Here is a 227,291-nt window from a genome sequence, read left to right on the forward strand (position 1 = left end):
GGCCTGCCGCCTATTGCGGGACCGCGGCAATCAAGCCGTCGTTCCGGATGCTGCCGACGGTCGGCGTGAAATGCTATTCGTGGGCGCTCGACACGGTCGGCCTGTTCGGCGCACGCGCCGAGGATCTCGCGCGCGGGCTGCTTGCGATGACGGGACGTACGGAGTTCTCCGGCATCGTCGCGGCGAAGTCACCCCGCATCGGCGTCGTCAGGCAGGAATTTGCCGGCGCGGTGGAGCCGGCGGCCGAAGAGGGACTGCAAGCTGCGATCAAGGCCGCCGAGCGCGCCGGTGCCAGCGTTCAGACGATCGATCTGCCCGAAGCGGTGCAGGAGGCCTGGCGCATCCATCCTGTCATCCAGGACTTCGAGGCGCATCGCGCGCTGGCCTGGGAGTTCTCCGAGCGTCACGACGAGATCGCGCCGATGCTGCGCGCCAGCCTCGATGCGACGGTCGGGCTGACGCCGAAGGAATATGATGAGGCGCGCCGGATCAGCCGTCGCGGCCGCCGCGAGCTCGGTGAGGTCTTCGAGAGCGTCGACGTGCTGCTGACCTATTCCGCGCCGGGCACTGCGCCGGCCAAGGAGCTCGCGACCACCGGCGATCCCCGCTACAACCGGCTCTGGACGCTGATGGGCAATCCTTGCGTCAATGTACCGGTGCTGAAGGCCGCCGGCCTGCCTGTCGGCGTGCAGGTGATCGCGCGCTTCGGCAACGATCCGCTCGCACTTGCGGTCGCCTGGTTCCTGGAAGAAGCGCTGGCGAAATCAGGCTAGACTAGCGCGGGTTCCGCCCGAGCCGCCTCTCGCGTGCGCGCGGGCGCGCTGCCGTCCGCACCTTGTCCGAGCCAGCGCCCGGCCGCCTCGCGGCCGCTTCGGTGCAGCAGGCGAATGAAGCCGCGGCCGAGATCGGTGGACGAGCGCTGCGCCAGCCCATCGACCGAGTCTTCTGCGGCAATCCGGGACAGCCGCAGCAACGGCGCGGCATGGGCCTGCGCCCATTCGATTGCCGCGACCTCGGCGTTGAGCGCGGCGTTGGCCGCGATCTGGTCGAGCCGGCGGTCGATCGCGGCGAGCGTGATCGGCACGTAAGTGTCGCGCGTCGGCGTAACCTGGACCAGCAGGACATCGGACGTCGTCGTTTCCTGCACCAGCCGCAGCAGCGGCGGGTTGCCGCCGAAGCCGCCGTCCCAGTAGGCCTCGCCGTCAATCTCGACGGCGCAGTGAACCAGCGGCGGACAGGTCGAGGCCAGCACGACGTCAGCGGTGATGGCGTCGTTGGAAAAGATCTGCGGCCGCCCGTCGCGGATCCGCGTCGCTGCGATCAGCAGCTTCGGGCAGCGCGTGTCGCGCAGGACGGAGAAGTTGATGTCGCGCGAGACCGCCTGCCGCAGCGGGTCGAGATCGAACGGATCGAACTGGCCGGAGCGCAGGGTCGGGCCGAACGCGACCGAGCTCCCCGCGGGCGAAAAGCCGCCGACCAGCATCAGCGAGCGGAACGAGGCCTCGTGCATCAGCCGGACCCAGAAACGGTTCAGCCGGTAACGGGCACCTTCGCGTCCGCCTTCGGCAAGACCGCTGGCGAGCAGCAGCGCATTGATGGCGCCGGCGCTGGCCCCACTGATGGTGTCGATCTCAATGGACGTCTCTTCCAGCAACCGCTCCAGGACGCCCCAGGTGAAGGCGGCAAAGGTGCCGCCACCCTGGAGAGCGAGTGACAATCGTCGCGGTGGCCACTGGTTGGATCGGGGCTGCATGGGCACAATCGGCGCAGCCGTGGTTACGACATCAACTGCAACAGGCGCTTTCGCAACGGAATCAGGCACCGACGCTGGCGGTGAAATGGGGAGAGGCTTTGGCTCGGCAGGCGGGGAGGGCGCATCGCACCAGACATTGGTTGACGAGAGCAGCCGGCTCGCCGCGGTGCCAGAACCACCCAGCGAACCAACCCCGTCCTGCGCGCCGAAAATCTTCTCGCTCATTCTGAGCAACCGCCGCCATTTCCGCTGTCACAATGACAGGATCGGAACCCGCTCGCCAATACAACCGTGATTCGGCCGCAAGTTGCGAACAGGATTTGGCATATAATGCAGAAGCGGTGCTCCGGTATCCGTAGATGCCCGGCTTCGCCGAAAACGCTCTAAGCCTTTTCGCCGATCCGGCTTTCCTTGCCGGTCTGCAGGCGCCTGATGTTCTCGCGATGCGCGTAGAACAAGAGCAGCGTCAGCACCGCCGCCAGTGCGGACAAGGCGAGGTGGCCGAACCACCACAGGAACATCGGTGTGATGAACGCCGCCACCAGCGCCGAGAGCGAGGAATAGCGGGTGGTGAAGGCAGTGGCCAGCCACAGCAGGCAGAACACCACGGCGCCGGGCCAGAACAGGCCGAGCAGGATGCCGATATAGACCGCGACTCCCTTGCCGCCTTTGAATTTGAGCCAGACCGGGAAGAGATGCCCGAGGAAAGCGCCGAGCCCGGCCACCATCGCGGCATTGGGCCCTGCAATATAGCCGGCGATCACCACGGCCACGGTGCCCTTGAGCGCGTCGAACAGCAGGGTGCCCGCCGCAAGGCTCTTGCGTCCGGTGCGCAGCACGTTGGTGGCGCCGATGCTGCCGGAGCCGATCGAGCGGATATCCTGCGTGCCCGCGAGCTTGGTCAGGATCAGCCCGAACGGAATCGAACCGAGGAGGTAGCCGATGACGAAGGCCACCGGCAGAAAAGCTTCAAGCGCCATGGCGGCAGCTCCAGAGGCAGAATTCCGATATCGAACGATCGTGCGTGTCAGACATGCTCATAGACCGTCCGGCCGCCGACAATGGTGCGCACCACGCGGCCTGTAAAGCGGGCCTCGTCGAACGGCGTGTTCTTGCAGGGCGATTTGAGGACGGCGGGATCGACCACCCAGGGCGTGTCGGGATCGATCACGATGACGTCGGCCGGGCTGCCGGCCCGCAGGGTTCCGCCTGATAGGCCGAGCAACTCGGCGGGCCGCGTCGACATCGCGCGGATCAGCGTCTTCAGCTCCAGTTCGCCATTATGCACCAGCCGCAAGCCGGCCGGCAGCATCGTTTCGAGTCCGACGGCGCCGGGCGCGGCTTCCGCGAACGGCAGGCGCTTGACCTCGACGTCCTGAGGATTGTGATCGGACATGATCACATCGAGCAGGCCGGAGGAGATCGCTGCCACCAGCGCACGGCGATCGTCCTCGGTCCGCAGCGGCGGCGAGAGCTTCAGGAACGAACGGTAAGGACCGATATCGTTCTCGTTCAATGCCAGATGGTTGATCGAGACCGAGGCGCTGCAGGCGAGCCCGGCACTGCGGGCGCGCTGGAGGATGTCGAGCGAATCGATGCAGGTCAGCGAAGCCGCGTGATAGCGGCCGCCGGTCAGCGCGACGAGGCGCAGGTCGCGCTCCAGCATCACGGCTTCGGCGGCATTCGGGATGCCCATCAGGCCGAGCCGGGTCGCGAACTCTCCCTCGTTCATCACGCCTTCGCCGACGAGGTTGGGGTCCTCGGTGTGATGCACGATCAGCGCGTCGAAGTCGCGGGCGTAGGTCAGCGCGCGACGCATGACCTGGGCGTTGGTCACGCTCTTGTCGCCGTCGCTGAAAGCCACCGCGCCCGCGGCTTTCAGGAGGCCGAACTCGGTCATTTCCTCGCCATGCATCCCCTTGGTGAGCGCGGCCATCGGCTGGATGTTGACGATCGCGGTGTCGCGGGCGCGGCGCATCACGAAGTCGACGGTCGCCGAATTGTCGATGACCGGCGAGGTGGCGGGCTGGCAGATGATGGTGGTGATGCCACCGGTCGCGGCGGCCTGGCTCGCGGAGGCAAAGGTCTCGCGGTGGCTGAGCCCTGGCTCGCCGACGAAGGCGCGCATGTCGATCAGGCCGGGCGCCACGATCTTGCCGGAGCAGTTGATGATGTCCGTGCCCTCGGGGACGCCGGCCGCGCCGATGCCGCGGCGGGTCTCGCGGATGGTGCCGTCGGCGATGAGAACGTCGCCGATGCCGTCGAAATCCCTGCTGGGATCGACGATGCGAGCATTGGCGAGCAGAATGGGGCGGCGGTCGGTCAACATCGGCATCACGCGTTCGGCAGGTTGCGGGCGAGCGCTTCCAGCACGGCCATGCGCACGGCGACGCCCATCTCCACCTGTTCGCGGATCAGGGACTGCGCGCCGTCGGCCACGATCGAGTCGATCTCAACGCCCCGGTTCATGGGGCCGGGATGCATCACGAGCGCGTCCGGCTTGGCATAGGCGAGCTTCTTCTGGTCGAGCCCGAAATAGTGGAAGTATTCCGATGACGAGGGCACGAAGGAGCCGTTCATGCGCTCGCGCTGGAGCCGCAGCATCATGACGATGTCGGCGCCTTCCAGTCCCGCGCGCATGTCGCGCGCCACCTCGACGCCCATCCGCTCGATGCCGGGCGGCAGCAGCGTGGAGGGACCGACGACGCGGACGCGGGCGCCCATGGTATTGAGCAGGATGATGTTGGAGCGGGCGACGCGCGAGTGCAGCACGTCGCCGCAGATCGCGACCACCAGCCCCTCGATCCGGCCCTTGTTGCGACGGATGGTGAGCGCGTCGAGCAGCGCCTGGGTCGGATGCTCGTGCGCGCCGTCGCCGGCATTGATGACGGAACCGTCGACCTTGCGCGCCAGCAGTTCCACCGCGCCGGAGGCGTGATGGCGCACCACCAGGATGTCAGGGTGCATTGCGTTCAGCGTCACGGCGGTATCGATCAGCGTCTCGCCCTTGCGGATCGAGGAGGACGACACCGACATGTTCATGACGTCGGCGCCCAGCCGTTTGCCGGCGAGCTCGAACGAGGACTGGGTCCGTGTGGAGGCCTCGAAGAAAAGGTTCACCTGCGTCCGTCCGCGCAGGACGGTGCGCTTCTTGTCAACCTGGCGGTTGAGCTCGACATATTCTTCCGACAGGTCGAGGAGGCCGGTAATGTCGGCGGCGGAAAGGCCCTCGATGCCCAGCAAATGCCGGTGGCCGAGGACGAAGGTCGATTTCGATGTCATTAAAAGCAGAGCTATAGGGGGGGATGGCGGGGGGAGCAAGCTTCAAATCCCGCAGCTGGACTTATCCACGGCGCTTTAGAGGCGGGACGGCGCCGCCAGCCTGTGTCCGCGGCGGCCGCTTTGCGCTAGACTCGCGCCGTACGTTGCGTCACGGGCTGGAGTATGAGGAGCACGCGGTATCTTAATCGACTGGCGCGCTGTGTTGCTGCCATGGCGGCCGCGTGCGTTGTCGGTTTGGCGGCGCCCGCACTGGCGGAGAAACGCGTGGCGCTGGTCATCGGCAACGATCTCTATCCGAACCTGCCGGCCGACCGGCAATTGAAGAAAGCGGCGAATGACGCGACGTCGGTGGCCGACGCGCTGAGATCACTTGGTTTTGAGATCGTGCTGGGGACCAATCTCGGCCGCCAGGCAATGATCGACCGTCTCGCGGATTTCACGGCGCGGCTGGAGCCAGGCGATACCGCCGCGGTGTTCTATGCCGGACACGGCGTTGCGATCGCGGGCGTGAACTACCTCGTGCCCAGCGATGTGCCGACCGTCAACGAGGGCGCCGAAGCGCGGGTGCGCGGCGCCTCCATTGCGGAGCCGGATGTGATCGCGGAGCTTCAGGCGAAGTCGGTGCGGGTCGCGTTCGTCGTGATCGATGCCTGCCGCGACAATCCGTTCCCGCGCGCCGCGGGCCGTTCGATCGGGAACACGCGGGGGCTTGCGGATTCGAAGCCGGCACGCGGGATCTTCACGCTCTATTCCGCCGGGATAGGTCAGACCGCGCTCGACCAGCTCAGCAGCAACGATACGGCGCATAATTCGGTGTTCACGCGGGTGTTCGTCGAGCAGCTTAAGCGGCCTGAACTGCATCTCGGCGATCTCGCAGTCGAGGTGCGCGAGCGCGTGGCGGCGCTGGCGCTGACGGCGAGCGATGGCGCCGGAGAGCCCGTGCCGCACGACCAGACGCCGGCCTATTACGACCAGACGCTCGGCGGGCGGATCTATCTCTGGGCGTCCCTCTCGTCGGAGCGGCCGGTGGCAGGCATGTTGGTGAAGCCGCAAGCGAGACCGGCGGTTGCGGAGCGTGCGGCCATGCGTCCACCGCGTCCGTCCGCGGCAGGCGAAAGCTGCGCCCGCAGCGGCTTCGCGACCTATTGCGTCAGCTCGATGCTGAAGCCGCAGTTCGGCAACTCATACGGCGTGGCGAACTTGTTCGACGCCTCGACGGGAACGGCATGGGTGGAGGGCGCCTCGGGCAGCGGCATCGGCGAATGGATCACCATCGAGTTCGAGGCCCCGCGGCGGGTCAAATCGATCCATGTGCAGAACGGCTATCAGAAAACTCCCGATATCTTTGCCAAGAACAACAGGGTTCGCCAGATCCGATTGCAGTTCTCCGGGGGAGAGTCGCAGACCTTCACCCTCGACGACAAGTTTTCAGCGCAGCTCCTGACGTTGCGGTCGCCGGTTACGGCCTACTGGCTGCAATTCGTCATCGACGACGTCTGGGCCGGCAACAAATATACGGACACCGCGATCACGAAGCTTCTGGTCAACTCGGATCCGGTGCAATGATTGCAAGGAAGGACATCACGGCGCGGGCCGCGCTCGTCGCGTTGCTTGCAACATTTGTCCTCGCCCCGGTGCGCGCGCAGACCTTGCCCGGCGGCTTCGTCTATCTGCGCGACATCGAACCCAGCATCATCCAGGATATCCGCTACGCCACATCGAACAATTTCGTCGGCCGTCCGCTCGCCGGCTATGGCGCGGGCGAGTGCGTCGTGAAGCGCGAGGTAGGGCTGCGACTGAAGGCGGTGCAAGAAGCGCTCGCCGCCCAGAATCTGTCGCTGAAGATGTTCGACTGCTACCGGCCGGCGCGGGCCTCGCTCGACATGGTGAAATGGTCGCAGAACGGTCATGAGACGGCGGCCGAGCGGCGCTACAACCCGAGGATTCCCAAGACCGAGCTGTTCCGCCTCGGCTACATCGCGAGCCGCTCGCAGCATTCGACCGGCGCGGCGCTCGATCTCACGCTGGTCGACCTCAAGGCTGACAATTCCGCCAAATATGATCCGTCGAAGAGCTATGCCGATTGTACGGCGCCGGCCGAGGTGCGGGCGCCGGAGGGCAGCGTCGACATGGGCACAGGCTACGACTGTACCGACGTCAGGGGCCATACGGCGGCACCATCGATCAATCCGGAGCAGCGTGCCTGGCGCAAGCGGCTGGTGGCCGCGATGGCCAGGCAAGGCTTTGTGAACTATTCGAAGGAGTGGTGGCATTTTTCCCTGCCGGGGGCGGGCGGGGCGGCCTATGATTTCCCGATCCAGCCGCGGACGAGGTAGATTCAATTGAAGCGGATGCAGCCGCGAGCAGGTTTATCTCTCCCGACGGGAGAGGCGGCACTGCTCGCGTCGAGATGAATTCGATCGGAATTACCCCATGACCCAGCCGAACTTTGCGACCCATGAAGTCTTCAACCAGTCACCGCCCTTCGAGGACGTCAATCTCTTTACCCTGGACCAGCCGTTGGTCGCGGCGGTGAAGGCCAATGGCGGCGCGGCGGCGGAACGGGAACTGTCCGCGTTCGGCAAGGAGTGGGGTTCTGCGGCGATGGCCGATCGCGGGCGCCTCGCGAACGAGAACACGCCGAAGCTGCGCAGCTTCGATGCCAAGGGTCACCGGCGCGACCAGGTCGAGTTTCATCCCGCCTATCACGAACTGATGGCGCACAGTGCGCATGCAGGCGTGCACAATTCGACGTGGACGGCCGATGGACGACCGGCGGACGATGCCGCCGAGGTCATCCGCGCGGCAAAATTCTACATGGCTGCGCAGGTCGAGACCGGCCACCTCTGCCCGATCACGATGACGCGCGCTTCCGTTGGTGCGCTGGCGATGCAGCCCGACTTGCTGGCGCGCGTCATGCCGGTGCTGTCCACGAAGAGCTACGATCCCGGCTTTGCGCCGTGGTGGGGCAAGCGCGGCATGACGCTCGGCATGGGCATGACCGAGAAGCAGGGCGGCACCGACGTGCGCGCGAACATGACGCGCGCAGTTCGCGACGGGAATGCGTATCGCATCACCGGTCACAAATGGTTCATGTCGGCGCCCATGTGTGACGCGTTCCTGGTGCTGGCGCAGGCGGATGGCGGGCTGACCTGTTTCTTCATGCCGCGCTTCGCGCCGGACGGTTCGGTCAACGCCATCCAGTTCCAGCGATTGAAGGACAAGCTGGGCAACCGCTCCAACGCCTCGTCGGAGGTCGAGTTCGTCGGCGCTCATGCCGAACGGATCGGCGAGGAAGGCAAGGGCATCCGCACCATCATACAGATGGTGCAGTTGACGCGGCAGGATTGCGCGATTGCGTCCGTCGGGCTGATGCGTTCGGGGCTCGCGCATGCGCTTCATCATGCGCGGCACCGCAGCGTTTTCCAGAAGCATCTTGCCGATCAGCCACTGATGCAGGCGGTGCTGTCGGACATGGCGCTGCATGTGGAGGCGAGCACGGCGCTGGTGATGCGGCTCTGCCGCGCCTTCGACCGCACGCCGCGCGATGCGGCGGAAGCTGCCTATATGCGGCTGCTCACGCCGGCGATCAAATACTGGACCTGCAAGAGTGCGCCGCCATTCCTCTATGAGGCCATGGAATGCCTCGGCGGCAACGGCTATGTCGAAGACGGCATTCTGGCGCGGCACTATCGGGAGTCGCCGGTCAACGCGATCTGGGAAGGCTCGGGCAACGTCATGTGCCTCGACGTGCTCCGCGCGCTCTCGCGCGAGCCGGACGCGGCGATGACGGTGCTGCACGCGCTGGCAGCCGAAACCAAGGGCTTGCCGGGAGCAGGGCAAGCGGTTGCGTTCATCGGCAAGACCTTCCGCCGCGCCGACGGCGAGCGCGTCGCGCGCCTGGCGGTCGAGAAGCTGGCGTTGCTCGCCGCTGCGGCGGCGCTCCAGGCGGTGTCCCCACACAATGCCGAACTGTTTGCGAGCACGCGGCTTGCGACCAATCATGCCAGCATGTACGGCGCGGTGGAACTCGAGAGTGCCGATGTGCGCATGCTGCTGGAGCGGGCGCTGCCATGAGTGTTTGATCTGTGGTCCGGGCGATCCGAAGGACGAACCCGGGATCTCGAGAGTCTCGGGCGCGCAATTGCGCACCTGAGTTCGATGCTGCGCATCGCCCCGGAATGACGGTGAAGCTCTAACGAAAGCCTCCTGATGGACTCCCTCAATCCCGATCATCCGCCACTGACGGAAGCTCCTGTCGCGCCACGCGTCTGGAAGTTCTGGGGCACTGCGCTCTGGGGGCTCTTCATCTTCGTCGCGATGTTCGTCGGGCAGATCGGCGCCGTCATCGTGCTCGCGGCGCAGCGCGGTCTTCCAATGGACCTCGCCTCGCTCCAGCTCGTCGGTCGCGAGCCCCAGACGCTCGCGTTCTCGGTCATCATGGGACTGCCGGCGACGCTTCTTGCGGTTTGGCTCGCCATTCGCATCAAGAGGGCTTCTTTCGTCGACTATCTCGCGCTGCATTGGCCGTCGTGGAAGCAGCTGCTGTTCGGCGCCATCGGCCTTATCCTGATCGTGGTGGTCTGGGAGACCATGTCACGCGCGCTCGGGCGCGAAGCGACGCCGGGTTTCATGACCGATCTGTTGAAGTCAGGACGAGACAAGGGCGCCGCGCTGTTGCTTCTGTTCGCCTTCAGCGTAGCCGCGCCGACGTCGGAAGAGATTCTGGCGCGGGGCTTCCTCTATCGCGGCTGGTCGGCGAGCTTCCTGCGCATACCCGGTGCGATCCTCCTGTCGTCGCTGGTTTGGACAATCGTCCACCTGCAATACGACATGTACTTCCTCGCCGAAGTCTTCGCCATCGGCCTCTGGTTCGGCTACATGCGCTATCGTGCCAACTCTCTCTGGCTCACAATCATGCTCCATGCGTTGAACAACCTGACAGCAGTGGTGCTGACGATGTGGCTGGGGAGCTAGGCCGCCAGCCCGATCGCGATCGGCATCGTAATGGCTGCAAAGATCGTCTGCAGCGTGATGATCTGGGCCAGCAGCGGCGCGTCGCCGCCCATCTGGCGGGCGAGGACATAAGCGCTGGACGAGGTCGGCACCGCCGAGCAGATCGCCACGATCGCGAGGCTGTTGCCGGACAGCCCGAACCAGAAACCGAGCCCCATCGCGAGCGCGGGCATCAGCAAGAGCTTGAAAACGACGCCGACGGCTGCACCGAGGCTTGGACGGAAGAGCCCTTCGAGATGCAGCCCCGCGCCGGTGACGAGCAGGCCGATGGCGAGGGAGGAACTGCCGAGCGCGTCTGCAACCTCATGCCAGAGCCTTGGCAGCGGCAGGTGGGTGACATTGACGGTAAGGCCGATGATGCAGGCCCAGATCAGGGGATTGCGAACCAAGGTGATGACGATGGCGCGGCCGGATTGCTTTTCCGGCGATGCGTAGCGAGCGAGCACCGAGACGCTGAACACGTTGACGAGCGGGATGATCGCCACCATCGCCACGGAGGCGAGCGCCAGCCCGACATCGCCGAACAGATTGGCGGCGATCGACAGCGCCACGAAGGTCTGCCAGCGCGTCGCGCCCTGGAAGATCGAGGTGAAGGCGGGGCCGTCAACGCCGAGCCGCGACAGGGCTGGGCGCAGCGCGAGGCACAAAAGCGACATCGCCAGTGCCGACAGCAGCAGCGCGCCGCCGACGCCGGCGACCGGCACCTTGGACAGGTCGGCCTTCACCAGGGTCTGGATCAGCAGCATCGGAAACAACACGAAATATGTCAGCAGCTCCAACCCGTGCCATTGCGTGTCGAGCCGCATCAGGCTGCGCTTCAGCACGATGCCGAGCACGATGAGGATGAAGACCGGCAGCAAGGCCGCGATCACGACGGCCATCGGTCAGGCGGCCCCGGGACGGAGATTGGCGAGACGGTCGAGCGCGCCTTGCAGGATGAACATCGCAGCGTGTTCGTCGATCACCTCGGCGCGCTTGGCGCGGCTGACATCCATGCCGATCAGCTCGCGCTCGACCGCCGCTGTCGACAGGCGCTCGTCCCACAGTCCGATGGGGAGCGCGGTCAGACCGGCGAGGTTGCGGGCGAAGGCGCGGGTCGACTGCGCGCGCGGGCCCTCGCTGCCGTCCATGTTGATGGGCAGGCCCAGCACGAACCCGGCCGCCTTGCGCTCGGCCGCAATCGCGAGCAGGCGCGCGGCATCCTGCTTGAATTGCTTGCGCTGGATCGTCTCGACGCCGGTCGCAAGCCGACGATCGGGGTCGGACACGGCAACGCCGATGGTCTTGGTGCCGAGATCAAGCCCGACCAGCGCGCCGCGCGCGGGCCAGTGGGTTACAGCATCGACGAGGGGCAGGATAAGGGCCGACATGGCGTTAGCGCATATCACGCGTCGTGCTGTGGCGTGAACCCGGAACAATGGATGTGCTGACATTATTCGACCTGTTCGCGGTCGCGGCGATGCCGATCACTTACGCCCTGGCGGAGTGCGGCCACCGATTCGTGCTGCTGTTCGCGCCTCATGCGCCTCCATCGTCGCACCGCGGCGGTGGCACCTGAAGGCGATAGGAAGAAGCGCGTGAAGATGACCACGCACAAATGCAGCGGCCATTTGTGGTGAATCTCACACGGGCGATGTTGCGGACCATGGCATGATCTCGCGTCCTCAGCGGTGCACCTTGATTGACGTTCTGGTTGCGGTTCGGCAGTGATGTATGTATAAGTAGAGTGAGGCGCGTACCCCAATTTTCAGAACGATCGCCAGCGACCCGCAGTCGGGTCCGCCAGGCAACCTTGGCGCAGATTTTTGAGGCGCCGGCCACCTCCGACATTCGCTCAGTCATTTTGAGAGGTTCTGATGCTCATCAAGCCAAGCCTCATCGCGGGCTCCGAAAGGCGATTCAAGCAAGCCGAGTTCTCACCCGATGCCTTGAACCGGAAACTGGGCGACGGCCCGATCGAGATGTCCGTCGAAAAGATGCGCCTGCGCCAGCGCCAGCTACTGGCCGAGACGCACGACATGCAGGCAGCGGAGAAAGGGCTGGAGCGGATCATCCAGGGCAATGATCTCGACAGCATCAATTATCTCGCAAAGGGGACGGCCGCCGCACGCTCTGTTTGCCGTATTCAGCTGAGGGATCTGAAGTCGAACCTGCTCGGCTATGGCTCGGGCTTTCTGATCGGGCCCGGCCTGCTGCTGACCAACCATCATGTCTTCGGCAAGCCGGCGGACGCCGCGAATTCGATTGCCGATTTCAACTATGAACTGGATATCTCGGGACAAGAGCGCCTGCCGGAGAGGTTCGGATTCGAGCCCGGCAGATTCTTCTACACCAATGACAGGCTGGATTTCTCGGTCGTCGCGGTGGCCCAGACTTCGCTGTCGGGCCACGAGCATCTTGACGACTGGGGATGGCTGCCGCTGAGCGGTGCACCCGGTAAGGCAGACCCGGGCGAATATCTCACCATCATCCAGCATCCCAGCGGCCAGATGAAGCAGGTCTGCGTCCGCGAGAACAAGCTGCTCAAATATGCCGGCGACTTCCTCTGGTACAACACCGACACGACGGCTGGATCGTCGGGCTCCCCGGCGTTCAACCGCTTCTGGCAGGTGGTCGCGCTGCACCACAGCGGCGTTCCGCGGAAGGATGGGCAGGGCCGCACCCTGACCAAGGACGGCAAGGTATGGAAGCCCTCGATGGACGAATCCTCGATCGACTGGATCGCCAACGAAGGCATCCGAGTCAGCGCGATCGTGGCCGATCTCAAGGTGGCCGTCGGCTCCCACCCGTTGATCAAGCCGGTGTTGGATGAGGAAGAGCCGCCAATCCGGCAAGAGAGCGCGAAAGTCCGGGCGCCGGAGGCCGTGCCTGCGTTCGGCGCCAATTTCTGGGTCGAGCAGTCCGTCGACGGCACCTCTCTCGTGGTTCCAGTGCGCGTGCCATTGCCGATACTCAGGAAGGAAATTCCGTTCGCTCCGCTCGCCCCCGTGCCGGGCCCGGCGGGAGCTGACGGAGGTACAGCGAACGGCAGCATACACAACGGCGGCAAGCCGCTGATCGCCCCGCCGGCTGGCCTCCTGCCTCACATCAGTCCGAGAAACGGCCTGCCCATGGAGGCCGTGCATATCGATCAGAGCACGCTGAAATCGCGTCCGGGGTACAAGGCGAACTTCCTCGGCACCGGAAAATTCTCGGTCCCGTTGCCGAAGATTCCGGCCGCCCTCAAGTCCAGGATCGCGATGCTCAAGGGCAGCTCCAGGCAGTTCGAGCTGAGATATTTCAACTACAGTGTGGTCATGAACAAGCAGCGCAGACTCGCCTTCTTCAGCTGCGTCAATATCGACGGCGCCAAGCAGCAGGACGTCGGCAAGCGTGAAGGCGATTCCTGGCTGCGCGATCCACGCATCGACGACGATGCCCAGATCGGCGACGAGTTCTACCGCAAGCAGGCGACCTTCGAGGCGGATCGCACCAGGAATCCGTTCGATCGGGGTCATCTCGTGCGCCGCCTCGATGCGACCTGGGGCGACACCGTCGCCGCGGCCAAGCAGCATGGCGACGATTCCTTCCATTTCACCAACTGCTCGCCGCAGTTCTTCTCGTTCAATCAGGGCAAGCAGCTCTGGGCCGGATTGGAGGACTACACCCGCGATGTCCTGCTCGAAGGCGAGGAGAAGGGCATCGTGATGAACGGTCCGGTGTTCGATGGACCGGACGCCGACGGATCCGATCTGCCCAATCCGAACGGCCGGCCGCACAAGGACCCGAGCTTCGGCGGCGTTCAGATTCCGAAATACTTCTGGAAGATAATGATCCGGCGCGACGAAGACGGCCTCAAGGCGGCGGCATTCCTGATGAGCCAGCGCAAGCAGGTCATGGAGATCGACCGCATCCGGGAGGCGGATCTGCTCGAGCGGATGTCCGAGGAGGACGTCAGCGTCTTCCAGGTCTCGATCGCCGATCTGACGAAATTGACCAAGCTCGACTTCGGCAATCTTGCCGACGCGGACTCGCACGAGGCGACCTCGGTCGGTCCGCGTCGGATCGAGTCCTATGAGGACATCCGGATCTGACGTGCGGGGCGGGTGAGGGCAGCAGTGCGCTCCGGAGAGACACTGCAAGACCTCACCCGGCCTTCTTTCCAGGCCCTCGCGGGCGTCAGCGGATCGCGATCGGGTTGATCATCGCCTGCACGCCGCCGGTCCAGCGCGGCTGTCCCAGCACGAAAAGGAACTCATAGCCCTTGTCGCGTGCGAGCGCGGCCGTGTCCATGTTTTCGAGAATGTAGGTCCCGTTCATCGCGAGCAGAATCTGGTGCACCTCGAACACGTTCTTGGATTCGAACGGCAGCACCTCGAGTCCCCAGGTATCGGCACCGACGGCGACGACACCCTTGCCGGTGAGATATTTTGCCCCCTCGACGCCGAGCCCGGGCTCGCCGGCCGAATAGCGCTTGTCGTCCTTGCCGACCAGGCTGAGCCAGCCGGTGTGGAAGATGACGACATCGCCCTGACGGATCTCGACGTTCTGCTGCTTGGCGGCCTCCTCGATCTCCTTGACGTTGAACGCGGTGCCTTCCTTGACCACGTCGGTCTTGAAATAGGCTGCCATGTCGAGCAGGACGCCGCGGGTAACCATCGGCGGCACCTTCTCGATGCCGAGCTTCTTCAGCCCCGTCGGATCGGCGAAATCGGCGAGCTTGTTGCCGTTGTAATAGACGTGCTCGATGCCGAGATGGCCGAGGCCGTCGAGCTGGCTGCCGACGCCGACCCAGCTGTCGAGGATATCGTCGTTGTAGGTGGCCTTGTTGGGGCCAAGACCGGAACTGCCGGCCTGACCCGGCTGCACAACGGTGATCTTGTAACTGCGCGGCGGGTAGGCCGGCGTTTGGGATGTGACGGGCATGCCGAGGGCGTAGGTCTTGCCGGTCTTCACCAGTGAGGCGGCCTTCACCACGAGCTCGGGCGTCATGTAGTTGGCGGAGCCGATCTCGTCGTTCGGCCCCCATTTCGACTTGGTCCAGTCCTGGGCGTTTGCTGTTCCTGATATCGCCGACAATGCGACGACACAGCACAACACGAGCGTATTGCGCATCGAATAGTCCTCCCGATGTTCTTGCCGATGTCCGGCTTCGTTATGGTTTTGCGCTGGCCAGCCAGTCATCCTAACGTAGAACGATCGAGGGCTTCAAAGCTTTTCGATGTGCTGCGTTGCCGCGGCAGAATATGCGCGGACGCGCGGTGGATTTGTGACGAATTTCGTGGAGTGGAACGCTGCGTCGCGTCAGGCCGCGATGACCTCGTCGTCCCTGGCAAGGGACTCGACAAAACCGCTCAGCGCGCTCGTTTGATGTCCGGCGCGGCGGTGGATGAACAATGTCTCGACGCGCGCATGCGACGGGCTCAGCGTGTGGATCGAGATGCTGGCGCTCATCGCGCTGCATTCAATCACCGCGCGCGGCAGCAGCGTCACTCCCATGTCGGCGGCGACACATCCGATCATGCCGTCGAGCGTGCCGAGCTCGAAGCGTGCCGCCGACGGCCAGCCGAACTCGACGAATATTTGCTCGAGCCGCTGACGGTAGGTACAACCGGTGCGGAACACCAGTGCGGTCGGGCCGGACTCCGGCGTGCCAGCGCGCAGCTCGGCCAGCGAAGCCCAGCGCCGCGCGCTGACCAGCACCAGCTCCTCGCGGAATGCAATCGTAGCCGTGAGATCGGCGTGCGTGATGGGCCCCGCGACGAAGGCGCCGTTAAGCGTGCCGTCGAGCACGTCGGCGACGAGGTCGGCGGTCGGCGCGGTGCGCAAGGAAAGACGCACGGCGGGACAACGGCGATGGAAATCCGCCAGCAAGGGTGGCAGGCGCACGGCCGCCGTCGTCTCCATCGATCCGATCGAGAGCGGTCCACTCGGCTCGCCATCATCGCGCGCAGCAAGCACGGCCTCACGCGCCAGTGCCGCCATCTTCAGCGCGTAGGGGAGGAGGCGCCTGCCGGCGCCCGTCAGCGTCATACCGCGCGAATGCCGTTCGAACAGCGCCGTGCCGATCTCCGCCTCCAGCGCCTTCACGCGCTGGGTTACGTTGGACTGCACTGTATTCAGCGCTTCCGCAGCGCGGGTAATGCCGCCGACGCGAGCCACTGCCGCAAAGGTCTGGAGATCGCTGAGTTCCATATCTCGTTTCTCTTTTGAGATGGCAACGTTCGCAAGAATTCAATTTTCGAGAATGTAAGTCAGGCTTAGTCTCTCTGTCCAGATCGGGGGAGGGACCATGCCCATTGCGACATCGCTGACCAGGCTGCTGGAGATCAGGCACCCCATCCTGCTGGCGCCGATGGATATTGTCGCCGGCAGCCGTCTCGTCTCGGCTGTGAGTCGCGCCGGTGGGTTCGGCATTCTCGGCGGCGGCTATGGCGAGCGGACTTGGCTGAAGCGGGAGACGGCGAAACTCGCGGATCTGCGTGCGCCGTTCGGGATCGGCTTCATCACATGGAGCCTTGCCAGGCAGCCCGAGCTTCTCGACATCGCACTCGGCGCAAAGCCTTCCGCGATCATGTTGTCATTCGGCGATCCCGCGCCGTTCGCGCCGCGCATCAAGTCGGCCGGCGCGCGCCTGATCTGTCAGGTGCAGGATGAAGCGATGGCACGGCAGGCGCTCGAGGCCGGCGCGGACATCCTGATCGCGCAGGGGACCGAGGCGGGCGGTCACGGCGCTTCGCGGACCAGCATCGATCTGCTGCCGGCCATCGTCGATCTTGCCGCGGGTCGTGTTCCCGTGGTGGCGGCCGGCGGCATCGCCGACGGGCGCGGGCTCGCCGCCATGATGATGCTGGGCGCGAGCGGCGTGCTGCTGGGCACGCGCTTCTATGCGAGTCAGGAGGCCGATGGCGCGGAGGAAGCCAAGCGGCGCATCTGTGCGGCGAGCAGCGGCTCGACGCTCCGCGGCATCATCTTCGATCTCTCCCGCAACAACGTCTGGCCGGCGCCATTCACCGGCCGGTGCCTGATCAACGACCATGCCAGGCGCTGGATGGGACGCGAAGTCGAACTGATGCAGAATGTCGCCGCAGTCGCGGCGGAGTATGCGGCGGCAAAGGCGGCCGGCAATTTCGACGTGGCCGCCGTGATCGCGGGAGAGGCGGTCGGCTTGATTCATGATATTCCGCCGGCGGCCGAGATCGTCGATCGGATTGCGGTTGAGGTCGAGCAGTTGCTGGAGGGGCGGCGGAATTCCGGTGCTTCTTTTCCTTCTCCCCTTGTGGGAGAAGGTGGCGCGGATGCAATCCGCGCCGGATGAGAGGTTCTATCCGCGGAGCGTAAAGTCAAATTTGAGAGGTCTGTCTCTGCGGATGCAAACCCCTCACCCGTCTCGCCGCTACGCGGCGATCCACCCTCTCCCTCAAGGGGAGAGGGCAAGAGCGAGGCAAGAACCATGTGGCCTGACCGTCGACTGATCGATCTCTTCAAGACCGAATTCCCCATCGTGCTGGCGCCGATGGCTGGCGTGATGGATGCGGAGCTGGTGATTGCGGCGGCGCAAGGCGGGGCGCTGGGCTCGCTGCCGTGTGCGATGATCTCGGCGGAGAAGGCGCGCGAGCAGGTCGGGCTCATCCGCCAGCGCGTAAAGGCGCCGGTGAACATGAACTTCTTCTGCCACACACCGGTCGAGCTGACGGCGGAGGCCGAGGCGCGGTGGAAGCAGCGGCTGGCAGGGTACTACGCCGAGCACGGTCTCGATCCGGCGGCGCCGATCGCCGCGGCCGACCGCGCGCCCTTCGACGCCGCCTTCTGCGAGGTCGTCGAAGAGCTGAAGCCGGAGGTCGTCAGCTTCCATTTCGGTTTGCCGGAGCCGTCGCTGCTCAAGCGGGTCAAGGCGGCCGGATGCCGCGTCGTCTCGTCTGCCACGACGGTGAAAGAAGCGGTCTGGCTGGAAGAGCGCGGCGTCGACGCCGTGATCGCACAAGGTGCCGAGGCGGGCGGCCATCGCGGCATGTTCCTCACTGACAAGATTGCAGAACAGCCCGGCACCTTCGCGCTGGTGCCGCAGGTCGTCGATGCCGTGAAGGTGCCGGTGATCGCTGCCGGCGGCATTGCGGACGGTCGCGGCATTGCCGCAGCCTTTGCGCTCGGTGCCTCCGGCGTGCAGATCGGCAGCGCTTACTTGCGCTGTCCGGAGTCCAAGGTCAGCGCGGGCGGCCGCAAGGCGCTCGCCGAGGCACGAGACGATTCCACGGTTATCACCAATGTCATGACCGGCCGTCCGGCGCGCGGGGTCCAGAACCGGCTCATGCGCGAGGCCGGCCCGGTCTCGCCGGATGCGCCGCCCTTTCCCCATGCCGCGACCGCCCTGGGGCCGCTGAAGGCCGCCGCCGAGAAGCAGGGCAGGGTGGATTTTACCAATCTCTGGGCCGGACAGGCCGTGGCCCTCGGTCGCGAGGTCCCCGCGGCAGAATTGACCCGCGATCTCGCCAGATCGGCGCTGGCTCGCCTGAAAGCGCTCGCCGGATAGGCCTCCAGGTTATTGTTTCCGCATGATCTTTTCGGAAAACCGCTTCACACTTTTCCGGATCATGCGCTAGCGCCGGTTGCGGCGCAAAACCGGCCTCTGCTATACGGCACATGGGTTTTGCCGTGAGAGGCCATATATAATGTCCGTCGACGCCGCTACCGTCCGCCGCATCGCGCATCTGGCGCGGATTGCGGTTTCCGAGGACGACGTTCCGCATCTGCAGGGCGAGCTCAATGCCATGCTCGCCTTTGTCGAGCAGCTCTCGGAGGTCAATGTCGTGGGCGTGGAGCCGATGACCTCGGTCACCCCGATGCAGATGAAGAAGCGGCAGGACGTGGTCAATGACGGCGAGATCGCCGACGATATCGTTGCCAATGCTCCCGCGACCGAGGGCCACTTCTTCCTGGTGCCGAAGGTCGTCGAGTAACATTGCGTTTTCGAGCGAAGTGGAAGCCGGTTCGCGTGAAGAAAACGCGTCAAACAAAGAGTCTTAGGACGTGGTCCGATGTGCCTGCTTTGCGACGATGAGAAGGCCTATCAGGCCTATATGAACTATCTCGACAAGATGGAGCGGCAGGGCAAGGCTGCCGATCCCAATGTCGCCGTCAATGCCGTGCTCGATGAGCTCGAGGCTGCTGCGAATGCCGCTGCCAAGAAAGACGACCCGGCCAACGACAAGACCTTGTCTCCGTTCTTCTGCAGCCCGATCAATAAATGACCGATTTGACATCGCTGACGCTCGCAGAGGCCCGCAAGGGCCTCGCGGCCAAGACTTTCACGTCACTCGAGCTGACCGACGCGCACTTGTCCGCGATCGAGGCTGCGCGCGTGCTCAACGCCTTCGTGATGGAGACGCCCGACAAGGCACGGGCCATGGCGCGCGAGGCGGACAGCAAGATCGCCAAGGGCGATGCGGGGCCGCTCGCCGGCATCCCGCTCGGCATCAAGGATCTGTTCGCGACCAGGGGCGTGCGCACCACGGCGTGCTCGAAGATCCTCGGCAATTTCGTGCCGACCTACGAGTCCACCGTCACCTCGCAGCTCTGGCGCGACGGCGCGGTGATGCTCGGCAAGCTCAACAACGACGAGTTCGCGATGGGCTCGTCGAACGAGACCTCCTGCTTCGGGCCCGTCGGCAATCCCTGGCGGCGCGACGGCAGCAACACCACGTTGGTGCCGGGCGGCTCGTCCGGCGGTTCGGCCTCGGCCGTGGCGGCGCTGCTGTGCATGGGCGCGACCGCGACCGACACCGGCGGCTCGATCCGCCAGCCGGCGGCGTTCACCGCGACCGTCGGCATCAAGCCGACCTATGGCCGCTGCTCGCGCTGGGGCATCGTCGCCTTTGCCTCCTCGCTCGACCAGGCTGGTCCGATCGCACGCAGCGTCCGCGATGCCGCGATGCTGCTGCGCTCGATGGCGGGTCATGACCCCAAGGACACGACCTCGGTCGACATTCCCGTGCCGGACTACGAGACCGCGATCGGCAGGTCCGTGAAGGGCATGAAGATCGGCATCCCCAGGGAGTATCGGCTCGACGGCATGCCGGCCGAAATCGAGAAGCTGTGGCAAGCGGGCGCGGATTGGCTCAGGAGCGCCGGCGCCGAGCTCGTCGAGGTCTCGCTGCCGCACACCAAATATGCTCTGCCGGCTTATTACATCGTGGCGCCGGCGGAGGCCTCCTCCAACCTCGCCCGCTATGACGGCGTCCGCTACGGTCTGCGCGAGCCGGCCAAGAACATCATCGAGCTCTACGAGAACACCCGCGCCGAAGGCTTTGGCGCCGAAGTGAAGCGCCGCGTCATGATCGGCACCTATGTGCTCTCGGCCGGCTATTACGACGCGTACTATTTGCGCGCCCAGAAGGTGCGCACGCTGATCAAGAAGGACTTTGAGGACTGCTTCGCCCAGGGTGTGGATGCCATCCTGACGCCGGCGACGCCGTCGGCGGCCTTCGGCATCGGCGAGAAAGGCGGCGCCGATCCGGTCGAGATGTACCTCAACGACATCTTCACGGTGACGGTGAACATGGCGGGCCTGCCAGGTATCGCCGTGCCCGCGGGCAAGGACGCGCAGGGCCTGCCGCTCGGCCTGCAACTGATCGGCCGTCCGTTTGACGAGGAGACGCTGTTCTCGCTCGGCGAAGTGATCGAGCAGGCCGCCGGCCGGTTCACGCCCGCGAGGTGGTGGTGAATGTCGCTGACTTCATCGCGAGCCTCGACGGCGCGGCGCCGGCGCAGGAGCTGAGTGCGCCGCTCGTAGGCCTCTGGTGGGCAGCGAAGGGTGACTGGGACCGCGCGCACAAGATCGTCCAGGACGACAACGGCCGTGAAGCCGCCTGGGTGCATGCATACTTGCACCGCGTCGAAGGCGATCTGGGCAATGCCGGCTATTGGTACCGCCAGGCCGGCCAGGTCGCAGCAAAGGATTCATTGGAAGCGGAGTGGGAGCGGATCGCTGCCACGCTGCTTGGGAGCAGGACATGAGCACGGCAACGCACAAGCTTCTCAAGGGCGCCACCGGGGATTGGGAGATGGTCATCGGCATGGAGATCCATGCCCAGGTGACGTCGAACGCCAAGCTGTTCTCGGGTGCCTCGACCGCGTTCGGCGGGGAGCCGAACAGCCAAGTCTCGCTGGTCGACGCCGCGATGCCGGGCATGCTGCCCGTGATCAACGAGGAATGCGTCAGGCAGGCTGTCCGGACCGGACTTGGCCTCAACGCGAAGATCAACCTGCGCTCGGTGTTCGATCGCAAGAACTATTTCTATCCGGACTCGCCGCAGGGCTATCAGATCAGCCAGTACAAGTCGCCGGTGGTAGGCGAGGGCGAGGTGCTGGTCGAGCTCGACGGCGGCCGCAGCGTCACCATCGGCATCGAGCGGCTGCATCTGGAGCAGGATGCCGGCAAGTTGCTGCACGACCGGTCGCCGACCATGTCCAATGTCGATCTCAATCGCTGCGGCGTGGCGCTGATGGAGATCGTCTCCAAGCCCGACATCCGCGATGCCGAGCAGGCCAAGGCCTACGTAGCGAAGCTGCGCTCCATCCTGCGCTATCTCGGCACCTGCGACGGCGACATGGAGAAGGGATCTCTGCGCGCCGACGTCAACGTCTCGGTGCGCAAGCCCGGCGGGCCGCTCGGCACCCGGTGCGAGATCAAGAACATGAACTCGATCAATTTCATCGGCCAGGCGATCGAGTACGAGGCGCGGCGCCAGATCGAGATCCTCGAGGATGGCGGCCAGATCGACCAGGAGACGCGGCTCTACGATCCCAACAAGGGCGAGACGCGCTCGATGCGCTCGAAGGAAGAGGCGCACGATTATCGTTACTTCCCCGACCCCGACCTGTTGCCGCTGGAGTTCAGCCAGGCGTTCGTCGACGAGCTGAAGGCCCAGCTGCCGGAGCTGCCTGACCAGAAGAAGACGCGCTTCGTCGCCGATTTCGGGCTCTCGGCCTATGACGCGAGCGTGCTGGTCGCCGAGCGCGAGAGCGCGGTCTTCTACGAGACGGTGCTCGACAGGCTCGCCAACCGCGCCCGCGACGGCAAGATGGCGGCGAACTGGGTGATCAACGAGCTGTTCGGCCGTCTCAACAAGGAAGGCCGGGGCATCACGGACTCTCCGGTCGATGCCCAACAGCTTGCAGCCATCATCGACCTGATCGGCGAGGGCACGATATCGGGGAAGATCGCCAAGGATCTGTTCGAGATCGTCTGGCAGGAGGGCGGCGATCCCCGCGCGCTGGTGGAAAGCCGCGGCATGAAGCAGGTCACGGATCTTTCGGCGATCGAAAAGGTTGTCGACGACATCATCGCGGCGAACCCCGACAAGGCCGCGCAGGTCAAGGACAAGCCGCAGTCGCTCGGTTGGTTCGTCGGCCAGGTGATGAAGGCGTCGGGCGGCAAGGCCAACCCGCAGAGCGTCAACGACCTGCTCAAGTCCAAGCTGGGCGTCTAGCCTCGCACGTGCGTACGAGGTGACGGACACGCTTCGTCACCTCGCTTTCCGCTTCGGTGCGACGCTCGCGCGCATGCTCGGAAGAAAACTTCATCCCGATCCACGCTGCTGCCGCGACCGAATCGCCGTCACGCGATTCGCGCAAAACGGCGGCTTGCACAGGCTCCGACGAGCGATTGCGCCGTTAAGCACGAAAATATTTTCGTTGCCAAAATTCGCGACTCAGAGTCCGCGAAGCGCCCCGGCAACGTGATCGCCGAGGTGTCGATGCACATCATCGCATCGATCGCGCGTGATGCGCGCGTGCAGAAAAATACTTGCTGCATAGTGTTTTCATGCAATCGCGTCTCTCTCGAACGCCGATGCTGCGAGTGCTCCTTGCGATCGCTCGCGCGCGTCGCGCAGTGTGCTTGCGTCGCGCTCGCAAGCGCACGCGCGTTGCGTCGTCAACACTTCTTTAAGCGAGACGCTGTTTTTTTCTTCGTGTTGGTGTATTCGGGATGAAGTGCATTCGATCCCCGAATGCACGCAGCGATTAAAGCCATCTCACACATCGGAGGGCAACATGGCCAAGAAAGCGAAGAAGGCGAAGAAGGCGAAGAAGGCGAAGAGCGCAGTGAAGAAGACTGCGAAGAAGACCCGCAAGGTCGCAAAGAAGAAGTAACTTCGCTTCTGAAGTTGCCGGCTTCAGATAGCCGGCACGTCATCAGCGCCTTCGAGGTTCTGGTCGACGATAGAGGGTGTCGGCGAGACATCAGGTCAACGGTCGGATCGTTCTCCTTCACGGTCCGGCAGAAGAAACGAGTTTTCTTCGTTCGGTGCGGGTATCCTTTTTGAGAGCCCCGCAATTTCGCAAGCAGCCTTCGGGCTCATGTGAAATCTGGTCCTGACGTGTTCGCCGACGCCCTCGTTCTCCTGAGGCCGGGGTATTGCCGGCATTCCTTTCCCCACATTGCTGATCTGACCGGGACGGCGCCCAGCTGACGTCTCTGCCTCCGACCGTGGGCAGGCGAGGGTTGCGGCTTGACTTGCGCCGCTCGCGCGCCGCGTCTGGAGTTGCGGTGCCTTCGCCTGGCTCCGACGGGACAATCCAGCACACCGTGGCTTCTCGGTGGATCGCCGTTGTCTCTGGAAGCTGCATCACCGCTCTGGGAAGATGCGATGCGCGGCGCGCGATAGGCCACAGCGCGCATCCGACTGCGCGTGATGGTTATCGATGTCCTGAATTCCAACGGTAAACCGAATCTGACGAATCGCAGAAGTGCCTGCAACTCAGGAGCTTTTTGGATTCCGCAGCTCGGCGTCGCACACCCGCGTTTACGTCTGCTTCATCGCGATACTTAAACTGCCATTCAAATTTGCCCGCCATCATCGTCTCCAACAAGCCGGCAAACGGCATGGGATGAGTCGAACAGCTTTTTGGACGGGAGCCGCGCTCGGGGGACGAGGCGGCATAAGAACAAAGGGGATGCGTGATGTTTCAGGGTACTTTCGATCTGGAGACGGCAACGCCGATCGATGCGAGCGCGCTGTCGGACGTGCTGTTCGAGCGCGGAATCTACTGGGCGAGCGGCCGCTCCGGGATCGTCGATCTCGTCGCCGCGCACAAATGGTTCAACCTTGCCGCGTTGAAGGGCCGCAAGGACGCCGTAGCGCTGCGCCAGGAAGTCGCCGGGCAGATGTCGGAAGCCGAGATCTCGGCCGCACAGCGCGAGGCGAGGGCCTGGGTCTCCGCGCACTGATGAGAATCGCACCTGCCCCCGTAGTCGCACGGGGCGGCCAGTTGCGCTGAAGCAAGTGTCTTCGTCTTGCCGCGCATAAACTGGGCGGTATGGGCAACCAAGACACGAATGAACGATGGCTGCCGATTCAGATCGCTCCCGATGAGTGCGATCTGGAGCTCGGACGTCTCGACAAGACCGGAATCTTGCCCTGGTCCTTTCCCTGCCGGCGGACGGACGGCGTGTGGTTCAATGTCTGGGCCGGCGAGGCCGTGCTGATATCGCCTTCGCATTGGCGGATCTGGCGATCTGGTATCTGGGTGCGGGCAGGCACGCGCGACTCGCGGTGAGCTCAGTGTGGTCACCATCGTTCTCAGGTGAAAGAACGCCTGGAACTTGATTGATTCTGCTGCCGATGGCGGAGAGGGAGGGATTCGAACCCTCGATACAGCTTGAGACCGTATGACGCTTTAGCAAAGCGTTGCCTTCAGCCACTCGGCCACCTCTCCGGTGCGAGCCTTATGCATCTAATTGCTCGCGCGGGTCAAATTGGAAGCGCGTGTTTCGCTCGAATTCCCAGTGAATTTCGAAACATAGGGGTGCTCTGAGCGGCCAAGAGCGTGGCGCCGCCAAGGCAGATCCGAGGCCTGTCCATGTGAGCATGGATACAGGATGCTCTGTGGAGGGAGACTTCCTTGCTCCCCTCGATGTCCGATTTTCCCTTGAAGTTCAATGGTCTGCGAGAAGGCTAGGGAAGATTGACCTCCCTGCGTCTTGTCTTGCGAGCTGCCGGCGCGATCCCGATCTTCGCCATCTCTATAAAGAGTCATTGCCGGCGCGCCAAAGGCATTGCGGCGACTGCGCTTACCGGGGCGAAGGCGCTGATGTCTGTCCATTGAGTCTCTTCGTGATTCCACGATTCGAGCGCGTCAAAGCCACTCCAGGCCGATGTCTTCAGAAGCGGCGCCCCATGTGGGGAACTTTGATGGCAAATGGAACCGCCTCAAAAACGTTAGTGAAAACAGTAGGTTGCAAGCGCGATCTGATCACATCTGCGTGTTATTTGTGCAACACCCACCGGAAAACACGCTTCCTCGGCCCGTTTGGGAGCGTTCTCTTGTTGTGTGTGCAAGGCCGTTCGGTAATTGTGACTGAGCGACGGAGGGGGGCATCCCGAGGTCGTCCCGTTTAGGTCTTTCGCTTAAGTCCCTCGCGTTCATGCGGGTGTGTCCGAAGGCGCGAAGGGGCCCAAAGCGGTGATTTAGAGGGGGCTGGGGAATTGACCATCCGGTCAGTGACCTTCCCTGAAAGAGCAACTTGGAGGTTTAACATGAAGTTGGTTAAGAGCCTTTTGCTCGGCTCAGCGGCGGGTCTGATCGCCGTGGGCGGAGCGCAGGCAGCCGATCTCCCCGTGAAGGCCAAGGCGGTCGAATACGTGAAGATCTGCTCGCTGTACGGTGCGGGCTTCTACTACATCCCGGGCACTGACACCTGCATCAAGCTGGGTGGTTATCTCCGCGCTGAAGTCGCGCTGGGCACCAACAGCGTCTACAATGGCGCGTTCAACGGCGCTGCTGGCGCTCACAACCGCCTCAGCAACTACTACACGATGCGGGCTCGTCAGGATCTCAACATCGATACCCGCACCGCGACCGAATACGGCGTGGTTCGCACGTTCTTCGATGCGACCTTCTCGTGGACGACCGGCGGATACACCGGTGGCGGTACGACCGCATACGACTCGGCTCCGGCGGGTACCTCGGGCAACGGCTCGGTGGCCGGTGGTTCGCTCGGCGTGTACTACGCCTTCATCCAGTTCGCTGGCTTCACGATGGGTAAGGCGGTCTCCCAGTTCTCAGCTCCCTGGACCAACTATCCCGGTAACAACTTCGACGGTCTCGTCGGCGGCGGCGGCACGGTTACCGGCGTCAACCAGTTCACCTACACCGCTGACTTCGGTCAGGGCATCACGGCATCGTTCTCGGCGCAGGATCAGGTCCAGTACTATCAGGCTGGTATCAACAACCTCGCTGTTCCGGGCACCTTCGGCTACGGCACCAACAACACCGCCGGCTCGCGCTCGCCGGACCTCGTCGCCATGGTTCGCGTGGACCAGGCTTGGGGTCTGTTCCAGGCGTCGGTTGCGGCGCATGAGAACCATGCGGGCTACTACGGAGCGACCGAACCCACCGGTCACCCCGGCGACAAGTGGGGTTGGGCGGCTCAGCTGGCTTTGTCGATCAAGAACATCCCGACGGGTGCGGGTGACACGATCAACATCCAGGGCGTCTATACCGACGGTGCGACCCGCTACAACATCCAGGACCTCGCCGGTGGCACCGGTGCCTGGACGAGCTATGGCAGCACCGGCCTGGCCGGCGCATATCAGAGCATCGGCATCGGTTTCGCACCTGACGCGGTGCACGTGACCGGTGGCGGCCTGGAGCTGGTCCAGACCTGGGGTATGCGCGGTGCGTACACCCACAACTGGGATCCGTACTGGAACACGGCTCTCTACGGTGCGTACGCTGGAGTTCGCTACACTGGCGCAGCGAAGACCGCGATGTGCGGCGTGGGCGGCACCGTGTCGGTTGCACTCGGCATTGCTTCGGCTGCCTGTAACCCCGACTACAACATCGCTCAGCTGGGTCTCATCACCCGCTGGACGCCGGTCAAGAACCTGACCTTCTCGGCCGACTTCAACTGGACCCATCTGGACCAGAAGTACGCAGCCGGAACGGTCACCGCTGCTGGCGCCAGTGCGGCGTTGGCTAAGCCCGTCGCGGCTTACGAGCTCAAGGATCAGGACTCGTTCACCCTGCTCCTCCGCGCTCAGCGCAACTGGTAAGTTTGGTCTAACGACCTGACAGAGAGCCCCGGCGGGAAACCGCCGGGGCTTTTCCTTTTGGCCCTGGGCGCCTGTGTTCTCGTCGTGCCGAGAGCGCGACCGCGCACCCCTTCTCGATGGTTCGGTGTGGCCCGATGCAGGCTGTCGTGGAGAGGGGATCCGTGCAAGTCCTGTCGACCGAGATGCATCGAGCAGGGATGCAGCATTGCCGGCCCGGCCATGCCAGCGCCTCATGGATCGCGAGCTGCAGCCGCCGCCTTCATTGTCGCGCGGCGGGTCTCGGCCGAAATGCTGATTGAACCGTGGCCGCCGCGCCGCTCGAGAGACCCGTCGAGCAGGCGTAAGCAGAAGGTCGCCGACCGCTGGACAGGTTCCGCCGGTTCAGCTCACTACCAGTCGGGCGCTTGCCGCCCTTGCTCCGGGGCTGCGAAGTGAAAGAGGGAACCGCTACTATTCCAGGCTGACCGCGCCGCGGCGCAGATCGGCCTCGATCTGCAGGCGCGTGCCCCCGCCGAAGCGGGCGCGGTAGACCTGAAGGTTTTCCATGATCCGCTGCACGTAGTTGCGCGTCTCGGAGAACGGAATCAGCTCGACCCAGTCGACCGCGTCCACCTTCGGGTTGCGCGGATCGCCGTAACGCTCGACCCACTTCTTCACGCTGCCGCGGCCGGCATTATAGGCGGCGAAGGTCATGATATAGGAGCCGCGATAGTCCTCGAGCAGCCCGCCGAGCTCGGCCGAGCCGAGCGTGGCGTTGTAGACCGAATCGTTCTTCAGCCGCCCCAGGTCGTATGTCGCGCCGTGGCGTTTGCACACGTAGCGGGCGGCGTCCGGGGTCACCTGCATCAGTCCATAGGCCTGCGCCGGCGAAACCACACGCGGATTGAACGCGCTCTCCTGCCGCGCGATCGCGTAGATGATGCTGCGCTCGACCTCGGGGCCGATCGGCGTGAACTGCGGAATGCCGTTGACGGGATAGGCGTAGAAGTCGAATGGCAGGCCGCGATTGAGCGCAGCCTTGCCGAGCAGCAGCATGCCGCGCGCGTCGCTGTAGCGCTGGGCGAGCTCGCCGAGGCCGGCGAGCGCCTCCGGGTCGCCATTCTCCCCCATGTCGGCGAGCATGGGCACCGCCAGCTCGCGCTCGTCGAGCTCATAGAGCAACTGCGCAGCGCGCACGATCTCCAGCCGCTCGGCGCCGCGCCCGCGCGGCTGGCTGTTGAGCTCGATCTGCGGCAGGCCGAGCTTGGCGCGGGCGAGCTGGCCGTAATAGCTGGTCGACTGCTCGGCGGCTCTCGCATAGGCGTTGCGCGCCTCTTGATGACGGCCCATTGCTTCCGCGGCGCGGCCCTGCCAATAGCCGGCGCGCGCCAGCGCGGTCGGATTGACGCTGCCGACCCCGATCCGCGCAAAGTGCTGGGCGGCGGTCGCGGGATCGTTGAGGAAGCGCAGCGCGATCCAGCCCGCGGTGAACTCCTGCTCCGTCTTGTAGATGTCGCGCGAGGGCAGTGCCGCATCGCGCGCGATCAGGTACGCGCTGCGGAATTCCTCGGTGTCGATCATCTTGCGCGCCAGAAGGCGCCGCTCGATCCACCATTCGTCGAGATTGCGGAGGCGGCCCGGATCCTTCGGCGCGGACAGCATCAGCTGGGCGGCTTCAGTGAACTTCTCTTCGCGGCGCAGGAGCTGGATCTTGCTGAAGATGTAGCCGGTGTCATTGTGCAGCTCACGCGGCACCGCGTCGAGCAGCGCCCGCGCGTTCGGCGCTTTCTTGACGGCGGCGATGCGGGCCCTTGCAAGCGCCACATAGCCTGCCCCGAGGCGCTTTGCGGCGCGGAGCGCCGCCTCGGTCTCGCTGCCGTAGAGCAGGGTGTCCATCCGCGCTTTCTGATCGCCCGGCGTGAGCAGGGCGCCGAACTGGTCGAGCGCATTGTTCTCGGTGTCCTCCGACATCGGATCGCTGCGCCAGGCATCGCGCACCAGCCGCTCGGCATTGGCGCGGTCGCCACGTTCCAGCATCGCCTTGGCGAGCATGAAGCGGCCCTTGGCGGAGATCGGGGACTCGTTCTCGAACCACGACCATGCGACCGAAGCGTCGCGCCTGTCGTCCCACATCGCAGCCTCGAGGCGCCGGCGCAGGAAGGTTTGCGACGGCCAGCTCGGATTGGCGGAGAGGAAGGCCCGATAGCGTTCCACCGTCGCGCCATTGTCGTCGCTGCGCAGGATGATCCATTCCGCGAGCTTCCGCGCAACCGGATCCGCGATCGAGGCGGCATGGTTGGTGGCGTCGGCGGCCTTGCGCTTGCGCACGAGCTCGATGACGTTCTCCAGCGTGTCCTTGTCGGCTTGCGACGTCGACGAGGTCGCTGCGACCGCGGCCGGCATGGCCGGCTTGCGCGGTGCTGCGTGCTGGCGGGTCGCAGGGGCCAGCACGGGAGCCGCGAGCGGTTTGGCAACCGCCGCCGGGGCGGTCGGTCTGATGGTCGCCGTCGAAGCCGGAGCGGCCGCGGCTTTGGGGGCTGAACTGCTGGCAGCTGGATGCGTCTTTGGCGCGGCCGCAGGCTTGGGCGCTGCTGGTTTCGATGCCGCCGCGGGATTGGCAGCGGCCGCGGGTTTGGTGGCTGCCGCGGGCGTAAGCGCTGCCGCGGGCTTGGACTTGCCCTTCGCCGCTTCCCTGCCTGCGTTCTTGGTGGCGTCCTTGGCCGCCCCTTTACTCGCGCCCTTGGCCGTATCCTTCGGCGTTTCCTTGCCGGTTCCCTTGGACGAGTCCTTCCCAGCCGGCTTCACGGAGTTCTTGCTGGCCTCCGCGGTCGTGTCATTGGACTTGGCCAAGGCAGCGCAACCGACCGACAGCCCTGCCATCAGGGAGACGATCAGGCCGAGGTATCGCCATGCGGCGCGAGGGAGGGAGATCACGGCGTTTCGTCGCCCCGAATCAGTCAAGTGGCCCAAGACCAAGATCTAGCTGTATTTGATTGAATATGCGGACAAAATACCAACAGCCGCTTACCTCGGGCCGATTTGCACCATCACCGCGGCAAAATCGCGGCCTAAACGGTGCGTCACAGGGCAGCGGCCCTTTTACCGGCGGGACAGACCCGATATGAATGGGGCTTGCTCAAGAGATCGCCGCGTACGGAGGAAGTCCATGGCAGCCAAGACGAAGTTCCGGGGGTCGTTCACCGCCTTGGTTACGCCGTTCAAGAACGGCTCACTGGACGAGGCGGCGTTCCGCTCTCTGGTCAACTGGCAGATTTCGGAGGGGACCAATGGCCTCGTCCCGGTCGGTACCACCGGCGAGAGCCCGACGCTCAGCCATGACGAGCACAAGAAGGTCGTGGAATGGTGCATCGCTGAAGCCAAGGGCCGCGTGCCCGTGATCGCGGGCGCCGGCTCCAACTCGACCCAGGAGGCGATCGAACTGTCGCAGCACGCCGAGAAGGCGGGCGCGGATGCCGTGTTGATCGTCACGCCCTACTACAACAAGCCGACCCAGGAAGGGATGTACCAGCACTTCAAGGCGATCAACGACGCGATCGGCATTCCGATCATCATCTACAACATCCCCCCGCGCTCGGTGATCGACATGTCGGTCGATACCATGAAGCGGCTTTGGGAATTGAACAACATCGCCGGCGTCAAGGACGCCACCGCCAGCATGGTCCGCGTGTCGCAGCAGCGTGCGGCCATGGGCGAGGACTTCAACCAGCTCTCGGGCGAGGACGCCACCATCATCGGCTACATGGCCCATGGCGGCCATGGCTGCATCTCGGTGACCTCGAACGTCGCGCCGCGCCTGTGCTCCGAATTCCACGCAGCCTGGCAGAAGGGCGACACCAAGGCTGCGCTTGCGATCCACGACAAGCTGATGCCGCTGCACAACAACCTCTTCATCGAGAGCAATCCGGCGCCGGTCAAGTACGCGATGTCGCTGCTCGGCAAGCTGGAGGAGACGCTGCGGCTGCCGATGGTACCGGTGTCCGAGCCGACCCGCGTTGCCGTGCGCAGCGCGATGGTGCACGCGGGGCTGATCAACTGAGAGGCTGGCTTTTCCGGGGGGCGTCTCATGAGCGCGGTCGAGGAAAAGGGTAGGCGGATGCTCAAGGAGTTCCGAGAGTTCGCCATGAAGGGCAACGTCGTCGACCTCGCGGTCGGCGTCATCATCGGCGCGGCCTTCGGTGCCATCGTCAACTCGCTGGTCGGCGACGTCATCATGCCGATCATCGGCGCCGTGACCGGCGGCCTCGACTTCTCGAACTACTTCACCCCCTTGTCGAAGGCGGTCACCGCCACCAACTTAGCTGATGCCAAAAAGCAAGGCGCCGTGCTGGCTTGGGGGAGCTTCCTCACGCTGACACTCAACTTCATCATTGTCGCCTTCGTGCTGTTCCTGGTGATCCGTGCCATGAACACGCTGAAGCGCAACGAAGAGGCGGCACCCGCCGCTCCCCCGAAGCCGACCGCCGAGGTCGAGCTTCTGACCGAGATCCGCGATCTCCTCAAGAAGTGACGCGCGCGCTTCATCCTGACTGTTAGGATCCGCGCGCATCTCAATCAGGTTTGTCCGTGATGGCCGATAAGAACGAACGTCCAATCAAGGTCATGGCGGAAAATCGCAAGGCCCGCTTCAACTATGCCATCGAGGACACGATCGAGGCGGGCATTGCGCTGACCGGCACCGAGGTGAAGTCGATCCGCAACGGCAAGAGCACGATCGCGGAGTCCTATGCCGATTCCAAGAACGGCGAGATCTGGCTGATCAATGCGACCATTCCCGAATATCTTCAGGGGAACCGCTTCAACCACGAGCCCAAGCGGCCGCGCAAACTGCTGCTCCACCGCCGACAGATCAACAAGTTGATGGGCGCGGTCGACCGCGAGGGCATGACGCTGATCCCGCTCAAGCTTTATTTCAACGAGCGCGGGCGTGCCAAGCTGCAGCTGGCGGTTGCAAAAGGCAAGAAGCTGCACGACAAGCGCGAGTCCGAGAAGAAGCGCGACTGGAGCCGGGAGAAGGGACGGCTGATGCGGGCGAGGGGATGAGCCGATGAATCAACGGAACCTGCTCGAAGTTGATTGGAGCCAGATTCCCGCGCCCTCCGACGACGGCGGCGCCGCGCATCTGAAGGGTATGCCGCTGCCGCCGATCGACCTGCTCGCGACCGACGACACATCGGTCAGCCTATCGGCGCTGCGCGGCCGCACCGTCGTGTTCGCCTATCCCCGCACCGGCGAGCCGGGCAAGATCGCGCTGGTCGACGATTGGGACATGATCCCGGGGGCGCGCGGTTGCACGCCGCAGACGTGCGCATTTCGCGATCTCTACGCCGAGCTGAAAGCCGCCGGTGCCGCACACGTGTTCGGCCTCTCGACCCAGAGCAACCAATATCAGACCGAGATGGCCTCGCGCCTGCATCTGCCCTTTCCGGTGCTGTCGGACGAGAAGCTGGCGCTCACGCGCGCCTTGAACCTGCCGACCATGGAGGTTGCAGGCCTGACGCTGATCAAGCGCCTGGCGCTGATCATCGACGACGCCAGGATCACGCAAGTCTTCTATCCGGTGTTTCCGCCCGACCGGAACGCCGCGGACGTGCTGGACTGGCTGAGGGCAAATCCAGCCGACGGCATCAAAGCCTAATCGAGGTCCGCCTTCACCTTCGCGAACACGCGCCGGAACATGTCCGGCGTCAGCACGCCAGTGTTCGTGTTGTAGCGCGAGCAATGATAGCTATCGTAGAGCCTGAGCCCGCCGGCCTGATGCACCGCGCCGTGGCCGAACGGGGCCTGCGAGCCCTTCAGGTTCAGCGGCTTGAGCACGCTGTCGTGCGCGATCCGCCCGAGCGCGATGATCGCGCGCAGGTTCGGCATCGACGCGAGATTCGCCACAAGAAACCGGCGGCAGGTGTTGATCTCGATCGGCAGCGGCTTGTTCTGCGGCGGCACGCAATGCACCGCATTGGCGATCCGGCAATCGACCAGCTTCAGGCCGTCATCTGGACGCGCCCGATAGGTACCCCTTGCAAAGCCGTATTCGAGCAGCGTCGCGTAGAGCAGGTCGCCGGCATAGTCGCCGGTGAACGGCCGTCCGGTGCGATTGGCGCCCTGCATCCCCGGCGCGAGGCCGACGATCAAAAGACGCGCCTTGATGTCGCCGAAGGGGGCAACCGGTGCATTGTGCCAGGATGGCTCGCGCGCGCGGTTCGCCTCGCGAAAGGCGAGCAGGCGCGGACAGAGCGGGCAGTCACGGTCGGGAACGACCTCGAGAGGCTGGGGGGCTGACCGTGCCGCCTCACTCCTCGAAGTCGTCATCGCCCCTCGGCGCCATCGTGGTCGCGCGCTGGAGGAATTGCGGGGCATGGTGGCGTTCGCCACGCTCGCCGCGGTCACGCGGGGCGGGGCGCTCGGACGGGTCGCGGCCGAGCTTGGATTGCAGCTCGACAAGGTCGGTGAAGACGTCGGCCTGACGCCGCAGCTCGTCGGCGATCATCGGAGGCTGGCTGGCGATGGTTGAGACCACGGTGACGCGCACGCCGCGGCGCTGCACGGCCTCGACAAGGGAGCGGAAGTCGCCGTCACCGGAGAACAGCACCATCTGGTCGATATGCTCGGCGAGCTCCATGGCATCCACAGCGAGTTCGATGTCCATGTTGCCTTTGACCTTGCGCCGGCCGGAAGCGTCGATGAATTCCTTGGTCGCCTTGGTAACGACGGTGTAGCCGTTGTAGTCCAGCCAGTCGATCAAGGGGCGGATGGAGGAGTATTCCTGGTCCTCGATGATCGCGGTGTAGTAGAACGCCCGCAACAACGTCCCGCGACTCTGAAACTCCTTCAACAGGCGCTTGTAATCGATGTCGAAGCCCAGAGTTTTCGCGGTTGCGTAGAGATTGGCCCCATCGATGAAGAGCGCGATCTTGTTGGTCGAAGAAGGTGACATTCAGTTTGCTCGCGTAGTAGCCGTGATTGATCGTTTTTTGTTGGCGCGGCAACAGCAAGCCGCGCAGTTCTAGAGTGCTGCAAAAATCCGTCGAAACCGCACGTCCGGAGAAGTCGGGGCAATCAAGGTATAGTTATGGCGGACCTGCATAGACTTGGGGCCGCCCTCAATGGCAGCCCCGAATATCACCCGTCCCAGCCCCAATGTGGGGTTAGCAGAGCCGTTTGGCGAGGCCAAATCACAAATTGGCCTTGCGAAACCCTCCCGGCCCCTATAACTAGCCCCAATCATCCACATATTTCGTCCCACCCACAACGGAGCGACAGTCCATGGCTCGCGTCACCGTAGAAGATTGTATCGACAAGGTCGACAACCGGTTTGACTTGGTCCTGCTGGCCGCCCACCGCGCCCGCATGATCTCATCCGGTTCACAACTAACGGTTGACCGCGATAACGACAAGAACCCTGTTGTGTCTTTGCGCGAAATTGCCGAGACGACGATCTCGCCGGAGGACCTCCGCGAGGAGCTGGTGCACTCGCTGCAGAAGTTCGTCGAGGTGGATGAGCCCGAGCCGGATGCGGTGCCGCTGATCGGTTCCGCGGGTGCGAGCGTCGATGCGGACGATACCGAAGTCGCCGTGGAGCGCATGACCGAAGAGGAGCTCCTGAAGGGTCTGGAAGGCCTTGCGCCTCCCGAGGAGCAGCCCGAGGAAGACGAGTAATTCCTCCGTCGCGTCCATCGATTTGTTGTGATCTGATCAAAGGCCCGAACCCTCGTTCGGGCCTTTGCTTTTGTTGACGTTTTCGTGGTTACCATAGCTTGTCGGTTGGCGCTCCGTTCCTGTCACTGAATTGATCGGACACGCGGGCGATCGGAGCTAGGATGTGTGCAACGGGTCGGGGCACGGTCCGTTGAAGGCAGGATGGGATGGTATATCGGCGCCGCAGATCCACGCAGATGCAGGCCGCAACCGAATCGGTTGCAGTGGCCCCGACTGCGCCGGTCGCGCGCCCGGCCAGGCCCCGCGCGCGCATGATGCGTCAATATGACCTCGTCGAGCGCGTCAGATCCTACAATCCCAACACCGACGAAGACCTGCTGAATCGGGCGTATGTCTACGCCATGAAGGCGCACGGCTCGCAGACCCGGGCCTCGGGCGATCCTTATTTCTCGCACCCGCTTGAAGTGGCGGCGATTCTCACCGACATGAAGCTCGACGACGCCACCATCGTGGCCGCGCTGCTTCACGACACGATCGAGGACACCGAGGCGACGAGGGCCGAGATCGATCAGATTTTCGGGCCGGAGATCGGCGCGCTCGTGGAGGGACTGACCAAGCTGAAGCGCCTCGAGCTGGTCTCGCGCGAGGCCAAGCAGGCCGAGAACCTGCGGAAATTGTTGCTGGCCATTGCCGACGATGTCCGTGTCCTCCTGGTGAAGCTTGCCGACCGCCTGCACAACATGCGCACGCTGGATTTCGTGCCGACGGAATCGCGCCGGCGCATCGCCGAGGAGACGCTCGACATCTACGCGCCGCTGGCCGGGCGCATGGGCATGCAGGAAATGCGCGAGGAGCTGGAGGATCTGTCCTTCCGCACTCTCGATCCCGAAGCCTATTCGGTCGTGATGCAGCGGCTCGACGCGCTCGCCGAGCGCAACCGCAACCTGATCGGCGAGATCGAGGACCAACTCTCCAACAATCTGCGCCACAGGGGCTTGGGGGCGCGGGTCTATGGCCGCCGCAAGAAGCCGTTCTCGATCTGGACCAAGATGGAGCGCAAGTCGGTCGGCTTCGAGCAATTGTCGGACATCTTCGGCTTCCGCCTCGTCGTCAACGACATCGAGGCCTGCTATCGCGCGCTCGGGATCGTCCACACCACCTGGCCGGTCGTGCCGGGGCGCTTCAAGGACTACATCTCGACGCCGAAGCAGAACGACTATCGCTCGATCCACACCACCGTGATCGGCCCCGGCAACCAGCGCGTCGAGCTCCAGATCCGCACCGAGGCGATGGACCAGATCGCCGAGCGCGGCATCGCCGCGCACGTGTTCTACAAGGAAGGCGTGGGCTCGCCGACCGAATACCTCAAGCGCGAGTCGAACGCGTTCGCCTGGCTGCGTCACACAATCGGCATCCTCTCCGAGAGCGCCAATCCGGAGGAATTCCTCGAACACACCAAGCTCGAGCTGTTCCACGACCAGGTGTTCTGCTTCACCCCCAAGGGCAAGCTGATCGCGCTGCCGCGCCACGCCAACGTGATCGACTTCGCCTATGCGGTGCATACCGACGTCGGCAACAGCGCCGTGGGCTGCAAGATCAACGGCAAGTTCGCACCGCTGTCCTCCGAGCTCCAGAACGGCGACGAAGTCGAGGTACTGACCTCGGAGGCGCAATCCGCGCCGCCGTCGGCCTGGGAGACGCTCGCGGTCACCGGCAAGGCCCGCGCCGCGATCCGCCGCGCCACGCGCACCGCAGTGCGCGATCAATATGTCGGCCTCGGCCGGCGCATCGTCGAGCGCCTGTTCGAACGCGCCAAGATCGAATATGCCGACGATAAGCTCAAAGGCGCGCTGCCGCGGCTCGCGCGCACCTCGATCGAGGACGTCATGGCGGCGGTGGGCCGCGGTGAGATCAAGGCGTCGCACGTCGCACGTGCGATGTACCCGGACTACAAGGAGGAGCGCATCGCGCGCTACGGGGTCAAGAAGGGGCTTGCGGCCAAGCTCAAGGAGAAATCCTCGGAGCCGCGCAGCCCGGTTGCGATCCCGATCCGCGGTATCAATTCCGACCTTCCGGTGAAGTTCGCGCCGAACGGCGGCGCCGTGCCAGGGGATCGCATCGTCGGCATCGTCACGCCGGGCGAGGGCATCACGATCTATCCGATCCAGGCGCCCGCGCTGAAGGATTTCGAGGAGGAGCCGGAGCGCTGGCTCGACGTCCGCTGGGACATCGAAGACTCCGCGCCGCAGCGCTTTCCGGCCCGCATCAGGGTGGAGAACGTCAATGAGCCCGGCGCGCTGGCGCAGATCGCGACCGTGATCGCCGAGCACGACGGCAACATCGACAACATCAGCATGCAGCGCCGCTCGCCTGACTTTACGGAGACGACGATCGATCTCGAAGTCTACGATCTGAAGCATCTGAGCGCGATCCTGGCCCAGCTGCGCGCAAAGGCGGTCGTTGCCCGCGTCGAACGTGTTAATGGATGATGCTCGTCGTTGCCGGGCTTGACCTGATGCGCAGGTCGATCCCGCGCATGACGAGTTGGGAAATGTCACTTCGTGAGTCCTGAAATGCCCGCAGCTCCGCTCCGCCTCGGTGTCAATGTCGACCATGTCGCGACCCTCCGTAACGCGCGCGGCGGCCGCAATCCGGATCCGGTGCGCGCCGCGTTGCTGGCGATCGAGGCCGGCGCCGACGGCATCACCGCGCACCTGCGCGAAGATCGCCGGCACATCCGCGACGAGGACATGGCCCGGCTGAAGGCCGAGATCTCGACGCCACTCAATTTCGAGATGGCTGCGACCGAGGACATGTTGCGCATATCGCTCGCCACCAAGCCGCACGCGGTGTGCCTGGTGCCGGAGCGACGCCAGGAGGTGACGACCGAGGGCGGGCTGGATGTGGTCGGCCAGCACAACGCGCTCGCACCCTATATCGCGCGGCTGACCGATGCGGGCATCCGGGTCTCGCTGTTCATCGCGGCCGATCCCGCCCAGATCGAGATGGCGGCACGGCTGCGCGCGCCCGTGATCGAGATCCATACCGGCGCTTGGTGCGACGCCGTCGCCGAGAGCCGCACGGACAAGGCCGAGGCCGAATGGCGGCGGATCGTCGCCGGTGCGAGACTGGCGAAGTCCGCCGGGCTCGAGGTCCATGCCGGGCACGGGCTGGACTATGCCACGGCGGAGACGATCGCGGCGCTGCCTGAGATCATGGAGCTCAATATCGGCCACTACATGATGGGCGAGGCGCTCTTCGTGGGTCTGGCAGAGACCGTGCGCAGCATGCGGGCGGCGATGGACCGCGGCCGGAGCCGGGCATGATCATCGGCATCGGCTCCGATCTGATCGACATCACCCGCGTGGCCGGGGTGATCGAGCGCCACGGCGAGCGCTTCCTCGACCGCATCTTCACCGCGGCCGAGCGGGCCAAGGCGGAGCGGCGCGCCAAGAACGAGAAGATGGTGGTGGCGACCTACGCCAAGCGCTTCGCCGCCAAGGAGGCCTGCTCCAAGGCGCTCGGTACCGGCATCAGGCGCGGTGTCTGGTGGCGCGACATGGGGGTGGTCAACCTGCCCGGCGGGCGGCCGACCATGCAACTGACCGGCGGCGCTCTGGCCCGGCTTCAGGCCCTGACGCCGGAGGGGTTCGAGGCGCGGATCGACCTTTCGATCACCGACGACTGGCCGCTGGCGCAGGCCTTCGTCATCATTTCCGCCGTGCCGCTGGCAAAGCCCTGACGTCATCCGTTCTATTTTATAATTCATATGTAAAATCAATGGCTTATTCAGTTTTGATGTGATCCTTGATTGCGTGGCCTGCGACAACCGTCTAAAAGTCCGCGGACGCAAATCAGCCTGGGCGAATTCGGCTTTACGCCGGAATTGGCCCTCACTATCAGAATCAGGACAATCTCCATGGGCCGCGAAGCAAAGGGCTGTTCGCGCCAGGAGGGCGCTCTGTGACCGCCGGCCGGAATTGAGAGAGCAATGAGCGTGACTTCAGGAACGAAAACTGAGAGCGGCGTCGGTGAAACAATCCGGGTCGTGATTCACGCTCTCCTGATCGCGCTGGTGATCCGCACCTTCCTGTTTCAGCCTTTCAACATCCCATCCGGCTCGATGAAGGCGACATTGCTGGTCGGCGACTATCTGTTCGTCTCGAAATATTCCTACGGCTACAGCCACTATTCGATCCCGTTCTCGCCGAACCTGTTCTCGGGCCGGATCTGGGGCTCGGATCCCAACCGCGGCGACATCGTGGTGTTTCGCCTGCCCAAGGACGATTCCACCGATTACATCAAGCGCGTGATCGGTCTTCCCGGCGACCGCATCCAGATGCGGGACGGTCTGCTCTACATCAACGACGCGCCCGTCGAGCGGCAGCGCATGAGCGAATATGTCGGGGAAGACCCTTGCGGTTCGGAAGGCGGCGGCATCTCCCGGGTGAAGCGCTGGAAGGAGACGCTGCCGAACGGGGTGTCCTACGAGACGCTGGACTGTGCCGACAACGGCTACATGGACAACACCAACGTCTATAACGTGCCGCCGGGCCACTTCTTTATGATGGGCGACAACCGCGACAACTCCACCGACAGCCGCTTCCTCGGCCAGGTCGGCTACGTGCCTCAGGAGAATCTGATCGGCCGCGCCCAGATGATCTTCTTCTCCATCGCCGAAGGCGAGCATGCCTGGATGTTCTGGCGCTGGCCCTGGGCCGTGCGCTGGAATCGCTTCTTCAAAATCGTCCGATGAAAGATGAAGCCAAGGACATCGTGAGCCAACCGGTCGAGGCGCAAGCTGGCCCCGAGGGGGAAGCTGCGACCAGGACGGCTGCAAACAAGACGCCCGCGAAGAAGAAGCGGGCGCGGAGCAGCAAGGCCAAGAGCACGGATGCGAGCGCATTGCTCGAGGCGCGCATCGGCCACAGCTTCACTGACCCGAACCTGTTGATGCAGGCGATCACGCATGTCTCGGCGCTGAAGTCCGGACGCAAGCGCGGCGACAGCTATCAGCGGCTGGAATTCCTCGGCGACCACGTGCTGGGGCTTGTCGTCTCCGACATGCTCTATCATGCATTCCCGAACGCCGACGAGGGCGAGCTGTCCAAGCGCCTTGCCGAGCTCGTGCGCAAGGAAAGCTGCGCCGAAGTCGCCAAGTCGCTCGGTCTGCTCGACGACATCAAGCTCGGCTCGGTCGGCTCCAGCGCCGACGCGCGCCTGCGCAAGTCCATCCTCGGCGACATCTGCGAGGCCGTGATCGGCGCCATCTTCCTCGACGGCGGTCATGCGGCGGCAGCCGAATTCGTCAGGCGCAACTGGACCGAGCGCATGCACAAGCCGCGTCGTCCCTTGCGAGACCCCAAGACCGTCCTCCAGGAATGGGCGCAAGGCAAAGGGCTGCCGACGCCGGTCTATCGCGAGGTCGAGCGCACCGGGCCGCATCACGATCCGCAGTTCCGCGTCGCTGTCGATCTGCCGGGACTGGCCCCGGCCGAAGGCATCGGCGGCAGCAAGCGGGCGGCAGAGAAGGTGGCCGCGTCAGTCATGATCGAACGCGAAGGCGTTGGCGGCAGCAATGACGGCTGAAGCAAGCGGCGAGGCCCCCACCGCGACGCGCTGCGGCTTCGTTGCGCTGATCGGCGCGCCGAACGTCGGCAAGTCCACGCTCGTCAATGCGCTGGTCGGAGCCAAGGTCACGATCGTCTCGCGCAAGGTGCAGACCACGCGCGCGCTGATCCGCGGCATCGTCATCGAGAACAATGCACAGATCATCCTGGTCGACACGCCTGGCATCTTCCTGCCCAAGCGCCGGCTCGACCGCGCCATGGTCTCCACCGCCTGGAGCGGGGCGCACGACGCCGATCTCGTCTGCGTGCTGCTCGACGCCAAGACCGGGATCGACGAGGAGGCCGAGGCGATCCTCGCCAAGGCGGCCAGCGTCAATCACGAGAAGATCCTCGTCATCAACAAGGTCGACCTGGTCCAGCGCGAGAAGCTGCTGGCCCTGGCGCAAGCCGCCAATGAGCGCATGAAGTTCGTGCGGACCTTCATGATCTCGGCGATCTCGGGCGACGGCGTCGACGACATCCGCAAGACGCTCGCGGAAATGGTGCCGCCGGGCCCGTTCCTCTACCCCGAGGACCAGATGTCCGACGCGCCGATGCGGCAGCTGGCGGCCGAAATCACGCGCGAGAAGATCTATCAGAAGCTGCACCAGGAGTTGCCCTACCAGTCCACGGTCGAGACCGACAAGTGGGAGGAGCGCAAGGACAAGTCGGTGCGCATCGAGCAGACGATCTTCGTCGAGCGCGAGAGCCAGCGCAAGATCGTGCTCGGCAAGGGTGGCGCCACCATCAAGTCGATCGGCGCGGATTCTCGGAAGGAATTGATGCAGATCCTGGACGTCCCGGTGCATCTGTTCCTGTTCGTCAAGGTGCGCGAGAACTGGGGCGACGACCCCGATCGCTATCGCGAGATGGGCCTGGACTTCCCGAGGGAATAACCGAGAAAAGACAGATCACCGATGAGCGTGCCCAGCAATGTCCGGCGCTTCGAAGCGCTGCTCTATGCATCTTTGATGCTGGATGCCCTGTCGGTCGCGGTGCATGACCGCACGCCCAACGCCGGAATGACCGAGCAGATGATCATGACCGAGACTCTGCTTGCCGGTGGCATGATCCTGCTGCTGGTCTATTTCGTCCGTCTGGCTGCGCATGGGCGCAAGAACTGGCCACGCTGGGTGCTCACGGCAGCGCTTGTGCTGTCGGTGATCTCGCTCGGTCAGATCATCGGCGAAAAGGGCCTGGCACTGGACAGCGCGATCGAGATCGTCTCCTGCGCGCTGACGACGATGGGCCTCTATTTCTCCTTCACCGGCGACGCGCAGGGCTGGTTCAACGCCTAGCGTCATTCGGGGGGATGCCTCGCACCGCCCTGGCATGACGGAGAGGGCACTGCACCCCTCACGGAAATCCGCTAAGCTTCCCCCATGGAATGGACCGACGAAGGGATCGTGCTGGGCGTGCGGCGGCATGGCGAGAGCAGCGCCATCGTCGAGCTCTTGACGCGCGAGCACGGCCGGCATCTCGGCCTGGTCCGCGGCGGCGCCAGTTCGCGGATGCGGCCGCTGTTGCAACCCGGGAACAGCGTCAGCGCGGTGTGGCGGGCGCGGCTCGATGAGCACCTCGGCACCTACACCATTGAAGGGCTGAAGCTGCGCGCGGCGAACCTGCTGACAACATCGCATGGTGTCTACGGCGTCACCCATCTCGCCTCGATTGCGCGCCTCCTTCCGGAGCGCGATCCACACGAGGAGATCTTCGCGCTGCTCGAACATTCGCTCGACGATTTCGACGAAATCGGCGGCGCCGCCGTGCACGTCATCCATTTCGAGCTGGCGATGCTTGCCGAGCTCGGCTTCGGCCTGGCGCTGGAGAATTGTGCGGTGACCGGCGAAACCACGGACCTGATCTATGTCTCGCCGAAATCCGGCGGTGCGGTGTCGCGCGGCGCGGGCGAGCCGTGGCGCGACCGGCTGTTGCGCCTGCCCCCATTCCTGCGTCAGGGCGAAGCTGCGAGCGATCTCACCGAGCAGGATCTCCAGGACGGCTTTCGGCTCACCGGCCTGTTCCTGCTGCGCCACGTGCTGGAGCCGCGGGGACAGGGCCATTCCGATGCGCGCGCCGGCTTCATCAATGCCCTGATCCGGCAGCAGGCAAGGGCATCGCTGCCGGCACCCTAGACTGTCCGTCTGGGCTCTTCCCGGCGAATTCCAGCGTCCAGCCGCGGGAAGCTCGCTTGCAGGGCTGATTCGCGTCTTGCCCGATTTGCGCCGAGGGTTTAACCGGTCGGCATGGGAAAACGAATCGTTCCGCCGGAGGAACCGGCCGAAATTCACGAGGTGCCGCTGCGTGAAGCGCTGGAAGAGCGCTATCTCGCCTATGCGCTCTCCACCATCATGCATCGCGCGCTGCCGGATGCGCGCGATGGCCTGAAGCCGGTGCACCGGCGCATCCTCTACGGCATGCGCCTGCTGAGGCTCGACCCGGGCACGGCGTTCAAAAAGTCAGCCAAGATCGTCGGCGACGTGATGGGCTCGTTCCATCCGCACGGCGACCAGGCGATCTACGACGCCATGGTGCGCCTCGCGCAGGATTTCTCCTCGCGCTACCCCCTGGTGGACGGCCAGGGCAATTTCGGCAACATCGACGGCGACAATCCCGCCGCCTACCGTTACACCGAAGCGCGCATGACCGACGTCGCGCGGCTTCTGCTCGACGGCATCGATGAGGACGGCGTCGAGTTCCGCGCCAATTATGATGGCCAGTCGAAAGAACCCGTCGTGCTGCCCGGCGGCTTCCCGAACCTGCTCGCCAACGGCGCACAGGGCATCGCGGTCGGCATGGCCACCTCGATCCCGCCGCACAACGCCGCAGAGCTTTGCGATGCCGCGCTGCATCTGATCGAGAAGCCCGACGCGAAATCCAAGGCGTTGCTGAAATGGGTCAAGGGACCGGACTTCCCGACCGGCGGCATCATCGTCGATTCCAAGCAGGCGATCGCGGAGGCCTATACGACGGGGCGCGGCTCGTTCCGCGTCCGCGCGCGATGGCAGCAGGAAGAGGGTGCGCGCGGCACCTGGGTGGTCGTCGTCACCGAGATCCCATTCCTGGTGCAGAAGTCGCGGATGGTCGAGAAGATCGCCGAACTGCTCGACCAGAAGAAGCTGCCGCTGGTTGGTGAAGTCCGCGACGAATCCGCCGAGGACGTCCGCCTCGTCATCGAGCCCAAGTCCAAGAACGTCGATCCCGCGCTGATGATGGAATCGCTGTTCCGGCTGACCGAGCTCGAGAACAAGATCCCGCTGAATCTCAACGTCCTGATCAAGGGGCGCATCCCCAAAGTGGTCGGCCTCGCGGAAGCCTTGCGCGAATGGCTGGATCATCTGCGCGACGTCCTGATCCGCCGCACCAACTACCGCAAGGGCGAGATCGAGCACCGGCTCGAAATCCTCGGTGGTCTGCTGATCGCCTATCTCAACATCGACGAGGTGATCCGGATCATCCGCAACGAGGACGAGCCGAAGCCGGCCTTGATCAAGGCGTTCAAGCTCACCGAGTTGCAGGCCGACTCCATCCTTAACATGCGGCTGCGCAATCTGCGCAAGCTCGAGGAAATGGTGATCCGCACCGAGGACAAGGATCTGCGGAAGGAGCTGAAGGGCATCCAGGCCCTGCTGGCCTCCGAGCCGGAGCAGTGGAAGAAGGTCAGCGAGCAGGTCGGCAAGGTCCGAGAGATGTTCGGACCGAAGACGCCGCTCGGCAAGCGCCGCACCACATTTGCAGATGCGCCCGAGCACGATCTCGCCGCGATCGAGGAGGCCTTCGTCGAACGCGAGCCGGTGACGGTCGTCGTCTCCGACAAGGGCTGGATCCGCACCATGAAGGGGCATGTCGAGGATCTCTCGGGCCTTGCCTTCAAGCAGGACGACAGGCTCGGCTTTGCGTTCTTTGCCGAGACCACTTCGAAGCTGCTGCTGTTTGCCACCAACGGCAAGTTCTACTCGCTCGACGTCGCAAAGCTCCCGGGCGGCCGTGGCCATGGCGAGCCGATCCGCCTGTTCATCGACCTCGAGCAGGAGGCCGCGCCCGTCGCGCTGTTCGTCCACAAGGGCGGACGCAAATTCCTGGTCGCGAGCCATGAGGGCCAGGGCTTCGTCGTCAACGAGGACGATTGCGTCGGCACCACCAAGAAGGGCAAGCAGGTCCTCAATGTCGACATGCCGAACGAGGCGCGTGCGATCACCGAGGTGACCGGCGACACCGTCGCGGTGATCGGCGAGAATCGCAAGATGCTGGTCTTCCCGCTCGACCAGGTGCCGGAGATGGCCCGCGGCCGCGGCGTGCGCCTGCAGAAGTACAAGGACGGCGGCCTTTCGGATGTTGCGGTATTCGATTCCAAGACGGGCCTGACCTGGAAGGATTCGGCGGGCCGTGAATTCTCGGCGACCATGAAGGAGCTCGCCGAGTGGCAGGGCACCCGCGCCGATGCCGGCCGCCTGCCGCCGAAGGGATTTCCGAAGTCGAACAAGTTCGGTCGGGGGATCGGGTAGGTGGTCGCGTGTCCCGGACGCGCTGCAGCTTGCAACGCTGCTGTGCAGAGCCGGGACCCACGCCATGCGCACTGCCAGGAGAAATGGAGCCCGGCCCAGCAGGGCAACTTTCCGCACTGCGCTCGCAATGACGAGAAGTGGCAGCCGCGCGCTTCCATCCGCATCGTGCAAACGCGTGGCTGATAGTCGTGAGCGCATACGTGCTGCGGCCGTATGGGCACGAACATTGCTTTTTGCTGGCGACCGTAACCGTGTCGCGAAAAGGCAAGAAGAAACCGATGTTCAGACTCAAGTCCCTCATCCCGGCGCTGCTCGCTTTGGCGCTGGCGGCGCCTGCGCATGCGGCGGGCAATCTCGTCGCCGTGCTGGAAGCGGAGATCGTGACGCTCGATCCGCATTTCTCCACGGCCTATATTTCGCGCACGTTTGGCTACATGGTGTTCGACACGCTGTTTGCGAAGGACTCCAAGGGCGACGTCAGGCCGCAAATGGTGCAGGACTGGAAGGTCTCGCCCGATGGACTGACCTACAGTTTCACGCTGCGCGACGGCCTGAAGTGGCATGATGGCCAGCCGGTCACATCAGCCGATTGCGTGGCCTCGCTGCGTCGTTGGGGCACCCGCAGCGCGCTCGGTCGCCGCATCTTTGCGATCACCGTGTCGCTGGAGCCGATCGATGCCAAGACCTTCGTGCTGACGCTGAAGGAGCCGTCCGGGCTCGTCATCGACGCGCTCGGCAATCCCGTCAGCCCCGTCGCGTTCATGATGCCCGAGCGCATCGCCAAGACACCGGGCGACCAACGCATCACCGAGATCATCGGCTCCGGCCCGTTCGTCTACAGCAAGGCCGATCACCGCACCGGCGACCGCATGATCCTGAAGAAATTCGCCGACTATGTGCCGCGTCCAGAGCCGGCCGACTTCCTCGCCGGCGGCAAGCGCGTGAACGTCGATAGCCTGGAGATCCGCGTCATTCCCGATGGTGCAACCGCAGCCTCTGCGCTCCAGGCCGGCGAAGTCGATTTCATGCAATACGCGCCGTTCGATCTGTTGCCGCAATTGGAGAAGAACTCGCGCGTGAAGCTGCTCAATTTTACCGGCGGCAACATGTTTGCGGGCGCCTACCGCCTCAACGCCGCGTCGAAACCGTTCGACGACCCCGAGATCCGTCGCGTGCTGTGGAAGCTGGTCGATCAGCGCGAAGTGCTGGATGCGCTCGGGCTCGATGCCAAATATGCCACGCCATGCGCGACATTCTTCACCTGCGGCACGACCTATGAGACCAAGGCGGGCACCGAGGCCGCGGCGAAGCCGTCGATCGATGCGGCGAAGGCTGCGCTGAAGGCCACCAAATATGCCGGCGAGCCCGTCGTCGTCATGCAGGCCAATGATCTCGAAGCCCCGCGCGTCTCGGCACAGGTGCTGGCCGAGCGCTTGAAGGCCGCCGGCTTCAATGTCGATCTGCAGGTAATGGACTGGGCGAGCGTGCTGGCGCGGCGTGCCAAGAAGGAGGGCTGGAGCGTCTATGGCGTTCACGCCGGCGGTTTTGATCTCGGCTCCCCGTTGACGAACGTCATGGTCGCCTTCAACTGCGCAGACTTCACCGGCTGGCAATGCGATGCGCGCATCACGCCATTGCTGGAAGCCTTCGCCAAGGCGCCCGCCGAGGAGGACCCCAAGAAGATCGCGGCCGAGATCCAGGCCGTCATGTACGAACAGGCTCCCGGAATCCCGTGGGGCCAGTTCGCGCAGCCCGCCTCCTATCGCGCGACCTTGCGCGGTCTGATACCGTCCGCCATCCCGGTGTTCTGGAACGTTGAGAAGTAACGCGATGTACGATGTCATTGTTGTCGGCGGCGGTTCCGCCGGCGCCGCCGTGGCCGCAAGGCTCTCCGAAGATCCCGCACGCCGCGTGCTGCTGCTCGAAGCCGGCCTCGACTGGCGCGCCGACGAAGCGCCCTGGGAGGTGAGGACGCCAAATCCCATCCCGATCATCCACAAGCGCGAGTATCAAGAGAAATGGCAGTGGCCCGATCTGCTGACGCGCCGCGTGGCCGGGCAGGAGCCGCGCTTCTACTGGCGCGGCAAGGGCCTCGGCGGCTCGTCGATGATGAACGGCCAGATCGCCATCCGCGGCGTTGCCGATGCCTTCGACGAATGGGCCGCCAATGGCTGCACCGGCTGGTCGGCCAAGGAGGTGATGCCGCTGTTCTGGGTGATCGAGGACGATCTGGAGTTCGGTGACGCCGCGGGCCACGGCCGCGGCGGGCCGTTGCCAGTGTATCGCGCGCCCACCGAGAAATGGGGCCCGATCGACCGCGGCTTGCGCGACGCGGCGCTGGCGAGCGGCTATCCCTGGTGTGCCGACGTCAACGGCCCGGATGGCGAGGGCGTGGCCTGCTATCCCATCAACAGCCGCGACGGCCGCCGCATCACCACCAATGAGGGCTATCTCGAGCCCGCGCGCGGCCGCGCCAATCTGGAGATCCGCGGGCATGCGCTGGTCGAGCGCGTGCTGATCAGCGACGGAAGGGCGACCGGCGTCCGCGTCCGCATCGAGGGGCAGGGTACCAGCGACATCAGCGCGCGCCAGATCGTGCTGTGCGCCGGCGCCATCCACAGCCCGGCGATCCTGCTGCGCTCCGGCATCGGACCCGCCGGGGAATTGAAGGCGATGGGGATCGCGGTCGCGCGCGATCTGCCGGTCGGCAAGCATTTCTTCGACCATCCGCTGTTTCGCGCCACGATCCAGCTCCGGGAGGAGCTTCGTCCCACCGATCCCGACACGCGCCACACCAATTGCTGTGTGACCTATTCGTCGGGCCTCGCCGATGGCGGCAAGCGCGACATGATCCTGATCGCGTTCAACCATCGCGGCATTGGCAACGCCGGCGCGATCGGCGCGGGCCTGTTCAACGCTTATTCGCGCGGCACGCTTAAGCTGGCCTCGACCGATCCTTCGATCGATCCTGTCGTCGAGGAGAACATGCTGGCCGACCCCCGCGACATGCTCCGCATGATCGATGCGGTCAGACGCCTCGCTGTGATCACCTCGCAACCGGCGCTGTCAGGCATCGCCGAATGGATCCGGCTCGCCGACACGGACCTCACGCTGCCGCAGGCCGCGGCACTGCCGGATCACGAGCTCGACGCCGTGTTGCGCCGTGAGACCGGCGACATCCAGCACGCCGCGGGCAGCTGCCGCATGAGCGGCGTTGGTGATGCCGACGGCGTGGTCAATCCTGATGGGACGGTGAAAGGCATCAGCGGCCTGCGTGTCGCCGACGCCTCGATCATGCCGTCGGACTGCCGTGCCAACACGCACTTCACGACGGTGGTGATTGGGGAAGCGATCGCTCGGATGATGATGCGATAGCTCGCATCCCAAACGCCAGCGTTCTGCGCGGCCCAGGAGGCCTAGCGTTCGACAGCGAGGCCGAACAGCGGCCGAAGCTGCGTTCCCAGGATGTTGCCGACGAAAGCCGCGACCAGCCAGCACCAGCCGTGCAGACTGCCGGAAGCGATTCCGCTGAAATAGGCGCCGATGTTGCAGCCATAGGCGAGGCGCGCGCCGTATCCGAGCAGCAGGCCGCCGATGACGGCAGCGAGCAGCGAGCGGGGCGAGATACGCCAGGTGGGGCTGAACTTGCCGGCGAGACCCGCGGCCAGCAACGCTCCCAGGATGATACCGAAATCCATGACGGAGGTGATGTCGGCGAAGATGCTTTGGTTGAGCGAGGCGGCGCGCGCGCCTTGCCAGTACGGCCATGACGCGGCGTCGATGCCAAGGCCCATCAGGATCTTCGATCCCCAAAGCGCGAAAGCTGAGGTGATGCCCCATGGCCGCCCGGCGAGGTACAACGTGGCGAAATTGCCGATCGCGAGCAGGACCGCGCCCCACAGGAGGGGCCACGGCCCTTGGAGAAAGCGGCGTGCTCCGCGCAGTTTCGTCCGCGCTCCCGGCTCCAGCTCTCCATGCCGCCGGAGCTCGGCCCTGACGGTGAACAGATGGATTGCGGCCACTGCGGCCCAGCAGAGCAGCAGTGCCGGGAGCCACCCGAACTGGTCGATCAGCGATACCGAGCCGACGTTCGGCAGCTCGCTCCACCACGGCAAATGCATTGCACCGATCGTCGAACCGGCGATGAAGGCCGCCAACGTCACCAGCATGCGCGTGTTGCCGCCACCGGCCGTGTACAGCGTTCCGGAGGCGCAGCCGCCGCCGAGCTGCATTCCAAGGCCGAACAGGAACGCTCCGCTCAACATGCCCACCCCGACCGCGCCGAGCTCGCCACGGACGGCGTTGCCGAACAGCGAGCCGTGCGCCAGCGCTGGGAAGAACAGGGCTGTCGCCAGCGCAAGCATGACCATTTGTGCGCGCAGTCCCGCTCCTCTGCGTGAGACGATGAAGACGCGCCAGGCCGAGGTGAACCCGAACAGCGCATGATAGAGCGTCAGGCCAAGGCCGCCGCCGAGGAGAAACAACAATCCCTGCTGCCAGGAGATCGTGCCCGACAGCGCCATCGCTCCCCCGAAGAGAATTGCCGCTGCAATGGCGGCGATCGGGAGATTGGCGCGGTGCCGATCATTGTCGGGAGCGAGGAGCCGGGCATCGATGGAAAGATCGGTCATGCTCTATTCCCAGGCCTGTCTTGCTGGCAAAGGAGAGCTAACCTTGGCAGACAGGCGCCGTTCCAATCTGCTCACGATGAGATATCTGCACCCGAGACGGACGAAGGCCACATTGATCCTGCCCCAAAAGGCGGCTGCAAGCTGGCGCAGCGGCCTTTCAGGTCGTCGAGAGATATCCGGCGTTCAGATCATCTGACCGCCCGATACTTCGATCCGTTGCCCCGTAACCCACCGATTGTCGTCGCTCAACAGGCTCGCGACCATCGGACCGATATCGTCGGGGACGCCGACGCGGCCCAGCGCCGTCATGTCTGCAAACTGCTTGTTCACGTCCGGATTGTCACGCACCAGACCGCCACCAAAGTCGGTTTCGATCGCACCCGGCGCAACGCTGTTGACGCGGATGCCGCGCGGTCCGAGTTCCTTGGCCATGCAGACCGCCATCATGTCGGCGGCGGCTTTCGCGATGGTATAGACGGCGAAGCCCGGGTAGGTGACACGCGTCAGGCCACTGCCGAGGGTCACGATCGAGCCACCGTCGGCCATCAATGGCAAGAGAGCCTGCGTCAGGAAGAAAACGCCTTTGACGTGCAGGTTCATCTGCTGATCGAACTGAGCCACGGTTGTCTCGCCGAGCGTGGCGAAAAGGCCGTCGCCGGCATTGTGCACGAGGTAGTCGAAGGTCTCGCGCCCGAATGTCTCCTTCAGCGTCTGGCTCAGTGCTCGCGCGAAATCGGGAAATTTGGCGACATTGGCACTGTCCAACTGGAAGGCCACGGCCCGGCGTCCCAGCGCTGTGATCTCGGAAACGGCGCTCTCCGCGAGATCTGCGCGGCTCCGGTATGTGATGATGACATCGCTCCCCTTGCGCGCGATGTTGACCGCCATGTTGCGACCAAGTCCGCGGCTCGCGCCGGTGACGATTGCGATTTTAGCCATGTGATGTCTCCTTCTTGACACCGCGAAGGTGGCACAGACCGTTGCACCTCGGTTGCCGGATCCTTGAGTCTTCTTGCCTATTCCTCCAAATGGCAGTCCGCGGGCCTCACATCCGGCCGGCACAACGAGGCGATCGATTCCACAAACGCCCAAAGTTGGAGCAGTCCAGCAATGGCCGGTTGCTGGAGCTCTCGGTTGGTATAAATTCGCGGAATGACGACCTTGCTCGACGTTGTTCGCCGCTACGCGCATTTGCATTCCGATCAAAACGGCGCCGCCAAGACCCCGATCCCGGGCCTTACGGCCATTCGAGCTACGACGCAGGGTCAGCTCCAGCACGCAATCAACAGGCCGCTCGTTGCGCTCGTCCTGCAGGGTCGCAAACGCGTGACGATGGGATCGCACACCTTCGATTTCGGGGCGGGGGAGTCGCTCTTGATCTCGGCCGATGTGCCGACGGTAAGCCAGATAACCCGCGCCAGCGCAAAGGCTCCCTATTTTTCCCTGATCGTCGAGCTCGAGCCGGCGGTGATCGCGAATCTGATCGTGGAGATGAATCTGGCTCCCGAGCAGCGAGGCGCCCCTGTGAGCGTCGATCCGACTGAGTCGGAGGTTGCCGATGCCGCGCTGCGACTGATGCGGCTGCTCGATCGCCCGTCTTCTCTGCCGGTTCTGCAATCCCAGTTCGTCCGCGAAATCCATTACTGGCTGCTGGCGGGGCGGCACGGCGCGTCGATACGAGCTCTGGGGGTGGCCGACAGCCACGCGCAACGCATCGCGCGCGCTGTCGCAATCATTCGATCCGAATACGCAAGGCCGTTGCGCATCGAGCGCCTGGCGGACGCGGCTGCCATGAGTCCTTCCTCGTTTCACCAGCACTTCCGCGCGATCACATCGCTCAGTCCCCTGCAATTTCAGAAGCAGCTGCGGCTCATCGAGGCGCGCAGGATGATGCTCGAGGAGGGCTCCGAGGTGAGCAGCGCCGCCTTTGCAGTAGGCTACGAGAGCGTCCCGCAATTCACCAGAGAATATGGACGCATGTTCGGCCTGCCGCCGGCCAGGGATATCAAGGCCGCCCTCGGTCAAATGGACACTGCCGCCTGAGGCCATGCCAGTCTGCGCTCGGAACGTACGAGCCCGGACAGCGCAGTGCGCCGCTCTTCCCTAGATCACCGCCGCCAGCCTCAGTGCCAGGCCCGCCGCGCAGCTTCCCGCCAGCACGGTCAGCATGCCGAGCTTGAACCGGAAGATCGCAGTCGCCGCCGCGACCGCGAGCAACAGCGCCGGCAGGTCGACGCTCCTCGGCACCGGCATGTCGAAGTCGAGCGGAAACGCATGCACCGGCACGGTTTCGCGGAACAGCGTGTGCAGTGCGAACCAGATCGAGAGGTTGAGGATCACGCCGACCACGGCCGCAGTGATCGCACTGAGCGCGCCGGCGAGCCCGGTGTTGCCGCGCAGGCGCTCGATATAGGGCGCGCCGAGGAAGATCCACAGAAAGCAGGGCGTGAAGGTGACCCAGGTCGCGAGCAGGCCGCCGAGCGTGGCCGCCAGCATTGGTGACAAGCCGCTCGGATCGCGATAGGCAGCCATGAAGCCGACGAACTGCAACACCATGATCAGCGGCCCCGGCGTGGTCTCGGCCATGCCGAGGCCATCGAGCATCTCGTGCGGCTTCAGCCAGTGATAATGCTCGACCGCCTGCTGGGCGACATAGGCCAGCACGGCATAGGCCCCGCCGAAAGTGACGAGCGCCATCTTCGAGAAGAACAGCGCGATCTGGCTGAAGACGTTGCCTTGACCGAAGGCCAGGAGCAGTCCGATCACCGGCACCAGCCAGAGCGCCAGCCACAACGCGCTGAGCCGGATCGCGCGCGCTGTGTCGGGCTTGACGTGGTCGGGCATGGCCTCGCCGAGCATGCTGTCGACCGCGGCGCTGCTGTCGCCATGGCCGTGACCGGCCGGGGCGAATTCGGAGCGGCCGCTGCGCGCGCCGACATAGCCGATGATACCTGCCGCGATGATGATGATCGGGAAGGGGACTGCGAAGAAGAAGATCGCGATGAAGGCCGCGGCCGCGAGCGCGACCATGATACGGTTCTTCAGCGCGCGCTTGCCGACACGCACGACGGCCTCGACGACGATGGCGAGCACTGCAGCCTTGAGCCCGAAGAACAGTGCCTCGACGAAGCTGACATTGCCGAATGCCGCATAGATGTAGCTGAGGCCCATGATGGCGACGACGCCGGGCAGGATGAACAGCCCGCCCGCCATCAGCCCGCCGGCGGTGCGATGCATCAGCCAGCCGACATAGGTCGCAAGCTGCTGCGCCTCGGGTCCCGGCAGCAGCATGCAGTAGTTCAGCGCATGCAGGAAACGGCCCTCGGAGATCCACCTCTTCTCCTCGACCAGGATGCGATGCATCACCGCGATCTGGCCCGCGGGCCCGCCGAAGCTCAAGGACGCGACACGCAGCCAGACTCGAAAGGCCTCCCCGAAGCTGACGCCGTGACCGGCGTCAGCCTCCGCTTGAACGTTGCGGATATCCATTACGCCTTCACCTTGTTGGTGGGCCAGTTGTGGGTCTCGGCGGTGGCGTCGCGGCACCAGCGGAAGAAGGCATCGTAGAGCAGCATGCCGGCCTCGAGTTGATCGAGGTCGTCGTCATACATGCGCGACAGCCCGAGCGAGGCCGCGAGCAGGCCGGGCGCCTCCGGCGCGAGATCCGGCCGCGCGGTGTCGGCGCCGCGCACCAGCGTTGCGAGCCGGAGCAGGGGCGGGAAGGCGATGCCGAACTCCTCGATCATGACGTCGAAGGTGCAGAGCTCGCCACGGTGGCTCCAGAACACGTTCTCGATGTCGAAGGGTGCTGCATTGAACCGCTCGCCGACGCCGACGACCTCCGACGGTGCCACATACAGGAACACCGCGTCGGGATCGACGAAGCGGCGGATCAGCCAGGGGCAGGCGATGCGATCGACCTTAGGCCGCGCCCGCGTCACCCAGACGGTGCGCCCCCTGGCATCGCGTGGCGGCAGCTTGCGGGTATCGACCAGCGGCAGCCTGGCGGCCTTCCAGGCCTCGAAGCCGCCCTCCAGCGTTTCGGCTTGCACGCCGAGCTGGCGCAGCCAGGCTGCGGTGCCCTGCGCGAGCTTCTCTCCGCGCAGGCAGGATACGACGGCACGGCGCCCGGCGAACGCGCCGCCCCAGTCCGTCACATTGTCGTGGCCGAACTTGATGGAGCCGGGGATCAGCCTCCGGTCGGCAGCAAAATCCTCCTCGGTGCGCACATCGATCAGCGCAGGCGCGTTCGCCGTGCCGATCAGCCGTGCCAGTTTGTCGGATGAGATGGTGGTGAATGTAGACATGATGCGTCCTCGCAAGAAACGAACGGGACGCGATGCTTGGGCCTGTCGCCTCGTGGGGAGATCGCTCAAATCCCCATGACGCCAATTACAGCGAAACTAAGAAGCACTGTCAATCCGCGGGACGATTGGACCTTAGAAAATTGCGGCCCGCCGTCTATATTGCACGCCGACAGAGCTGAATCTTCGAGAGAATTCGATGCATTCCCACTCCATCGAACAATGGACCCACGACCACGCCTTCCTCGGCGAGAAGCACGACGACAACGAGCGCCGCACCTGGCTGGTGGTCGTCCTGACGCTGATCATGATGGTCGGCGAGATCGTTGCCGGCTCGGTGTTCGGCTCGATGGCGCTTCTCGCCGACGGCTGGCACATGGGCACGCACGCGGCGGCGCTGGGCATTGCGGCCTTCGCCTATTGCTTCGCGCGGCGGCACCTGGGGAATGCGCATTTCACCTTCGGGACCGGGAAGTTCGGGGATCTTGCCGCCTTTGCCAGTGCCGTCATCCTCGGCCTTGTTGCGGTGGAGATCGCCTATGAGAGCGTGCTGCGGCTGATCACGCCGGTGCCGATCGTCTACGGCGAGGCCATGGCCGTGGCTGCCCTCGGCTTGTGCGTCAATCTCGCCAGCGCCTGGTTGCTGCGCGACGGCCATGATCATCACCATCACGGTCACGACCATGGCCATGCGCATGATGACCACGACGATCGTGACCGCGATCATCACGGCCATCATCACCACGACAACAACCTTCGCGCGGCCTATGTCCATGTCATGACGGATGCCGCAACTTCTGTGCTGGTGATCGCAGCGCTCGCCGTCGCCATGCATTCGGGGTGGGTCTGGGCCGATCCGGCGGTCGGCCTGATCGGCAGCGCCGTAATCGCGAGCTGGGCGTTCGGCCTGATCAAGTCATCGGGTGCGGTGCTGCTCGACGCGGGCCGAGGAGAAGCTGGAGCGGGTGATCCGGGCCCGCATGGAAGTCGGCGACGATCGGGTGACAGACCTCCATCTGTGGCAGGTCGGCCCCGGCCATTGTGCCGTGCTGCTCTCGGTGGTGTCTGACAAGCCGAAGGAGCCGTCCGTCTACAAGCGCCGGCTCGCGGGGTTGAAGGGCCTCGGCCATGTCACGGTCGAGGTCGAGACCTGCCCGCATTGACGGGCCGTCACAGATCGCTGGCGTGTGCGCGAGACGCCCCAAGGTCAATCCGGGCGCGGGCCCGTGCGGATCAGGAACAGCGCTGCAAGCGCCGAGAGGCTGAGCGCGGAGGACACGATCAGCACCTTGGCGCCCATGAGATCGATCAGCAGGCCGAAGGCGAGCGGCGCTACCGCCTGCGCCATTCGCGCCGGGGCGCCGATGATGCCGAGGCGATAGCCGAAATCCTTCTGGCCGAAGATCGACAGCGGCAGCGTGCCGCGCGCGATCGTCAGAATGCCGTTGCCCGAGCCGTGGAACAGCGCAAAGGCGCTTGCCGCAGCGCCGCCGAAGATTGCGACGATCACGGCTCCGATCGGGTGGGTGAGGCTGGCGAGCCGCGTCGACCAAAGCGGGTGGAAGCGGCTGAGAAAGCCGGCCTCCAGCATGCGCGCACCGACCTGCGCAGGGCCGATCAGTGCGCCGGCCGCGATCGCCTCTGCCGGCGTGGCTCCCGTCGTCTCCAGGATGCGCGGGAAGTGCGCGGCCATCGCGCCGGTCACGGTCCAGACCGCCGCAAAGACGAAAGCCAGCAGGAGCATGGTGCGGTCGAGCGGCACATGCGGCTTCTCGGCCGTGGCCGCCGCCTGTTTCGCGCCCTTGATCACCGGCAACATGAAGAAGTTGAGCGGCAGTCCGATCAGGATGTTGGCGGCGGCCCAGGCAAAGCAGGTGTCGCGCCAGCCGATATGGGACAGGCCCCAGGCGGTGAGCGGCCAGCCGACCGTGGAGGCAAAGCCCGCCATCAGCGTGATGCCGGTGATGGGCCCGCGCGCCTCGGTGCCGTAGATGCGCCCCAGAGCGGCGAAGGCGGCGTCGTAGAGACCCATCGCCATGCCGATGCCGAGCACGAGCCAGGCGATCGCCATCACCGCCACCGACTGTGACAGACCGAGCAGGACAAGTCCGGCGGCCATGATCAGGTTCGAGGCCGAGAGCACCTGCCTGCCACCGAAGAGATCGATCTGCCGTCCGATGCGCGGGCCGAGCATCGCCGAGAGCACCAGCGCGGTCGAGAATGCGCCGAAAATCCAGTTGGAGGAGATGCCGAGTTCGTGCGCCATTGGATCGGCGAGAAGCGCCGGCAGATAATAGCTGGAAGCCCAGGCCAGGGTCTGCGTGGTGCCGAGCGCCAGGATGATCGGAAGCCGACGCTGGCTCATGTCCTTGTGCTTTTGGTCTTTGTCATCTCGTGCATTTGCGGCTTGCCGCGAGAGTGCGTCAACAGCGTCTGCGGCATATTCGCCCTGCTGCGGGCGGGAGACTTGCGAGCGTGCGGACATCCGCCTTTCGCTCGTCACGAATGCACGCCATAATGGCGTATGCAACTGACTTCGCGCCTTGCGCTGATGAACTGGCTGGCCGGCCAGGGGCTCACGGGCCTGCCTGAAAGCGAGCTGCTCCGCGGCTTCTGCGAGCGTTGCTGCGCCGAGGGGCTGGAACTGTCGCGTGGGCTCGTCGTCATCGACACGCTGCATCCAATCTATGAGGGCCGCGGCTTCCGCTGGAGTGACCGGTCCAGCAACGAGAGTGATGCGTTCGAATACGGCTCGACCGCCGACGGGGACGCGGCCAAGAACTGGCGCCGCTCCGTGTTCTTCCACATGCTCGAGAACGGCCACGACGAGATGGTGATCGATCTCGCGGAGGCGCCGTCGCTCGATTTTTCGCAGATCGGCGAACTCGCCGACAAGGGCCACAAGCACTATCTCGCCTTCGTGCATCGCTTCGGCGAGAATGGTGCGCTCGGCCTGATGGATTGCCTTTATTCCTGCTGGACCACCCGCCGCGAGGGCGGCTTCTCCGGATTGGAATTGGAGGCGCTGCGCGATCTCGTGCCGGTGCTCGGCCTCGCCATCAAGTCGGCGCAGCAAGTCGATATCGTGCGTACCCTCGGCAGGGTCTATCTCGGGCGCGATGCCTCCGAGCAGGTCTTGCGCGGGCGCATCTCGCGCGGCGTCACCGAGCGCATCAACGCCGTGCTTTGGTATTCGGACTTGCGCGGCTCGACCGGGATCAGCGAGAGCATCGGCCCAGACGAGATCATTCCGTTTCTCAACGACTACGCGCAGGCGGTGATCGACGCGATCCACGACGCGGGTGGGGACGTGCTGAAGCTGATCGGCGACGGCGTGCTCGCGATGTTCTGGGGCGAGGATATGGCGGATGCGCGGCGAGCAGCACTGCGGGCCGAGCACCTGTTCCGCAAGAACGTCGCCGCACTGAATGAGCGGCGCGCGGCGGAGGGCCGTCCGATCACGTCGGCCTATATCGGCCTTCATGTCGGCGAGGTCTTTTACGGCAACATCGGAAGCGAGGACCGGCTTGATTTCACCGTGGTCGGCCCGACCGTGAACGAGGTCAGCCGCATCGCCTCGATGAGCCGCTCGGTGGACCGGGAGCTGCTGGCCTCATCCGAGTTCTACAAGGGTCTCGATGCAGCCGGCCGCCGCTATCTCGTCTCGACCGGCCGCTACGCGCTGCGCGGCATCGGCCGCGCGCAGGATCTCTACACGCTGGATCCGGAGGTCGATGCGAACGAGCCGGTGATGGGGAGCTACGAGCGTTACCTGGCGGGTTAGGACAGGCTGCCCACACATACTCCGTCATGGCGAGGAGCTCTTGCGACGAAGCAATCCAGACCTCCTCCGCGGGAAGCCCGGATTGATCGCTTCGCTCGCACTGACGGTCAAACTAGCACCGCACCGCCGCTTCGTCCCCGACCATGTGCGGCTGCCGATCGAGCGACACTGCCGGCGACAGCAGGATCACCAGCGCCTGCACGCCGAACACGGCGGCGGCGAGATAGAGGCAGGCTTCCGCGCTCCAGAGCCCGCCGACGCCGGCGCCCAGCGCCGAGCCGAGCGGACGGGCGCCGTAGCTCATGATGTTGATGGCGGAGACGCGGCCGAGCAGGCGCGACGGCGTCACGGACTGGCGCAGCGTGGTGGTCGAGATCACCCACAGGATCGGACCGACGCCGAGCAGGAAGAAGCTGAAGGCCGCGAGCCAGGGCGAGGGGAGCGGCACCGTCAGCGCCATCACCAACGCCGCGACGAAGCCGGTTACCGGTCCGAGGCCGACGACGGTGCCGAAGGAGAGGCGCCGCATCACACGCGTGGCAACCAGCGCGCCGATCACCATGCCGACGCCGTACATGGTCAGCACGGTGCCGACGCCCAAAGCCGTGAGGCCGAGATGGCGTACGGCGTAGGGCACGAATACGGCGATCTGCAGGAACCAGCCGGTGTTGAAGATGAACTGGGTGATGAACACCGGCCGCAGCAGCGGGTGGCGAAACACGAACGCCGCGCCCTCGCGGATGTCCTGTAAGGGATGGCGCCGCGGCACAGGCGCGCGGGCCGGCTCGTAGATGCCGGAGAGGAGCACGACGGCAATCGCCGACAGCGCCGCAGCGAAACCGAAGGCCGGGCTCGCGCCCCACCATCCCACCAGTGCGCCGCCGAGTGCGGGGCCGCTGGCGAAGGCGATGGTGCGCGCGAGCTCGATGCGAGCATTGGCCGCCGGCAGGAGGTCCGAGCTCACCAGCGAAGGCACCAGCGCCGGCGCGGCTACGCTGTAGACAACGGTGCCGCACACGGCAGCGAAGCCGAGCAGCGCGAGCAGCGGGAGATTGAGCGCGCCGAGCGCGAGCAGCAGCACTATGGCCGCAAGGGCCGCCGCCCGCAGCGCCTCGGCTGCCGCCATCAGCGCGCGGCGGGAGATACGGTCGGCGAGCAGGCCGGCCGGAATGGCGAAGATAACGAAGGGCAGGGTCAGTGCGGTCTGCAACAGGCCGGTCCGGCCTTCCGCCACGCCGAGCGTGAGCACCGCGACGATGGGGGCCGCAGCCAATGCGATCTGCTCGGCCGACTGCGCCGCGAGGTTGGACCAGGCGAGGCGGTTGAACGTGTCCGGGAGGCGAGCTGGCATTGACATGGCGCATATCCTGCAAAGTCGAATTTGTTCAATGTGCGCTCCTGAGGACCAGCAGACCCACCCGCTTCCCGACAAGCCGCTACGGGCCGCCTGAGAAATTGCAGCGGCTAGATGCAGTTGCAAATGAGTTGCAATAAGAACAAAGTTGGGTATTGTGGCCGCATGGATGCCCGATCACCCGACCTGACCGAAGCCTTGAGCCAGCCCGCCAGCGGCTGGCGTTCTGATGCGCCCACCACGAAGAGCCTTGCCGAGGTCAATTCCACGGTCTCGATCCCGGTTGCCGGCCACTGGTCGCGGCGGCTGCTGGCCTTTGTCGGTCCCGGCTATCTCGTCTCCGTCGGCTACATGGACCCCGGCAACTGGGCGACGGACCTCGCCGGAGGCTCGAAGTTCGGCTACACGCTGCTCTCCGTCATCCTGCTCTCGAACCTGATGGCGATTCTGCTGCAGTCGCTGGCAGCGCGGCTCGGCATCGTCACCGACCGCGACCTTGCTCAGGCCTGCCGCGCCTCCTATCCGCCGGCGGTGAACTTCCTGCTCTGGCTCGCCTGCGAGGCGGCGATCATCGCCTGCGATCTCGCCGAGGTGATCGGCACCGCGATCGCGCTCAAACTGCTGTTCGGCATCCCCCTGATCGGCGGCGCGCTGCTCGCCGCGCTCGACGCCTTCCTGCTGCTGCTCCTGATGAACCGCGGCTTCCGTTTTCTCGAGGCTTTCGTCATCGCGCTGCTCGTGGTGATCGCGGTCTGCTTCGCGGTCCAGATCGCAGCTGCGGCCCCGCCTGTCGCGGAGGTTCTGCGCGGCTTTGTGCCGACGAGCGAGATCTTCACCAACTCCGACATGCTCTACATCGCGATCGGCATCATCGGCGCGACCGTGATGCCGCACAACCTGTACCTGCACTCCTCGATTGTGCAGACGCGGGCCTATGAGCGCAACGACACCGGCCGGCGCGAAGCGATCAAATGGGCTACGACGGACTCCACGATCGCCCTGATGCTTGCGCTGTTCATCAACGCCGCGATCCTCGTGGTCGCTGCCGCGACCTTCCACAAGAGCGGCCATTCCGACGTGGCCGAGATCGGCCAGGCATTCGAGCTGCTCTCGCCGTTGCTTGGTCTCGGCATTGCCTCGACGCTGTTTGCGGTGGCGCTGCTTGCTTCCGGCCTGAATTCGACGGTGACGGCGACGCTCGCCGGCCAGATCGTGATGGAAGGCTTCCTCGACCTGCGCCTTCCGAGCTGGGCGCGCCGCCTGCTCACGCGCGGCATCGCCATCATCCCGGTGATCGTGGTCACGGCGATCTATGGCGAGCGCGGCACGGCTGATCTGCTTGTGTTCAGCCAGGTCGTGCTCTCGATGCAGCTGCCCTTCGCCGTCATCCCGCTGGTCCGTTTCGTCTCCGATCGCCGCAAGATGGGCAAGTTCGCGATCCCGATGTCAGTCGCCGCGGTCGCGTGGATCGTCGCGAGCGTCATCGTGATTTTGAACGTCAAGCTGCTGGCAGATACGCTGTTCGGGTGAGCGGGATCAGTGGCGATGGCGGCGACGCGGCGCCTAGGGGCCGAGCGGATTGACGTCGAGATCGACGTCTTTCACACATTGCTGCGCGGGGCAGATTGCGCGCGGGTAGCCCTGATACAAGCAGTAAACCTGCCGTCGTTCGATGATCGCGCAGGCGATCAATCGTAGGTTTGACTCGACAAGGATACCTCCGCATACACTGGCGCATACGGCGTATGATCGTCAGTCCTGCGGCTCGGACGCAACATCTCCCTGTGCATCGATACGCAGCCAGCCCGAAGGCGCGAGGCGCTGCTGCGGCAGGAAGCGGGCCTTGTAGTCCATCTTCTTGGAGCCCTCGATCCAGTAGCCGAGATAGACGTAAGGCAGGCCTTGGCGGCGGGCGCGCGCGATGTGGTCGAGGATCATGAAGGTGCCCATCGAGCGGCTGACCTGGCTCGGCTCGAAGAAGGAATAGACCATCGACAGGCCGTCGCTGAGCACGTCGGTGAGCGCCACCGCGATCAGCTCTTCACCGCGGCCGGTCAGGCCACTGTCGGGGCCGCGTTTGCGATATTCGATGATGCGAGTCTCAACGTGGCTGTCCTCGACCATCATGGCGTAGTCGAGCACGGTCATGTCCGCCATGCCGCCATGGCGATGGCGCGCGTCCAGATAGGCGCGGAACACCGAATATTGCTCCGACGTGGGAACCGCGCTGCGCTGCTCGCCGATGATATCGGCATTGCGCGTCATGACCTTGCGGAAGTTGCGCGAAGGCCGGAACTCATTGGCGATGACCCGGACCGAGACGCAGGCGCGGCACTGGTCGCAGGCCGGCCGGTAGGCGATCGACTGGCTGCGGCGGAAGCCGCCATGGGTGAGGAGATCGTTGAGGTCGCCGGCGCGGTCCCCGACGAGGTGCGTGAACACCTTGCGCTCATGCCGGCCGGGCAGATACGGGCAGGGGGAGGGCGCCGTGAGGTAAAACTGGGGCGTGTCGCGCGAGTGCTGGGTCAAGGGACGTCGTGGGCCTCCGAAACGGGCGACAGCATCGCGCTCCAGAAGCGCCCGGTCAATCGATTAGCTCACCAGGTCCGCGCCGTCTGAGGCGCGGGCACGCGAACGGAATTGTTGATCACCACCGTTCCCAGCAAGAAGTCGTGCAGCAGGCGACGGCGGCCGTTGAACAGGCCGACCAGCACCACGAAGGGCGTCAGGAACGAGACCGTCACCCAGAACAGCACGGCATGGGTGGCGCCGAGCACGAAATAGCCGGGCGCGCCGTACCAGGTGCGCAATTCCAGGTCCATCAGGCGCATTCCGACCGTCGCGGACGAGGGTCCGCCGATGCTGGCGCCGTAGTAGACGATCGCCCAGACCACGGAGGCCGGCCACGCGATCCAGAACAGGACCCAGCCGATCCCGAGCGTGACCACGCCGAACAATGCGATGAAGATGTAGCCGAGGATCACCGGCACGGAGATCACGACCATGTCGATCAAAAAGGCGAAGACCCGCCGTGTCGCGACGCCACGAAACAGTTCCGGATGCAGGTCAGGGTCGTAGGCATGCGGCTGCACCCCGCCGTCATTGCGCCAAGCGCCTGAATTGCCCGGATCATACGACATCGTCCGTCCTCCAACGGGAAAGCCCCCGAGGCAGGACATGGGCACAAGCCATCCCGATGCCAAGGGCGCCCTGGCATTAACAAGCCGAAATATTCCGGCGATTCGGGGGCGGTTCTCTCGCCACCGTCATTCCGGGGCGGTCCGCAGGACCGAACTCGGAAATCTAGAGATTTTCGGGTGCGCAATTGCGCACCATCGTTCGATCCTATCGCATCGCCCCAGAATGATCGGCGTTGCCCGGCGCGGTTCGCGCTGCGGCAGCCTACGTTTGCGCCCGCAGCTTCTCCGCCGCTTTCGGCGCAAAATAGCTCAGCACGCCGTCGGCGCCAGCGCGCTTGAAGGCGAGCAGGCTTTCCATCATCGCCCGTTCGCCGTCGAGCCAGCCGTTGTTGGCGGCGGCTGCGATCATCGCGTATTCGCCGGAGACCTGATAGGCGAAGGTCGGCATCGTGAAGGTGTCCTTCACGCGGCGGACCACGTCGAGATAGGGCATGCCGGGCTTCACCATCACCATGTCGGCGCCCTCGGCGATGTCGAGCTCGACCTCGCGCAGCGCTTCGTCCGTGTTGGCGCTGTCCATCTGGTAGGTGCGCTTGTCGCCGGTGAGGGTCTTGGCGGAGCCGATGGCGTCACGGAACGGGCCGTAGAAGGCGGAGGCGTATTTCGCGGCATAGGCCATGATCTGCACGTCGAGCAGACCGGCGCGATCCAGTCCCTGGCGGATCGCGGCGACGCGGCCGTCCATCATATCGGAGGGCGCAATGATGTCGCAGCCGGCTTCAGCCTGCACCAGCGCCTGACGTACCAGCACGGCGACGGTCTCGTCGTTCAGGATCTTGCCGTCGGAAATCAGCCCGTCATGGCCATGGCTGGTGAAGGGATCGAGCGCGACGTCGCAGAGAATGCCGATCTCCGGAAACTCCTTCTTGATCGCCCGCACCGCCTGGCAGACCAGGTTATCCGGGTTGGTGGCTTCCGAGCCTGCCTCGTCGCGCAGGGAAGGGTCAGTGTACGGAAACAGCGCGAGGCAGGGAATGGTCAGCTTCATGGCGCGCTCGGCCTCGCGCACGGCCTGGTCGACGCTGAGCCGGTCGACGCCCGGCATGGAGGCGACCTGCTCGCGCTTGTTGTGACCGTCGATCAGGAACAGCGGCCAGATCAGATCGTCGGTGGTGAGGACGTTCTCGCGCACCATGCGTCTGGCCCACTCGGCCTTGCGGTTGCGGCGCGGACGGACCGTCAGATCGAGGGCATGAGGAACTGCCGTGCTGTCCCGGCGCGACACTTCCCGCAGTTCGATCGGACGTCCGTATTTGATCGCCATCATTCTTCCTCCGGCTGGAATTATTCTTATACCAGCTCGCACGGTTCCCGTCACCGCGGCTTGACCTGCCGCAAAGGATGGCAGCCGATTGATTTTGCCGGGCGAAGCAGCCAGAAGGGGCCATGTCCGAGATCTCCACCCGCGACGCGGCCCGCGACAGCGCCCATGCCAGGGACGCCCGAGACAATGCCAGAGAGAGCGCACTCTCGGTGGCGGCGATCTCGTCGGAGCGCGCCGAGTCCGACGACAGTGTCTGGACGCGCCGGCTGGTGCTGTTCCTGCGGGTGATGGCGCTGCTGTCGATCCTGAAAGGTCTCTATCACTGGGCGCAAGTGACGGGTTTCGTCGGCGGTGAGGACGAAGCGTTCGAGAACCAGTCGATGGCCTGGCAGGCCGCCACCGTCTACTTCGCCGTGATCGAGCTCGTCGCGGCCGTCGGCCTCTGGCTGGCAACGCCTTGGGGCGCGGTCGTGTGGCTGACGACCGTCGTGTCGATGGCGGTGATCGAGTTGATGTTCCCCGGCATCTACGGCGGCAGCCTCGTCGTGGTCGGCGTCGAGGTCTTCATGCTTGCCGCCTATCTCGCGCTCGCCTGGATGGCCGCGCGCGAACGGCCGCCGTAGCCGGTCACAACGGCGCACGCCCATCCCGGACGCGAGCGCGCAGTTGTTCGCTCTTGGTTGACCGTTGGTTGCCTAAAATTCGCGATAAGTTTTCGTTGACCAGCCGTTCCGCCACAGCCGTTACGCGCCCGTTTCGAAACGGGGCGGGGCTGTTCTGGAATGCGACAATCGCCGCGGACGGAGGGTGAACAGGACCTTGCGAAGGTCAACAGAGGCTTTCAAAAAGTGCTTGTGGCACAGGCTTAATCCGCAATTCACTGTCTTAAATTCATGATCTCTTTATTCTCTTATTTAAGCCGATCTTCAAACGCGCCCCTTAAGTTGCACCTATCAGGCGGGACACAAGTTTCGTCGAATAAGTGTCGATAAAAACGACAACAGGGGAAGTGTCATGATGAAAGCCGTCGCAACTGCGGCAGATACCGCAGAGCGCGTCTCCGGCCAGCAGGGTTCGGTGCAGGCGCTCTATCTGGAAGCTTTGACTCTGGTGGAGCGGCTGCATCGCCGGCTCCTCGACGTGATCAAGGATGAGTTCGATCGCCGCGGCCGTGCGGACATCAATTCGGTGCAGGCTCTCCTGCTCTACAACATCGGCGACAAGGAGCTGACTGCGGGCGAGCTGCGCACGCGCGGTTACTATCTCGGGTCCAACGTCTCCTACAACCTGAAGAAGCTCGTCGAACTCGGCTTCCTCGATCATCAGCGTTCGCGCGTTGATCGCCGTTCGGTGCGCATCCGCCTGACTCCGCAAGGTCAGGAAGTCCGCCGCATCGTCGATGCGCTCTACCAGAAGCACGTCAAGACGGTGGAGCAGGTCGGTGGCATCTCCGGCGACGAGTTTGCGACCCTCAACAAGTCGCTGCACCGCCTCGAGCGGTTCTGGACCGACCAGATCCTCTATCGCCTCTGAGTTTCTAAATGGATCAGGGCCAAGCCGGCCCCTGACAAGACCGGCAGCCCTCCCGAACGTGCCTGACTTCCCCAAGCGCGCCGGCCCGGAGTTGCTCCGGACCGGTGCGCCGTTCGCGCGTTTGCAGAAGCGCCGCGCAGCGCGGTCGTTTTCCTCCGCCCGGCTCGGGTCTCAGCGCAAGCGCTCCTCCCAGTGGCGAAACAGGGCGACCTCATCGTCGGCCACAACGACCGGGTCTGACAGGCCGCCGAGGCGCGCACGCCGCGGACTGAATCCGAATTGCTTGCGAAAGGCCCGGCTGAAATGCGCAGCGCTCGGAAAACCGTATTCGCGCGCAACGTCGCCGATTGCGAGGCCTTCGCCGGCATTGAGGCGGGCGTGGATCGTCTCCAGCCGCCGCTTTCGAACATAGGCCGTGACGCCGCCTGCATTGGCGAAGGCACGATAGAGATTGGATTTCGAGGTTGCCAGAGCCCGGCTCATGGCCGCGATGTCGAGCCGGTCGGACGAAAGGTTCTGGTCGATATAGGCTTCCGCGCGCTCGCGCAGCGTGGCCACCGGGCTGCGGGACGCGGGCTCGCTGCCTGGCGGCCGTGCGCCCAGCACCGTCGCCAGCAGCCCGACAAAGGCCGCCGACAGGCTGGCGGCGTCCTGGACGGTCATCTCCTCGAGTTGTTGCACGAACGACAACAGGAAGTCGGCGACGAGGCGGCCCCATGCACCGTCGATGATGACGCCGTGGGTGGAGGGATCATATCCCGCTCGCTCGAAGGCGCGTCGCGCTATGGTGCAGGTGATGCAATCCAGCGCCGTCCCCTCGGTCACCAGGGTCCGGCGCGTATCGAAGGCGGCCAGCTCGCCTTGTCGCATCGTGCGCGGGGAGGGCTCGTCCTCGGTGGTGAAGGTCACCGCTCCGGCCTTGACGAAAACGACCTGGATCATGTCGATGCCATCGGCCCGCGCCATCTCCGCGGTTCGCACCATCCTGACCGGGCCGAAACGGGAATGCGTCACGACCATGTCGCCGAGAGTCCAGGCATCCACGACGGCCTCGAAGGGGCCGTCGGCCGGGCCGGCTCGGGTGATCTGGTGCGTGGCGATGCCCGAGCGCCAAATGTCGAATCTCTCGGTCTCGGGGAAATTGCTGGTGTCGAAATGCAGCACCGGAATGGGGGTGGACATGATCTTTCTGCGAAGTCCCAAACGCTTTCGAAGCTGGTTATAAGACGGCGCCTCGCCTGTGCCGAAGACTATTTTGACTTCCCGGACCAAGAGAGTTGACCGTTGAACTCAAAATCAATCTGGCGCGCTTCGTAGACCCCGAATCCATTGTACGATGAGGTGCCGGCAATTTATTGATCGCAAGTGATTTGACGCTCAAGGCCCATGCAATGCCCACTTCCGACTTGTCGCGCGTAGCTTCCCGTCTGTCGTCGCGTGCGTTCGGGATCCGTAGCGCGCTGCCGGCCGGCTTCGGATCGCGCGGCTGGATATCTCCGGTTCGCTGCCTCGCCATGGTCGCCGCAGCTTCTGCCGCCATGACGCTGCTCTCGGCGCCGGCTCAGGCGGCCTGCACGCCCGTTGCTGCCAACGATGCCTCGGCGACCTGCACCGGGGTCACCACGGATCAGAATGGAACGAACGGTTACGGCTCCGGCGCGATCGACAATCTCAGCGTCACCGTCGTCCAGGGGGCGTCCGTGACCGGGACGAGCTACGGCATCAGGTTCAACACCGGAACGGTCGTGAACTCGGGCACGATCACTGGGATCAACGACCGCGGTATCTTCGGCGCGACCAGCGCGAACGTGACCAATTTCGGGACGATCAGCGGCTATCTCGGGGTGGATACGGGTGGAAACGGCGTCGTGACGAATTTTGGAGCCATCTCCGGCACCACGAGCGATGGCGTCCGCGGCACTACCATCACCGTCGTGAATTCCGGGACGATCACGGCGGCCTATGACGGCGTCTTTGCCATCGGCACGAGCACGGTCGTCAATTCGGGCAGCATCACCGGAAACTCGCACGGCGTCTATGCCCTTGCCGATATCAGCGTCGACAATTCCGGCTCGATTGCCTCGGTGGGCGGCGCCATCTATGCGCCGAACGGCAGCGCAACCGTGGTCAATTCAGGCACCATCGCGATGACCGATACATTCGGCAGCGTCATGTATGCGCTGACGAACCTGACGCTGATCAATTCGGGGATCGTCACTTCGACGTCGGTGGGACCTTCTTCCAGCGGCACGATCGACGTGACGAATTCAGGGTCCATTCTCAACAATGGATTCGGCCCGGCCATTTCCGGCACGGTTGCGAAGGTGACGAATTCCGGCATCATCATCGCCGTTGATGGCGCGGCGGTCAGCGCCTCGAACGTCACCGTCACCAATTCCGGGTTGATCCGCGGCTATTGGGAGGGCATTGGTTCCCAGTACGCCACAGTCACCAATTCTGGCACGATCATCGGTGAGCATTCGGCAGGCGTGCAGGCCTCGTTCGATGTGATCGTCACGAATTCGGGCGCGATCACAGGGAGCGGCGCGGGCATTCGCACCTTCAACGGCAGCATCAACACGGTCAACTTCGGGACGATCACGGGCAAAGGGCCTTCCGGCATCGGCATTTTGTCCGGGACGACGGGCACCGTGGTCAATTCCGGCACGATCATCGGCGAGGGCGGGACGGCGATCCAGTTCGGCGCGACGACGCCAGCGCAATCCGACAGCCTGACCGTGCTGCCCGGCGCACGCTTCGGCGGCGTGGTCGATTTCACCGGGGGCGCCGACACTGTCACTTTCGGTCTCGGAAGCTGGATCCTGAACACCGCCAATTTTGACAAGACGCTCTCGACCGTGACCACCGCCGGCAATCCTTACGTCGTCACGTCGAACCAGATCATCGTCGCCGACCTCTCCAGCTTCGGCGCGCAGAACCGCGCGATCATGGACATCACCGGATGGATCGGCTCGGTCCTGCCTGATGCGCCCGTGTTCGCGACGGGTGCGGCCACCGCCAGTGCGTTTGCCGCACCCGAACCGGCGGCGTCGCCGTTCGATGCATTCGCCAGTTTTCCCTCGGGCGCCCTGGGATATGCCCCGACGCCTGCGTTCAAGGGGGCAAGCACAAATTACGGCGACGGGAATGTGGTCTGGGCCAAGGCCTTTGGCGGCCAGCGCCTGCAGGACAACAGCGGCGCGTTGATCGGTGGGACCACGACCGGCTATGGCGGCGCGGTCGGCTACGAGCGGCTGATCAGTTCCGACCTCAGGTTAGGGATGCTCGCGGGCGGCAGCAGCAACAAGACGAATCTGTATTTCAACGCCGGAAGCACCAGCACCGACGCCGTGTTCGGCGGCGCCTATGGCCGCAAGACCTGGGGCGGCACATTCCTGGATCTCTCCGTGATCGGCGGAAGCCTCGACAATTCCAGCGTGCGCAACATCGGCGGCGGTCTCGCCTTTGCGACGGCAACGGCGTCCTATGGCGGCTGGTTCGTCAATCCGGCGCTGATGTTCGGGCGCCGCCTGGATGTAGATGGGCGCGGCTTCACGGTCACGCCGGCGGTGAAGGTGCGCTACGTGGCCGCGCATTTTGGCGGCTATGCCGAGACGGGCGCGGGCGCTGCCAACTTGAGCGCCGCCGGACGCGACTTTCAGGCCTGGGAGGAGCGGGCCGAGATCACGTTCGCCAACACCAGGACGCTGGCCAACGGAAACCGGGTCACGACCCGAGTTGCTGCGGGGGCGCTTGCCCAGCAGCGCAGCGCGGGTGGTCTGCTCGATGTCGTTTTGCTGGGGCAGAACTTCATCGTAGCGACCCCCGAGCGCAGCAGCGTGGCAGGCGGGTACAGCAGCGCAGGGGTCGACTGGCAAATGGGCCGCCTGACCTTGTTTGCCGCCGGAGAGGCCACCTACACCAACGATGTGTCGCGCACCTACTCGGGCAAGGCCGGCGCGCGGGTGAGCTGGTAGTCGATCGGCTCGCCCGATCCGGGACAAGGAACCGACGCTTTCGCACTGCGAAAAAATTGGCTCGGGGCGGGGAACCAGATCCTTGCCTCGTCGTTGTTCCTTCCAACCGGAGGGTGCGATGTTGGTCGAGCGCGGGCTGCAGGCGATGAACGTGGAACTCGTAAGCGAGGCCTACGCGATCGCTGCGAACTACCTTCGCCGGTCCGGGGCGATTCCCGATTCTCTCGTCACCGACGAACGCCTGCTCGGGATTGTCGTCAAGCTGATCCAGCACGGCGAATTCAACAAGATCAGGCTCGCCAACAAGGCGATCACGTGGTTCGAGACGCAGTCCGAGGCCCGCGCGGTTGCCTGATCAAAACTCCCAGAACAGCGACGAACCAGAGGGTGCCATGGAAGCCGCCATCGACCGCATCATGCAGACCTACGACCTGCTCGCCAACCGCACTGCGGCGGCCAGCGTGGAGGCGCGGGCCAAGGTCACGAACTACCTCAACATCCTGATGGAGGCCGGCGAAACGGACACCCACAGGTTGACAGTGTGCGGCCTGACATACTTGCGCCAGCTCGACGGCAGTGTGGACCCGGTTAAGGCGGGTTATACGGGGCTGTAAAGAGAGGCCAGCCGGCTTAGTGCCTGCCGAAAGGCGAGGCCCAAACGCTTGCACTTCCGTTTCAGACGAGCGGTTCCATAGGACCGCTCCGCAGCGAAAGTCCTCCAATCCCACCATATCTTGCATAAATATCAGGCCCGACCCGCAAATGCTTGGCCGGGGGCGGGCAATGTGGTAGATCGCGCTCGCCGCTTCCGATCGCCACACCAGACCCGTCCGTAGCCCGCCAAGAGGCTGCGGCGGTGGAGATATTCGCAAGATGACCGCACCCAAGACCGCCTCCGCGCCCGATTCGTTTTTCTCCGCCTCGCTGGAGCAGGCGGACCCTGAGATCGCCGCCGCCATCAGGGGCGAACTCGGCCGTCAGCGCCACGAGGTCGAACTGATCGCCTCCGAGAACATCGTCAGCCGGGCCGTGCTGGAAGCGCAGGGTTCGGTGATGACCAACAAATATGCGGAAGGTTATCCGGGCGCGCGCTATTACGGCGGTTGTGAGTGGGTCGACGTCGCCGAAAACCTTGCGATTGATCGTGCCAAGAAGCTGTTCGGCGCGAACTTCGCCAACGTGCAGCCGAACTCCGGCAGCCAAATGAACCAGGCGGTGTTCCTGGCGCTGCTGCAGCCCGGCGACACCTTCATGGGTCTCGATCTCGCGGCCGGCGGTCATCTCACCCACGGCTCGCCCGTCAACATGAGCGGCAAGTGGTTCAAGGCCGCACACTACACCGTGCGCCGCGAGGACCAGATCATCGACATGGATGCGGTGGCCAAGCAGGCCGAGCAGGTGAAGCCGAAACTGATCATCGCCGGCGGCTCGGCCTATTCGCGTGCCTGGGATTTCAAGCGCTTCCGCGAGATCGCGGACAGCGTCGGCGCGTATCTGCTGGTCGACATGGCGCATTTCGCCGGGCTCGTCGCCGGCGGCGTCCATGCTTCCCCCGTGCCGTACGCGCACGTCACCACCACCACGACGCACAAGTCGCTGCGCGGTCCGCGCGGCGGCCTCATGCTGTGGAATGACGAAACCCTGACCAAGAAGCTCAACTCTGCCATCTTCCCGGGCCTGCAGGGCGGCCCACTCATGCACGTGATCGCCGCCAAGGCGGTGGCTTTCGGCGAAGCCCTCCGACCGGACTTCAAGGTCTATGCCAAGAACGTCGTCGAGAACGCCAAAGCATTGGCCGAGACCCTGAAGGGCCACGGCCTCGATATCGTCTCGGGCGGCACAGACAATCACCTGATGCTGGTCGATTTGCGGCCGAAGGGCCTGAAGGGCAATGTCTCGGAGAAGGCGCTGGTCCGCGCGGCCATCACCTGCAACAAGAACGGCATTCCGTTCGATCCGGAATCTCCCTTCGTCACGTCGGGCATTCGGCTCGGCACGCCGGCCGCGACCAGCCGCGGGTTCGGGGTAGCCGAATTCCAGCAGGTCGGCGGCATGATCGCCGAGGTCCTCAACGCGATCGCGCAGTCTTCCGACGGCAGGGCGCCGCTGGTGGAAGCCGCGATCAAGGAGCGGGTCAAGGCGCTCACCGACCGCTTCCCGATCTACCAGTAGCGCAGGGTCCAACGGATGCGCTGCCCGAACTGCAACAGTCTCGATACGCAGGTGAAGGACTCGCGTCCGACCGAGGACTCGTCCGTGATCCGCAGGCGGCGCGTGTGCGTCGCCTGCAACTTCCGCTTCACCACCTTCGAACGCGTGCAGCTGCGCGAGCTCACGGTGATCAAGCGCAACGGCCGTCGCGTGCCGTTCGACCGCGACAAGCTGATGCGCTCGGTTCAGATCTCGCTGCGCAAGCGGCAGGTCGAGCCGGAGCGGGTGGAAAAGATGGTCTCCACCATCGTACGCGAACTCGAGACCGGGGGCGAGGCCGAGATCTCCTCGGAGGTGATCGGTGAGACCGTGATGGAGCATCTGCGCACGCTCGATGACGTCGCCTATGTGCGGTTTGCGTCCGTCTACCGCAATTTTCGCGAGGCCAAGGATTTCGCCGACGTGCTCGGCGAGCTCTCCGGCGAGGAGGAAGCGCGGCTCGCCGCGATCCGCAAATGATCTTCCGCATCCTGGAAGATCAGTTCGCGCAGAAGGCCCGCCAGGCCAAGGACGCCGATCGCAGATTCATGGAGCTGGCACTCTCGCTGGGTAAGCGCGGGCAGGGGCGGACCTGGCCCAATCCGGCCGTGGGCGCCGTCATTGTCAAGGACGGCGTCATCGTCGGCCGCGGCTGGACGCAGCCCGGAGGACGGCCGCATGGCGAGCCCGAGGCGCTTCGGCGCGCGGGCGAGTCGGCGCGCGGCGCCACGCTCTACGTCACCCTGGAGCCGTGCTCGCATTTCGGCAAGTCGCCGCCTTGCGCCGATGCGGTGATCGCAGCGGGCATCAAGCGGGTGGTGGCGGCGATCGAGGATCCCAATCCCGAGGTCGCAGGCCAGGGGCATGCGCGTCTGCGCGCCGCCGGCATCAATGTGGATGTGGGTCTTTGCGCGGCGGAGGCTGCCTTCGACCATGCCGGCCATTTCCGTCGCATCCGGGACAAGCGTCCGCATGTGATCCTCAAGCTCGCGGTTTCGTCCGACGGCAAGATCGGCGCTGCTGGCGGCAAGCCGGTCGTGATCACGGGCGAGGCGGCACGCGACCGCGTGCATCTCCTCCGCGCGCAGAGCGATGCGATCCTGGTCGGTATCGGCACCGTGCTGGCGGACGATCCGCTCCTCAACTGCCGCCTGCCGGGCATGGCGGCGCGCTCACCGGTGCGGGTGGTGCTCGATCAGAGCCTGCGCATTCCGGCGTCCAGCCGGCTCGTTCGTACCGCGCGCGAAACGCCGCTTTGGGTGATCGGTTCAGAACTCGCCGAAGCTGCGGCCGCAACGCGCCTCGGCGCGGCAGGCGCGCAGATCATGCGCATGCCGTCCGGCAGCGCATCGGGACTTGGCCTGCCGGCCGTGCTGAATGCGCTGGCGGAGAAAGGCATCACGCGGCTGATGGTCGAGGGCGGCAGCCGCGTTGCGTCGTCATTCATTGCGGCCGATCTCGTCGACGAGATCTGGCTGTTCCGCGGCGCGGAAGAGGTAGGCCCTGGCGGCGTGGATGCGCTCGATGCATTGCCCCTGTCGAAAATCACGCAGTCGCAGGCCTACAAGGTTCATGCTAGCGAGACATTCGGCAAGGATACTCTCACCATCTATGAGCGCGCGTAATGTTCACCGGCATTGTCACCGATATCGGCGAGATCGTCCGCTTCACGCCAACGGCGCAGGGGCAGCTGCATCGATTGCGCATTGCCTGCCGCTATGACCGGACCACCATCGCGGACGGCGCCTCGATCGCCTGTAACGGCGTCTGCCTGACGGTGGTTGCCTCCGGCGTTGCCGACGGCAGGACGTGGTTCGACGTCGATGCGGCTGCCGAGACGCTGGCGCTGACCACGGCAAAGCACTGGAAGGTCGGTACAAAGCTCAACCTCGAGCGCGCGCTGAAGATCGGCGATGAGCTCGGCGGGCATATCGTTGCCGGCCACGCGGACGGCATCGCGACCATCGTGAGCCGGCAGGACCTGCCCGATATGGCGCGGTTCGAGCTCTCGACCACGCGCGAGCTGGCGCGGTTCATCGCCACCAAGGGCTCGATCACGCTTGATGGCGTGTCCCTGACGATCAATACGGTTGCAGACGTGACGTTTTCGGTGCTGATCATCCCGCACACACTGACGGTCACGACGATCGGCGCCTGGAAGGCGGGGGACGAGGTCAATATCGAGGTCGACCTGATGGCCCGTTACGCGGCGCGGCTGACGGAAATGAAGTGACGGGCGCATGAAGTTCGTCATGCGCGGGCTTGACCCGCGCATCCATCCTCTTAAGAGGGGCTTGCCCGATGGATTGCCGGGTCAGGCCCGGCAATGACAGAATAGGTTGACCATGGCAGACGCGCGGCGCGCACCCCTGAAGGACCAGACCGACATTTCCGGCGCCCGCGCGCTGGTCGTCGAGGCGCGGTTCTACGACGATCTCCAGGATGCACTGCTGGACGGCGCGGTGGCCGAGCTGAAGGCGGCCGGCCTGACCCATGACGTGATCACGGTTCCCGGTGCGCTTGAAATCCCGGCTGCAATCGCCATCGCGGTCGATGCCGCTGCAGCGAGCGGCAGGGCCTATGATGCAGTGATCGCGCTCGGCTGCGTGATCCGCGGCGACACCATTCACTTCGAGATCGTCTCGCAGGAATCCTCGCGGGCCCTGATGGATCTTGCCGTGGCGCGAAAACTGCCGCTCGGCAACGGCATCCTCACGGTCAATACCGAGGCGCAGGCCTGGGCGCGGGCGCGCGCCAGCGAACTGAACAAGGGCGGCGATGCCGCGCGTGCCGCCCTGGCGATGCTGCGCATCAAACGCCGCCTGGCGCAGGCCTGAACATGGCCGACAACAGCAAGAAGCCGGCAGGCACTCAGGAGAAGAAAGCGAACCGGCGCGGTGCGGCGCGGCTCGCCGCCGTGCAGGCGCTGTACCAGATGGATATCGCCGGTGCCGGCATCAACGACATCTTTGCCGAGTTCGAGAGCCACTGGCTCGGCAACGAGGTCGAGGGCGACACTTACCTCCCGGCGGAAGCTGCGTTCTTCCGCGATGTCGTTTCGGGCGTCGTGCGCGACCAGAAAAAGCTTGATCCGCTGATCGACGAGGCGCTGTCGAAGGGCTGGCCCTTGAAGCGGATCGAAGCGATCCTGCGCGCCGTGCTGCGTGCGGGAGCCTATGAACTCCAGAATCGCAAGGACGTACCGGCCCGCGTCGTCGTGTCCGAATATGTCGACGTCGCCAATGCCTTCGTCGACCGCGAGGAAACCGGCATGGTGAACGCCGTGCTGGACCAGATTGGCCGCCAGTTCCGCGGTGACGAGTTTGGGCGGGGGTAGGTCAGACATTCCGCCATTATCGCCCGGTCCTGGTGCGCATAGCGCACCGGCCGGGCGATGACAGCGGAGGACAAGGGCTGACATCGATGACCACTCCACAAAGTCCCTCCGCCGAGGACTCCCTCATCGCGCGCTATTTCAAGCCGATCGCGGCCGACCCCGGCGCGCTCGGTCTGGTCGATGACGCCGCAGTCCTGTCCTCATCGGGCGAGGACATCGTCGTCACCACCGACGCCGTCGTCGAGGGCGTGCATTATCTCGCCGACGATCCGCCTGAAACCATCGCCCGCAAGGCGCTACGGGTGAACCTGTCCGATCTTGCCGCCAAAGGCGCGCTGCCTGCAGGCTTCGTCCTGACGCTGGCGCTGCGCAGCCAAGAGGATGCCTGGCTCCGTCCCTTTGCGGACGCGCTGGGCGAGGACGCGAGGAACTTCGTCTGTCCTCTGCTCGGCGGCGACACGGTATCGACGCCGGGCCCGCAGATGATCTCGATCACCGCCTTCGGCCGCGTACCGCGGGGACGGATGGTTGGTCGCACCGGTGCCAGGCCGGGAGACCGCATCCTGGTGACGGGAACGATCGGCGACGCCGCGCTCGGCCTCGACGTGCTCAAGAGCGGCGCCGCTGCCGCGGCGCTCACGTCTGATGCCGCTGCAAGGAAAGCTCTGGTCTCACGCTATCGGGTACCGCAGCCGCGGAATTTGCTGGCGCAGGCCGTGCTCGATTTCGCGACCGCAGCGATGGACGTCTCTGACGGCCTCGCGGGCGATCTCACGAAACTCTGCGCAGCATCCGGAGTCTCGGCTTCGGTGGACGTGGCAAGCGTGCCGCTCTCGGCTGCAGCGGTCGGCCTGCTCGCCCGCAACATCATTTGCGTCGAGACGCTGCTTGCGGGGGGCGACGACTACGAGGTGCTGTGCACCGTTCCGTCGGCGCAAAGCGATGCGTTGATCGCCGCAGGGCGGGCCGTCGGGGTTGCCGTGACTGCGATCGGCACGATCATTGAGGGGCACGAGCGGCCGCGCTTCCTGGACGAGCAGGGCCAGGAACTGTCCTTGGCGCGTCTATCCTACAGCCACTTCTAGGAATTGCTCCAAACCGGCATCTTGGTTCTCGGCGCTTGGTGCTAAATACCTGCCGAGATCGGCGTTTTCCGCCTTATACGGCGTTGCACCCTCAATTTGATTTTGGCAAGGTTGCGACCGATTGGGGCCGCCCCTTTTGGGCAAGGGGCGGCCTTGTTCGAAATCAAGGCGCCGCGTCGCACGACGGACAACAAAAGGCGCCGGGGGTACATCAAGGATCTGAGGCATAAATCAAATGACAGCATTATGGTTGATAGTGCTCTGCGGAGTGCTTTCCGTTGCCTACGCGGTTTGGGCGACGTCTTCGGTGTTGAGCGCGGATGCGGGGTCGCCGCGCATGCAGGAGATCGCAGGAGCCGTGCGCGAAGGCGCACAGGCGTACCTGCGGCGCCAGTACACCACGATCGGTCTCGTCGGCATCGTCATCTTCGTGCTGCTTGCCTATTTCCTCGGGCTCTATGTCGCGATTGGCTTCGCCATCGGCGCGATCCTGTCCGGCGCCGCCGGCTTCATCGGCATGAACGTCTCGGTCCGCGCCAATGTGCGCACGGCCCAGGCCGCCACGACGTCGCTTGCCGGCGGCCTCGAGCTTGCATTCAAGGCGGGTGCCATCACCGGGCTTCTGGTGGCGGGTCTGGCGCTGCTCGGTGTGACCATCTATTTCGCCTTCCTGGTCCATTGGCTGAAGCTTGCGCCCGACAGCCGTCTCGTCGTCGACGCGCTGGTGGCCCTCGGCTTCGGCGCCTCGCTCATCTCGATCTTCGCCCGTCTCGGCGGCGGCATCTTCACCAAGGGTGCTGACGTCGGCGGCGACCTCGTCGGCAAGGTCGAAGCCGGTATTCCCGAGGATGATCCGCGCAACCCGGCCACCATCGCCGACAACGTCGGCGACAACGTTGGCGACTGCGCCGGCATGGCCGCCGACCTGTTCGAGACCTATGCGGTGACCGCGGTCGCCACCATGGTGCTCGCGGCGATCTTCTTCGCCAAGACCCCGATCCTCGCCAGCATGATGACGCTGCCGCTCGCGATCGGTGGCATCTGCATCATCACCTCGATCATCGGCACTTTCTTCGTCAAGCTCGGGCCGAGCCAGTCGATCATGGGGGCGCTCTACAAGGGGCTGATCGCAACCGGCATCCTGTCGCTGATCGGTATCGCGCTGGTGATCTATTATCTGATCGGCTTCGGCAAGCTCGAGGGCGTCGATTACACCGGCATGGCGCTGTTCGAATGCGGCGTCGTCGGCCTCATCGTCACCGCGCTGATCATCTGGATCACCGAATACTACACGGGCACGGACTATCGTCCGGTGAAGTCGATCGCCCAGGCCTCGGTGACCGGCCACGGCACCAACGTGATCCAGGGCCTCGCCATCTCGATGGAAGCGACCGCGCTGCCTGCGATCGTCATCATCGCCGGCATCCTGGTGACCTACAGCCTCGCCGGGCTGTTCGGCATCGCGATCGCGACCGCCACCATGCTGGCGCTGGCCGGCATGATCGTCGCCCTCGACGCCTTCGGTCCCGTCACCGACAACGCCGGCGGCATTGCCGAGATGGCGGGACTGCCCAAGGAGGTGCGCAAATCGACCGACGCACTCGATGCGGTCGGCAACACCACCAAGGCCGTGACCAAGGGTTACGCGATCGGATCCGCCGGCCTCGGTGCTCTCGTGCTGTTCGCGGCCTACAACGAGGACCTCAAGTACTTCGTTGCCGGCTCCGCGCAGCATCCGTACTTCGCCGGCGTCAATCCGGACTTCTCGCTCAACAACCCCTACGTCGTGGTGGGCCTGCTGTTCGGCGGCCTCTTGCCGTATCTGTTCGGCGCAATGGGTATGACGGCCGTGGGCCGCGCAGCCAGCGCGATCGTCGAGGAGGTTCGGCGTCAGTTCCGCGAAAAGCCGGGCATCATGCAGGGCACCGACAAGCCTGACTACGGCAAGGCGGTCGACCTGCTCACCAAGGCGGCGATCAAGGAGATGATCATCCCCTCGCTGCTTCCGGTGTTGTCGCCGATCGTCGTCTATTTCGTGATCTACGCGATCGCGGGCGGCGGCGCGGCCGGCAAGTCGGCGGCGTTCTCGGCGGTGGGCGCGATGCTGCTCGGCGTGATCGTCACGGGCCTGTTCGTCGCGATCTCGATGACCTCGGGCGGCGGCGCCTGGGACAACGCCAAGAAGTACATCGAGGATGGCCATTTCGGCGGCAAGGGCTCTGATGCGCACAAGTCGGCCGTCACGGGCGACACCGTCGGCGATCCCTACAAGGACACTGCGGGCCCCGCGGTGAATCCGATGATCAAGATCACCAACATCGTGGCCTTGCTGCTGTTGGCGATCCTGGCGCACTGAGCAGGGTCGAAGAAAAGAGAAAACCCCGCGGCGCGAGCCGCGGGGTTTTTGTTTGTCGGGTTGTATGCTCCCACCTCGTCATTGCGAGGAGCTCTGCGACGATGCAATCCAGTGTCTTTCCGTGGAGGCAGTCTGGATTGCTTCGCTGCGCTCGCAATGACGAAGGATGCGGTAGCGTTCCGTTGAACGCTACTGCACGTCCATCTGCAGCCCTTCCTTCTGGATGATGCCGGCGAACTTCTTCGTCTCGGCGTCCAAGAAGGCGGCGAATTGCTGCGGCGTGCCGTAATCGGCGCGGGCGCCCATGGCGGCGATCTGCTTCTTGACGTCGTCGCGTTCCAGCATCGCCTTGACCTGGAGATTGAGCGCGTTGAGCACTTCGGGCGAAACGCCCTTCGGCAGGAACACCGAGAACCACGACGAGACGTCGAAGTTCGCCAGCTCGGGCGCGCTCTCGCGCATGGTCGGCAGGTCTTTCGCAAGCTCGCTGCGCTCGGGCGTCGTGACGCAGAGACCGTTCAGCGTGCCATTCTGCACCTGCGGCAGGCTCGGATACAGATTGTCGAACAGGATCTGAATGTCGCCGGCGAGGGCTGCCTGGAGCGCCGGTCCGGCACCGCGGAACGGGATGTGCGTCATCTTCAGCCCGGTGAGCTGCAGGAACCAGGCGCCGGTGAGGTGAGGGCTCTGGCCGACGCCTGATGAGGCGTAGCTGAGCTTGTCCGGATTGGCCTTCAAGTAGGCAATCAGCTCCGGGATCGACTTGATGCCGGTCTTGGGATGTGCCGAGACGATGTTCGGGATCCGGATCATGTTCGAGACCGGCTGGAGCTGGTCCGGCTTGTAGCTGAGGTTCTTGAAGATACTGTAGGCAATCGCGTTCGGACCGGGGTTGCCGATCAGGATGGTGTGACCGTCGGGCTTGGCGCGCACGGCCTCGGCCGTGCCGATCGTGCCGCCACCACCGGAGCGGTTTTCCACGACCGCGGACTGGCCCCAAGCCGTCTGCAGATGCGCGGCCAAAAGCCGACCCATCACGTCGGTCGAGCCGCCGGCCGCCGCCGGCACGATGAGACGCACGTTTTCGGTAGGCTTCCAGTCGGCAAGGCTCGATCGCGGCAGTATCGCTGCGGCTGCAAGGCCTGCAGCACCGGTGAGCACGCGACGGCGGGACAACAAAGTGTTCTGACGTTTCTTGGGCACGAATCCACTCCCTGCTTCTTGCTGCCGGGACCGTAGGGAACAGCACGTGCGACCGCAAGTCGCGCGCGAGCGCAAGCGCTGCGCGGAGAGCGGCAGGACGCCGCAGGCCTGCGTTATTTACCTTGCGGTGGAATTAGGCCGGCTGTTGAGCCTCTTTTCGGACGCGCACCCTTTTGCGAAGCGCTAGTCGCTTCGCCCGCAAGCCTCGACCGACTCAGTTGAAGCTGAGCAGCTTGAACAGCGGCGTAAGGTAGCTCATCTCCTGGCCCGACGTGGGCGTGGTGCGGCTGATGAAGTCAAAGATCTTGCCGTCCTGGAGACCGTAGTTCGCAAGCCGGCGCACGCGCCGGTTCTTGTCGAAATAGATCGCGATGACGCGTTGGTCGACGACCTTCTGGTTCATGAAGGCAACAGGGCGCTCCGACCGCTGCGAGATGTAGTAAAAAACTTCGCCGTCAAGGGTCGCGACGGTGGAGGGAGTGCCCATCACGATCAGCACCTGATCCTGGCTCGCGCCGATCGGGATCTGCTCGAGCGCGCCGGGCGGCAGGATGTAACCCTTCTGGAATTGCTCACCGGTGCAGCCGGCAAGCGCGACGCCAACGAGAGCCGCAGCCGCGAATATGCGCAGGCCGCGCCAGCATGCATGGAGGCCGTGCCGCTTGTTCGCGCGCAGGCTGGTCTGGTTCATTGTCGTCATAGCGGAACTGATTCCGTCCCCTTGCGTCGCGCGAGGCGCTGAAGTACCGGGCGGAGCCTCTGAATGCAACACGCGCGCGCCCGCTTGCGGAAACCACAATGCTTTGGCCGTTCAATCACTTCAGGAAACCCCGGCTAACCCCGCCGGGCACCATTGAAGCCATCTATGGCATGATCGTGACGCAGGCGCGAGAACCCATATTTTACCGGGACTTGGGCGTGCCCGATACGGTTAACGGGCGTTTCGACCTGTTGCTGCTGCATCTGTGGTTGCTGCTGCGTCGCCTGCGCACAGCCCAGGGCGGCACCGAGCTGTCTCAGGCGCTATTCGACCGCTTCTGTGAGGACATGGACGACAACCTGCGCGAGATGGGGGTGGGCGACCAGACTGTGCCGAAGCGGATGCGGGCCTTTGGCGAGGCCTTCTACGGCCGCGTCCAAGCCTACGATACAGCCATGGAAAGCGGCGGCGAGGCGCTGGCATCGGCGATCTGCAAGAATATCTTGAATGGGACCGGCATGGATCGGGCGCACAGGCTCTCGGCCTATGCCCAAGCCACGGAAGCCGATCTCGGCCGGACCGACGAGGCCGCGCTGCTGCGCGCAAGCTTCAAATTCCCTCCGGCGCTTCCAGAGGATGTCACGCCATGAGCCGACCGAATGCCGGATCCCCGCCCGATCCCTGGCGATCGCCCGTCATCGTTGCGCAGATCCCTGACGGGGGCCTGCATCGTGAGCTTGTGGCATCAGCTGCCGAGCGGCAGGCCATGGCCGAGCTCGCGGGCCTCCGCGAGATACTGTCGGCCCATGCCAGTTTCGATGTGGTGCCGAAAAGCGGTGGGCGGGTCCAGGTCACGGGGCTGGTCCGCGGCCGAATCGGCCAGACCTGCGTCGTCTCGCTGGAGCCGATCGAGAGCGAGATCGAGGAGGAGGTCGACCTGATGTTCGCCCCTGAGGCGGAGGCGCGCCGCTTGGCCGACCTAATCGAGGAGGGGCAGGACGACCGGCAGGCGCCGGAGGTCGCCGATCCTCCCGAGCCGATTACGGGCGGCATCATCGACCTCGGCCGACTCGCCACCGACGCCCTGTTCCTGGCGATCGATCCCTATCCGCGCAAGGAAGGGGCCGTGTTCGAGGCGGAGGTCAGCGCCCCCGATCCGGAGGACCATCCCTTCGCGGCGCTGAAGGCGCTCCAGGACAAGAAGAAGGGCAAATAGCCAAGCATTTCCGCGCCGGGCGGCTTGGGGTGGAGCATGAGCCGTTTGCCGCGATGGTTTGAAGGACGGCACTATCCGATTGATTGTGATGGGTTTCTCGCCCGTTCATGCGCCCGCTCCCGGATCGGCCCAAAAGGCTGGGGGCAAGAGGTTGTTTCGGGGGTACAAAACGCTATTGTCGCGGCCCGGTCCGGGTGCGGCGTGGCGCTTGGCCGATCGCCAACTCCGTGGCGACCCCATTTCGCGGCCCCGCTAGCTCCAGACCGCACCAGACCAGGTTTCCAGGACTTACATGCCAAGCAAGGTTCGCATCGCGCTGGACGCCATGGGGGGCGATGTCGGCCCTGCCGTGGTCGTTCCCGGCGCCGCCATCTCGCTTGGCAGGCATCCCGATATCGAGTTCCTGCTGGTCGGAAACCGCGCCAAGATCGAGCCCGAGCTCGACAGGCACCCGAAGCTGAAAGCCGCCTCCAAGGTTATCCATACCGACGTCGCCATCAGCATGGAGGACAAGCCGAGCCAGGCGTTGCGGCGCGGCCGCAAGACCTCCTCGATGTGGCTCGCGATCGATGCGGTCAAGAAGGGCGAGGCGGATGTCGCGATTTCCGCCGGCAATACCGGCGCGCTGATGGCGATGGCCCGCTTCCACCTGCGGACGCTGCCGGGCATCGACCGGCCGGCCATCTCCGCGATCTGGCCGACCAAGCGCGGGGCGTCCGTCGTGCTCGACCTCGGCGCCACGCTCGGCGGCGATGCCCACCACCTGGTGTCGATGGCGGTGATGGGGGCGGCCAAGGCGAGCGTGCTGTTCAACAAGAAGCGGCCCACGGTCGGTCTGCTCAATATCGGCGCCGAGGAAATCAAGGGGCACGAGGAGATCCGCGAAGCCAGCGAAATCCTGCGCGCGAGGAACCTGCCGGAGCTCGACTATATCGGCTTCGTCGAGGGCGACGGCATCGGCAAGGGCCTCGCCGACGTCATCGTCACCGAGGGCTTCAGCGGTAACATCGCGCTCAAGGCCGCCGAGGGAACCGCGCGGCAGATGGCGGAATTGCTCCGTAATGAGATGCAGCGGAGCTGGCTCTCCAAGCTCGGCTATCTCTTCGCCCGCAGCGCCTTCCAAGCCCTGCGCGACAAGATGGACCCCAACAAGTCCAATGGCGGCGTGCTGCTGGGACTGAGGGGGGTGGTGGTCAAGAGCCACGGCGGAACCAACGCCGAAGGCTTTGCCTATGCGATCGATGTTGGCTATGAGATGGCTCACTACGATCTCCTGAACAAGATCAATCAGATGCTCAACCGCGAGGGCGGTGCACTCAGTTCGGTGCAGGCCGCGCAGGAGGCTGTTTCGTGACTCAAATTCGTTCGGTCGTGCTCGGCTGCGGCTCCTATCTGCCGGAGCAGGTGGTGACCAACGCCCAATTGGCGGCGCGCATCGACACCTCCGACGAGTGGATCGTGCAACGCACCGGCATTCGCGAGCGGCACATCGCGGCCGAGGGCGAGTTCACCTCGCATCTGGCGCTCAAGGCGGCGCAGGCCGCGCTCAGCGATGCCGGCCTTGACGCGCAGTCGATCGAGCTGATCGTGCTGGCGACCTCGACGCCCGACAACACGTTCCCTGCAACGGCGGTCGCCGTGCAGCACGGCCTCGGCATCAATCACGGCGCGGCCTTCGACCTACAGGCCGTGTGCTCGGGCTTCGTGTTTGCGCTCGCCACCGCCGACAACTTCCTCCGCACCGGCGCCTACAAGCGCGCGCTGGTGATCGGCGCCGAGACGTTCTCGCGCATCCTCGACTGGAATGATCGTGGCACCTGCGTCCTGTTCGGCGACGGCGCCGGAGCCGTGGTGCTGGAGGCGCAGGAGCAGCCGGGCGATCCCGCGACCGACCGCGGCGTCGTCACCACGCACTTGCGCTCCGACGGCCGCCACAAGTCAAAGCTGTTCGTCGATGGTGGGCCGTCCTCGACCCAGACCGTCGGTCATCTGCGCATGGAGGGCCGCGAGGTCTTCAAGCATGCGGTCGGCATGATCACCGATGTGATCGTCGACGCCTTCGAGGCGACCGGGCTGAATGCCGACAGCATCGACTGGTTCGTGCCGCACCAGGCCAACAAGCGAATCATCGACGCCTCCGCGCACAAGCTGCACATCGCACCGGAGAAGGTGGTGCTGACCGTGGACCGCCACGGCAACACGTCGGCGGCCTCGATCCCGCTGGCGCTATCGGTGGCGCGCAAGGACGGGCGCATCAAGAAGGGCGACATGGTTCTGCTGGAGGCCATGGGCGGCGGCTTCACCTGGGGCTCCGCCCTCGTGCGCTGGTAGCAACAGTCGATAAAATTTTGCCGGATTTGGCCGCGATTATCGATGCGTCTGCATTGATGAGCGCTGTTGACCGTCGTATCGTAACCTCATAATTTCAGACAACAATTGTTCGCCGTGATGTGGGGCAGGGCGATGACCGAGACCAGCAAAACCGTAACGCGAGTTGATCTGTGCGAAGCCGTCTACCAGAAGGTGGGCCTTTCGCGCACGGAATCGTCCGCCTTCGTGGAACTCGTGCTGAAGGAGATCACCGACTGCCTGGAGAAGGGCGAGACGGTGAAACTGTCCTCGTTCGGCTCCTTCATGGTGCGCAAGAAGGGCCAGCGGATCGGCCGCAACCCGAAGACCGGCACCGAGGTGCCGATCTCGCCGCGCCGTGTCATGGTGTTCAAGCCGTCGGCGATTCTGAAACAGCGGATCAACAACCAGCACCGCACCAACGGCGACGCCAGCAAGGCTAAAGAAGAGGCGTAACCCCCTTTCGGAAAGGACTGGCCTTTGGACAAGGCGCCGGATGCGTTCCGAACCATCAGCGAGGTAGCGCAGGAACTCGACATTCCGCAGCATGTGCTGCGGTTCTGGGAGACCCGCTTCTCGCAGATCAAGCCGATGAAGCGCAGCGGCGGGCGCCGCTATTACCGTCCCGACGACGTCGACCTGCTCAAGGGCATCCGCCGGCTGCTCTACGGCGAGGGCTACACCATTCGCGGCGTGCAGCGGATCCTGAAGGAGCACGGCGTCAAATCGGTGCAGGGCCTCGCCGACAGCGCCGCCGCGGTCTCGTTCGGCGCCATCGAGGATGCCATTGGCGCGAGCCTGATGGAGCCCGACGACGAGGCGCCGATCAAGGGGATTACCGACACCGACGATGACGATTTCCAGGGGGACGAAGAAGAAGGCATCGACTTCCGCTTCTCGGAGATCGACGACGAGGAGATCCTCACCACCTTCCGCAAGGGCGGCGCCACCGCTGCGGCCGCCGGCCCCAGCGCGCTGGACCGGGAGCGGCTGGGCCGCGCGCTCGCCGATCTCGTCGCCTGCCGCGAGATGCTGGATCAGGCGCTGAAGGACGGGTAGGGCGCTTTTCGCCGGCTTTTGCGGGCAAGTTCCGGAAGCTTCGGGAAGGCAACACCAAAATGGCATCGCTCGCCTTGCGCAAAGCGGCGATCCTAGCTAATGGAACGGCATTCGGAGCGTGGCGCAGCCCGGTTAGCGCACTAGTCTGGGAGACTAGGGGTCGGAGGTTCAAATCCTCTCGCTCCGACCATTTTTCTCAAAGCATCTGTCGGGTGGATGGACGATCGGCGTGGGGCGTGCTCCCGCCCGAGCCGGATGCGTGCGCGATCAGCAGCGCCAGCGCTTCGGCGGTCAGCCACCAACCGAAACAAACCCCATGCACCGTAGATATGTCATTCGTCGGATGATGTTTTCCGAATCGTCGCAACTGGTCGCGCAGAACGGGAGCATTGTCAGGGTGCGCCTCACCGAATGACGGTTGATCCCGACGCCTTCCCATCGCTGTCGGCTTAACGTCCGGGGCTGGCTGGTCATGTTGTCGTATCACGGCAATGTCCTGTCATACGGATCATGCAAGCTTGTCGACACGCAATTCGTGAGGTGCGTCGGCAGTCCGGCGTGCGCAATTTGAATTGTACGACACTCGCGGGCTCTGCATTGCCGGTTGGCGTGCCGGTCGAGCTGAATCTAATGTGTGACCAGCCGCACGATTACGCGGTGATGCCGTCGCCGGACGGACGGCGCGCGCGGGTGATTGCAAGCGGTAGCGGCATGGGAGAGATGCGTGAGCGTTGTCACGGAGCGCGTCGTCTCTTCACGACTGGCGCTGTGTGGCTCGGAGGCGGCCTCCGGGGCGTTTCCTCTTCTCCGTCGTTGACGGATCGGTAGTTTTGCGGGCCGTCAGGCGTGGCCCTTGATCTCGTAGTGACCCGGCACGCATTTGTAGCGCTCGAGACGCCAGTTGGCGCGATAGATCGGATGCTCGCCCATCCATTTCGCGAGCGGGGCCTGTGCTCCGACCGCACACTGCATCATCGAAATCTCGGGCGTCATGTTGCTGTCGGTCACGATTTCCTCGACGCAACTGCCTGAGCTGGCTGCACCGAGCCGGCAGAGTACGGCAACGACGGTCACGAACATTCTTGTCACCTCATCGGTTGTTTCTGACCACGACGAGGATGCAAGCGGAGTGCCAGAGCGCGTGACACGCAAATAAGCAAGTAACACGCTGGCCTGGCCCACTCGCCCCAGCGTCCGGAGTCCATTTGACGATTCGGATCGTAAATATTTGCCAATAAACCGAAGCCGGAGAACTACGGAACGTACCGCGGGCGTGGTTGCCTCACATGCGCGGACCGCGTGGTGATTGCCAGAGCGGTCGATAATCCGCTGCCCGAAATAACAGACGCCGAATGGTCTTCGATCCGCTTTTACCTGCGGATGCGGCGCTGCTACATTTGCGATGGCGCCACAGCGCGGGCAGCCCGAAAGAAACATACCGACAACGGAGGGACCGAAGTCCCATGAAGGATTTTGCTGGAAAGATCGCGGTCATCACCGGCGGCGGCACGGGAATGGGGCGCGAGCTCGCGCGTCAGCTCGTGGCCGAAGGCTGCAACGTCGCGATGTGCGACGTCTCGGAGGCTGCGATGGCCGAGACCAAACGGCTCTGTGAGGCCGAGAGGCTGCCGCAGGGCCTGCGCGTCACGACGCATGTCGCCGATGTCGCGATAGAGGACCACCTGAAGCGTTTTCGCGACGAGCTCGCCGAGCAGCAGCAGACGGACAGGGTTCATCTGCTGTTCAACAATGCCGGCATCGGTGGCGGCGGCAGCCTTTTCACCAATACGCGCGAGCAGTGGGAGCGAACCTTCAACATCTGCTGGGGCGGCGTCTATCTCGGCGTGCGCACCTTTCTGCCGATGCTGGTCGCCGCGGACGAGGCCCACATCGTCAACACCGCGAGCGTCAACGGCTTCTGGGCTTCGATCGGCATGAACCAGGCGCACACCGCCTATAGCTCGGCCAAGTTCGCGGTAAAGGGATTCACCGAAGCGCTGATCAACGACCTTCGCCTGCACGCGCCCCACGTCAAGTGCTCGGTGGTGATGCCCGGTCACATCGGCACCTCGATCGTCTCGAACTCGCGCAAGGTGCAGAGCGCCGACGGCTCGGAGCGGCTTAATGCCGACGAGGTGGCGTTGACTCGCAAACGCATGGTCGCGGCCGGCGTGCCGGATGCCGACAAGATGTCGGACGAGGACATCCAGGCGGTATTCGCCGAGCGCGCCCGCAGCTTCCTGGAGGATGCGCCGACGACGGCCGCGGAGGCCGCGAAGATCATTCTCGATGGGGTCAAGGCCGAGCGCTGGCGCATTCTCGTCGGCGAGGACGCCAAGCGCCTCGACGAGCGCGTGCGCGCCACGCCGGAGCAGGCCTACGACCGCGCCTTCTATGAAAGCTTTACTCAGGAGGTCGGCTGGCGGCTTGGTTGAGACCGCCTTCGGGCGAGCGCGAATATGGGTATGATGAGCGTCATGGCAAGAGATGCGACCGCAATTTTGCGTGCCACCTCCTGCCAATGTTCTTTCGCCGATGTTCGCCCACTCTATGACCCATCGGTATGTCACGCATGCGACATGCCGTGTTCAAGCGATGGTGATCTGAAACGCCGCTCGTCGGGCGCACGGCCGCTTGGTCGGCTAACTGAAATGGTTTAGTCCATCAGGGTAGCGCGATGATAGAGCGTAGCTCCCGACGATGCCCGCATGCCTCTCCGACGACTGGACCTTCTGCCCGGAACGAGAGGACGTTTCCGCTGAGTTCACGCGGCTGCTCACCGCGGCCCAGGAGGGCGGCGCCACGATCGCAGAATGCCTGATGATCGCCCGTCAGCTGAAGCGCGGCGACGACCGGTCCTGGCACCGCGAATGGAAGAAGCTGGCGCAAACCAATCGGCAGCGTGCCGAGACGGCGTTTGCGGAGGGCCATCTGGCGAGTGCGCAGCGCAACTGGCTGCGCGCGATGAACTACTATGGTGCCGCGGCGATGCCGCTCGACCCCGCGGATGAGCGCCGCTGGGTTGCGGTGCTGGCGATGCAGGAATGCGCTCGCCGTTATCTCGCTGCGCGCAGCCCGGCCGGCGAAGTGGTGACCATACCCTGGCTCGAGGGGCATTCGTTGCAGGGCTACTTCCTTCCTGCGCCCTCGGCAGACGGGTCGGCTCCGACCGTCATCTGCATCGGCGAGCCCGGCCACCGCAAGGAAGAGTTTCTGTTCAAGCTCGTGCCGCATGCCCGCGAGCGCGGCTTCTCGATGCTGGCGCTCGATCTCTTCGGCGACCAGCGCGACGACTATCTCGATGCGCTGTTGCAGCGCCGGGATCTCGAGAGCGCGATCCCCGGGGTCATGGACTATCTGGAGACGCGTGCTGACGTCGACTTCGCGCGCATCGGGATCATCGCCGATGGCTGGGGCTCATCCTTCGTGGCACGCGCGGTGTTGCAGGAGCCGCGGCTGGCCGCCGCCGTCTGCGACGGCGGCCTGTGGGACCTGCACGAGCGGGCCTTTTTTGCCAGTCGCTTCGCGGTGAGCGACGTCAGCATCGTCCCGGTGCCCCATGCGCCGCTGATGGCTTCCAGCGCCGACTGCCCGGTGCTGATCACGCTCGGCGAGGACGGTTGGTTGAAGGCTGATCGGGCGCGTCAGATCGTCCAGAGCGCCCGGCTCGGAAGTGCGGACGTCATGCTGAAGGTGTTCACTGCGGCCGAGACCGGCGCGGCGCAGGCCCATGCGGACAATCCGAGCCTGGCCAACGAATACATCTTCGACTGGCTCGAATCGCGGCTCGGCGCCGCCAGGCGCATCTAGCGGCCCGCGTCAGAAGCGCAGGGGTCAAAAGTCCAGGCTCAGGCGGACGCAGGCCTTTTCGAGACGGGTCTTCAGCGTCGCGAGCTTGGCCGTGAATTCGGTAAGCTCGGCCTCGTCGAATTCCTGGAAGACGAATTCCCGGATGGTCTTGTACTGCTCGTGGAGGCTCGCCAGGTGCTTCTGCGTCTTCTCTGTCAGGGACAGCCTGACCACCCTGGCGTCGGTCGGCGACGGGCGACGGCGCAGCAGGCCCTTCTTTTCGAGCAGCTTGGACTGGGTGGTCACGAAAGACGGGTCGACGTGGAGGAGCTTGGAGACGACGTTGACCGGGATGCCCTCGTCCTTGTCGAGGTCGGAGATGGCCATCAGGATTAGCCATTGCGGCCCGCTGATGCCGAGCGTTCGCGCCCAGAACTGACGCAGCTCCTCAAGATACATGTTGATCGAAGATATTTCCCAAGTGAAGCGCCTGATGATGTCCAGATTGCCGATGGTGCGCAGGCGCGCTCCTTCTTTTCTCGTCGCGGACACAGCGGCGCTCCCGTGATCTGGCTTCTTGCCGTCTTGAGACAATAGTTCACGCAACTCTGCCCTGATGCAAGTGCAGAGCCGACAAATTGTTACAAAACTGCCAAATATGATGCACTCAGGCGACGAGGTCAGGCTCGTTGTTGCCGCCGTACCACAGCCATCCGTAAATCAGAAACCTGATTTTATAAACTATTTTGATTAGCAAATGCGCGCATGCATAGTGCGCGCCGACGGTGGGGGATTCTCGACCGTTCCGTTGCAGGTGGATCGCTCAAGTCCCTCGCGTTCAAGCGGGTGTCGGAAGGCGCGAAGCGGCTGAGCGGGTTTTGAGAGGCGGGGTTTGGGGGGCTGACGGCCCGCCTCGCCGTGAATGACAACTTGGAGGTTTGATATGAAATTGGTGAAGAGCCTTTTGCTCGGCTCAGCGGCGGGTCTGATCGCCGTGGGCGGAGCGCAGGCAGCCGATCTGCCCGTCAAGGCGAAGGCGGTCGAGTACGTCAAGATCTGCTCGCTGTACGGTGCCGGCTTCTACTACATCCCGGGCACCGACACCTGCGTCAAGCTGGGCGGTTACCTGCGCGCTGAAGTCGCGCTCAACTCCGGCGGCCACTACAACGGTCAGTTCAGCGGCGTGGCGGGCGCACACAACCGTCTGACCAACTACTACTCCATGCGGTCTCGCGCGGACCTCAACATCGACACGCGCACCGCGACCGAGTACGGCGTCGTCCGTACTTATTTCGATGCGGTGTTCACCTGGACCTCGGGCAGCTACAGCGGTACCGGCACTGGATTGACCGGCGGCTCGACCGCCTATGATTCGGCTCCGTCCGGAACGAGCGGTTCGGGCTCCGTCGCCGGCGGCGCACTCGGCGTCTACTACGCCTTCATCCAGTTCGCAGGCTTTACGATGGGTAAGGCGGTGTCGCAGTTCGATGCGCCGTGGACGAACTATCCGGGCAACAACTTCGACCAGCTGGTCGGCGGCGGTGGCACCGTTACCGGCGTGAACCAGTTCACTTACACTGCGGATTTTGGCCAGGGCATCACGGCCTCGATTTCGGCACAGGATCAGACCGCCTACTACCAGACCAACATCTGGAACACTTCGGGAGCGACGGCTGCCGGAATCCTCGGTGGCGCGTACGGTCTCAATGACATCGGCGGTTCGCGTTCACCTGATATCGTCGGTATGGTGCGCGTCGATCAGGCTTGGGGTCTGTTCCAGGCTTCGGTGGCGGCCCACAACAACCACGCCGGATATTATGGCGGCAACGAAACGACCGGCGGGCCGTCCGACAAATGGGGGTGGGCCGCTGCACTGGCTCTGTCGATCAAGAACATCCCGACCGGCGCAGGTGACGTGGTCAACATCCAGGGCGTCTACACCGAGGGTGCCAGCCGCTACAACTTCCAGAGCCTTGCGGCGACCAGCTACTCGATGTTCAGCGGCAGCGGCAACGGCGCTTACCAGAGCGTCGGTTTCGCTGGCGTTTCAGATGCAGTCTTCGGAGCCGGCACCGGCCTTGAACTCACGAAGACGTACGGTATGCGCGGCGCATTCACGCACAACTGGAATCCGTACTGGAACACGGCGCTTTACGGTGCGTACGGTGCCGTCCGTTACGGCAGCACCGCCAAGGGGCTGATCTGTGGCAGTGCAGGCATGGCGGCTTTGGCTCTGACCGGTACCTGCAATCCGGACTTTGACATTGCCCAGGTTGGCGTGATCACCCGCTGGACTCCGGTCAAGAACCTGACTTTCTCGGGCGACTTCAACTGGAGCCGGATCGACCAGAAGTACTCGGGCACGGTCGCCTACGGCGGGAACGCAGCCACTGCCAAGCCGGCGGCTGTCTACGAGCTGAAGGATCAGGACAGCTTCACGCTGCTGCTCCGCGCTCAGCGCAACTGGTAAGAGCCTAAGATGCGACCAGGCCCCGGCGGAAAACCGCCGGGGCTTTTCGCGAAGCGCGGGCGCTGGGGAAACGTTGGCCTGTGCAGACGACGAAGACGAGCCATGCGCTTTGATCGTCTTCGAATTATTTACTTACCTGAGTTACTAAGCTATATAGCTCTCAGCCAAATACGAAAGTTGCGGCTCTTAGCTTCACGCTAAGCCTCCAAAACCTCCGGTGATGCCCCGCCGGAGGTTTTTTCGTTTGGTGTGGTGCTTCAGCCGCGCATCATCATGCGGGCGCGCGCATGCGGCCGGTAGGCGAGGCGGCTATGACCCGCGCAGTAGGGCTGGCCGTCGGGAGCGCTGTTGCCGCAGAAGCAGAAATCGTCTTCGCCCGGCGTCGAGATCGGCCATCGGCAGCGGTTCTCGGACAACTCCAGCAGCGAGCAGCGATTGGCCTCGTCGATCGGACCTGCAACCGCGGCTGCGTCGGTCTCGCCATAGATCGTCGCGAGCATCTCATATTGCAGCCGCGGGACCGCCCGCGGTGCACGCTGCGGCCCGAAGCCTCTGTCCTGGACCTTGCGGTCGTCGGCCGTCCGGCCGCGTGTCAGATTCAGCCGGGACAGCTTCCCGATTACGGCGTTGCGGCTGACCCCGATGTCGGCGGCGATCTCGCGGCAGGAGAGGCCGGCCTCGAAGTGCCGTTTCAGAAGCTCGATTCGTTCGTCGGTCCAGGTCGGTGAGAGAGCAGGCATGTGTAACGGTCCCAGGTTGGAGATATCGGCCATCCGCCTGATCGAGATCCGTCCGCCTCACGTCCGGCGCGCGCTTACGTCCTGCCATTGTCGCGGATCGACAAAAGCCCGTCCTTGATGGCGAGACGGATGCCTTCCTCGATCAATGTCCGTGCGACGCCGGGAACGCTGGTGCCGTGGGTGCCCTGTCTCACCAGCTTCTCCAGGTAGGCGATGGTCGAGAGCGCCAAGGTCACGGGAATGCGGTCAGTCTCGGCTTTTTCGGTGGCCATGGCCCGAACGCTAGCCTCTTACTCGGGTACATAAAAGTAACGATTAAGACTCTATTTAGGTTCGGGGGTGGAAGTCAAATCCAGGCCGGGTTGGTTCATTAGCGCATTGGAATCGCACGAAAAATCGGGCACGACGCAACGCGTCGCGCGGGGCGGCAGGCGCGGGTCGGTGTCGGCAGGTCAGGGAAGGGCCAGGCGGCTCAGCCGTGCACGATCGCCTTTTCGATCATGCAGTGGATACCCTTGGCGCCGTTGACGGTCTGGGTCACCCTGAGATCGGCGGCCAGGCTGCACAGCATGTAGGCATCCTCGCGCGACAGATTCCGCCTCTCGCCGAGCAGCGCGATCATGTCACGCAGCGCGCGCACCACGCACTGGTCGAGATCGGGATCCATCGCCATGGTCATGTAGTGCGTCGCTGTCTCGGCGCGGGGATAGTCGAGCTTCAGGTCCTTGCGGAGCGTCAGGCGGAAGCGGCCCTGCAGCGCGGTCTCGATCGCAGTAACGCAGACTTCGCCGTCGCCCTGCACGCCATGACCGTCGCCGCAGGAAAACATCGCGCCTGGCACAAAGACCGGCAGGTACAGCGTCGCACCCGCACCCAGCTCCTTGTTGTCGAGATTGCCGCCCATCGCACGCGGGATCAGCGAGGAGATGCGGCCCCAGGCTGGCGGCGGCGAAACGCCCATTACGCCGAAGAACGGCTTGAGCGGCAGGTCCAGCCCCCACGGCATGCGGCCGACCATCCGCGTCCGGTCGAGCGGGATGTTGAGGATGCGCGTCTCGTGGAAATCGTCGGGCAGGGTGCCGGCCAGCGGCTTGATCATGTTCCAGCCCCAGTCCTGCCGGAGCTGGACCTCGAGGATCTCGACCGCGAGCACGTCGCCGGGCTCGGCACCCTCGACCGCGATCGGGCCGGTGAGGATGTGACCGGGCAGCATCCGCTCGTTCTTCGCATGAACCTCGTGCATCTCGGGTGGAATGTGAAACTTGCTCTGGTCGGGCAGCATGTCCGGACCGCCGCTGATGGTGTCGACCGTCACCTCGTCGCCGCTCTTGACGGTGAGGACGGGCTTGAGCGCAGCTTCGAAGAAGCCCCAATGGCAGGTTTCGGGGCTCGAATGCAGGTGATGATGGGTCATTTGCCGCGTCCGGTTGGTTTCATCGGCCGCGGGCTTGACCCGGCGATCGATCCTCTTTCAAGAAGATTTCTGAAGATGGCAGGGCCGGTCAAGCCCGCACCGGCAGGCCGTGTGAATTAGGCCAGGTGATTTGAGCGAGGCTCCACTGTTCTTCGTCCTTTCCAAGACCTTGGGCACCGCGCTGCTGCCGATCAACCTGCTGGTCGAGCTTGGCATCCTGTCCGTCGTGCTGATGGCGACGCGCTTTGCCACGCTCGGCCGCCGGCTTGCCGTGACCACGCTGGTGCTGTTGGCGCTCGCTGCGTTCTCGCCGCTCGGCAATCTCCTGATCTACCCGCTGGAGTCACGCTTTCCGTCGTGGGACCCGTCGCGAGGCGCGCCCGACGGCATCATCGTGCTCGGCGGCTCGGTCGACACCGACCTCTCGGCGGCGCACCGCACGCCGGTCGTCGCGCACGCGGCCGATCGCCTGTTTGCGCCGGCCGAGCTCGCCCGCCGCTATCCCAACGCACGAATCGTCTTCACCGGGGGCACAGCGAACCTGGTTTCGACCGAGGCGAGGGAGGCCGACTATTCCGCGCCGATCCTTGAGAATCTCGGGATCGCGAAGGAACGCCTGATCCTCGAGCGCGACTCCCGCAACACCTGGGAGAATGCGATCTTCACCAGGAAACTGGTATCGCCAATGCCGGGCGAGCGCTGGCTTCTGGTCACGTCGGCCTTCCACATGCCGCGCTCGATGGGGATCTTCCGCAAGGCCGGCTTTGACGTCGAGGCCTATCCGGTGGACTGGCGGATGGGGGGACGCGAGGACCTGTTCTCGTTCACAAACATGGGCACGGACGGTCTTCGTCGGACCGATGTCGCCGTCCGCGAGTGGATCGGCCTCGTGGCTTACCGTTTGATGGGAAGGACCGGCGAGTTGCTTCCGGGACCGGGCAAGGACTAGAACGAAGCCGTCAAGACAAGAACACACGGCGCGCGGTCGCCGGCCGGGAGGAAGCCATGCAACAGCAGAGCGCAGACAGGATCGATCTTGCCGGCCTCGTCGCCGATCTCAACAGCCTGCTGCGGCTGAAGACGAACGTGATCGGGATGAAGCTGTTTGCAACGGTCGCAGAGATGGAGGCGATCCCGAAGATACGCCGCCCGAGCGCAATTCACACCACCGACCAGATCGTGAGCATGGCCGCGCGCCTGGGATGGACCGTCGGCATCACCGCAGACGATCTCGTCGGCGCACAGTGCCGCGCAGTCATTGGCCTTGCGCCGCAGGACGAGAAGTGGCTCGCCGGCGAAAATTATGTCGGGGTCTGGCACGGCACGGCCGAGGACGCGCGCAGGCGCCAGGAGGCACTGGATGTGGTTCCGTTCGGGCAATATCAGGCGCTCGCCGTCAGTCCGCTGGCGGGCGGCCGGCTGGATCCGCCGGACATCTGTCTCGTCTACGCGACGCCCGGGCAGATGATCATCCTGATCAACGGGCTGCAATATACCGGCTACAAGAAGTTCGAATGGGGCGTGGTGGGCGAGACCGCTTGCGCCGATTCCTGGGGGCGGGCGCTCAAGACCGGGGAGCCCAGCCTGTCCTTGCCATGCTATGCCGAACGGCGCTATGGCGGCGTGCCGGATGAGGAGATGCTGATGGCCTTGAAGCCGTCGCATCTCGCCAAGGCGATCGAGGGCATGAAGGCGCTGGCCAAGAACGGCCTGCGCTATCCGATCCCGCCCTATGGCATTCAAAGCGACGTCCGTGCCGGCATGGGCGTGAGTTACGCGAAGAAGTAAAGGCCGATTATGAGCTCTGCGAAATTCGACATCGTCGTCTATGGCGCGACCGGCTTCACCGGCCAGCTCGTCGCGGAATATCTGGCGACGCATTACAAGGACGACAAGGCGCTCAAATGGGCGATGGCGGGCCGCAGCCTCGACAAGCTGAAGTCGGTACGTGAAGCCATCGGCGCGCCTGCCGATACGCCGCTGCTCGCGGCCGACGCATCTGACGCTACATCGCTCAAGGCAATGGTGGCGCAGACCAGGTCGGTGATCACGACGGTCGGGCCGTACCAATTCTACGGCGAGGATCTGCTCGCGGCCTGTATCGCTGCGGGTGTGGATTATTTCGATCTCTGCGGCGAGCCGGTCTGGATGCGGCAGATGATCGACAAGTACGAGGCGGCGGCCAAGGCGAGCGGCGCGCGCATCGTATTCTCATGCGGCTACGATTCCGTGCCGTTCGAGCTCGGCACGTTCTTCGTGCAGGAGGAGGCCAAGCGCGTGTTCGGCGCACCGGCCGCGCGCGTGAAGGGCCGCGTGCGGGACATGCGCGGCACGCTGTCCGGCGGCACCGCGGCGAGCGCGAAGGCGACCTTCGATGCGGTCGCCAAGGATCTCAGCCTCGTCGCCATCCTCAACGATCATTTCGCGCTGACGCCGGGGTTCACCGGCCCGAAGCAGCCCAAGGGCAACAGGGCAGCTTACGAGGAGGATCTGCAATCCTGGGCCGCACCGTTCATGATGGCGTTGATCAACACCCGCAACGTCCACCGCTCCAACATGCTGATGGGCTTTCCCTACGGCAAGGACTTCGTCTACGACGAGATGGTCCTGACCGGTCCGGGCGAAAAAGGCGAGGCTAACGCCAAGCGCGTGATGGCGGCCAATGCCGAGAAGACCGGCCCGAATGCGCCCAAGCCCGGCGAGGGGCCGTCGAAGGAAGAGCGCGAGAACGGCCTGTTCGATCTGCTTTACGTCGCGATCGCGCCCGACGGCCGCCAGGTGCGCGCGGGCGTCACCGGCGACCGCGATCCCGGGTACGGCTCAACCTCCAAGATGATCTCCGAATGCGCGATCTGCCTGCTGCGTGACTCAACCGACGTTCCGGGCGGCTTCTGGACGCCGGGAGCGGCAATGCAGCACAAGCTGATCAAACGGCTGCAGGACCATGCAGGGCTGACGTTCAAGGTGGAGAAATAGGACAGGCGTCTTCGACGGCCCTGATCTTGTAGGCCTGCGCGGCGGCGATCATGCCCCACATCGCGCCCAGCATCATCCAGAAGTGCCGCCAGTGGTCCGTGTCGATCACGAAGTTTTCGCCGACCGTGCCGAGGAAGGCGGCAAACACCGCGAGATAGGCGCGCTGCCACGGCACACGGACGAAGATGTGCCTGAAGCCCATGATGACGGTGGTGAAGACCAGCGCGGGATAGCACACGCCGGAGAGCCAGCCGCCGGACATGAAGGCGTTGAGGTAGGAGTTGTGGGTGTCCTCGGGGAAGAAGCGGTGGAATTGCAGCGGGCCGATGCCGAACGGCAGGTCGAGCGCCATCTCCGCCCCCAGGATGTGTCGGCCGAACCGGCCGAAGCGGCCCTCATCGTAGCTCTGGTCGAAGCTCGCGCGCTGCTTGAACATTTCGGCGGTGGCGTCGAACGACAGCAGCACCGCAATCAACGCCAGCCCCAGCACGGCCGCGACGATCGCCATGATGATGATGCGCGAGCGCTGCGCATTGGTGCGGCTGGTCAGCACCATCAATGCCAGCATGAAGCCGGAGGTCAGCACCAAGCCGCCCCAGGCGGCGCGGGAGAAGGCGAGCAGGATCGCAAGCGACATGATGCCGAAGGCGATGACGTTGCGGAACGCCTTGCCGAACTTGTCTGAGACCACGCTCTGAAGCGCAAACAGCGCCGGCAGGATCAGGAAGGCGCCGAGCACGTTCGGGTCCTTGAACGTGCCACGCGCGCGTCCGTAGAGCGTGAGGAGATCATTGCCGCCGGGGATCAGGTGGAAGTAGCCCGCGATCGCCAACAGCGAGGCGACCAAAGCGCCGGCCACGAGGCCGCGGCGGAGCATGTCCAGCCGCGCCGCCGTGTCTTCCGAGATGACCATCGCGAAGAACAGCACGGTCACCGCCATGTACCACGAGGTCGCGATCCAGGTCACCACCGCGGGCTTATCGAATAGCGGGATCGCGCTGATCGTGTAGCCGACATTGAGTAGAACCAGCATCAGCACCAGCGGCATCAGAACGAGCTTCAGCCGCAGGCCGGTGGCGAAGAAGACGACCGCCGCCAGCAGCGTTGCGATCTCGTAGGGACTCGGCTCGATGAAAACGATCGCGCCGGAGGCGCCCACCAGCCACACCATCGCGCGCTGGAGAGCCAGCACGCCGGGCGCAGCGCGGACTGCTGTATTCATCTCGCCGGCGGTCGCCGCATACGCCATCACACGCCCATACGCCTACGCAAAACTGGTACACCACAAGCACTGCTGTCGTCGCCGGCCTGACCGGGCGATTCCAGTACGCCGCGGCTCGCTTTGGAGGAAACGGCTCGCGATGCGGCGTACTGGATATCCCGCCCGGTGCGCATCTGCGCACAAGGCGGGGCATGACGGAAACTCAATACGCGTTCTCGTTCTTGGTCAGCAGCGAGATCGGCGTCTTCAGGAGAATGTACAGGTCGAACAGCACCGACCAGTTCTCGATGTAATATAGGTCGAACTCGACGCGCTTCTGAATCTTCTCTTCGTTGTCGATCTCGCCGCGCCAGCCGTTGATCTGGGCCCAACCGGTGATGCCGGGCTTGACACGGTGGCGGGCGAAATAGCCGTCGACGGCTTCGTCGAACAGACGGCTCTGGAGCTTGCCCTGCACCGCATGCGGACGCGGGCCGACCAGCGAGAGGTTGCCGGCGAAGACCACGTTGAAGAGCTGCGGCAACTCGTCGAGGCTGGTCTTGCGGATGAAGCGGCCGACGCGCGTGACGCGCGGATCGTTCTTGGTCACGACCTTGGCGGCGGTCGGATCCGCCTGATGATGGTACATCGAGCGGAATTTGTAGACGTCGATACGCTCGTTATTGAAGCCGAACCGCTTTTGGCGGAACAGCACCGGGCCTGGGCTGTCGAGCTTCACCGCCAGCGCGACGAGGCCCATCACCGGCAGGGCGGCAAGCAGCGCCAGGCTGCCGACGACGCGGTCGAACAGCCATTTCATCACCAGGTCCCAGTCGGTGATCGGCGCCTCGAACACGTCGAGCGTCGGCACCTCGCCGAGATAGGAATAGGAGCGGGGACGGAAGCGCAGCTTGTTGGTGTGCGCGGACAGGCGAATGTCAACCGGCAGCACCCACAGCTTCTTCAGCATCTCCAGGATGCGCGTTTCCGCCGAGATCGGCAGCGCGAACAGCACGAGATCGACGCGGGTGCGGCGGGCGAATTCGACGATGTCGTCGACCTTGCCGAGCTTGCGCGCGCCGGCGCAGGTGTCGAGCGCTCGGCTGTCGTTGCGGTCGTCGAACACGCCGAGCACGTGAATGTCGGTATCTTCCTGCGCCTTCAGCGCTTCCACCAGCTGCTCGCCGTTGCTATCGGAGCCGACGATGATGGTGCGGCGGTCGAGCCGGCCCTGGCGCGCCCAGCGGCGCACCAGCGAGCGCAGTACCAGGCGTTCGGCGATCAGCGCCGCGAGCCCGAGGAAATAGAACGCGGCAAGCCAGAGTCGGGACACGTCGTTGCCGAACTTGGCGAAGAACGAGATGCCGATGAAGAGCAGGAAGACGAACGACCAGGACGAGATCATCCGCGTCATCTGCCGTAGCTGTCCGCGGAACAGCTGCACCTGATAGATGTCTGCGGCCTGGAAACAGACCACGGCGGCGACGGCGACCGCAATAACCTGGGCGGGATAGACCCAGCTGAAGGCGCCGGCAAGCGGCATGACGTAACCGACATAAAGCGCAATGCCGACGAGGCTCAGCAGCGCGAAGTCGGCGAAACGGACGAAGCCGGCGATCACGATCGGTGAATAGGCGCGGGCGACCTTCTGGTTCACGACTTCGAGCGCGGCGGGTGAGAGCCGCCGGCGGCGTTCCACGAAGGGCTGGTCAGCAGGCTTCGCCGCGGCGCTGGTCGCGGCGTCGAGCATCGAGCGTGCGTTGAGCGGTTCCACTGGCGTCCACGTCCATTCCACGGCCCGCGGCACGGCCTTGAGTGCGCGGGCAAGCATCCCCTGGCACTTCGACTATCGAACAAATCGGAAGATTTTCTAAAGCGGCCTTAAGGATGGTTAATGATTGATGAAGGCGTCGCGATAGCCGGCGAGCACGCCCTCGACCATCGCCTGCTGGGAGAAATGCATCGAGATGCGCTCGCGCAACGAGAGTGCGCGCTGCGCGGTCGTCTGTGGATCGTCCAGCGCCGCGGCGATCGCCTCGGCCATCGCGTCGGGATTGCTCGGCGCGAACAGCGCAGGGCTGTCGGCACCGAAGATTTCAGGGATACCGCCGATGCGGGACGCGATCATGGGAATGCCCGCGGCACCCGCCTCGATCACGACATAGGGCATGGAATCGCCGCGCGAGGGCACGACGAGCAACCGCCCCTTGGAAAAGCCGTAGCGCGCCTTGACGTGGCCGATGAAGCGGATCGCATTGGTGAGGCCGAGCCTCTCGACCTGCGCTTTCAGCGCCGCTGTCTCCTCGCCGTCGCCGCCGAGCGTCAGCGTCACCTTCTTGCCGCCTTCGTGCAGTCGTGCGAGGGCGTCGACCAGCAGGTCCGCGCCCTTGATGTGCCTGAACTCGCCGACATAGCAGAGGTCAGTGGCATCGTCGGCCGTTACCACGGGCTCGAACTCCTCCGGCGTGACACCATTGAAGACGCAACGCACCACGCCCTTGGGCGTACCGACGATGCGTTGATACGTGTCGCGGGCAAAGGCGCTCTCGAACAGGAACAGATCCGTCGAATCCATCAGCGCGCGTTCCAGGCGCGCGTAGAATTCGCCTTTGATTGTGTTCAACGGATAGTGCAGCGAGCCGCCATGCGGCGTGTAGATGCGAATGGTATCGTCCGAGCGCCGCCGCATGCGGATGAAGGCGCCGGCCTTGGCGCCGTGGCCGTGCATCACGTCGGGCTTGAGCTTGGCGATAAGGCGCCTCATCCGCAGCCAGACCAGCAAATCGTCCGGCGAAGGCTCGCGGCGGATCGCGAGCCGATGCACGCCGAGCTTCAACCGAGGCGCGAGCTCGGCCAGCGCCTTGTCGGCGCGCTCGCCGCCTGTAAGGCTGTCGGCGAGGATGCCGACATGATGGCCGCGGTCGACCTGGCCATTGGCGACGTCGAGGATATGGCGGAAAATTCCGCCGACCGGAGCACGCACGGCGTGCAGGATGCGAAGCGGCCGGTCTGGAGAGGGGGGCATGATCAAAACCAGCTCGACGGCGAATGCCGAACAATTTTCGCGAGATAATCGAGTGGGATTAAGCGGCCTCGTGGTTAACAAACAGTGACGAGCGGGTGTGCTCCAGGTGCCGGATGGTCGCGATTAACCCAGCGGCAACCTTAATGGAGTGTAATCGCGCCGGTTGAGGTAGAGTCGCAGCGTTGCCCTGCGGGAGTGTTCGATGCGTTTAGCGTTCTGGCGTGCCGGCAAGGACAAGGCGGTGATCGCGCGCGCGGTCTCGAGGTCGAAGCCCGCAGCCGCGCCCAAAATCGAAGCCGAGATCGAAGCCGACAAGGTTGAAGCGAATCCCGCGCCCTTCGTCGCGAAGCAGGCGCAGGTCGAGTCCGGCGATATCGACCTGCATGCGCTTGGCGCGGTCTTGGCGCGCAAGCGCGGCTGGATCGTCGTGCCGACGGTCGTGGCGCTCGTCGCATCGCTCGGCGTCGTCAATCTCATCACACCGCGCTACAAGTCCGAAGCCCGCATCCTGATCGACGGCCGCGAGAACGTGTTCCTGCGCCCGAACAGCGATCGCGCCGAGGAGCGGCAGGCACTCGACGCCGAGGCGGTCACCAGCCAGGTGCAGCTCGTTCTGTCACGCGATCTCGCGCGAGAGATCATCAAGAAGAATAAGCTCGCCGAGCGACCCGAATTCGACCCGGTGCTGCAGGGCATCTCGCCGCTGAAATCGCTTGCCGCGCTCATCGGTATCGGCCGCGATCCGTTCGCGATGACGCCGGAAGAACGCGTGCTCGATGCCTATTACGAGCGCCTCCAGGCCTACGCGGTCGACAAGTCGCGCGTGATCGTGGTCGAATTCCAGTCGGCCGATCCCGAGCTTGCCGCCCGCGTCGCAAATTCGATCGCCGACGGCTATCTCGTGCTGCAGCAGGCCGTGCGCCAGGAGCAGGCCAAGAACGCCAGCCAGTGGCTCGCCGGCGAGATCGAGAGCCTGCGCAAGAAGGTCTCCGAGGCCGAGGCCAAGGTCGAGGACTTCCGTTCAAAGTCCAGCCTGTTCGTCGGGACCAATAACACGACGTTGTCGAACCAGCAGATGGGCGAGGTCAACACCCAGCTCAACAATGCGCGGTCGATGAAGGCGGACGCGGAATCCAAGGCGCGGCTGATCAAGGAAATGCTCCAGAGCGGCAAGCCGATCGAGGCATCCGAGGTCGTGAACTCCGAATTGATGCGCCGGCTGTCGGAGCAGAGGGTGACGCTGCGCGCACAACTTGCGGAGCAGTCGTCCACGCTGCTCGGCAATCATCCGCGGATCAAGGAGCTGAAGGCGCAGCTTGGCGACCTCGACAACCAGATCCGCGACGAAGCCGCCAAGATCTCGCGCTCGCTCGAAAACGACGCCCGGATCGCCAGCGGGCGGGTCGATGGTCTGACCACGAGCCTCGAGCAACTGAAGAAGCAGGCGGCATCCACCAACGGCCAGGACGTCCAGCTCCGCGCGCTGGAGCGTGAGGCCAAGGCGCAGCGCGACCTGCTGGAAACCTATCTCGCCAAGTACCGCGAAGCCAACACCCGCGAAACCATCGACACCGCTCCGACCGATGGCCGCATCATCTCGCGCGCCATCGTCTCGAACACGCCGGCCTATCCGAAGAAGCTGCCGATCGTGCTCATTGCGACGATCGCGACGCTGCTGCTGTCGTCCGGCACCGTCGTCACCGGCGAGCTGCTGCGTCAGACCGCGCCGCGGACGTTGGCCGCGATTGCGCCGGCGCGGGCGCCGGTGCGGCGGGAGCCATCGCTCCAGCCGGCCGTCGCTGCTGCCGTCGATGCTGCCATCGACCCGATCGTCGAGCCTGCTTTGCCCGAGCCCGCGCCGTTGCAGCCCGAGATTGTGAGCGACAAGGATGTCAGCGAGTTCGACGAGATCGAACGTCTGGCCGACAAATTGCGCAGGGCGGGCGCTGAGGCCAGGAAGGTCACCGTGCTCGGCACTGCGCCCGGCGCAGCGATTACTCTATCGACATTGACACTTGCCCGGCACCTTTCGCGCGACGCGCGCGTCGTCGTGGTCGATCTCGCGGCGTCCTCGCCGAGCCTTGCCGCGGCGTCCGTCGATGCTTCGGCTCCAGGGCTTGCCGAGCTGATGCAGGGCGAGGCGTCGTTCGCGCAAATCATCACCCGGGACAAGCTGTCGCGGCTGCATCTGGTCATGGCCGGCCGTCCCGGCTTCGACCGCAGCTTGCTGCAATCCCCGCGCGTGGCGCTTGCCATCGACGCGCTGCTGCGCGCCTATGATCACGTGCTGATCGATGCCGGTAGTGCCTCCGATCTTCCGGCCGAGCTGCTGACGGCGCATGCCCGCGCCGTCGTGGTGCCGGATGCGTCGATGGCACCGGACGCGCGCGCGCTGATGTGCGAGCAGCTGAGGGCGGTCGGCTTCAGCGACGTGACGATGCTGAGCAAGCCGGTGCAGCCGTCCGATGCGGTGGAGACGCCGCGCGTCGTGGCGGCGTAGGCGAGCGCGCCAGCCGTCGGTCTCCTACGCGCTGCGTCTTACACTCCCTCTCCAGGGTCCTCGACGGGAGGGCAAGGGGCAGCGCGAAAGCGGATGGAGAGCGCAAAAGAGCTGGTGACGTCTATCCGAACGCCTGCCGCAGCCGGCGGGCCAGGTCGAACAGCATTTGGTTCTGCTTCACCAGCCGCTTGCCGTGGCTGAGTGAGGACATTGCCATCGCGGCGAGCCTGCCGCGCGAGGTCAGGGGCACGAAGCTGTCGAAGATGTCCTCGTCGTCCTTGCAGAACATCCTTTTGTAGTCGTCCGAGCCGATGCCGAGGTCGAGCGAGCGGTAGCCGCGCTCGGCGTAGCGATCGATGATGTAGCGCATCAGGATGAGGCCGGGGCTGTAGCGGGCGTGCTCCGACATCGTGTAGGTGTTGAACATCATCGAGAAGCGCTGGCCATCGGCGACGCCGGCGAAGATCGCGATCACCTCATCGTCGCATTCGAGCGCGTGAATGTCGATGACGCGGCCTTCGCCACGTGGCGCAAGACAGGCGCTGCGGATGAACTGTTCGACGCCAGGCTCGGCGAAGACGTTCGGCAGCTTCTGCTCGGCCATCCGCGCCGGCTTGACGCGGAAGAACCAGTCGAGCAGGCGGGTGACGTCGGCATCTGATGTGGCCAGGTGATAGCGATAGCCGGTGAGGGCCTGTAGCTTCTTTTCCTTGCTCTTGAGACGGCGGCGGAACGAATTGCTGATCCGCGATGCCGCCGGGCCGCCGGGCTCCATCGTCAGCAGCGGGCAGCCGTTGATCGCGCTCTGCCGCGGCAGCAACGCAAACGGGTTCGTCCGGTCGTGCCAGCGCTGCGGCTGCTGCGTCAGCACGAGCACGTCGACACGCTCGCGCAGCGCCGCAAGCAGGGCGTCGAGATCGGCGACGCCGGCCTGCGCCGCCAATTCGGCATCCCACAGGCCCATATTGAAGGTCGTGTGCTTGCCGCCCATGAAGCAGGCCGTGCGGACGCCATGGCTCTGGCGCAGGCAGAGCGGGAGCAGCAGGAGCGGCCGGTGCTCGGCGTCGCGGGCAATCACGATGAAGGGTCGCGCGCCCTCGCGCTCGCCGACCAGTCGTTGCCAGGCGCTGAGCAGGTCGAAGCGCTGATAGGGCGTGAAGAGATGGCCGGGCTCCTCGAAGGCGCGCCAGACGGCCTCGGCCTCGGCGAGATCGATGACGATATCGACATGAGCGATACGTCTCGCTTTTGACCGCGATGGCGCTTCTGCCGTCCGGCTTTGCATCGCCGCAGCCATGGTCATTCGCGAAACCTGTCGAGAAATCGATAATACGTATTTCGGCCTGTGGCCGACCTTTGCAAAGAAAGGTCAACAAAGGGTAATGACAGGGAGAGGGAACGGCGGCGGCGCGCGCGAAGGGCGGGATTTTGGTATCCGACGACAGATGGCTGGAGCGTCTGCGCCTCGAGCTGGCCTGGTTCACCGGCCAAGCCGTGCTGCGCAGTCGCGGGGCCGGCGCCATTCTGCGCTTTCAGCACGTGCGGCCGCGGCGGCGGGGCGGGTTTCAGCCATCGCGCGCGAGCGAGATCACGCCGCAATTTCTCGATCGCGCCATTCGCGCGCTGAAGCGGTGGAGGTACGATTTCCTCGGCATGGACGAGGTATGCCACCGCGCCGTGACGCTGCCGGAGAAGGGGCGCTTTGTGGCGCTGACCTTCGATGGCGCCAGCAAGGACCTCATCAACTTCGCCTATCCCGTGCTGGTGCGCCACGCCGTGCCCTTCACGATCTATGTGCCGACCGCGTTTCCAGACGGCGTCGGCGAGGCCTGGTGGTCAGGGCTGGAGCAGGTGATCGCGCGCGAGAGCCGCATCAGCCTGATGATGGGCGAGAAGGAGCAGCGTTTCACCGTAACCGACAATGCCGAGAAGCAGGCGCTGTTTTCGCATCTGGAGAGTTGGCTCCGCTCGCTGCCGCCCGCGGATCTGTCGGCCGCCATTGCCGATCTCTGCACGCGCTACCGGGTCGACCTCGCGGCGCTCTCGCGCGCAGCGTCGATGGATTGGGAGGATCTGACGAAATTGGCTGCGGATCCGCTCGTCACGATCGGCAGCGCGACGGTGAATTGCCCCGTCTTGGCGAACATGAAGGACGCAGCTGCACTGCGAGAGATGATGATGGGCAAGGCCGTTGCGGAAGCCGCTTTCCGCCGCGAAGTCACGCATTTCGCCTTTCCGTTCGGCGATCGCGCCTCGTTTCGGCGCAGCCACGTCGTGATGGCGGAGGAGGCCGGTTTTGCCAGTGCCGTGACGGCGATCCCGGGTGTCGTGGAAGCGGAGGGACGCACCAATCTGCGCGCGCTGCCGCGGATTTCCTGGGACGGCCGGGTGCGGTCGCTGCGCATGCTGCGTGTCCTGGCATCGGGCGTCGCCTTTGCGACGGTGAAGCCGACGGGGAGCGCTAGGAGCCAGACTTGATGCGGTCGGGACGCTGCATCCAGCTCACGATAGGCATCGCCGGCAAGACCCAGCCCAGCCCGACCACGACGTAATAGATCGCCTGCCGCCAGCCAGACTCGGCGATCCACGGCATCTGCGCCAGCGCCATGCCGAGCAGGGCCCAGACGGTGGCCAGCACCAGGAGCAGGATGGCGCCGAGGAACTTGCGGGTGCGGATCGTCATGGCGGGCTTGCGGCTTTCGCGTAACTTGCACTGCGGAAGCGGGGGACTATAAGGGGCGCGCAGTCCGGTTCAAGCTTGGTTTTCGCCCCGAATGACGATGATGTCCGCACCGTCCGAACCGCATCGCGCCGTGCGCGCGTGGCTGATCGCCGTGGCCGGGCTGATCGCGCTGATGGTGCTGGTCGGCGGCGCGACGCGGCTGACGGAGTCGGGCCTTTCGATCGTCGAATGGAAGCCGGTGACGGGCAGTGTTCCGCCGCTCACCGAGACGCAATGGATTGAGGCGTTCGAAGCCTACAAGAAAATCCCTCAATATCGCGAGCTCAATGCAGGGATGAGCCTCTCGGAGTTCAAGGAGATCTTCTGGTGGGAATGGAGCCACCGGCTGCTCGGACGTTTCATCGGTGTCGCTTATCTCTTGCCGTTCCTGTTTTTCCTGTGGCGCGGCGGCCTGTCCGGTGAATTGAAGCGTCGGCTGTGGCTCCTGTTCGCGCTCGGTGGTCTTCAGGGCGCGGTCGGCTGGTGGATGGTGGCCTCGGGCCTGACGGAACGCACGGAAGTGTCGCAATATCGGCTTGCGACGCATCTGGTGCTGGCGCTCGTGATCTTCGCCGGCATCGTCTGGACGGTGCGGCGGCTCAACGAGCGGCTACGGGCCGCAGCGCCTGCACGGCTGCGCTTCACCAGCGCGCTGCTCCTCGTCGTAACGTTCGTACAGATCTATTTCGGCGCGCTGGTCGCGGGCCTGCGCGCCGGGCGTGCCTACAACACCTGGCCCGAGATCGACGGCGCCTTCATTCCCTCCGCCGAGCGGCTGTGGTTCGAGACGCCGTGGTGGCGCAACATGTTCGACAACGTGCTGACGGTTCAGTTCGAGCACCGCATGACCGCCTACCTATTGTTCGCACTGGCGGCGTTGCACGCAATCGACGCGGTGCGCTCGCGTGCAGGCGCGGCTGCGAGCGGCGCGTTGTGGCTGTTTGCGGCGGTGACCCTGCAGGCGGTGCTCGGCATCCTGACACTGCTCCACCAGGTTCCGATCGGTCTCGCGCTCGCGCATCAGGCGGTCGCGATCGTGGTGCTGGCGCTTTCCGTGATCCAATTGGAGCGTCTGGCCTGGCGGCAATCCGCCGAAGCGCAGCCGCGGGCGGTTCCCATCGGCCAGCCTGGCTGATTGAATCAGCAATAGCCGTAGACGCCGCACGCATAGGGCAGGCGCCAGAAATAGTCGACCTGCTTTCCACCGTAATACGAGCCCTGATAATCGTAGCTCCACGGGCGGCCGTAATAGCCCGGCAACGTGTGGGAGCCGGGCAGCAGCGGTGTCCCCGGCAGGTTGCGGATGTAGCTGCCGATGCCATAGGCGGGCGAGATCAGCGCATCCGGATCGGTTTCGACGTAGACCTGCGGCGGATCCTGCGGCGGCATGGCCGCGCGCCGCTTCGGCGTGGCCGGCAGGTCGGCAGCGAGCGCGCTCGAAACCGTCAGCATCGTCGCAAGGGCAGGCACCATCCAGCGCAGCATCACAGGCTCCGAATCAAAAGGGCGATCCAAGCTCGATGTATGCGGGATGTATGGTTAATGACTGTTAACCGGGCCGGTGCCCGAACATATGTCATCGCCAGTCATTCCGGGGCGGTGCAAAGCACCGTGCCCGGAATTCAGAGGTCGTTCGCATCACTTCGAGGTTCCGGGTTCGCGCCTTTCGCGCCCCGGAACGACAACAGCTACGCCGCCAGCGCCTGCTCCAGATCAGCGATCAGGTCTTCCTTGTCCTCGATGCCGACCGAGAGCCGCACCACGTCGGGGCCGGCGCCGGATTTGATCTTGGCGGCATCGTCGAGCTGGCTGTGGGTGGTCGAGGCGGGGTGGATCACCAGCGAGCGGGTGTCGCCGACATTGGCGAGGTGCGAGAACAGCTGCAGCTTCGACACCAGATTGACGCCAGCATCATAGCCGCCCTTCAGGCTGAAAGTGAACACCGCGCCCGCGCCCCTTGGAGCGTATTTGCGTGCGAGCTGGTGATACTTGTCGCTCGGCAGACCTGCATAGTTCACCGAGGCCACCGCCGGATGGCCGGCAAGGAATTCGGCGACGGCCTTTGCATTATCGCAATGTTTCTGCATGCGCAGCGGCAGCGTCTCGATGCCGGTCAGGATCATGAAGGCGTTGAACGGCGAAAGCGCGGGGCCGAGATCGCGCAAGCCGAGCACGCGGCAGGCGATCGCGAAGGCGAAATTGCCAAAGGTCTCCTGAAGCCGGATACCGTGATATTCGGGGCGCGGCTCCGAGAGCATCGGATATTTGCCGCCCGTGGACCAGTCGAAGGTGCCGGCATCGACGATGATGCCGCCGAGGGAGTTGCCGTGGCCGCCCAGGAACTTGGTCAGCGAGTGCACGACGATGTCGGCGCCATGATCGATCGGCCGGATGAGGTAGGGCGAGGCCAGCGTGTTGTCCACGATCAAAGGCACGCCTGCCTTGCGCGCCACCGTCGAGATCGCCTCGATGTCGGTGATGCTGCCGGCGGGATTGGCGATGGACTCGATGAAGATCGCTTTCGTGCGCGGCGTCACCGCCCGCTCAAAGCTTGAAATGTCATCGGGATCGGCCCACACCACGTTCCAGCCAAAGCTCTTGAATGCGTGTGTGAACTGGTTGATCGAGCCGCCATAGAGCTTTCGCGCGGCGATGAACTCGTCACCCGGCTGCAGCAATTGCTGCAACACCACGACTTGTGCGGCGTGGCCCGAGGCCACGGCAAGCGCAGCCGTGCCGCCTTCGAGCGCGGCGACACGTTCTTCCAGGACGGCATTGGTCGGGTTGCCGATGCGGGTATAGATGTTGCCGAACGCCTGCAAGCCGAAGAGCGAAGCGGCGTGGTCGGCATCGTTGAAGACGAAGGACGTCGTTTGATAGATCGGAGTTGCGCGCGCCCCGGTGGTAGGATCGGGCTGTGCACCGGCATGCACGGCAAGCGTTGAAAATCCCGGAAGGCGATCGCTCATTGAGGGCGTCCTGTTCTTGGTGGCCTGAAAATCGGGCGGCATGCTGATCGGCGCCGCGCCTGCCGTCAAGGCGGCGCTTCACATCGGAACGATCTTGCTACGCATTGTCGCGTTCGCGAAATGAATCCTTCGCGATTGCGTCAGCTTTGCTCGCTCTTGTTTTTCGCCGCACGATCGGATGCCGCGGTGTCGCCGCCGCCGACGCTCATTCGATTGAGGGACAGGCGCATGCCCTGGGTCGGCGCCGGGGGGCGCTTGGAGCTGAGCGTGCGTGAATTCACGCCCATCCAGGAGATCTCGGACGACAGGCGGCCATATTCGATCTTGGGGCAGCGGTTCATCACCACCTTGATACCGACCGATTCCGCTTTCGCCGCTGCGGCATCGTCGCGCGCGCCAAGCTGCATCCAGATCACCTTCGGCAGCGGGTCGAGCGTGAGTGCCTCTTCGACCACAGGCATGATGTGGCTGGAGTTGCGAAAAATGTCGATCATGTCGATGGGGCGGCCGAAGTCGGAGAGCGAGGCGACGAACGGCTTTCCAAGCAATTCCTTGCCGACATGGCCAGGATTGACCGGAATCATGTCATAACCGCGCTGCGCCAGATACTTGAAAGCGAAATAGCTCGGCCGCACATTCACCGGCGAGGCGCCGACCATCGCGATCGACTTCACGCTGTTGAGGATGCCGCGGATGTAATTGTCGGGATAGGCGTCGTGGTTCATCGCTTGTCTTTTCTTGTTGTCACTCATCCCGCCATGTGGGCGTGCGCTTCTCGATGAACGCGCCGATGCCTTCCTCGGCGTCGCGTGCCATCATGTTCTCGGTCATCACCTCTGCCGCATAGCGATAGGCGTCGGCAAGGCTCATCTCGGCCTGGCGATAGAACGCCTCCTTGCCGAGCTTGATCGTGTAGGCGGATTTGAGCGCGACCTTCTGCGCCAGCGCGATTGCCGCATCGCGCTCGCTGCCCACGTCGACGATGCGATTGATCAGCCCGATCTCGCGGGCGCGTGCGGCCGGGATCGGCTCGCCCGTCAGCAGCATCTCCATTGCTTGCTTGCGGGGCACGTTGCGCGACAGCGCCACCATGGGGGTCGAGCAGAACAGGCCGATGTCGACGCCGGGCGTCGCAAAAGTTGCTGCGTCGGACGCGATCGCGAGATCGCAGCTCGCCACGAGCTGGCAGCCGGCAGCGGTAGCGATGCCCTGGACGGCAGCGACCACCGGCTTTGGCAGGTACACGATCGCCTGCATCATCGCGCTGCAGGCATTCATCATCTCGGCAAAGAAAGCGCGGCCGCGATCGGGGTCGGCGCGGTGCGCGGTGAGTTCCTTCATGTCGTGGCCGGCCGAGAAAGCGGGACCGTTGGCCGCGATCACGACGCCGCGGATCGCCTTGTCATTGCCGATCTCGTTGAGCTCGGCATGCAGGCCGGCGATCATCGCCTCAGACAGGCTGTTGCGCGCGGCCGGGCGGTTGAGCGTCAGGACCGCGATGCTGCCGATCGTCTCGCGCAGCAGGATCTGCGGTTGTGGGGAGGGGGCGCGGGCGACCTGGACGGACATTGACGCGATTTCCGCTAAATGATTGCAGTTGGATGACACAGCTAACTTAATGTAACAGGGCAAGTGAAGCGAGGGTGGGAAGCGGCATGGCGTTAGCGAAAATGAGCGTGGCGGAGCTGGAGCGGTTCCTCCGTGACGAATTTCCCCAGGCCTTCAGCGGTGACGACATCACCATCGAGAGCGCGGACGGCCAGACCAGCCTTCTGCGCCAGCGCTACAGCGAACGAATGCTGCGGCCGGGCGGAACCGTGTCAGGCCCGACGCTGATGGCGCTTGCCGATTTCGCGATGTACGTGGTGCTGCTCTCCGCGATCGGACCGATCGGGCTCGCCGTCACCACCAATCTCAACATCAATTTCCTGCGGAAGGGCCAGCCGGGGCAGGACGTGCTGGCCGAGGCGCGGCTGCTCAAGCTCGGCAAGCGTCTGGCGGTCGGCGAAGTGAACCTGTTATCCGGAACGTCACCCGATCCGATCGCGCATGTCACCTCGACCTATTCCATTCCAAATGTTTGAGCTTTTTGCGGGTAATATGACACCGTAATTGCAAGCTATTGATATTGCAGTCTTAATTTGCGACCTTGGCCATTGACCATTGACCATCTCTTCTCTAGAAAACCGCCCAGTCCGGCGCGGTGTTCGCGCCGATGCTCCCCGTCCACGGAAACTCTGACATGAAAACCTTTTCGGCAAAGCCGGCTGAGGTGACGAAGAAGTGGGTGCTGATCGACGCCAAGGGTCTGGTCGTCGGCCGTCTCGCCACCATCGTCGCCATGCGCCTGCGCGGCAAGCACCTCCCGACCTACACCCCGCACGTTGATTGCGGCGACAACGTCATCATCATCAACGCGCAGCATGCAGTCCTCACCGGTCGCAAGCGCGAGCAGAAGACCTACTACAAGCACACCGGTTACGTCGGCCACGTGAAGGAGCGCACCGCGCGCCAGATCCTCGAGGGCCGTCATCCCGAGCGCGTGCTCGAGAAGGCCGTCGAGCGCATGATCCCGCGTGGTCCGCTCGGTCGCGTGCAGATGGGTAACCTACGTGTCTATGGCGGGGCCGATCATCCGCACGAGGCGCAGCAGCCCGAGAAGATCGACATCGCCAAGTTGAACCGCAAGAACACGAGGGCCGCATAACATGGCCGAATCCATCCAATCGCTCGACCAGCTCTCGCAGCTCAAGACGGCGGCCGCGCCTGAGGCGCCCAAGCACGAGAAGAAGGTCGACAAGTTCAACCGCGCCTACGCCACCGGCAAGCGCAAGGACGCGGTCGCACGCGTGTGGATCAAGCCGGGCGCCGGCAAGGTCACCGTCAACTCGCGCGAGGTCGAAGTCTATTTCGCCCGTCCCGTGCTGCGCATGATGATCGAGCAGCCATTCTCGGTAGCCCAGCGTTCGGGCCAGTACGACGTGATCTGCACCGTCGCCGGCGGCGGCCTCTCCGGCCAGGCCGGCGCGGTCCGTCACGGCATCTCCAAGGCGCTCACCTATTTCGAGCCGGAGCTGCGCAGCGTGCTCAAGAAGGGCGGCTTCCTCACCCGCGACTCGCGCGTGGTGGAGCGCAAGAAGTACGGCAAGGCCAAGGCCCGCCGGTCCTTCCAGTTCTCGAAGCGTTAATCGCTTTCGTCGGATTCGCCGCGAAAGCGGCTTCAATGAGATGCAAAAGGGCGCTGATTTCAGCGCCCTTTTTGCTGTTCGTTTGTATGCAAATTGATGGCGTGTTTCCCGAAAAGTTGTCCCCGCGCGAAAACCTGAATGGAACCCGCCGGACATAGCGTCGCCTATGGAAGGGCGCGCAAATCGGATGTGCCGATCGCGTAACTGCTATGTTGTAGAGGGGGCCGACATGATGTCGCTCGATAGCATCACGCTCTATTTGGTCGCGACCATGGTTGCCGCGCTGCTCGGCGCCATGATGGTGTTTTTCGGCAGGCAGGAGAACAGCCCGGCGCTGAGATGGTGGGGCACCGCCTATCTTCTCGGTGCCGCCGCCGTCGCGCTATGGACTGCGGCTGGCGACAGGCTGGGCCCGCACATTTACCTGGCGCTGAACGCCGTCGGCTTCGTCGCCTGCGGCATGGTGTGGAACGCCGCGCGCGTCTTCCACGGCCGCAAGCCGAACTGGCCCGGTCTCGTGCTCGGCGCGCTCGCCTGGGTCGCTGCTGCGACGCTGCTCGATCCGGCTGCATCCATGCTGCGCATGCTCGTCGGCGCCGGCATCGTCTCGGTGTATGCAGCGCTGACCGCCAGCGAGCTCTGGACCGAACGGCGCAAGAGCGTTCAACGACGCTGGCCGGCCTTGGTGATGCCGGTGATGCATGGTTGCGTATTGATGCTGCCGATCCTGATCGGCAGCTTCCTGCGCCCGCACGATGCAAGCTTCTCCCAGAGCATCTGGGTCACAGTGTTCGCGGTCGAGCTTATCCTCTATGCCGTCGGCACCGTGTTCGTCATCTTCATGCTCGTGTCCGAGCGCACCGTGACCGCGCACCGGACCGCAGCTTCCACCGATCCGCTCACGGGCATGCTCAACCGCCGCGGCTTCTCGGAAGCCTGCGCGCGCGTGATCGAGCGCGAGGCCAAGGCCGGGCGTCCGGTGACCGTGATGATCTTCGACATCGACCACTTCAAGTCGATCAACGACCGCTTCGGCCATCCCGCCGGGGACGAGATGCTGAAGCTGTTCTCGACCGTCGTGGTCAGCAGCCTGCGCATCTCGGACCTCTCGGGCCGCATCGGCGGCGAGGAGTTCGCAGCGCTGTTGCCCTGCTCGCTGGAGGAGGGCGTGCTGGTCGCCGAGCGCGTGCGCGAGGCGTTCGAAAACTCCGGCGTCGTTGTCGATGAAGGCCCGGTCGATACCACCGTCAGCATCGGTGTCGCCGGAGGTCCCGCCGGCACCGAGCTCGAGGTGCTGCTTGCCTCGGCCGATACCGCGCTCTACCAGGCCAAGCGCGGCGGCCGTAACCGCGTCGAGGCGGCGGAGGAGCTGCCGCTGTCGCTGGAGAACTGGCGCCGCCAGAGCGCCGCGCGAACCGGTGCATCGCAGCCACGTCCAGCAACGGCGTGAGCAGGACCAAGGCGCCGTTGCGGCGCCTTTTTCTTTTCTGCCGTCTGCGGTAGACACGCCGATCCAACAACAAAGGGTGGGAACCGATGATCACCGAGATCGCGCAAATCGACGTCAAGCCGGGCAGCGAGAAGGACTTTGAAGCTGCCGTGGCCAAGGCCAAGGCGGCCTTCGGCCGCTCCAAGGGCTTTCACGGCTTCGAGCTGCACAAATCGATCGAGAAGCCGCAGCGCTACCGGCTGATGGTGAAGTGGGCGACGCTGGAGAACCACACCGTCGATTTCCGCGGTTCGGAGAATTTCACCGAGTGGCGCGGCCTTGTCGGCCAGTATTTTGCTGCACCTCCGGAGGTCGAGCACACAGAGGTCGTTCTGACGACCTGACCGGAGTCAGGCCACCTCGGCGAGGGCCGGCGCCTCATAGGTCTTGAAGTGGTCGATGATAACCTTGGCTATGGCGACCAGCGGCAGGGCCAGCGCCAGGCCCCAGATTCCGAACACGACGCCGAGCAGGATCTGGAACGCGAATAGCGTGGCCGGCGGGATATCGAGCGCCTGCCGCTGCATGATCGGCGTCAGCAGGTAGCTCTCCATGGCATGCACGCCCATGAAGAGGAGAAAGGCCGACAAGGCGGGGATCCAGCCCGAGGCAAGGCTTGCCAGCACCACGATGACGCCGGCGATGATGGCTCCGACGGTGGGTATGAAGGCGAGCAGGCCCGCCTGGATTCCCAGGATGAACGCGCCGGGAATGCCGATGATGGCAAGCCCGATCCAGGTCACGACACCGACCGCTATCATGACGATGAACTGCGCGGTCAGCCAGCGCTCCAGCGTCTCCGCTATGCGGTCGATGACGAGGGCGACACGCGTGCGGTGCCTCGCCGGCGCCAGGAACAGCAGGCCATCGTGATAGACGCGGGGCTGGGCCGCGAAGGCAAGGCCGAGAAACAGCACGATGAAGACGTTGCCCACGCCGTGAATGGTGCCGAGCAGCAGCTTGAAGGTCTGGCTCACGATCGCGCCGCCGCCGGAAGCCAGCGCGCCGGCACTGGGCAGGGGAGCGCGCGAGGGAGCCGCTGGCGCGGCGGTCGCCTCCGACGAAGTCGTGGCCGAGGCATCCGAGGTGGCATTGCCGAAATCGAAGAAGCTGGTGTCGATGCCGTGGGTCTCGAGGAAGGACCTCACATTCGCGATCTGCGACTTGATGGTCTTGCTCAGCAGCGAGGCCTGCTCGGCGATGGTCGCGCCGCCGAGATAGGCGATGCCGGCAAGCACCAAGGCGAGCGCGACACAGACGATCGCAAGCCGGACGGTGTGGGGCAGGCGAACCCGGCGGCCGAGCGCATTGACCAGCGCGTTGAGGCCGAGGCCGAGCAGCATGCCGGTGAAGATCAGGAGCAGGGTGGCCGCGAAATACCAGCTGAAAGCGAGCAGCGCCGTGAAAAGCACGACGCCGATGCCTCCGACCGCAATCGCCCAAGCCTGATCTCGGGCGAGGTCACTGCGGGTCGGGGGGCGTTCATCTCTGAGAATCGTCACGTCGTGTCCTTTCGCGCAGGCCTGCGTCCGGCACTCTTTCGACAAACGCGCTTCCGATCAAGAGCGGCAACAGGCCGGTTTGACGCTGCCGCGCGAACGGTGCAGAGCGGTAAGGTTGAAAGGATGCGAGCGCTTGGGTTTCATCAGCAAATGGGCAGGTCTGCTCGGGCTTCTGGCTTTGCTCGTCGGCGGCGACCAGATCCGGATCAACCGGCCGGACCACAAGTTTCGCCTGACGGTCGAAGTGACGACGCCAGACGGGATCAAGACCGGGTCGGGCATTCTCGCCGTCGTGCCCGATCGCAACTACAACCGCAGCGGCCGCACCACGACGCGCGGTGAGGCTGTGTTCGTCGACCTCGGCCAAGGCAAGAACCTCGTGGCATTGCTGGCGCACCAGCAAGGCGCCAAGCTTGATCTCGACGACATCAACTATTTGGCGCTCCGCGCCTACGGTGCCGCACGCGGCAGCCGCGTGTCGTTCAAGGACATGAGCCGGCAGACCGGAATCGTCCCGGTACAGGGGGAGTTGATCCCCGTGCTCGTGAGCTTCGGTGATCTCAAGGACCCTGCGAGCGCGCGCCTCGTCGATGGCCGCCACGCAGAGGCAGTCCTGGGCGATGGCTACGCGATCCGCGGTTTCACCGCCGAGGTCGTGCCCAATGGGTTCTGGCCGATCGACATCGGTGGTGCTCTCGGAGAGCCCGTGACACGCGGACTTCACGCGAAATTGCCCTGGTTGGCCGTGCCGGATGCCCCTGCGGCGGTCGCCCTGCAGGCTGCTGGGTTGCCGGCGATGGAGCCGAGCGTAGCCCGGGAGGCCTTTGCGCGAAAATAGCATTGCCGTCCCGCGATCCCCTCTGTTGAATTTGTTCCGTGCGAGGGGCATGTTTTCAGAATCTTCTTACCCGGAGGCTCAGAACGACAGATGAGAAAGCCGGTCGTCGGCGTGATCGGGAATGCCCATCGCGTCGAAAATCGATTTCAGGTCCAGATGGTCGGCGAGCGAAACCTGCGCGCTGTTGCCGAAGTCTCCGGCGGCTTGCCGCTGATGTTCGCTGGCTCCCCTGATATCACCGATATCCCGGCGCTGCTCGACACCGTGGACGGCATCATCCTGACCGGGGCCCGGGCCAACGTGCATCCGACCCGTTTCAACGTCGACCCCTGCGAGAAGCACGAGCCCTACGACATCCACCGGGACGAGGTGGCGCTGGCGCTCTCGGTTGCCTGTGTCGCCCGCAGCATCCCCCTGTTCGGCATCTGCCGTGGCCTGCAGGAGATGAACGTCGCCTTCGGCGGCTCGCTGCATCCCGAGATTCGCGAGATACCGGGCCGCATGAACCACCGCATGCCCAGGCTCGAGAACGGCGAGATTCATCCCGATCCGACCGTGGTGTTCGCCGACCGCCATGACGTCGACCTCACGCCAGCCGGCGCGTTCGCCAAAATTCTCGGCTGTGAGAAGATCCGGGTCAATTCGCTGCATGGCCAGGGCATCCTGGAGCCCGGCAAACGCGTGCTGATCGAGGGCATCGCCGAGGACGGCACCATCGAGGCGATCCGCATCGCCGAAGCTCCGACCTTTGCGCTCGGCGTGCAATGGCATGCGGAATACGATCCGCAGCACAATCCGGTCAACCGCAAGCTGTTCGAGGCCTTCGGCGAGGCGCTGGTCGCGCGGCAGAAGGCGGCGGCGTAGAGCAGCTCGCGAGTGGGGCAGCTCTTGCCGCGCCATCACTGCAGGAGCTCTTGCGGCGAACTCCTCTAAGCTTGGGCCGAGGAGATGGACTGTATCGGCTCTCCGTTCGCACGATCACCATTCGCTTCGGCGAACTTCCGCGGAATAAACCAATCAGTAGGATTTGGTCCGTGCTGCTTTTTACGGCTCTGATTTGTTCTTTGAGAACAAAGTGGAGTCGGACGGAGAACGAAAGCTGGTGGATGGAGGGCAAGGGTCTGCACCGGTCGCGCACGGCATGCAGCTGACACGAGTTCATCGGTGGCGTGACGGCGTTCGACTCAAAACGAAAAGGCGCCTCCTCGCGGAAGCGCCTTTTGCTTGTCGGATGAAGTTCGGGCCGATCAGCCCGAATAGTACATCTCGAACTCGACCGGATGCGGGGTCATCTCGAAGCGCGCGACTTCGGTCATCTTCAGCTCGATATAGGCGTCGATGAAGTCGTCGTCGAACACGCCGCCAGCCTTGAGGAAGCCGCGGTCCTTGTCGAGATTCTCCAGCGCCTCGCGGAGCGAGCCGCAGACGGTCGGGATCTGCTTCAGCTCTTCCTTCGGCAGGTCGTAGAGGTCCTTGTCCATCGCCGGACCCGGATCGATCTTGTTCTTGATGCCGTCGAGGCCGGCCATCAGCATCGCGGCGAAGCCGAGATAGGGGTTGGCCATCGGATCGGGGAAGCGCACCTCCACGCGCTTGGCCTTCGGCGAAGCGGTGTAGGGGATGCGGCAGGAGGCCGAGCGGTTGCGCGCGGAATAGGCGAGCAGCACGGGGGCCTCATAGCCCGGGACCAGACGCTTGTAGGAGTTGGTCGAGGGGTTGGTGAAGGCGTTGATTGCCTTGGCGTGCTTGATGATGCCGCCGATGTAGTGGAGGCAGGTCTCCGACAGGTCCGCATATTTGTTGCCGGCGAACACCGGCTTGCCGTCCTTCCAGATCGACTGGTGCACGTGCATGCCCGAGCCGTTGTCGCCATAGATCGGCTTCGGCATGAAGGTGGCGGTCTTGCCGTAGATATGCGCGACCTGGTGGATGCAGTACTTGTAGATCTGCATGTGGTCGGCCATCAGAGTCAGCGTGTCGAACTTCATGCCGAGTTCGTGCTGGGCGGAAGCGACCTCGTGGTGATGCTTCTCGACCTTGACGCCCATCTTGGCCATGGCGCCGAGCATCTCCGAGCGCATGTCCTGCACCGAGTCCTGCGGCGGAACCGGGAAATAGCCGCCCTTGGTGCGGATGCGGTGACCGAGATTGCCGCCTTCATATTCGGTATCGGAATTGGTCGGCAGTTCCGAGGAGTCGAGCCGGAAACCGGTCTTGTACGGGTCGGCCGAATAGCGCACGTCGTCGAACACGAAGAACTCGGCTTCGGGGCCGACGAACACGCTGTCGCCCACACCCATCGACTTCACCATGGCTTCCGCCTTCTTGGCGATGCCGCGGGGGTCGCGGTTATAGGGCTCGCCGGTGGTCGGCTCGAGCACGTCGCAAGTGATGACCATGGTGGTCTCGGCGAAGAACGGATCGATCGTCGCGGTCACCGGATCGGGCATCAGGCACATGTCGGATTCGTTGATCGCCTTCCAGCCAGCAATCGAGGAGCCGTCGAACATCGTGCCTTCGGCGAAGATGTCTTCATCGATCATGCTGACGTCGAACGTGACGTGCTGCCACTTGCCGCGCGGATCAGTGAAGCGCAGGTCGACGTACTTGACGTCGTTGTCCTTGATCGATTTCAGGACGTCTTTGGCGGTCTTCATGCATACCCCTTTTGGCTCTGCGGATCGGTTTCCAGATGAGCGAAAATTTCTCTCGCTTGGGCGAGTTTTGCGCGACCGCACAAATGAAATCAGGCCGCCGAGGCAGCCTTATCTCTTGTCGGAGTGTCGCAAAATGCGGGATAGCACCCGGCTCAGATAGCGTCCAGCCCGGATTCGCCGGTCCGGATACGGATCGCCTCTTCGATGTTGGACACGAAGATCTTGCCGTCACCGATGCGGCCGGTCTGCGCCGCGCGGCGGATCGCGTCGATGGCGCGCTCGACCAGATCGTCGCCGATCACGATCTCGATTTTTACCTTCGGCAGGAAGTCGACGATGTATTCTGCGCCGCGGTAGAGTTCGGCGTGGCCCTTCTGCCGGCCAAAGCCTTTGGCCTCGGTGACGGTGATGCCCTGAAGGCCGACTTCCTGAAGCGCTTCCTTCACCTCGTCGAGCTTGAATGGCTTGATGATGGCTTCGATTTTCTTCACTGCGCGACTCCCGGCCTCTCGATCAAATAGCAACGTCTTCGTCAGGACGCGCATTTCTCAACGCACGATCTTGTCTTCTCTATGCCGGCATCCCTGACCAGTCCGGCGACAGCGACCGGCCACACCCTGTAAGATCCCAATGGTGCGACCGACCGAGCGGCTTCCTCGAAAGCAGGGTCTATGCCAAGTTGCAAATGCCCAGATTATGAGAACGTTATCAGCCTTTTAACGTGCATCCCTGGTAGTGGTGCCGATTTGCACAAAATACCGAAGACTACGAAATAGGCAAACGGTTCAATATATGTGCAGTTTGATGTTCTTGTGGCGGGGCCGGCATAGAAGATGCCTGTTGAAGAGGCGTTTGTACTAGGAAGTGGCATGGAAGTTCTGACCAACGCTGAGATGCAGCGCGCCGACCAGCTCGCCATTGCGGCCGGCACGCCCGGTTTCGAGCTGATGCTGAGCGCGGGGCAGGCGGTCGCGGAGGCCGCCCATGCGCTGGTGGAGGAGGGGCCGATCCTCATCGTGGCCGGCCCCGGCAACAACGGCGGCGACGGGTTCGTGGCAGCCGCCGAGCTCGCCGCTCAGGGGCGCGAAGTCTCGGTGATCTCGATGAGCGAGCGTGACCAGCTCCAGGGCGATGCGGCGTCCGCAGCGCGCGGCTGGAAGCACCCGGTGCTACCGTTCAATCCGCAGGCGATCGGAAGGCCGGCGCTGATCGTCGATGCGTTGTTCGGCGCTGGCCTCAGCCGTCCCGTCGAAGGCGAGGCGCGTGCGATGATCGAGGCGATCAACGCCAACGGCGCCCCGGTGCTCGCCGTGGATCTGCCGAGCGGCATCAACGGCACCAGCGCAGCCGTGATGGGCGCGGCAGTGAACGCCACCGAGAGCGTCACCTTCTTTCGCAAGAAGCCTGCGCATCTGCTTCTCCCCGGCCGGATCCATTGTGGCCGCGTGCGCGTGGCCGAGATCGGCATCGACGCGCAGGTGCTGGATGAGATCGCACCTCAGACCTTCGAGAACGATCCGGATTTCTGGGGCGCCGCCTTTCCCGTGCCGCGCATCGACGGCCACAAATACGCGCGCGGCCACGTGCTGGCCGTTTCCGGCGATGCGGCCGCGACCGGCGCGGCGCGGCTTGCCGCGCGCGGGGCACTGCGCGCGGGCGCCGGCCTCGTGACGCTGGCGAGCCCGCGCGATGCACTCGCCATCAATGCGGCCGCGCTGACGGCGGTGATGGTCCGCGCCGTCGACAGCGCGGTCGAGTTTGGCGAGCTGCTCGGCGACAAGCGTTACAACACCTGTGTCATCGGCCCCGGCGTTGGCATCGGTGAGCGCACCTGCGACCTCGTTCACACCGCGCTTGGCGCGCAGCGTCACCTGGTGCTCGATGCCGATGCGCTGACGAGCTTTGCAGCGACCCCCGAGCGCCTGTTCGAATCGATCAAGTCCTCGCAGAACAGTGCGGTGGTGCTGACGCCGCACGAGGGCGAGTTTCCGCGCCTGTTCTCCGATCTCAGCAACAAGCATCCCGGCCGCTCCAAGCTCGAGCGCGTGCGCGCCGCAGCCGAGCGCTCCGGCGCCGTCGTGCTCCTGAAGGGCCCGGATACCACCATCGCCGCTCCGGACGGTCGCGCCACCATCGCCGCCAATGCGCCGCCCTGGCTCGCCACGGCCGGCGCCGGCGACGTGCTGTCCGGCATTATCGCAGGGCTCCTGGCGCAGGGCGTGCCTGCCTTCGAAGCTGCCAGCATCGGCGTCTGGATGCACGGCGCAGCGGCAAGCGAGGCCGGACCGGGCCTGATCGCGGAGGACCTGACCGAGACGCTGCCGGCCGTGCATCGGCGCATCTATGACGCGCTCGGCATCGAATATTGAGGGCTAGTCCACCGCGTACCACCGCACCAGCCGCGGCGCGGACCAGTCAGCCATGACGGATTCGATCAGCCATCGTCCGGGGGAGCTTGCGGCGAACGCAATGCGCTGGGTTTGGCCGGGCTCGATCGCGAGCGTGTCGAGCCAGTAAGGCTTCCAGCCATCGTCAAGCTTGTCGAGCAGGCGGAAGGGGTGGCCGTGCAGGTGGAAGACGGTCGTGATCGGCGCGGGGTTTTTCAGCGCCAGCACGACGGTTCGTCCGGCCTTGGCGCGGAAGGCGGGGGAAGACTCGGTCGAGAAGCTTGCCGGCCGCGTCCAACCGGCGTCCGCTGCACCGAGCGCGACATCGAACCGCAGGGATCCCCGCAGGTCGAGCTTCTCGGGAAGGTCGTTTGAAGGGAGTGGCTGCGGCGGCCCCAGACGCGCGCGCCGGCCCAGGCTGCCGGAGACGGTGAGGCTACCGACCCGGCGCGCCTCCTTGCCGTCGTGCAGCAGGAAGGGGGCCGATCTGGCGACATCCACGAAGGCGTCGGCCCGTCCGCCCGCGGCGAGCACCAGAGCACCATTCCGCGCCGGAAACGGCTCGGCTGGCTGACCGTCGAGGGCCATGACCTGAACCTCATGGCTCTCCAATTTGACCGCTATAACAGAACGTTGCGAGCCGTTGATGAAGCGCAGCCGGAGCCGCTCGCCGGCCACAGCTGAGAGTTCGAATGAGGATCTGCCATTGACGGTGTAGAGCGATGCGGCATCCTTCGGATCCTGGCCCGGCGGAACCGCGGTGCCATCCGGCCGCAGGCGCCATTCCTCGATCAACAGGATCTCGTCACGATCAACGGCAATGGGGCCAGTCTCGCCGGCGACGATCGCAAGCGACCGTGCCGGCAGCTTCAGGCCGTCCTCGAAGAGGCGGAAGTCGGCTACGAGCGTCCCAGCATTGGGTATTGAAACAGTTGATGTTTCGGCCGAATTGGGCGCGGCGGGGGTGTGTCCTCGCAGCGAGTCCGATGCGGCCCCGCTGTTGAGGCCGTACCAGACCGGCGCAAGCGGGACAGGAAGGTCGTTCCGAAACACCAGCTCGCAGCGATCGCCCCGCTTGAGACGGACGTCTCCGAGCTGGCTTGCTGCGGCCAGTTCCCATATCGGTGTCGCCGATTGGCCGGGCCTGAGGGCCAAGGTTGATGCCCTGGCCTGAAGCGCGAGCCGGCCGGTTACCGGCGGGGTTGCGCCGCCCGCCGCCAAGCCGGCCGCGGATGCTGCGAGCCCAGCCAGAACCGCACGCCGGTGAGGGTTCGAGAACCGCGTTGTCATGACCGATCCGGACCACGCCGCGCTGGATAAGTCCAGCCATCATGCCTACTTGAAGTGCGCCTCCAACCGGCCATTTTTTTGCTGCGAACAGTCAGGCACATGCTATAAGCCCGGCCGCCCGCGGCATCGCGGCCGGTCTTGATGCAAATTAACGCGGGCGTGGCGGAACTGGTAGACGCGCTGGATTTAGGTTCCAGTGACGAAAGTTGTGGGGGTTCGAGTCCCTCCGCCCGCACCAAGCGCTTATCGCGTTTGCACGGATTACGAGACCTGCTTTCTGCGGATGATCTTCCGTCGGGAGCCGGTCCGATGAACCACCGGTGGTGAGGCGTTGCCTCGCGCCGGATCGATTAATGACAGCGTCCCGACGCATGCGTGCCGGGACCGAGCGAAAAGAAGATTGGACGCCATGCAGGTCACAGAAACCCTCTCGGAAGGCTTGAAGCACGAGTTCAAGATCAGCGTTCCCGCGTCTGATCTCGATGCCAAGGCCGGCGCCAAGCTCGTCGACCTCAAGGACAAGGTCCGGATCAACGGCTTCCGTCCGGGCAAGGTGCCCGTGGCGCACCTGAAGAAGGTCTATGGCCGCTCCGTGATGGCCGAAACCATCGACCAGACCATCCGCGACACCAACACGCAGCTCTTCTCCGAACGCGGCTTCCGCCTCGCGACCGAGCCGAAGATCACCATGCCGACGGAGCAGAAGGACGTCGAGGAGCTGCTGAGCGGCAAGACCGATCTGACCTACACCGTCGCCATCGAGGTGGTGCCGGCGATCGCACTCGCCGACTTCAAGAGCTTCCAGGTCGAGAAGCCTGTCGCCGATGTCACCGACGCCGATGTCGACGACGCGATCAAGCGCATCGCCGATTCCAACCGCACCTACGCCGCCAAGGGCGAGGGCGCCAAGGCGGAGTCGGGCGACCGCGTCACCATCAACTTCAAGGGCAGCATCAACGGCGAAGTCTTCGAGGGTGGCACCGGCGAGGGCATCCAGGTCGTGATCGGCTCCAACACCTTCATCCCGGGCTTCGAGGAGCAGCTCATCGGGATCGGCGCCAACGAGACGCGCACGCTGAAAGTGTCGTTCCCGAAGAACTACATGAACGAGAAGCTGGCCGGCCAGCCGGCGGAGTTCGAGACCACCGCGACCCTGATCGAGGCGCCGCAGGATCTGGCGATCAACGACGAGTTCGCCAAGTCGCTCGGCCTGGAATCGCTGGACAAGCTGAAGGAAGCCGCGCGCGAGCGGCTGACCGCCGAGTTCGCGACCGCGACGCGCCAGCGGGTCAAGCGCGCGCTGCTGGACCGCCTGGACGAGGCGCATCGCTTCGAGGCGCCGCCTTCGCTGGTCGATGAGGAGTTCAATCTGATGTGGAACTCGGTCAAGGCCGAGATGGACTCCGCCGGCAAGACCTTTGCCGACGAGGACACCACCGAGGACAAGGCGAAGGAAGAGTATCGCAAGATCGCGGACCGCCGCGTGCGGCTCGGTCTCGTGCTCTCCGAGATCGGCGAGAAGAACAAGATCACCGTGACCGACGACGAGGTCGGCCGCGCCGTGATCGAGCGCGCGCGCTCGATGCCCGGCCGCGAGAAGGAGGTCTGGGACTTCTACCGCAACAATGCCCAGGCGCTGGCCCAGCTTCGTGCACCCATCTACGAGGACAAGGTCGTCGACTTCATCCTGGAGCTCGCCAACGTGACCGAGAAGAAGGTCTCGCGTGAGGACCTCTACAAGGACGACGACGCGGAAAAGACCGCAGCCTGAGGGTTTGAGATAGCCCGCCATTAAGGATGATCAGCGAAGGGGCCCAGCTGGCCAGATGGCCGGCTGGGCCTCTTTGTGCGAATCAGCTTCAACTGCCCTGTCGGATTAAGCCTTAATGCGCTCCGCACTTGTCAGGCGCGAATTGGGCTATATCTGTCGGTACGCCTTCTACCTCTACCAAGTTCCTGCATCACAGGACGTCCATCCGCCCTTCCGGCAGAACCAGCACAACTGGCAGCCAGTCCCGGCGATGTCCGTCTCCGAAACCCTAGGTGACTCATGCGCGATCCGGTTGAAACCTACATGAACCTCGTGCCCATGGTGGTCGAGCAGACCAACCGTGGCGAGCGCGCCTACGACATTTTCTCGCGCCTGCTGAAAGAGCGCATCATCTTCGTGACCGGCCCCGTCGAGGACGGCATGTCGACGCTGATCGTCGCGCAGCTCTTGTTCCTTGAGGCGGAAAATCCGAAGAAGGAAATCTCGATGTACATCAACTCGCCGGGCGGCGTGGTGACGTCGGGCCTTGCGATCTACGACACCATGCAGTTCATCCGCCCACCGGTCTCGACGCTCTGCACCGGCCAAGCGGCTTCGATGGGCTCGCTGCTGCTCGCCGCCGGCGAGAAGGACATGCGCTTCTCCCTGCCGAATGCGCGGATCATGGTGCATCAGCCCTCGGGCGGGTTCCAAGGCCAGGCCACGGACATCATGCTGCACGCCCAGGAAATTCTGAATCTGAAGAAGCGGCTCAACGAGATCTACGTGAAGCACACCGGTCAGACCTACAAGTCGATCGAGGATGCGCTGGAACGAGACAAGTTCCTGACCGCGAACGATGCCAAGGAGTTCGGCTTGGTCGACAGGGTGATCGACAAGCGCGCCGAGGAGCCGGCGGCGACGAAATCCCCGTAGCACTACTGGGGCGTCACGACGATCTCTCAGGTTGCCGTGGACCCGTCAGGGCGGTGTTCACGTTAGGTCGCTTGCGCGCGTCGCAAAATGCGGTTTTGCGCCCCGCGGCAAGCGGAAAGTTCCGCTTTCGTGCTTGTTTTTCGTGGCAATCCAGCAACGCCGGGGTGATTTCGATCACTTCGCCCGTGCCAAGACCGGAAATCACGGTATTGTCACGGGTAGCCGGCGAACCCCGATTAGCGAATTCTTGATAGTCGGGTGACAGCATGGTTGGCTACGACTGATCGGCTATGATCGCGGGAGAATCGAGTGACCGTGATTCGCACGGTGTAGTAAGCGTAGGTCTTTTTTGGTACGGAATTTGCTCTACTTAAGCTTCATGCCGGCCATCGTGTCGGAATGGGGCGATCGAGCGGAACGGGATCGAACCGCGGACGGAGACATGAATGAGTAAGGTCGGCACGAGCGACTCCAAGAACACGCTGTATTGCTCGTTCTGCGGCAAGAGCCAGCACGAAGTCCGCAAACTGATCGCGGGTCCCACGGTCTTCATCTGCGACGAGTGCGTCGAGCTCTGCATGGACATCATCCGCGAGGAGAACAAGTCCTCGCTGGTCAAGTCGCGCGACGGCATCCCGACGCCGAAGGAAATCTGCAAGGTGCTGGACGACTACGTGATCGGCCAGAGCCATGCGAAGAAGGTCCTGTCGGTCGCGGTGCACAACCACTACAAGCGCCTCAACCATCAGACCAAGCACAACGACGTCGAGCTCGCGAAGTCGAACATCCTGCTGATAGGTCCGACCGGTTCGGGCAAGACGCTGCTTGCCCAGACGCTCGCGCGCATCCTGGACGTGCCGTTCACGATGGCGGACGCGACGACGCTGACCGAAGCGGGCTACGTCGGCGAGGACGTCGAGAACATCATCCTGAAGCTGCTCCAGGCCGCCGACTACAATGTCGAGCGCGCCCAGCGCGGCATCGTCTACATCGACGAGATCGACAAGATCAGCCGCAAGTCCGACAATCCCTCGATCACGCGCGACGTGTCGGGTGAGGGCGTGCAGCAGGCGTTGCTCAAGATCATGGAAGGCACGGTGGCTTCGGTCCCGCCGCAGGGCGGTCGCAAGCATCCGCAGCAGGAGTTCCTGCAGGTGGATACCACCAACATCCTGTTTATCTGCGGTGGCGCCTTCGCCGGCCTCGAGAAGATCATCTCGGCGCGCGGTCGGTCGACCTCGATCGGTTTCGGCGCCCAAGTGCTCGCGCCGGAGGACCGCCGTACCGGCGAGATCTTCCGTCACGTCGAGCCCGAGGACCTCCTGAAGTACGGCCTCATCCCCGAGTTCGTCGGCCGTCTGCCCGTCGTGGCGACGCTCGAAGATCTCGATGAGACCTCGCTGAAGAAGATTCTCACAGAGCCGAAGAACGCGCTGGTGAAACAGTACCAGCGCCTGTTTGAGATGGAGAACATCGAGCTGACCTTCGCCGACGAGGCGCTTGGCGCGGTCGCCCGCAAGGCGATCGAGCGCAAGACCGGCGCGCGCGGGCTACGCTCGATCCTCGAAGCGATCCTCCTCGAGACCATGTTCGACCTGCCGGGCCTGGAAGGTGTGGAAGAAGTCGTGATTTCCCGCGAAGTCGTGGAAGGAACGGCGCGTCCGCTCTACATCTACGCCGATCGGTCCGATCGCGCGGTCGAGAACGCCAGCGCCTGATCTGGCGGCGCTGGAATGCGCCAATTGCCTTGCCAAAATGGGCTGCGGAACTGAATCTCCGCAGCCGGTGTTGCGTCGCTTGTCGCGTTGCGTAAGCGCCTGATGGCGCGCGTTTTTCAATGACTTGACACCCCCCGGGTCGATAGCCACCTAATGTCGGCGGCGAGCGAAAATTCTCTTCAAGATTCGCCTCAGTTCCGTTCCGGCAAGCCGGTCCAACCCGCAAACGGACCGACCGGTTCTGCGGATCACCTCGGCACCTTGTGGCGGTTGCGCATGATCAGCGGGCTGCGTGCGAGGGGGCAAAGCAAAAGGAAAAGGCCATGACCAATCCCAAACCCCGGCCAACCATCGTCCATGGCGAAACGCACGCTTATCCCGTGTTGCCGCTGCGCGACATCGTCGTCTTCCCGCACATGATCGTTCCGCTCTTCGTCGGCCGCGAGAAGTCGATCCGCGCGCTGGAAGAGGTGATGAAGAACGACGCGCTGATCATGCTCGCGACGCAGAAGAACGCGTCTGACGATGATCCGGCGCCCGACGCCATCTACGAGACCGGGACGCTCGCCAGCGTGCTCCAGCTCTTGAAGCTTCCGGACGGCACCGTGAAGGTGCTGGTCGAAGGGCTCGAGCGTGCGCGCGTGGCGAAATATACCGATCGCGCCGACTATTACGAGGCGACTGCCGTCGCGCTCGCCGATACCGATGCGAAGTCGGTCGAGGCGGAAGCGCTGGCGCGTTCGGTCGTGTCCGACTTCGAGAGCTACGTGAAGCTCAACAAGAAGATCTCGGCCGAGGTCGTCGGCGTCGTGCAGGCGATCACCGATTTCGCCAAGCTCGCCGACACCGTGGCTTCGCATCTCGCCGTCAAGATTGCCGATCGTCAGGGCATCCTGGAGACGCTGTCGGTGACCACGCGCCTGGAGAAGGTGCTGGGGCTGATGGAGAGCGAGATTTCGGTGCTGCAGGTCGAGAAGCGCATCCGCTCGCGCGTCAAGCGCCAGATGGAGAAGACCCAGCGCGAGTACTATCTCAACGAGCAGATGAAGGCGATCCAGAAGGAACTCGGCGACGACGACGGTCGCGACGAGCTCGCCGATCTCGAAGAGAAGATCTCCAAGACCAAGCTTTCCAAGGAAGCGCGCGAGAAGGCGCAGCATGAATTGAAGAAGCTGCGCCAGATGTCGCCGATGTCCGCGGAAGCGACCGTCGTGCGCAATTATCTGGATTGGTTGCTGTCGATCCCGTGGAACAAGAAGTCCAAGGTGAAGAAGGATCTGGAGCAGGCGCAAGCCATCCTGGATTCCGATCACTACGGGCTGGAGAAGGTCAAGGAACGTATCGTCGAGTATCTCGCGGTGCAGTCGCGCGCCAACAAGCTGACGGGTCCGATCCTGTGCCTCGTCGGCCCTCCCGGCGTCGGCAAGACCTCGCTCGGCAAGTCGATCGCGAAGGCGACCGGGCGCGAATTCGTGCGCGTCTCGCTCGGCGGCGTGCGCGACGAAGCCGAGATCCGCGGCCATCGCCGCACCTATATCGGCTCGATGCCCGGCAAGATCATCCAGTCGATGCGGAAGGCGAAGTCGTCCAATCCGCTGTTCCTGCTGGACGAGATCGACAAGATGGGCGCCGATTTCCGCGGCGATCCGTCCTCGGCGCTGCTCGAGGTTCTCGATCCCGAGCAGAACGGGACGTTCAACGACCACTATCTCGAGGTCGACTACGATCTGTCCAACGTGATGTTCATCACGACCGCGAATACGCTCAATATTCCCGGGCCGCTGATGGACCGCATGGAGATCATCCGGATCGCGGGCTATACCGAGAATGAGAAGGTCGAGATCTCGCGCAAGCATCTGATCCCGAACGCGGTGTCCAAGCATGGCCTGGACTCCAAGGAGTTCTCGATCGACGACGACGCGCTGCTGCTGCTGATCCGCCGCTACACCCGCGAAGCGGGCGTGCGCAACCTGGAGCGTGAGCTCTCCACACTCGCCCGCAAGGCGGTGAAGGAGCTGATGATCTCCAAGAAGAAGTCGGTCAAGGTCACCGAGAAAACTCTGGAAGAGTTCCTCGGCGTGCCGAAGTACCGCTTCGGCGAGATCGAGAGCGAGCCCCAGGTCGGCATCGTCACCGGCCTTGCCTGGACCGATGTCGGCGGCGAGCTGCTGACCATCGAAGGCGTCATGATGCCCGGCAAGGGCAAGATGACGGTCACGGGCAATCTGCGCGACGTGATGAAGGAGTCGATCTCCGCGGCGGCTTCCTATGTCCGCTCGCGCGCGATCAACTATGGCGTCGAGCCGCCGCTGTTCGACAAGCGCGACATCCACGTGCACGTGCCTGAGGGCGCGACGCCGAAGGACGGCCCGTCCGCCGGCGTTGCCATGGCCACCGCGATCATCTCGGTCATGACCGGCATCCCGGTTCGCCACGATGTCGCGATGACCGGCGAGATCACGCTGCGCGGGCGCGTGCTGCCGATCGGCGGCCTCAAGGAGAAGCTGCTGGCTGCGGCCCGCGGCGGCATCAAGACTGTGCTGATCCCCGAGGACAACGCCAAGGATCTCACGGAGATTTCCGATGCGATCAAGGGCGGCATGGAGATCGTCCCGGTCTCCCGCCTCGACGACGTCGTCGCCAAGGCTCTGGTGAAGAAGCCCACACCGATCGTCTGGGAAGAGGACACCAAGGTGACGGTGAAGCCGGACGGGGATGAAGCCGCCGGCGGCCTGACCGCTCACTGAGATCGAAGCTCGGAACAATGATAAGACGGCGCCTTCGGGCGCCGTTTTTGTTTGGGTAAGGGAGGAGGCAATGCACATCGACGGCCAATGCCATTGCGGGAAGATCACGTATGAGGCCGAGATCGATCCGGAGCAGGTCTCGGTGTGCCATTGCACCGATTGCCAGGCGTTGACCGGCTCGCCGTTCCGCGTGACCGCGATCTGTGCCAAGGCCGACGTGAAGCTGACCGCCGGCACGCCCAAGGTCTACGGCAAGCGCGGCGACAACGGCCGGATGCGCTTCCAGCATTTTTGCGGCGAGTGCGGTTCCCCGCTGTTCACCAGCGGCGAGGGCGGCGAGGCCGACGATTGGGGCATCCGCTGGGGCAGCATCCGTCAGCGTGACCAATTGCGCCCCGTCAGGCAGATCTGGTGCCAGTCGGCTGCGGTGTGGATCGACGCCGTGCCGTTGCTGCCGGGCAGGCCGCAGGATTGAGGCGCTTGTGAAAAGCCCACCTTCGCCAAACGGCTGGGGCATGGCAGTCTTCGCCAGCTTTGCACCAATGAGCGTCCCGGCTGGCATGCCCAGCCGTAGCAGGCGAAGGCTGGTGGGCGGTCACGGATTCGAACCGCGGACCCTCTCGGTGTAAACGAGATGCTCTAACCAGCTGAGCTAACCGCCCCAAGCGCCCTCTTTAGCTCTCCGGCGGGGGGAGGAGCAAGGGGCGGCAACGCGCAGATCCGGCTCATTTGACCGCTTTGCTGGCCTCCAACGTGATATCACCGCCGGGAAAGTGATTGAGGAAGCCGATGCAACAGCCCAGCGGACACGAGCAGAACGCCGACCAGATCGCCTATTGGAACGGCCCGAGCGGACAGCGCTGGGCCGATCGCCATACAGCGCAGGAGAGCCTGCTTGGCCCCATTGCCGGCGTGCTGATCGAGCGCGCGAGGCCGAAGCCGGGTGAGCGCGTCCTCGATGTCGGTTGCGGCTCCGGCGCGACGACCTTCGCCTTCGCGAAGGCGGTGGCACCCGACGGATTCGCGCTCGGCCTCGATGTGTCCGAACCGATGCTGGCGCAGGCGCGCGCGCTTGCGCCAAAGGGCCTGCCGCTCGACTTCGTGCTGGCGGATGCGACGGTGTATCCGTTCGAGCCGGCGAGCTTCGATCTGCTCGCCTCGCGCTTCGGCGTGATGTTCTTCGCCGATCCCATCGCGTCCTTCACCAATCTGCGTCGCGCACTGAAGCCGTCCGGGCGCCTCGCGTTTGCCTGCTGGCGCGAGCCGAAGGAGAACCCGTGGATGATGGCGCCGCTGATGGCGGTCTACAAGCATGTGCCGAAAATGCCGCCGGTTGGTCCCGAAGAGCCGGGCCCGTTCGCCTTCGCATCGGAGGAGCGCGTGATGCGCATCCTTAAAGGCGCGGGCTTCGTGGATGTGGCAATGGAGCCGCGCAATCTTCCGATGGATATCGCGATCGGCGACGGGCTCGATGCCGCCGTGGACGGCTCGCTGCAGATCGGCCCCGCCAGCCGCGCGCTTCAGGGCCATCCGCCGGAGACCTACGAGGCCGCCAAGGCCTCGATCCGCGAGACGCTCGCGCCGTTCCTGAAGGACCGGTCGGTTGAGTTGCAGGGTGCGATCTGGATCGTGACGGCGAAGGCCGCGTAGGACACGGCGCTCTCTCCGCGTCATTGCGTGGAGCACTTGCGACGAAGCAATCCAGACTGTCTCTGCGGAGGCAGTCTGGATTGCTTCGCGGAGCCTGTCATCGGGCCGGGCTTCGCCCGGACCCGTTGGCTCGCGATGACAGCGTGGAGGCGCCAGCGCGCCCCTCACACCACATCATCCGGCGCCAGCGCGCAGCCATTGTCGGGGTGCGTCTCGACCTGAAGCGTGGTGTGGCCGATGCGATAGGTCGTCTTCAGGATCTGCGCCGTCTCCACCAGGAATGCGTCGCCGCTGCCTGCGGGCATGACGAGATGGCAGGTCAGCGCCGTCTCGGTGGTCGAGATCGGCCAGACGTGGAGATCGTGGATCCCTGAGACGCCGGGACGCGCGAGCAAAAACGCCCTGATCGCGGCGAGGTCGGTGCCCCTGGGTGCGGCTGCCATCGACATGTCGATGGAGCCCCGCAAGAGGCTCGTCGTGCTCCAGAGGATGGTGGCGCAGATGACGAGGCTGGTGACGGGGTCGAGCCACAGCCAGCCGGTCCAGATGATCAGCGCCGCCGAGACCACGACGCCGAGCGAGACCGCGGCGTCCGCGGCCATGTGCAGGTACGCGCCCTCGATGTTGAGGTCGTCCTTGCGGCCGCGCGCGAACAGCAGGGCGGTAAAACCGTTGATGAGGATGCCGATGCCCGCGACCACCATCACCGTGATGCCCGCAACCGGCTCGGGGTGTTGCAGGCGCAGGATCGCCTCCCAGCCGATTGCGCCGGTCGCGACCAGCAGGAAGACCGCATTCGCCAGTGCCGCGAGGATGGTGGAGGCGCGCAGGCCATAGGTGAAGCGGCCGCTCGGCGCGCGCTTCGCCGCGATCGAGGCGCCCCAGGCCACGACCAGGCCAAGCACGTCGGACAGATTATGGCCGGCGTCCGCCAGCAAAGCGGTGGAGTTGCCGATATAGCCGTAAGTCGCCTCGGCCACCACCAGCGCGATGTTGAGCGTAATGCCGATCGCGAACGCCTTGCCGAAGCTCGCGGGCGTATGGACGTGCCCATGAGCTTGGCCATGACCATGCGAATGGCTTGCATGATTATGTTGGTGATGCCCGTGATGGTCGTGATCGGCCACCTCTAGCGCTCCGCGGATGCTGCCAAATCAGGCGCCATTGTAGGCGTTTCGCCTGCGACGTCACGGCGGAACAGCACGTAGAGCGCCGGAAGCACCAGGAGCGTCAGCACAGTCGATGAGATGATGCCGCCGATCACCACGGTCGCGAGCGGCCGCTGCACCTCGGCGCCGGCGCCGGTGGCGAGCGCCATCGGCACGAAGCCGAGGGAGGCCACGAGAGCGGTCATCAGCACCGGCCGCAACCGCGTCAGCGCGCCCTCGCGCACGGCATCCACGACGGACCGCCCCTCGCCGCGCAGCCGCTCGATGAAGGCGATGATGACGAGGCCGTTGAGCACGGCGACACCCGACAGTGCGATGAAGCCGACCCCGGCGCTGATGGACAAGGGAATGTCGCGCAGCAGGAGTGCGGCGACACCACCCGTCAGTGCCAGCGGTACGCCGGAGAACACCAGCGCCGCATCCGCCGCCGACCCCATGCCCATGAATAGCAGCAGGAACACCAGCAACAAGGCCACCGGCACGACGATCGCCAGTCGCTTGGTCGCGGAGACAAGCTGCTCGAACTGTCCGCCCCAGCCGATGAAGTAGCCCGGCGGCAGCTTGACCTTCTCGGCCACGGCCGCCTCGGCCTCGGCGACGAAGGAGCCGAGATCGCGGGCACGGACATTGGCGGTCACGACGATGCGCCGTTTGCCGTTCTCTCGGCTGATCTGGTTGGGCCCCGGCGTCGCATCGACTGTTGCGACCGACGAGAGCGGCACATAGCGCATCTGCGTGAGCGGCGAAGCGGCCAGCGCGGTACGAATGGCCGTGCCGGAGCCGGCGTCCTCACCGGGCGGCAGCGGAATCGGGATGGCCCTTATCGCCTCGAGATTGCCGCGCAGGTGCTCGGGCAGGCGGACCACGATCTCGAAGCGGCGATCGCCCTCGAACAGCTTGCCGGCCGACTTGCCGCCCACCGCGATCTCGACGATGCCCTGCACTTCGGCGACACTGAGGCCGTAGCGGGCGAGCGCCTGACGGTCGAGGCGGACGGTGAGGATCGGCAGGCCCGCGACCTGCTCGATCTTGACGTCGCTGGCGCCGCGGATGCCGCGGATCGCGCCCTCCACCTGTTTTGCGGCGCCTTGCAGGATGTCGAGATCGTCGCCGAATATCTTGACGCCGACGTCGGTGCGCACGCCCGAGATCAGCTCGTTGACGCGGAACTGGATCGGCTGGGAGAGTTCATAGGCACTGCCGGGAATCTCGTCCGCGGCATGGTCGATCGCCTCGATCACCGCCGATTTCGACTTGTGCGGATCGGGCCATTCGGCGCGCGGTTTCAGCATCACGTATCCGTCGGTCTGCGCCGGCGACATCGGGTCCGTCGCGATCTCCGCGGTGCCTATGCGGGTGAAGAATTCCTTCACTTCGGGAATCTGCATGACGCGCTTCTCCAGCGCCTTTTGCAGGTCCAGCGATTGGGTGAGGCTGGTGCCGGGAATCCGGATCGAGGCCAGCGCCACGTCGCCTTCGTCCAGGCTCGGAATGAACTCGCCGCCCATGCGCGAAGCGGCGATGCCGCTCGCGAGCACGATGGCCACGGCCATGACGGCGACCGCGGCGCGATTGTCGATGGCAAAGTGGAGCAGGGGCAGATAGGCGCGCTTCGCCGCGCGCATGAACAGGTTCTCGTGCTCGGAGACCTTGCCGGTCACGAAAATCGCAACGGCCGCCGGCACGAAGGTGATGGAGAACAGCACCGCAGCGCCGAGTGCCATCAGCACGGTCAGTGCCATCGGGGTGAACATCTTGCCTTCGACACCGGTCAGCGTCAGCACCGGCAGATAGACCACCGCGATGATCAGCGTTCCGAACAGGCTCGGCTTGATGACCTCGCTCGACCCGCGCAGGATGGCCCGCAACCGTTCGGCGGTCGTGAGCAGCCCCCCTTTCTCGCGCTGAGCTACGGCCAGCATGCGCAGGCAGTTTTCGACGATGATCACCGCACCGTCGACGATGATGCCGAAGTCGATCGCGCCCAGGCTCATCAGGTTGGCGCTGACCTTGGCCTCGACCATGCCGGTGATGGTCATGGCCATGGACAGGGGAATGACGCAGGCCGTCACCAACGCGGCGCGGATGTTGCCGAGGATCAGGAACAGCACGGCGACCACGAGCGCCGCGCCTTCAAGCAGGTTGTTCCGGACGGTGCGGATTGTGGCCTCGACCAGATCGGTGCGGTCGTAGACGGTCCGCGTCACGACGCCCTCGGGCAGCGATTTGGCGATGTCTTCGAGCCGGGCTGCGACGCGGCCTGCCACGGTGCGACTATTCTCGCCGATCAGCAGCATGGCGGTGCCGAGCACGGTCTCCTCGCCATTGCGCGTCGCGGCGCCCGTGCGCAAATCGCGGCCTTCCCTGACAGTCGCGACGTCTCTGATCCTGACGGGATTGCCGCCGCGCGAGCCGATGACGATGTCCTGGATCTCGGCGATATTGCCGACCTGGCCGGGAGAGCGAACCAGGTATTGCTCCCCGTTGCGCTCGATATAGCCGGCGCCCACATTGGCGTTGTTGGCTGCGAGCGCCGTCATGACGTCGCGAAAGCCGAGCCGGTAGGCCATCAGCTTGCCGGGATCCGGCAGCACGTGGAACTGCCGCTCGAAGCCGCCGATGGTGTTGACCTCGATCACCCCAGGCACGTTGCGAAGCTGCGGCCGGATGATCCAGTCCTGCACGGTGCGCAGATCGGTCAACGAATAATCGTGGCCGGCTTGCGTCTTGGCGCCCGGCTTGGCCTCGACGGTGTACATGAAGATCTCGCCGAGCCCGGTGGAGATCGGCCCGATCGCAACCTCGACGCTCGCCGGCAGCTGGTCCTTCACCTGCTGGATCCGTTCCCCGACGAGCTGACGGGCGAAGTAAATGTCGGTACCGTCCTTGAAGACCACCGTCACCTGGCTGAGGCCGTAGCGCGACAGCGAGCGGGTGTAGTCGAGCTTGGGCAGGCCGCCCATCGCGGTCTCGACCGGGAAGGTGATGCGCTGCTCGGTCTCGAGCGGCGAATAGCCTGGCGCGCGGGTGTTGATCTGGACCTGGACGTTGGTGATGTCAGGCACGGCGTCGATCGGAAGGCGCTGGAAATTCCATGCGCCGAAGGCGAGGGCGCCCAGCGCGAGCAGGAGGACCAGCCAGCGCTGATGCAGCGAGAGGGCGATCAGACGCTCAATCATGCTCGGCCTCGCCCTTGCCCATCTCCGCCTTCACGACGAAGCTGTTCTCCGCAACGTAGTGCTCGCCGGCCGCGAGGCCGGCCTTGATCTCAACGTGTCGCGGATCTGAATCCCCTGTTTCGACGGGGCGTGCCTCGATCTTGTCGCCGTCCTCGCGGACGAACACGATGGTCTTGTTGTCCAGCGTCTGGATCGCGCTGCGGCGCACGGCAACCGCGACGTTGCGTTCGGCGAGGATCAGCCGCGCCGTGACGAACAGGCCGGGCCGCAAGCGTCCGTCAGGATTTTGCAGCACGACGCGCGCCAGCGCCGTCTGGGTCTCGCTGCTGCCGATCGGCGCCATGTAGGAGATCGTGCCCTTGATCTCGCCGCGGCCGTCATCGGGATCGATCAGCACCTCGTCATTGAGGCGGACGCGCCTCAAGTCCTGCCGGTAGATCGACAGATCGACCCAGATGGTGGAGAGGTCCGCGACGACGAAGGCCGGCTTCTGCTCGGAGGCATACTCGCCGAGCGAGATCTGCCGTTCGATGATCGTGCCGGCGATCGGCGCCTTCAGCTCGTAGACGGTGAGGCTCTGGTTGCTCTCGATCGCGGCGAGCAGATCGTCCTTGGCGACCCTGTCGCCGATGCGCTTCAGGATGGATTTGACCACGCCCGGAAAGCGCGGGGTCACCTGCACCACGGCTTCCTGGTTGGCGCGCAGGATGCCATTGAAAGCGAGGGTGTCGGTCAGCGTGGCGCCGGCGGCTTCGGCCAGCGTGACGCCTGCGGCTGCAAGCTTGACGTCGGAGATGCGGATGCGGTCGGCGCCGTGCTCGTCCTGCTCGACACGGTCGTTCGGTTTCTTGTGTTCGGAATGTTCGGCCGGTTCGGTGTGAGCGAGCTTGCCCGGTGCGAGCAGGGAATAGCCGTAAGCGCCGAGCGCGGCCGCAACGATGGCAACGACGATGGTCGAGAACGTCCTCATCGTGCGCTCTCCCGCGCCAGCGTGAATGGATTACCGACGAGGCCCTCGATGATCGCAACGCCGGCATGGAAATTCTGCAGCGCCTCCTGCTCGCGCAGCCGGGCCTGGGTGACGCTGGCCTGGGCGTCGAGCACCTCGAGCAGGGTGAAGCGGCCCTGGCCGTAGCCTTGCGAGATCGCCTCGGACGCTTCGACGGCCTTGGGAATGGCAGTCTCGCGCAGCACCGCGAGCTCGCGCAGCGAGCCGTGAAGCGAGTCATAGGCGCGGCCGGCGATCACGATCAGCGTGTTGCGATTGGCCTCGCGCTCGGCCCTGGTCTTGGCGAGGCTTTCCTGTGCCGAAAGGATGTTGCCCTGGTTCTGGTCGAACACGGGGATCGGCACCGAGAGTGTCAGCCGCGCCGCATCGTCGCCCGTTTCGTGGAAGTGGCGCCAGCCAGCCCCGATGCGCACGTCCGGATAGGGCCTGAGGCGCGCCAGCAGCAGCTCGGCATTGCGCTGTGCGTAAACCGCGGTCCAGCGCACCAGCTGCGGGTTGGCGTCGATGGCGGCGATCACCGCCTGGAACGCGGGCGGCCGTCCGGTGGTGTCGAGTCGGCCGGAGACCTCGCCGAACTTGGCGGCGGGATCGCCCATCAGCACCGCAAGCTCGCGCCGGGCGCTGGCCAGACTCGCCTTGAAGCGCTCGCGATCGGCCTTCACGAGGGCGGAGGCGACCTCGGCGCGCCCGGTCTCGGCCGGCGAGGAGGCGCCGGCCTCGACGCGGCGGCGCAGCAGCGGCGTCAGCCGGTCGATCGCGGCAATCTGCTCATCGAGGATCTGGATGCGCCGCTGCGCGCCAAGCACGCTGAGGAAGGCGATCGCGGTCTCCGACAGCACCTCCAGCCGGATCGCCTTGCGCTGTATCGCGGCGACCTCGACGCCAGCTGTTCCGGCCGCAATCCGCGCTTCGCGCTTGCCGAACAGCTCGAAAGCCTGGCTGATCTGCAGTGTGGTCTCCGCCGACCGCGTTCCGCGATACCTGCCGGAGCCGAATGAATCGTCCTGTTCATAGGACAGTTCCGGATTGAGCAGGGCACCGGCCTGGATGCGCTGGCCGGTGGCAATGCCGATGTCGCGCTCAGCCGCGGTCAGCCGCGGGCTCGCGGCCAGCGCGCGCGACAGCGCGCTGCGCATCGTCAAAGTCTGGGCGTGAGACGGTGCAAGTGCCGATCCAACGATCAGACACGCCGCCGCGAGCGCCACGCGCGCGGCCATTCCCCTGCGAAACATGAAACCGACCTGTGAAGGATGAACCTAATGGGCGCGGAACGCCCGACCAATCCGTTCAGGCAATCTGCTTGGGAGGGGGAGAGTCGGTATCGGGGATGATGCCGGCCAGCCGGGATGCATGTTGCGGGCGAGTTGCCGACACAAGCAGCGTCGATGTGGTCGGTGGCACCGGCTGTGTTACCGCCAGGGAGAAGCAGCCATGGCAATGATGTCCGCCGATGGCCTTGTGATCGCTGCCGCCCGTGGCGTCATCCAGGACCGCCGCGATCTCCGAACCGCCCCCCGGCGTGGTGACGTCGATGTCGTGTGCGCCATGCAGCGCCCCTGCGAGCAGATAGACAACCGCGATCAGCACGGAGAGCAATCCGCGCCAGGTGCGCGGACGGCAAGTTCCTGAGGGCTGGCGGTTCGCGCGCACGACGTCACTCTGGTTGCGGTCTTGGCCCGACGTAGCATAACGGCGGGAACAGTGTCGACCCGCAACATTGTTACGTCCCAGGGACAATTGCCGCAGCGCATATTGGCGCCCTGTCTCTCACTGGCGGGCAATGACGCGCCGCTGTGAGGGCATGGCATCCGTGACTTCGGTGGCGACCGGCTCGGCTACGGCGCCGCCATCGTCTGCCGGCACGGTAATGACGGCGCGACAGCTCGCCTCCATGGCCCGTTCGAGCCATTTGATCGCTTCGTCGATCCATTGATCGTGGTGCTCGGGATCGGCAATGGCCTTCTCCCGGAATGCATTCGCCTGGTGCAGGCACGCCGTTCTGCGATCCACGCGCCTCTCCTGATCTGAGGTTCCACCCCGATCGCATCTTTGATGATCACGGCCCCGCCGTCGTTAACATAGGACAGGTCGAGGCGGACGCAGCACGGAAAGGCCCCAGCCGGTCTGACCGGCTGAGGCCTTCGTGCTCACAATCTCTATCCTCGGGACTCGAGCAGGTAACCCTCATCCCGCCACTTCGTTCCCGCCGATATGTCCAATTTGGAACGTTCCTCTTACCTCGCGATTAGCGACCAGAAGAAACTGAGGAGGATGGACTATGGACGGACTGATTTATCTGATCGGCTTGATCGTCGTCATCATGGCGATCCTGTCATTCTTCGGCCTGCGCTGAGAGCGCCGCGATGACGGTTGAAACTCTCATGCGCGAAGAGATCATGGAAGGCGGCCTGGTGAGTGAGACGCCTCGTGCAATCCAGTGGAGTTCGGTCTTCGCTGGTGCTCTCGCGGCTGGCGCTATGTCCTTCATCCTGATCGGCTTCGGAGTGGCCGTCGGCCTGGGTGTCAGTTCGGCCTCGCCGACATGGCGCGACGCCTCGGCCGCGCTCGCGTTGCTCTCCGGACTGTATCTGATCATTCAGGCGATCGTCAGCTTCGGCTTCGGCGGTTACATCGCTGGCCGGACGACCCGTCCGGCGCCCGCGCTCGCAACGATCGAAGACGATGGCGAGCGGCGAGACGGCCTGCACGGGCTGACCGCCTGGGCCCTGGCGGTGCTGGCTGGCGCCGCTCTGCTCGCTCTTCTCGGGGCCGCCGCGATCGACCGTTCGCCGATGCGCAGCTCAGCGAGCAACGCTTCCGCGGCCGAGCCTTTGTTGAGCTATGAGCTCGACAAGCTGTTCCGCGCCCCGCGTCGCGCCCCAAACCTCGATCTCAGGGACGCGCGGGCGGAAGCGGGACGCATTCTGATGACGTCGTCAAGCCACAGCGGCGTGAGCGCCGATGACCGCACCTACCTTGTGCAACAGGTCGCAGCTGCGACGGGACTGGCGGCCCCGGACGCCGAGCGGCGGGTCGATGCGGTGATCGCAGACTCCAGGACCGCCATCAACCGTGCACGGCGCAATTCGATCATCGTGGCGTTCTCGATCGCAGCCGCGACCCTTATCGGTGCCGCGGTCGCCTGGGCTGCAGCCGTCGCCGGCGGACGGCATCGTGATGGAGACCCGCTGCCGAACTGGATGGCGAGCTCCAATCGCTTCCACCGCAATCCGCGGGCGATGCCGGTGCCGTAAGCTCCAACACAAATGGCCGGGCCCAGCCCGGCCATAAGGTTGCGGGGAAGCTTCAGGCCCGCTCCTCCCAGATCATCGCCAGATGCACGATGGTCTGCACCGCCTTTTCCATGTCCTGCCGGCTGACCCATTCGAGCCGCGAATGAAACGCATGCTCGCCGGCGAAGATGTTGGGGCAGGGCAGGCCCATGAAGGACAGCCGCGAGCCGTCGGTACCGCCGCGGATCGCTGTGCGCATCGGGCGCAGGCCGGCGCGGCGGATGGCTTCGATGGCGTATTCGAGAACGTGCGGGTGACGGTCGATCACCTGCTTCATGTTGCGGTACTGCTCCTTGACCTCGAACTTGTAGGTCGAGCGCGGATAATCCTTCATCACGTCCTTGACGATGGTCTCGAGCAGGACCTCCTTCTCCTTGAGACCTTCCTCGGTGAAGTCGCGCACGATGAAGGAGAGCGTCGCCTGTTCGAGCGCGCCCTCGATGCCGATGGGGTGCAGAAAGCCCTGCTTGCCCGAGGTCGTCTCCGGCGAGCAGCCTTCCTTCGGCAGGCGTTCGATGATGGCCGCCGCGATCTTGATTGCGTGCTCCATCTTGCCTTTGGCGTAGCCGGGATGGGCGCTGACGCCATTGATGGTGATGGTGGCGCCGTCGGCCGAGAAGGTCTCGTCCTCGACGCAGCCCGCACTCTCGCCGTCCATGGTGTAACCGAAATCGGCGCCCAGCTTCTTCAGGTCGACATTGTCGACGCCGCGGCCGATCTCCTCGTCCGGCGTGAACAGGATCTTGATGGTGCCGTGCTTCACGTCGGGATTGTTGATGAAGAAATGCGCGGCATCCATGATCTCGGCGACGCCGGCCTTGTTGTCGGCCCCCAAAAGCGTCGTGCCGTCGGTGGTGATGATGTCGTTGCCGATCTGGTTCTTCAGTGCGGGGTGCTCGGCGAAGCGGATCACCTGGCTGCTGTCCCCCGGCAGCGTGATGTCGCCGCCGCGATAATTCTTCACGACCTGCGGCTTGACGTCCTTGCCGGTGACATCCGGCGAAGTGTCCATGTGCGAGCAGAAGCAGATCACCGGCACCTTCTTGTCGGTGTTCGCCGGGATCGTTGCGTAGACATAGCCGTATTCGTCGAGATGCGCGTCCTCAACGCCCATGGCCTTCAGCTCGGCAGCGAGCACGCGGCCGAGATCCTTCTGTTTCTCGGTGGATGGCGAGGTGGGGGATTCCGGATCGGACTGGGTATCGATGGTGACGTAGCGCAGGAAGCGCTCGGTCACGGTGTGCGTAAAGGAGAGGGAGGACATTTCTGGTCAACCGCCGGGTCTTTGGGGAAGCTGGCGGTATATCAGAAAAGCGAGCCGGATGCGGCCGGACGGAGGTTTGATCAGCCTTAACGAAGTGTAAGCGGTCAGATCGCCTCTTTCAGCTCCTTGACCGGACGAAAGGCGACCTTCCTGGTTGCCTTGATGTGGATCGCTTCGCCGGTGGCAGGATTGCGGCCGGTGCGGGCGGCGCGCTTGCGGACCTGGAAGATGCCGAGGCCGACGATGCGGACCCGGTCGCCCTTCTTGAGGTGCTTCACGATCAGCTCGACCATGTCCGTCAGCACGGCCTCGGCGTGCTTTTTCGACAGGTCCCGGCGCTCCGCGATGTCAGCGGCGAGCTGCTTGAGCGTGACGGTGGCAGGCGCGGCTGTCTTCTTTGCCGAATCCTTCTTGGCCATGACTGCCTCCTCAATCCAATGGCAGGGAAGCCCCGGAAAAGCCGGAACGCGTGGGGAGACCCATTAAGTCCTGGAAGGGGTAGACGATTCGAGCGCGAGCTGACTATGCCGAGAGTTCCCGCTTGGCACCGCAATGACGCGCGAAGATGCATGCGCGCCGAAGAAATCAGGCTAAGACTATGATGGGATTGCCAAAATGGCGCGAGAGACGGGGCTCGAACCCGCGACCTCCGGCGTGACAGGCCATCCCTTACGCTAGTTAGATCAAGGGCCGTTCCAACTTTCCCGCCGTCAAAAGGCGGTGGCTTCTCCCCAGAAGTTGGAACGCCAATATGCTGATCCCAATCACAGACGTTGAGCTTTACCTTCTACTTGGCTGGTCGCTCGCCGACGAGCCAACATGCAGCTTCGCACGCGTCATTCCGCCGAAGGCGCCGCGCGATGAGTAAGAGACTCTCAGCGCTTGGCGCCGTCCCCCGCGCCCCCCTGCAGGCGGCAGAGCGAGGCAAGCTCCCGAAACCCTCGCGCACGGCCGGGCTATCGCGGCGATCGAGGGGAGAGCTGGAATTTCTTCGCTCTGCATGGTCGGCGGCCGGCGCAGCAGCTCGACAGAAGTTTTTGGCCGAGCTGATCGGCTCGATCAGCCGGACGGCGAAGCAACATAGCACGCTCTCGTTCACCCCTGAACACGAAGGCGCCTTCAAGTCCTACCTGAAGGCGCACGTCGTCGCATCGCCGGGCTCGCGAGTTCAGTCGTCAGTTTTCTATGAGCACTACCGAGGCATCTGCCTTGGACACGGTGACGAGCCCATCTCTCACACGCAATTCTCGCGAACACTCAAGCGGCTTGGCTATCAGAAATTTCACTCGAACACGGTCTGGTGGCTCGGTGTCAGGCTGTCGGGTGACGCGAAATGAACGCGTGCATGCTTTCGGGAGCTTGCCATCCTCCCACGGGAAGATGGCATCGGGAGCATAAACGTCAATCAGATCAACGCGTGGGAGGATGCGGGAGCTTATTGTCACATGTCACACGTGCGCGCGGGCGCGCGCGCGGACGACACCGTAGCAGAGATGTTGATCGCTCTTATGTGCGCGTAAACAAGCTCCCTATCCTCCCATTTTTAGATCAAGCTCCCACGGTCTTTGATTTTACTTTCTATTTTCCGAACGATGGTTGCACCGGCAACCATTCAAGCTCCCATCATCCTCCCGATGATCCTCCCGTCGAGGAGTGTTGCCGAAATGGCACCGAGGGTAGAGAGGGTTTGGCGATGGTTCGAAAAAACCATCGCGGAACAATTCTGCAAGCTCAGGCAATGGCTTGTCGGTCAAGCGCGAGGGTAGAGAGAGTTTTCGCGCGCGCGTATAGAATAATTCGGGAGAGGCGGACGCCCCAGTTCGCCAGATCATTCAAGCACTCGATCCGAACAAGATTTCTATGCGCGTATAGCGAAAAACCCTCTCCACTATCGCGCTTCACACTGAAGTATTTGAAATCATACAGTCTTCTTTATCTCAAACCCTCTCCTAGACTATCGCTAAACCATCGCAAACCATCGCAAGAGATCAGGAACGAACTGAAAACTTATTTTCAGCGGCCGGGATGGCGCTGATGGCGAGCCCTTCCACCATTCGAAAGCAGCGCCAGCGGCGCCGAGAGGCGCTCAACCTGGTCGTGGTGCCCGTCGAGGTTTCTCACGAGGAAATCGCCGCCCTCATCGCGTTGGGCCGATTGCTCGAAACCGAAAGCGAAGACAGGGCCGAGATCGCGGTGGCGATCAAAGCCGCGCTCGGCGACTACTTCGAGCACATGTTGTCACGCGTGGACATACAACGCGGCCCGGAAAGTGTTTGATCCCGGCCATGACACAGAGACCCAACCCAATCACCCTTCGCTCGCGCACCGACGCGGCCCACAAACATTTCCCTCGCGCCGTCTTTGCGAAGGCGCAAGCCAAGGTCACCGGTCGCGATGTCCGCGATTTTGTGGCCGACGACGAAAAGACGACACTGGCAATCATCGAGCGCGCGAATGCTCCGCTCGGGACCACGACCGATTGGGGCGCCGGGCTTTTGCAGAACTCCTGGCGCAGCTTCCTGGTCTCGCTGGCGCCATACTCCGGCGCGGCGCGGCTCATCGAGTTGGCTTTGAAGGCAACACTGACCAACGCGGAATACGCAACTTCATACCCCGTGAGGCCGAGCGGCGCGGCCACGCCGGCATGGGTGGAGGAAGGCGGCCCCATTCCGTTGAGCTCGTCGAACTTTCTCAATGTGCCGATCGGGCCGCCGAAAAAGCTGGCGAGCATCGTCGCATGGTCGCGCGAGCTGTCGAAGCGCAGCGATGCCGACGCGATCATGGAAACCATGTTGCGCGAGGACGTTGCGGCGGGCCTCGATGCCGCGTTCTTCGCGACGACCGCTGCAAGCAGCGCAGCCAATGCCGGGCTGCTGGATGGTGTCGTCGCGGGCGCCGGCGTTGTCAGCGGTGGCGGTGCGGTTGAGAATGCCAGGCAAGATCTGATGGACTTGGCCGACGCCGTTTCAGACGGCGGTAGCGGCGCGGTGACTTTCGTCGTCAACCCGAAGCGTTTCGCGAGGCTTCGCATCCTCGACCCGATTCTTTCGGCATCGCTCGATATCGTGCCGAGCGCGGCGGTGCCGATAGACCGCGTCATTGCGGCGGACGGCCCCGCGCTCCTGGTGTCCGTCGATACCACGCCTGAAATCGACATTTCAACGAACGCCTTGCTCCACATGAGCGACACGCCGTTGGAAATAGTCAGCGACACCGGCCCGACCACGGCCGATCCGGTACGCTCACTCTGGCAGACGGCCACGATCGCCGTGCGCGTGATCCACGAGCTGGCGTTCGCGAAACGGCGATCGACAGCGGTTGCCTATCTCGATGGTGCAACGTGGTGAACTATTTCAGTCCTCGCGGGCGCGGGCAGCGCGAGCATGGGCATCCGGCGGTGGACGGCGAGCACGCCGACGACCAAACCACCGATCCGGATGCCCATTGCGCCCGCGTGCTTGCGAGGGCTCGCGAGATCCTCAGCCGCCCGGAGCCCATCGAGCGTGACCCCGACGTGGTCGCTCGCGCAGCCGAATACGAGCGCGAGGCCTTGCGACGAAAGGAAGAAGGGCAAAGAGCCGCTGAGCGTCGTCAGCCCGCAGCGAGAGCGCCGGCTGATGGGTATGGTTCGGTTCGTCACGTCGAGCGTGTTACTGACGAAGTTACGATGCAGCGTGCACGTGAGCTATGCGAAGCAGCTTGGCGCGCTTCGTACAGCCGCAACAGCAACACGGGCTTCCCCAACTTGCATGGCAATTGCGAAGGCAAAGCACTGTGGTTGCAGAAGCACCTCGGTGGCGTGGTTATGACCGGGTTCAAGGGCACGGAGCGACATGCTGTGTTGCTGCTTCCGATCGAAGGTCAGTTACATGTCCTTGATCGTGGTGGCGTGATGCCAATCGAAGAGTACGGCTTTTTCGTCGAAGGGTTCTACGAGAAGGGCTGAAAACACCCGGGGGGGGTGTCCGAAAATCTCCCGCGCTTCCTTCCGGGACCGGGAACCTATCTTTTCAGATCATCGTGTCCTCACGTTACGTCGCCTTCAAGCGTTTTTGGGACAGGGCTCTACCTGTTCGGCGATGGTCCGGGTAAGACCGTCTTCGACAACCGGGCTGGTGCCACCGCCCATACCGACACGTTTGCGGTAACTATCGGGAGCCGTATCGTCACCGTCACTCGCAAAGCACATGGGCTGGCGGCTGAAAGTCAATTGACTATTTATGGCGCATCAGCGGCGGTAGGCGGGTTGTCGTTCGACGGCACGTGGATGATCGAGTCGGTCACCACGAACACTTTCACCTTCCATCATACGGCGGCGCCGAGCTCCACGGCGAGTGGCAGCGTTACCTATGGCGTCACAAATCCGCTCCTCGACATCGACACGAACGCCATCAACAAGTTCCAGCAGTTCGTGCACCTGCACGATTTCTCGATCATCAACACGACGTCGCCGACCGCGAGCGTTGGAATCCGCATTCGCCGCGCATATCAGGTCATAATGGAGCGTCTGTGGATCAAGGGCATGACCAAGGATGGCGTCCACATCACGGTCCCGAATTCGACAGCGGGCGATCGGGACGCGCCAAACATGGTCACGATGCGCCATGTGCGTATCGAGAACTGTAAGGGCTGGGGCATCGATTGCGAGTTGCGCTCGGCCAATGTCGGCGCGAACGAGTTCTCGTTCTTTGAGACCGATCAGGTATTTGTGCAGGGCTGCGGCACCGCATCGGTAATCAGTCCGCCGCCGTCGGGCGGCATCCGCTGGAAGGGGCAAGTCTGGCGCGGCAACAATACTGCGGCGGTCATCAACGAGAACTGCGGCGTCTACATCGAGGGCGCGTCTGGCCTGTCTAACACCGTCGCTCACGACGCTCTGGTGCTGGAGAACAACAGGAAGAAGGGGTTGTATTGCTCAGGTCTCTCCCGCGGCAAGTTTCGAGACATCCAGATCTACAATAACGATTCCTATGTTGCGATGAGCCAGTTCGAACTGGACGGCGCGAGCTCCGTAATTCGGAATGTCGAAGTGGACGGCGCCGTGATCCGGGCGACGTCAGGGAATAATCCGATCACTGCCTTCAAACTGTCTGGTGCAAACGCAGACGCACAGACCTGCGTCGTTCGCCGAAAGGGTATCGTCTGGGATCATTTCGACCACATCGGGCAAGCGCGCTACAGCGGCTTCGGAGTGGAAGGCAGTACCTTCATTGCTGATCTCAACGGGGTTGATCAAGGATCGATCGCGTCGGCGACCTGGACGAAGGTCGCGTTCAATAACGCCAGTCTGAATGATGAGGGGCGGTTCGATACTACGAACAATAGGTGGTCGCCCCCTCCAGGTCGGATTACATTGTCCGCAACTGTATATGTCTCAGTTGGCGCAGTCGACCAGGCGCAAGGGCTTCTTGGCATCTATAAGAACGGGGCACTTCTTGGGGTGATCGATGTTGTCAATGTTTCAGGAACAAGCGGATTTGGAATGCACGGCGAGATGATGGCCCGTGCCGCCAGCGGCGACTACTTTGAGCTTTGGGTTAACATCGGCGGTGCTGGCGCAAAAACTGTAAGTGGCGCAGAGGCCCGTACCTACTTTGTTGGCACCGTGGAGGGTTGACGCATGCCGAGCGCGGTGAGGTGGCCTCACGCGGAGGCGAACGTTCTGGACGAGAACATTCGCCAGCAGCGCCCGAGTAAATTGAGTTAATCTAGCGGCGATGGGCGGACCCGATGGTGCAACTCTGAGACTTTCTCAGAAAGCTGCCTCAGTTGTCGGAGACAGTGTTCTACTACGCCCAGAAGCGTCAAGCCGGCGATAATTGCAGTGCCGTCTTTCATCGCTTTTGATGAATCGTAAGTCACTGTCCCGTTTCTGTAATCCGTCGACGCGAACATTTCGTGGTGCCCCAGCCAATTTGGATGGCATCGTTCGGACAGTCGTTCGTAATGACCCAGCGCCCCAGGCAAGAGCCTATCTAATTTCTCTATGTGCGTCATAACGTTCACGGTTTTGAACTTCGGCTCAGCACGCACCCACTCTTCATCGCGGCTGGAGAATATTCTGTTCATGGTAAGCTCATCGAGCCCCTTCAGATCCTCTGCTTCGAGCAACTTGGCCGTCCGTGCTTCGAAGTCGACGAGTAGCGCAACCGTTTCGACGATTGCGCGCGTGCAAAGGAATGCTGGCAGAGGGATGGCGGCGTTCCACGAAAGCGCCGTGCCTTCTGCGAGAGCGACAAGGCGGTAGAGAACGGCTTCAGCGAAGGTTTCTATTTTCCATGCGATCTTCGATCGAGCTAAATGACCCGACACTGAAATTGTCTGCCGGCGTCGCCCGGCGAGCTCTACGATTTCATGATTGATCGCCGTAAACGAATTTGCATGGTCTTCGGTCATGTCGGCTGAAATGCGAAACAGGTGTACCGCCGTCATGGCTACACTTTCGGGCGCGCTGGAGCGGGCGCCTTGTAGCCGCCCTCTAATTCCGGAAACGGTTCGTGCGGATAATCGCAATAGCCGGTTGCATCGGCCATGATGACGTTCGGCGGCTTGCCGTCGTCGTACATTCCGACAAGCATATCCTTCTCGCCGGTGTAGCCCCCGAAAGCGTTCTTGGCGTTCGCGCGAACGCAGACGTGCCACATAAAGCCCATGTGCCGGCGCGGGGCGGTGATACTGGCGGCCTTGATGCTGTCGGGGTCTTTCCAGAGTTGCCCCTTGTTGGCGAGCACGGCGGCTTTTGCGTCGGGCGGCGGTCGATCGGGAGCCGCTGCCTGATCCGTCTGGCACGCGGACAATCCCAGCGCCGCAACCGCAGCGAAACCCCATCTGCGCATAATCCTGCCCCCGGTGTCCGCCCATCAAACCGCAACCGATGCGGGAGGGCAATACGGGCGCCGCATTGGTACCCGATGCGAACCAGTGGACCGAAAAGAGAACGCCCTCGATGGAGGCGCGCGAAAGCCGCCCCAAGAATGGGGTTGATGCCGGCTCGCAAATCAGTTGAGAATGGTCGCGGAGCCTGAGAACTCCCGAAGCGGTCCCTTGCCGGGGATTGCGCTTCATCCGCGATAGGCGGGCCATCGGCCTTGCCGGGCCTCATGTCCCGCCGAAAATAGTACCGCGCCCATTTGCCGTGGGCGGCGACCGGCTCATTATGCCGGGAGTGCCACGGCTATACAAGACCTTCGGGAAAGGTCGTGGCGCACGTTCTCGCGGACGTGTTCTCAGCCTCCCGGTGCCAGCCCGCCGCTGGCGCCCGGCCCTGAGAAGCCGGTTTAGAACCGCGAGCCTCAAACCATGACCTTAGAACGCCCCATGTTCCCGCCCAGGCGGGAAGTCGAGACCGTTGAGCCCATTACCCTGCCGGACGTGTTCTGCACGTCCTTGGTGCGCATCGAGCGCATCGGCTCCGCCCGGAGGCTGGTCTTTGCCGTGCCCGAGAATAGCGCCCCGGAGACCCCTCTACGCGTCGTTGTGACCCGCCTGGTGCTGCCGGCCGAAGTGCTGGCCGAGATCGCCGCCCAGCTGCTGGAGGCGCCGAACGACGCCGGCACGGCCGCCACGGTGGCGCTGCGCTACAGCTCGACCGTGAACTGAGGGAGGGCCGATGTCATGTCGAACGTCGTCCAATTCCCCGGCTCGCGCCGGACGCCCAACCCGCACGGCATCTCGCAGAGTGACCGTGATTACATCAACGACTGCATCAATAGGAAGCTCGCGGAGATGGCGCCGGCAGCGCCGATCGGCGAGGCATCGGTTATCGCATTCCCAGGTCCCGAACGTCGCGTTTCGCCGCCGGAGGGGAAGCGACGGTACGGTCGCGATGACGAATGGTACCTCGCCTTCGGTCGGGCCCTCTTCGAGGCACGGGTCAAGGCGCGGGTTTCGATTGAGGACGCGGCCGCCGCGGCAGAACGGTCCGTCGAGACCTGGCGCAACTACGAGAACACCGGGCGCGGGCGGCTGACGTTTCCGCTCTGTCAGTTCGCAAGGCGCTACGGCATTCGGCTTGACGACATTTTCGAAGCCGCAGAAGCCGCGCTGCGGCATTGATCTGCGGCTCGCATCGCAAAGCGACATTCACGGGGCTGGATCGTTCCAGCCCCGTTATTTTTGGGAGCTTCGAGGGTTGCAAATCGCCGCCCGCCTCTGCGAGGGGGAGCGGGGGAAAATGATCGCGGCGCGCCAGCGGTGTGCATAAGTCAAAACCCGGACACTTGCACGGCTTCTAGGGAACGTGTACAGTCTTCACGATTTTTATCCTAGGGCTCCCCATCCTTGTCCGCAACGACCAAAAGATTTTATCCGGCGACGTTGCTCAAGGCAGCCGGTTGCTCAGCGGAAACGCTGCGCTCTTGGCGCACGCGCAATGGCCTTTTTCCGGAGACGCAGAACTCGGGTGTGTGGAACAAGTTTTCGATCGTCGACATGTTCGTTGCTTGGATCGTCGCCGATCTAACTAAGCGCCGGATTGCGGCACAGTCGGCAGTCGATGCGGCAATGGCCTGTGCGCCTATTCTAGAGACAATATGCGACTTTCCTTCTGACGAGGCGCATCCGGACAACATGCAAGACGTTTTCCTTGCGGTCGCGTATCGGATTGCAAAGAGCAACTCAATCCTCGGCCTTAAGTTGACTGCCGACGAACCACCCCTTGTGCATCTGATCGAGGCTGAGACCTCGGTGAGGGTAGCTCTCAATCAGGGCTTCTCCATACTGATCGATCTGCGAAATCTTATCCTCGTCGTCGGCACGGTAGTCATCGATGACGTTGACTTCGAAAACGCACAGGGCGAGCGCTCTCGCTGGATCGGACAGTTTTCGGATCTGCGCAAGGCGGAAGCTGAAGCGAGATCAAGTGCCGGGCGAATGGTCGCGAGCGCCACTGTGTCCGGCAAGCGCAGAGCGGTAAGGAAATAGCGGTGGCTATTCGCTTTCACGTTCAGCCGGGAGACGTACCGCCAGCGGAAGCGGCGCGGCGTCTTGGGCTAATGGTGGATGCGTTCGTTGCTGCTCTCCCCAACTTGATCGCACGGGGCTTTCCCAAGCCGGACCCCGACACGGGCAATTTCGATATCGACGCAATCGATGCCTGGCGTCGGCGTCGTCACCCGCATCTTTTCGCGGCCGGCGGCGAGTTTGGCCCCGTCGACGCCTCTACGGTTGCCAGAGATCGCATCGAAGCGATGAGGCAGCGCAAGTCATGAGCAAGCGCACCATCAGGCACTATTCAGTTCGGCGCAACGGGCGCGGCTTCTGGGAGCCGACCAAGAAGATGCGCGCGCTCGGTTTCGGCAACGTGCCGTGCGGTCCTGACGGGCCGACAGCGTGGGCAACCGCCGAGCGATGGAATCAGCGCTGGGATGCGACGCGCACGGGCGCCGCGCCGGCGCCGGCGATGGTGTCGGCAAGCAATCTGTCATTCGAGCAGAGCGAGGAGCTAACAGTTTATCCTCCTCGTTCGCTCGGCGAGGCCTTTCGTCGCTACCGACGCACTGAGGAATGGAGCCGAAAGGCTCTTCGGACCCGTGAGGATTGGTGGCGCGGCTGGAAACGTATCAAGCCGATCTTCGGCGATTGTGATCCGCGCACGGTGCGGCTTGACGACGTCTCGGCCTGGCGCAAGGCGATTGAGGAAACCGTGTCGCTTCGCGAGGCGCACCGAGCTCTAAAGATCTGGCGCGCGCTCTGGAAGGTTTCAGCGGCGCTCGGCTATTGCGTGCGGGATGCCGATCCGTCCCTCGCTGTCCGCAATTCGGCGGCACCCGGGCGGGATCAGCGCTGGAGCGAAGGCGAAGCGGCGCGGCTCGCCAAGCGCGCCTGGCGTATGGGCTTCCATGGGCTTGCCGCGGTCATCGGTGTCGCATGGGATACACAGATGTCACCAGGCGACGTGCGCGCCTTGAGGGCCAGCCAGATGGCGACTGTGGGGGATGGCACGCTGTTCTTTACTGAGCGCGGCAAGACCGGCAAACCGGTCGGGGGCCTGCTCAGCGCGCGCTCTCTGCGGCTTTTAGGGGCCTATCTCGATAAGCTTGGCGTTAGCCTCACGGGCGAGGCCTACATCTTCCGCAACCGGTCAGGCGCGCCCTATTCCAAGGATACGCTCGGCGATGACTTCCGGGTTGTTCGGGCGGCCGAGTTCGGTCCTTTGGAAGGTCGCATGCTCGGCCATGACTTCCGCCGGTCGGGCGCGGTGGAGGCGATCACGGGCGAGGCAACGCCGGCGGCGTTGTCGCATGCCATGGGCAACACCCTATCGGCCTCGAATCAGCTGTTCGCAACCTATGTTCCGGTGACGGTCGCCACCATCAATCAGGTCGCGGCGGCCCGCCGGAAAGGGCGTCGAGCGCTGCGATGACCGAACGAAAACAGACCAAAAGTTGGAACGCGCCGGGCCGGAAAGTTGGAACTCCGACCCCTGAGGACGCTAAGCCATTGAAAAATGGCGCGAGAGACGGGGCTCGAACCCGCGACCTCCGGCGTGACAGGCCGGCGCTCTAACCAACTGAGCTACTCCCGCGTGGTTCGCTGGACGCGCGCGGAACGAGGGGGGACTTAAAGGGGGGACATGGTGAAGTCAAGGACGTTGCGCTTCGCCAGCCCGTCCCGGCCAACACTTGCTCTGGAAAACGAAAAGGCCGCCCGGGAGGCGGCCAATGGTCAGCCCGGAACAGGGTGCTTCAGCGAATTTCCGAGGTCGCCGCGCTGGTCACCACCACCGGCTTTCCGGCCTTGATTACCTGGGTGGACTGGGCCGTCTGGCTGTAGTCGGCATGGGTGCGGGCTGCGATACCGAAGCCGGCCACGAGGGTACCCGCCACCAGCGCCACCACCACGATCTTCAGGTGGGTCGCACGATCAGCAGAGTGAATTGAGTGGTTCATCTGAGCCTCCCGACGGGCTTCGCCGCCGTCTATGGCTCCTCTTCTACGGACGATCTGTTTCCGGATGGTTTCGCCGGTTCCGCAAAATGGTTTCATCTCCTGCTTGGCGGATGTCGTGCGACCGAAACCCGCTGCTTCAGGCGCTGGTCCGATATCAGCCGCATCTTGCGGACGGTTCGGGCGAACAGCGTGACGCGGCGGCCCAGGCGGAGACGAATGCGCATGCTGATCTCGCAGCCTCGCGCGGATGCATTGGATCGGTTCTAAGAGTATTTCTAAGAAGCTTTCAATTAGGGAATTCGCGCGCGCTCACATAAGCGTCATCGCAAGCGCATGCCGTTTCGGGACAGACGGCATGACGACAGATGCAGCTTTGGGGTGGCGCGTTGAACAGTCTTGGAATGCTGCGGTCGGCCGTGCTGGCGACCGCATCCGCTTGGGTCTTGATGCCGGAGGCATCGCTCGCACAATCATCGGCGCAGAGTGGCGCGCAGAACCTGCCGTCGGTGACCGTCACTGCTCCTGAAGGGCGGAGGCGTGCTGCTGCGACTCCGCAGCGCCGCGCGACGCGGTCGTCCGTGCAGACCGCCGAGCGAAACAGACCGCGGCAGCAGCGCGATGTCGGCTTCGTCGAGACGCCGCGGGGCCCGGTGAACGGCTATGTCGCAGGTCGCAGTTCGTCCGGCACCAAGACCAACACACCGATCATGCAGACGCCGCAATCGGTCTCGGTGATCGGTGCCGAGCAGATCCGCGACCAGAAGCCCACCAAGCTCGACGAAGTGCTGCGCTACACAGCCGGCGTGCGCGCCGGAACTTTCGGTGCGGACACGCGCAACGATTGGTGGCTGATCCGCGGCTTCAAGTCCGACGATATCGGGCTGTTCCTCGACGGCATGCAGCTGTTCTATACTTCCTATGCGAGCTGGCGGTTGCCGCCGTCCAACATGGAACGCGTCGAGGTGCTGCGCGGTCCGTCCGCCGTACTCTATGGCGGGTCGAGCCCGAGCGGCATCGTCAACGTCATCAGCAAGATGCCGCCCGCCGAGCCGATCCGCTACATCGAGACCGGCGTCAACAATTTCGGCAACGCCTATATCGGCTTCGACTTCGGCGGGCCGATCGCAACGAAGCCGCAGGATGGAAAGCTGTTCTACCGCGTCGTCGGCGAGGTCAGGAACGGCGGCACGCAAGTCGACTTCACGCCTGACAACAACTACTTCATCGCGCCGTCGTTTACCTGGAAGCCGGATGCCGACACGAGTTTCACGGTGCTGGCGTCGGCCTCAAGGACGGACACGCGGGGCATCAACTTCCTGCCCTATCAGGGAACAGTGACCAACGCGCCGTTCGGCAAGATTCCGACCAGCTTCTTCGTCGGCGATCCCGCCGTCGACAAGTTCACGCGCGAACAGGAGATGCTCGGCTACCAGTTCGAGCGCAATCTCACCGACGACCTCACGTTCCGACAGAATGCGCGGTTTGCGCACATCGACTTGACGTACCGCGGCTACATCGGAAACGGCTGGGACAACGTCAATACGGCGACGATGGGCCGATACAATTGGTATGCGAAGAACACCGCGAACCAGGCCAATCTCGACAACCAGCTGGAGTATCGCTTCAACACGGGGCCGGTGCGGCACACGATGCTGTTCGGGGTCGATCTCAAAGGTTATCAGATCGACGATTACCAGAGCTTCAATTTCGGAACCGTCCCTTCGATCAATGTCTTCAATCCGGTTTACGGCATCAATGTCCCGCTCACGGGCGCTCCGTTCCGGAACTTCCTGATCACGCAGAAACAGGCGGGCACCTACCTCCAGGACCAGATGAAGCTCGGCAATTTCACGCTGGTGCTGAGCGGGCGCAATGACTGGGTCGAGACCACGCAGGAAGCCCGGGACACGGGGGCAGCGCTGGCCAATAGCAATGATAGCCGGTTCAGCGGCCGGGCAGGCTTGATCTACAATTTCGACAACGGCATCGCGCCCTATGTCTCCTATGCAACCAGCTACAATCCAATCATCGGCCTCAACGCCCAAAACCAGCTGTTCCGGCCGGAGACCGGCCAGCAGGCCGAGATTGGTGTCAAGGTCGCTCCCAGGGGATTTGACGGCTACTTCACAGCTTCGGTGTTCGACTTGAAGCGCCAGAACGTGCCGACCACCGACCCGGTGATCACCACCCTGCAGAACCAGACCGGCGAAGTGACCTCGCGCGGCGTCGAACTTGAAGCCGTGGCCAATGCGGCGAGGGAGCTAAAGTTTATTGGCGCCTTCACGGCCTATCATCTCTTCACCAGCAAGGATCTCAATCCGGCGCTGGTCGGCAAGACGCCGACCAACACGCCTCAGCTCCTTGTCTCAGGCTGGGCCGACTACACCTTCAAGGACGGACCGCTCGCAGGGTTCGGCTTCGGCGGTGGCGTCCGCTACGTCGGCTCGTCCTGGGCCGACACCGCGAACACGCTCGAGGTTCCTGCTGTCGTGCTCGGCGATCTCGCGCTTCATTACGAATGGCAGAACTGGCGCACGGCGCTGAATGTGATCAACCTGACCGACAAGGTCTATGTCGCGAGCTGCGCGTCGGCTTCGTCCTGTTTCTACGGCGACCGCCGGCGCGTCACCGCCAGCGTTTCCTACAAGTGGTGAGGGCAGGCAAGGGCGCGGCGGCAAGACTCTGAGAGCTCGACCAACTGATCGGGCACCTTGGTTCCCGTCTCTGGCCGGCACCGCCGAACTTCCGTCGGGAGATCGATGAGCTCATGGGCAATGCCCCCCGGCCCGAAGCTCATCCGAGCGCGGCGCGAGCGACTGACCAAGTCGCCGCCGCGCTCGCGGCCCGGCCGGGGGCGCCTGCCGGCGCATTCGCCGGACGAGCCCGGCCCGTCGCACGGCTCTGCTGGTCGCTCACAGCTGTGGATAGCTGTTTCTCTTGCAGCGATATCATTGGCCGCTCTGGTCCGCGCTGGTCCGCAAGTCCCGGCAGATATGTCGCCAGGGCAGCATCGGACCTCGCGGCGGTCACTGCCGGCTGAAGGCGCTGCCGCATCAAAGAACCCCCGGCGTCTGGCCGGCCAGCGCGTGGCCGGTAGCCGCCGCGGCCCGGTGTGCCGCAATCGCAGAACTGCTGGCCTGCCAAACCGTGACTGCCCTTGCTGGGCTCAGCGATCTGCTTCATACCAGCCGCGGGGTGATTCCGGGATTTTCGCCGTGCCGGGGGCGGCAAAGGGCCTAAAAAGAGCGTGTCTTGCACCCATTGGTGCACTGCGCTAAGGCTCAGAATAATTCCAAATCGGACGAATCCGTGGCTGTCCCGAGGCTGCGGGAAAAAGGGCTCGTCAATGAGCGGCATTCTTCAGAACTATCTTCCACTCGTCGTCTTTATAGGAGTAGCGGGCCTGATTGGTCTGGTGCTGCTGATCGCGCCCTTCATCGTTGCGTTCCAGCAGCCGGACCCGGAAAAACTGTCGGCGTATGAGTGCGGTTTCAACGCCTTCGACGATGCCCGTATGAAGTTCGACGTCCGTTTTTATCTGGTCGCCATCCTCTTCATCATCTTCGATCTCGAAGTGGCGTTCCTGTTCCCGTGGGCGGTGGCCTTCGGCAAGCTCGGCGCGACCGGCTTCTGGTCCATGGTCGTGTTCCTCGCCGTGCTGACGGTCGGGTTCGCCTATGAATGGAAGAAGGGAGCACTCGAATGGGATTGAACCCCGTCGCATCCACAGGTCCGGTCGTCGCGCCGGCCCCACAGGGCATCCTGGACCCGTCGACCGGCAAGCCGGTCGGGGCCAATGACCCGTTCTTCCTCGAGGTCAATTCCGAGCTGTCCGACAAGGGCTTCTTCGTGGCCGCGACCGACGACCTCATCACCTGGGCGCGCACCGGCTCCTTGATGTGGATGACCTTCGGTCTCGCCTGCTGCGCCGTCGAGATGATGCAGGTGTCCATGCCGCGCTACGACGTCGAGCGCTTCGGCTTTGCCCCGCGCGCCTCGCCGCGGCAGTCCGACGTGATGATCGTCGCGGGAACCCTGACCAACAAGATGGCGCCGGCGCTGCGCAAGGTCTATGACCAGATGCCCGAGCCGCGCTACGTGATCTCGATGGGCTCCTGCGCCAACGGCGGCGGCTACTATCACTATTCCTACTCGGTCGTGCGCGGCTGCGACCGCATCGTGCCGATCGACATCTACGTGCCGGGCTGTCCCCCCACGGCGGAAGCGCTGCTCTACGGCGTGCTGCTGCTGCAGAAGAAGATCCGCCGCACCGGCACCATCGAACGCTAAGGTCTTACGTCATGGACGACGCCAAGCTCGACGCCCTGGGGCAGACGATCGTTAGCGCGCTTCCGGGCGCCGCCACCGGTCACTCGGTGGCCTTTAACCAGCTGACCGTGGATATCGAGACCAGCAAGATCGTCGAGGTGGTCAAGTACCTTCGCGATGATCCGAACTGCCGTTTCGTCAACATCACCGACATCACGGCGGTGGATTACCCCGATCGCGAGAAGCGTTTCGACGTGATCTACCACTTCCTGTCGCCGACCCTGAATGCGCGGATCCGGCTCAAGGCGCAAGCCGACGAGACCACGCAGGTGCCCTCGCTGATCGACGTGTTCCCCGGCGCGGATTGGTTCGAGCGTGAGGCCTACGACCTCTACGGCGTATTCTTCGTCGGTCATCCCGATATGCGCCGCATCCTCACCGATTACGGTTTCGAGGGGCATCCGCTGCGCAAGGACTTCCCGCTCACCGGCTTCGTCGAGGTTCGCTACGACGACCAGGAGAAGCGCGTGGTGTACGAGCCCGTCCGCCTCAATCAGGAATTCCGCAAGTTCGATTTCCTCTCGCCGTGGGAAGGAGCGGACTACCCGCTGCCCGGGGATGAAAAAGCGGGGCCGAAGAGCTGATCATGAACGAGCAACCGCAGAACCTGCGCAACTTCACCATCAACTTCGGCCCGCAGCATCCGGCGGCACACGGTGTGCTGCGGCTCGTGCTGGAGCTCGACGGTGAGGTGGTCGAGCGCGTCGACCCGCATATCGGCCTGCTTCACCGCGGCACCGAGAAGCTGATCGAGCAGAAGACCTATCTTCAGGCGATCCCGTACTTCGACCGGCTCGACTACGTCGCGCCGATGAACCAGGAGCATGCCTTCTGCCTCGCGGCCGAGAGGCTGCTCGGCATCGAGGTACCGCGCCGTGGCCAGCTGATCCGCATGCTGTATTGCGAGATCGGCCGCATCCTCTCGCACCTGCTCAACGTCACCACGCAGGCGATGGACGTCGGCGCGCTGACCCCGCCGCTGTGGGGCTTCGAAGAGCGTGAGAAGCTGATGGTATTCTACGAGCGCGCCTCGGGCAGCCGCATGCACGCAGCTTTCTTCCGCGTCGGCGGCGTGCATCAGGACCTGCCGCAGAAGCTGGTCGACGACATCGAGGCTTGGTGCGATCCCTTCCTCAAGGTGGTCGACGATCTCGACCGGCTGCTCACCGCCAACCGCATCTTCAAGCAGCGCAACGTCGATATCGGTGTGGTCTCGCTCAAGGAAGCCTGGGAGTGGGGCTTCTCGGGCGTCATGGTGCGCGGCTCGGGCGCGGCCTGGGACCTGCGCAAGTCGCAGCCCTACGAATGCTATGCCGAGATGGATTTCGACATTCCTATCGGCAAGAACGGCGACTGCTACGACCGCTATCTGATCCGCATGGAAGAGATGCGCCAGTCCGTGCGCATCATGAAGCAGTGCATCCAGAAGCTGAATGAGCCCGACGGGAAAGGCCCGGTCGTCGTCGCCGACAACAAGGTCGCGCCGCCGCGTCGTGGCGAGATGAAGCGCTCGATGGAAGCGCTGATCCATCACTTCAAGCTCTACACCGAAGGCGTCCACGTGCCGGCCGGCGAAGTCTATGCCGCGGTCGAGGCGCCCAAGGGCGAGTTCGGCGTGTATCTCGTCGCCGACGGCACCAACAAGCCCTACAAGTGCAAGATCCGCGCGCCGGGCTTTGCGCATCTCCAGGCCATGCATCACATCTGCCGCGGCCATCTGCTCGCCGACGTCTCGGCGATCCTCGGCTCGCTCGACATCGTGTTCGGAGAGGTCGATCGGTGATGGCGCAGGCGCCAATCCAGTTTGACCGCGCCTCGGGGGCCCTGGAAGGGGCCAACCTGTGGGAGCGGACGGCTGCCTTGGCGCTGGTGACGGGATCGAAGATCTCCTCTCACTTCTCGCACATGGGCTACATCGCTTGTGCGAATTTGCTGCGCAAGACGCTGCCCGAGCGCAACATCGCGATCAGGCTCAATCCCGACGCGGTGTTTGAATTTCCCTACGGTGACGGATATTGGAGCAAGCTGCTCAACCGATCCTATCACTACGAGGACGAACTAGAGCTGCTGTTCGCCGACTCCGTCGACGTCGATTACACGCTGCTCGATTGCGGTGCCAATTACGGCTACTGGTCGGTGCTGGTATCGAGCAAGCCGTTCGGCGCGCACAAGGCGATCGCGATCGAACCGTCGGGGCAGAATTATCCGAAGCTCGCCAACAATGCGCGGGTCAATAATGACCGCTTCGAGACGATGAAGTGCGCCATCGGCTCGGCCCGCGGCACCGCGCGCCTGTCGGGCACCAAGCACGAGGCCTTCAGCATCGCTGGCGATCCGTCCGCTGGCGGCGAGGAGGTGCCGGTCATCGCGCTCGACGACCTCATCGATGACGGGAAGATTGCGGCCAGTGGCAAGTACCTGATCAAGCTCGACGTCGAGGGCGTCGAGATCGAGGCGATCAAGGGCGGCGTCCGGCTGCTGCAGGCCGACAGCGTCATCATGTGCGAGGAGCACGGCAGCGACCGCTCACATGCGGTGTCGCGCTACATCCTGGAACAGACCCCGCTGAAGCTGATCGTGTTCGATCCGCGCAGCAGGCGGATGGAAACCGTGACCGAGCTGTCGATCCTCGACCGCATCAAGGTCTCGACCCACGTCGGCTACAACGTTTTCGGCACCGCAAGCGCGTTCTGGCAGGACAGGATCGATGCCCTGAACGCGAAAACCGCGCGCCGCATGCAGTGAGAGATTAGAGATGTCCGTTCGCCGATTAGCACCGAAGGAAGTCCAGCCCGCGAGCTTCGCGTTCACGGAGGAGAACCTTGCATTCGCCAAGCAGCAGATCGCGAAATATCCGGCCGGCCGCCAGGCTTCCGCCGTCATCGCGATCCTCTGGCGGGCGCAGGAGCAGAACGAGGGCTGGGTGTCGGAAGCCGCCATCCGCGTCATCGCCGACATGCTCGACATGCCCTATATCCGCGTGCTGGAAGTTGCGACCTTCTACACGATGTTCCAGCTTGCTCCCGTCGGCAAGAAGGCCCATGTCCAGGTCTGCGGCACCACGCCGTGCCGCCTGCGCGGCGCCGAGGATCTGATCCACGTCTGCGAGAACCGTATCCATCACGAGCCCTTCCATCTGTCCAAGGACGGCAATTTCAGCTGGGAAGAGGTGGAGTGCCTGGGTGCCTGCGTGAACGCGCCGATGGTGCTGATTGGCAAGGATACCTACGAGGATCTGACCAAGGAAAGCTTCGGTAAGGTGCTCGACGGTTTTGCTTCGGGCAATCCGCCGAAGCCCGGTCCGCAGAATGGCCGCCAGTTCTCGGCACCGATCACCGGACCGACCACGCTGAAGGAGACCACCTGATGCGTGCTCTCTCGTCGCCTTCAATGCAGGGGAGCGGTGCCATGAAGAAGTGGGGATTTGTCGCGATGCACGCCGTCGTGGCGGCCACGTTCATGTTCCTGCTGCAGCGCTTCTTCATGAACGCATCGCAGGAGACCAGTCTGCTCTGGGCGCTGTTCTTCGCCGTCTGCGCCGCCGGACTTGCCTACAAGCAGTCCATTCGTTGATCGGAAAGCACTGATATGCTCGAGGACAAGGACCGCATCTTCAAGAACCTCTACGGCCTCCACGATTGGGGGCTCGAGGGCGCGCGGCGCCGCGGCGCCTGGGACGGCACCAAGAACATCATCGACAAGGGCCGCGACTGGATCATCAACGAGATGAAGGCCTCAGGGCTCCGCGGCCGCGGCGGCGCCGGCTTCCCGACTGGTCTGAAATGGTCCTTCATGCCGAAGGAGTCCACCGACGGTCGTCCCAGCTATCTCGTCGTCAACGCCGACGAGTCCGAGCCCGGCACCTGCAAGGACCGCGAGATCTTGCGGCACGATCCGCATCTGCTGGTCGAGGGCTGCCTGATCGCCAGCTTCGCGATGAATGCGCATGCCTGCTACATCTATGTTCGCGGCGAGTTCATCCGCGAGCGCGAGCGCCTTCAGGCCGCGATTGACCAGGCCTATGAGGCCAAGCTGATCGGCAAGGACAACGTCAACGGCTGGCCGTTCGACCTCTACGTCGCCCACGGCGCCGGCGCCTATATCTGCGGCGAGGAGACCGCACTGCTCGAAAGCCTCGAAGGCAAGAAGGGCCAGCCGCGCCTCAAGCCGCCGTTCCCGGCCAATGTCGGCCTGTTCGGCTGCCCGACCACGGTCAACAACGTCGAGTCGATTGCGGTTGCCCCTGACATCCTGCGTCGTGGCGCGGCTTGGTTCGCCGGCATCGGCCGTCCGAACAATGTCGGCACCAAGCTGTTCTGCATCTCCGGCCATGTCGAGCGTCCGTGCAACGTCGAAGAAGCCATGGGCATTCCGTTCCGCGAGCTGGTCGAGAAGCATTGCGGCGGCATCCGCGGCGGCTGGGACAACCTCAAGGCGGTGATCCCCGGCGGCTCGTCGGTGCGCATGGTGCCGGCCGAGCAGATCATCGACACGCCGATGGATTTCGACTCCTTGAGCAAGCTGCGCTCGGGCCTCGGCACCGCGGCCGTGATCGTGATGGACAAGTCCACCGACCTGATCCGCGCCATCGCCCGCATCTCCTATTTCTACAAGCACGAGAGCTGCGGCCAGTGCACGCCTTGCCGCGAAGGCACCGGCTGGATGTGGCGCGTCCTCACCCGCATGGCCGAAGGCCGCGCCCACAAGCGCGAGATCGACATGCTGCTCGAGGTGACCAAGCAGATCGAAGGCCACACGATCTGTGCGCTGGGCGATGCGGCGGCCTGGCCGATCCAGGGCCTGATCACGCATTTCCGCCACGAGATCGAAGCGCGCATCGACCAGTATTCGCACAGGGCCGATGTCGACGATATCGGCGTCCGCGATCCCGTGAACATGGTCGCGGCGGAGTAAGAGACATGACCAAGCTCATCATCGACGGCAAAGAAATCGATGTCCCTGCCGAATACACGTTGCTCCAGGCGTGCGAGGCGGCCGGCGCCGAGATTCCGCGCTTCTGCTATCACGAGCGGCTGTCGATCGCCGGCAATTGCCGGATGTGCCTCGTCGAGGTGAAGGGCGGCCCGAAGCCGGTCGCGAGCTGCGCCTGGGGCGTGCGCGACTGCCGTCCGGGGCCAAAGGGCGAGCCGCCGGAGATCTCCACGCGTTCGCCGATGGTGAAGAAGGCACGCGAAGGCGTGATGGAATTCCTTCTCATCAACCATCCGCTGGACTGTCCGATCTGCGACCAGGGCGGCGAGTGCGACCTGCAGGACCAGGCGATGGGCTATGGTGTCGACACCAGCCGCTTCGCGGAGAACAAGCGCGCGGTCGAGGACAAATATCTCGGCGCGCTGGTCAAGACGTCGATGAACCGCTGCATCCAGTGCACGCGCTGCGTCCGCTTCTCGGCGGAAGTCGCCGGCGCCCCCGAGATGGGTGCGATCGGCCGCGGCGAGGACATGGAGATCACCACCTATCTCGAGCACGCGCTGTCCTCGGAGTTGCAGGGCAACCTCGTCGACATCTGCCCGGTCGGCGCGCTGACCTCGAAGCCTTATGCATTTGCGGCGCGCCCGTGGGAGCTCGGCAAGACCCAGTCGATCGACGTCATGGACGGCCTGGGATCAGCGATCCGCGTCGACACCCGTGGCCGCGAGGTGATGCGCATCCTGCCGCGTATCAACGAGGCCGTGAACGAGGAGTGGATCTCCGACAAGACCCGCCACGTCGTCGACGGCCTGCGCACCCAGCGCCTCGACAGGCCCTATATCCGCGAGGCCGGCAAGCTGCGCGCGGCGACCTGGCCCGAAGCTTTCGCCGCAATCGCCGCCAAGGCGGCGCGCACCGACGGCAAGCGCATCGGTGCCATCGCCGGCGACCTCGCCGGCGTCGAGGAGATGTTCGCGCTGAAGGATCTGCTCGCCAAATACGGCTCGGGCAATTTGGCGGTGCAGGGCGGCGATGCCTTCGATCCCGCGCTCGGCCGCGGCTCCTACATCTTCAATCCGACACTAGCAGGCGTCGAGCAGGCCGATGCGCTGCTCATCATCGGCGCCAATCCGCGGAAAGAGGCGGCGGTGTTCAACGCCCGCATCCGCAAGCGTTGGCGCACCGGCGGCTTCAAGGTCGGCGTGATCGGCGCCAGGCCCAACCTGACCTACGATTACGATCACCTGGGCGCGGGCACCGATACGCTGGGTGAGCTCGCGGCCGGCAAGCACTCTTTCATGGACGTGCTGAAGAACGCCAAGAATCCGATCATCATGGTCGGCGCGGGCGCGGCTGCCCGCCACGATGGCGCCGCCATTCTCGCCGCCGCTGCCAAGCTCGCGCTCGACGTCGGCGCGGTCAAGGACGGCTGGAACGGCTTTGGCGTGCTGCATGAGACCGCCTCACGCGTCGGCGCGCTCGACATCGGCTTTGCTGCGACCGGCGGCGGGTTGAACGCCGCGCAGATGACGACGTTCGGCACGCTGGATCTGTTGTTCCTGCTCGGGGCCGATGAGATCAAGGCGCCGGACGGCACCTTCGTCGTCTATATCGGCACCCACGGCGATCGCGGCGCGCATCGCGCCGACGTAATTCTGCCGGCCGCGGCCTACACCGAGAAGTCCGCAATCTACGTCAATACGGAGGGCCGTGTGCAGATGACCGGCCGCGCCGCGTTCCCGCCGGGCGAAGCCCGCGAGGACTGGGCGATCATCCGCGCGCTGTCCGAGGCGCTCGGCAGGAAGCTCGGCTACGACTCGCTCGCTCAGCTGCGCCAGGCGCTCTTCAAGGCGGTGCCGCATCTGATCCGTCTCGACCAGATCGAGGCCGGTTCCGCCGACCAGATCAAGAAGCTGGCGGGGAAGGGCGGCACGCCGGAGAAGGCGCCGTTCAAGCCCCTGATCGAGGACTTCTACCTGACCAATCCAATCGCGCGTGCATCCGCCGTCATGGCGGAGTGCTCGCGCCTCGCCTCCGGGCACATGCTGACCGCAGCGGAGTGAGCGTGATCTGATGGAATTTTTCGAAAGCGCATTCTGGACCGGGTTCCTCTGGCCGCTGATCATCATGGTCGCGCAGAGCGTCCTGGTGCTCGTCGTCCTTCTGGTCGCGATCGCCTACATCCTGCTTGCCGACCGCAAGATCTGGGCGGCGGTGCAGATCCGCCGCGGCCCGAACGTGGTCGGTCCCTGGGGCCTGCTGCAGTCCTTCGCGGACCTGCTCAAATTCGTGCTGAAGGAGCCGATCATCCCGGCGGGGGCCAACAAGGGCGTGTTCCTGCTGGCGCCGCTGGTGTCGTGCGTGCTTGCGCTGGCCGCCTGGGCGGTGATCCCGACCAATCTCGGCTGGGTGATCGCCGACATCAATGTCGGCATCCTCTTCATCTTCGCGATCTCGTCGCTGTCGATCTACGGCATCATCATGGCCGGCTGGTCGTCGAACTCGAAATACCCGTTCCTGGCCGCGCTGCGCTCGGCGGCGCAGATGGTGTCCTACGAGGTCTCGATCGGCTTCGTCATCATCACCGTGTTGCTCTGCGCCGGCACGCTGAACCTCACCGCCGTGGTCGAGGCCCAGCACACCCGCGGCCTTGCCAGCCTGATCGGGCTGCCGCAGTTGACGATCCTGAACTGGTACGTCTGGCCGCTGTTTCCGATGTTCGTGGTGTTCTACGTCTCGGCGCTGGCGGAAACCAACCGTCCGCCCTTCGACCTCGTCGAAGCGGAATCCGAACTCGTCGCCGGCTTCATGGTCGAATACGGCTCGACTCCCTACCTGCTGTTCATGCTCGGCGAGTATGTCGCGATCGTCACGATGTGCGCGATGGCCACCATCTTGTTCCTCGGCGGCTGGCTGCCGCCGGTGGACCTGCCGCCCTTCAACTGGGTGCCGGGGATCATCTGGTTCTCGCTGAAGCTGTTCTTCATGTTCTTCCTGTTCGCGATGGCGAAGGCGATCGTGCCCCGCTACCGCTACGATCAACTGATGCGCCTCGGCTGGAAGGTGTTCCTGCCGTTGTCATTGGCGATGGTGATCGTGGTGGCCGGCGTGCTGCAATTCGCCGGCATCGCGCCGAAGTGAGGGCCGTCATGGGTATCAATATCAACGCCACTGCACGCTCGCTTCTGCTGTCGGAATTCGTCTCGGCATTCTTCCTCGCCATGCGCTACTTCTTCCAGCCGAAGCCGACGCTGAACTATCCGTTCGAGAAGGGCCCGATCTCGCCGCGCTTCCGCGGCGAGCACGCGCTGCGCCGCTATCCGAACGGCGAAGAGCGCTGCATCGCCTGCAAGCTGTGCGAAGCGGTGTGCCCGGCGCAGGCCATTACCATCGAGGCCGGCCCGCGCCGCAACGACGGCACCCGCCGCACCGTGCGCTACGACATCGACATGGTGAAGTGCATCTATTGCGGCCTCTGCCAGGAGGCCTGCCCGGTCGATGCCATCGTCGAGGGCCCGAATTTCGAGTTCGCGACCGAGACCCGCGAGGAGCTCTATTATGACAAGGCCAAGCTGCTCGCCAACGGCGACCGCTGGGAACGCGAGATCGCGAAAGCGATCGAGCTCGACGCGCCGTACCGGTGAGGTGAGGGCATGATCCTTCCCGCGCTGTTCTTCTATCTCTTCGCCGGCGTCTGCGTCGCCTCGGCGGTGATGGTGATTGTCTCGCGCAATCCCGTGCACTCCGTGCTGTACCTGATCCTGGCCTTCGTCAACGCCTCCGGCCTGTTCGTGCTGATGGGCGCCGAGTTCCTCGGCATGATGCTGATCGTCGTCTATGTCGGCGCGGTCGCCGTGTTGTTCCTGTTCGTGATCATGATGCTCGACGTCGACTTCCTCGAGCTGCGCGAAGGATTCATCGAGTACCTGCCGGTCGGCCTCGTGATCGGCGGCATCTTCCTGTTCGAACTGCTGCTCACCGTCGGATTCTGGGTCATCAATCCCGGCCTCTCCAAGACCATCACGGCGGCGATCCCGGCCGATGTCAGCAACACCGAAGCGCTCGGCCTCGTGCTCTATACGAAGTACATCCACTACTTCCAGCTCTCGGGCATGGTGCTGCTGGTTGCCATGATCGGCGCCATCGTGCTGACGCTGCGCCACAAGGCCAGCGTGAAGCGGCAGGACATCAACGTTCAGAACGCGCGCACGCCCGAAATGGCGATGGCGATGCGCAAGGTGGCGCCGGGGCAGGGGCTCTCGGACGCCGATGCGGCGGAGTGGGTGAAATGACGATCGGGCTCGGACATTACCTGGCGGTCGGCGCGATCCTGTTCACGCTCGGCATTCTCGGCATCTTCCTGAACCGCAAGAACATCATCGTCATCCTGATGTCGATCGAGCTGATCCTGCTCGCGGTCAACATCAACCTCGTGGCGTTCTCGACCTTCCTCGGCGACATTGTCGGCCAGGTCTTCGCGCTGTTGGTGCTCACCGTCGCGGCGGCGGAAGCCGCGATCGGTCTCGCCATCCTGGTGGTCTATTTCCGCAACCGCGGTTCGATCGCGGTTGAGGACGTCAATCTGATGAAGGGCTGAGCTCTCAAATGGTTCAGGCAATCGTTTTCCTGCCTCTGCTGGGCGCCATTCTGGCCGGCCTGATCGCGCTGTTCGGGGCGCATGCCCGCAACCCCTCGGGCGACGAGGTCGAGCATCACGGCGACCACGGGCATGCGCATGCCCATGCGTCCGATACGATCAATCAGGACGCCTCGGTCATCCACGAGACCCATCACGAGCCCGGCGACGGGCATGACGATCACGGTCATGGCCCGGCCGAGCCGCCTGCGGCGGGCTCGCGCGGCGCCGAGCTGATCACAACGACCCTGCTGTTCGTCTCGGCCGCGCTATCCTGGATGACGCTGGTCGATGTGGGCTTCATGCACCACGACTACAGGATCCAGCTGCTGCCCTGGATCTTCTCCGGCGACCTCCAGGTCTGGTGGACGCTCCGCGTCGACACGCTCACCGCCGTGATGCTGGTGGTGGTCACGACCGTGTCCTCGCTCGTGCACCTCTATTCCATTGGCTACATGGACGAGGACCCGAACCGGCCTCGCTTCTTCGGCTATCTCTCGCTGTTCACCTTCGCCATGCTGATGCTGGTGACGGCGGACAACCTCGTGCAGCTGTTCTTCGGCTGGGAAGGCGTGGGTCTGGCCAGCTACCTGCTGATCGGCTTCTGGTACCAGAAGCCGTCGGCGAACGCCGCCGCGATCAAGGCCTTCGTGGTCAACCGCGTCGGCGATTTCGGCTTCGCGCTCGGCATCTTCGCGGTCTTTATGCTGGTCGGCTCGACCGATTTCGAGACGATCTTCAATGCCGCCCCCGGCCTCACCGGCAAGACCATCAACTTCCTGGGCTGGCATGCCGATGCGCTGACCCTGACCTGCCTGCTGCTGTTCATGGGCGCGATGGGCAAGTCCGCGCAGTTCCTGCTGCACACCTGGTTGCCGGACGCGATGGAGGGTCCGACCCCGGTGTCGGCGCTGATCCACGCCGCGACCATGGTCACCGCCGGCGTCTTCATGGTGGCGCGCCTGTCGCCGCTGTTCGAGCTCGCGCCGAACGCGCAGGCCGTCGTGATGTTCTTCGGCGCCACCACGGCGTTCTTCGCGGCGACCATCGGCCTCGTCCAGAACGACATCAAGCGCATCGTCGCCTACTCGACCTGCTCGCAGCTCGGCTACATGTTCGTGGCGATGGGGGCAGGGGCCTATTCGGTCGGCATGTTCCACCTGTTCACGCACGCCTTCTTCAAGGCGCTGCTGTTCCTGGGCTCCGGCTCGGTGATCTACGCGATGCACCACGAGCAGGACATCCGCAACATGGGCGGCCTCTGGAAGAAGATCCCCTACACCTATGCGGTGATGGTGGTCGGCACCCTGGCGCTGACCGGCTTCCCGCTCACCGCCGGCTATTTCTCCAAGGACGCGATCATCGAGGCGGCCTACGCCTCGCACAATCCGTTCGCGGTGTACGGCTTCCTCATGACGATCGTCGCCGCCGGCCTGACCTCGTTCTACTCCTGGCGCCTGATCTTCAAGACCTTCCACGGCGAGCCGCATGACGAGCATCACTACGAGGCCGCGCACGAGGCTCCGCTCTGGATGCTGATCCCGCTCGGCGTGCTCGCGGTCGGCTCGTTCGTCGCAGGGCTGCCGTTCAAGGAGCTGTTCGCCGGTCACGGCATCGAGGAGTTCTTCCGCGAGTCCTTGAAGATGAACCCGCACATCATCGAGGAGATGCACCACATCCCGCAGACCATCGCCTTCCTGCCGACGGTCATGATGGTGCTGGGCTTCCTCGTCTCGTACCTGTTCTACATCCGCCGTCCCTACCTGCCGGTCGAGCTCGCGAACACGCAGCCGATGCTGTACCAGTTCCTGCTCAACAAATGGTACTTCGACGAGCTCTACGACATCATCTTCGTCCGTCCGGCGAAGTGGCTCGGATACCAGCTCTGGAAGAAGGGCGACGGCTTCATCATCGACGGCCTCGGCCCCGACGGCGTCTCGGCGCGTGTGCTTGATGTCACCCGCAACGTCGTCAAGATCCAGACCGGCTATCTCTATCACTACGCATTCGCCATGCTGATCGGCGCCGCCGGGCTGATCACCTGGTTCATGTTCGGCTTTGGAGGCCAGTAAATGACAACCTGGCCCATCCTTTCGGTCACGACGTTCCTGCCGCTGGTCGGCGCGCTGATCGTCTATCTCAGCCGCGGCGATGACGAGGCAGCCAAGCGCAATTCGCGCTGGATCGCGCTCTGGACCACGCTGATCACCTTCGCGGTGTCGGTGATCCTGGTCATGCGCTTCGATCCCGCCAACCCGGACTTCCAGTTCGTCGAGAAGGCGAACTGGCTCGCCACCGGCATCACCTACCACATGGGCGTCGACGGCATCTCGCTGCCGCTGGTGATCCTGACCACCGCAGTGATGCCGTTCTGCATCATCGCGAGCTGGAAGGCGATCACCAACCGCGTCCGCGAATACATGATGGCGTTCCTGATCCTGGAAACGCTGATGATCGGCACCTTCTCGGCGCTCGACCTCGTGCTGTTCTACCTGTTCTTCGAGGGCGGCCTGATCCCGATGTTCCTGATCATCGGCGTCTGGGGCGGTCCGCGCCGGGTCTACGCGTCGTTCAAGTTCTTCCTCTACACGCTGCTCGGCTCGGTCCTGATGCTGCTCGCCATCATGGCGCTGTACTGGAACGGCGGCACCACCGATATCCCGACCCTGATGCACACCGCCGTGCCGCGCGGTTTGCAGACCTGGGCGTGGCTCGCGTTCTTCGCCTCGTTTGCGGTGAAGATGCCGATGTGGCCGGTGCACACCTGGCTGCCCGACGCGCACGTCGAAGCGCCGACCGCGGGCTCCGTGGTCCTGGCCGCCATCCTCCTGAAGATGGGCGGCTACGGCTTCCTGCGCTTCTCGCTGCCGATGTTCCCCCTGGCCTCGCACGACTTCGCGCCGCTGGTGTTCACGCTGTCGGCCATCGCCATCATCTACACCTCGCTGGTGGCCCTGATGCAGGAGGACATGAAGAAGCTGATCGCTTACTCGTCCGTGGCGCATATGGGCTTCGTCACCATGGGCATCTTCGCCGGCACCATGCAGGGTGTCGCCGGCGGCGTCTTCCAGATGATCTCGCACGGCATCGTCTCCGGCGCGCTGTTCCTCTGCGTCGGCGTCGTCTACGACCGCCTGCATACCCGCGAGATCGCGGCCTATGGCGGCCTCGTCAACCGGATGCCGCTCTATGCCCTGACCTTCATGGTCTTCACCATGGCCAATGTCGGTCTGCCCGGCACGAGCGGATTCGTCGGCGAGTTCATGACGCTGCTCGGCACCTTCAAGGTCTCGATCCCGACCGCGTTCTTCGCCAGCTTCGGCGTGATCCTGTCGGCGGCCTATGCGCTGTGGCTCTACCGCAAGGTCGTGTTCGGCGCGTTGGTCAAGCCGTCGTTGGCGAACATGAAGGATCTCACCTTCCGGGAGTGCCTGACGCTGTTCCCGATGATCGCACTGACGATCCTGTTTGGCGTCTATCCGAAGCCGGTGCTCGACATGTCGGCCGCCTCGGTCCAGCAACTCGTCAACAACTACAACTCCGCCGTGACGGCCGTGAAGGCCGCCGCACTGCTCCAGTAAACGGGCAGGTCAGGATATCGCCATGAACTTTGTGATTGCAGGTTATCAACTGGCGCCGGTGCTGCCCGAGCTCGTGCTCGCGGTCGGCGCGATGGCGCTTCTGATGCTCGGAGCCTTTCGCGGGCAGGGGACGACCAGCACCGTCACCTCTCTGGCGGTGGTGCTCCTGATCGTGGTCGGCGCGCTCGTCTACATGCAGCCCGCGGGCAAGCAGGTCACCTTCGGCGGCAGCTTCATCGTCGACGACTTCGCCCGCTTCATGAAGATCCTGGCCCTGATCGGCTCGGCGGTGACGCTGGTGCTGTCGACCGAGTTCCTGTCCGACCCCTCGCGCCGCATCTTCGAATATGCCATCCTGGTGCTGCTCTCGACGCTCGGCATGATGGTGCTGATCTCGGCCGGCGACCTGATCTCGCTCTATCTCGGCCTCGAACTGATGTCGCTCGCGCTCTACGTCGTGGCGGCCTCGAACCGTGACAATGCCAAGTCGACCGAAGCCGGCCTGAAGTATTTCGTGCTCGGCGCGCTGTCTTCGGGCATGCTGCTCTACGGAGCCTCGCTGGTCTATGGCTTCACCGGCACGGTCAGCTTCACCGGGATTGCCGCGGCCGCGACGGTCTCGAATGTCGGCCTGGTGTTCGGCCTCGTCTTCCTGCTCGTCGGCCTCTGCTTCAAGGTCTCGGCCGTGCCGTTCCACATGTGGACGCCGGACGTCTATGAGGGCGCGCCGACCCCGGTCACCGCCTTTTTCGCGTCCGCGCCGAAGGTGGCCGCGCTCGCCGTCTTCACCCGCGTCACGCTGACCGCATTCCCAGGCATCGTCTCGCAATGGCAGCAGATCCTGGTGTTCGTCTCGATCGCCTCGATGGCGCTCGGCTCCTTCGCCGCGATCGGCCAGACCAACATCAAGCGCCTGATGGCGTACTCCTCGATCGGCCACATGGGCTTTGCCCTCGTCGGCCTCGCCTCCGGCACGGTCGAGGGCGCGCAGGGCGTGCTGATGTACATCGTGATCTATGTCGCGATGACGCTCGGCTCGTTCGCCATCATCCTCGCCATGAAGCGCAACGGCCAAGCCGTGGAGCAGATCACCGATTTCGCCGGCCTGTCGCGGACCAATCCGCTGCTCGCCTTCATGTTCGCGATGCTGCTGTTCTCGCTCGCCGGCATTCCGCCGCTCGCCGGCTTCTTCGCCAAATGGTACGTCTTCGTCGCGGCCATCAAGGCGAACCTGTTCACGCTCGCCGTCATCGGCGTGCTGACCAGCGTGGTGGGTGCTTACTACTACCTCGCCATCGTCAAGACGATGTACTTCGACGAGCCGGCCGGCCAGGTCGATCCGGTGCGCATCGAGGTGCGGACGGTGCTGGCTGTCGCGGGCCTGTTCAACCTGCTGTTCGCGTTGTTTGCGGGTCCCGTGGTGAGCGTCGCTTCGGCCGCGGCAAAGTCGCTGTTCTAGGATGGCTTTCGCGCTCGGTCCTCGCGCATTGTCCGCGGGCTACAAGCTCGCGGCGTTCGATCGGACCGGCTCGACCAATACCGAGGCGATCGAGCGCGCCCGCGCCGGCGAACGCGGCCCGATGTGGTTCGTGACATCTGAGCAGACCGCCGGCCGCGGCCGCCGCCAGCGCGCCTGGATCGCGCCGAGGGGCAATCTCGCAGCCAGCGTCCTCGAAGTCCTGGACATTGCGCCTGCGGTCGCCGCCACGATCGGTTTTGCGGCGGGTCTGGCGCAAGAGGCGGCGCTGGAAAAGGTGAGCCTCGAGGCCGCATTGCGGTTCGGTCCTGACAGGCCCCGCTACGTCCTGAAATGGCCGAATGATGTGCTCGCCGGCGGCAAGAAGCTGGTCGGCATTGGCCTCGAGGCCGAGGCGGTCGGGAGCGGCCTCGCTGTCGTCGTCGGCATCGGTACCAACGTGGTTGCCGCTCCCGAGGGCACGCCGACCCCGGCGGTGTCGCTGGCCGCGCTCGGCGTGCAGATCAGCGCCGAGGAGCTGTTTTCGGCCCTCTCGGATGCCTGGGTCGAGTTCCGCGGCATCTGGGACAATGGCCGCGGCTTCGCCGAGATCCGCAAGCTCTGGCTGGAGCGCGCTGCCGGCCTCGGTGAGAAGGTCTCGATCCACACGGGAACCATGACGCTGGAAGGCGTTTTTGACACTATCGACGACACCGGCTGCCTGATCGTTCGCACCCCCGAAGGCCGCCTTGTGCCGGTGGCTGCGGGCGAGGTGTTCTTCGGTCCCGTTGCCTCCGTGGGAGCTGCGTGATGGCAAGGCCGGAAGAATTGGTGTTTGCGCCGCTCGGCGGCGTCGGCGAGATCGGCATGAACCTGTCGATCTACGGCCTGGGCAACCGTCACCAGCGCGCCTGGCTCGCGGTCGATCTCGGCGTGTCCTTCGGCGACGAGGAGCATCTGCCGGGCATCGATCTGATCATGCCGGACATCGCCTTCCTGGAGAAGGAGCGCAAGAACTTGATGGGTCTGGTGTTGACCCATGCCCATGAGGACCATTTCGGCGCCATCATCGACCTCTGGCCCAAGCTGAAATGCCCGATCTACGCCACCAAGTTCAGCGCTGCGCTATTCGAGGCCAAATGCGCTGCCGAGCGCAACGCGCCCGAGATCCCGGTCACCGTGGTGCCATCAGGCGGTCGCGTCGATGTCGGCCCGTTCAACGTCGAGTTCATTCCCGTCGCGCATTCGATTCCCGAAGCGCATGCACTGGCGATCCACACCGATGCCGGCATCGTGTTGCACACCGGCGACTGGAAGATCGACCCCACCCCGACCCTGGGGCCCCCGACGGACGAGAAGCGGCTGCGCGAACTGGGCGAGCAGGGTGTGCTCGCCCTGATCGGCGATTCCACCAATGCCGTGCGCGACGGCCGCTCGCCATCGGAAGCCGACGTCGCCCGGACCATCATCGAGCTCGTGAAGACGGCCAAGGGGCGGGTCGCGGTGACGACCTTCGCCTCCAACGTCGCCCGCATCAAGGCCGTGGCCGACGCTGCGAAAGCTGCCGACCGCGAGGTCGTCGTGGTCGGGCGCGCCATGGAGCGTGTGGTGCAGGTCGCGCGCGAGACCGGCTATCTCGAGAACGTGCAGAATTTCCGCTCGCCCGAGGTCTACGGCCATCTTCCGCAGGACAAGGTGCTGGCGCTGTGCACCGGCAGCCAGGGCGAGCCGCGCGCGGCGCTGGCCCGCATCGCCAACGACGACCATCCCGAGATCACGCTCAACCGCGGCGACAGCGTCATCTTTTCCTCGCGCACCATTCCGGGCAACGAGAAGGCCGTCAGCTCGATCGTCAACAATCTGGTGCTCCAGGGCGTCGAGATCATCACCGACCGCGACGCCCTGGTCCACGTCTCCGGCCATCCCCGCCGCGAGGAATTGCGCGACCTGATTTCCTGGGTGAAGCCGCAGCTCCTGATTCCGGTCCATGGCGAGGCCCTGCACCTGCACGAGCACGCAAAGCTGGCGCGCGCCGCCGGCGTGCCGCGCGTGCTGGTGTGCCGCAACGGCGACCTCGTCAAGCTCGGTCCCGGTGATCCCGGCATCGTCGGCGAGGTGCCTTCCGGCCGTCTCTACAAGGATGGCACGATTTTGGAGGACTCCAAGTCCCGCGCCGTGGTCGAGCGGCGCCGCATGGCTTTTTCCGGCTGCGCCTTCGTCGCCATCGCCATGACCGGGCAGGGCGAGCTGGCCGACGAGCCCGAAGTCGATCTGGTCGGCATCCCCGAGAAGAACAGGTCGGGCGAGACTTTCGACGACCTCGTCTTTGACGCCGTGATGTCCACGATCGAGGGGCTGCCAAGGGCGCGACGGCGGGATCCGGATGCTCTGGCCGAGTCGGTGCGACGTGCGGTCCGGGCCGTGATCAACGAACATTGGGGCAAGAAGCCCCCCTGTCTGGTACATGTACTGACAGTGTAAGGGGAGGGAGACAAGATGCTGGGCCGGCTCAACCATGTCGCGATCGCAACCAGGGATGCCGTCAAGGCTGCGAAGATCTATGGCGCGGCGTTCGGGGCCGAGATTTCGGAGGCCGTCCCGCTGCCCGAGCACGGCGTCACCACCGTGTTCGCGACCTTGCCCAACACCAAGATCGAGTTCATCGAGCCGCTTGGTGAGTCCTCGCCGATCGCGAAGTTCCTCGAGCGCAATGCGGACGGTGGCATCCACCATGTCTGCTACGAGGTCGTGGACATCATCGCATCGCGTGACACCTTGGTGAAGGAGGGCGCGCGGGTGCTCGGCGACGGCGTGCCGAAGATCGGCGCCCACGGCAAGCCGGTGCTGTTCCTGCACCCGAAGGACTTTTCCGGCGCGCTGGTCGAGATCGAGCAGGCGTAAGGCCGCCCCATGGCCATCCAGATCTCCACCGCGCTCGCGATCTACTTCGTCATCTGGTGGGTCGCGCTGTTCGTAACGCTGCCGTTCGGCGTGCGCAGCCAGCACGAAGATGGCGTCGGCGCACCCGGGACCGATCCTGGCGCGCCGATCCTGACGCGGATGGGCCGCAAGCTGATTTGGACCACGATCATCTCGGCGATCATCTACGGGGTCGGCGTCGCGGCCTATCATGCCGGCTACCTCTCGATCGAGCGCCTGTCGAAATTGATGGGAATGCCGTTCTAGTGTCACCTCTCCCCGTCGGGGAGAGGTGGAGTAGCTCGGCGATAGACTTTGCTTGATCGCGTTACTCGCCTAGAATTTTGCGATTAGTTTGTTCGGGGAAACCAATGACTTTTCAGCGTATCGTGGTCGCGCTTCTGGTCCTGATCGTCGCCGGACTTGGTGCCGTCGGCTATTTCGAATGGAAAATGGCCGTGCAGGTTCGCACCCTGAAGGCCTTCGTCGAGGGCTACGTCTTCAACGAGGCCGTGATGGCCTGCGAGCAGGCGAAGAGTTCGACGCCGTTCAAATGGAACGGCGGCAAGAGCACCTCGGTGATCGGCCTGAATTCGGTCAAGACCGACAAATACAGCGTCTACGCCAGCTACACGCTGGTGGCGGACAGCGTGTATTGTGATTACGGTCCCATCAAGAGAAAGGCCGACATCGGTTCCAGCTTCCTGGAGCGGGAAACCTTCTAGCTTCGGCCGAAGCGCTGGAGCTCCTGGATGGCATCGGAAGCCGCAGCGGATATCATCGATCTCTACCAGCGCAAGGCCTTGGACTGGATCGAGAGTCGCGCCCAAAGCAGTCTGTTCGAACGAGCTTGGCTTGACCGTTTTCGTGCGCTGCTGCCGCCTGCCGGCTCAGTTCTCGATCTCGGCTGCGGCTCGGCGGAGCCGCTGGCGGAGTATCTGATCGGGCTTGATCATCCCGTCACGGGAGTGGATTCCTCTTCGGCCATGATTGATGCGTCCCGACGGCGTTTCCCCGAGCAGGAATGGATCGTCGCAGACATGCGCCAGCTTGCGATGGGCCGGAATTTTTGCGGCATCCTTGCCTGGGATAGCTTCTTTCACCTCTGTTTCGACGACCAGCGCCGCATGTTTCCGATCTTCCGCGACCATGCAAGGCCTGAGGCGGCGCTGATGTTCACGAGCGGTCCGGCCCGGGGCGAGGCGATCGGCGCGCTCGGCGGCGAGCCGCTCTATCATGCCAGCTTGGATCCCGCCGAGTATCGATCGCTGCTCGACCGCAACGGATTCCGCACGGTGTCGTACGTGATAGAAGACCCCGATTGCGGCGGTCACACCATCTGGCTGGCGCAGCGCATTTGAGAGGCGCGGCAAGTTCGCGACAGCAGCGGCATCGCAGCGACGCGAGCTGTCCGGCAGGCATTCCGCTGAGAGCGGGCCTGCCAGCAGCTCGCGCCAGTCCTAGATCGCTCGACGTTGCCGCCCGGCGAAGAGACCGTAGACAAACAGCACGATGATGGCGCCGACCACCGCACCGATCAGACCGGCCCCTTCGCCTGGACGATACCAGCCCAGCGCTTGCCCGAGGTAGGAGGCAACGAACGCGCCGACGATGCCGAGGATGGTCGTCAGGATGAAGCCGGAAGGTTCATTGTCGCCCGGCATGATGAACTTGGCGATCACACCGGCGAGAAAGCCAATGATGATGGTCCAAAGAATACTCATGTGTAGACCTCTTCTGAGTTGAGCCGCTGCTTCTATGCCTCGGGCAGACGCCCGTCAGGCGTGTATTTGTCGATTGCGGAAGGAAGCTCGCGGGACAGCCGTGCGACGATATCGTCCTGAGAAAGCCCGGTCTGTTGTGCAAGCTTCTCCAGGACGTCGCTGCCGACGGCTTCTTTGAGCTGCTGGGAGGAAATGTCCTTGTTAGGCCCGGGCTTCACCCATGAATCGGCGACCTCGCCCTGCCCATTTTGGTTGAACCGCTCCAGGAGCTCGCCAATCCCGCCGTTGAGGAGGCCGCCGATTCCGCCCGCTCCGAGCATGCCGCCGAGATTGCCGAGCATTCCTCCGAGCGGCTGCTGACCGCCTGCGGACGAGCCGCCACCCCCTGCGCCCTTCATCAGCTCAGCCAGTTTGTCGCGGTTCTGATATCCTGCAATGGCCAGCATGGCCAAAAGGGCAGTCATGGAGGGCATTCCGCGGCGCATCTGGCAACTCCTTCGAAAGGTCAGACACGCAAAACTGTCTCGGCCCGCTTGTGTTCCTTTAGATCGGCCCGCTCGCGACCAAGCGTCCCAGCGCGTCTAGCTCGCTGACCCCACGATGGTCGCTGCATGGAGCCGTTGCTGGGCCGATCCGCGGACGGTGTGGTGTGGTGGCTGCTCTTGGAGTGCGCCCAGCGACAGGCGGGTGGCAGACCGCGTCGATTGCGATTACGATCCGGTCAAAAGAATGGCCGGGATCGGCTCGAGCTTCCCAGCGTCGGGAGTAACGATCCGGTCCATAGGTGGGATGGGATCGTCATGACCGGGGACCGGGCAGGGGATTATCGGATTCTACATGAAGCCGACCTGCGGGATTATCTCGCGGGGATTTTGGAGCTCAAGGCGCTGCTCGGCGGCGATCCGTCCTCCTGGGAGATCACGGAGGTCGGCGACGGCAATCTCAACCTCGTCTTTATCGTCAAGGGGGCGCGCGCCGGTATCGCCGTGAAGCAGGCACTGCCTTATGTCCGGCTGGTCGGCGAAAGCTGGCCCTTGCCGCTGTCGCGGGCCCATTACGAATATCTCGCTCTGTCCCGGCAGGCCGAGCTCGCGCCCGGTCTCGTGCCGTCGCTGCTGCATCACAACGAACCCTTGGCCCTGACCGTGATGGAGTTGCTCGAGCCGCACATCATCATGCGCAAGGGGCTGGTTGCGGCGACGCAATATCCGCGGTTCGTGGACGACATCACCACCTTCATGGCGCAGACCTTGTTCTTCACGTCCGACCTCGCGCTGTCCGCAGCCGAGAAGAAGCAGGGCATTGCTGCCTTTGCCGGCAACCACGCGCTGTGCAAGATCACAGAGGACCTGATCTTCACCGATCCTTACCGCATCGCCGAGCAGAACCGCTGGACTACGCCCTATCTCGACGGCTTGGCCGCTGAGCTGCGCGAAGACATGGACCTGCATATTGCGGTCTCCCGCCTGAAGCTGAAGTTCATGGCAAGCCCTGAAGCGCTGCTTCATGGCGACCTCCACACCGGCTCCATCATGGTGACGGAGAACGAGACGAGGGTGATCGACCCTGAATTTGCGTTCTACGGTCCGATGGGATTCGATGTCGGCGCCGTGCTGGCGAACCTGCTGATGGCCTACTTTGCATCAAGCGGCCATGAGCGCGCACCGGGCGATCGCCGTGCGTTCGAGACGTGGCTGCTGGAGACCGTCGAGCAGGTCTGGAATGAGTTCGCCCGCAAGTTCCTCGATCTCTGGCGCGCCGGCGCGGAAGGCGATGGCTATCCTGTCTCGCTCTTCGCGGGCGAGAAGGGGGCGGCACGGCTGGAAGCCGAACGGCAGGCCTACATGCAGCGCCTGTTTGCCGACACGGTCGGCTTCGCCGCGGCCAAGGTCATCCGCCGCATCTTCGGTCTCGCCCACAACATCGACTTCGAGCTGATCGAAGACCCGCAGGCGCGCGCGACCTGCGAGGCGCGGGCGGTGCGGCTGGCGCGGGCAATGATGATGGAGACGAAGGCGTTTCCGGCGATCGCTGACGTCGCCGGCGCTGCGCGAAAACTGAGCGACTGGATGCCGGAGCTGTCCTGACGCCCTGGCGCATCATTGCAGTCCGTCGTTGCGAGCGTAGTGAAGCAATCCAGGCTTTCCGCGGGGAAGACTCCGGATCGTTTGGCTGGAACCGCAACGGGCCAACGATCGCCCCGCTCTGCCTCTTGCCTTATTCGAGAGGCACATTAGCCGCCTTGACAACGGCCGCCCATTTGTTGATCTCGGCGTGTACGAACCGGCTGAAATTCGTGCCCGCCAATGTGCCGGGAGTGACTCCCTGCGTTGCGAATTTCTCAGCGATGGTCGGACTGGCCAAAAGATCGCCCATGACCTCGACCATCCGAGAGTAGGCAGTGCTACCGTCCGCGGCGGGCATGTACATGCCGAACCATGCCGTCGCCTCGAAATTCTTGACGCCAGCTTCATCGAGAGTGGGCACGTCCGGAAGCGACGCCGCGCGCGTCATGCTGGTAACGGCGAGCACGCGAATGTTGCCAGCCGAGGCGGCCGGGAGCACGGTCGGCAGGGTGTCGAACATGATCGGGATATGGCCGCCAAGCAGGTCGTTCATAGCCGGCGCCGCTCCCTTGTAGGGGATGTGTACGATGTCGATGCCTGCCATTTGCTTGAAGAGTTCTCCGGACAAATGATTGGCGCCGCCGATGCCGGAGGAGCCAAACGACAGTTTGCCGGGATCTTTCTTCGCCATTGCGATCAGTTCGGCGACATTCTTGGCGGGGAAATCCTTGGAGACCACGAGCGCATTGGGAGCCCTCGCGACCAGCGCCACCGGCGAGAATGCGCTTTGCGTGTCATACGGCAGCTTGCGAAACAGACTCGGATTAATGACGTGGTGGGTGGCGGCGATGAGCAGCACGCTGCCGTCAGCCGGTGATTTTGCAACCATCTCGGAGCCGATGGTACCGGACGCGCCAGCACGATTTTCCACGATGGTCGGTACCCCAAGCTTCTCACCAAGCTGTTGTGCGATGAAACGCGCGAGAATGTCCGTGGTGCCGCCGGCCGGGAAGGGCACGACGATTTTGATCTGGCTCGGCGGGAACTGCTGGGCAGATGCCTCGCCAAGCGAATTCGAGAGCGATAGCAGCGTCAGCACCAGAGCGAGCCAGCTCCTTGCAACCCAGTTCATGTTTTCCTCCCGTCTAGCGTTCGAACGACGCTCATCGTTTTTTGTTGTGCCAAGGCTTGGCAGGGCCGGACGACCGGCTACGAGACGTGCCGATGCGGTGAGCGCAGCGGCATTCGCCGCCCGCGCGCCTCGTCAGGCCGCGATCGAATCAGACAGCGGAAACTCGACCATGGCTTCGCCCGCCGCGACGTGTTCGGCTCTTTGATTGCGGACCAGTACGTCGATCAGCACCCAGCGGGATTTCTGCGTCGTCTGCTTCGCCTTCACCACCCCCACCGGTTGAATGGTGTCGCCCGGCTTGACCGGCTTGAGCCAGCGCGTCTCCAAGCGTCGCTGAATGGCGCCGGCTGGGTAGGCCCAATCGGTCAGCATGCGGGTGATCAGCCCGAAATTGTTCATGCCGTGCATGATGATGCCGCCGAAATTAGTCTTGCCGAAGTTGTTCCTCATGTAGTCGTCGTCGAGATGCAGAGGGTTGTAGTCGAGCGAGCCATCGCAGAACAGGCGGATCGATTCACGTGACACGTCGAATTTCGGACCGTCGATCGTGTCGCCAACGGAAAGAGTGTCGAAGCTGGTGGTCATGCCGAGTTTCCTTGTCTATCGCTGCAATCAGGCGGGACGAATGGTCTGTCCGCGGCCAGAACAGATGACTTCGCCATGCTGATTGAAGAACACGTTGTCGTGGACGACGAAGAGGCGCTCGCGCTTGATGAACTTGTCCAATGCGCGCGCATGCAGGGTGATCATATCGCCAGGCCGAGCCGGCTTGTTGTAGCTCCAGGACTGGCCGGCATTGATGGTGCCCGGCGTTCGCATCCAATCGTCGTTCGGCGTGCAGGCGAACATCAGCAGAATGTGAATCGACGGCGGGGCGATTAAGCCGCCATACGGGGTTTTCCTGGCGTAAGCCTCGTCGAAGTAAAGCGGGTGATCTTCCCCGACCGAGCGGCAGTAGAGCTGGATGGCTTCCAACGTCAGCTTGTACGGAATCGTCTTGCGAGGTTCGCCAGGCACGATCTCGTCCCACACCTTTCGCAAGTTGGCGTCTTTCCAGAAATCGGTCTCGAACGTGGGCGCTTGCGTCATCGCATCTCCTTCCGTATGTTCGCCTAGCGAACGAATTTATCTGTTTATGAACTACTATGCGCGAAGCCCGTCTGCTTCCGCAAGAGGAGGCTGCGAAAAATGCCGAAGGAGAGTGACGGCTATGTCCGCGCGATCGAACGAGGTTTTGCCTTGATTGAGGCGCTCGGTCGATCACCGGGCCGTCACACGCTTTCGGAAGCTGCAGCTCATGCAGGACTCAACCGCGCGACGGCGCGACGCATGCTCAGTACCCTCGTCACGTTGAAATATTGCGAAGCCGACGGCCGTTACTTCCGCCTGCGGCCTCGTGCGTTGGGTCTCGGATTGTCCTATCTCAACGCATTGCCGTTCTGGGGCTTTGCTCAGCGGGCGCTCGAAGATCTGCGCAACGACATCGGCGAGTCCTGCGCGCTTGCCGTGCTCGATGAAAGCGACATCGTCTACGCTCTCAGGCTTCCGGCGCGGCGCATTCTGTCCGCCAATCTGGGCATCGGCAGCCGTCTTCCCGCGCATCTCGTGTCGCTCGGGCGTGTCCTTCTGGCGAACCTTCCCTTGGACGAGCGAGACCGCTATCTCGCAAGCACGCCCCTTAAGTCAGTCACACCGCGCACGATCACGGATGCCAAGCGTCTTGCGCATGAACTGCAATTGACGCGAGAGCGAGGCTACGCTTGGGTCGATGGCGAACTCGATCCGGCCATTTGCGGCATTGCCGTTCCAATCCGCGATCAAGCCGGCAGCGTCGTTGCCGCGGTCAGCATCAACTTGATTTCCGGCACGCTCACGGAGGCAGCCGCAAAGAAGCGCTATCTCGTGCGGCTTCAGAAGACCGCCCAGGATATTCGAACCCAATCGCTCTCGCCGTCGTGACGTTTGAATGCGTGGGACCGGCGATCTCGCCGAACGCTTCGATCCTGCAGCTTAGCTACCCCCGCCAGGATGCATCCTTGTCCCTGTTTTGCCCGCGCGTCAAATGTCGGCGCGACGGTAGCTCAAAGTCATTTCGGTCCGAAATCCTCAATGAATTCAGTTTTGCTCACAACAACGATGACCCCCAGGCGCGCGCGATTGCGAGGCGCGGGCAGTGCGCCTGGCGCGGGCGATGATTGCGTTTCCAACGATCGCTGACGTCGCCGGAGCTGCGCGAAACTGAGGGACTGGATGCCGGAGCTGTCCGGCTGAGAGTTCAACGTCTGCCGACGTCGACCAGACGAGGACGAAGCTGGCTTGGGCGCGGGATGTCGGCCGGCAGAGAGCGCAGCCATTCGCGGAAGCTGACGATCTCAGGGCAATCAGCGGCACCTTCGGGCGCAACCAGCCAATCACCGAGGCCCGATCTCCCATCGATCCGGTCGCAGCGATAACCGGGATGGTGGCTGAGACCGCGGCCAATCAACAGATCGACCTTGCCCTCGACGAGTTCATGCAGGCCGGCGGGCTGCAGCACCCGCAGGCCGATGTCCGGATGCGCGCTGCGAAACTCCGCCAACCCCAGGCGGCGCAGCTCGACGGCGCCGTGAACTCCCAGATGAAGCTGCACTGCACCTGCCGGCTTCAATTGCGAGGTCGCCTCCGCGATGTGGCGAAAGCCCTCGGATATTCCGGGCAGGTAAGCCTGGCCTGCGGCGGTGAGGATGAGCTGCTTGTGCAGCCGCTCGAACAACTGGACGCCGAGGCGAGCCTCCAGCGCCTTCACCTGCTGGCCCACGGCGGCCGGGGTCACGTGCAGCTCGTGCGCGGCGAGCTTGAAGCTGAGATGCCGGGCGGCAGCCTCGAAGGCGCGAAGCGCGTTGAGCGGGGGAAGGGCGTAGGTCATCGCAACGCAGTTTGACACCGATGAACTGTGCCCTTGCAATAGATTTTCTTGCGCTGAATCGCAGGAATGATGCTTTGCGCCGCGGCGCTTCCGCCGGCTACGGTCGACCCGTAATCCGGAGAAACCCTATGCCCGCCGCTCACATTGTCAGCCACAATCCCGCAACGGTCCATGCTCCCGCCGGTGGTTACAGCATGGGGTTTGAAATCAGTCAGCATCGACGGCTGTTGTTTGTCAGCGGTCAAGTGCCGGAGACGTCCGACGGCAGCGTGCCCGAAGGTTTCGAAGCGCAATGCGAGCAGGCCTGGCGCAACGTCATCGAGGTGCTCGCCGCTGCCGGCCTCGGCGTCAGGCATCTGGTCAAGGTCACCACCTTCCTGACGGATATCGGTCAGGTCGTGCCCAATCGCGTTGTTCGCCGCAGGATGCTGGCGGGACACGAACCCGCGCTCACGGTCATGATTGCGCAAACCGTCGACAGCAAATGGCTGCTGGAGATCGAGGCGATCGCCGCAGAGTGAAAGTCGGCACGGCCGATTGTCGCAACGAGCCATCATGTCAGGTGTTCAATGGCCGAGATCCATCCCTTCTACCAGAAGCATCGGGAAGCAATGGAGGCGACCATGCGTGGTCGCCTCGACATTGCCGAGCCGATGTTGCGCGAGCGCACGCATCTCTCCGACGTCCATGAGATCAGGCGGGAGGTGATGGACGAATTTGGGATCGTCCTCACCCAGATGCCCTATGTCGGCGGTGCAGCCAGCCGCATGAGCGATTTCTTCATGCGCCTAACCGGTTTCATGGCCATCAGCCGGGTGCTCCGGCGCCACGGCGTGCCGGTGCCGGTGATCGGTGAGATCGAGCGGGAAACCTGCGCGGCACAATTGCTCACCGAGCCGGAAGCAGAGCGCCTTGCCTTGGGACGTCAGTTCATGTCGCCCGAAAACCAGGTTTTGCTGCGCGAGCAGGCCGCGAGGAGCACCACGGAGAGCCATCAGAAGGAGTTTCCGGACGACTTCGTCTACGATTTCGTAGAGCCGGGGCCAGGTGACGAGTTTGAATTCGGCATCGACTACAAGGCTTGCGGCTTCTGCAAGCTCGCAACGCGCCATGGCGACACGGAGATTCTGCCGAACATCTGTGGCCTCGACTTCGATGCCTACGCCACGCGAGGCATTCGCCTGGAAAGGACACGGACGCTGGCGGGCGGCGCCAGCCACTGCAATTTCCGCTTCTCGCGACTGGCATCGATACGAGAAGCCGAGGATACGAAAGGCTGAGAGTGGCTCCGCGTCTCCCCACGCGACGGTAAGGATGCCGGATCGCTCTCCTGCCGCCACACGGGGTAAGCCACGACTGATCGGAGCAACCGCCATGATGGCAACATAACCCTGTTTTGCCCGACGAGTCAAAGTGCACTTCGCTAAATCCGCAGTTCTCGCGAGGCGCCGGGCAAGCCATTGATTCCATGAGCCCGGCTACTGTGCATGGGGTTGTTTTCGCACTTTTGCTTTGGCGTCCGTCTATTCCGCGGCTTTCTCCCTCAAGCGCTGCGCGTAGACATTGATGATCAGCGCGGCCAGCAGGATCAGGCCGCGGATCAGGATCTTCAAGAAGCTGTCGATGTTGACGTGGTCGAGGCCGTTGTTGAGAACACCGAGAACGAAAAGCCCGACGATGGTGTTGCCGATGCCGCCGCGGCCGCCGAACAGGCTGGTGCCGCCGACGACGACGGCGGCGATGGAGTCGAGCAGGTAGGTGTCGAACTCGTTCTGCTGCGCGCTGCCGAAATGGGCGACGCCGAGCATGCCGCCGATGCCCGAGCAGACCGCCGAGATCACCATCACCGCGCCGAGGATCAGCTTGACGTTGAGGCCGGAATATTCGGCGGCCTCGCGGTTGCCCCCGACCATGTAGACGTAGCGGCCGAAGCGCGTGTAGGTCAGCACCAGATGGCCGCCGAGCAGCATCAGCGCGGCGATGATGACCAGCCAAGGAATGCCGCCGATCGAGCCCGAGCCGAGAGTCGTGATCAGGCTTGGCACCTTGTACGCGATCTGGCCGCGCACCAACAGCGCGGAGATGCCGGCGGCGATCTGCATCATCGCCAAGGTCATGATGAAGGAGGGAATTCCGATCACGGTCAGCCCCAGCGCGTTGACAAGGCCGAGCAGGGCGCAGAGCAGGATCGACAGCAGGATCGCAACCGCGCCGGGCAGCGGCACGTTGGCGATGTTGACGTAGGATTCCTGCAGCGTGAAGTAGGCCACCGCGATGCCGGTGACGTTGGCGATGGCGGCGATCGAAAGATCGATCTCGGCGCAGAGGATCACGAAGGTGAGGCCCACGGCGATGATGCCGGTGATCGATACCTGCGTCAGGATGTTGCCGAGATTGTCGAGCGTGGCGAAGGAGGGACTGGCGAAGGCGAAGAAGGTGAAGAGGCAGATCAGCGTCAGGAACGGGGCGATGTTGCGCATCTGCGAGCGCAGGAAGGGCGCGAGGCCCCGCGCCCGTGGTCCTGTCGCCAAAGCCGTCTCGCTGCTCATGTGCTTCTCCGTCACGCCGCCTCTAGCAGGCGGTCCTTGCTGACCGGCTCGTTCCTGAACTCCCGCACCAATGCGCCGCGCTTGAGCACGAGGATGCGGTCGGCCAGCGACAGCACTGTTTCCGGCTCGGTCGACAGCACGATGATCGCCAGCCCTTTTGTGCGGAGGTCGCGGACGATGTTGATGACGTCGTTCTTGGCGCCGACATCCATGCCGCGGGTCGGCTCGCACAGCACCAGGAGTTTCGGCGGATAGGTCAGCCATTTCGCCAGGGCGACCTTCTGCTGGTTTCCGCCAGAGAGCATGCCAAGGTCGAGACCGACCACCGGCGGCCTGATCTGCAACTGCTCGACCTGGCGTTTGGCGATGTCGCGCTCCTGCCCTGGCTTGAGCAGCAGGGACGAAATGCGATCGAGAATGCTGATCGAGATGTTCTTGTAGACCGGCTCCTGGTGAAACAGCATGTCGCGCCGACTCTCGGGCACCAGTGCTACGCCAGCACGCCGCGCCGCCGCCGTGCTGGCGAAGGTCTTCGGCCTACCCTCGACGGCGAGTGTGCCGCCGTCCGGCTTCAGCTTGCCGAACAGGATGCGCGACAGCTCCTGCTGGCCGCAGCCCATGAAACCGTAGATGCCGAGCACCTCGCCGGCGCGGGCCTCGAAGGAGACATCGTTGAGGCTGCGGCCGAGCGACAATTGCTCGGCCTTCAGGATCACTGCGCTCTCGCTCGGCCGCGGTAGCATCAGGTCGTCGGCGTAACTGTGCTCGAGCGCTTCGCCGCCGCGGCCGATCATGGCCTCGATCAGCGCGCTCTTGCTGGTCGCGGCGCTCGCAGTCTCGGCGACCTTCCGTCCGTTGCGGAACACGGTCACGGTGTCCGACACGCGCAGGATGTCCTCTATGAAGTGCGAGATGAAGACGATGGCGGTGCCTTCCTCGCGCAGCCGCTTGAGCGTCGCGAACAGCCGCTCGACCTCGGGCGGAGAGAGGGCGGAGGTCGGCTCGTCCAGGATCACTATCCGGGCTCCGGAGAACAGCACGCGCGCGATCTCGATCAGCTGCTGCAGCCCGATCGGAAGGTCGCCGAGCCTGGACATCGGATCGACGTCGATGCCGAAGCGGGCGAGCTGCTCGCCTGCCTCACGCGCCATCCGCCGCCATTGCACGAGGCCGAGGCGGTTGGTCGGCTGGTTGCCCAGGAAGACGTTCTCCGCAACCGTCAGGTCGGGGGCGACGCTGAGTTCCTGGTGCACCATGGCAATGCCGGCCGCGTGCGCATCGCGCGCGGAGCGGAAATGTGTCTCCCGGCCGTCCACCAGGAAGCGGCCGGAGAACTCGGTATGCACGCCGGCGATGATCTTCATCAGCGTGCTTTTCCCTGCGCCGTTTTCGCCGACGAGACCGTGGATCTCGCCGGGACAGAGCGCGAAGTCCACACCACGAAGCGCTTCGACCCCGCCGAAGCTCTTCGTGATGCCTTGCAGTTCCAGGATGGGCTGTTGTCCCTCAGGCATGAAGGTTCAGATCTTGGAGGCTTAGATCAGGAAGTGATCCTGCATCCACTGCATCCCGGCGGCGTTGGCCTTGGTGACGACCGGGCCATCGGTGACGACGTTCTTCGGGATGCCCTGTCCGCTCTTCTCTCCGCCGACCACGGCCGACACGCCCGCAATGATCGCGCCGCCATGGATGCGGCAGGACGGATTGCGCACGGTCGCGAACATGCGGCCCTCGCTCACCGCCTGGATCGCCGGCGGCATGGCATCGACGCCGCCGATCAGGATATTGGTGCGGCCCCGCGCCTTCATGATGTTGGCGGCCGCGAGCGCCATGTCGTCATTGTGGAAGAACGCCGCGTCGATCTGCGGGTATTTGGTCAGGTACGTTTCCCAGAGGCGGGCGGTCTTGGAGACGTCCCAGTCGGCCGGCTGGGTGTCGAGCACCTCGATGCCCGGAAATTGCTTGACCACCGTGTTGAAGCCCTTGGCGCGGCCTTGCGCGCCGGTGTGGCCGAGCGCGCCCTGCGTCATGATGATCTTGCCCTTGCCGCCCATGGCGTTGCACAGCGCCTGCGTGACCGAGGCTCCCATGAACTCGTTATCGGGTGCGAGGAAGGAGTGGACGTTGATCTGGTCGAGCGGCGCGATCAGCGTGTCCATGTCGATCACCGGCGTCCCGGCGTCGATCATCTTCTGCACCGGCTGGGTGAGGGTCCCGATGCCGAAGGCCTGGATTGCGACGAAGTCCCATTTCTGCGAGGCCATGTTGTCGATCGCCGCGCGCTGCTTCACTGCGTCGAGCTGGCCGTCGAACCATGTGACTTCAACGTTGAAGAGCTTACCCCAGAACTCCGCGGCCTGCTTGCCTTGCGCGCACCAGGTGGCCTGAAGGCCCGCATTGGAGAACGCTGCCTTCAGCGGCTTCTCGCTTCGTCCGACTGCGGCTGCAAGTGCGGGGGTTATGCCCATGCTGCCGAGCAAGGCAGTTGCTGCGCCGGCGGTCGCGGCCGCCTGAAGAAGATCGCGCCTCGTCGTCGAGAAATCTTTCGTCCCGGACATCGCTCGCTCCCATGTATTATCTCGTCGGCGCGTCATTGCCTGCGCGACCGATCACCGAAAGTCTCGCACAAGAGTTGTTGCCACTCAATCTGCAATCAGCCGCGACATCGCCGCAGCTTGTGCTGGTTGCAGCGCAAAGCGCCAGGCGGGAGCAGCGGCGAAGTCGTCGATGTCGGCGAGCAATGTGTCCCAGCCTTGTGCGATCTCGCTCGATCATTCATCGCCGGGAAGCTCGCGCAGCGTATCCCGAGCAAGCCAGCGAAATCGAAGATGTCCTCGATGCTCAGCGCGAGCATCGCTCCCTTTCACCGGGATCGCTGCCCTCCGTGCCGAAACGTCGGCTGCGCCTCCGGGTGCTCGTCGAGCGGGCGTTGATTGATAGACCAGGAGCGGGAGATCGGCGTTCGAAGCTGAGTTCGATCGGATTGGAATTGGAGGAGGCATTCATCGTCACTTCAGCCTCGCGGACAAAAAAAGAGCGGGGCCCTGGCCCCGCTCGAAAATTGTGTCGACCCTATTATCCCCGATCTTAAGATTTGCTCTTGATTGACGGGGCGACGCTGCGTTTTGCGCGCCAGGGGCTCCTCCCGAGACTTGGACCACCAGACTTCGACCTCGCGGCCAGCCTGAGCAAGAGGGATGCTAGATCAACTTTTCTCACTTGTCATCATTTTCGGCAACGAATGTTCAAAATAAGAGCAGTTGACGAAATGATCGGGCTTCGAGTCGACTAAGTATATGACAGATATAAGAAATCTGTGGATGGCGCGGGGCGTTTGGCTGCCTCATGCCGGACCCTCGGCCCGCAGCTGGGGACCCCGACCGCAGCTCTCGCGACATTTGTCCTGGGCCAAGTGGGCTGCGGAACTGGTCTCGACTCGCGTGCCATCGCGGTGTTTAGTCAGGCCACGAACAAATGGTTCGGCGGATGCGCGCACGGCTGCAAAAGTTCCTACCTCTGGTCCTGCTGGCCCTGGTGATGCAGGTGCTGGCGCCGATTGCCGCTTGCCTGGTGGCGGGTCAGGCTGTTGCCGATCCGCTCTCTGCCGCCGTCATCTGCCACAGCGCGAGCGAGCAGGGCGGCCCGAACGATCGGACCAGTGCGCCCACTGCGCATGCCGGCGCGTGCGCCCTGTGCTGCCTGGCCCAGGCCAACGCGACGCTCGATTCGCCTACGCATGAAGCACTCGCGGTTCCTGTCCGCCATGCCGAGCGTGTGGTGTGGCATCCGGCGCATGCGTCCGCCATCACTGCCTACGAGGGTTCGAGCGCCCAAGCTCGCGCACCGCCTCAGTCTTCCTGACGTAGCGACCAACCGAACCATTGGCGCGCGCCGTTGCCGCGCCGGTGGCGTGTTCAATGGACCGGCCGATGTGCCGGATGTCAGGAATTCAAGACATGTTACGCATTCGTGCGATCAGCCGCGCGGGCTTGCCCGTGCTTTGCGGGCTGGTGTCTTCGATCGGTGCAGACGCGCTTGCCCAAGGCGCCTCGGAACCGCTTCCCACGGTCACCGTTGAGGCGCCGCAGGCTTCGCGCCCCAAGCCGGCGCCCCGGCCATCGCGGCTGCGCTCAGCTGCGGCCGGGCGCGCCGCGAGACCCGTCGCGCAGAACCCGACCGCCAGCGCGCCGGCCCAAAATCCGGCCATGTCTGCCGGCGCGGCGCGGGAGGGCCTCAATCAATCGCCCGCCGGCCAGACTGCGACGACGATCGATCGGAGCCAGTTCGACAATCGCCCCGCGTTCTCGGTCAGCGATGTCTTGCGGGACAGCCCGGGCATTTCGATCAAGCAGGGGAACGGTCCTCGCGATTTCGGCATCTCAATTCGGGGGTCCAACGCGCGGAACGGCTTCGCCATCCGCAATCTCGTGATCTTCGAAGACGGCTTCCCCGTCACGCAGCCGGATGGACTGTCGCGGAGCGACCTGATCGATCCCCACGCCTATGCTGCGATCGACGTGATCCGCGGCCCTTCCTCGGCGCTCTATGGCAACTACGCAACAGGCGGTGCGCTGAATTTTCGGACACGGCCCGGCGGCACGATCGACGGTGTCGAATATGGCGTCGACGGCGGCAGCTACGGCTATCTCAACAACTACCTGGCAGCCGGCAAGAAGGTCGGGAATTTCGAGGGTTCGCTGTTTGCAAGCGATGTGCGTGGTGACGGCTATATCGGCAACAGCTGGTTCAATACGCAGACCGTCAACTTCCTCGGCACGCTCAAGGCAACGCTGGACGATCGCTTCACGGTCAAGATCATCAACAACGATCTCAGTGCGCGGCTGCCGATCCGGCAGTCGCTGAACCAGTACTACCTAAACCCCTTCCAGCAGGGGTGCGCGACCGGCGCCACCGCCGCGCCCGGATGCGGTACGGTCAGGCTGTTCAACAATGGTTTCAACTCAACCGCCGGAACCGACACGGAAACGGCCGTCCAGGCCGGGCTAGGCCGCAACGATCGCCGCACCATCGTCGGCGGTCGATGGGAGCACGATTTTGACAACACGCTGACTTGGCGCAATCAGTTCGTCTTCGACGACCGGAACATCACTCAGCCAACCGGGACGACGGCAGCGATCGGAGATTTTCCATCGTACAACTACATGAGTGATCTCACCAAGCGTGGAGAGATTTTCGGCCTGGAGTCGACCGCGTTCTTCGGCGCGTTCTTCAACACCCTGACGGCGTCGAGCGACACGCGGAACGTAATGCCTGGGGGCAATGCTACGCTCGGCAGGCTCTCGAGCAATCTCCTCAGCGAAACGACCAATTATGGTGTGCGTGCCAGGGAAGAGCTCAGGCTGACGACCTCGCTGACGGCGGTCGCTGCCGTTGGTTGGGAGACGACGCTGCTGAAGGGAACAAACACGGCCTATGCATACTCAGATCCCACCGGCATCACCACCACAACTCTCACGTCGGCGGACAGGCAGTTTCAAAATGCCGCGCCGGAGTTGGCGCTCCTCTACAATCTCGAAAACGAGTGGCTGTTCCGCGGACGGGTTGCTACGGGGTACGGCACCCCGCAGGTTTCGAATCTCTTCGTTCTTCCGAACGGCCTGTCGGGCAACAACACCCAGCTTCAGGCGCAGAAGAATCTCGGCTACGATCTCGGCTTCGATTGGACGCCGAACAATACGCTCAAGCTCAGCGCGACCGGCTTCTACGAGTTCTTCCGCAACGAGATCGTCAGTCAGGCGACGCCTGCCGGCTCGCCCAACGCGACTTACACGTTCAACGCGCCGCGATCGGAGCATCGCGGCGTTGAGCTTGCCGCCGACTGGAAGTTCCATCCGGGGTGGCGGTTCATGGCGGCGTACACCTATCTCGACGAGGTCTACACCGAGTATGTCGAGAGCATCACCAATGGCGCCGTGTTCAGCTTCAACCGTGCAGGCAACAAGATTCCCGGGATATCGCCCAACGAACTAACGGCTCGAATTGGCTACGACGAGTTCGTCGGACCGCTGACCGGCCTCGGAGGCTTCGTCGAGGTTCAATGGAAGGATTCCTTCTACATGGACAACGCCAATCTGCTGAAGGCACCGGGCTATGAACTGGTCAACGTCAACGTCCACTACAAAGCCGATCTGGTGTCCGACACCTTCAGATCGCTCAATCTGTTTCTCGAGGTCAGAAACGTGCTCGACCGTACCTACGTCGCTTCGGCGAACAACATCGCGAACACAGTCACGGCGACAGGCCTTCAAAACCCTGCGAGCGTTCTCGCAAACACGACGGGATCCATTTATGCGGGCTCGCCGCGCACATTCGTTGCGGGTATGAAGGTGGCCTTCAGATGATCCGCGCTCTGGAAGGGAGTGGGACAATGATCCGAACCAGTTTGCTCGCGCTCGTGGCTCTCGCACTCGCGCTGGGCACGGCGCTCGCACAGATGCGTGCCCCGCCTGCATCCGAAGCGGCGTGCGAGGAGCCGACGCTGCGCTGTGCCACCAAGGTGACGCCGGCCTTCGGTCCAGACGGCACGTTGTGGCTGGTCTGGATGGCGGGAGGCCAGATCTCGGTCGCAAGCTCGCAGGATACGGGCCGCAGTTTTTCGCCGCCCACCCAAGTCACGACGAAGCGGCTGAACCTCGACTGGGGACCGGATGCGCGCCCGAAGATCGTGGTCGATCGCAAGGGCGGCATCGCGCTCGCGTTCTCTATCTTCAGGGACGAGGCCTTCAATGGTCAGGTGCTCTACACGCGCTCGGCCGATGGCGGGAAGAGCTTTGCCGAGCTTAAGCCCATCACCGCCAACAACGAGAGCCAGCGGTTCGAGGCGCTGGCGCTCGATCAGGACGGAACGGTGCTCGCGGCCTGGCTCGACAAGCGCAATCGTGTCTCTGCGAAAGAGGCGGGGCGGAAGTACGAGGGCGCGGCGCTGTTCTTTGCCTCGTCACGCGATGGCGGTGCCACCTACGCAGAGGCCCGTCTCGCGCACGAGGGCACCTGCGAGTGCTGCCGATTAGGGCTGGCGTTCGCGGCGCCGGGGCGGCCGGCCGTGATCTTCAGGAACATCTTCGAAGGCGGCGTGCGAGATCATGCGGTCATGACCTTCACCGCAGTCTCGACACCAGGCGAAATCCGTCGGGTCAGCAACGACGATTGGCAGATCAATGCCTGCCCGCACCACGGGCCTAGCCTCACCATCGGGCCGAACGGAACCTATCATGTCGCCTGGTACACGAACGGGAAGACTCGTAAGGGATTATTCTACGCCCACTCGCGTGACGAGGGGCGCACATTCTCTGTGCCGATCGCGCTCGGGCGCCTGGATCGCAGTCCGACGCGCCCCTTCGTGCTTTCGGCCCCGGCGGGAACGGTGATGGTGTGGAAGGAGTTCGATGGCGAAAAGACCTCGGTCCAGATGACGATCTCCCGCGATGACGGCCAGACGTGGTCGCCGCCGAAGGCGATAGCGAGTACGAGCGACACGTCCGATCACCCCTTGCTGGTCTCCAATGACAAGCAGACCTATCTATCGTGGATGACGAAGGCGGACGGCTATCGGTTGACAGCTATCGAGGATCAGCCATGAGATTTCGATTTGCAGGCATTGCGAGTCTGAACGTTCTGATCGCATCCGCGGCTGCTTTCGGAGCTTCGCCCGCCTTGAAGCCATTCGAACGCGGCACCTGGCAAGGCGTCATCAGGGGGCATGCCGGCCGTCCGGTACTGGTGCATTTCTGGGGCGTGACCTGTGGCCCATGCAAAGTCGAACTGCCGCTGCTCGGGCAGTTCGCCAAGGATCATCCTGACATCGACGTCGTCACGGTCAGCGCCGATCTCGTGCCGAACCTGCCGGCGGCGACGCAATCGATGCTCGACAAGGCGGGTCTGTCGTCCACCGAAAATTTCATCTTCAACGACGGCTTCGTCGAGCGCTTGCGGTTCGAGATCGATCCGGCCTGGCAGGGCGACATCCCTCGGACCATGCTGATCTCGCGGGACGGGACCATCACGACGATCGAAGGCTCGGCTGAAATCGCCGATCTGGAAAAATGGTCGGCGCAGCAGTTCTCCAAACACTGAAATCTAGATCTGAAAAGGAAATACCGAAATGAAGACAATCTCGAAAAACGTGCTGCTCGCTGCGTTCGCTCTCGCGATCTCCGCCGCACCGGCGCTCGCCGACGACGTGAAGGCCGGCGATCTCGTCATCTCGCAGGCGTGGAGCCGTGCGACTCCGGGCGGCGCAAAGGTTGCCGGCGGCTATCTCGTTATCGAGAACAAGGGGACGGCGCCGGACAGGCTGGTCAGCGTCTCCGCCGATATTGCGGGCAAGTCCGAGATCCACGAGATGGCAATGGATAACGGCGTGATGAAGATGCGAGCGCTCGACAAGGGACTGGTGATCGACCCCGGCAAGACCGTGAAGCTTGCGCCCGGCGGCTATCACCTCATGCTCCAGGAGTTGAAGGGCCCGTTCAAGCAGGGCGACAAGGTGCCGGTGATGCTGCAATTCGAGAAGGCCGGCAATGTTGCCGTCTCCCTCGACGTCCAGGGCGTCGGCGCGCAGTCGCCGGGCGACGCCGGGCATTCAGGTCATATGGACATGAAGAAAATGCCGGATCATTCGGGAATGAAGATGAAGTGAGGCGGATCTGGCCGGCCGCTGCACGTGCGGATCGACGGGCGGGTAGCCGATTTGCAGTAGGCCGCGCTGGACGACGTTCTTGAACCGAAGCCGCCGTGAGGTTGCCCACGGCGGCTTCGAGCTGAACCTGAAGCCGACGGAAAAATGACAAGGAATTTCGCGGCGTTAGCGGCTTTTCCTCATTCCCGGCCTTGTGTTTTCGCTCCCAATCCGGTTTCACTGCAGGCGATCACTGATTCCCAGAGTATTACCATGCGGTTGTCGCGGTTCTTTCTGCCCATCCTGAAGGAAAACCCGAAAGAGGCGGAGATCGTCTCGCATCGACTGATGCTTCGCGCCGGCATGATTCGGCAGGAGGCGGCCGGCATCTATGCCTGGCTGCCGCTCGGCTTTCGCGTGCTCAAGAAGATCGAGCAGATCGTGCGTGAGGAGCAGGACCGCTCCGGGGCGATCGAGGTCTTGATGCCGACGCTGCAGCTCGCCGATCTCTGGCGCGAGAGCGGCCGTTATGACGCCTATGGGCCGGAGATGCTGCGCATTGCCGATCGCCACAAGCGCGAGCTGCTGTATGGACCGACCAACGAGGAAATGATCACCGAGATCTTCCGCGCCTACGTGAAGTCCTACAAGAACCTGCCGCTGAATCTCTATCATATCCAATGGAAATTTCGCGACGAGCAGCGTCCGCGTTTCGGCGTGATGCGCGGCCGCGAGTTCCTGATGAAAGACGCCTATTCGTTCGACCTTAACGAGGCCGCGGCGCGCGTCGCCTACAACAAGATGTTCGTCGCCTATTTGCGCACCTTCGCGCGGATGGGGCTGAAGGCGATTCCGATGCGGGCCGAGACCGGCCCGATCGGCGGCGATCTCAGCCACGAGTTCATCGTGCTGGCCGAGACCGGGGAATCCGGCGTATTCATCAACCGTGACGTGCTGGACCTGCCGGTGCCGGGCGAGGACGTCGATTATGAGAGCGATTTGACGCCGATCATCAAGCAATGGACCTCGGTCTATGCGGCGACCGAGGACGTCCACGACGCCGCTCGCTTCGAGCGGGAGGTGCCGGCGGACAAGCGCGTCAACACCCGCGGCATCGAGGTCGGCCAGATCTTCTATTTCGGCACGAAATATTCCGAGCCGATGAAGGCGCTGGTAGCGGGGCCCGACGGTGTTGATGTGCCGATCCATGGCGGCTCCTACGGCGTCGGCGTCTCGCGCCTGTTAGGTGCCATCATCGAGGCCTGCCATGACGATGCCGGCATCAAATGGCCCGAGGCCGTGGCGCCGTTCCGCGTCTCGATCCTCAACCTCAAGCAGGGCGACGCCGCGGTCGATGCGGCAAGCGAGAAGCTTTATGCCGAACTCACGGCCAAGGGGGTCGACGTGCTGTACGACGACACCGACCAGCGCGCCGGCGCCAAGTTCGCCGCCGCCGATCTGATCGGCATCCCCTGGCAAATCATGATCGGGCCGAAGGGCCTCGCCGACGGCAAGGTCGAGATCAAGCGGCGAAGTGACGGCTCCCGCGAGACCATGTCGCCTGCGGATGCGGTCGCCCGCCTGGTCGGCTGAATATTGTTCATCGCGCGATATCGAGGCCGCCAATCCGGCCACAATTGACCCCGAATCATGGGATTATCGAGCGATGGATGAGACCATGACCGAGACCGTGCAAACCGCGCCTTTTGCGCCATTCGAGTGGATGCTGTCGGCGCGCTATTTGCGGGCGCGCCGCAAGGAGGGATTCATCTCGGTTATCGCCGGGTTCTCCTTTCTCGGCATCATGCTGGGCGTGGCGACGCTGATCATCGTCATGGCGGTCATGAACGGCTTTCGCAAGGAACTGCTCGACAAGATCCTGGGGCTCAACGGCCACATCCTTGTCCAGCCGCTGGAATCGCCGCTGACGGACTGGAAGGACGTCGCCGACCGCCTCAGTCAAGTCGAGGGCATCCGGCTCGCTGCGCCCGTAGTGGATGGTCAGGCGCTGGCATCATCGCCCTGGAACGCATCCGGCGTCCTCGTGCGGGGCATCCGCTCCGACGATCTCAACAATCTCACCTCGATCGCCAAGAACATCAAGCAGGGCTCGCTCGAAGGCTTCGACGAAGGGCAGGGCGTTGCGATCGGCCGGCGGCTCGCCGACCAGCTGTCGCTGCATGCCGGCGACAGCGTGACGCTGGTGGCGCCAAAGGGCGCGGTCACGCCGATGGGCACCACGCCGCGGATCAAGCCGTACAAGATCGCGGCGGTGTTCGAGATCGGCATGTCCGAATACGATCTTGGCTTCGTGTTCATGCCGCTCGCCGAGGCGCAGGCCTATTTCAACCGCAGCAACGACGTCACCTCGATCGAGGTGTTCACCACCAATCCCGACCGGATCGATGCCTTCCGCAAGGCCGTGACGGAGGCGGCGGGCCGGCCGATATTCCTGGTCGACTGGCGCCAGCGCAACTCGACCTTCTTCAACGCGCTCCAGGTCGAGCGCAACGTCATGTTCCTGATCCTGACCATGATCGTGCTGGTCGCCGCGCTCAACATCGTCTCCGGCCTGATCATGCTGGTGAAGGATAAGGGCAGCGACATTGCGATCCTGCGCACGATGGGCGCCTCTCAGGGCTCGATCATGCGCATCTTCCTGATTACGGGTGCGTCGATCGGCGTGGTCGGCACGCTGGTCGGCTTCTGCGTTGGCCTCGTGATCTGTCTCAACATCGAATCGATCCGGCAATTTCTTTCCTGGCTGACCAGCACCGAACTGTTCTCGCCGGAGCTCTATTTCCTGTCGAAGCTGCCCGCCGAGATCGATGTCGGCGAAACCACGGCCGTCGTCATCATGGCGCTGACGCTGTCGTTCCTGGCGACGCTCTATCCGTCGTGGCGCGCCGCGCGCCTCGATCCCGTCGAAGCGCTGCGGTACGAGTGAGGGGCTGATGGAGCAGCAGCAGGGGGCGGAAGATGTACCGGTCATTTATCTCCACGAGATAAAGCGGCAGTACTTGCAGGGCGAGGTGCCGCTGACGATCCTCGATGGCGCCAAGCTGGCGCTGTGGGCCGGCCAGTCGGTCGCGCTGGTCGCGCCGTCGGGCTCGGGCAAGTCGACCCTGCTGCATATCGCCGGCCTTCTGGAGGCGCCCGATTCCGGCGAAGTCTACGTCTCGGGTGCGCCGACCTCGCAGTTGCCCGACATCGAACGCACGCAGCTGCGCCGCACCGACATCGGATTCGTCTACCAGTCGCACCGGCTGCTGCCTGAGTTCTCGGCGCTGGAGAACGTGATGCTGCCGCAGATGATCCGCGGCCTCAGGAAGTCCGAGAGCGTCAAGCGCGCCAAGGAGATCCTTGGCTATCTTGGCCTCGGCGACCGCATCACCCACCGCCCTGCCGAGCTGTCGGGCGGCGAGCAGCAGCGCGTCGCGATCGCGCGCGCGGTGGCCAACGCGCCGCGTGTGCTGTTTGCGGACGAGCCGACCGGAAATCTCGATCCCGGTACCGCCGAGCACGTGTTCCAGGCTCTGATGCAGCTGGTCAAGGCGACGCAGGTGTCGATGCTGATCGCGACCCACAACATGGAGCTTGCCGGCCGCATGGACCGGCGCGTCTCGTTGTCGAACGGTCAGGTGGTCGAGCTCGACTAAGGTCACGCGAAAACAACCCCATGCACAGTAGCCAAGTGCTTGGCGGAATTACCTAAAGAAAACCGCAACAGTGCTCTGCCGCCGACTGCGGGCTCAAGGCCTGATGACCGTCATTTGAACGGGCCGGGATTGGCCGCGGCGTGGGCGACCGCTTCATTGGCATTGACGAGATCGAGCTCCGGAATTCGTCAAATGGCGAGAGGCACGCGATATTCGGAGAGGCCGGTCTGGTTGCTGAGCCGCGCCTGACGCCGGGAACCTAAGCGCCGTCCTACGGTTACCGTGTCATCGGTGTGTTTGGTGGAGCGAGGGAAGTGTCCGGGGAAGACCGATGACGACAGCGACCGGGGTACCCTCGGCCGACCGTAACGCCGTCTTAGCCACCCTCGGCGACCATATTCGGGAGATCGGTAACCCCGACGATCTCGCCTATGCCGCGGCTGAGCTGCTTGGCCGCAGCCTCAACGTCAGCCGGGCAGGCTACGGTACTGTTGATACATCAGCCGAGACCATCACGATCGCGCGCGACTGGAACGCTCCCGGGATATTGAGCCTGGCCGGCGTGCTGCGCTTTCGCGACTATGGCAGCTATATCGAAGACTTGAAGCGGGGCGAGACGGTCATCTGCGCCGATGCAGAGAGGGACCCTCGCGTAGGCGACCGCGCCCGAGCTCTCGAGGCAATTTCGGCGCGCGCCTTCGTCAACATGCCTATCTCCGAGCCCGACGGGGTCGTGGCGCTGCTCTACCTCAACAATGCCAAGCCGCGCGAATGGAGCCCCGCCGAGCTGGCGCTAATCCGCGAGGTCGCCGAGCGGACCCGCACTGCCGTCGAACGCCGCCGTGCTGAGACGGCAGTGCGCGAGAACGAGGCACGGCTGCTCTTCCTCGACGCTCTCAACAAGGAAACAGCCAAAACCCGCGATGCGGATAGCGTCATGGCGGTGACGACGAGAATGGTCGGTGAGCATCTCGGGGTCTCAAACTGCGCCTATGCCGACATGGATCCTGATCAGGACGGCTTCACCATACGCGGGGATTGGGCAGCTCCGGGTGCGATGCACATCCTCGGGCACTACAGCCTTGCTGATTTCGGTAAGAAGGCGGTTCGAGAGCTGGGTGCGGGCAGACCGCTCATCATCAACGATAACCTGACGGAGATTGCGCCGGAGGAAGCCGCCGCTTTCCAGCGCATCGGGATAGGCTCGACCATCTGCATGCCCTTGGTGAAGGAAGGGCGGCTGACCGCCTTGATGGCGATACATCACCGGGGCCCGTATCGCTGGAGACAGCACGAACTTGCCCTGCTTACCGAGGTGACGGAGCGGTCATGGGCGCACATCGAGCGGGTCAGATCGGAGCAGGCGGCCCGCGAAGCTGCCGAACGCCTGGTCCTTGCCAACAAGGCGGCCGGCATCGGGACGTGGGACTATGACCCGGTCAACGACGTCCTCCGATGGGATAACCGCTGCAAGGAGGTATTCGGTCTCTCACCGGACGCCGACGTGAGCTACGAAGGGTCGTTCCTGAGGGGCATTCATCCCGACGACAGGGAGCGCGCGCATCAAGCCGTATCAGCGGCCCTACAGCCTCGTTCTCCGGGAAGTTACAACATCGAATACCGAACCATCGGTATCGAGGATGGCATCGAGCGCTGGATCGCCGCAACTGGTCACGCAATTTTTTCCGACGACCAGGCCACTCGATTCATCGGGACCGTGCTGGATATCTCTGCGCAAAAGAAAACCGAACGTCATCTCAGGATACTCAACGACACAGGAGCATCGGTCGCTCGCGAACGTGATCTCGGCAGGATCGTGCAGATCGTAACGGACGCCGGCGTCGAACTGACCGGCGCTCAGTTCGGAGCTTTCTTCTACAACGTCCTCGCTGCGGATGGCGGCAGCTACATGCTCTATTCGCTGTCCGGCGTACCCCGATCGGCTTTCGAGAGCTTCCCGATGCCGCGCGCCACCGGCGTGTTCGAGCCGACGTTCAAGGGGCTGGGCGTGGTCAGGTCCGATGATATCCTGAAGGATCCGCGTTATGGCAAGAACACGCCGCACTACGGAATGCCGGCGGGCCATCTTCCGGTTCGGTCCTACCTGGCGGTCCCCGTTATCTCGCGCAGCGGCGAGGTGCTCGGAGGACTTTTCTTCGGCCATGCGGATGTCGGAAAATTCCAGGCCGAGCACGAGGCCGCACTGCTCGGAATTGCCGGTCATGCCGCGACGGCTATCGATAACGCGAGGCTTTTGACCCGGCTCGAGGCCCTCAATGCCGAGTTGGAGCAACGGGTCGCCGATGAGATCGCCGAGCGTATGAAGGCCGAAGAGCAACTGCGGCAATCCCAGAAGATGGAAGCTGTCGGGCAATTGACCGGCGGCATTGCCCACGACTTCAACAACATGCTGGCCGTGATATTGGGCAGCTTGAACCTTGCCAAGCGGCGGCTCGGCAAGGGAGAGGTCAACATCGATCGTTTCATCGAGGGCGCCATCGATGGTGCAAACCGTGCGGCCACGTTGACGCAAAGGCTGCTCGCGTTCTCGCGTCAGCAACCTCTCGCGCCTGAGGTCGTGGACGTCAACAAGATGGTTGGCGGGATGAGTGAGCTGCTCGAGCGATCGCTCGGCGAGCTCGTCCGCCTCGAGACGGTGCTTGCGGTCGGCCTATGGCGCGTCAAGGCCGATCCGGCTCAGCTGGAAAGCGCTCTCATCAATCTTGCGGTCAATGCGCGGGATGCCATGCCGAAGGGCGGCAGACTGACCATAGAAACCGGCAACGCTTCGATCGATCGAAAATATGCCCGCGAATACGCCCTGGCACCCGGGCAGTACGTTCTCATTGCCGTGACGGACAACGGAACAGGAATTGCGGCCGACGTGCTGGGGAAGGTCTTCGATCCGTTCTTCACGACCAAGGTCGTGGGCAAGGGCACCGGCCTCGGCCTCAGCCAGGTCTATGGCTTCGTGCGGCAGTCCGGCGGCCATGTGAAGATCTACTCGGAAATCGATGTCGGCACGACGGTGAAGATCTATCTTCCGCGGTTCGCGGGCGAGGAGGCCATCCCAACTCCATCACAAGGCGTGACACATCCCGGTGCAAGTCTGCAGAGCGAGACCATTCTCGTCGTGGAAGACGATGAGCGCGTCCGCAGCATCTCGTCCGAAAGCCTGCGCGAGCTTGGCTACACCGTTGTCGAGGCCGCGAGCGCCAACGAGGCGATCAGGAAAATCGAAAGCGGTTTCATCCCCGATCTGCTGTTCACCGACGTCGTCATGCCCGACATGACCGGAGCGGAACTTGCGACCGAACTGTCGAAGCGACTTCCGGAACTGAAAGTGCTGTTCACCACGGGTTACACGCGCAACGCGATCGTTCACAACGGCATGCTCGACGCCGGCAAGCATCTGCTGTCCAAGCCCTTTGCAATCGAAGACTTGGCCGCCAAGGTTCGTCAACTGCTCGACGAGGGCTAGCTAATAAGCTTCGAGTCGAGCGCTGCCGTCCGCATCTTACGGCGACGGTGCGGAAGAAGGCTTCGTGCTGGCGGTCGGCTGGGGAGCGGTCCAGGGGCTCGCGGGCGAATGAGCCGCCTGTTAGGGAGCCGTATGCCGAAGCATCGCCGGCAAGAGACTTGCTGGGCCTGCCGCCGGCGATGCGCAGGATGCCCTCAGCCGGTCCCACACTGACGGTAGGCCCGTCAGGTCTATCTCGAATTTCGTGTTGCTCGTCTTGTCGTCCGGCATCTGCGTGGTTTCGCGGACCTGGAGGGAGCGCGAAGCCAATATCGTGTTGACCATGTCGGCGTCGATGTTGCCGCGCCACACCGCGTACTTGCCGAAGCGAAGCGGAGATCCTCCGGTCACCTTCTCGGTGTCGGCCGCGATCAGGATCGTGCTTTTGCCGCGAGCCGTCTCGTCGACCTCGGACGCGAACGTCAGCGGCACGCCCTTGCTGTTCTCGCAGGACAGGCGCAACTCCATCGTTCTGAACTTGGAGGCGCTCTCCTTCTTCGTCGTCGCCATCTTGCGAACGAACGGCCGCGCCTCTTTCTCCAGCGTCCAGTTCGTCTCGGCAAGCGGTCGCGTATCGATGCCGAAACCGTAGAGCTCGGATCGCGTCAGCACGTGCAGGCTTTCGAACTTCACTGTCCGGATCAGAGCATCGAGCTCGCGGTTGATTCCCATCGCGGTGATGAAGGCGGCCCGGTCACGATCGGCCGCCAATAGCCGCCGCCGTCTGTATTCCGCGACTGCCGCCGGGTCGGGCCGCCCGTCAAAGGCCAGCACCAGCCTGGAACTATGGACCGCCACTACCGCGTCGGGGGCGACCTCGCGCGATGTCGCCCCGAGAAACAGGTAGCCGCAGGCCGAATTGCACATGGCACGCTGAGTGGTGAGTTCGGCCTCCACCTCGCCGCCTGCATTCTTGATCTTCAGGCATGCGGCATCCGCCTGCTTGCCCGCGGCGCAGGCGGTCGGGATCGTCCGGCCGACCCTGGCAATCGCTCTGCGGCTGCGCAGCAGCCGCCCGATCGCGTAGGATTGCTCGACGTTGCCACCGGGCGAATGAAGATAGATCGGACGCTGCAGGTCCTTGACGGCGGCGAGGAAGCGGCGAATGCGCCGTGCAGCCTCCCGATCGATCTCGCCCTCGATGGCGATCCAGCGATCGCAGCCCGGGCCGCATGCGTTGGGCGAACCCTTGGCGAGATAGATCGTCAACCTCGACGCAAGGCCGGCTTTTTCCGTCGGGGCCGCCTGTGCACCCAAGGTGCTGGGAAGCAGCAGGGAGACCACGAGGAGCAGGATACGGGCGAACATGGACGGATCGACTACGCGCAAGGAAGCTCGGACCGAGGCTATACGAGGACTGGCGCGGTCACAACTTGCGGTCGCCCTTCGTGCGCGTTTTATTGCGTCCGGCCGGCAATCAAGCGCTCGGAGTACGCCCCGGCGTGCGTTGCCGCATGTCGCTGATAGGCAGCTGTCGATCATCCGGCACCAGCGGCGCGTCCCGAGCGGCGAGGCGGTGTCGACTTCGACCTCGGAAAGTATGGATTCACGATACAACTCGCCGAGCGTCCGACGGCGAGATGTCTGCACTGGGCAAGCGAATCGTAGCCGCAGTCGAAATAGCCGACCGGACCGTAGATCTGCATGCAGACAGGGTAACGCCGATCGTAGGTCTGAGCATGCGCATGTTGGCTGGCCACCAGCAGGGCGAGCGCGAAAGCGAGGCAGACGCGGTGCATCTCAGCGCGGCAGAACCTAGCCCGGCGTCTGCGCGCGCGGACGATTCTGATACGCGTATGGGTCGTCGGTCTGTCCGACGAAATACGGGTTGGCGATGCAGGCGAGGGCGCGGCCGGACGCGCTCGCCTGACACTGAGCGTAGGTATCGAACCTGCAATTGCTGAGACCCGGTTATTCATCTCCGGTGAGGCAGAATGTATGGTTCTTGCCGAATGCGCGTGCGGGTGTGCTTGCAATCGATGCGAGTACAAATGTGACGAATGCGAGCAATAATGTGGCGACAATGGGGTGTGGAACTCGGCCGCGCATTTCATTTTCTCCAATCACGCGAATGTGCGCACAACGTCGTGCCGCGCGCATGAGGCCTGTGCCCTGTAGTCCACACTGGAACTCAGGAAGACTCTTGTTTCAAAGGGTTTCCGCGCATGCGCCGATAAACATTCGTTAATGTGCAGAGGCCTTTCGACCGGACTGTTGCGTCACGGTTACAGCAATTCTGTCGATCGCTGTTATGACGACGTCACGGCCCGGGGGCCTCTAAGAAACTGGAACGGGAATCAAATGAAGAAGAATTTGTTGCTTGCCGCTGTCAGCCTCGTCGCGCTCAGCGCGGCTGCGCCGGCGCTGGCTGCTGACCTCGCGGCGCGGCCTTACACCAAAGCTCCGCCGGCGGCGATCGCTGCCGTTTACGACTGGAGCGGCTTCTACATCGGCATCAACGGCGGCGGCGGTTCGGCTCGCACGACCTGGGATCTGGTTGGCGTCGGTCGTGAAGGTTCCCACGATGCGTCGGGCGGCACGGTTGGTGGCCAGATCGGCTATCGCATGCAGTCGGGTCAGTTCGTGTTCGGCGTTGAGGGCCAGGGCAACTGGGCCGATTTCTCGGGCGACAATGTCAGCCTGATCTTCCCCGCCAATCGTAACCGGACCCGGATGGATGCATTTGGTCTCATCACCGGTCAGGTCGGCTATGCCTGGAATAACGTGCTCCTGTACGTGAAGGGCGGCGCGGCCGTCGTCAGCAACAAGTACGAGCTGTCGGCCGTCGGCGGTCCGCTGCTCGCCTCGACCAGCGACACGCGCTGGGGTGGTACCGTCGGCGCAGGCCTCGAGTTCGGCTTTGCGCCGAACTGGTCGGTTGGTGTGGAGTACAACCACATCTTCCTGGCCGACAAGGACGTGACCTTTGCTGGTTTCGCCGGAACCGATCGCATCCGTCAGGACGTCGACATGGGCCTCGTCCGCCTGAACTACAAGTTCGGCGGCCCGATGATTGCCCGCTACTAAGGCGAACCGCTTCGCAGGGAGCGATCGTCGAAAGCCCCGGCCTTGTGCCGGGGCTTTTTTATTGTTTCAGATCAGCGAGTTAACCATTCTTTTCCAGAGCGGTTCAGACAGCTTGACTCCTAAGAACGAAAAGAGAACAATGTTCTTCATACGTTCTGGTAGGAGCGAGACATGTTCAGGGTTTTTGTCGAAGAAGCCGCCGCACTGGCGTCGATCACGCTATTCGTCGGGATGATCGCGATCTGGGCGCAGGTGATCCCGCAGCTCTGATTCTGCGAGTCTAACGCAGTGGTCCCTTACGCCGGTGCGCGTCTCTACCGGTGCCTTGGGGAAAAGCGGGACGACGCAGCCGATCGGCCGCTCCGGCGTGGACTCTGAAGCTGTGACACCTCACCATTGGGTGGCGAGTCGGCCGGGAGAGTGCTTGATGCCTTGACGAGCCGGCGACCGCGCCATCTCATCTGCAAGAGGCCGTCACGCGACCATGCCGAGCGCCGGATTTGTTCACCTTCACGTTCACTCGGCCTATTCGCTGCTCAAAGGCTCGATCAAGATCGCCAAGCTCGCCGAGCTTGCGAAGAAAGACCACCAGCCCGCGCTGGCGCTGACCGACACCGACAATCTGTTCGGTGCGCTGGAGTTCTCCGACAAGATGGCGGGCTCGGGCATCCAGCCGATCGTCGGTTGCGATCTGGCGATCGATTTCGCCGACCAGGATCCCAATGCGCGCAACGCGATGGGCCCCTCGCGCGTGGTGCTGCTGGCCGCGCAGGAGCGCGGCTATCGCAGCTTGATGCGGTTGAACTCACGCGCGTTCCTCGAATCGCCGGACAGCCATGCTCCGTTCATCAAGTTCGACTGGCTCGAGGGCGAGACCGAAGGTCTGATAGCGCTGACGGGCGGACCGGACGGGCCGATCTCGCTGGCGCTCGCCGGCGGGCTCAGCGAGCTTGCCGCCCTGCGCTGCGAGCGTCTGGCCGGTCTGTTCGGGGACCGCCTCTACGTCGAATTGCAGCGTCACAACACGGAGAAGGAGCGGCGGGTCGAAAGCGGCCTGATCGACATCGCCTACGCCAATGGCCTGCCGCTGGTTGCGACCAACGAGCCGTATTTCGCCGCCACAGATGACTACGAAGCGCATGACGCGCTCCTCTGCATTGCCGGCGGCCGACTGATCGCCGAGACCGAGCGCGAGCAGCTCACGCCGGATCATCGCTTCAAGACTCGCGCCGAGATGGCGCTGCTGTTCGCCGACATTCCGGAGGCGCTGGCCTCGACGGTGGAGATCGCCGAGCGCTGCTCGTTCCGGCCGATGACGCGCAAGCCGATCCTGCCGTTCTTCACCGTCGGCGCCGCCTCGAGCTCGGATGCTGCCGCCGTCGAGGCCGCCGAATTGAAGCGCCAGGCGGAGGAGGGGCTTGCCAAGCGCCTGCGCGTGCACGGCCTGTCGCAGGGCACGACGGAGGAGACCTACGCCAAGCGGCTCGCCTTCGAGCTGGACGTCATCACCCGCATGAAATACGCGGGCTACTTCCTGATCGTGTCCGACTTCATCAAATGGGCAAAGAGCCAAGGCATTCCCGTCGGGCCGGGCCGCGGCTCCGGCGCCGGCTCGCTGGTCGCGTGGGCGCTGACCATCACCGACCTCGATCCGATCAAGTTCGGCCTGCTGTTCGAGCGCTTCCTCAATCCCGAACGCGTCTCGATGCCGGACTTCGACATCGATTTCTGCCAGGATCGCCGCGGCGAGGTGATCAGTTACGTGCAGCAGCGCTACGGCCGCGACCAGGTCGCGCAGATCATCACCTTCGGTACGCTGCAGGCGCGCGGGGTGCTGCGCGACGTCGGCCGCGTCCTCCAGATGCCCTATGGCCAGGTCGACAAGCTCACGAAGCTGGTGCCGCAGAATCCGGCCGCGCCGGTGACGCTGGCGGCAGCGATCGAGAGCGAGCCGAAGCTCCAGGCGTTCCGCGACGAAGATCCGGTGGTCGCGCGTGCCTTCGACATCGCCCAGCGCCTCGAAGGCCTGACACGCCACGCCTCGACGCACGCCGCCGGAATCGTGATCGGCGATCGCCCCTTGAGCGAGCTCGTGCCGCTCTACCGCGATCCGAAATCCGACATGCCGGTGACCCAGTTCAACATGAAATGGGTGGAGCCCGCGGGCCTCGTGAAGTTCGACTTCCTCGGCCTGAAGACACTGACCGTGCTCGACGTCGCCTGCAAGCTGCTCAAGCCGCGCGGCATCCATGTGGATCTTGCGACCCTGCCGATCGACGATGCCGAGAGCTACGCGATGCTGGCGCGCGGCGACGTGGTCGGCGTGTTCCAGGTTGAAAGCCAGGGCATGAGGCGGGCGCTGATCGACATGCGCCCGGACCGTTTCGAGGACATCATCGCGCTGGTGGCGCTCTATCGCCCGGGCCCGATGGCGAACATTCCGACTTATTGCGCGCGCAAGCACGGCGACGAGGAGCCGGAATACCTGCATCCCGTGCTGGAGCCGATCCTGAAAGAGACCTTCGGCGTCATCATCTACCAGGAACAGGTGATGCAGATCGCGCAGGTGATGTCGGGCTATTCGCTCGGCGACGCCGACCTTCTGCGCCGCGCCATGGGCAAGAAGATCCGTGCCGAGATGGACAAGCAGCGCGATATCTTCGTCGCGGGTGCGGTGAAGAACGGGGTGCCGAAGGGGCAGGCCGAGACCATCTTCGAATTGCTGGCCAAGTTCGCCGACTACGGCTTCAACAAGAGCCACGCGGCCGCCTATGCGCTGGTGTCCTATCACACCGCCTACATGAAGGCGCATTATCCGGTGGAGTTCATCGCGGCGTCGATGACGCTCGATCTGAACAACACCGACAAGCTCTCCGAATTCCGCTCCGAGGCGCAGCGCCTCGGCATCAAGGTCGAACCGCCAAACATCAACCGGTCCGGCGCCACGTTCGAGGTCGGCGAGAAGACGATCTACTACGCGCTCGCAGCGCTCAAGGGCGTCGGCATCCAGGCGATCGAGCAGATCATCGAGGAGCGGACCAAGCGGGGGCTGTTCACCTCGCTGGCCGACTTCGCCGCGCGGGTCAATCCGCGTGCGATCAACAAGCGCATCATCGAAAGCCTCGCGGCCGCAGGCGCCTTCGACACGCTGGAGCCGAACCGGGCTCGCGTCTTCGCCGGCGCGGATTCGATTCTCGCAGCTTGTCAGCGGGCGCACCAGGCCGAGACCATCGGCCAGAACGACATGTTCGGGATGTCGGCGGATGCACCGACCATCATGCTGCCGCAGGTCGAGCCGTGGCTGCCGGCGGAGCGGCTGCGACGCGAATACGACGCGATCGGCTTCTTCCTATCGGGCCATCCGCTCGACGATTACGCCACCGTGCTGAAGCGGCTGCGGGTGCAGAGCTGGGCCGAGTTCTCGCGCGCGGTGAAGACCGGCGCTACCGCCGGCAAGGTTGCGGCAACTGTGGTCTCGCGGATGGAGCGGCGCACCAAGACCGGCAACAAGATGGGCATCATGGGGCTCTCTGATCCAACCGGCCACTTCGAGGCCGTGCTGTTCTCGGAAGGGCTTGCGCAATATCGTGACGTGCTGGAGCCGGGCGCTGCCGTGCTGCTGCAACTGGGGGCCGAGCTGCAGGGCGAGGACGTCCGTGCCCGCGTGCTGCACGCCGAGCCGCTCGATGACGCGGCTGCCAAGACGCAGAAGGGCCTTCGCATCTTCCTGCGCGACACCAAGCCGCTGGACTCGATCGCCAAGCGCTTGGCCGGCCCCGACATGGCCGGCTCGAACGGCAGCGCACCAAAGCCCGGCAGTCCCGCCATGGCGCCGCGATCCAATGGCGACGGCGAGATCTCGCTGGTGATGATGCTCGACCTCGAGACCGAGGTCGAGATGAAGCTGCCTGGTCGCTTCAAGGTCTCGCCGCAGATTGCCGGAGCGATCAAGGCGGTCGCCGGCGTGGTGGACGTGCAGCAGCTCTGACGTTTGCCTGCAGCGCCCAAACCAAAGCTTAACTATTTGGCTCGCACGAGGTTTCGAACTTGCGCGAGCGCAGCTATCAGTTGCTGGCTCGACAATCTCGTTCGGCGGGAAGCCAGGAAGAAGAACAACCATGTGCGACAAATGCTCTGAAAATCTGCATCAAGCTGTTGCTCCCTCCCGGCGCGCGATGATGCTTTTCGCCGGTTCGGCACTTGCGGCGGCGGCGTTTGGCGGGTCCGCGCTGGCGAAGGAGGCGAAGGAGGCGAAGGCGCCGCCGAAGCCGCAGAACGTGCTGTCGCCCGATGCTGCGCTGAAGCGGCTGATGGAAGGCAATGCACGCTATGTGTCGGGCGTGTCGCGCCGCCACGACTTCAAGCACGAGCGCGAAGCTTTGGTCGGCGGCCAGAATCCATACGCAGCCGTGTTGAGCTGCGCCGATTCCCGCATCGCGCCTGAATACGCGTTCGACAGCGGACGCGGAGACCTGTTCGTGTGCCGCGTCGCCGGAAATTTCGCCGGCGATGAGACCGTTGCAAGCATGGAATATACCGTCGCCGTGCTCGGCACGCCCCTGATCCTGGTGCTCGGCCATGACAATTGCGGCGCCGTCGATGCGACGATCAAGTCGCTGAAGGACGACAAGCCGTTGCCGGGACACATTCCCTCCCTCGTCGCCGCGATCGCGCCGGCGGTGAAGACGGCAGCCCAGCAGAGCGGGAATGCGCTCGACAACGCCATTCGCCAGAACGTCATGGACAATGTCGCGAAGCTGAAATCGGCCGCCCCGATCCTCAACGCTGCGGTCGAGCAGGGCAAGCTCAAGGTGGTCGGCGGGATCTATCGGCTGAGCACCGGGGCCGTCGACTTGCTTACGCAGGGCTGAGCCAGATTCCGGAGCATGGGGCCAGTCGCGCCTCTTTTCAGCAGAGGCCGGCCCCCGGGCACAGGTCCCGCGCGATCCGCGCAGTGGTCGTCGGATGTAGTTGCAACCTGTCGCTGATTCCAGCTACCATGCATCCCGGGGAATGAAACGGGGTGTGCGATGCTGCGACGAGCCGCGTTGTTGCTGGCCGTCGGTGCGATGCTGGTGGGCTGTGTCAGCAATCAGGTCGGGACCGACTTTGCGTCTGTATCGAAGAAGGTGGGGCCTCCGCGCGTCGGGCACTCTCGCATCGTTCTGCTCCAGGACAAGAGGAACGGCCTCAGCATGCAGGTCTGCGCCTGCGAGGTGAAGCTCGATGGCGCGCCGCTCGGCAAGGTCGTGGCCGGAAAATATGCCTTTGCCGATCGGCCTGCGGGTCGGCACGAATTGCTGGTGACCGAACTGATGTTTCCGGGCGACACCAAGCGCGAGATCGTGATGGAAGCCGGCCGCACGCACTTTTATCTCATCAAGAGCAGCGCCAGGCACGATGCCGCAACGGGCGGCGCGATCCTCGGCGGCCTGGCCGGGCTTGCCGTTGTTTCCATTGCAACGGCGGGAGAGGCCAATCCCGGGCCGGCCGAACTCGTTGCGCTGGACGAGGCGACCGCGCGAACGAAGCTTGCCGAACTGCAAGCCGTGGAGTGAGGTGCGCTGCACGACCGATGTTCGATCGGATGCGCATAGTTTCGGTGCTTGAAGGAGCCTTGCGCCTTTTCAAGCCGACGTGAGGCCGACTGGTGCTGGCGCCAGCAGCGGCGTGGCCACGCCGCCGCCTCAATCCGGGCTTTTCGTTCAAGCGCCGTTCAGCCGGCAGCGCGCCTCATGCGCGGTGGCACGTCAACTGCAATAACGGGCAAGCAAGCCATGCGTGGGACGCTCAGAACCTTCATCTGCCTTCTTCTGCCGATCGTGGCCCTTGCCGCCGGCGCGCCCGAGACGGCGCGCGCGCAGCAGCCGGAAAAGCGCATCGCGCTCGTGGTCGGCAACGGCGCTTATGCCAAGGCGCCGCTCGCGACCACCGCCAATGATGCCGGATTGATCGCACAGACGCTCCAGGCGGCCGGCTTCGACGTGATCGGCGCGCGCGATCTCGATGGCGACACGCTGCGCAAGAGCTTGCGCGATTTCATCCAGAAGGCGCAGGCTTCCGGCCCGGGCACCGTCGCGATGATCTATCTTGCCGGCTACGGCGTGCAGCTTGCCGGCGAGAACTATTTCATCCCGGTCGATTCCAGCATCGCCCGCGATACCGACGTACCGACCGAGGCCTTGCGGATCAGCGACTATGCGCGCCAGCTCGCGTCCATTCCGCTCAAGGCCAACATCGTCGTGCTCGACGCGGCCCGCGCGCAGCCTTTCATCGAGGGCGGTCAGCAAATCGCGAGCGGCCTCGCGCTGGTTGAGCCGGAGGCGAACATGCTGATCGCCTTCAATGCGGCGCCCGGCACGGTGGCGCCGGAGGAGCCCGGGCCGTACGGCATCTACGCGCAGTCGCTCGCCGAGATGATCCGCACCGGCGGACTGCCGTTGCCCGAGGTGTTCGACCGCGTGCGCCTCCGCGTCAACGAAGCCAGCAAGGGCGCGCAGGTGCCCTGGAACGAGCAGAAGATATCGGCGCAGTTCTCGTTCTTCGAGCGCGGGCCCGACGCGCCGCCGGAGACGGCGCCCGACCAGGTCGCCGCGATCCGCAACAAGCCGATCCGCGATCTCGGCGTGCAGGATGCCTATGCCGCGGCGCTCGAACGCGACACGCTGGCGGCTTATGAGGAATTCCTCGCGGCCTATCCGAATGATCCGCTCGCAAAGCGGGTGAGGGCGATCGTGGCGGCACGCCGCGAGGCGCTTACCTGGCGGCGGACCTATCGCGCCGATACGCCGGACGCCTATTGGTCGTATCTGCGCCGGTACCCGCGCGGGCCGCATGCGGGAGATGCCCGGCGGAGGCTTGCGATCCTGACTGCGCCGCTCGAGCCGCCGCCGACCTTCACAATGCTGGATTACGACGTGCCGCCGCCGCCGCCGGAGGAGGTGTTCTATGTCGATCGTCCGGTGCTGTACTTCAGCGATCCCGATTTCGGCTTCGTGCCGCCACCGCCGCCGCCCGTGTACTATCTGCCGCCACCGCCGCCCGATTTCGTCGTGCTGCCGCCGCCGCTGCCGGTGGTCGGGCTGTTCGTGCTGCCGCAGCCGGTGTTCGTGCCGATCCCGGTGTTCGTCAGGGCGCCGGTCTATGTCGCGCCGCCGCCGAACAACATCATCTATCAGAACATCCACAACACGACGGTCATCAACACCGTGATCAATCGCCCGCCGGCGCCGCCGCCGGCCGCGGGGCCGGCGCTTGGTCCCGGCAATCTGGCGCCGGCGGTTGCCGGCCGCGCCACGCCGGCAGGTCCCGCCGTGCCGCAGGCGGTCGCGCAACGCGCCGCCCTGATCCAGCAAGGCAAGGCGCCGATGCCGCCGAGCGCGACGATCCAGCCGACGGTGAGGCCCGCGATTGCGGCACCCGCTCCGGCCAATGTCGCTCCTGGCACGATAGCGCAGCCGCCGGCTGCGGCCACGCCGCAAGCCAATACATTGACGGCACCAGGGACTTCCGGAGTGCCGCCGGCCGGTCCGGGAGCAGCGCCCGGCAATGTCCCGCCGAACGGCAGGCCGGGTTCGACGGCGACCGCTCCAGCCGGCAACGTTCCTGCGACGCCGCAAGCAACGGCGCCTGCCAAGCTGCCGCAGGCCAATACGCTGCCGGTGCCCGGAACCCCGGGCGGGCCGCCGCCGCCGGCCCGGGCAGGGGGCGCGCCGGGCGCTGCCCCGCCTCATGGCAGGCCGGCTGCGACCGTCACGGCTCCCGCCGGCAATATCCCGGCGGCGCAGCCGAACGCCGCAACCGCTGCGGCGCCCAACCCTCCGCCGGCTCCCCGAGGTGCGGCGTCGCCCTCCGCAGGCCTGCCGAAGCCGCCGGCGACCATAAACCCGCCTGCGTCTGAGCTGCGCGGCAGGGCATCCAGGTCCCAGCCGGTCGCTGCGCCGCCTTCGAGCGCGGCCTCCGGTAAGCCGGTGGTCCCGCCCACCGCCAGGATCGCGCCGCCACCGCCGCCCGTGGCGGCGAGAGGGCCGTCCGGAGTTCAGGATCACCGGCCGGCACCGCCGCAGGCTGCAAGGCCTGCCGCGCCCCCACCGCATCCTCAGGCCTTGGCGAAGCCGACGCCGCCGCCTCCGCCGCGGGTCGCGCCACCTCCGCCGCCGCGCGCAGCGCCTCCACCTGCGGCCGTGGCTCGACCGGCGCCACCGCCGCCGATTGCCCGACCGGCACCGCCTCCGCCTGCGATGGCGCGTCCGGCGCCATCTCCGCCTCCAATGGCCCGGCCCGCGCCACCTCCACCCCCCGTGGCCCGGCCGGCGCCACCTCCAATGGCGGCCGCGCCGCCGCGTGCGGCGCCGCCTCCACCTCCGCCGGCGCGGCCCGCAGGGCCGGCACCCAAAAGCTGCCCACCCGGTCAGCCGAGGTGCTAGGAAGCGAAGAGGCATCAAGAAGCGACTGAAGCTCTCCGGCGTCCCGGATGGCCCTTATTTCCTTGCTTCTGGCCGAAATGGCGCTATATAGCGCGCCATCTCACACGGAAACATGGCTCACAAGGCCGTCCGGTGGCAGCCGGGGCGAGAACGCTCCGTTTTGCTCACACGTTTCCGGAGGAACCAACCGGAGAACTAGAACGATGGCGCTACCCGACTTCACCATGCGTCAGCTGCTCGAAGCTGGCGTGCACTTTGGCCACCAGGCCCACCGCTGGAATCCGAAAATGGCTCCGTTCATTTTCGGCACCCGCAACAACATCCACATCGTCGACCTCGCTCAGACCGTGCCGATGCTGCACCAGGCCCTTCAGGCCGTCAGCGACACGGTGGCAAAGGGCGGCCGCATCCTGTTCGTCGGCACCAAGCGCCAGGCCCAGGACGGCGTTGCTGACGCGGCCAAGCGCTGCGCGCAGTACTTCGTCAATTCGCGCTGGCTCGGCGGCACGCTGACGAACTGGAAGACGATCTCGGCCTCGATCAAGCGCCTGCGTCACCTCGACGACGTGCTCTCGGGCGGAGAAGCCAATTCCTATACCAAAAAGGAGCGCCTGACGCTGCAGCGCGAGCGCGACAAGCTCGATCGTTCGCTCGGCGGCATCAAGGATATGGGCGGTCTGCCCGACCTGATCTTCGTGATCGACACCAACAAGGAAGACATCGCGATCCAGGAAGCCCAGCGGCTCAACATCCCGGTCGCCGCTATCGTCGACACCAATTCGGACCCTAAGGGCATCACCTATGTTGTCCCCGGCAATGACGACGCCGGCCGCGCGATCTCGCTGTACTGCGATCTGATCGCGCGTGCGGCGATCGACGGAATCTCGCGCGCCCAGGGCGATTCGGGCATCGACATCGGTGCCTCCGCTCAGCCTGTCGCCGAGGAGCTGCCGGCCGCGTCGTCCAGCGGCTTCCAGGGCCTTGCGGGTCCCCGCGGCACGGCCGACGACCTCAAGAAGCTCCCGGGCGTGTCGGGTGCGATCGAGAAGAAGTTCAACGACCTCGGCATCTTCCATTACTGGCAGCTCGCCGAGCTCGACCACGACACCGCGCACACGATCGGCGAAGAAGTCGGTCTGCCGAGCCGCGCGGATGCTTGGGTGGCCAAGGCCAAGGCGCTGACCGCGGAAGCGGAATAGTCAAAAAGAACGATGGGTTGGCCGGATAGGATCCGGCCACCATTTCAGTTGACGCGAATTCCTGAAATGGACCGTGGCGGGGCCAATTGGATGCCGCGCCGCGGCAAACCGGCAGGCACAAAGGATTTTCAACGATGGCAACGATCACAGCTGCGATGGTCAAGGATCTGCGCGAGTCGACCGGCGCAGGCATGATGGACTGCAAGGCCGCGCTGACCGAGAACGACGGCAACATGGAAGCGGCCCAGGACTGGCTGCGCAAGAAGGGTCTGTCCAAGGCCGCCAAGAAGTCGGGTCGCGTCGCGGCCGAGGGCCTGATCGGCGCGCTCACCAAGGGCACCAAGGGCGTCGTGGTCGAGGTCAACTCCGAGACCGACTTCGTCGCGCGCAACGGTCAGTTCCAGGGCCTCGTCAAGATGATCGCCCAGGTGGCGTTCGACGTCGGCGCCGATGTCGAGAAGATCAAGGCCGCCAAGGTCGGCGACGTCACGATCGACACCGCAATCAATGATGCGATCGCCACCATCGGCGAGAACATGACGCTGCGCCGCGCCGCCCAGCTCGAGGTGAGCCAGGGCGTGGTCTCGCACTACGTCCACGGCGCCGTCATCGAGGGCGCCGGCAAGATGGGCGTGCTCGTGGCGCTGGAATCGCCAGGCAAGGCCGACGAGCTCGCCGCGCTTGGCCGCCAGATCGCAATGCATGTCGCGGCCGCCAACCCGCTGGCGCTCGATCCGTCCGGCCTCGATCCGGCCGTGGTCAAGCGCGAGAAGGACGTGCTCGCGGACAAATACCGGCAGCAGGGCAAGCCCGAGAACGTGATCGAGAAGATCGTCGAGTCCGGCCTCAAGACCTACTACAAGGAAGTCTGCCTGCTGGAGCAGGCCTTCATCCACGACACCGGCAAGTCGGTGGCGCAGGCCGTGAAGGAGGCCGAAGGCAAGGTCGGCGGCGCTGTGAAGATCGCCGGCTTCGTGCGCTATGCTCTCGGCGAGGGAATCGAGAAGCAGGAAAGCGACTTCGCAGCCGAGGTCGCCGCGGCCAGCGGCAAGAAGTAAGCGCCGGAACGTTCCTTCCGGCGTGCCGCCGGAAGCGGCGCGCGGACAAGGAAAGTGCTCATGACTGATCCGGTCTATCGTCGCGTCGTGATCAAGCTGTCCGGCGAATATCTCGCGGGACAGCAAGGCTTTGGCATCGATCAACCGACTGTCGACCGGGTCGCGGACGATCTGATCGCGGCCCGCCATCTCGGCACCGAGGTCGCAGTCGTGATCGGTGGCGGCAACATGGTTCGCGGCGTCGAGGTCTCCTCCCGCGGCGTCACGCGCACCACCGGCGACACCATGGGCATGCTCGCCACCATGATGAATTGCCTCGCGCTGGAAGCAGCGATCGAGCGCAAGGGCACGCCGGCACGGACGCTGTCAGCCTTCGTCATGCCCGAGATCTCCGAGCTGTTCACCCGCACTGCAGCACACAAATACCTGGCCGAGGGCCGGATCCTGCTGCTTGGCGGCGGGACCGGCAATCCGTTCTTCACCACCGACACGACCGCGGTGCTGCGCGCCGCCGAAATCGGCGCGCAGGCGGTGCTGAAGGCGACCAATGTCGACGGGGTCTACTCGGCCGACCCGAAGAAGGATCCGACCGCCACGCGATTCGACCGCCTGACGCATTCGCAGGCGATCGAAGGCGGTTACAAGGTGATGGATGCGACTGCCTTCGCGCTTGCCCGCGAGACTTCGCTGCCTATCATCGTATTCTCGATCGCGGAGCCGGGATCGATAGGCGCGATGCTGCGTGGCGTCGGCCACGGAACCATCGTCGCCGGCTGACGGCTCGTCTGGCGCGCCCGAAAGGGAAGGGCGCGGAGCGGTCGCCGGGATTTTGAAGGAGAAACGTGATGGCCACGGGTAATTTCGACCTCAACGAAGTGAAGCGCCGCATGCAGGGCGCCGTCCAATCGCTCAAGCACGAGCTTGGCGGCCTGCGGACGGGGCGCGCCTCCGCCTCGATGCTCGACCCGGTCCAGGTCGAGGCTTATGGCAGTCACATGCCGCTCAATCAGCTAGCCACCGTCAGCGTGCCGGAGCCGCGCCTGATCTCGGTGCAAGTCTGGGACAAGTCGATGGTCAAGGCGGTCGAGAAGGCGATCGTCGATTCCAATCTCGGCCTGTCGCCGGCGACCGAAGGCCAGGTGCTGCGCCTGCGCATCCCCGAGCTCAACGAGGAACGGCGGAAGGAACTGGTGAAGGTCGCGCACAAATACGCGGAAGCCGCCAAGGTCGCCGCGCGCCATGTCCGCCGCGACGGCCTCGACGTGCTCAAGAAGCTCGAGAAGAATCACGAGATGTCGGAGGACGATCAGAAGCGTCACGCCGACGAGGTGCAGAAGGCGACCGACGGGACCATCGCCGAGATCGACCAGTTGCTGGCCATCAAGGAAAAAGAAATCCTGACCGTTTAGGGCCACCTCCATGTCCAACGCCGCCGCGCCAGCAACGGAAGGGCCCGACCGGTCCGAGGCGCCTGCGCACGTCGCCATCATCATGGATGGCAATGGGCGCTGGGCGGCGGCGCGCGGCTTGCCGCGTGCGGAAGGGCACCGCCGCGGTGTGGACGCGCTGCGCCGGGTGGTGCGCGCCTCGCATGAGCTCGGAATTCGCTATCTCACCATCTTCTCGTTCTCTTCGGAGAATTGGTCGCGCCCGGCGAGCGAGATCGGCGACCTGTTCGGGCTGCTGCGACGCTTCATCCGCAACGATCTGGCGAGCCTGCATCGTGACGGCGTCAAGGTTCGCATCATCGGCGAGCGCGACGGCCTTGAGAGCGACATCTGTGCGCTCCTCAATGAGGCCGAAGAGCTGACGCGCGACAACACGCGTCTGACGCTCGTCGTGGCCTTCAACTACGGCTCACGGCAGGAGATCGCGAAGGCGGCCCAGAAGCTCGCCCGCGAGGTCGCGGAGGGCAAGCGCGATCCTGCCACCATCGACGCCGAGACGCTCGGGGCGTATCTCGACGCGCCCGACATTCCCGATCCCGATCTCATCATTCGCACCAGCGGCGAGCAGCGTCTGTCCAACTTCCTGATGTGGCAGGCCGCCTACAGCGAGCTCGTGTTCGTGCCGATCCACTGGCCCGATTTCGACAAGGCGGCGCTCGAAAGCGCGATCGCCGAATTTGCCAGGCGCGAGCGCCGTTTCGGCGGCCTGGTCGCGAAAACAGCCTCGTGAGCGAACCCGACGCCGCATCGGCAGGCGCCAAGCCTGCCCCAAGCAATCTGGTGGTGCGAGTCCTCGCGGCGCTGGTGCTGGCGCCGCTGACGATTGCGATCGCTTATGCCGGCGGTTGGCTGTGGGCCCTTCTCGTCACCCTGGTCTCGATCGGACTGTTCGCGGAATGGCTGATGGTGGTGGGCGCGGGATCGGCTGCGCTGACCGGGGCAGGGACGGTCGTGATCGCCATGATGGGGGCCGCTGTCGCGTTTGGCGCGCTGAAGACCGCCGTCATCACCGGTCTCATCGGCGGGGCGATTGTGACGCTGATCGCGCGCGGCAAGTTCTTGTGGGCGGCTACCGGCTTCGCCTACGCGGCGGCGGCGCTGCTGGCCGCGATCCTGGTGCGGAAGGATCTCGTCAACGGTTTCTCCGCGCTGATGTTCGTGCTGCTGGTGGTGTGGGCGACCGACATCGGCGGCTATTTCGCCGGCCGCAGCATCGGTGGACCGAAGCTGTGGCCGCGCGTGAGCCCGAAGAAGACATGGGCGGGTGCATTCGGCGGCTTTGGCGCGAGCCTGTTGGTCGCGGTGGGCTTTGCGGTCTTCGGCTTTGGGAAGATGGGACCATTGCTGCTCGTCAGCGCCGTCCTCTCGGTGGTATCGGCATTGGGCGACCTGTTCGAATCCGCGGTGAAGCGGCGCTTCGGTGTCAAGGATTCCAGTCACTTAATTCCCGGACATGGCGGGCTAATGGACCGCCTGGACGGTTTTGTCGCCGCCATCCTGGCGGCCTGGATTATCGGCTTTCTCCGCCATGGTGTGCATAGCGCCGGAAGCGGTCTTATGGTTTGGTGAGCACATGAGCGCGGTCCCATTGCGTAACAACAGGCTTGCGGCGTCCGACGTCCGCAGTGTCACGGTTCTCGGCGCTACCGGCTCGATCGGCGATAGCACCATGGACCTGCTGCGGGCCACGCCAGAGCGCTACCGTGTCGAGGCGCTGACGGCGAACGGCAATGTCGCAGCCCTGGCAAAGCTCGCCAAGGAATTCTCCGCCCGCTACGTCGCGATCGCCGACACCTCCAAGCTCGCCGAACTCAAGGCTGCACTCGCAGGCACCAGCACTGAATGCGGCGCCGGCGAAAGCGCGGTGATCGAGGCCGGCGCGCGCCCGGCCGACTGGGTGATGGCCGCCGTGAGCGGCGCTGCGGGCCTGAAGCCGGCGCTGGCCGCGGTCGACCGCGGCGCCCATGTCGCGCTCGCCAACAAGGAGTGCCTGGTCTGCGCGGGCGATTTCTTCATGCAGCGCGCGGCAAAGGCAGGCGCCTGCATCCTGCCGGCCGATTCCGAGCACAATGCGCTGTTCCAGGCGCTCAGCTCGGGCAATCGCGACGAGCTCGTCCGCGTCATCATCACGGCCTCCGGCGGCCCGTTCCGGACCTGGAAGCCGGCGGACATCGAGCAGGCGACCCTTGCGCAGGCCCTGAAGCATCCGAACTGGAGCATGGGCCAGAAGATCACGATCGATTCAGCCTCGATGATGAACAAGGGCCTCGAGGTGATCGAGGCGTCGTATCTGTTTGCGCTCTCGCCGGACGAGATCGACGTGCTCGTGCATCCGCAGTCGATCATCCACGGCATGGTCGAGTTTTCCGACTGCTCGGTGGTGGCCCAGCTCGGCGCGCCCGACATGAGGACGCCGATCGCGCATTGCCTCGGCTGGCCCGATCGGATCAAGGGGCCGGCAGCAAAGCTGGACCTCGCCAAGATCGGTCAGCTGACTTTCGAAGCGCCGGACTTCGAGCGTTTCCCAGGTCTCCGGCTGGCCTACGATTCGCTCCGGACAGGGAAGGGGGCGACCACCGTCTACAACGCCGCCAACGAGGTCGCTGTGGCCGCCTTCATCGCCGGCAAGATCCGCTTCGGGGCGATTGCCCGGCTCGTCGAGGCGACCCTCGAGGATTGGATCAAAGGCGGGAACCAGGCCCCTCTGACGTCCGCCGACGATGCAATCTCCGTTGACCATGTTGCGCGAAATAGGGCGGCCGCCCTATTGCCTCAAATTGCCTTAAAGGCATCCTAGTTGGTTCGGGCCAGGGCCTTGCGGCGCTGGGTGAGGGAAATCGATGATCGACTTTTTCGTCCATAGTTTCAATACGTTGAGCCATGGGCTCCTCGGTTACGCCGTTCCCTTCCTGTTCGTCCTGACCATCGTCGTGTTCTTCCACGAGCTCGGCCATTTCCTGGTCGCGCGCTGGGCTGGCGTGCGCGTGTTAACCTTTTCGCTCGGGTTCGGACCTGAGCTGGTCGGTTTCAACGACCGCCATGGCACCCGCTGGAAGATCTCGGCGATCCCCCTCGGCGGCTACGTCAAGTTCTTTGGCGACGAGAGCGAGGCCTCCACCCCGTCGGCCCAGACACTCTCGTCCATGACGGCCGAGGAGCGCGCCGGCAGCTTCCACCACAAGAAGGTCGGCCCGCGTGCTGCCATTGTCGCTGCCGGACCGATCGCCAATTTCATCCTGGGCGCGCTGATCTTCGCCGGCATGGCCCTCTACTACGGCAAGCCGAGCACCATCGCCCGCGTCGACGGCGTCGTCGCCACCGGCGCCGCGGCGGCGGCCGGCTTCAAGGTCGGGGACGTCGTCCTTCAGATCGACGGCAAGCCGATCGAGAGCTTTGCCGACATGCAGCGAATCGTTGCGATGAACGCCGGTTCGGCGCTTACTTTCCAGGTGAAACGCGATGACGCCATCGTCACGCTGACCGCCACCCCGGCGCTCCTCGAGCGCAAGGATCCGTTCGGCAACAGCCACCGTCTCGGCGTGCTCGGCATCGAGCACAAGTCGCAGGCCGGGGAGGCGTCGACCGCGCCGGTCGGAATCGGCGAAGCGCTCAAAATCGGGGTCGAGCAGGTCTGGTTCATCATCACCAGCACCTTCAAGTTCCTTGGTTCCCTGTTCGTCGGACAGGGCAATCCGAACGAGGTCAGCGGCGTTCTGGGAATCGCGAAGATGTCGGGGCAGGCGGCGAGCGCCGGGTTCCAGTTCGTGATCAATCTCTGTGCGGTGCTGTCGGTCTCGATTGGTCTGCTGAACCTCTTCCCGATCCCGCTGCTGGATGGCGGCCATCTCATGTTCTATGCGGCCGAGGTGCTCCGCGGCCGGCCCTTGTCCGAGCGAACCCAGGAAATGGGGTTCCGAATCGGTCTCGGCCTGGTGCTGATGCTGATGGTGTTTGCGACCTACAACGACATCCTGCGGATGGCCGCTTCCTGATAGGGGCTTTTTTGTGGCGTTGCTGTTGAGCAACGTCTTGCAATGAAATTGAAATTACGGCGCTTTCCGCCGTTTGCGGCGTCGGCGAAATTGGCTACAAGCAGCCTGAACTTGGGGAATCTCCGGACCGGCGTTGGGGTTGGGTCTGGCACGGAATGATAAGGGCGCGTTGCGCGATGAAGTTTGGACTGCGACTCCGGGGGGGCTTGCTCGCAACCCTGATCATGTTCGGCGCGCCGGTAATTGCCCCGGTCGGGGCTGTTTTCCTGTCTTCGTCTGCGCTCGCTCAGAGCGTCCAGTCGATTTCCGTCGAGGGAAATCGCCGCGTCGAAGTGGAGACGATCCGTTCCTATTTTAGGCCGGGTCCGGGCGGCCGCCTGGATCAGGGCGCCATTGACGACGGTCTCAAGGCGTTGATCGAGACCGGCCTGTTCCAGGATGTGAGGATCAATCGCGGCCCCGGCGGTCAGATCATCGTCTCGGTGGTGGAAAACCCGGTGATCGGCCGGATCGCCTTCGAGGGCAACAAGAAGATCAAGGACGAGCAGCTCTCCGCCGAGGTGCAGTCCAAGGCGCGCGGCACGTTCTCCCGCGCCATGGTGCAGTCCGACACGCTGCGAATCGCTGAAATTTATCGCCGGTCCGGCCGCTATGACGTGCGCGTCACGCCCGAGATCATCGAGCAGCCGAACAATCGCGTCGACCTGATCTTTACAATCGAGGAGGGCGCCAAGACCGGCGTCAAGTCGATCGAGTTCGTCGGCAACAACGCCTTCTCGTCCTACCGCCTGCGCGACGTCATCAAGACGCGTGAATCGAACCTCTTGAGCTTTCTCGCCAGCGGCGACATCTATGATCCCGATCGCGTCGAGGCCGACCGCGACCTGATCCGCCGCTTCTATCTCAAGAACGGCTTCGCCGACGTCCAGGTCGTGGCCGCGCTCACTGAGTACGATCCGGAGAAGAAGGGCTTCAACGTCACCTTCAAGATCGAGGAAGGCGCGCAGTACCGCGTCGGCACGGTCGACTTCCGCTCCAGCATTCCCAACTTCGATCCCGCGTCGATGCGCGCCTATTCGCGCGTCAATGTCGGCTCGCTCTACAACGTCGAGTCGGTCGAGAAGTCGGTCGAGGAGATGCAGATCGAGGCCTCGCGTCGCGGCTATGCCTTCGCCGTGGTCCGGCCCGGCGGTGACCGCAACTTCGAGGCGCACACGGTCTCTGTCGTCTTCAACATCGACGAGGGCCCGCGCACCTACATCGAGCGCATCAACCTGCGCGGCAACACCCGCACGCGGGACTACGTGATCCGCCGCGAGTTCGACATCTCGGAGGGCGACGCCTACAATCGCGCGCTGGTCGACCGCGCCGAGCGGCGCCTGAAGAACCTCGACTATTTCAAGACGGTGAAGATCACGACGGAGCCGGGCTCATCGAGCGACCGCGTCATCCTGAATGTCGACATGGAAGAGAAATCGACCGGCGACTTCTCGATCTCGGGCGGTTACTCCACGACCGACGGCGCGCTGGCCGAAGTGTCGGTCTCCGAGCGCAATCTGCTCGGCCGCGGCCTGTTCGCCAAGGCGTCGGTGACGTATGGCCAGTATGCCCGCGGCTACTCGCTGTCGTTCGTCGAGCCTTATCTGCTCGACTACCGCGTGGCGCTCGGTCTCGACCTCTATCAGCGCCAGCAGCTGTCCAACAGCTACATCTCCTACGGCACCAAGACGCTCGGCTTCTCGCCGCGCCTCGGCTTCTCGCTGCGCGAAGATCTGGCGCTCCAGGTGCGCTACTCGATCTACCAGCAGGAGATCACGCTTCCGTACTACCTTGCGAACTGTAACAACGTGGTCGGTTCGGCGGCGTTCAATCCCAGCCCGGCCTTCTCTGCTGCCACTGGTATACCTCTGGATCCGTCCACCAATGGCCTCGGCTGCTACAACGATGGCGAAGCCTCGCTGCCGGTGCGCAGGGAGCTAGCCAACGGCAAGACCCTGACCTCGGCGCTCGGCTACACGCTGACCTACAACACGCTGGACAACAACAAGAACCCCACCGACGGTCTGCTTGTCGATTTCCGGCAGGATTTCGCCGGCGTCGGTGGCGACGTCTCCTATCTGAAGTCGGTGGTCGATGCGAAGTACTACACGCCGCTCGTGTCCGACATCGTCGGCCTCATTCGACTGCAGGGCGGCATGCTGAACAAGATGAGCAGCGATCTGCGCATGCTCGACCACTTCCAGATGGGCCCGAACCTCGTCCGCGGCTTTGCCCCGAACGGCATCGGCCCGCGCGACTTGAATCCGTACGGTTCGCGGGATGCGCTCGGCGGCACCCAGTACTGGGGCGCTTCGTTCGAATTGCAGATGCCGTTCTGGTTCCTGCCGAAGGAGGTGGGTCTGAAGGGGGCGGTCTATGCCGATGCCGGTGGCCTCTACGACTACAGGGGGCCGACGAGCTGGACCACGACCAACGAAGTCAATGCGCCCGGCTGTATCCCATCGACCATCGATCCGGCGAGCAGCGGCACCTGCACCGGCCTCGTGTATGATGACAGCAAGGTCGTGCGCTCCTCGGTCGGTGTCGGCCTGATCTGGCAATCGCCGTTCGGTCCGCTTCGCTTCGACTACGCCGTGCCGCTCAGCAAGGGCAAGTACGATCGCGTGCAGGAATTCCGGTTCGGCGGCGGCACCACGTTCTAGTTCGATCAGTACGGCACGATCCGGATCAGTGGAGCCGGTTTCCGAAGGGGATCGTGCCAATCCAAGTCATGAGGCATGATGCGGCCTGGCCGCTTCATGCCGAAGCCGGACCGCGACGGGGTGGAATGGCGCAGCCGATCTTCTTCACAAAGCCGCCTGCCACAGCGTTGGCCGAGATTGCCACGCTGACCAAGGCGCAGCTGGTCGACCCCGCGAGGGGCGCCCACGTCATCACGGGCCTTGCCTCGCTGGACGAGGCGGGCCCCATGCATCTGGCGTTCTTCGACAACCTCAAATATGCCGATCAGCTCCGGGCGACCAGGGCTGGTGCTTGCCTGGTCAGCCCGCGATTCGAGGCCGAGGTGCCTGCGCATGTGGCCGTGCTGCGGGTGGCGCAGCCATTCCGCGCCTTCGTCAGGATCGCGCGGGAATGGCATGGAGACGCGCTGAGGCCGCAATCCTGGGTCGGCAACGACGGTATCGCGCCATCCGCCATCATCGATCCCACGGCCCGCCTCGAGGATGGCGTGGTCGTCGATCCCCTGGCCGTGATCGGCCCCGACGTCGAGATCGGCAGCGGCACCGTGATCGGCGTCGGCGCGGTGATCGGCCCGGGCGTCAAGATCGGCCGCGACTGCAATGTCGGTGCCCGAACCGCCATCCAGTGCGCCCTGATCGGCAACAACGTGCTGATCCACCCCGGCTGCTCGATCGGTCAGGACGGCTACGGCTTCATCTTCTTCGGCCCCGAAGGCCATCTGAAGGTGCCGCAGACCGGACGGGTGCTGATCCAGAACGACGTCGAGGTCGGCGCCAACACCACGATCGACCGTGGGTCCTTGCGGGATACCGTGATCGGTGAGGGGACTAAAATCGACAATCAGGTCCAGATCGGCCACAATGTGACGATCGGCCGGCATTGCCTGCTCGCGGCGCAGATCGGTCTCGCCGGCAGCCTGACCATCGGCGACAACGTGGCGCTGGGAGCGAAGGTTGGCATCAACAATCACCTCAAGATCGGCGACGGAGCGCAGGTGACGGCCATGAGCGCGGTCAAGGACGACATCCCCCCGGGCGGCCGATGGGGCGGGCATTTCGCCAAGCCGACCAAACAATGGTTCAAAGAGATCATCGCGGTGGAGCGCCTGGTACGCGACAGCAAGGCGGAGCCGAAAGACGAGGGACGGGAATGACGGCGGAATCACCTGTTAAGTTCGAGCTGGTGGATATCAACGCCATCCTCCAGACCCTGCCGCACCGCTTTCCGATGCTCTTGATCGACCGCGTGATCAACATCCGGGCCGACTACAGCGGCATCGGCATCAAGAACGTCACCTTCAACGAACCGGCCTTCCAGGGGCACTTCCCCGAGCGCCCCGTCTATCCCGGCGTCATGATGATCGAGGCAATGGCACAGACGGCGGGCGTGATCGGCATCAAGTCGGTCGAGGGCACCGAGAAACCGCGGGCGGTCTATTTCCTCACGATCGACAAGTGCAAGTTCCGCAAGCCGGTGCTGCCCGGCGACACCATCGAATATCACATGCGCTCGCTGGGCCGCCGCAAAGCCATGTGGTGGTTTCACGGTGATGCCAAGGTCAACGGCCAGGTGGTGGCGGAGGCCGACGTCGGCGCCATGCTGACGGACTGAGCGGATCAGCTCTTCTGGACCGGCTCGCGCGTCCGGCACGTGTAGCGCCCGATGGTCGCCTCACGTTTGATATTCCGGCTAAAGAACTGACCCATGGACGGTGCGCCCATGAGGCGTTCGACGGTGTCCGCCGCCACGCCGCAATAACGGACATAGGCGCCGTTGCTCGCGACAATCAGGTCCTGCTGCGCGCGATCGTAACAGACCCGCTGAAGCACCGTGCTGCGGCTGATGTCCCGGCATTCAAACGTGACGAGATCGACGATCCGCTGCTCGCCAGTCTCGATCGTCTCTGACACGATCGGTGTACCCGCGAGCTGCGCTAGCAAGAGGACCAGGGCCCTGACCACGACAATTGAAGCTCCGCTTGAACGTCCTGTTGGACCGGGAAGGCCGCCTCATCCGGCACTTGAAACACGGCGAGATGATACGTCACTGGACAGATCGGGCATAGTCGCGCTAACCACCGGAAAAGCGAGCGACTTCAATAGATAACCAGACCTTCTTGACGAGTAAGATTGGCTTGATGAGCAAGATTGATCCCACCGCACGGGTCGCGGACGGCGCCGTGATCGGCGAGGGTACCGAGATCGGACCCTATTGCATCATCGGCCCGAACGTCGCGATCGGAAAGAACTGCAAGCTGATCGGACATGTGCACATCACCGCGCAGACGACCATCGGTGACGATTGCACCATTTATCCCTTTGCCTCGCTCGGCACGCCGCCGCAATCGCTCGGCTATCGTGGCGAGCTGACGCAGCTCCGGATCGGCGCGGGCTGCACCATCCGCGAGTCCGTGACCATGAACGCCGGCACTGTTGCCGGCGGCGGCGTCACGACCGTTGGCGACCGCGGCTATTTCATGAACTGCAGTCATGTCGGCCACGACTGTCATATCGGCAACGACGTGATCTTCGCGACCTCGGCGACGCTGGGCGGTCATTGCGAGATCGGCGATTTCGTCTTCATCGGCGGCTTGTCCGCGGTGCACCAGTTCACCCGCATCGGATCGCAGGTCATGGTCGGCGGCGTCTGTGGGGTGCGCGACGACATCATTCCGTTCGGTCTCGTTAACGGTCAATATGCGGTGCTGGAAGGCCTGAACCTGATCGGCATGAAGCGGCGCAAGTTCACAAAGCAGCGGCTCGCGACCGTGCGTGCGTTCTACCAGAAGCTTTTCCATGGCTCCGGCACATTCGCCGAACGGCTGGAGGCGGCGCGTCCGCTGGCGGGCGAGGACCCTGCGATCGCCGAAATCCTCGACTTCATCGGCAAGGGCAAGCGCCCGCTCTGTCTTCCCGCTATCGCGAAGTGACCCTGCGATGGCCGCGGGAATGACATCGGCGGCTCCGGAAGTTTCGTCACCGGTCGGGATCGTGGCCGGCGGCGGCGCAATGCCGTTTGCGGTCGCCGAGTCGCTCGCGGCGCGCGGCATCACGCCGGTGCTGTTTCCGCTGCGCGGGGCCTGCGATCCGGCGCGGGTGGAGCAGTTCCGCCATCGCTGGATTTCGGTCGGCCAGCTCGGCCGCGCGATGCGGCTGTTTCGCCAGGAAGGCTGCCGCGACCTGATCTTCATCGGCACATTGGTGCGGCCGTCGCTGGCGGAGATCCGGTTCGACATCAAGACGCTGCGCCTGCTCGGCAACGTCATCCGCGCCTTTCGCGGGGGCGACGACCATCTCTTGTCCGGTGTCGGCCGCATGCTCGAGCAGGATGGCTTTCGCATGGTCGGCATCAAGGATGTCGCGCCGGATCTGCTGATGCCCGAGGGCTGCATCAGTCGCGCCTGGCCCAGCGACACCAGCAAGGCCGACATCGAACGCGGCCGCGCGGTGCTGACCGCGCTCGGCGCGTTCGACATCGGCCAGGCTGTCGTGGTGATCGACGGCCACGTGGTGGCCGTCGAGGACATAGAGGGCACAGACGCGCTGCTCGCTCGCGTCGCGCGGCTGCGGGAGGAAGGGCGCATCCGCGCTGCCACCGGACGCGGCGTGCTGGTGAAGGCACCGAAGAGCGGCCAGGATCTGCGCTTCGACCTGCCGACGATCGGCCCGCGCACAATCGAGGGCGTCGCGGCCGCCGGCCTTGCGGGCATCGCGGTCAGCGCCGGCAACACCATTGCCGCCGAGCCGCAGGCGATGATCGCGCTTGCCGACGCAAAATATCTCTTCGTCATAGGGCTGAGCGCGTGATGCAGTCGCGTGATCCCAAGCGCAAGATCTTCCTGATCGCGACGGAGGAATCCGGCGACCGGCTCGGCAGTTCCTTGATGAAGGTACTGCGCCAGCGCCTCGGCGACGGTGTGCAGTTCGTCGGCGTTGGCGGCCGCACCATGGCCCGCGAGGGCCTTGCAACGCTGTTTCCGATCGAGGAGCTGTCGATCGTCGGCTTTGCCGCGGTGGTGCAGCAATTGCCGAAGATCCTGCGGCTCATCCGAAAGACGGCCGACGCCGTGACCGATGCCGCGCCCGACGCGCTCGTCATCATCGACAGCCCCGATTTTACCCATCGCGTCGCCCGCCGCGTGCGCTCGCGCAGTCCCGAGATCCCGATCGTCGATTACGTCTCGCCGCAGCTCTGGGCGTGGCGGCCGGGACGGGCGCGGACCATGCTCAGCTACGTCGACCATGTGCTGGGCCTGCTGCCGTTCGAGCCGGAGGAATACCGCAAGCTCGGCGGGCCGCCCTGCAGCTATGTCGGTCATCCGCTGATCGAGCAATTGGCGTCGCTGCGGCCGACCGCGGAGGAGCAGACACGACGCGATGGCGAGCCGCCGGTGCTGCTGGTGCTGCCAGGCAGCCGGCGCAGCGAGATCCGGCATCACCTCGATGTGTTCGGCGCGGCACTCGGCCGGTTGCAGGCGGAGGGGCGCGCGTTCGAGCTGATGCTGCCGACCATGCCGCATCTCGAACCCACCATCCGTGAAGGCATTGCCAATTGGCCGGTCAAGCCGCAGCTCGTGATCGGGGAGAACGAGAAGCGTGCCGCCTTCCGGATCGCGCGCGCCGCGCTGGCCAAATCCGGGACGGTGACTCTCGAACTCGCGCTGTCGGGCATTCCGATGGTGACCGCCTATCGCGTCGGCGCTATCGAAGCTTTCATCCTGCGCCGCGCGATCCGCGTCTCGTCGGTGATCCTTGCCAATCTCGTGATCGGCAAGGACGTCATTCCGGAGTTTCTGCAGGAGGATTGCACGCCGGATAAGCTCGCGCCGGCGCTCGCCGAACTGCTGATGGATTCGCCGCTTCGCCGGCGACAGGTGGAAGCATTCGCCCAGCTCGATCAGATCATGTCGACGGGTAACACATCGCCTAGCGTGCTCGCCGCCGACATCGTGCTTGCCGCGATGCGAAAGGGCGTGCGAACGGGCTCGGGCGTGTCCTCATAAGCGTCTGCATGAGGAAAGCGGGAGCGAACAAACGATTGTGTATGCGCGCAACGTACAACATGCGCTCAACGGGACAGCAACCAGCGCCTTCGACACCCAGTACAACGTGTAAGCGTCCAGTTTCAGTTACTGCCAGCTAAGACGGCGATCAATACCACTGTCGTCTGGATTGCTGCAGAAGACGCCGCCAGTGGGCGACCGCAATTGGCTTACCGGCAATCTCATACGTACACGCTCCACCAAGGCATGGACCGGTGGCATGAAAATGTCTCGGCCGACTGGCTTTGGCTCGACAGCACGCTGGAGCCACACGCTTTGATTGACATGCTGGCCCGTCACGTCGGCCACTTGATCCGAAAGCGCTCAGCCATCCCAACGTGTTCCGCTGCGCGGAACGGCAAAGACGAACGCTGATTGACTTGCCGAGTTGTCTCATGTTCTCATTTCTAAAAAGAACGGCTCAGCTATTCAGACGGGCTGGCAAGGGAGAGAGACATGTCGGATCAGAACAGCAAGTTCAATCGCCGAAACGTGTTGATGGGTTCCGTAGCAACGCTTGCAACGCCTTCGATCATTGGAAGCGCGCACGCGCAGGAAAAGGTTTCCTGGAAGGTGCAGTCACACTGGCCCAAAGCATCGGGCTCGTTCAACGACAGTCTTGTCGTACTGCAAAAGGAGCTGGAAGAACGTACCGGCGGACGCTTCAAGATGGAATTGTACGGCGCGGGCGAAATCGCGAAGGATCGCGAGATCTTCAACGTAGTCCGCAAGGGCGTCGTTCAGATGGGCACGATCTCGCCGGCCTATATCCTCGGCGAGGCGCAGGCGATGGGTTTGTACTACGGAGTTCCGGGTACGTTGCGCGAGACTTGGGAGCTGATGCACCTGACCAAGAATCTCGGCATCGAGAAGATGGTCAATGATGAACTGCGACCCAAGGGCGTGATCCTGCTCGGCGAAAAGGCCTATCCGACCGAGATCGTGCTGAAGAAGAAGATCACCTCTGCGGCAGACCTCGGGACCCTGAAGGTGCGTTCGGCCGGCACGATGCTTGATTACCTGTCGGCCGCGGGCACATCGCCGCAACAGGTCGCCGGCCCCGAGATCTACCAGGCGATTTCGACGGGCGTCGTCGATGGCGCCCACTGGGGCGCGGCGATCGGCGCGCTGTCGATGAAGTTCTGGGAGGTCGCG

Annotated in this window: 210 protein-coding genes, 5 tRNA genes and 2 pseudogenes (2 of these 217 cut by a window edge); 147 read left to right on the top strand and 70 right to left on the bottom strand. The window is 64.2% G+C overall.

The features are described from left to right. Positions 1-773 carry the 3' portion of an amidase gene (locus K408_RS0124275; protein WP_024341091.1) on the top strand. It extends 472 nt beyond the left edge of the window, so only the last 773 of its 1,245 coding nucleotides appear in the window; its start codon lies beyond the left edge, outside the window; its stop codon occupies positions 771-773. Here K408_RS0124275 and K408_RS0124280 read toward each other — a convergent pair. From K408_RS0124280 to K408_RS0124295, 4 genes are all read right to left on the bottom strand, one after another. Then, entirely contained in the window at positions 770-1,753 is a 984-nt protein-coding gene (locus K408_RS0124280) for a patatin-like phospholipase family protein (protein WP_433994145.1), read from the bottom strand. The genes K408_RS0124275 and K408_RS0124280 overlap by 4 nt on opposite strands. Before the next feature lie 383 nt (positions 1,754-2,136). Continuing rightward, on the bottom strand, positions 2,137-2,733 hold the full coding sequence (gene plsY, locus K408_RS0124285) for a glycerol-3-phosphate 1-O-acyltransferase PlsY (protein ID WP_024341093.1): 597 nt from the start codon (positions 2,731-2,733) through the stop codon (positions 2,137-2,139). A 47-nt stretch (positions 2,734-2,780) separates the two neighbouring features. Further along, complete coding sequence (locus K408_RS0124290) at positions 2,781-4,082, bottom strand: dihydroorotase (RefSeq protein ID WP_024341094.1); 1,302 nt, start codon at positions 4,080-4,082, stop codon at positions 2,781-2,783. 5 nt (positions 4,083-4,087) lie between these two features. Then, positions 4,088-5,035, bottom strand: a complete 948-nt coding sequence (locus tag K408_RS0124295; RefSeq protein ID WP_024341095.1) for an aspartate carbamoyltransferase catalytic subunit — start codon at positions 5,033-5,035, stop codon at positions 4,088-4,090. A 264-nt stretch (positions 5,036-5,299) separates the two neighbouring features. On the opposite strand from K408_RS0124295, the gene K408_RS40380 reads away from it, so the two are divergent. The 4 genes from K408_RS40380 (at position 5,300) to K408_RS0124315 (ending at position 10,012) form a co-directional block, all read left to right on the top strand. After that, the gene (locus K408_RS40380; RefSeq protein ID WP_051350486.1) at positions 5,300-6,601 is read left to right on the top strand and encodes an NADase-type glycan-binding domain-containing protein; all 1,302 of its coding nucleotides are present in this window, start codon (positions 5,300-5,302) and stop codon (positions 6,599-6,601) included. After that, positions 6,598-7,371 (top strand): M15 family metallopeptidase, encoded by a 774-nt coding sequence (locus K408_RS0124305; protein ID WP_024341097.1) that lies wholly within the window; start codon positions 6,598-6,600, stop codon positions 7,369-7,371. The genes K408_RS40380 and K408_RS0124305 overlap by 4 nt, the downstream gene beginning before the upstream one ends. A gap of 97 nt (positions 7,372-7,468) precedes the next feature. Then, positions 7,469-9,112 (top strand): isovaleryl-CoA dehydrogenase, encoded by a 1,644-nt coding sequence (locus K408_RS0124310; protein ID WP_024341098.1) that lies wholly within the window; start codon positions 7,469-7,471, stop codon positions 9,110-9,112. A 135-nt stretch (positions 9,113-9,247) separates the two neighbouring features. Beyond that, the gene (locus tag K408_RS0124315; protein WP_024341099.1) at positions 9,248-10,012 is read left to right on the top strand and encodes a CPBP family intramembrane glutamic endopeptidase; all 765 of its coding nucleotides are present in this window, start codon (positions 9,248-9,250) and stop codon (positions 10,010-10,012) included. On the opposite strand, the gene K408_RS0124320 is transcribed toward K408_RS0124315, so the two are convergent. Further along, positions 10,009-10,932, bottom strand: a complete 924-nt coding sequence (locus K408_RS0124320) for an AEC family transporter (RefSeq protein ID WP_024341100.1) — start codon at positions 10,930-10,932, stop codon at positions 10,009-10,011. The two genes, K408_RS0124315 and K408_RS0124320, sit on opposite strands and share 4 nt — an antisense overlap. 3 nt (positions 10,933-10,935) lie before the next feature. Then, the gene (gene ruvX, locus K408_RS0124325) at positions 10,936-11,421 is read right to left on the bottom strand and encodes a Holliday junction resolvase RuvX (RefSeq protein ID WP_024341101.1); all 486 of its coding nucleotides are present in this window, start codon (positions 11,419-11,421) and stop codon (positions 10,936-10,938) included. Positions 11,422-11,474: 53 nt separating this feature from the next. Here ruvX and K408_RS43945 point away from each other — a divergent pair, with 53 nt between their 5' ends. Together K408_RS43945 and K408_RS40385 are read left to right on the top strand one after the other, a co-directional pair. Beyond that, positions 11,475-11,609, top strand: a complete 135-nt coding sequence (locus tag K408_RS43945; RefSeq protein ID WP_283805281.1) for a hypothetical protein — start codon at positions 11,475-11,477, stop codon at positions 11,607-11,609. Between the two features lie 298 nt (positions 11,610-11,907). Further along, positions 11,908-14,124, top strand: a complete 2,217-nt coding sequence (locus K408_RS40385; RefSeq protein WP_024341102.1) for a DNA/RNA non-specific endonuclease — start codon at positions 11,908-11,910, stop codon at positions 14,122-14,124. 85 nt (positions 14,125-14,209) lie between these two features. Here the strand turns inward: K408_RS40385 and K408_RS0124340 are convergent, their stop codons facing one another. After that, positions 14,210-15,145 carry a cyclase family protein gene (locus K408_RS0124340; RefSeq protein ID WP_024341103.1) on the bottom strand — a complete coding sequence of 312 codons (936 nt, stop codon included), beginning with the start codon at positions 15,143-15,145 and terminating at the stop codon, positions 14,210-14,212. Between the two features lie 189 nt (positions 15,146-15,334). After that, positions 15,335-16,225, bottom strand: coding sequence for a LysR family transcriptional regulator (locus tag K408_RS0124345; RefSeq protein WP_024341104.1), 891 nt, complete (start codon positions 16,223-16,225; stop codon positions 15,335-15,337). Positions 16,226-16,322: 97 nt separating this feature from the next. On the opposite strand from K408_RS0124345, the gene K408_RS0124350 reads away from it, so the two are divergent. The 7 genes from K408_RS0124350 to gatB all read left to right on the top strand — a co-directional run bounded on the left by K408_RS0124350 (position 16,323) and on the right by gatB (position 22,518). After that, complete coding sequence (locus K408_RS0124350) at positions 16,323-17,348, top strand: NAD(P)H-dependent flavin oxidoreductase (RefSeq protein WP_024341105.1); 1,026 nt, start codon at positions 16,323-16,325, stop codon at positions 17,346-17,348. A 135-nt stretch (positions 17,349-17,483) separates the two neighbouring features. Next, positions 17,484-18,560, top strand: coding sequence for an NAD(P)H-dependent flavin oxidoreductase (locus tag K408_RS0124355; protein WP_024341106.1), 1,077 nt, complete (start codon positions 17,484-17,486; stop codon positions 18,558-18,560). Positions 18,561-18,699: 139 nt separating this feature from the next. Beyond that, a complete protein-coding gene (gene gatC / locus K408_RS0124360) occupies positions 18,700-18,987 on the top strand; it encodes an Asp-tRNA(Asn)/Glu-tRNA(Gln) amidotransferase subunit GatC (RefSeq protein WP_024341107.1) in 288 nt (95 codons plus the stop codon). Between the two features lie 78 nt (positions 18,988-19,065). Further along, positions 19,066-19,278 carry a hypothetical protein gene (locus K408_RS0124365; RefSeq protein WP_008548392.1) on the top strand — a complete coding sequence of 71 codons (213 nt, stop codon included), beginning with the start codon at positions 19,066-19,068 and terminating at the stop codon, positions 19,276-19,278. Beyond that, positions 19,275-20,750, top strand: a complete 1,476-nt coding sequence (gene gatA / locus K408_RS0124370; protein ID WP_024341108.1) for an Asp-tRNA(Asn)/Glu-tRNA(Gln) amidotransferase subunit GatA — start codon at positions 19,275-19,277, stop codon at positions 20,748-20,750. The genes K408_RS0124365 and gatA overlap by 4 nt, the downstream gene beginning before the upstream one ends. Continuing rightward, positions 20,741-21,043 (top strand): hypothetical protein, encoded by a 303-nt coding sequence (locus tag K408_RS0124375; RefSeq protein WP_024341109.1) that lies wholly within the window; start codon positions 20,741-20,743, stop codon positions 21,041-21,043. Before gatA ends, K408_RS0124375 begins: the two co-directional genes overlap by 10 nt. After that, positions 21,040-22,518, top strand: a complete 1,479-nt coding sequence (gatB, locus tag K408_RS0124380) for an Asp-tRNA(Asn)/Glu-tRNA(Gln) amidotransferase subunit GatB (RefSeq protein ID WP_024341110.1) — start codon at positions 21,040-21,042, stop codon at positions 22,516-22,518. Before K408_RS0124375 ends, gatB begins: the two co-directional genes overlap by 4 nt. Positions 22,519-22,646: 128 nt before the next feature. On the opposite strand, the gene K408_RS42255 is transcribed toward gatB, so the two are convergent. Further along, positions 22,647-22,844, bottom strand: a complete 198-nt coding sequence (locus K408_RS42255; RefSeq protein ID WP_155248605.1) for a hypothetical protein — start codon at positions 22,842-22,844, stop codon at positions 22,647-22,649. Between the two features lie 1,149 nt (positions 22,845-23,993). Between K408_RS42255 and K408_RS0124390 the strand changes: the two genes are divergently transcribed. Beyond that, a complete protein-coding gene (locus K408_RS0124390) occupies positions 23,994-24,260 on the top strand; it encodes a hypothetical protein (RefSeq protein ID WP_024341111.1) in 267 nt (88 codons plus the stop codon). Between the two features lie 395 nt (positions 24,261-24,655). Here the strand turns inward: K408_RS0124390 and K408_RS0124400 are convergent. Beyond that, positions 24,656-24,748 (bottom strand) — tRNA-Ser (locus tag K408_RS0124400). A gap of 821 nt (positions 24,749-25,569) precedes the next feature. Between K408_RS0124400 and K408_RS0124405 the strand changes: the two genes are divergently transcribed. Next, positions 25,570-27,087 (top strand): porin, encoded by a 1,518-nt coding sequence (locus K408_RS0124405; RefSeq protein ID WP_024341113.1) that lies wholly within the window; start codon positions 25,570-25,572, stop codon positions 27,085-27,087. A gap of 450 nt (positions 27,088-27,537) precedes the next feature. On the opposite strand, the gene K408_RS0124410 is transcribed toward K408_RS0124405, so the two are convergent. Then, positions 27,538-30,000: a lytic transglycosylase domain-containing protein gene (locus K408_RS0124410; RefSeq protein ID WP_024341114.1), complete on the bottom strand. Its 2,463-nt coding sequence runs from the start codon at positions 29,998-30,000 to the stop codon at positions 27,538-27,540. 232 nt (positions 30,001-30,232) lie between these two features. Between K408_RS0124410 and dapA the strand changes: the two genes are divergently transcribed. From dapA to K408_RS0124430, 4 genes are read left to right on the top strand one after another with little or no spacing between them, the layout of a single operon-like run. Further along, positions 30,233-31,123 (top strand): 4-hydroxy-tetrahydrodipicolinate synthase, encoded by an 891-nt coding sequence (gene dapA, locus K408_RS0124415; protein ID WP_024341115.1) that lies wholly within the window; start codon positions 30,233-30,235, stop codon positions 31,121-31,123. Between the two features lie 57 nt (positions 31,124-31,180). Then, positions 31,181-31,594 (top strand): large conductance mechanosensitive channel protein MscL, encoded by a 414-nt coding sequence (gene mscL, locus K408_RS0124420; protein ID WP_024341116.1) that lies wholly within the window; start codon positions 31,181-31,183, stop codon positions 31,592-31,594. Between the two features lie 59 nt (positions 31,595-31,653). Continuing rightward, on the top strand, positions 31,654-32,127 hold the full coding sequence (gene smpB, locus K408_RS0124425; RefSeq protein ID WP_024341117.1) for an SsrA-binding protein SmpB: 474 nt from the start codon (positions 31,654-31,656) through the stop codon (positions 32,125-32,127). Between the two features lie 4 nt (positions 32,128-32,131). Next, entirely contained in the window at positions 32,132-32,722 is a 591-nt protein-coding gene (locus K408_RS0124430; protein ID WP_024341118.1) for a peroxiredoxin, read from the top strand. Here K408_RS0124430 and K408_RS0124435 read toward each other — a convergent pair. Further along, positions 32,719-33,393: a uracil-DNA glycosylase gene (locus K408_RS0124435; protein ID WP_024341119.1), complete on the bottom strand. Its 675-nt coding sequence runs from the start codon at positions 33,391-33,393 to the stop codon at positions 32,719-32,721. The genes K408_RS0124430 and K408_RS0124435 overlap by 4 nt on opposite strands. Next, complete coding sequence (locus tag K408_RS0124440) at positions 33,374-34,018, bottom strand: LabA-like NYN domain-containing protein (protein ID WP_024341120.1); 645 nt, start codon at positions 34,016-34,018, stop codon at positions 33,374-33,376. Before K408_RS0124440 ends, K408_RS0124435 begins: the two co-directional genes overlap by 20 nt. Positions 34,019-34,347: 329 nt before the next feature. On the opposite strand from K408_RS0124440, the gene rpoZ reads away from it, so the two are divergent. The 12 genes from rpoZ to K408_RS0124500 all read left to right on the top strand — a co-directional run bounded on the left by rpoZ (position 34,348) and on the right by K408_RS0124500 (position 48,229). Then, positions 34,348-34,740 carry a DNA-directed RNA polymerase subunit omega gene (gene rpoZ / locus K408_RS0124445; protein WP_024341121.1) on the top strand — a complete coding sequence of 131 codons (393 nt, stop codon included), beginning with the start codon at positions 34,348-34,350 and terminating at the stop codon, positions 34,738-34,740. 206 nt (positions 34,741-34,946) lie between these two features. Then, a complete protein-coding gene (locus K408_RS0124450) occupies positions 34,947-37,229 on the top strand; it encodes a RelA/SpoT family protein (protein ID WP_024341122.1) in 2,283 nt (760 codons plus the stop codon). Positions 37,230-37,313: 84 nt separating this feature from the next. Beyond that, entirely contained in the window at positions 37,314-38,066 is a 753-nt protein-coding gene (locus tag K408_RS0124455; protein WP_024341123.1) for a pyridoxine 5'-phosphate synthase, read from the top strand. Further along, complete coding sequence (gene acpS / locus K408_RS0124460; protein ID WP_024341124.1) at positions 38,063-38,482, top strand: holo-ACP synthase; 420 nt, start codon at positions 38,063-38,065, stop codon at positions 38,480-38,482. Before K408_RS0124455 ends, acpS begins: the two co-directional genes overlap by 4 nt. A 249-nt stretch (positions 38,483-38,731) precedes the next feature. Then, entirely contained in the window at positions 38,732-39,496 is a 765-nt protein-coding gene (lepB, locus tag K408_RS0124465; RefSeq protein ID WP_024341125.1) for a signal peptidase I, read from the top strand. Beyond that, the gene (gene rnc, locus K408_RS0124470) at positions 39,493-40,329 is read left to right on the top strand and encodes a ribonuclease III (RefSeq protein WP_024341126.1); all 837 of its coding nucleotides are present in this window, start codon (positions 39,493-39,495) and stop codon (positions 40,327-40,329) included. Before lepB ends, rnc begins: the two co-directional genes overlap by 4 nt. Further along, a complete protein-coding gene (era, locus tag K408_RS0124475) occupies positions 40,319-41,245 on the top strand; it encodes a GTPase Era (protein ID WP_024341127.1) in 927 nt (308 codons plus the stop codon). The genes rnc and era overlap by 11 nt, the downstream gene beginning before the upstream one ends. A 21-nt stretch (positions 41,246-41,266) precedes the next feature. Next, a complete protein-coding gene (locus K408_RS0124480; RefSeq protein WP_024341128.1) occupies positions 41,267-41,647 on the top strand; it encodes a hypothetical protein in 381 nt (126 codons plus the stop codon). Positions 41,648-41,731: 84 nt separating this feature from the next. Further along, positions 41,732-42,484 carry a DNA repair protein RecO gene (gene recO, locus K408_RS0124485; RefSeq protein WP_024341129.1) on the top strand — a complete coding sequence of 251 codons (753 nt, stop codon included), beginning with the start codon at positions 41,732-41,734 and terminating at the stop codon, positions 42,482-42,484. A 111-nt stretch (positions 42,485-42,595) separates the two neighbouring features. Then, positions 42,596-44,854, top strand: coding sequence for a DNA topoisomerase IV subunit A (gene parC, locus K408_RS0124490; protein WP_024341130.1), 2,259 nt, complete (start codon positions 42,596-42,598; stop codon positions 44,852-44,854). Between the two features lie 278 nt (positions 44,855-45,132). Beyond that, positions 45,133-46,680, top strand: a complete 1,548-nt coding sequence (locus K408_RS0124495; RefSeq protein WP_024341131.1) for an ABC transporter substrate-binding protein — start codon at positions 45,133-45,135, stop codon at positions 46,678-46,680. Between the two features lie 4 nt (positions 46,681-46,684). Next, positions 46,685-48,229, top strand: coding sequence for a GMC family oxidoreductase (locus K408_RS0124500; RefSeq protein WP_024341132.1), 1,545 nt, complete (start codon positions 46,685-46,687; stop codon positions 48,227-48,229). A 41-nt stretch (positions 48,230-48,270) separates the two neighbouring features. Here the strand turns inward: K408_RS0124500 and K408_RS0124505 are convergent, their stop codons facing one another. Beyond that, a complete protein-coding gene (locus K408_RS0124505) occupies positions 48,271-49,485 on the bottom strand; it encodes a YeeE/YedE family protein (RefSeq protein ID WP_024341133.1) in 1,215 nt (404 codons plus the stop codon). A 183-nt stretch (positions 49,486-49,668) separates the two neighbouring features. Continuing rightward, positions 49,669-50,424: an SDR family NAD(P)-dependent oxidoreductase gene (locus K408_RS0124510; RefSeq protein WP_024341134.1), complete on the bottom strand. Its 756-nt coding sequence runs from the start codon at positions 50,422-50,424 to the stop codon at positions 49,669-49,671. 213 nt (positions 50,425-50,637) lie between these two features. Between K408_RS0124510 and K408_RS0124515 the strand changes: the two genes are divergently transcribed. Continuing rightward, positions 50,638-51,528 (top strand): AraC family transcriptional regulator, encoded by an 891-nt coding sequence (locus tag K408_RS0124515; protein ID WP_024341135.1) that lies wholly within the window; start codon positions 50,638-50,640, stop codon positions 51,526-51,528. Between the two features lie 60 nt (positions 51,529-51,588). Here K408_RS0124515 and chrA read toward each other — a convergent pair whose 3' ends face one another. Next, the gene (chrA, locus tag K408_RS0124520) at positions 51,589-52,974 is read right to left on the bottom strand and encodes a chromate efflux transporter (protein WP_024341136.1); all 1,386 of its coding nucleotides are present in this window, start codon (positions 52,972-52,974) and stop codon (positions 51,589-51,591) included. Continuing rightward, positions 52,974-53,792 (bottom strand): chromate resistance protein ChrB domain-containing protein, encoded by an 819-nt coding sequence (locus tag K408_RS0124525; RefSeq protein ID WP_024341137.1) that lies wholly within the window; start codon positions 53,790-53,792, stop codon positions 52,974-52,976. The genes chrA and K408_RS0124525 overlap by 1 nt, the downstream gene beginning before the upstream one ends. A gap of 196 nt (positions 53,793-53,988) precedes the next feature. On the opposite strand from K408_RS0124525, the pseudogene dmeF reads away from it, so the two are divergent. After that, positions 53,989-54,952: pseudogene (gene dmeF, locus K408_RS38645) on the top strand (CDF family Co(II)/Ni(II) efflux transporter DmeF). A gap of 44 nt (positions 54,953-54,996) precedes the next feature. Here dmeF and K408_RS0124535 read toward each other — a convergent pair. After that, positions 54,997-56,154, bottom strand: a complete 1,158-nt coding sequence (locus K408_RS0124535; RefSeq protein ID WP_024341138.1) for an MFS transporter — start codon at positions 56,152-56,154, stop codon at positions 54,997-54,999. Between the two features lie 159 nt (positions 56,155-56,313). Here K408_RS0124535 and K408_RS0124540 point away from each other — a divergent pair, with 159 nt between their 5' ends. After that, positions 56,314-57,573 carry an adenylate/guanylate cyclase domain-containing protein gene (locus tag K408_RS0124540; protein ID WP_024341139.1) on the top strand — a complete coding sequence of 420 codons (1,260 nt, stop codon included), beginning with the start codon at positions 56,314-56,316 and terminating at the stop codon, positions 57,571-57,573. Between the two features lie 112 nt (positions 57,574-57,685). Here the strand turns inward: K408_RS0124540 and K408_RS0124545 are convergent, their stop codons facing one another. Then, positions 57,686-58,930, bottom strand: coding sequence for an MFS transporter (locus K408_RS0124545; RefSeq protein ID WP_024341140.1), 1,245 nt, complete (start codon positions 58,928-58,930; stop codon positions 57,686-57,688). Positions 58,931-59,092: 162 nt separating this feature from the next. Between K408_RS0124545 and K408_RS0124550 the strand changes: the two genes are divergently transcribed. Then, positions 59,093-60,457, top strand: coding sequence for an Nramp family divalent metal transporter (locus K408_RS0124550; RefSeq protein ID WP_024341141.1), 1,365 nt, complete (start codon positions 59,093-59,095; stop codon positions 60,455-60,457). Between the two features lie 222 nt (positions 60,458-60,679). Here the strand turns inward: K408_RS0124550 and K408_RS0124560 are convergent, their stop codons facing one another. From K408_RS0124560 to hemB, 3 genes are all read right to left on the bottom strand, one after another. After that, positions 60,680-61,456 (bottom strand): arginyltransferase, encoded by a 777-nt coding sequence (locus K408_RS0124560; RefSeq protein ID WP_024341142.1) that lies wholly within the window; start codon positions 61,454-61,456, stop codon positions 60,680-60,682. Positions 61,457-61,524: 68 nt separating this feature from the next. Then, entirely contained in the window at positions 61,525-62,067 is a 543-nt protein-coding gene (locus K408_RS0124565) for an RDD family protein (RefSeq protein ID WP_024341143.1), read from the bottom strand. Positions 62,068-62,329: 262 nt separating this feature from the next. After that, positions 62,330-63,391 (bottom strand): porphobilinogen synthase, encoded by a 1,062-nt coding sequence (hemB, locus tag K408_RS0124570; protein ID WP_024341144.1) that lies wholly within the window; start codon positions 63,389-63,391, stop codon positions 62,330-62,332. A gap of 122 nt (positions 63,392-63,513) precedes the next feature. Here hemB and K408_RS0124575 point away from each other — a divergent pair, with 122 nt between their 5' ends. Together K408_RS0124575 and ldtR are read left to right on the top strand one after the other, a co-directional pair. Further along, positions 63,514-64,014 carry a DUF6163 family protein gene (locus K408_RS0124575; RefSeq protein ID WP_024341145.1) on the top strand — a complete coding sequence of 167 codons (501 nt, stop codon included), beginning with the start codon at positions 63,514-63,516 and terminating at the stop codon, positions 64,012-64,014. Between the two features lie 391 nt (positions 64,015-64,405). Then, positions 64,406-64,924, top strand: a complete 519-nt coding sequence (ldtR, locus tag K408_RS0124580) for a transcriptional regulator LdtR (protein ID WP_024341146.1) — start codon at positions 64,406-64,408, stop codon at positions 64,922-64,924. Positions 64,925-65,095: 171 nt separating this feature from the next. Here the strand turns inward: ldtR and K408_RS40390 are convergent, their stop codons facing one another. Further along, entirely contained in the window at positions 65,096-66,106 is a 1,011-nt protein-coding gene (locus K408_RS40390) for a helix-turn-helix domain-containing protein (protein ID WP_024341147.1), read from the bottom strand. A gap of 209 nt (positions 66,107-66,315) precedes the next feature. On the opposite strand from K408_RS40390, the gene K408_RS0124590 reads away from it, so the two are divergent. The 11 genes from K408_RS0124590 to K408_RS0124640 all read left to right on the top strand — a co-directional run bounded on the left by K408_RS0124590 (position 66,316) and on the right by K408_RS0124640 (position 77,869). Further along, on the top strand, positions 66,316-68,901 hold the full coding sequence (locus K408_RS0124590; RefSeq protein WP_155248608.1) for an autotransporter outer membrane beta-barrel domain-containing protein: 2,586 nt from the start codon (positions 66,316-66,318) through the stop codon (positions 68,899-68,901). A gap of 118 nt (positions 68,902-69,019) precedes the next feature. Beyond that, positions 69,020-69,256, top strand: a complete 237-nt coding sequence (locus tag K408_RS0124595; RefSeq protein WP_024341149.1) for a hypothetical protein — start codon at positions 69,020-69,022, stop codon at positions 69,254-69,256. Positions 69,257-69,293: 37 nt separating this feature from the next. Beyond that, positions 69,294-69,515, top strand: a complete 222-nt coding sequence (locus K408_RS0124600; RefSeq protein ID WP_024341150.1) for a hypothetical protein — start codon at positions 69,294-69,296, stop codon at positions 69,513-69,515. A 259-nt stretch (positions 69,516-69,774) separates the two neighbouring features. Then, a complete protein-coding gene (glyA, locus tag K408_RS0124605) occupies positions 69,775-71,073 on the top strand; it encodes a serine hydroxymethyltransferase (protein WP_024341151.1) in 1,299 nt (432 codons plus the stop codon). 15 nt (positions 71,074-71,088) lie between these two features. After that, positions 71,089-71,571, top strand: a complete 483-nt coding sequence (gene nrdR / locus K408_RS0124610) for a transcriptional regulator NrdR (RefSeq protein ID WP_011087793.1) — start codon at positions 71,089-71,091, stop codon at positions 71,569-71,571. Beyond that, on the top strand, positions 71,568-72,716 hold the full coding sequence (ribD, locus tag K408_RS0124615) for a bifunctional diaminohydroxyphosphoribosylaminopyrimidine deaminase/5-amino-6-(5-phosphoribosylamino)uracil reductase RibD (protein WP_024341152.1): 1,149 nt from the start codon (positions 71,568-71,570) through the stop codon (positions 72,714-72,716). The genes nrdR and ribD overlap by 4 nt, the downstream gene beginning before the upstream one ends. Further along, complete coding sequence (locus tag K408_RS0124620; RefSeq protein WP_024341153.1) at positions 72,716-73,324, top strand: riboflavin synthase; 609 nt, start codon at positions 72,716-72,718, stop codon at positions 73,322-73,324. Before ribD ends, K408_RS0124620 begins: the two co-directional genes overlap by 1 nt. A gap of 112 nt (positions 73,325-73,436) precedes the next feature. Then, on the top strand, positions 73,437-73,928 hold the full coding sequence (ribH, locus tag K408_RS0124625) for a 6,7-dimethyl-8-ribityllumazine synthase (RefSeq protein ID WP_024341154.1): 492 nt from the start codon (positions 73,437-73,439) through the stop codon (positions 73,926-73,928). Between the two features lie 2 nt (positions 73,929-73,930). Further along, complete coding sequence (nusB, locus tag K408_RS0124630) at positions 73,931-74,428, top strand: transcription antitermination factor NusB (protein WP_024341155.1); 498 nt, start codon at positions 73,931-73,933, stop codon at positions 74,426-74,428. Positions 74,429-74,514: 86 nt separating this feature from the next. Then, on the top strand, positions 74,515-75,513 hold the full coding sequence (thiL, locus tag K408_RS0124635; protein ID WP_024341156.1) for a thiamine-phosphate kinase: 999 nt from the start codon (positions 74,515-74,517) through the stop codon (positions 75,511-75,513). A 235-nt stretch (positions 75,514-75,748) separates the two neighbouring features. After that, on the top strand, positions 75,749-77,869 hold the full coding sequence (locus K408_RS0124640) for a sodium-translocating pyrophosphatase (protein ID WP_024341157.1): 2,121 nt from the start codon (positions 75,749-75,751) through the stop codon (positions 77,867-77,869). Between the two features lie 189 nt (positions 77,870-78,058). Here the strand turns inward: K408_RS0124640 and K408_RS0124645 are convergent, their stop codons facing one another. Both K408_RS0124645 and K408_RS0124650 read right to left on the bottom strand, forming a co-directional pair. Beyond that, complete coding sequence (locus K408_RS0124645; protein ID WP_024341158.1) at positions 78,059-79,072, bottom strand: Bug family tripartite tricarboxylate transporter substrate binding protein; 1,014 nt, start codon at positions 79,070-79,072, stop codon at positions 78,059-78,061. A gap of 214 nt (positions 79,073-79,286) precedes the next feature. After that, a complete protein-coding gene (locus tag K408_RS0124650) occupies positions 79,287-79,772 on the bottom strand; it encodes an outer membrane protein assembly factor BamE (protein ID WP_024341159.1) in 486 nt (161 codons plus the stop codon). A gap of 98 nt (positions 79,773-79,870) precedes the next feature. On the opposite strand from K408_RS0124650, the gene K408_RS0124655 reads away from it, so the two are divergent. The 7 genes from K408_RS0124655 (at position 79,871) to K408_RS0124685 (ending at position 84,586) form a co-directional block, all read left to right on the top strand. Next, a complete protein-coding gene (locus tag K408_RS0124655; protein WP_024341160.1) occupies positions 79,871-80,422 on the top strand; it encodes a ubiquinol-cytochrome C chaperone family protein in 552 nt (183 codons plus the stop codon). After that, positions 80,419-80,988, top strand: a complete 570-nt coding sequence (locus K408_RS0124660) for a YceD family protein (protein ID WP_024341161.1) — start codon at positions 80,419-80,421, stop codon at positions 80,986-80,988. The genes K408_RS0124655 and K408_RS0124660 overlap by 4 nt, the downstream gene beginning before the upstream one ends. A 292-nt stretch (positions 80,989-81,280) precedes the next feature. After that, positions 81,281-82,342: a phosphate acyltransferase PlsX gene (gene plsX / locus K408_RS0124665; RefSeq protein ID WP_024341162.1), complete on the top strand. Its 1,062-nt coding sequence runs from the start codon at positions 81,281-81,283 to the stop codon at positions 82,340-82,342. Continuing rightward, a complete protein-coding gene (locus K408_RS0124670) occupies positions 82,339-83,319 on the top strand; it encodes a beta-ketoacyl-ACP synthase III (RefSeq protein ID WP_024341163.1) in 981 nt (326 codons plus the stop codon). The genes plsX and K408_RS0124670 overlap by 4 nt, the downstream gene beginning before the upstream one ends. Before the next feature lie 132 nt (positions 83,320-83,451). Continuing rightward, complete coding sequence (locus K408_RS0124675; RefSeq protein WP_024341164.1) at positions 83,452-83,793, top strand: integration host factor subunit alpha; 342 nt, start codon at positions 83,452-83,454, stop codon at positions 83,791-83,793. A 24-nt stretch (positions 83,794-83,817) separates the two neighbouring features. Further along, the gene (locus K408_RS0124680; RefSeq protein ID WP_024341165.1) at positions 83,818-84,396 is read left to right on the top strand and encodes a MerR family transcriptional regulator; all 579 of its coding nucleotides are present in this window, start codon (positions 83,818-83,820) and stop codon (positions 84,394-84,396) included. Positions 84,397-84,508: 112 nt separating this feature from the next. After that, positions 84,509-84,586, top strand: a tRNA-Pro gene (locus tag K408_RS0124685). Between the two features lie 650 nt (positions 84,587-85,236). Here K408_RS0124685 and K408_RS0124690 read toward each other — a convergent pair. Then, the gene (locus K408_RS0124690; RefSeq protein ID WP_024341166.1) at positions 85,237-85,476 is read right to left on the bottom strand and encodes a hypothetical protein; all 240 of its coding nucleotides are present in this window, start codon (positions 85,474-85,476) and stop codon (positions 85,237-85,239) included. 383 nt (positions 85,477-85,859) lie between these two features. Here K408_RS0124690 and K408_RS0124695 point away from each other — a divergent pair, with 383 nt between their 5' ends. Next, entirely contained in the window at positions 85,860-86,831 is a 972-nt protein-coding gene (locus K408_RS0124695) for an SDR family NAD(P)-dependent oxidoreductase (protein WP_024341167.1), read from the top strand. Between the two features lie 265 nt (positions 86,832-87,096). Then, positions 87,097-88,206 (top strand): alpha/beta hydrolase family protein, encoded by a 1,110-nt coding sequence (locus tag K408_RS0124700; protein WP_024341168.1) that lies wholly within the window; start codon positions 87,097-87,099, stop codon positions 88,204-88,206. A 24-nt stretch (positions 88,207-88,230) separates the two neighbouring features. On the opposite strand, the gene K408_RS0124705 is transcribed toward K408_RS0124700, so the two are convergent. Continuing rightward, a complete protein-coding gene (locus tag K408_RS0124705; RefSeq protein WP_024341169.1) occupies positions 88,231-88,737 on the bottom strand; it encodes a MarR family winged helix-turn-helix transcriptional regulator in 507 nt (168 codons plus the stop codon). Positions 88,738-89,128: 391 nt separating this feature from the next. Between K408_RS0124705 and K408_RS0124710 the strand changes: the two genes are divergently transcribed. Then, positions 89,129-90,655 carry a porin gene (locus tag K408_RS0124710; protein WP_024341170.1) on the top strand — a complete coding sequence of 509 codons (1,527 nt, stop codon included), beginning with the start codon at positions 89,129-89,131 and terminating at the stop codon, positions 90,653-90,655. Positions 90,656-90,912: 257 nt separating this feature from the next. Here K408_RS0124710 and K408_RS0124715 read toward each other — a convergent pair whose 3' ends face one another. From K408_RS0124715 to K408_RS0124725, 3 genes are all read right to left on the bottom strand, one after another. Next, positions 90,913-91,395, bottom strand: coding sequence for a GcrA family cell cycle regulator (locus K408_RS0124715; protein WP_024341171.1), 483 nt, complete (start codon positions 91,393-91,395; stop codon positions 90,913-90,915). 74 nt (positions 91,396-91,469) lie between these two features. Beyond that, complete coding sequence (locus K408_RS0124720) at positions 91,470-91,667, bottom strand: hypothetical protein (RefSeq protein WP_024341172.1); 198 nt, start codon at positions 91,665-91,667, stop codon at positions 91,470-91,472. A 200-nt stretch (positions 91,668-91,867) separates the two neighbouring features. Further along, the gene (locus K408_RS0124725; protein WP_024341173.1) at positions 91,868-92,809 is read right to left on the bottom strand and encodes an acetamidase/formamidase family protein; all 942 of its coding nucleotides are present in this window, start codon (positions 92,807-92,809) and stop codon (positions 91,868-91,870) included. Between the two features lie 181 nt (positions 92,810-92,990). On the opposite strand from K408_RS0124725, the gene K408_RS0124730 reads away from it, so the two are divergent. The 3 genes from K408_RS0124730 to K408_RS0124740 are packed head-to-tail and all read left to right on the top strand — an operon-like array spanning position 92,991 to position 95,785. After that, on the top strand, positions 92,991-93,758 hold the full coding sequence (locus K408_RS0124730) for a YdcF family protein (RefSeq protein WP_035698498.1): 768 nt from the start codon (positions 92,991-92,993) through the stop codon (positions 93,756-93,758). Positions 93,759-93,814: 56 nt separating this feature from the next. Beyond that, positions 93,815-94,597 (top strand): DUF169 domain-containing protein, encoded by a 783-nt coding sequence (locus K408_RS0124735; RefSeq protein WP_024341175.1) that lies wholly within the window; start codon positions 93,815-93,817, stop codon positions 94,595-94,597. 9 nt (positions 94,598-94,606) lie between these two features. Continuing rightward, entirely contained in the window at positions 94,607-95,785 is a 1,179-nt protein-coding gene (locus K408_RS0124740; RefSeq protein ID WP_024341176.1) for a saccharopine dehydrogenase family protein, read from the top strand. Here the strand turns inward: K408_RS0124740 and K408_RS0124745 are convergent. From K408_RS0124745 to K408_RS0124755, 3 genes are all read right to left on the bottom strand, one after another. Continuing rightward, on the bottom strand, positions 95,769-97,034 hold the full coding sequence (locus K408_RS0124745) for an O-antigen ligase family protein (RefSeq protein WP_024341177.1): 1,266 nt from the start codon (positions 97,032-97,034) through the stop codon (positions 95,769-95,771). The genes K408_RS0124740 and K408_RS0124745 overlap by 17 nt on opposite strands. Positions 97,035-97,209: 175 nt before the next feature. Then, entirely contained in the window at positions 97,210-98,760 is a 1,551-nt protein-coding gene (locus K408_RS0124750) for an undecaprenyl-phosphate glucose phosphotransferase (protein ID WP_024341178.1), read from the bottom strand. A gap of 117 nt (positions 98,761-98,877) precedes the next feature. Next, positions 98,878-100,011 (bottom strand): glycosyltransferase family 4 protein, encoded by a 1,134-nt coding sequence (locus tag K408_RS0124755; RefSeq protein ID WP_024341179.1) that lies wholly within the window; start codon positions 100,009-100,011, stop codon positions 98,878-98,880. 202 nt (positions 100,012-100,213) lie between these two features. Here K408_RS0124755 and K408_RS0124760 point away from each other — a divergent pair, with 202 nt between their 5' ends. Further along, positions 100,214-102,511, top strand: a complete 2,298-nt coding sequence (locus tag K408_RS0124760) for a GumC family protein (RefSeq protein ID WP_024341180.1) — start codon at positions 100,214-100,216, stop codon at positions 102,509-102,511. Positions 102,512-102,632: 121 nt separating this feature from the next. Here the strand turns inward: K408_RS0124760 and K408_RS0124765 are convergent, their stop codons facing one another. Continuing rightward, entirely contained in the window at positions 102,633-103,814 is a 1,182-nt protein-coding gene (locus K408_RS0124765; RefSeq protein WP_024341181.1) for a GNAT family N-acetyltransferase, read from the bottom strand. Positions 103,815-103,939: 125 nt separating this feature from the next. Here K408_RS0124765 and K408_RS0124770 point away from each other — a divergent pair, with 125 nt between their 5' ends. Further along, positions 103,940-104,989, top strand: a complete 1,050-nt coding sequence (locus tag K408_RS0124770; protein ID WP_024341182.1) for a polysaccharide deacetylase family protein — start codon at positions 103,940-103,942, stop codon at positions 104,987-104,989. Here the strand turns inward: K408_RS0124770 and K408_RS0124775 are convergent. Continuing rightward, positions 104,973-105,194: a DUF2842 domain-containing protein gene (locus K408_RS0124775; protein WP_024341183.1), complete on the bottom strand. Its 222-nt coding sequence runs from the start codon at positions 105,192-105,194 to the stop codon at positions 104,973-104,975. The two genes, K408_RS0124770 and K408_RS0124775, sit on opposite strands and share 17 nt — an antisense overlap. Positions 105,195-105,285: 91 nt before the next feature. On the opposite strand from K408_RS0124775, the gene K408_RS0124780 reads away from it, so the two are divergent. Beyond that, positions 105,286-106,368 carry a COX15/CtaA family protein gene (locus K408_RS0124780; RefSeq protein ID WP_024341184.1) on the top strand — a complete coding sequence of 361 codons (1,083 nt, stop codon included), beginning with the start codon at positions 105,286-105,288 and terminating at the stop codon, positions 106,366-106,368. A 5-nt stretch (positions 106,369-106,373) separates the two neighbouring features. Here K408_RS0124780 and K408_RS0124785 read toward each other — a convergent pair whose 3' ends face one another. From K408_RS0124785 to K408_RS0124805, 4 genes are all read right to left on the bottom strand, one after another. Continuing rightward, positions 106,374-106,718, bottom strand: a complete 345-nt coding sequence (locus K408_RS0124785; protein WP_024341185.1) for a hypothetical protein — start codon at positions 106,716-106,718, stop codon at positions 106,374-106,376. Positions 106,719-106,921: 203 nt separating this feature from the next. Continuing rightward, the gene (locus K408_RS0124790; RefSeq protein ID WP_024341186.1) at positions 106,922-108,202 is read right to left on the bottom strand and encodes an O-acetylhomoserine aminocarboxypropyltransferase; all 1,281 of its coding nucleotides are present in this window, start codon (positions 108,200-108,202) and stop codon (positions 106,922-106,924) included. Between the two features lie 140 nt (positions 108,203-108,342). Further along, positions 108,343-108,927 (bottom strand): CoA-binding protein, encoded by a 585-nt coding sequence (locus K408_RS0124800; RefSeq protein ID WP_024341187.1) that lies wholly within the window; start codon positions 108,925-108,927, stop codon positions 108,343-108,345. A 19-nt stretch (positions 108,928-108,946) separates the two neighbouring features. Continuing rightward, on the bottom strand, positions 108,947-109,771 hold the full coding sequence (locus K408_RS0124805; RefSeq protein ID WP_024341188.1) for an enoyl-CoA hydratase: 825 nt from the start codon (positions 109,769-109,771) through the stop codon (positions 108,947-108,949). Between the two features lie 86 nt (positions 109,772-109,857). On the opposite strand from K408_RS0124805, the gene K408_RS0124810 reads away from it, so the two are divergent. The 5 genes from K408_RS0124810 (at position 109,858) to K408_RS0124830 (ending at position 113,223) form a co-directional block, all read left to right on the top strand. After that, on the top strand, positions 109,858-110,286 hold the full coding sequence (locus K408_RS0124810) for a PaaI family thioesterase (protein WP_024341189.1): 429 nt from the start codon (positions 109,858-109,860) through the stop codon (positions 110,284-110,286). 158 nt (positions 110,287-110,444) lie between these two features. Next, on the top strand, positions 110,445-110,909 hold the full coding sequence (rplM, locus tag K408_RS0124815) for a 50S ribosomal protein L13 (RefSeq protein WP_018642440.1): 465 nt from the start codon (positions 110,445-110,447) through the stop codon (positions 110,907-110,909). A gap of 1 nt (position 110,910) precedes the next feature. Continuing rightward, positions 110,911-111,390 carry a 30S ribosomal protein S9 gene (gene rpsI, locus K408_RS0124820; protein WP_018642439.1) on the top strand — a complete coding sequence of 160 codons (480 nt, stop codon included), beginning with the start codon at positions 110,911-110,913 and terminating at the stop codon, positions 111,388-111,390. A gap of 229 nt (positions 111,391-111,619) precedes the next feature. Next, on the top strand, positions 111,620-112,840 hold the full coding sequence (locus K408_RS0124825; RefSeq protein ID WP_024341190.1) for a GGDEF domain-containing protein: 1,221 nt from the start codon (positions 111,620-111,622) through the stop codon (positions 112,838-112,840). Between the two features lie 86 nt (positions 112,841-112,926). Further along, positions 112,927-113,223, top strand: a complete 297-nt coding sequence (locus tag K408_RS0124830) for an antibiotic biosynthesis monooxygenase family protein (RefSeq protein ID WP_024341191.1) — start codon at positions 112,927-112,929, stop codon at positions 113,221-113,223. Between the two features lie 6 nt (positions 113,224-113,229). Here the strand turns inward: K408_RS0124830 and K408_RS0124835 are convergent, their stop codons facing one another. Then, positions 113,230-114,381 (bottom strand): AI-2E family transporter, encoded by a 1,152-nt coding sequence (locus tag K408_RS0124835; RefSeq protein ID WP_024341192.1) that lies wholly within the window; start codon positions 114,379-114,381, stop codon positions 113,230-113,232. Positions 114,382-114,514: 133 nt separating this feature from the next. On the opposite strand from K408_RS0124835, the gene K408_RS0124840 reads away from it, so the two are divergent. Together K408_RS0124840 and K408_RS0124845 are read left to right on the top strand one after the other, a co-directional pair. Next, the gene (locus tag K408_RS0124840; protein WP_024341193.1) at positions 114,515-115,219 is read left to right on the top strand and encodes a hypothetical protein; all 705 of its coding nucleotides are present in this window, start codon (positions 114,515-114,517) and stop codon (positions 115,217-115,219) included. A gap of 90 nt (positions 115,220-115,309) precedes the next feature. Then, positions 115,310-116,083: a gamma-glutamyl-gamma-aminobutyrate hydrolase family protein gene (locus K408_RS0124845; protein WP_024341194.1), complete on the top strand. Its 774-nt coding sequence runs from the start codon at positions 115,310-115,312 to the stop codon at positions 116,081-116,083. A gap of 383 nt (positions 116,084-116,466) precedes the next feature. Here the strand turns inward: K408_RS0124845 and glnA are convergent, their stop codons facing one another. After that, on the bottom strand, positions 116,467-117,876 hold the full coding sequence (glnA, locus tag K408_RS0124850) for a type I glutamate--ammonia ligase (RefSeq protein ID WP_024341195.1): 1,410 nt from the start codon (positions 117,874-117,876) through the stop codon (positions 116,467-116,469). Positions 117,877-118,028: 152 nt separating this feature from the next. Next, positions 118,029-118,367 (bottom strand): P-II family nitrogen regulator, encoded by a 339-nt coding sequence (locus tag K408_RS0124855; protein WP_007603495.1) that lies wholly within the window; start codon positions 118,365-118,367, stop codon positions 118,029-118,031. Between the two features lie 378 nt (positions 118,368-118,745). On the opposite strand from K408_RS0124855, the gene K408_RS0124860 reads away from it, so the two are divergent. Then, complete coding sequence (locus K408_RS0124860; protein WP_024341196.1) at positions 118,746-120,245, top strand: bifunctional ADP-dependent NAD(P)H-hydrate dehydratase/NAD(P)H-hydrate epimerase; 1,500 nt, start codon at positions 118,746-118,748, stop codon at positions 120,243-120,245. Positions 120,246-120,248: 3 nt separating this feature from the next. On the opposite strand, the gene K408_RS0124865 is transcribed toward K408_RS0124860, so the two are convergent. Then, positions 120,249-121,553 carry a multicopper oxidase family protein gene (locus tag K408_RS0124865; RefSeq protein WP_024341197.1) on the bottom strand — a complete coding sequence of 435 codons (1,305 nt, stop codon included), beginning with the start codon at positions 121,551-121,553 and terminating at the stop codon, positions 120,249-120,251. Positions 121,554-121,706: 153 nt separating this feature from the next. On the opposite strand from K408_RS0124865, the gene K408_RS0124870 reads away from it, so the two are divergent. From K408_RS0124870 to K408_RS0124880, 3 genes are all read left to right on the top strand, one after another. Next, positions 121,707-121,791, top strand: a tRNA-Leu gene (locus K408_RS0124870). A 171-nt stretch (positions 121,792-121,962) separates the two neighbouring features. Beyond that, complete coding sequence (gene tig, locus K408_RS0124875) at positions 121,963-123,324, top strand: trigger factor (RefSeq protein WP_024341198.1); 1,362 nt, start codon at positions 121,963-121,965, stop codon at positions 123,322-123,324. Positions 123,325-123,603: 279 nt separating this feature from the next. Continuing rightward, the gene (locus K408_RS0124880; RefSeq protein WP_024341199.1) at positions 123,604-124,239 is read left to right on the top strand and encodes an ATP-dependent Clp protease proteolytic subunit; all 636 of its coding nucleotides are present in this window, start codon (positions 123,604-123,606) and stop codon (positions 124,237-124,239) included. A gap of 13 nt (positions 124,240-124,252) precedes the next feature. On the opposite strand, the gene K408_RS42265 is transcribed toward K408_RS0124880, so the two are convergent. Continuing rightward, on the bottom strand, positions 124,253-124,507 hold the full coding sequence (locus K408_RS42265; protein ID WP_155248614.1) for a hypothetical protein: 255 nt from the start codon (positions 124,505-124,507) through the stop codon (positions 124,253-124,255). A 178-nt stretch (positions 124,508-124,685) separates the two neighbouring features. On the opposite strand from K408_RS42265, the gene clpX reads away from it, so the two are divergent. The 3 genes from clpX to K408_RS0124895 all read left to right on the top strand — a co-directional run bounded on the left by clpX (position 124,686) and on the right by K408_RS0124895 (position 129,179). Next, complete coding sequence (gene clpX / locus K408_RS0124885; RefSeq protein WP_008547851.1) at positions 124,686-125,957, top strand: ATP-dependent Clp protease ATP-binding subunit ClpX; 1,272 nt, start codon at positions 124,686-124,688, stop codon at positions 125,955-125,957. Positions 125,958-126,280: 323 nt separating this feature from the next. Continuing rightward, positions 126,281-128,704 carry an endopeptidase La gene (lon, locus tag K408_RS0124890; protein WP_024341200.1) on the top strand — a complete coding sequence of 808 codons (2,424 nt, stop codon included), beginning with the start codon at positions 126,281-126,283 and terminating at the stop codon, positions 128,702-128,704. A 70-nt stretch (positions 128,705-128,774) separates the two neighbouring features. Beyond that, positions 128,775-129,179: a GFA family protein gene (locus K408_RS0124895; protein WP_024341201.1), complete on the top strand. Its 405-nt coding sequence runs from the start codon at positions 128,775-128,777 to the stop codon at positions 129,177-129,179. Between the two features lie 110 nt (positions 129,180-129,289). Here K408_RS0124895 and K408_RS0124900 read toward each other — a convergent pair. Continuing rightward, positions 129,290-129,366, bottom strand: a tRNA-Val gene (locus K408_RS0124900). A 127-nt stretch (positions 129,367-129,493) separates the two neighbouring features. Here K408_RS0124900 and K408_RS0124905 point away from each other — a divergent pair. Beyond that, entirely contained in the window at positions 129,494-130,354 is an 861-nt protein-coding gene (locus K408_RS0124905; RefSeq protein ID WP_024341202.1) for a class I SAM-dependent methyltransferase, read from the top strand. Positions 130,355-130,518: 164 nt separating this feature from the next. Here the strand turns inward: K408_RS0124905 and K408_RS0124910 are convergent, their stop codons facing one another. From K408_RS0124910 to K408_RS38655, 6 genes are all read right to left on the bottom strand, one after another. Further along, complete coding sequence (locus tag K408_RS0124910) at positions 130,519-131,481, bottom strand: cation diffusion facilitator family transporter (RefSeq protein WP_024341203.1); 963 nt, start codon at positions 131,479-131,481, stop codon at positions 130,519-130,521. A 2-nt stretch (positions 131,482-131,483) separates the two neighbouring features. Beyond that, entirely contained in the window at positions 131,484-134,702 is a 3,219-nt protein-coding gene (locus K408_RS0124915; protein WP_024341204.1) for an efflux RND transporter permease subunit, read from the bottom strand. Then, complete coding sequence (gene ihpB / locus K408_RS0124920) at positions 134,695-135,672, bottom strand: divalent metal ion exporter adaptor subunit IhpB (protein ID WP_024341205.1); 978 nt, start codon at positions 135,670-135,672, stop codon at positions 134,695-134,697. Before ihpB ends, K408_RS0124915 begins: the two co-directional genes overlap by 8 nt. Next, positions 135,669-136,943, bottom strand: coding sequence for a divalent metal ion exporter subunit IhpA (gene ihpA / locus K408_RS0124925; protein WP_024341206.1), 1,275 nt, complete (start codon positions 136,941-136,943; stop codon positions 135,669-135,671). The genes ihpB and ihpA overlap by 4 nt, the downstream gene beginning before the upstream one ends. 55 nt (positions 136,944-136,998) lie before the next feature. After that, the gene (locus K408_RS0124930) at positions 136,999-137,361 is read right to left on the bottom strand and encodes a hypothetical protein (protein ID WP_024341207.1); all 363 of its coding nucleotides are present in this window, start codon (positions 137,359-137,361) and stop codon (positions 136,999-137,001) included. 117 nt (positions 137,362-137,478) lie between these two features. Beyond that, positions 137,479-137,721: a hypothetical protein gene (locus K408_RS38655; protein ID WP_024341208.1), complete on the bottom strand. Its 243-nt coding sequence runs from the start codon at positions 137,719-137,721 to the stop codon at positions 137,479-137,481. A gap of 353 nt (positions 137,722-138,074) precedes the next feature. Between K408_RS38655 and K408_RS0124940 the strand changes: the two genes are divergently transcribed. Then, positions 138,075-138,965 carry a hypothetical protein gene (locus K408_RS0124940; protein ID WP_024341209.1) on the top strand — a complete coding sequence of 297 codons (891 nt, stop codon included), beginning with the start codon at positions 138,075-138,077 and terminating at the stop codon, positions 138,963-138,965. A gap of 52 nt (positions 138,966-139,017) precedes the next feature. On the opposite strand, the gene pepT is transcribed toward K408_RS0124940, so the two are convergent. Next, positions 139,018-140,268, bottom strand: a complete 1,251-nt coding sequence (gene pepT, locus K408_RS0124945; protein WP_024341210.1) for a peptidase T — start codon at positions 140,266-140,268, stop codon at positions 139,018-139,020. 104 nt (positions 140,269-140,372) lie between these two features. After that, a complete protein-coding gene (locus tag K408_RS0124950; protein WP_024341211.1) occupies positions 140,373-140,687 on the bottom strand; it encodes an HU family DNA-binding protein in 315 nt (104 codons plus the stop codon). A gap of 618 nt (positions 140,688-141,305) precedes the next feature. Here K408_RS0124950 and K408_RS0124960 point away from each other — a divergent pair. The 5 genes from K408_RS0124960 (at position 141,306) to K408_RS0124980 (ending at position 145,885) form a co-directional block, all read left to right on the top strand. Beyond that, positions 141,306-141,605, top strand: a complete 300-nt coding sequence (locus K408_RS0124960) for a hypothetical protein (RefSeq protein WP_024341212.1) — start codon at positions 141,306-141,308, stop codon at positions 141,603-141,605. A gap of 697 nt (positions 141,606-142,302) precedes the next feature. Continuing rightward, entirely contained in the window at positions 142,303-142,545 is a 243-nt protein-coding gene (locus K408_RS0124965) for a hypothetical protein (protein ID WP_155248615.1), read from the top strand. After that, on the top strand, positions 142,542-143,615 hold the full coding sequence (locus K408_RS0124970; protein WP_155248616.1) for a phage major capsid protein: 1,074 nt from the start codon (positions 142,542-142,544) through the stop codon (positions 143,613-143,615). Before K408_RS0124965 ends, K408_RS0124970 begins: the two co-directional genes overlap by 4 nt. Beyond that, the gene (locus K408_RS0124975) at positions 143,609-144,214 is read left to right on the top strand and encodes a hypothetical protein (RefSeq protein ID WP_024341215.1); all 606 of its coding nucleotides are present in this window, start codon (positions 143,609-143,611) and stop codon (positions 144,212-144,214) included. Before K408_RS0124970 ends, K408_RS0124975 begins: the two co-directional genes overlap by 7 nt. A 15-nt stretch (positions 144,215-144,229) precedes the next feature. Continuing rightward, the gene (locus tag K408_RS0124980; RefSeq protein WP_155248617.1) at positions 144,230-145,885 is read left to right on the top strand and encodes a hypothetical protein; all 1,656 of its coding nucleotides are present in this window, start codon (positions 144,230-144,232) and stop codon (positions 145,883-145,885) included. Between the two features lie 86 nt (positions 145,886-145,971). Here the strand turns inward: K408_RS0124980 and K408_RS0124985 are convergent, their stop codons facing one another. Together K408_RS0124985 and K408_RS0124990 are read right to left on the bottom strand one after the other, a co-directional pair. Further along, positions 145,972-146,700 carry a hypothetical protein gene (locus tag K408_RS0124985; protein WP_024341217.1) on the bottom strand — a complete coding sequence of 243 codons (729 nt, stop codon included), beginning with the start codon at positions 146,698-146,700 and terminating at the stop codon, positions 145,972-145,974. A gap of 2 nt (positions 146,701-146,702) precedes the next feature. Beyond that, positions 146,703-147,104 (bottom strand): hypothetical protein, encoded by a 402-nt coding sequence (locus tag K408_RS0124990; RefSeq protein WP_024341218.1) that lies wholly within the window; start codon positions 147,102-147,104, stop codon positions 146,703-146,705. Positions 147,105-147,567: 463 nt separating this feature from the next. On the opposite strand from K408_RS0124990, the gene K408_RS0124995 reads away from it, so the two are divergent. From K408_RS0124995 to K408_RS0125015, 5 genes are all read left to right on the top strand, one after another. Beyond that, the gene (locus K408_RS0124995; protein WP_155248618.1) at positions 147,568-147,867 is read left to right on the top strand and encodes a hypothetical protein; all 300 of its coding nucleotides are present in this window, start codon (positions 147,568-147,570) and stop codon (positions 147,865-147,867) included. A 15-nt stretch (positions 147,868-147,882) separates the two neighbouring features. Next, positions 147,883-148,323, top strand: a complete 441-nt coding sequence (locus tag K408_RS0125000; RefSeq protein WP_024341220.1) for a helix-turn-helix domain-containing protein — start codon at positions 147,883-147,885, stop codon at positions 148,321-148,323. Between the two features lie 225 nt (positions 148,324-148,548). Then, entirely contained in the window at positions 148,549-149,190 is a 642-nt protein-coding gene (locus tag K408_RS0125005) for a hypothetical protein (protein ID WP_155248619.1), read from the top strand. A gap of 2 nt (positions 149,191-149,192) precedes the next feature. Next, complete coding sequence (locus K408_RS40395; protein WP_024341222.1) at positions 149,193-149,477, top strand: hypothetical protein; 285 nt, start codon at positions 149,193-149,195, stop codon at positions 149,475-149,477. Then, positions 149,474-150,631, top strand: a complete 1,158-nt coding sequence (locus K408_RS0125015) for a site-specific integrase (RefSeq protein WP_024341223.1) — start codon at positions 149,474-149,476, stop codon at positions 150,629-150,631. The genes K408_RS40395 and K408_RS0125015 overlap by 4 nt, the downstream gene beginning before the upstream one ends. Before the next feature lie 85 nt (positions 150,632-150,716). On the opposite strand, the gene K408_RS0125020 is transcribed toward K408_RS0125015, so the two are convergent. Both K408_RS0125020 and K408_RS0125025 read right to left on the bottom strand, forming a co-directional pair. Beyond that, positions 150,717-150,793: transfer RNA gene (locus K408_RS0125020), tRNA-Asp, on the bottom strand. A gap of 160 nt (positions 150,794-150,953) precedes the next feature. Then, on the bottom strand, positions 150,954-151,157 hold the full coding sequence (locus K408_RS0125025) for a hypothetical protein (RefSeq protein ID WP_024341224.1): 204 nt from the start codon (positions 151,155-151,157) through the stop codon (positions 150,954-150,956). A gap of 401 nt (positions 151,158-151,558) precedes the next feature. Here K408_RS0125025 and K408_RS0125035 point away from each other — a divergent pair, with 401 nt between their 5' ends. The 23 genes from K408_RS0125035 to K408_RS0125145 all read left to right on the top strand — a co-directional run bounded on the left by K408_RS0125035 (position 151,559) and on the right by K408_RS0125145 (position 174,371). Beyond that, complete coding sequence (locus tag K408_RS0125035; protein ID WP_024341225.1) at positions 151,559-153,811, top strand: TonB-dependent siderophore receptor; 2,253 nt, start codon at positions 151,559-151,561, stop codon at positions 153,809-153,811. 692 nt (positions 153,812-154,503) lie between these two features. Beyond that, positions 154,504-154,869 carry an NADH-quinone oxidoreductase subunit A gene (locus tag K408_RS0125040; RefSeq protein WP_008136158.1) on the top strand — a complete coding sequence of 122 codons (366 nt, stop codon included), beginning with the start codon at positions 154,504-154,506 and terminating at the stop codon, positions 154,867-154,869. Next, on the top strand, positions 154,860-155,447 hold the full coding sequence (locus K408_RS0125045) for a NuoB/complex I 20 kDa subunit family protein (RefSeq protein WP_024341226.1): 588 nt from the start codon (positions 154,860-154,862) through the stop codon (positions 155,445-155,447). The genes K408_RS0125040 and K408_RS0125045 overlap by 10 nt, the downstream gene beginning before the upstream one ends. 11 nt (positions 155,448-155,458) lie before the next feature. Further along, a complete protein-coding gene (locus K408_RS0125050; protein ID WP_024341227.1) occupies positions 155,459-156,070 on the top strand; it encodes an NADH-quinone oxidoreductase subunit C in 612 nt (203 codons plus the stop codon). A gap of 2 nt (positions 156,071-156,072) precedes the next feature. After that, complete coding sequence (locus tag K408_RS0125055) at positions 156,073-157,269, top strand: NADH-quinone oxidoreductase subunit D (protein ID WP_024341228.1); 1,197 nt, start codon at positions 156,073-156,075, stop codon at positions 157,267-157,269. Continuing rightward, positions 157,269-158,231 carry an FkbM family methyltransferase gene (locus K408_RS0125060; protein WP_024341229.1) on the top strand — a complete coding sequence of 321 codons (963 nt, stop codon included), beginning with the start codon at positions 157,269-157,271 and terminating at the stop codon, positions 158,229-158,231. Before K408_RS0125055 ends, K408_RS0125060 begins: the two co-directional genes overlap by 1 nt. 10 nt (positions 158,232-158,241) lie before the next feature. Then, positions 158,242-158,853 carry an NADH-quinone oxidoreductase subunit NuoE gene (nuoE, locus tag K408_RS0125065; protein WP_024341230.1) on the top strand — a complete coding sequence of 204 codons (612 nt, stop codon included), beginning with the start codon at positions 158,242-158,244 and terminating at the stop codon, positions 158,851-158,853. Beyond that, positions 158,853-159,059, top strand: a complete 207-nt coding sequence (locus K408_RS38665; protein ID WP_024341231.1) for a hypothetical protein — start codon at positions 158,853-158,855, stop codon at positions 159,057-159,059. Before nuoE ends, K408_RS38665 begins: the two co-directional genes overlap by 1 nt. 15 nt (positions 159,060-159,074) lie before the next feature. Next, positions 159,075-160,400 carry an NADH-quinone oxidoreductase subunit NuoF gene (gene nuoF / locus K408_RS0125075; protein WP_024341232.1) on the top strand — a complete coding sequence of 442 codons (1,326 nt, stop codon included), beginning with the start codon at positions 159,075-159,077 and terminating at the stop codon, positions 160,398-160,400. A 5-nt stretch (positions 160,401-160,405) separates the two neighbouring features. Further along, complete coding sequence (gene nuoG, locus K408_RS0125080) at positions 160,406-162,481, top strand: NADH-quinone oxidoreductase subunit NuoG (RefSeq protein WP_024341233.1); 2,076 nt, start codon at positions 160,406-160,408, stop codon at positions 162,479-162,481. 10 nt (positions 162,482-162,491) lie between these two features. Continuing rightward, positions 162,492-163,559, top strand: a complete 1,068-nt coding sequence (gene nuoH, locus K408_RS0125085) for an NADH-quinone oxidoreductase subunit NuoH (protein ID WP_029674295.1) — start codon at positions 162,492-162,494, stop codon at positions 163,557-163,559. A 14-nt stretch (positions 163,560-163,573) separates the two neighbouring features. Beyond that, positions 163,574-164,062 (top strand): NADH-quinone oxidoreductase subunit NuoI, encoded by a 489-nt coding sequence (nuoI, locus tag K408_RS0125090; RefSeq protein WP_024341235.1) that lies wholly within the window; start codon positions 163,574-163,576, stop codon positions 164,060-164,062. Positions 164,063-164,071: 9 nt separating this feature from the next. Then, positions 164,072-164,710, top strand: coding sequence for an NADH-quinone oxidoreductase subunit J (locus K408_RS0125095; protein ID WP_024341236.1), 639 nt, complete (start codon positions 164,072-164,074; stop codon positions 164,708-164,710). Beyond that, entirely contained in the window at positions 164,707-165,015 is a 309-nt protein-coding gene (gene nuoK, locus K408_RS0125100) for an NADH-quinone oxidoreductase subunit NuoK (RefSeq protein ID WP_015685769.1), read from the top strand. Before K408_RS0125095 ends, nuoK begins: the two co-directional genes overlap by 4 nt. A gap of 8 nt (positions 165,016-165,023) precedes the next feature. Then, positions 165,024-167,126 (top strand): NADH-quinone oxidoreductase subunit L, encoded by a 2,103-nt coding sequence (gene nuoL / locus K408_RS0125105; RefSeq protein WP_024341237.1) that lies wholly within the window; start codon positions 165,024-165,026, stop codon positions 167,124-167,126. After that, entirely contained in the window at positions 167,127-168,635 is a 1,509-nt protein-coding gene (locus tag K408_RS0125110) for an NADH-quinone oxidoreductase subunit M (protein ID WP_024341238.1), read from the top strand. Positions 168,636-168,657: 22 nt separating this feature from the next. Next, on the top strand, positions 168,658-170,094 hold the full coding sequence (gene nuoN, locus K408_RS0125115; RefSeq protein WP_024341239.1) for an NADH-quinone oxidoreductase subunit NuoN: 1,437 nt from the start codon (positions 168,658-168,660) through the stop codon (positions 170,092-170,094). Between the two features lies 1 nt (position 170,095). After that, positions 170,096-170,902, top strand: coding sequence for a biotin--[acetyl-CoA-carboxylase] ligase (locus K408_RS0125120; protein ID WP_024341240.1), 807 nt, complete (start codon positions 170,096-170,098; stop codon positions 170,900-170,902). After that, positions 170,902-172,572 carry a ribonuclease J gene (locus K408_RS0125125; RefSeq protein ID WP_024341241.1) on the top strand — a complete coding sequence of 557 codons (1,671 nt, stop codon included), beginning with the start codon at positions 170,902-170,904 and terminating at the stop codon, positions 172,570-172,572. The genes K408_RS0125120 and K408_RS0125125 overlap by 1 nt, the downstream gene beginning before the upstream one ends. 15 nt (positions 172,573-172,587) lie before the next feature. Next, on the top strand, positions 172,588-172,992 hold the full coding sequence (mce, locus tag K408_RS0125130) for a methylmalonyl-CoA epimerase (protein ID WP_024341242.1): 405 nt from the start codon (positions 172,588-172,590) through the stop codon (positions 172,990-172,992). Between the two features lie 9 nt (positions 172,993-173,001). Next, positions 173,002-173,277 carry a DUF1467 family protein gene (locus tag K408_RS0125135; protein WP_024341243.1) on the top strand — a complete coding sequence of 92 codons (276 nt, stop codon included), beginning with the start codon at positions 173,002-173,004 and terminating at the stop codon, positions 173,275-173,277. A gap of 104 nt (positions 173,278-173,381) precedes the next feature. Beyond that, on the top strand, positions 173,382-173,735 hold the full coding sequence (locus tag K408_RS0125140) for a hypothetical protein (RefSeq protein ID WP_024341244.1): 354 nt from the start codon (positions 173,382-173,384) through the stop codon (positions 173,733-173,735). A gap of 27 nt (positions 173,736-173,762) precedes the next feature. Next, complete coding sequence (locus K408_RS0125145) at positions 173,763-174,371, top strand: class I SAM-dependent methyltransferase (protein WP_024341245.1); 609 nt, start codon at positions 173,763-173,765, stop codon at positions 174,369-174,371. 99 nt (positions 174,372-174,470) lie between these two features. On the opposite strand, the gene K408_RS0125150 is transcribed toward K408_RS0125145, so the two are convergent. Beyond that, positions 174,471-174,734 carry a GlsB/YeaQ/YmgE family stress response membrane protein gene (locus tag K408_RS0125150; RefSeq protein ID WP_024341246.1) on the bottom strand — a complete coding sequence of 88 codons (264 nt, stop codon included), beginning with the start codon at positions 174,732-174,734 and terminating at the stop codon, positions 174,471-174,473. A 32-nt stretch (positions 174,735-174,766) separates the two neighbouring features. After that, the gene (locus K408_RS0125155) at positions 174,767-175,219 is read right to left on the bottom strand and encodes a YidB family protein (protein ID WP_024341247.1); all 453 of its coding nucleotides are present in this window, start codon (positions 175,217-175,219) and stop codon (positions 174,767-174,769) included. A gap of 315 nt (positions 175,220-175,534) precedes the next feature. On the opposite strand from K408_RS0125155, the gene mtnK reads away from it, so the two are divergent. Beyond that, positions 175,535-176,821, top strand: a complete 1,287-nt coding sequence (gene mtnK, locus K408_RS0125160) for an S-methyl-5-thioribose kinase (protein WP_024341248.1) — start codon at positions 175,535-175,537, stop codon at positions 176,819-176,821. Between the two features lie 130 nt (positions 176,822-176,951). Here mtnK and K408_RS0125165 read toward each other — a convergent pair whose 3' ends face one another. The 3 genes from K408_RS0125165 to K408_RS0125175 all read right to left on the bottom strand — a co-directional run bounded on the left by K408_RS0125165 (position 176,952) and on the right by K408_RS0125175 (position 179,021). Further along, the gene (locus K408_RS0125165; RefSeq protein WP_024341249.1) at positions 176,952-177,932 is read right to left on the bottom strand and encodes a tripartite tricarboxylate transporter substrate binding protein; all 981 of its coding nucleotides are present in this window, start codon (positions 177,930-177,932) and stop codon (positions 176,952-176,954) included. A gap of 132 nt (positions 177,933-178,064) precedes the next feature. Then, the gene (locus K408_RS0125170) at positions 178,065-178,517 is read right to left on the bottom strand and encodes a MaoC family dehydratase (protein WP_024341250.1); all 453 of its coding nucleotides are present in this window, start codon (positions 178,515-178,517) and stop codon (positions 178,065-178,067) included. A 27-nt stretch (positions 178,518-178,544) separates the two neighbouring features. Then, complete coding sequence (locus K408_RS0125175) at positions 178,545-179,021, bottom strand: MaoC family dehydratase (RefSeq protein ID WP_024341251.1); 477 nt, start codon at positions 179,019-179,021, stop codon at positions 178,545-178,547. 99 nt (positions 179,022-179,120) lie between these two features. Here K408_RS0125175 and K408_RS0125180 point away from each other — a divergent pair, with 99 nt between their 5' ends. Further along, positions 179,121-179,891: an IclR family transcriptional regulator domain-containing protein gene (locus tag K408_RS0125180; RefSeq protein WP_024341252.1), complete on the top strand. Its 771-nt coding sequence runs from the start codon at positions 179,121-179,123 to the stop codon at positions 179,889-179,891. Between the two features lie 316 nt (positions 179,892-180,207). Here K408_RS0125180 and K408_RS0125185 read toward each other — a convergent pair whose 3' ends face one another. Further along, on the bottom strand, positions 180,208-180,837 hold the full coding sequence (locus tag K408_RS0125185; RefSeq protein ID WP_024341253.1) for a LysR family transcriptional regulator: 630 nt from the start codon (positions 180,835-180,837) through the stop codon (positions 180,208-180,210). Positions 180,838-180,857: 20 nt separating this feature from the next. Between K408_RS0125185 and K408_RS0125190 the strand changes: the two genes are divergently transcribed. Together K408_RS0125190 and K408_RS0125195 are read left to right on the top strand one after the other, a co-directional pair. Next, positions 180,858-181,358, top strand: coding sequence for a RidA family protein (locus K408_RS0125190; protein WP_155248631.1), 501 nt, complete (start codon positions 180,858-180,860; stop codon positions 181,356-181,358). A gap of 48 nt (positions 181,359-181,406) precedes the next feature. Beyond that, positions 181,407-182,117, top strand: coding sequence for an L-2-amino-thiazoline-4-carboxylic acid hydrolase (locus tag K408_RS0125195; RefSeq protein ID WP_024341255.1), 711 nt, complete (start codon positions 181,407-181,409; stop codon positions 182,115-182,117). Positions 182,118-182,360: 243 nt separating this feature from the next. Here K408_RS0125195 and K408_RS0125200 read toward each other — a convergent pair whose 3' ends face one another. The 3 genes from K408_RS0125200 to K408_RS0125210 are packed head-to-tail and all read right to left on the bottom strand — an operon-like array spanning position 182,361 to position 185,944. Continuing rightward, complete coding sequence (locus K408_RS0125200; RefSeq protein ID WP_024341256.1) at positions 182,361-183,386, bottom strand: ABC transporter permease; 1,026 nt, start codon at positions 183,384-183,386, stop codon at positions 182,361-182,363. 11 nt (positions 183,387-183,397) lie between these two features. Continuing rightward, the gene (locus tag K408_RS0125205) at positions 183,398-184,900 is read right to left on the bottom strand and encodes a sugar ABC transporter ATP-binding protein (protein ID WP_024341257.1); all 1,503 of its coding nucleotides are present in this window, start codon (positions 184,898-184,900) and stop codon (positions 183,398-183,400) included. 21 nt (positions 184,901-184,921) lie between these two features. Beyond that, on the bottom strand, positions 184,922-185,944 hold the full coding sequence (locus K408_RS0125210; RefSeq protein WP_024341258.1) for a sugar ABC transporter substrate-binding protein: 1,023 nt from the start codon (positions 185,942-185,944) through the stop codon (positions 184,922-184,924). 928 nt (positions 185,945-186,872) lie between these two features. Between K408_RS0125210 and K408_RS0125220 the strand changes: the two genes are divergently transcribed. The 9 genes from K408_RS0125220 (at position 186,873) to K408_RS0125265 (ending at position 199,164) form a co-directional block, all read left to right on the top strand. Next, entirely contained in the window at positions 186,873-187,247 is a 375-nt protein-coding gene (locus K408_RS0125220; protein WP_024341259.1) for a DUF2946 family protein, read from the top strand. A 95-nt stretch (positions 187,248-187,342) separates the two neighbouring features. Continuing rightward, entirely contained in the window at positions 187,343-189,748 is a 2,406-nt protein-coding gene (locus K408_RS0125225; protein WP_024341260.1) for a TonB-dependent receptor family protein, read from the top strand. 26 nt (positions 189,749-189,774) lie between these two features. Further along, positions 189,775-190,986: a sialidase family protein gene (locus K408_RS0125230; protein ID WP_024341261.1), complete on the top strand. Its 1,212-nt coding sequence runs from the start codon at positions 189,775-189,777 to the stop codon at positions 190,984-190,986. Continuing rightward, the gene (locus tag K408_RS0125235) at positions 190,983-191,480 is read left to right on the top strand and encodes a TlpA family protein disulfide reductase (RefSeq protein WP_024341262.1); all 498 of its coding nucleotides are present in this window, start codon (positions 190,983-190,985) and stop codon (positions 191,478-191,480) included. Before K408_RS0125230 ends, K408_RS0125235 begins: the two co-directional genes overlap by 4 nt. Before the next feature lie 28 nt (positions 191,481-191,508). Then, positions 191,509-192,045, top strand: coding sequence for a copper chaperone PCu(A)C (locus K408_RS0125240; protein WP_024341263.1), 537 nt, complete (start codon positions 191,509-191,511; stop codon positions 192,043-192,045). Positions 192,046-192,297: 252 nt separating this feature from the next. Continuing rightward, entirely contained in the window at positions 192,298-193,617 is a 1,320-nt protein-coding gene (gene proS, locus K408_RS0125245) for a proline--tRNA ligase (RefSeq protein WP_024341264.1), read from the top strand. Between the two features lie 73 nt (positions 193,618-193,690). Further along, positions 193,691-194,971, top strand: coding sequence for a lipoprotein-releasing ABC transporter permease subunit (locus tag K408_RS0125250; RefSeq protein ID WP_024341265.1), 1,281 nt, complete (start codon positions 193,691-193,693; stop codon positions 194,969-194,971). Between the two features lie 7 nt (positions 194,972-194,978). Continuing rightward, positions 194,979-195,683, top strand: a complete 705-nt coding sequence (locus K408_RS0125255; RefSeq protein WP_024341266.1) for an ABC transporter ATP-binding protein — start codon at positions 194,979-194,981, stop codon at positions 195,681-195,683. A gap of 331 nt (positions 195,684-196,014) precedes the next feature. After that, positions 196,015-199,164 (top strand): GAF domain-containing hybrid sensor histidine kinase/response regulator, encoded by a 3,150-nt coding sequence (locus K408_RS0125265; RefSeq protein WP_024341267.1) that lies wholly within the window; start codon positions 196,015-196,017, stop codon positions 199,162-199,164. Between the two features lie 120 nt (positions 199,165-199,284). Here the strand turns inward: K408_RS0125265 and K408_RS38670 are convergent, their stop codons facing one another. The 3 genes and pseudogenes from K408_RS38670 to K408_RS41225 form a co-directional block, all read right to left on the bottom strand. Continuing rightward, positions 199,285-200,511 (bottom strand): hypothetical protein, encoded by a 1,227-nt coding sequence (locus K408_RS38670; protein WP_196232395.1) that lies wholly within the window; start codon positions 200,509-200,511, stop codon positions 199,285-199,287. Positions 200,512-200,681: 170 nt separating this feature from the next. After that, on the bottom strand, positions 200,682-200,942 hold the full coding sequence (locus tag K408_RS0125275; protein WP_028145986.1) for a DUF3551 domain-containing protein: 261 nt from the start codon (positions 200,940-200,942) through the stop codon (positions 200,682-200,684). Positions 200,943-200,958: 16 nt separating this feature from the next. Then, positions 200,959-201,252, bottom strand: a pseudogene (locus K408_RS41225) (DUF3551 domain-containing protein). A 252-nt stretch (positions 201,253-201,504) separates the two neighbouring features. Between K408_RS41225 and K408_RS0125280 the strand changes: the two are divergent. The 16 genes from K408_RS0125280 to fabZ all read left to right on the top strand — a co-directional run bounded on the left by K408_RS0125280 (position 201,505) and on the right by fabZ (position 222,706). Next, the gene (locus K408_RS0125280) at positions 201,505-202,230 is read left to right on the top strand and encodes an outer membrane protein (protein WP_024341268.1); all 726 of its coding nucleotides are present in this window, start codon (positions 201,505-201,507) and stop codon (positions 202,228-202,230) included. A gap of 484 nt (positions 202,231-202,714) precedes the next feature. Then, positions 202,715-206,218 carry a DNA polymerase III subunit alpha gene (dnaE, locus tag K408_RS0125290; RefSeq protein WP_024341269.1) on the top strand — a complete coding sequence of 1,168 codons (3,504 nt, stop codon included), beginning with the start codon at positions 202,715-202,717 and terminating at the stop codon, positions 206,216-206,218. A gap of 130 nt (positions 206,219-206,348) precedes the next feature. Continuing rightward, positions 206,349-207,101 carry a carbonic anhydrase gene (locus tag K408_RS0125295; RefSeq protein WP_024341270.1) on the top strand — a complete coding sequence of 251 codons (753 nt, stop codon included), beginning with the start codon at positions 206,349-206,351 and terminating at the stop codon, positions 207,099-207,101. A 159-nt stretch (positions 207,102-207,260) separates the two neighbouring features. Continuing rightward, a complete protein-coding gene (locus K408_RS0125300) occupies positions 207,261-207,788 on the top strand; it encodes a DUF2846 domain-containing protein (RefSeq protein WP_024341271.1) in 528 nt (175 codons plus the stop codon). A 219-nt stretch (positions 207,789-208,007) separates the two neighbouring features. Continuing rightward, on the top strand, positions 208,008-210,656 hold the full coding sequence (locus K408_RS0125305; RefSeq protein WP_024341272.1) for a caspase family protein: 2,649 nt from the start codon (positions 208,008-208,010) through the stop codon (positions 210,654-210,656). A gap of 203 nt (positions 210,657-210,859) precedes the next feature. Then, positions 210,860-211,855 carry a 30S ribosomal protein S2 gene (locus tag K408_RS0125310; RefSeq protein WP_024341273.1) on the top strand — a complete coding sequence of 332 codons (996 nt, stop codon included), beginning with the start codon at positions 210,860-210,862 and terminating at the stop codon, positions 211,853-211,855. 134 nt (positions 211,856-211,989) lie between these two features. After that, a complete protein-coding gene (tsf, locus tag K408_RS0125315) occupies positions 211,990-212,913 on the top strand; it encodes a translation elongation factor Ts (RefSeq protein WP_024341274.1) in 924 nt (307 codons plus the stop codon). Between the two features lie 60 nt (positions 212,914-212,973). Beyond that, complete coding sequence (gene pyrH / locus K408_RS0125320) at positions 212,974-213,690, top strand: UMP kinase (RefSeq protein WP_024341275.1); 717 nt, start codon at positions 212,974-212,976, stop codon at positions 213,688-213,690. A 68-nt stretch (positions 213,691-213,758) separates the two neighbouring features. Further along, a complete protein-coding gene (gene frr / locus K408_RS0125325) occupies positions 213,759-214,322 on the top strand; it encodes a ribosome recycling factor (RefSeq protein ID WP_024341276.1) in 564 nt (187 codons plus the stop codon). 10 nt (positions 214,323-214,332) lie between these two features. Then, positions 214,333-215,091: an isoprenyl transferase gene (locus K408_RS0125330; RefSeq protein WP_024341277.1), complete on the top strand. Its 759-nt coding sequence runs from the start codon at positions 214,333-214,335 to the stop codon at positions 215,089-215,091. Next, entirely contained in the window at positions 215,088-215,930 is an 843-nt protein-coding gene (locus K408_RS0125335) for a phosphatidate cytidylyltransferase (protein WP_024341278.1), read from the top strand. Before K408_RS0125330 ends, K408_RS0125335 begins: the two co-directional genes overlap by 4 nt. A 4-nt stretch (positions 215,931-215,934) precedes the next feature. Beyond that, on the top strand, positions 215,935-217,158 hold the full coding sequence (gene dxr, locus K408_RS0125340) for a 1-deoxy-D-xylulose-5-phosphate reductoisomerase (RefSeq protein ID WP_024341279.1): 1,224 nt from the start codon (positions 215,935-215,937) through the stop codon (positions 217,156-217,158). Between the two features lie 43 nt (positions 217,159-217,201). Continuing rightward, positions 217,202-218,353, top strand: a complete 1,152-nt coding sequence (gene rseP / locus K408_RS0125345; protein ID WP_024341280.1) for an RIP metalloprotease RseP — start codon at positions 217,202-217,204, stop codon at positions 218,351-218,353. 176 nt (positions 218,354-218,529) lie between these two features. Next, positions 218,530-221,055, top strand: a complete 2,526-nt coding sequence (gene bamA / locus K408_RS0125350) for an outer membrane protein assembly factor BamA (protein WP_024341281.1) — start codon at positions 218,530-218,532, stop codon at positions 221,053-221,055. A gap of 125 nt (positions 221,056-221,180) precedes the next feature. Then, complete coding sequence (gene lpxD, locus K408_RS0125355; protein ID WP_024341282.1) at positions 221,181-222,248, top strand: UDP-3-O-(3-hydroxymyristoyl)glucosamine N-acyltransferase; 1,068 nt, start codon at positions 221,181-221,183, stop codon at positions 222,246-222,248. Then, the gene (gene fabZ / locus K408_RS0125360) at positions 222,245-222,706 is read left to right on the top strand and encodes a 3-hydroxyacyl-ACP dehydratase FabZ (protein WP_024341283.1); all 462 of its coding nucleotides are present in this window, start codon (positions 222,245-222,247) and stop codon (positions 222,704-222,706) included. Before lpxD ends, fabZ begins: the two co-directional genes overlap by 4 nt. Before the next feature lie 5 nt (positions 222,707-222,711). Here fabZ and K408_RS0125365 read toward each other — a convergent pair whose 3' ends face one another. Next, positions 222,712-223,056: a KTSC domain-containing protein gene (locus tag K408_RS0125365; RefSeq protein WP_024341284.1), complete on the bottom strand. Its 345-nt coding sequence runs from the start codon at positions 223,054-223,056 to the stop codon at positions 222,712-222,714. A gap of 176 nt (positions 223,057-223,232) precedes the next feature. On the opposite strand from K408_RS0125365, the gene lpxA reads away from it, so the two are divergent. The 4 genes from lpxA to dctP all read left to right on the top strand — a co-directional run. Then, the gene (lpxA, locus tag K408_RS0125370) at positions 223,233-224,024 is read left to right on the top strand and encodes an acyl-ACP--UDP-N-acetylglucosamine O-acyltransferase (protein ID WP_024341285.1); all 792 of its coding nucleotides are present in this window, start codon (positions 223,233-223,235) and stop codon (positions 224,022-224,024) included. A 19-nt stretch (positions 224,025-224,043) separates the two neighbouring features. Then, positions 224,044-224,901: an LpxI family protein gene (locus K408_RS0125375; RefSeq protein WP_035698500.1), complete on the top strand. Its 858-nt coding sequence runs from the start codon at positions 224,044-224,046 to the stop codon at positions 224,899-224,901. Further along, positions 224,898-226,097, top strand: a complete 1,200-nt coding sequence (lpxB, locus tag K408_RS0125380) for a lipid-A-disaccharide synthase (RefSeq protein WP_024341287.1) — start codon at positions 224,898-224,900, stop codon at positions 226,095-226,097. Before K408_RS0125375 ends, lpxB begins: the two co-directional genes overlap by 4 nt. A gap of 495 nt (positions 226,098-226,592) precedes the next feature. Further along, positions 226,593-227,291 carry the 5' portion of a TRAP transporter substrate-binding protein DctP gene (dctP, locus tag K408_RS0125390; protein WP_024341288.1) on the top strand. It continues 342 nt past the right edge of the window, so only the first 699 of its 1,041 coding nucleotides appear in the window; the start codon lies at positions 226,593-226,595; its stop codon lies off the right edge, out of view.

It is taken from the genome of Bradyrhizobium sp. in8p8 (assembly GCF_000426845.1).
GTDB lineage: Bacteria > Pseudomonadota > Alphaproteobacteria > Rhizobiales > Xanthobacteraceae > Bradyrhizobium > Bradyrhizobium japonicum_C.

Excerpts from the sequence above, each read along its gene's own strand:
- K408_RS0124280 (WP_433994145.1), bottom strand. The coding sequence starts at position 1,753 with ATGCAGCCCCGATCCAACCAGTGGCCACCGCGACGATTGTCACTCGCT.
- plsY (WP_024341093.1), bottom strand. The coding sequence starts at position 2,733 with ATGGCGCTTGAAGCTTTTCTGCCGGTGGCCTTCGTCATCGGCTACCTC.
- K408_RS0124290 (WP_024341094.1), bottom strand. The coding sequence starts at position 4,082 with ATGTTGACCGACCGCCGCCCCATTCTGCTCGCCAATGCTCGCATCGTC.
- K408_RS0124295 (WP_024341095.1), bottom strand. The coding sequence starts at position 5,035 with ATGACATCGAAATCGACCTTCGTCCTCGGCCACCGGCATTTGCTGGGC.
- K408_RS0124305 (WP_024341097.1), top strand. The coding sequence starts at position 6,598 with ATGATTGCAAGGAAGGACATCACGGCGCGGGCCGCGCTCGTCGCGTTG.
- K408_RS0124310 (WP_024341098.1), top strand. The coding sequence starts at position 7,469 with ATGACCCAGCCGAACTTTGCGACCCATGAAGTCTTCAACCAGTCACCG.
- K408_RS0124315 (WP_024341099.1), top strand. The coding sequence starts at position 9,248 with ATGGACTCCCTCAATCCCGATCATCCGCCACTGACGGAAGCTCCTGTC.
- K408_RS0124320 (WP_024341100.1), bottom strand. The coding sequence starts at position 10,932 with ATGGCCGTCGTGATCGCGGCCTTGCTGCCGGTCTTCATCCTCATCGTG.
- ruvX (WP_024341101.1), bottom strand. The coding sequence starts at position 11,421 with ATGTCGGCCCTTATCCTGCCCCTCGTCGATGCTGTAACCCACTGGCCC.
- K408_RS40385 (WP_024341102.1), top strand. The coding sequence starts at position 11,908 with ATGCTCATCAAGCCAAGCCTCATCGCGGGCTCCGAAAGGCGATTCAAG.
- K408_RS0124340 (WP_024341103.1), bottom strand. The coding sequence starts at position 15,145 with ATGCGCAATACGCTCGTGTTGTGCTGTGTCGTCGCATTGTCGGCGATA.
- K408_RS0124345 (WP_024341104.1), bottom strand. The coding sequence starts at position 16,225 with ATGGAACTCAGCGATCTCCAGACCTTTGCGGCAGTGGCTCGCGTCGGC.
- K408_RS0124350 (WP_024341105.1), top strand. The coding sequence starts at position 16,323 with ATGCCCATTGCGACATCGCTGACCAGGCTGCTGGAGATCAGGCACCCC.
- K408_RS0124355 (WP_024341106.1), top strand. The coding sequence starts at position 17,484 with ATGTGGCCTGACCGTCGACTGATCGATCTCTTCAAGACCGAATTCCCC.
- gatC (WP_024341107.1), top strand. The coding sequence starts at position 18,700 with ATGTCCGTCGACGCCGCTACCGTCCGCCGCATCGCGCATCTGGCGCGG.
- K408_RS0124365 (WP_008548392.1), top strand. The coding sequence starts at position 19,066 with ATGTGCCTGCTTTGCGACGATGAGAAGGCCTATCAGGCCTATATGAAC.
- gatA (WP_024341108.1), top strand. The coding sequence starts at position 19,275 with ATGACCGATTTGACATCGCTGACGCTCGCAGAGGCCCGCAAGGGCCTC.
- gatB (WP_024341110.1), top strand. The coding sequence starts at position 21,040 with ATGAGCACGGCAACGCACAAGCTTCTCAAGGGCGCCACCGGGGATTGG.
- K408_RS42255 (WP_155248605.1), bottom strand. The coding sequence starts at position 22,844 with ATGCAGCAAGTATTTTTCTGCACGCGCGCATCACGCGCGATCGATGCG.
- K408_RS0124390 (WP_024341111.1), top strand. The coding sequence starts at position 23,994 with ATGTTTCAGGGTACTTTCGATCTGGAGACGGCAACGCCGATCGATGCG.
- K408_RS0124405 (WP_024341113.1), top strand. The coding sequence starts at position 25,570 with ATGAAGTTGGTTAAGAGCCTTTTGCTCGGCTCAGCGGCGGGTCTGATC.
- dapA (WP_024341115.1), top strand. The coding sequence starts at position 30,233 with ATGGCAGCCAAGACGAAGTTCCGGGGGTCGTTCACCGCCTTGGTTACG.
- mscL (WP_024341116.1), top strand. The coding sequence starts at position 31,181 with ATGCTCAAGGAGTTCCGAGAGTTCGCCATGAAGGGCAACGTCGTCGAC.
- smpB (WP_024341117.1), top strand. The coding sequence starts at position 31,654 with ATGGCCGATAAGAACGAACGTCCAATCAAGGTCATGGCGGAAAATCGC.
- K408_RS0124430 (WP_024341118.1), top strand. The coding sequence starts at position 32,132 with ATGAATCAACGGAACCTGCTCGAAGTTGATTGGAGCCAGATTCCCGCG.
- K408_RS0124435 (WP_024341119.1), bottom strand. The coding sequence starts at position 33,393 with ATGACGACTTCGAGGAGTGAGGCGGCACGGTCAGCCCCCCAGCCTCTC.
- K408_RS0124440 (WP_024341120.1), bottom strand. The coding sequence starts at position 34,018 with ATGTCACCTTCTTCGACCAACAAGATCGCGCTCTTCATCGATGGGGCC.
- rpoZ (WP_024341121.1), top strand. The coding sequence starts at position 34,348 with ATGGCTCGCGTCACCGTAGAAGATTGTATCGACAAGGTCGACAACCGG.
- K408_RS0124450 (WP_024341122.1), top strand. The coding sequence starts at position 34,947 with ATGGTATATCGGCGCCGCAGATCCACGCAGATGCAGGCCGCAACCGAA.
- K408_RS0124455 (WP_024341123.1), top strand. The coding sequence starts at position 37,314 with ATGCCCGCAGCTCCGCTCCGCCTCGGTGTCAATGTCGACCATGTCGCG.
- acpS (WP_024341124.1), top strand. The coding sequence starts at position 38,063 with ATGATCATCGGCATCGGCTCCGATCTGATCGACATCACCCGCGTGGCC.
- lepB (WP_024341125.1), top strand. The coding sequence starts at position 38,732 with ATGAGCGTGACTTCAGGAACGAAAACTGAGAGCGGCGTCGGTGAAACA.
- rnc (WP_024341126.1), top strand. The coding sequence starts at position 39,493 with ATGAAAGATGAAGCCAAGGACATCGTGAGCCAACCGGTCGAGGCGCAA.
- era (WP_024341127.1), top strand. The coding sequence starts at position 40,319 with ATGACGGCTGAAGCAAGCGGCGAGGCCCCCACCGCGACGCGCTGCGGC.
- K408_RS0124480 (WP_024341128.1), top strand. The coding sequence starts at position 41,267 with ATGAGCGTGCCCAGCAATGTCCGGCGCTTCGAAGCGCTGCTCTATGCA.
- recO (WP_024341129.1), top strand. The coding sequence starts at position 41,732 with ATGGAATGGACCGACGAAGGGATCGTGCTGGGCGTGCGGCGGCATGGC.
- parC (WP_024341130.1), top strand. The coding sequence starts at position 42,596 with ATGGGAAAACGAATCGTTCCGCCGGAGGAACCGGCCGAAATTCACGAG.
- K408_RS0124495 (WP_024341131.1), top strand. The coding sequence starts at position 45,133 with ATGTTCAGACTCAAGTCCCTCATCCCGGCGCTGCTCGCTTTGGCGCTG.
- K408_RS0124500 (WP_024341132.1), top strand. The coding sequence starts at position 46,685 with ATGTACGATGTCATTGTTGTCGGCGGCGGTTCCGCCGGCGCCGCCGTG.
- K408_RS0124505 (WP_024341133.1), bottom strand. The coding sequence starts at position 49,485 with ATGACCGATCTTTCCATCGATGCCCGGCTCCTCGCTCCCGACAATGAT.
- K408_RS0124510 (WP_024341134.1), bottom strand. The coding sequence starts at position 50,424 with ATGGCTAAAATCGCAATCGTCACCGGCGCGAGCCGCGGACTTGGTCGC.
- K408_RS0124515 (WP_024341135.1), top strand. The coding sequence starts at position 50,638 with ATGACGACCTTGCTCGACGTTGTTCGCCGCTACGCGCATTTGCATTCC.
- chrA (WP_024341136.1), bottom strand. The coding sequence starts at position 52,974 with ATGGATATCCGCAACGTTCAAGCGGAGGCTGACGCCGGTCACGGCGTC.
- K408_RS0124525 (WP_024341137.1), bottom strand. The coding sequence starts at position 53,792 with ATGTCTACATTCACCACCATCTCATCCGACAAACTGGCACGGCTGATC.
- K408_RS0124535 (WP_024341138.1), bottom strand. The coding sequence starts at position 56,154 with ATGAGCCAGCGTCGGCTTCCGATCATCCTGGCGCTCGGCACCACGCAG.
- K408_RS0124540 (WP_024341139.1), top strand. The coding sequence starts at position 56,314 with ATGCAACTGACTTCGCGCCTTGCGCTGATGAACTGGCTGGCCGGCCAG.
- K408_RS0124545 (WP_024341140.1), bottom strand. The coding sequence starts at position 58,930 with ATGTCAATGCCAGCTCGCCTCCCGGACACGTTCAACCGCCTCGCCTGG.
- K408_RS0124550 (WP_024341141.1), top strand. The coding sequence starts at position 59,093 with ATGGATGCCCGATCACCCGACCTGACCGAAGCCTTGAGCCAGCCCGCC.
- K408_RS0124565 (WP_024341143.1), bottom strand. The coding sequence starts at position 62,067 with ATGTCGTATGATCCGGGCAATTCAGGCGCTTGGCGCAATGACGGCGGG.
- hemB (WP_024341144.1), bottom strand. The coding sequence starts at position 63,391 with ATGGCGATCAAATACGGACGTCCGATCGAACTGCGGGAAGTGTCGCGC.
- K408_RS0124575 (WP_024341145.1), top strand. The coding sequence starts at position 63,514 with ATGTCCGAGATCTCCACCCGCGACGCGGCCCGCGACAGCGCCCATGCC.
- ldtR (WP_024341146.1), top strand. The coding sequence starts at position 64,406 with ATGATGAAAGCCGTCGCAACTGCGGCAGATACCGCAGAGCGCGTCTCC.
- K408_RS40390 (WP_024341147.1), bottom strand. The coding sequence starts at position 66,106 with ATGTCCACCCCCATTCCGGTGCTGCATTTCGACACCAGCAATTTCCCC.
- K408_RS0124590 (WP_155248608.1), top strand. The coding sequence starts at position 66,316 with ATGCCCACTTCCGACTTGTCGCGCGTAGCTTCCCGTCTGTCGTCGCGT.
- K408_RS0124595 (WP_024341149.1), top strand. The coding sequence starts at position 69,020 with ATGTTGGTCGAGCGCGGGCTGCAGGCGATGAACGTGGAACTCGTAAGC.
- K408_RS0124600 (WP_024341150.1), top strand. The coding sequence starts at position 69,294 with ATGGAAGCCGCCATCGACCGCATCATGCAGACCTACGACCTGCTCGCC.
- glyA (WP_024341151.1), top strand. The coding sequence starts at position 69,775 with ATGACCGCACCCAAGACCGCCTCCGCGCCCGATTCGTTTTTCTCCGCC.
- nrdR (WP_011087793.1), top strand. The coding sequence starts at position 71,089 with ATGCGCTGCCCGAACTGCAACAGTCTCGATACGCAGGTGAAGGACTCG.
- ribD (WP_024341152.1), top strand. The coding sequence starts at position 71,568 with ATGATCTTCCGCATCCTGGAAGATCAGTTCGCGCAGAAGGCCCGCCAG.
- K408_RS0124620 (WP_024341153.1), top strand. The coding sequence starts at position 72,716 with ATGTTCACCGGCATTGTCACCGATATCGGCGAGATCGTCCGCTTCACG.
- ribH (WP_024341154.1), top strand. The coding sequence starts at position 73,437 with ATGGCAGACGCGCGGCGCGCACCCCTGAAGGACCAGACCGACATTTCC.
- nusB (WP_024341155.1), top strand. The coding sequence starts at position 73,931 with ATGGCCGACAACAGCAAGAAGCCGGCAGGCACTCAGGAGAAGAAAGCG.
- thiL (WP_024341156.1), top strand. The coding sequence starts at position 74,515 with ATGACCACTCCACAAAGTCCCTCCGCCGAGGACTCCCTCATCGCGCGC.
- K408_RS0124640 (WP_024341157.1), top strand. The coding sequence starts at position 75,749 with ATGACAGCATTATGGTTGATAGTGCTCTGCGGAGTGCTTTCCGTTGCC.
- K408_RS0124650 (WP_024341159.1), bottom strand. The coding sequence starts at position 79,772 with ATGACGACAATGAACCAGACCAGCCTGCGCGCGAACAAGCGGCACGGC.
- K408_RS0124655 (WP_024341160.1), top strand. The coding sequence starts at position 79,871 with ATGCTTTGGCCGTTCAATCACTTCAGGAAACCCCGGCTAACCCCGCCG.
- K408_RS0124660 (WP_024341161.1), top strand. The coding sequence starts at position 80,419 with ATGAGCCGACCGAATGCCGGATCCCCGCCCGATCCCTGGCGATCGCCC.
- plsX (WP_024341162.1), top strand. The coding sequence starts at position 81,281 with ATGCCAAGCAAGGTTCGCATCGCGCTGGACGCCATGGGGGGCGATGTC.
- K408_RS0124675 (WP_024341164.1), top strand. The coding sequence starts at position 83,452 with ATGACCGAGACCAGCAAAACCGTAACGCGAGTTGATCTGTGCGAAGCC.
- K408_RS0124690 (WP_024341166.1), bottom strand. The coding sequence starts at position 85,476 with ATGTTCGTGACCGTCGTTGCCGTACTCTGCCGGCTCGGTGCAGCCAGC.
- K408_RS0124695 (WP_024341167.1), top strand. The coding sequence starts at position 85,860 with ATGAAGGATTTTGCTGGAAAGATCGCGGTCATCACCGGCGGCGGCACG.
- K408_RS0124700 (WP_024341168.1), top strand. The coding sequence starts at position 87,097 with ATGCCCGCATGCCTCTCCGACGACTGGACCTTCTGCCCGGAACGAGAG.
- K408_RS0124710 (WP_024341170.1), top strand. The coding sequence starts at position 89,129 with ATGAAATTGGTGAAGAGCCTTTTGCTCGGCTCAGCGGCGGGTCTGATC.
- K408_RS0124715 (WP_024341171.1), bottom strand. The coding sequence starts at position 91,395 with ATGCCTGCTCTCTCACCGACCTGGACCGACGAACGAATCGAGCTTCTG.
- K408_RS0124720 (WP_024341172.1), bottom strand. The coding sequence starts at position 91,667 with ATGGCCACCGAAAAAGCCGAGACTGACCGCATTCCCGTGACCTTGGCG.
- K408_RS0124725 (WP_024341173.1), bottom strand. The coding sequence starts at position 92,809 with ATGACCCATCATCACCTGCATTCGAGCCCCGAAACCTGCCATTGGGGC.
- K408_RS0124735 (WP_024341175.1), top strand. The coding sequence starts at position 93,815 with ATGCAACAGCAGAGCGCAGACAGGATCGATCTTGCCGGCCTCGTCGCC.
- K408_RS0124740 (WP_024341176.1), top strand. The coding sequence starts at position 94,607 with ATGAGCTCTGCGAAATTCGACATCGTCGTCTATGGCGCGACCGGCTTC.
- K408_RS0124745 (WP_024341177.1), bottom strand. The coding sequence starts at position 97,034 with ATGGCGTATGCGGCGACCGCCGGCGAGATGAATACAGCAGTCCGCGCT.
- K408_RS0124755 (WP_024341179.1), bottom strand. The coding sequence starts at position 100,011 with ATGCCCCCCTCTCCAGACCGGCCGCTTCGCATCCTGCACGCCGTGCGT.
- K408_RS0124760 (WP_024341180.1), top strand. The coding sequence starts at position 100,214 with ATGCGTTTAGCGTTCTGGCGTGCCGGCAAGGACAAGGCGGTGATCGCG.
- K408_RS0124765 (WP_024341181.1), bottom strand. The coding sequence starts at position 103,814 with ATGACCATGGCTGCGGCGATGCAAAGCCGGACGGCAGAAGCGCCATCG.
- K408_RS0124775 (WP_024341183.1), bottom strand. The coding sequence starts at position 105,194 with ATGACGATCCGCACCCGCAAGTTCCTCGGCGCCATCCTGCTCCTGGTG.
- K408_RS0124780 (WP_024341184.1), top strand. The coding sequence starts at position 105,286 with ATGACGATGATGTCCGCACCGTCCGAACCGCATCGCGCCGTGCGCGCG.
- K408_RS0124785 (WP_024341185.1), bottom strand. The coding sequence starts at position 106,718 with ATGCTGCGCTGGATGGTGCCTGCCCTTGCGACGATGCTGACGGTTTCG.
- K408_RS0124790 (WP_024341186.1), bottom strand. The coding sequence starts at position 108,202 with ATGAGCGATCGCCTTCCGGGATTTTCAACGCTTGCCGTGCATGCCGGT.
- K408_RS0124800 (WP_024341187.1), bottom strand. The coding sequence starts at position 108,927 with ATGAACCACGACGCCTATCCCGACAATTACATCCGCGGCATCCTCAAC.
- K408_RS0124805 (WP_024341188.1), bottom strand. The coding sequence starts at position 109,771 with ATGTCCGTCCAGGTCGCCCGCGCCCCCTCCCCACAACCGCAGATCCTG.
- K408_RS0124810 (WP_024341189.1), top strand. The coding sequence starts at position 109,858 with ATGGCGTTAGCGAAAATGAGCGTGGCGGAGCTGGAGCGGTTCCTCCGT.
- rplM (WP_018642440.1), top strand. The coding sequence starts at position 110,445 with ATGAAAACCTTTTCGGCAAAGCCGGCTGAGGTGACGAAGAAGTGGGTG.
- rpsI (WP_018642439.1), top strand. The coding sequence starts at position 110,911 with ATGGCCGAATCCATCCAATCGCTCGACCAGCTCTCGCAGCTCAAGACG.
- K408_RS0124825 (WP_024341190.1), top strand. The coding sequence starts at position 111,620 with ATGATGTCGCTCGATAGCATCACGCTCTATTTGGTCGCGACCATGGTT.
- K408_RS0124830 (WP_024341191.1), top strand. The coding sequence starts at position 112,927 with ATGATCACCGAGATCGCGCAAATCGACGTCAAGCCGGGCAGCGAGAAG.
- K408_RS0124845 (WP_024341194.1), top strand. The coding sequence starts at position 115,310 with ATGAGAAAGCCGGTCGTCGGCGTGATCGGGAATGCCCATCGCGTCGAA.
- glnA (WP_024341195.1), bottom strand. The coding sequence starts at position 117,876 with ATGAAGACCGCCAAAGACGTCCTGAAATCGATCAAGGACAACGACGTC.
- K408_RS0124860 (WP_024341196.1), top strand. The coding sequence starts at position 118,746 with ATGGAAGTTCTGACCAACGCTGAGATGCAGCGCGCCGACCAGCTCGCC.
- K408_RS0124865 (WP_024341197.1), bottom strand. The coding sequence starts at position 121,553 with ATGACAACGCGGTTCTCGAACCCTCACCGGCGTGCGGTTCTGGCTGGG.
- tig (WP_024341198.1), top strand. The coding sequence starts at position 121,963 with ATGCAGGTCACAGAAACCCTCTCGGAAGGCTTGAAGCACGAGTTCAAG.
- K408_RS0124880 (WP_024341199.1), top strand. The coding sequence starts at position 123,604 with ATGCGCGATCCGGTTGAAACCTACATGAACCTCGTGCCCATGGTGGTC.
- K408_RS42265 (WP_155248614.1), bottom strand. The coding sequence starts at position 124,507 with ATGCTGTCACCCGACTATCAAGAATTCGCTAATCGGGGTTCGCCGGCT.
- clpX (WP_008547851.1), top strand. The coding sequence starts at position 124,686 with ATGAGTAAGGTCGGCACGAGCGACTCCAAGAACACGCTGTATTGCTCG.
- lon (WP_024341200.1), top strand. The coding sequence starts at position 126,281 with ATGACCAATCCCAAACCCCGGCCAACCATCGTCCATGGCGAAACGCAC.
- K408_RS0124895 (WP_024341201.1), top strand. The coding sequence starts at position 128,775 with ATGCACATCGACGGCCAATGCCATTGCGGGAAGATCACGTATGAGGCC.
- K408_RS0124905 (WP_024341202.1), top strand. The coding sequence starts at position 129,494 with ATGCAACAGCCCAGCGGACACGAGCAGAACGCCGACCAGATCGCCTAT.
- K408_RS0124915 (WP_024341204.1), bottom strand. The coding sequence starts at position 134,702 with ATGATTGAGCGTCTGATCGCCCTCTCGCTGCATCAGCGCTGGCTGGTC.
- ihpB (WP_024341205.1), bottom strand. The coding sequence starts at position 135,672 with ATGAGGACGTTCTCGACCATCGTCGTTGCCATCGTTGCGGCCGCGCTC.
- ihpA (WP_024341206.1), bottom strand. The coding sequence starts at position 136,943 with ATGTTTCGCAGGGGAATGGCCGCGCGCGTGGCGCTCGCGGCGGCGTGT.
- K408_RS0124940 (WP_024341209.1), top strand. The coding sequence starts at position 138,075 with ATGACGGTTGAAACTCTCATGCGCGAAGAGATCATGGAAGGCGGCCTG.
- pepT (WP_024341210.1), bottom strand. The coding sequence starts at position 140,268 with ATGTCCTCCCTCTCCTTTACGCACACCGTGACCGAGCGCTTCCTGCGC.
- K408_RS0124950 (WP_024341211.1), bottom strand. The coding sequence starts at position 140,687 with ATGGCCAAGAAGGATTCGGCAAAGAAGACAGCCGCGCCTGCCACCGTC.
- K408_RS0124965 (WP_155248615.1), top strand. The coding sequence starts at position 142,303 with ATGGCGAGCCCTTCCACCATTCGAAAGCAGCGCCAGCGGCGCCGAGAG.
- K408_RS0124985 (WP_024341217.1), bottom strand. The coding sequence starts at position 146,700 with ATGACGGCGGTACACCTGTTTCGCATTTCAGCCGACATGACCGAAGAC.
- K408_RS0124990 (WP_024341218.1), bottom strand. The coding sequence starts at position 147,104 with ATGCGCAGATGGGGTTTCGCTGCGGTTGCGGCGCTGGGATTGTCCGCG.
- K408_RS0124995 (WP_155248618.1), top strand. The coding sequence starts at position 147,568 with ATGACCTTAGAACGCCCCATGTTCCCGCCCAGGCGGGAAGTCGAGACC.
- K408_RS0125000 (WP_024341220.1), top strand. The coding sequence starts at position 147,883 with ATGTCGAACGTCGTCCAATTCCCCGGCTCGCGCCGGACGCCCAACCCG.
- K408_RS0125015 (WP_024341223.1), top strand. The coding sequence starts at position 149,474 with ATGAGCAAGCGCACCATCAGGCACTATTCAGTTCGGCGCAACGGGCGC.
- K408_RS0125025 (WP_024341224.1), bottom strand. The coding sequence starts at position 151,157 with ATGAACCACTCAATTCACTCTGCTGATCGTGCGACCCACCTGAAGATC.
- K408_RS0125035 (WP_024341225.1), top strand. The coding sequence starts at position 151,559 with ATGCTGCGGTCGGCCGTGCTGGCGACCGCATCCGCTTGGGTCTTGATG.
- K408_RS0125040 (WP_008136158.1), top strand. The coding sequence starts at position 154,504 with ATGAGCGGCATTCTTCAGAACTATCTTCCACTCGTCGTCTTTATAGGA.
- K408_RS0125045 (WP_024341226.1), top strand. The coding sequence starts at position 154,860 with ATGGGATTGAACCCCGTCGCATCCACAGGTCCGGTCGTCGCGCCGGCC.
- K408_RS0125050 (WP_024341227.1), top strand. The coding sequence starts at position 155,459 with ATGGACGACGCCAAGCTCGACGCCCTGGGGCAGACGATCGTTAGCGCG.
- K408_RS0125055 (WP_024341228.1), top strand. The coding sequence starts at position 156,073 with ATGAACGAGCAACCGCAGAACCTGCGCAACTTCACCATCAACTTCGGC.
- K408_RS0125060 (WP_024341229.1), top strand. The coding sequence starts at position 157,269 with ATGGCGCAGGCGCCAATCCAGTTTGACCGCGCCTCGGGGGCCCTGGAA.
- nuoE (WP_024341230.1), top strand. The coding sequence starts at position 158,242 with ATGTCCGTTCGCCGATTAGCACCGAAGGAAGTCCAGCCCGCGAGCTTC.
- K408_RS38665 (WP_024341231.1), top strand. The coding sequence starts at position 158,853 with ATGCGTGCTCTCTCGTCGCCTTCAATGCAGGGGAGCGGTGCCATGAAG.
- nuoF (WP_024341232.1), top strand. The coding sequence starts at position 159,075 with ATGCTCGAGGACAAGGACCGCATCTTCAAGAACCTCTACGGCCTCCAC.
- nuoG (WP_024341233.1), top strand. The coding sequence starts at position 160,406 with ATGACCAAGCTCATCATCGACGGCAAAGAAATCGATGTCCCTGCCGAA.
- nuoH (WP_029674295.1), top strand. The coding sequence starts at position 162,492 with ATGGAATTTTTCGAAAGCGCATTCTGGACCGGGTTCCTCTGGCCGCTG.
- K408_RS0125095 (WP_024341236.1), top strand. The coding sequence starts at position 164,072 with ATGATCCTTCCCGCGCTGTTCTTCTATCTCTTCGCCGGCGTCTGCGTC.
- nuoK (WP_015685769.1), top strand. The coding sequence starts at position 164,707 with ATGACGATCGGGCTCGGACATTACCTGGCGGTCGGCGCGATCCTGTTC.
- nuoL (WP_024341237.1), top strand. The coding sequence starts at position 165,024 with ATGGTTCAGGCAATCGTTTTCCTGCCTCTGCTGGGCGCCATTCTGGCC.
- K408_RS0125110 (WP_024341238.1), top strand. The coding sequence starts at position 167,127 with ATGACAACCTGGCCCATCCTTTCGGTCACGACGTTCCTGCCGCTGGTC.
- nuoN (WP_024341239.1), top strand. The coding sequence starts at position 168,658 with ATGAACTTTGTGATTGCAGGTTATCAACTGGCGCCGGTGCTGCCCGAG.
- K408_RS0125120 (WP_024341240.1), top strand. The coding sequence starts at position 170,096 with ATGGCTTTCGCGCTCGGTCCTCGCGCATTGTCCGCGGGCTACAAGCTC.
- K408_RS0125125 (WP_024341241.1), top strand. The coding sequence starts at position 170,902 with ATGGCAAGGCCGGAAGAATTGGTGTTTGCGCCGCTCGGCGGCGTCGGC.
- mce (WP_024341242.1), top strand. The coding sequence starts at position 172,588 with ATGCTGGGCCGGCTCAACCATGTCGCGATCGCAACCAGGGATGCCGTC.
- K408_RS0125135 (WP_024341243.1), top strand. The coding sequence starts at position 173,002 with ATGGCCATCCAGATCTCCACCGCGCTCGCGATCTACTTCGTCATCTGG.
- K408_RS0125140 (WP_024341244.1), top strand. The coding sequence starts at position 173,382 with ATGACTTTTCAGCGTATCGTGGTCGCGCTTCTGGTCCTGATCGTCGCC.
- K408_RS0125145 (WP_024341245.1), top strand. The coding sequence starts at position 173,763 with ATGGCATCGGAAGCCGCAGCGGATATCATCGATCTCTACCAGCGCAAG.
- K408_RS0125150 (WP_024341246.1), bottom strand. The coding sequence starts at position 174,734 with ATGAGTATTCTTTGGACCATCATCATTGGCTTTCTCGCCGGTGTGATC.
- K408_RS0125155 (WP_024341247.1), bottom strand. The coding sequence starts at position 175,219 with ATGCGCCGCGGAATGCCCTCCATGACTGCCCTTTTGGCCATGCTGGCC.
- mtnK (WP_024341248.1), top strand. The coding sequence starts at position 175,535 with ATGACCGGGGACCGGGCAGGGGATTATCGGATTCTACATGAAGCCGAC.
- K408_RS0125165 (WP_024341249.1), bottom strand. The coding sequence starts at position 177,932 with ATGAACTGGGTTGCAAGGAGCTGGCTCGCTCTGGTGCTGACGCTGCTA.
- K408_RS0125170 (WP_024341250.1), bottom strand. The coding sequence starts at position 178,517 with ATGACCACCAGCTTCGACACTCTTTCCGTTGGCGACACGATCGACGGT.
- K408_RS0125175 (WP_024341251.1), bottom strand. The coding sequence starts at position 179,021 with ATGACGCAAGCGCCCACGTTCGAGACCGATTTCTGGAAAGACGCCAAC.
- K408_RS0125180 (WP_024341252.1), top strand. The coding sequence starts at position 179,121 with ATGCCGAAGGAGAGTGACGGCTATGTCCGCGCGATCGAACGAGGTTTT.
- K408_RS0125185 (WP_024341253.1), bottom strand. The coding sequence starts at position 180,837 with ATGACCTACGCCCTTCCCCCGCTCAACGCGCTTCGCGCCTTCGAGGCT.
- K408_RS0125190 (WP_155248631.1), top strand. The coding sequence starts at position 180,858 with ATGAACTGTGCCCTTGCAATAGATTTTCTTGCGCTGAATCGCAGGAAT.
- K408_RS0125195 (WP_024341255.1), top strand. The coding sequence starts at position 181,407 with ATGGCCGAGATCCATCCCTTCTACCAGAAGCATCGGGAAGCAATGGAG.
- K408_RS0125200 (WP_024341256.1), bottom strand. The coding sequence starts at position 183,386 with ATGAGCAGCGAGACGGCTTTGGCGACAGGACCACGGGCGCGGGGCCTC.
- K408_RS0125205 (WP_024341257.1), bottom strand. The coding sequence starts at position 184,900 with ATGCCTGAGGGACAACAGCCCATCCTGGAACTGCAAGGCATCACGAAG.
- K408_RS0125210 (WP_024341258.1), bottom strand. The coding sequence starts at position 185,944 with ATGTCCGGGACGAAAGATTTCTCGACGACGAGGCGCGATCTTCTTCAG.
- K408_RS0125220 (WP_024341259.1), top strand. The coding sequence starts at position 186,873 with ATGCGCGCACGGCTGCAAAAGTTCCTACCTCTGGTCCTGCTGGCCCTG.
- K408_RS0125225 (WP_024341260.1), top strand. The coding sequence starts at position 187,343 with ATGTTACGCATTCGTGCGATCAGCCGCGCGGGCTTGCCCGTGCTTTGC.
- K408_RS0125230 (WP_024341261.1), top strand. The coding sequence starts at position 189,775 with ATGATCCGAACCAGTTTGCTCGCGCTCGTGGCTCTCGCACTCGCGCTG.
- K408_RS0125235 (WP_024341262.1), top strand. The coding sequence starts at position 190,983 with ATGAGATTTCGATTTGCAGGCATTGCGAGTCTGAACGTTCTGATCGCA.
- K408_RS0125240 (WP_024341263.1), top strand. The coding sequence starts at position 191,509 with ATGAAGACAATCTCGAAAAACGTGCTGCTCGCTGCGTTCGCTCTCGCG.
- proS (WP_024341264.1), top strand. The coding sequence starts at position 192,298 with ATGCGGTTGTCGCGGTTCTTTCTGCCCATCCTGAAGGAAAACCCGAAA.
- K408_RS0125250 (WP_024341265.1), top strand. The coding sequence starts at position 193,691 with ATGGATGAGACCATGACCGAGACCGTGCAAACCGCGCCTTTTGCGCCA.
- K408_RS0125255 (WP_024341266.1), top strand. The coding sequence starts at position 194,979 with ATGGAGCAGCAGCAGGGGGCGGAAGATGTACCGGTCATTTATCTCCAC.
- K408_RS0125265 (WP_024341267.1), top strand. The coding sequence starts at position 196,015 with ATGACGACAGCGACCGGGGTACCCTCGGCCGACCGTAACGCCGTCTTA.
- K408_RS38670 (WP_196232395.1), bottom strand. The coding sequence starts at position 200,511 with ATGTTCGCCCGTATCCTGCTCCTCGTGGTCTCCCTGCTGCTTCCCAGC.
- K408_RS0125275 (WP_028145986.1), bottom strand. The coding sequence starts at position 200,942 with ATGCACCGCGTCTGCCTCGCTTTCGCGCTCGCCCTGCTGGTGGCCAGC.
- K408_RS0125280 (WP_024341268.1), top strand. The coding sequence starts at position 201,505 with ATGAAGAAGAATTTGTTGCTTGCCGCTGTCAGCCTCGTCGCGCTCAGC.
- dnaE (WP_024341269.1), top strand. The coding sequence starts at position 202,715 with ATGCCGAGCGCCGGATTTGTTCACCTTCACGTTCACTCGGCCTATTCG.
- K408_RS0125295 (WP_024341270.1), top strand. The coding sequence starts at position 206,349 with ATGTGCGACAAATGCTCTGAAAATCTGCATCAAGCTGTTGCTCCCTCC.
- K408_RS0125300 (WP_024341271.1), top strand. The coding sequence starts at position 207,261 with ATGCTGCGACGAGCCGCGTTGTTGCTGGCCGTCGGTGCGATGCTGGTG.
- K408_RS0125305 (WP_024341272.1), top strand. The coding sequence starts at position 208,008 with ATGCGTGGGACGCTCAGAACCTTCATCTGCCTTCTTCTGCCGATCGTG.
- K408_RS0125310 (WP_024341273.1), top strand. The coding sequence starts at position 210,860 with ATGGCGCTACCCGACTTCACCATGCGTCAGCTGCTCGAAGCTGGCGTG.
- tsf (WP_024341274.1), top strand. The coding sequence starts at position 211,990 with ATGGCAACGATCACAGCTGCGATGGTCAAGGATCTGCGCGAGTCGACC.
- pyrH (WP_024341275.1), top strand. The coding sequence starts at position 212,974 with ATGACTGATCCGGTCTATCGTCGCGTCGTGATCAAGCTGTCCGGCGAA.
- frr (WP_024341276.1), top strand. The coding sequence starts at position 213,759 with ATGGCCACGGGTAATTTCGACCTCAACGAAGTGAAGCGCCGCATGCAG.
- K408_RS0125330 (WP_024341277.1), top strand. The coding sequence starts at position 214,333 with ATGTCCAACGCCGCCGCGCCAGCAACGGAAGGGCCCGACCGGTCCGAG.
- dxr (WP_024341279.1), top strand. The coding sequence starts at position 215,935 with ATGAGCGCGGTCCCATTGCGTAACAACAGGCTTGCGGCGTCCGACGTC.
- rseP (WP_024341280.1), top strand. The coding sequence starts at position 217,202 with ATGATCGACTTTTTCGTCCATAGTTTCAATACGTTGAGCCATGGGCTC.
- bamA (WP_024341281.1), top strand. The coding sequence starts at position 218,530 with ATGAAGTTTGGACTGCGACTCCGGGGGGGCTTGCTCGCAACCCTGATC.
- lpxD (WP_024341282.1), top strand. The coding sequence starts at position 221,181 with ATGGCGCAGCCGATCTTCTTCACAAAGCCGCCTGCCACAGCGTTGGCC.
- fabZ (WP_024341283.1), top strand. The coding sequence starts at position 222,245 with ATGACGGCGGAATCACCTGTTAAGTTCGAGCTGGTGGATATCAACGCC.
- lpxA (WP_024341285.1), top strand. The coding sequence starts at position 223,233 with ATGAGCAAGATTGATCCCACCGCACGGGTCGCGGACGGCGCCGTGATC.
- K408_RS0125375 (WP_035698500.1), top strand. The coding sequence starts at position 224,044 with ATGACATCGGCGGCTCCGGAAGTTTCGTCACCGGTCGGGATCGTGGCC.